Origin of the sequence: Pseudarthrobacter humi, assembly GCF_024294965.1 — a bacterium.
Lineage (GTDB): Bacteria > Actinomycetota > Actinomycetes > Actinomycetales > Micrococcaceae > Arthrobacter > Arthrobacter humi.
Genome location: NZ_JANCLV010000002.1, coordinates 169,505 through 400,190, shown reverse-complemented (window position 1 = coordinate 400,190; position 230,686 = coordinate 169,505). Strand labels below are relative to the sequence as shown.

Below are 230,686 nucleotides of genomic sequence, written 5' to 3'. Positions count from 1 at the left end.
CGTATGGGTTCGCCCGGACGGATCTGCACGAGCAGGATGTTCCCGGGCTTGATGTCGCGGTGGATGATGCCCAGGCTGTGCACGTAGGCCAGCGCGTCAGCTACGCCTGCCCCGATGACTGCAAGCTCGTCCAAGGGAACTGCACTGTGCCTGATCCGGCTGCGGAGGTCCTGGCCCTCCACGAGCTCCATTGTCAGGAACGGCCGGGGTTCGTCCAGGACACGGGTATCGATGCCTGCATCGAACAGGGTGACCAGGCTGGGATGGTTGAGCGTTGCCAGTAGTTGGATTTCGGCTTCCTGGCGCCTGAGCTCCTTGGCATCCGGTGCCTGTGGGGCAAAGAGCTTCAGTGCGACATCCCTGCCCAGGTTTTCGTCCCGGGCGCGGTATACGGATGACATGCCGCCGCGGCCGATTATGTCCGCCAGCCGATAGCGTCCGCCGAGCATTTCGTTCTTAGTTGAGCTAGGCGAATCCGCCACCATGACCAGTTCCTCCCGGTGCGCTGCGGCACTATTCCTGCTCAATAATACCGGCCGGTAGTGCATCCTTTGAGCCGTCTGCCGGCACGCCGGCGGCCCGGCTAAGAAGTGATTGGGACTTTCTTAGCCGGACCTCCGGTCACAAGGACAAGTGCAGGTAGCTGAACTCTCTGGTGGCCACCTCCTATCGGAACAGCTGGCTAGGCCGCGAACGGCGGAGCCGGTGCGTTGACGGTCTTAGCCGTCGCAGTCCGCTGAGTGCGGAGTCCGCTAGGCCTTCCGGCGCCGCTTGAGCAACAGCAGTCCGGCAAGCAGCAGGATGACGGCCAGAGGGATCAGTGAAGCATCCATGCCCGTCTTGGCCAGCGTGGCTGCGCCGCCCTGGCCTGAGGTGTTGCCCGTGGTGCTACCCATGGTGTTCGCGGCAGCAGATACTGAACCCGTGGTGGTGCCGGCGGGAAGAATGGTGATTCCGCTCGTGTCAGAGCCCGTGGTGCCGGTGGTGCCGGTTCCCGGGTCGGTGGTGTCCGTGCTACCTGTGGTTCCGGTTCCCGGGTCTGTTGTGTCAGTGTCACCCGTCGTGCCGGTTCCCGGGTCCGTGGTGTCCGTGCCGGGTGTTTCCGTACCGGGTGTTTCAGTACCCGGGGTTCCACAGCCATTGGTGCCGCCGATGATGACGCATGCATCAATGGCAACATTCGCGCCGTCAAGAACGCCCGACGTGCCCAGGCCGAGGTTGACGTCGGCTGCAACATCGGCGGTGGTTCCGGTGCCGGTGGTGTTGCCGAGGAGGTTGTCTCCGAGGTTGACGTCCACTAGGGCGGCGGCGTCGGCGGTGGTTCCGGTGCCGTTGCCCAGCCCGATTGCGACGTCGGCTGCAACGTCGGCAGTGGTTCCGTTGCCGGTGGTGCCGTCGGGGACGGTGTTTCCGAGGCCGAGGCTAATAGCAGCCGCTGCGGCGACTACGGTCGTGTCGTTGGTGGCGCTCCCGTTGGTGTTGCCAAGGAGGTTGTCTCCGAGGTTGACGTCTACTACGGCGGCGGCGTCGGCGGTGGTTCCGGTGCCGTTGGTGCCGTTGCCCAGCCCGATTGCGACGTCGGCTGCAACGTCGGCAGTGGTTCCGTTGCCGGTGGTGCCGTCGAGGACGTTGTTTCCGAGGCCGAGGCTAATAGCAGCCGCTGCGGCGACGGCGGTCGTGTCGTTGGTGCCGCTGCCGCTGGTGTTACCGAGGTTTACGTCCACCACGGCGGCTACGTCAGCGGTGCTGCTGCCAGTGCCGCCGCCGTTCGTGCTGCTGAGAAGGCCGTTGCCAAGGCCGAGGTTTACGTCCACCACAGCGGCGACGTCAGCAGTGTCCGACTGCGTTGAGCCACCCAGCAGGCCCAACGACGTCGTATCTGCGGACGTCGCCGCTGAGACCAGTGCGGAGGCCGTGAGGTCCGGTCCGCTGGTTGTGTCCGCGGCGCTGGCCGCGGTGGCGCCGAAGGCTAGTAGCCCGCCGGCAAAGAGGGTGCCAAGCAGTCCCCTACGAAGGTTGCAATTCATGGTGATGTCTCCTGAAAGTTGATGTGGGGCGCTGTTCAGCGCCTTGAGGCCGTGTTCTGCCCATGAATGAGGGCAGGGGGCTCAACTAGTCAGGAGAGGAACCGGGGTCGAATGACACCGGCGAAGGGGCATGCTGAGGTGATCCGCTGACCGCGAAGGATCCCGGGAGCGGCAGGTCAAAACCGAACTCATTCAGCCAGGCAGCGGAGCCTGAGGGGCCGGATGGCGAGGCGCCACCCCCTGCCCCCGATGCAGGTCCCGCCGGGGCCGGTGGCGCGGAAGGGTCGGTGGTCCAGGGGCTTTCAGCCGGGACCGCGAGCATTTCTGTGCCGGCCGGAACCGGCATCGACGACATTCCCGTGACGGCAAGCAAGTGGTCGGAAGTGCCGGGGGAGTTTGTGGTGGCATCAGCAGCGACGTGCCCTGAAGCGCGGGCGTCCGTGACCTGTGCGGATACAACAGTCGCATCTCCCAGGTCCACTACGGGCTTCATAACAGGCTCAAGAACCGGTGCAGCGTCGGTGAGGGCAGGGGCGACTGTCTCAATCAGGTCATCTGCGGCGGTATCCACCACTGCGGCAATCGGGACAGCCGCGGCCGTGACGGTGCGCGCCGGAACCACGCTCTTCGCCACGGGGACGGCGGCGATCAGCTGATCCGCTGTGCCCGCCACATTGCCCACTACGGGCTGCAGAAGTCCGGTGGGTGAAGGATCCGGCGAGGCGGTCTCAAGAAGGGGAGAGACGGCATCGGTCAACGGCGCGGTCAGGGAAGAAACCGATGAATTCAGGCCGCCCAGAAGGGATCCGGAATCCCGTGAAGAGTCTGCCGTCGCGGCGGAAGCGGAAAGTGTCAGCCAAGTAGCGGTCACGGCTCCTGCGAGGAGAAGCGGCCGGAGTGCACGCCAAGGCGAACGAACTTTAGCCATGCGTACCACCCCCAGTACCGTTGAGACCTAACGATTTCAACAGCGTAAGACTCCCGCGTGCAGGAAGTCTAGGGAAACGGAAAATAAATCCAGCAAGCTTACTAATTTGTCACTCAGCCATCGATAACCAAGCGAAGAGTGTCAATCCAATTTACAAAAAGTCATAGGCCTGAAGCCAGGGGCCATTCCCCTTTAGTGGGCATCGTTCGGGTAGCTGACGCCCAGTTGCCCGCGCACTCCGTCAAAGAGCCGCATGGTATTGATGGAGTCCTCCAGTGGCATGACCGGGCTCTCGGCCAGGCCCTGTTGGATGCAGCGTGTCACCTCGCGCAGTTCGTAGGTGTAGCCGATCCCGACGACGTCGAACGCCTCCGCTCGCAGGCCCTCCCGTCCAACGCCGATCACCAACTCCCGCGGGTTGTTGATGGAACCGACACTCTGGAGGTAGCCCAGGCTGCCGGCGACGGTGGCCGTCCGTGGACCGTACGCCAAGAGCGAGGACGTCAGCTGAGCCTGGGCACCATGGTTGTAGCCGAGCGTCAACGCATTCTGGGCGTCCACGCCGTCGTCATTAATGAAGCCCGTGGCACTGACGGTCTGCGGGAACCCCAGTGTTCCTAGTGCCCACAGCAGGGGGTAGACCGAGATGTCCAGGAGGGCGCCGCCACCGTCCTGCCTGGCCCACAGCCTGGACGTCGGGGAATACGGCGCGGGAAAACCGAGGTCAGCGGTCACCCAGTGCACGTCCCCGAGCTCCCCGGATGCGGCAATCTCGAACGCCCGCTGCATGCCCGGGAGGAAGCGGGACCACACTGCCTCCATGAGGAAGAGCTTCCGTTCCCGGGCAAGCGCGACGAGCTCGCTCGCTTCCCTGCCGTTGATGGTGAACGCCTTTTCGCAGAGGACGTGTTTGCCCGCATTGAGCGCAGCAAGCACGATCTCGTGGTGCTGGGCATGCGGCGTGGCGACATAGACGACGTCCACCGAGTCATCGGCGAGCAGCCGCTGGTAGCCCGGCACGCCGTCGTCGTCCCCGTACGCCATGACGAAACCGTAGTCTGCGGCGAAACTCTCCGCAGTGCCCTGTGAGCGGGAACTGACCGCATAGAGCTCGGCGTCGCCAAGCAGTGCGAGGTCCTGCGACACTGACCGCGCGATCCCGCCGGTGGCGATGACGCCCCACCGCAGGCGTTTTCCGGTGGCAGACCGGGGATCCGGATCGGACTGGCTGGACAGCCACGGTGTGGCAATGGGCGCGCTCATGGTGCCCATCCTCTCACTTAGACCAGTCCGGGCGTCAGACCAAGGCGCGCGCCGGTTCTTCCGTCAGCCGGCCCTGCTGGAGCCTGAAGCGGCGGTCCGTCTTGTTGGACAACGCCTTGTCGTGGGTGACCACGAGGATGGTGGTGTTGTGGTCGCGGCTGAGCGAGCTGAGTAGTTCGATGATGTGGTCACCGGTCTGCTCGTCCAGGTTTCCCGTGGGCTCGTCCGCGAGGATCAGCTTGGGTTCGTTGGCCAGCGCCCGTGCGATGGCCACCCGCTGCTGCTCGCCGCCGGACAGCCGGTTGATGCGCCGCACGTGTTTCTCCGGGTCCAGCTGCACCTGCTCCAGAAGGTCCGTTGCCCGCTGCCGACGCTCTGTCCTGCGCATCCCCGCGAACTCCATGGGCAGCATGACGTTGTCCATCGCAGAAAGATTCGGGATCAGGTTGAACTGCTGGAAAACGAACCCGATATCCCGGCGCCGGTACTCGGTCAGCTTGCCGTCCGGCATCCCGGCCAGGCTCACGCCGTTGACGACGACGTCTCCGCTGGTCGGTTTGTCCAGCGCACCCAGGAGGGACAACAGGGTGCTCTTGCCGCTGCCGCTCTTGCCGACAATGGACGCCAGCGTGCCCTGCTCCAGAACAAAGCTGACATCGTTGACCGGCTTGATGGTGCGGTCACCGGAGTTGAAAGTGCGGACCAGGTTCTTGACTTCAATCATGGCTATTCTCCTCGCAGGACTTCGATGGGACGGATGCGCGCCGTGAGCAGCGCCGGGACCAGCGCCCCGATGATGGCCACGCCGAACACCGCTGCGATGCCGGCGGCGATGACCCCGGGGGAGGCGCTGGCGGTGACCGACGTCAGCAGCTGGGAAGCGCCGCCAAGGGGGCCGCCCGTTCCGCCCGGGAACCCTGCCCCGCCGCCCGGCATGCCGACGCCGCCGGCCGCGCCGGCCATGGCAGCCCCGCGCCCGGTGGTGGCCGCCGTCGTGGTGGTGTTGGTGCTGATCAGCGCGGAAGCGATGCCGCCGCTGGCAAAGGAGGCGACGGCGGCGCCCACCGCGCTCCCCATGGCCACGAGGACCAGCGCCTCCAGCACGAACTGCAGGCCGATGGTTCGGTTGGGTGCTCCGATCGCCTTCAGGACGCCGATTTCCCGGCTGCGTTCGCGGACCAACATGACCATGATCAGCAGGATGATCAGTCCGGCGGTGCCCAGGGCTGCTAGGAAGGCGATGAACGAGATGTTCTTGACGCTGCCGAGCGAGCTGACGGCGGACTCCAGGTTCTGGCCCTGGGTGACGTCGGCCTTGTCGGTGCCGAGGGCGGACTCCAGCGCGGTCTTGGCGGCCTCGAGGTTTTCCATGCTGTCCACCGTGACAATCATCGAGGACAGCTCACCCGGCAGCTCCGCGACGGTCTGCGCCGTGGGCAGGGTCAGGTACAGGGCGTTGTTGCCGAACGTGGTGCCTGAATCAAAGAGGCCGGCCACAGTGAACGTCTGGTCGTTGATGGTGAACGTGGAACCGATGGCCAGGTTGTTCTTCTCGGCCAGGCTGGTTCCCAGGAGGGCGTTGGCGGATTCAGCCGTGTAGTCGCCGAGCCCGGTGCCTGCGGTGATGACCAGGGCCTTGCCGGTGGTGTCCACCTCGGCGCCGATTCCGGTTGCAGTGATCGGGAGGGAGCGTACAGGCTGCGCGGTGGTGGTTCCGGTGGTGCCGTTTGCGGCCTGGTTCCGTCCACCGAGGGTGCCAGCGTCGATGGCTGCGGTAAGGCTGGTGGTCAACGTGGTGGCGTTCTGTCCGGCGGGACCTCCCTGGCCGCCGCCGGGGCCAGCCTGGGTGCCGGCCGCCGTCTGCGCTGCCGCTTCGGCGCCGTTCCGCAGCCGGAGTGAGCTGGTGCCGACGACGGAGGTTACGTTGGGCACGGATGCTGCTGAGGCGGCCTGCTCGGCGGTCAGCGGTTCGCCGCCGCCCTCGAAGCCCTGGCCGCCGGCCGGGTTGACGGTCAGGACGGTCCCGACGGACGCGTTCAGCTCCTGGACTTTGGCTCCGACGGCCTGGTTGGCCACCAGCATGGCCAGCGCAAGTCCGATCGCGACGGCCAGGACTGCCACCACCGCGGCTGTTCGGACCTTGTTTCTGAAGGCATTGCCAACACTCCGGGCAAGGACGCTCACTGTACTCCTAGGATCTGGTGCCGGCGGAAGGCCGGCATCTGCTCCTACCCTCGCGGCCGGGCCTGTGCAGGAAGACGGCCGAAGCTGTGTTTGGGCTGTGAAAGGCGGCGGGCAGTGAGAGAGCGTTAGTGAAAAGCGCGCAGTAAGTGAGAGAGCGTCGGAATGCGGAATGCCCCGGCTCCCTATTGGGGGAGCCGGGGCATTCGAACCGGTGGTGACCGGCGGACCGCGTTACATGGACCGCGTTACTTGGTCAGCGGGCCCAGTACCGGATCGTCCGCGTAGGCCGTCTTCACGTTGGCGGCGGTCACGATGACCGGCGGCAGCAGGAAGGCGGGAACGGTCTTCACCGTGTTGTTGTAGGACTTGTCGTCGTTGATCTCAGGCGTCTTGCCTGCCTGGAGATCCTTGACCATCACGATCGCGTGCTCAACGAGCTTGCGGGTGTCCTTGTTGATGGTGGAGTACTGCTCGCCGGCAAGGATGGACTTGACGGATTCAACTTCCGAGTCCTGGCCGGTGATGATGGGCAACGGCTTGCCGGCGGCCTTGACCGAAGTCAGGACAGCGCGGGCCAAGGTGTCGTTCGGTGAAAGGACGCCGTCCAGGGAAGCGGTTCCATAGGAACCGGTCAGCAGGGTATCGGCGCGGCGCTGGGCGTTCTCAGCCTTCCAGCCCTGGGTGACGGCCTGTTCGAAGCTGGCCTGGCCGGAGAGTACCTTCAGCGTGCCGTCGTCGATCTTGGGCTTCAGGATGCTCATGGCACCGTCGAAGAAGACCTTCGCGTTGGCATCATCCGGTGAACCGGCGAAAAGCTCGATGTTGTAAGGGCCGGTCGGTTTCTTGGCCTTCATTCCGTCGAGCAGCGCCTGGCCCTGCAGCACGCCCACCTTGAAGTTGTCGTAGGCCACGTAGTAGTCCACGTTCTCGGTGTTGAGCAGCAGCCGGTCATAGGCAATGATCGTCGCGCCGGAGTCCTTCGCCTGCTTCAGCTGGGTGCCCAGCTGCGCGCCGTCGATGGCACCGACAATGATGACCTTGGCGCCCTTGGTGATCATGGCACTGATCTGGTTCTGCTGCTCGGAGACGCCGCCGTTGGCGAACTGCACGTCGGGCTTGAAGCCTGCGCCGGAGAGCCCGTCGTTGAACAGCTTCTCCGCCAGTACCCAGTTTTCGCTGGTCTTCTGGGGAAGCGCGACGCCGATGGAGGAGTTCTTCTCGAAGCCGCCGGCTCCGGTGGTGCTGGTGGTGCCGGGTTCGGCCCGTCCGCAGGCCGTCAGCGCCAGTGCTGCGATTGCAGCTATCGCTGCTGCCTTTCCTGCTTTACCAATCATTCGCATTTCTTGGTCCACTTTCTCTTTGGGGGTATTGGTTCCGGAACCTGAATCGCTCAGGCTTCCCTGGCGATCGTTTCCTTGGTGGAGGTGGTTTCGTCGGGCTGCAGGGGTGTGCCGGGCCCGCCGGTTGGGCGGTTGAAGCTCTGCATCATCAGTCCGATGATGGACCGCTTGCCCTGAGACTTGTTGTAGACGTCGAACGCCACGGCGATCAGCAGGACCAGGCCCTTAATGATCTGGGTGAGGTCGGCGCCGACGCCGAGGAGCTGCAGGCCGTTGTTCAGGACTGCCATGACCAGGCCACCGATGATGGAACCGATCACGGTGCCCACGCCGCCTGTCACGGCCGCGCCGCCGATGAAGACTGCGGCGATGGCGTCCAGCTCCCAGCCGACGCCGTCGAACGGGCCCGAAGCGGTGGAGCGGCCCACGAAGATCATGCCCGCGAGGCCGGCCAGGATGGACATGTTCATCATGACCAGGAAGTTGACCTTCTTGGACTGGACGCCGGAGAGTTCGGCTGCATGCCGGTTGCCGCCCACGGCATAAATGTGGCGACCCACCACGGTCTTGGAGGAGACGAAACCGTAAATCAGGACCAGGACGGCGAGGATCAGGCCGGGGATGGGGAATGAAGTGCCCGGTCGGCCTGTGGCGAAGAGGTACGTGGCGTACAGGATGGCCGCGCAGACCAGGACAAGCTTCAGGACGACCACCCAGGTCTCCGCCACTTCGGCACCCAGCACCTTCGCGGTCCGGCGGCGGCGGATTTCGCTGAAGACTACAAAGGCGACTGCAGCGAGGCCGATCAGCAGGGTGAGGTTGTTGTAGCCGGTGCTTGGCCCAACCTCAGGAAGGTAGCCGGAACCCAGGTACTGGAAGTCATTGGGTACCGGGATGGTGTTGGACTTGCCCACGAACTGGTTGAAGCCGCGGAACAGCAGCATGCCGGCCAGGGTGACGATGAACGCGGGAATGCCCACGTACGCCGTCCATAGACCTTGCCAGGCTCCGATCAGCGCACCGAGCAGCAGGCCGAGGAGCACTCCGGCATACCAGGGGATACCCCAGTCGCGGATGGCCAGGGCCACTGTCACGCCCACAAACGCGGCCACGGATCCTACGGAGAGGTCGATGTGACCGGCGATGATGACCAGCACCATGCCGATGGCGAGGATGAGGATGTACGAGTTGCCGTTGAAGAGGTTGATGACGTTGCCCGGCGTGAGCGTGCGGCCCTCTGTGGTGAATTGGAAGAAGATGATCAGCGCGACCAGGGCGAAAATCATCCCGAATTGGCGGGTGTTGCCGCCAAAAAGCTTCTTAAGCGCGTTCATTGTTTCAGTCCTTGTATCTGGAAGGATCTGGAGGATTCCAGAGGGTCAGGCGGCCTTGCGGGCGGAGGTCATCAGCTTCATGAGGCTTTCCTGGCTCGCTTCCTCTTTGTTCAGGACGCCGGTGATGGCGCCCTCGAAGATGGTGTAGATGCGGTCGGAAAGACCCAGCAGTTCGGGCAGTTCGGATGAGATGACCACCACGCCTTTGCCCTGGTTGGCCAACTGCTGGATGATGCCGTAGATCTCGTACTTGGCGCCCACATCGATGCCCCGGGTGGGTTCATCCAGGATGAGGAGGTCCGGGTCCGTGAACATCCACTTCGCCAGGACCACCTTCTGCTGGTTGCCGCCCGAGAGCTTGGCGACGCCTTCCTCCACGGAGGGCGTCTTGGTACGCAGTGCCTTGCGGTACTGCTCGGCTACTGCGAATTCCTTGGCAGTGTCCACCACGCTGTTTCGGCTGATCTTCTTGAGGTTCGCTGAAACTGTGGTGGCCTTGATGTCATCGAGCAGGTTCAGACCCAGGGTCTTTCGGTCCTCCGTCACATAACCCAGTCCGGCGTCAATCGCCTGCCGAACGTTTTTGAGGACGACTTCCTTGCCGCCTTTGTAGATGTGGCCATCGATGAACCGTCCGTACGAGCGGCCGAAGACAGAACGGGCCAGTTCGGTGCGGCCGGCACCCATCAGCCCGGCGAATCCCACAATTTCCCCGCGGCGTACGAAGAAGTTCGAGCCCTTGCAGACAAGCCTGTCCTGGATGGCGGGGTGGCCAACGGTCCAGTCCTTGACTTCGAAGAACACCTCGCCGATCTTCGGCGTGTGGTCGGGGAAGCGGGACTCCAGGGCCCGGCCCACCATGCCCTTGATGATGCGGTCCTCGTCGACGCCGTCGGCCTTGACGTCGAGCGTTTCAATCGACTTGCCGTCCCGGATGATGGTGATCGAATCGGCGATCTGCTCGATCTCGTTGAGCTTGTGGGAAATGATGATCGAAGTGATGCCTTTGGCCTTGAGGCCCAGCATCAGGTCGAGGAGGTGCTGGGAATCGGATTCGTTCAGTGCAGCGGTCGGCTCGTCCAGAATGAGGATCTTGACTGACTTGTTCAGGGCCTTGGCGATCTCCACGAGCTGCTGCTTGCCGACGCCGATCTCCTTGATGGGGGTGTCCGGGTCTTCCCTGAGGCCCACCCGGGCCAGCAGCTCCGTAGACCGCTGCCGGGCCTCCGCCCAGTTGATGACGCCGCGTTTGGTCGGTTCGTTGCCCAGGAAGATGTTCTCCATGATGGACAGTTCCGGGATCAGGGCCAGCTCCTGGTGGATGATCACAATGCCGGCGTGCTCGCTGGCGCGGATGTCCTTGAACTGCTGGACCTCGGTCTGGTACACGATGTCGCCGTCGTAGCTGCCGTACGGGTAGACGCCCGAAAGCACCTTCATCAGCGTGGACTTGCCAGCGCCGTTTTCGCCGCAGATTGCGTGGATCTCGCCGGCCTTGACCCGGAGGCTTACTTCCGCCAAAGCCTTGACGCCGGGAAATTCCTTGGTAATTGAGCGCATCTCCAGGATGACCGGGTCAGTGTGCGTGGTGTGGGACGACATTTGTCCTTACGCCTCCAATGCATGACTTCTTTGTCCGCCCAGCAAAGCGCAGGGTCGTCTGATGAAAAAGTAAACTGGATCACCCGGGTTGTCGTCAAGTCTTTAACGCAATTACCGAGGTAACGAAACGGCTACGCACGCCGGATCCCGGCATGCTGGAACACCAGGGCGGCCGCTCCCAACGCCTCTGCTCGGTCCCCAAGCGAGGACATCGTCAGCGTGGTGGTCTCGCCGATCACCGGCACTGCATGCCGGATAAGCCCCCGCCGAATGGGGTCGAGCAGGAGGTCGCCCAGGCCCGCAAGGGGACCGCCCACCACGATGACTTCAGGGTTGATCAGGTTCGCTACGTTGCCCAGGGCGCGTCCAACTGCCAGGCCTGCATCGTCCACCACCCTGAGCGTGGCCGAGTCGCGCGCAAGGGCCTTGCGCACGATGTCCGCGGGTGTGAGGGGTGGGTCTTCCCCGCGGCCCAGCAGCTCCATCATGGTGGTGGTGGAGGCAATGGTTTCCAGGCAGCCACGGTTGCCGCAGCGGCACACGAGTCCGTGCTCGTGGATCGTTGCATGGCCGATTTCGCCGGTAATGCCAACGGTGCCGTAGTAGGGAGCGCCGTTGAGGATCAGGCCGGCCCCGATGCCCGATCCGATCTTGAGGAACATCAGGTTGCTCACGCCGGAATGCGGCCCCCATGTAACCTCGGACCAGGCGCCAAGATTGGCGTCGTTGTCAACGAATACGGGAATTTTGAGGGTTTCCTCCAGATGGTGAAGGATGTTGATTCCCACCCATTCCGGGAGGATGGCGCCCTGCGCCACGGTGCCGGTCCGGCGGTCGATGGGGCCGGGAATTCCGACGCCGGCGCCCACCACCAGAGTCCGGTCCACGCCGCTTTCCTGCAGCAGTTTGTCCAGTAACCCGACGGCTGCCCGGATGCCTTCCTCGGCTTGGTGGCCCAGCGGCAGCAGGACGGATTCCTCGGCGATCACGTGGTAGCTCAGGGACGCCAGGACCACGCGTAGGTGCCGCCGCCCGAAGTCGATTCCCACAGCCACCGCGCCGTTGCTGTTGAGCCGCACATTGAGTGCCCGGCGGCCGGAACTGGTGATCGGTTCGGTTGACGCCAGGCCCGCATCCTGCATAATTTTGACGATGTTGGAGATGGTGGCGGTGGAGAGGCCGGTCTGGCGCGCAAGCTCGGCCTGCGTGGCGGGCCCACCCATCAGGGTCTCGATGATCCGCTGCTGGTTCAACTGCCTCAGCGCGGACTGCGATCCTGGATTTTTGGGCTTGCTCCTCGTCGAGCGCGGTGTTGCGGACATGCAAAGAAGATTGCCCTATCTTGACGCTTGTAGTCAAGAAGTTAACGCAACGAGTCTGCGGTGTGAGACAAATTCATGGGACGATCCGTCCGTCCTGGGGCCTTGGCCGGTGCAATTGGCCTCGGATGCCGTTCAGGTCCGGTGGCTAGGCTGGAAAAAGCGGACGCATTGGCCGTCCCGATCATGTGAGGTGGTAACGGTGCTGCTGGCCCTGATGCAGGCAAACGCCCGCGTACTCGACGTGGAGGCAAACTACGCCGCCCTGGATGCGGCGGCCGGCGCCGCTGCCGCGGAAGGCGCGGCAGTCCTGGTCACCCCGGAGCTGTTTCCCGTGGGCTACGCGCCGCTGCGGCTCCGCGCGGAGCTGGACCCTGCCGTGCTTCCCGCCATCCGGGAGGCGCTGGCAGGCATCGCGCGCCGCCACGGAATCGGACTGGTCTACAGCCTGCCGTCGGTCACGGAAAGCGGCAGCTGGCACATCACCTCCACGCTGGTGGACGGCGCAGGCGCCGAACTCCTCACCTACGCAAAGGTGCACCTCTTTGGCGACGACGAGCGCGCGGCATTCAGCCCCGCGGAGGCGGGTCCCGCCGTCGTCGACTTCCACGGGTTCCGGACATCCATGGTGATCTGCTACGACGTGGAATTTCCCGAAACGGTCAGGGCCGCCGCGCTGGGCGGGGCAGAGCTGCTGCTGGTGCCGACCGCTCTGGCGCACGGCTTCGAGACGGTTCCCCAAGTGCTGCTCCGTGCCCGCGCGCTGGAAAGCCAACTGACCATCGCCTATGCCAACCACTCGGGAACCGAGGACGGCTGCGAATTCCTCGGCGGCAGTGTCATTGCCGGACCGGATGGTTCGCTGCTGGCCACGGCGGGACCGGAAGCCGAACTCCTGTACGCCGAGGTTGAACCGGACGCTGCCCGGAAAGCCCGTGAGGTGGTGCCCTACTTGCGGGAACGCCGCCCGGAGGTCTACCGTTCCTGGGGCATCTGAACGATCCCGTCCTCCAGGCCGTCCACGTACTGAAGGGCAATCAACAGCTCTGCCCGCACCTGGGCGGAACCAAGGTCCATGGCCAGCAGCTCGCCCAATGCATTGATCTGGCGCCGCACGCTGTTCCTGTGCAGCCCCAGGACTTTGGCAGTCGCATCCCAGTTGCCGTTTTCGCCCAGCCATGACTTCAGGACACTGAGTTGGGAGCTGATTCGGTCAGGCTCCTGCGCCAGGACCGGTTCCAGCAGCCGGGTGGCAAGCATGGTGCCGGCGCTGCGGCCCAACAGTCCAGCGACTGACCACGTGACGTCATCCACGCGCACACTTTGTCCGCTTGCCTGGACGCGGGACCGCAGCGACGCCGCGCGCTGGTACGCTCCCGCCAGTCCCGCCAGTTCGGTGGCATCCCCGATGACCAGGCGCCAGCCGAGCTTCTCGACTTCGCTGACCAGGGCATCATCAACCTTCAGCCGGGTGACGGCAGCGAACCCGTAGTCCGTGATCTCCACGAGTTTGGTGTCGAACAGCCGTCGCCACTGCAGCAGCTCCCGGACGGGACTGTCGCCCGCGGGCCACGTGCCCTGCTCCGCCTTGATACCTTGCACCACTCGAAGCGGCGCCGAACGGGTGGAGGAGGTGCTTTGGGCCAGCAGGTCCCTGAGCCCGTTGATGTGCCGCGTTCCGCCGCTGGCCAGGCTGTCCGGATGCAGAAGCAGCGCTGTGGCCAGCTGGCTCGGCGCGAGGGATCCGCTGGTCCGCTGCCGGACCAGCAGTTCCAGCAGCCCGACGGCGGATGAGACCACGCTGTTCTGCGAGGGCGTCAGCGGCTGGTCCGTCCCGAGAATCAAAGCGCCGAGATTGGCGTCCCGCGTGCTGCGCAGTGGATGCCCGAACACCAGGAAAGATCCGGGAATGTCGAACGAATCCATTTCCACCCGGGGGCCGCTGCCGCCGAGCAGCCGGTCGAGGATCGGCTGCAGCGCGGGAAATTCGACGCCGGTGCCCGCCCTGGCGCGGACCCTTCCGTCCGCGCCGACCAGCACTGCCCACACGGGAACCCGCTGGGCCAGGGCGGCCAGGAGTTCATGCTCTGGACGGGCGGAGAGGACTGCGCGCATCAGCTGTCGGTTGATGTCCGCCAGCTGCCTGAAGACTTTGGCGTTATCCGATTCGAGCAGCTGCGAAAATTCCAGCCCGATGGCAGCGAACGGCACAGTGCCGGGCACCTCAACCAGCGTCAGGTTATGCCGGATGCAGGCCTTCACCAGTGCCTCCGGCACTGCGTCGAAGTAGGGTTCCAGCCCGAAGCCCAGGGCCCCCACCCCGGCTCCCACCAGACGCCGCACGTACGCGTCAACCCAGGCCGGGTTGCTCGCCTCGCCCACAAACGGCAGCCCCGCCGTGAGGAGGAACTCACCGTCGAGCAGGTACGGTGTGGGGTCCTCCAGCTCGCTTGGCTCTACCCAGCGCAGCACGCCGGAACCGTTGCCGCCGTCATGCAGGATCGTCAACTCCGGCGGCAACTTGTCCAGGAACTGCTCCAACGTGACAGCGCTGATCGGCTCGGCTCCGGTGCCTCTTCCCGTTGCGGCTCTGGTGCCCGCTCCCGCAGCTTCAGACGGCATGCGGCACGCTGACTTCGGGATCCTGGTAGTCGGGGCACTCGTAGGCCCTGGGCAGCCGCGGCGCTATCCGGTTGATGATTTCGTCGCCGTGGCTGCCGATGGCCGAGCCCCATTCGTCCGCGCTCGCCGCGCCGGTGTCCGGATCGCCGAACAGCACGGCCGTGTCGCCGACGGAAACTCCGCAGGCTTCCGGACCGAGGTCCACCATGAACTGGTCCATGCACACCTTGCCGATCACGGGCACCCGCCTGCCGCCCAGTTGGACAATGCTGCGCCCCGAGATGCCTTTCGGGATGCCGTCCGCATAGCCGAGGGGGATCAGCCCCAGATACCTTGCCTCGTGGGTGATGGCCTGGTGTTCGTAGCTCACGCCGGTGCCGGCCGGAACCTTCTTCACGAGCACAACGGGAGCCGTGACAGTCAGGGCCGGGCGCAGCCCGAAATCCGCGGGGTCAAGATGGTCGGCGGGCGCCAGGCCATAAATGGCCAGCCCTGCCCGCACCATGTCGAAGGCAAATTCAGGGCGGTCCAGGATGTTGGCAGAGCTGGACACATGCCTCAGCTCCGGTTCCAGGCCGCCTTCCCTGGCCTGGCGTACGGCTTCCCCGAAGGCGTCCACCGCTGCGGCGTTCCCGGGGTGGGCCGGTACGTCGGCCCAGGCCAGGTGGGTCCAGATACCCCGGACAGTGAGGGTCCCCTCGAGTTCGGCGTCGCGTGCAGCGGCCACAAGGTCAGGCCAGTCTTCCACGCGTGCGCCGCCTCGGCTCAACCCGCTGTCCAGCTCAAGGTGGACCGCGGCCGGCCTTCCGAGCGTGCGGGCGATGCCGGCCACTACGTCGAGTTGGGCGGGGCTGCCCAAGGACATGTCGACGTCGTTTTCCACAGCTTCGCGAATGATCTCGCTGGACGCTGTGGCGAGGTACAGCCAGGACAGCACCGGCGCCGTGATGCCTGCGCGGCGTAGTGCAAGAGCCTCGGTGAGCTGTGCCGTTCCGAGCCAGTCGGCGCCGGCAGCGAGGGCAGCCTCTGCCACTTCGACAAGCCCGTGGCCATAGGCGTTGCCTTTCACCACCGCCATGAAATGCGGCGCGGGGGTGAGTGCCCGGAGGGCGCGGACATTATTGGAAATCGTGGCCAGATCAACGCTGACCCGGCCGGAAAGCGCTACCGAAGGCGCGCTGTTCTGTTGTGCATTACGTCTCATGCCAGAACACTATAGGTCATTTTGCACAATCGTGAGAGGTGGCTCACACGCCTAAGCTGGGCGAGGGGAAAATGACAACTACTCACGAACGGACGTCAACGATGACTGTGCCCACCTACACAGAACGCCGGCCGGCACCTCCTGCCGGCCGGCCCGGCCTGGCCGCGCAGCTGCTGCGCCGCAAGCCGATCGGACAGATGGTCAATGAAGCCGAAACAGGCCACGGCGGAACCCGCCTGGTCCGCAGCTTCGGCGTTTTCCAGCTGACAATGATCAGTGTCGGCGCCACCCTGGGAACCGGCATCCTGGTCATCCTCGGCGAATCCGTTCCCTTGGCCGGGCCTGCGATCTGGATCTCCTTCGCCATCGCTGGACTCGCCGCCTTGCTGTCGGCAGTGTCCTACGCCGAAATGGCCGGTCTCGTTCCGGTGGCAGGCTCCAGCTATTCCTACAGCTACGCCACTTTGGGCGAGGGCATGGCCTGGATCTGTGGCTGGTGCCTCGTGCTCGAATACGCAGTCTCGGTCGCGGCAGTGGCAGTTGGGGCCGGCCAGTACGTGAACGAGTCCCTGGCGGTCTTCGGCCAGTTCCTGCCCGACGCAATCTCCCAGCCCCCAGGAGACGGCGGGGTCGTGAACATCCCGGCAATGGTCATCGTTCTGCTCGCCATGATCTTGCTGGTCCGCGGCGCCAAGGAAAGCGCCTGGATAAACACCGTCATCGTAGTGGTCAAGGTGGGAATCCTGATCTTCTTCTGCGCAGTGGCTTTCACCGCCTTCAGCGCCGGCAACTTCGAGCCTCTCCTGCCTATGGGCGCAGCCGGTGTCTCAGCCGCCGCTTCCAGCGTCTTCTTCTCCTACATCGGCTTCGACGCGGCATCCACGGCCGGTGAGGAAGCCCGCAACCCCAAGCGCGACCTGCCGCGGGCCATCATGCTCTCCATGCTGATCGTCACCACCATCTATGTCCTGGTTGCCGTGGCCGCCGTCGGCGCCCGTCCCTGGGGCTGGTTCGATGGTAACGAAGCAGCACTCGTGAAGATCCTCGAGGAAACCACCGGGCAGCCGTGGATCGCCCTGGTCTTCGCCGTCGGCGCAGTCCTGGCCATCGCCAGCATCGTGCTGACTGTCCTTTACGGACAGACCCGCATTCTTCTCTCCATGGCGCGCGACGGGCTCATTCCAAAAATCTTCGGCCGGGTCTCCGCGAGGACCGGCACTCCGGTTGCCGGCACCCTGATCGTGGGCATCCTCGTGGCAGTCACGGCCGGCCTGGTCCCGCTGGGTGCCCTCGCAGACGCCACCAGCATCGGCACCCTCTTCGCGTTCGCCCTGGTCAACGTGGCCGTGATCTACCTCCGCCGCACCAGGCCCGAACTCAAGCGGACCTTCCGGGTCCCGCTGTTTCCGCTCACGCCGATCCTCGGCGCCCTGATGTGCGCGTACCTCATGGCCAACCTGGGCGCCGACACCTGGGTGACCTTCGGAATCTGGATGCTGGTGGGCCTGGCGGCCTACTTCGGCTACGGTCGACGGAACTCCAGGGTAGCGGCGCTGAGCCACGAGGAATACCGTGAGCTGAACAGGCAGGAATCTTCAACGCTGTCCACGCCCGAACAAACTAAGGCAGAGCTTTCATGACCGTCGCCACCGAACTCCCGGCCTCTGACCCGTCCAGCACACAGGCTGGCCCCATCACCATGCTGAACCCCGATTTTCCGTTCAGCTACGACCACTACCTCGCCCGCCCGGCAGGGCTCGGCGCGGTTCCGCCGGAGCTGTACGGCACCGAGGTGGCAGTTGTAGGGGCGGGCCTTTCGGGCCTCGTCACGGCCTACGAACTGATGAAGCTGGGCCTGCGCCCTGTCATCTATGAAGCCGACCAGATCGGCGGCCGCTTGCGGACGGCCGGTTTTCCGTCCGCTCCCGGCGTGGTGGCCGATCTGGGCGGCATGCGGTTCCCCGTGTCGGGCAGGGCTTTCTACCACTACGTGGACCTGCTAGGGCTGGACACCCAGGATTTCCCCAACCCGCTGGCACCCGTCACGTCCAGCACCGTGATCGAACTGGCTGGCCAGAAGTACTACGCCGAGACCGCCCAGGACCTGCCGCCGTTCTTCCGCGAGGTGGCCGACGCCTGGAAGGCAGCCGTGAACGACGGCGCCAAGTTCGTCGAAATGCAGGAAGCCATCCGGGCCCGGGACACGGGCCGGATTAAGGACCTCTGGAACGAGCTGCTGCCGCTCATGGACGAGCAGACCTTCTATGGGTTCATAGCCGGGAGCGAGTCATTCAAGGAAGCCGGCTTTGCGCACCGTGAGGCCTTCGGCCAGGTGGGTTTCGGCACCGGTGGCTGGGACACCGACTTCCCCAACTCCATCCTGGAAATCCTCCGCGTGGTCTACACCGACGCCGATGACCAGCACCGGCTCATCAGCGGGGGAGCGCAACGGCTGCCTGAGGCACTGTGGCAGCACGCGCCGTCGGGCATGGCCCACTGGCCCGACGGAACGTCCTTGGCGTCGCTCCACTCCGGCTCACCCCGCGGGGCTGTGGACAGGATCAGCCGCGATGCCGACGGCGACCTCCGGATCCGGGAACGCTGGGGCCGCGAAGCCAGCTACCCCGCCGTGGTCACCACGTGCCAGTCCTGGCTGCTGTCCACACGCATCCACACCGAGGAGGCACTGTTCCCGGCCGAACTGTGGACCGCGATCGAGCGTTCGCACTACATGCAGTCATCCAAGACGTTTGTGATGGTGGACCGGCCGTTCTGGAAGGACATTGATCCGGACACCGGCCATGAGGTCCTGTCCATGACCCTCACGGACCGGCTGAACAGGGCCACCTACCTCCTGGACGACGGCCCGGACAAGCCTGCCGTGATCCTGCTGTCCTACACGTGGAACGATGACGCGCTCAAATGGCTGGCGCTGGACGCCGACGAACGCGTTGAGCTGATGCTGCACTCGCTCGAGCAGATTTACCCGGGCGTGGACATCGCCAGCCACATCGTGGGCCAGCCCATCACCGTTTCCTGGGAAGCGGACCCCAACTTCATGGGTGCCTTCAAAGCGAACCTGCCGGGGCATTACCGCTACCAGCAGCGACTCTTCACGCACTTCAAGCAGGACAAACTGCCCGAATCCCAGCGCGGGATCTTCCTCGCCGGTGACGATGTGTCCTTCACCGCGGGCTGGGCCGAAGGCGCCGTAACCACCGGCCTGAACGCGGTTTGGGGTGTGGTGAACCACCTGGGCGGTTCATCCGCGCCTGGCAACCCCGGGCCGGGTGAGCTCCTGGACTCGATCGGCCCGATCAGCCTGGACTGAGCAGGTGGGACTAGCCGTGCAGTTCCCGGTGCGCCCGGGCCAGTTCGACGTAGCGGGCGGCGTTGGCCTTCACGCCGTCGAACTCCTCGTCCGTGAGTTCCCGCCGTACCTTTGCGGGGACCCCGGCGACGAGTGACCGGGGCGGCACAATAGTCCCCTCCAGGACAACGGCGCCGGCTGCCACGAGCGAGCCGGTGCCGATCACCGCGCCGTTAAGCACGGTGGCACCCATGCCGATCAGGCAGTCGTCCTCCACGGTGCAGCCATGGACGACGGCGGCATGTCCCACACTGACCCCGGCCCCGACTGTGCAGGGGAAGCCCGGATCGGCGTGCAGCACCACGTTGTCCTGCAGGTTGCTGCCGGCGCCCACGCTGATGGCTGCAGTGTCAGCCCGGACCGAGACACCGTAGAACGCGCTGGACTCTTCTGCGAGGGTTGCGTTGCCGATGATCGACGCTGTCGGGGCGACGAAGGCGGATTCGTGGACGGCCGGAGTGTTCCCGGCGAAAGTGTGAAGAGGAGCCATGGGCCAAGCCTAGGACATCCCCCCGCCCAAGTAAGTAGCGGCAGATGTCCTTATGAGCCCTCAAAACGACATCTGCTGCTACTTAGTTGGGGCGGGGGTGCGGAGGATCAGGAACTGGTAGTGCTGCGTCCAGATCCCCCCACCCGGGCCGGATTCCTCGCCGTTGCCTTCCGGCCAGGTGACAAAGTCCTCGATGGCACCGTGCCGGCCAAAGACCTGCCGCACAGTCGCGTCGCTGCGGCGGCAGAAGAACCGGCGGGGTTCGACGTCGTCCTCGGGGTTCAGGACCTCTTCATCCTCACCGGACCAGAGGCCGACGGCGATGGGGGCCCCGGGTGCCGCGACGCGCACCAGTTCGCGCAGGACGCCGTCAATGTCAGTGGCAGGGACGTGCAGCAGCGTGCTCATGGTCCAGAGGGCAGGGAAGGTTCCGTCGGCGAAGGGCAGCTGCCGGGCGCTGGCCACGGAGACGTCCAGGCCCTTCGCCCGGGACCTGCGGACGTGCTCCTCGGAGAGGTCGACGCCGGTGTAATGGATGCCGGCCCGGACAAACTGCAGGCCATCAAGCCCCATGCCGGAGCCGATCTCCAAGACGTTGTGCCGGCCCTCGGCCTTGAGCAGGGCAATGAATCGTCGGCACTGTTCCACCCGCCGGGGCGCCAGCGGATGATCCCAGCCGGACGCCGCTCGGCGGTTATAGAACTCGGCGAGACGCTGCTCGCTGCCGGGTTCCTCCACTACATTCCCAGCTGCGTCCATAGCTCACGACCTTAGATAGGAGACCGCCTAGTTAAACACCACTGTCCGGTTGCCGTCCAAGAGGACCCGGTGTTCGGCATGCCACTGGACGGCCTGCGTCAGCGTGCGGCCCTCCACGTCCCGGCCCATCTGCACGAACTGCTCCGGAGTGCGGGCGTGGTCCACACGGATGACTTCCTGCTCGATGATGGGCCCCTCGTCCAGCGCGGCCGTGACGTAGTGGGCAGTGGCGCCGATCAGCTTCACGCCGCGGGCATGAGCCTGGTGGTAGGGCTTGGCGCCCTTGAAGGACGGCAGGAACGAGTGGTGGATATTGATGGCCTTGCCGGTGAGCTCCGCGCACAGGTCATCCGAAATGATCTGCATGTAGCGTGCCAGGACGGTGAGTTCGATGTTGTGCTCAGCCATGAGGGCACGCAGCTTGTCCTCGGCCTGGGCCTTGGTGTCCGGGGTGACCGGGATGTGGTGGAACGGGATGCCATAGAACTCGGCCAGCCCGGCAAGGTCACGGTGGTTGGAGACGATGGCCGGGATCTCGATGGGCAAGGTGCCGGAGCGCTGCTGGAACAGGATGTCGTTGAGGCAGTGCGCGGACGTGCTGGCCATCAGGAGCGTGCGCACCTTCTGGCCCACGGGGTTGAGGCTCCACTGCATGCCGAAGGAGTGGGCCACCGGCTCAAGGGCGGCCTGGACCTCGGCCCGGGAGGCCGTCGTCGTCGCTTCCACCCGCATAAAGAAGTTACCGGTTGCGGGGCTGCCATACTGCTGCGAGTCCAGAATATTACAGCCCGCCACCAGCAGCGCTCCGGCCACTGCGTGGACAATTCCGGGGCGGTCCGGGCAGGACAAGGTCAATACGTAAGCTCGGTTCAGCTGCTCTTCAGTCACGACTACAAGCCTACCCGCGCGGCCCGCCCGCGTTTGGTAGTCTGGTGGGGTCGCAACTGGCGTTGGGTGGCTAACCACCAGGGAGTGGCAATCACGAAGACCACGGATCGTACGCCTGGGCCGAGGGTCATGTCTTACCGGAACTGCACCCTCTGAGGGTGCGGTTCGCTTTCACGCCCTGTCATCAAGGGGCGGTGATGTGCGCCAGCCGGTAGCCTGACCTTAGCAGTGCCCGTATCCCTAGCCAGGAGTTTTTCGTGACTACTACCGCCACCACAACAGCCGCAGTCAGCAACCAGTCGCTGGCCGAGCTTGACCCCGAAATCGCAGCAGTCCTCAGCCAGGAACTTGGCCGCCAGCGCGGCACCCTGGAAATGATCGCCTCCGAAAACTTTGCCCCGCGCGCCGTGATGGAAGCCCAGGGCTCCGTCCTGACCAACAAGTACGCCGAGGGCTACCCGGGCCGCCGTTACTACGGCGGCTGCGAATACGTGGACATCGCGGAGCAACTGGCCATCGACCGCGTCAAGGCACTGTTCGGTGCCGAGTACGCCAACGTCCAGCCGCACTCCGGTGCCCAGGCCAACGCCGCAGCACTGTCCGCCATGATCACCCCCGGTGACAAGATCCTGGGCCTGTCCCTGGCCCACGGCGGCCACCTGACCCACGGCATGAAGCTCAACTTCTCCGGCAAGCTCTACAACGTGGCTGCCTACCAGGTGGAGCCGGACAACTTCCGCATTGACATGGACAAGCTGCGCGAACAGGCCATCGCCGAGAAGCCCCAGGTCATCATCGCCGGCTGGTCCGCCTACCCGCGCCACCTGGACTTCGCGGCCTTCCGCTCCATCGCCGATGAAGTGGGCGCGCTGCTCTGGACCGACATGGCACACTTCGCCGGACTGGTGGCTGCGGGGCTGCACCCGAGCCCGGTGCCGTACTCCGACGTCGTCACCTCCACCGTGCACAAGACCCTCGCCGGCCCGCGCTCCGGTGTGATCCTGGCCAAGCAGGAGTGGGCCAAGAAGATCAACTCCAACGTCTTCCCGGGCCAGCAGGGCGGGCCGCTCATGCACGTCATTGCAGCCAAGGCCGTCGCCTTCAAGATCGCCGGCACCGAGGAATTCAAGGAGCGCCAGGAGCGTGTCCTCGAAGGCGCCAAGATCATCGCTGACCGCCTCAACCAGTCCGACGTCGCCGACGCCGGCGTCTCCGTCCTCACCGGCGGCACCGACGTGCACCTGGTCCTGGTGGACCTGCGCAACTCCCAGCTCGACGGCCAGCAGGCCGAGGACCTCCTGCACTCCGTGGGCATCACCGTCAACCGCAATGCGGTTCCGTTCGACCCCCGCCCGCCGATGGTCACCTCCGGCCTGCGTATCGGCACCCCGGCCCTCGCCACCCGCGGCTTCGGCGCTGCCGAGTTCACCGAGGTGGCAGAGATCATCGCCACTGCACTGAAGGCCGGCACCGCCACGGATGTCGAGGCACTGCAGTCCCGCGTGGACAAGCTCGCCGCCGATTTCCCGCTGTACCCGCAGCACGAGCAGTGGTAGTCCATGACCACTGAGACTGGAACTGCACAGATTCTTGACGGCAAGGCCACCGCCGCTGCCATCAAGGCCGAGCTGACCGAACGCGTGGCCGCACTCAAGGCCATGGGCGTCACCCCCGGACTGGGCACCGTTCTGGTGGGCTCCGACCCCGGGAGCACCTGGTACGTGGGTGGCAAGCACAAGGACTGCGCCGAGGTGGGTATCACGTCGATCCGCCGCGACCTGCCGGAGGAGACCACGCAGGACGAACTCCTGGCCGTGGTCCGCGAGCTGAACGGGAACCCGGAATGCACCGGCTACATCGTGCAGCTTCCCTTGCCCAAGCACATCAATCAGGACGTCATCCTGGAGGCTATGGATCCGGATAAGGACGCCGACGGCCTGCACCCCATGAACCTGGGCCGCCTGGTGGCCAACGTCAGCGGACCCATGACCTCGCCGCTGCCGTGCACCCCCAAGGGCTGCGTGGAGCTCCTCACCCGGCACGGCATCAGCCTCAAGGGCAAGCGCGTCCTCGTGGTGGGCCGCGGCGTGACCATCGGGCGTCCCGTCGGGCTGCTGCTGACCCGCAAGGACGTCAATGCCACGGTCATCCTGGCGCACACCGGGACCGTGGACCTGGCCGGCGAACTCCGCCAGGCCGACGTCGTGATCGCCGCCGCGGGAGTCCCGCACATGATCAAGGCCGCGGACCTGAAACCGGGCGCAATAGTGCTCGACGTCGGCGTGAGCCGTGTTGACGACGGCAACGGTAAGGCAGTGGTCACCGGAGACGTGGACCCCGCTGCGGCCGACGTCGCCGCGTGGATCTCCCCGAACCCGGGCGGCGTGGGGCCGATGACCCGCGCCATGCTGCTCGCCAATGTGGTGGAGACCGCGGAGCGCCAGGCGGGAATCGCCTAGTTTCGTTCCTTTACAGCAACGCCCGACGGCGGCCCGCACCTTCACTGAAAGGTGCGGGCCGCCGTCGGACTTTTGGAGTGGAACCGGAACCTACTTCAGCTGGCCGCGGACCTCCCCGCCGGGGAAATCGGCGTTATGCACGTTGACGTAGTAGTCGCCTGGGATGGCTTCGATGGCGGCCAACACGGCCGAGTCCGCCGTAGTGCAGGTTTCAACCGTCCAGTCCGTGCCGCTGCCCACTTCCAGCCCAACAACGACAGGGCCGGCCACGTTGCGGGACGCGACGTGGATATGGGCTGCCGTGGCAGGAGCGGACAGATCACGGACGGTCAGCGTATAGCAGAGCTCGTCATCGTCGATGGTGTAGCTGAAGGATCCGCTGGCCCCGGTGCGGACAGGGTCGGCTTCCTGGCCGGTGTTGAGCGGAATGGCGGGAGCGGCGCCCGGTTTCGCCTCCGCAGGGGCGGTGATCCCCACGAGGGAGATGATGGCTGCGGCCACCGCGGCTGTCCTGAACGCGTGACTTTTCATGATGTGTCCTCAGATAGACAAATGAACTTCTACCCCTAGCCCGATTCACGCTACGCCGCGCCCTGATCAGGCACAATAGCGTCCCGGGCCCGGGTGTTCGCCGGGGGTGGAAGGTGCGTTGGGGCTCTGCTGCGTTTGAGACAATAGACGCATGCGATCTCTGGGTAACACTCAATCTCCGTCCGGCCGGTCCAAGGGCGGCTTCTCCATGCTGCGGATCAGCGGTCCGGGAATGATGGTCTTTGTCATCGCGTTCATCGTTGCCGTGATCTTTGCCGCGAACCAGAACGACGTCGTGGGCTGGGTTGTCGCCATCATCGCCGCCTTCTGGCTGGCCCTCGCAGCGTTCGTGGTGTTCAGTATCCAGAAGGCCGCCAAAAAAGCCGGCGCCAAGCTGACGGAAGCCCAGAACGCCTTCAACAGCGCAGCCGGCCGCGCGCCGTCGTCGTCGTCGGCCGACCATGGCGGCACCCGCGTGGTGTACGAGCGGAACGAAGCGGACGACGTCCGCGACCTCAAGCTGGACCACTCCTTCAAGATTGTCCAGGTCCAGATCCAGGTAGTGGAGAAGGAACGCGCCAAGGGTGAGGCAGCGGACCAGGACACGATCCGCCGGGCGCTGGAGACCATCGAGATCACCGCCACCAACGCCCGCGACATGATCCGCGCTGCCGGCGACACCGGCGACCCGGTCAGCGGAACCATCATCGACTAGAGTAGTGCGGGTGATCTCGGCATTGAAGAAGGACCACCTTCGCATCGCATCAGTCAACGTCAACGGCCTCCGGGCTGCCTACAAGAACGGCATGGCGGCATGGCTGGAGCCCCGCGAGGTGGACATTCTCTGCCTCCAGGAAGTCCGGGCCCCTGACGCGATCGTGCGCCAGCTGCTCGGTGACGGCTGGCACATCCTGCACGCCGAAGCCGAGGCCAAAGGCCGCGCCGGCGTCGCCATCGCGTCCCGTGAAGAGCCGCTGGACACCCGCAACGGCATCGGCGACGACTACTTCGCCACCGCCGGACGCTGGGTGGAGGCTGACTTCAGGGTGGCCGACGCCGAGGGGAACCCCGCCCAGCTGACCGTTGCCAGCGCCTACGTGCACTCCGGTGAAGTGGGCACGCAGAAGCAGGTGGACAAGTACCGCTTTTTGGATGTCATGAGCACGCGCCTGCCGGAACTGACCAAGCACAGCGACCACGCACTGGTGGTGGGGGACCTCAACGTGGGCCACACGGAACGGGACATCAGGAACTGGAAGGGCAACGTCAAGAAGGCCGGCTTCCTGCCCGACGAACGTGCCTATTTTGACCGCTTCTTCGGCGAGGACATCGGCTGGAAGGATGTCCACCGTGGCCTGGCGGGCGACGTCGACGGTCCCTACACCTGGTGGTCACAGCGCGGGCAGGCGTTCGACAACGACACCGGCTGGCGCATCGACTACCACCTGGCCACCCCGGACCTCGCCGCCGCCGCGTTCTCGGCAGTGGTTGACCGGGCGCCCTCGTGGGACACCCGCTTCTCTGACCATGCCCCGCTGGTAGTGGACTACCGGCTCTAAGCCCCGAAGGTTTTTCCCCATGACTAGCCCGACCTCCCCGGTGACCAAGAAACGCATCCTCTCCGGCGCCAAGCCCACGGCTGACTCCCTGCACCTGGGCAACTACATTGGCGCTGTCCGCAACTGGGTAGACATGCAGGCCGAATATGATGCCGTCTTCTTCATCCCGGACCTTCACGCCATCACCGTGGACTTCGATCCCGCCGAGCTCGCCAAGCGGACCCGGGTGGTTGCCGCTCAGTACATTGCCGCCGGCATCGACCCGGACAAAAGCATCTTCTTTGTGCAGTCCCACGTCCCCGAGCACGCCCAGCTGGCCTGGGCCCTGAACTGCATCACCGGCTTCGGCGAAGCGTCCCGGATGACACAGTTCAAGGACAAGACCCAGAAGTCGGGCGCGGACGCCGCAACACTGGGCCTGTTTGCCTACCCCACGCTCATGGCAGCCGACATCCTCCTGTACCAGACGGACCTCGTGCCGGTGGGCGAGGACCAGCGGCAGCACCTGGAGCTCACCCGGAACCTGGCCCAGCGCTTCAACACCCGCTACGGCCACACGTTCACCGTGCCGGAGGCCACCATCCTCAAGGCCAGCGCCAAGATCTACGACCTGCAGAACCCCAGCGCCAAGATGTCCAAGACAGGGGAGTCGCCCAACGGTTCCATCCAACTGCTGGAGGACCCCAAGATCGCTGCAAAGCGGATCAAGTCCGCGGTCACTGACACCGGATCCGAGGTCCGGTTCGATGCCGAAGCCAAGCCCGGGATCTCCAACCTCCTCACCATCTACTCCACGCTCACCGGAAAGTCCGTGGCTGAGCTGGAGACGGAGTATGAGGGCAAGATGTACGGCCACCTGAAAGTGGACCTTGCAGAAGTTATGGTGGACTTCATCACGCCGCTGCGGAACCGCACCAACGAACTGATGGCTGACCCGGCCGAGCTGGACCGGCTGCTGGCCCAGGGCGCCGAGCGGGCCAGGGAAATCGCCGCAGTGACCCTTGGCCAGGTCTATGAGCGCATGGGCTTCCTGCCGTCCCTCAGCCTCGCAGGGGTCCGCTAGCTCGATGTCGGCCGCCAGCAATGTCAGTGAAGGAATGAGCGTAGGCGTCATTCTGGGATTCCCCCCTGCCATCGCCGAGGAACTTCAACGGTGGCGCGCCTCCTTCGGGGACCCGATGGCGGGGGTGGTGCCCGCACACATCACGCTGGTCACCACCACGCCCACCCAGGACTGGGCAGCCACCCAGGCGCACGTCCGCGACGTGGCGCGGCGGCAGGTCCCGTTCATGGTCACCATCGCCGGGACCGGAACGTTCCGGCCGGTCTCCCCGGTGGTTTACATCAACGTCGAGGACGGGTTCGACTCCTGCGTGGAGCTCCACGAAAAACTCCAGACGGGCCCGCTGCAGCGCGAGTTGCCGTTCTCGTACCATCCGCATGTCACCATCGCCCACGATGTCGCGCCCGAAAGCCTGGACGAAGCCGAAACGGTGCTTGAAAGTTACCGGGCGACGTTCCCGGTGGTTAGCATGGGACTCTACGAGCACGATGCCGACGGCATTTGGCAGCTACGGGAAGAGTTGGACTTTGGGACCGAAACTGACGACGGCGGGTCCTTCGCCGCGGACGCCGACGCAAACGGAGCCACCGCTCCCCACTGAACAGGCCCGCCTAAAGCTCGCCGTCATCCAGAAACGGATGGAGTGGGGCAAAGCCAGAAGGTCCGACGGCGGCCCGGTGGCCAGCTCGCTGGCGATGCTCCAGTGGCTGCTGGCCAGGCTTAATGCCTTCCGCCCGATGCGCGCGTGGCAGCACTACAACCTCCAGCATGGCCCGTTGATGAGCGCCGGCATCGGCTTCAACATGTTCTTCTCCATCACCGGCTTGTTGGCCACGGGTTTCTCCGTTGCCGGCCTGGTGCTGCGGGGCCAGCCTGCCCTGCTGGACACCATCATCGCCAGCGTGGCCAGGAGTGCACCCGGACTGCTGAAGGTGGGCGGGGGAGAAGGACTGGTTGCTCCGAATGACCTCCTGAACCCCGACGGCCTCGGCTGGACCGCCGTGATTGCTGCCGTGGTTACGGTCATCACGTCCCTGGGCTGGATCGCCGGACTCCGCGACGGCCTGCGCGGTGTGGTGCAGTTGCCGCCCCTTAAAATCAACCCGATTGTCCTTAAACTGCGCGACGCCGGCACCCTCGTGCTCCTGGGAGTGGCACTGGTGATCAGTGCCGGAGCTTCCCTGGTGTTCGGCACGGCGGCTGGCTGGGTCACGGACTTCCTACAGCTGGATCCGGCGGTGGCAGGGCCGCTGACCACGGTGATCAAGATCGGTGTGCCGCTGACGCTCAACTGGGTCACGGCCGTCATCATGTTCCGACTGGCCGGTGGGCTCAAGCTCTCCCGGAGGGCACTCCTGGAGGGGACCATCCTTGCCGCGGTGGGCACCACCGTCCTGCAGGTCTTCAGCACCGAACTGCTGGCCGGTGCGGGACGGAACCCCATCCTGGCACCGTTTGCCATCATCATCGGCCTGCTGATCTGGTTCAACCTGGTCAGCCAGGTTTACCTGGTGTCCGCCGGCTGGTCCACCATCCGCGAAGAGGACCTCAGGAGCGCACCTGCCGGCCAGGACAGGGCCCTGTGGGGCTCCCGGCAGGTCCAGCCCGGCAAGGTCCCCGTGGAGGCCCACAGCGACGGAAAGGGCCCCGGCGCCGGGCAGCAGGGCAGCCCGGCGGTTACTTCCCGGCGTCGAGGTACTGGTCGGCCCAGGCAGAAATAATCCTGGCGGCCCGGGCTGCCTGGCCCTTGCCGGTGAGCAGGTGGTCGCTGCCCTCGAGCGAGACGAAGTTCCGCGGATGGCGTGCCGTCTGGAAGATGGTGCTGGCGTTCTCGATGCCCACGGTGTTGTCCGTGGGGGAGTGGAGGACCATCAGCGGCTTGTGCAGTTGCCGGATGCAGTCCGTGAGGTCCGCGTTCTCCAGGTCCTCCACAAAGTGCTTCCGGATCTCCACGCGTTTCCCGCCGAGGTCCACTTCCGCGCTGCCCTCGCTGAGGATCTTGTCCAGTGCGGCGTCAAAGACGTGGGCCACGTGCTTGGGTGAGAACGGGGCCGCCACTGTTGCGACGGCGTCGAGCTCCGGGATCTGGCGGGCGGCCGAAAGCACCGCCGCGCCGCCGAAGGAGTGTCCCACCAGCAGGGAGATGGCCTTGCCCTGGCTGCGCATGAACTCTGCTGCCACCACGGTGTCCGCCACCTTGTGGCTGAAGGAACCCTCCGACCAGTGGCCGGCTGACTCGCCCAGCCCCAGGTTGTCGAAGCGGAGCATCCCGATGCCGGTGTCGGCCAGTGCCTTGCACATCCGGGACGCCGCCGGGCTGTCCTTGCCCAGGGTGAAGCCGTGGGAGAAGACGCCCCAGCCCCGCACCGGCCCCTCAGGGACGTCGATGATGCCGGACAGGAGCTCGCCGGTGGAACCTTCGAAGCTGACTTTTTCGGAGCGGGACATCGCGTGCTGCTTTCATTGGTGCCGTCACGTGTTAAACAACGACGGCGCCCATCCCACCTAAGGTGGGTGACGCCGTCGTAAGCAAGAACCTGAATTAGATCTTACGGGAGAGAATTGCCTGCTTGACTTCGGCGATTGCCTGGGTCACCTGGATGCCGCGGGGGCATGCTTCGGAGCAGTTGAAGGTGGTGCGGCAACGCCACACGCCTTCCTTGTCGTTCAGGATTTCCAGGCGCATGTCGCCGGCATCATCACGGGAATCGAAGATGAAGCGGTGGGCGTTGACGATCGCGGCCGGGCCGAAGTACTGGCCATCGGTCCAGAAGACCGGGCAGGAGGACGTGCACGCCGCGCAGAGGATGCACTTGGTGGTGTCGTCGAAGCGCTCACGGTCCTCGGCGGACTGCAGGCGTTCCTTCGTAGGCTCGTGGCCCTTGTTGATCAGGAACGGCATGACTTCGCGGAAGGACTGGAAGAACGGCTCCATGTCCACGATCAGGTCCTTCTCCACCGGCAGGCCCTTGATGGGCTCAACGGTGATGGGCTTGGTGGTGTCCAAGTCCTTCAGGAGCGTCTTGCAGGCAAGGCGGTTGCGGCCGTTGATGCGCATGGCATCGGAACCGCAGACACCATGGGCGCAGGAACGACGGAACGAAACGCTGCCGTCAATTTCCCACTTGACCTTGTGCAGGGCGTCCAGCACGCGGTCGGTGCCGTACATGGTCACCTTGAAGTCTTCCCAGGTGGCGTCCTCAGACACCTCAGGATTGTAACGGCGGACGCGCAGGGTGACGTCGAACGTGGGGATCTCTCCGCCGCCTCCGATGTGTGCGGGCAGTTCGATCTTGGAGGCTGGCTCAGCAAGTTCAGCGGTCATCTTAGTACTTCCTCACCATCGGCTCGTAGCGGGTAAAGACAACCGGTTTGGTGCCCAGACGGATGCCGGCGATTGCCTCTGCCGAGCCGTCGGCCGGGGCGTGGTCATCCTTGTATGCCATGGAGTGCTTCATGAATTTTTCGTCGTCGCGCTCCGGGAAGTCCTCGCGGAAGTGTCCGCCTCGGGATTCCTCACGGTGCAGGGCAGCCACGGTCATGACCTTGGCCAGTTCCAGCAGGAAGCCCAGCTCAACGGCCTCGAGCAGGTCCAGGTTGAAGCGCTTGCCCTTGTCCTGGACGCTGATCTTCTTGTAGCGGGCCTCGAAGGACTCGATATCCGTCAGGACCTGGTTCAGTGTGTCAGCCGTACGGAACACCTGCATGTTGGCGTCCATGGTGTCCTGGAGTTCCTTGCGGATCACCGCCACCTTCTCGTCGCCGGTGCCGTTGCGGGCAATGTCCAGCAGTTCGATGGTGTAGGCCTCCGGGTCCTCCGGGAGGTCCACGAAGTCAGCAGTCTTGGCGTACTCCGCGGCGGCGATGCCGGCGCGCTTGCCGAACACGTTGATGTCCAGCAGTGAGTTGGTGCCCAGACGGTTGGAGCCGTGGACCGAAACGCAGGCAACCTCGCCGGCGGCGTACAGGCCCGGGACCACGGTCTCGTTGTCCTGCAGGACTTCGGTAGTGATGTTGGTGGGGATGCCGCCCATGGCGTAGTGCGCCGTGGGGAACACCGGAACCGGCTCCGTGTACGGTTCCACACCCAGGTAGGTGCGGGCGAACTCGGTGATGTCCGGGAGCTTGGCGTCGATGTGGGCCGGCTCCAGGTGGGTCAGGTCCAGGAGGACGTAGTCCTTGTTCGGGCCGCAGCCGCGGCCTTCACGGACTTCGTTGGCCATGGAGCGGGCCACGATGTCACGCGGTGCAAGGTCCTTGATGGTGGGGGCGTAGCGCTCCATAAAGCGCTCACCCTCGGAGTTACGCAGGATGGCGCCCTCGCCGCGGGCGGCTTCGGACAGCAGGATGCCCAGGCCGGCGAGGCCTGTCGGGTGGAACTGGAAGAACTCCATGTCCTCCAGCGGAATGCCCTTGCGGAACGCGATGCCCATGCCGTCGCCGGTCAGGGTGTGGGCGTTGGAGGTGGTCTTGAAGACCTTGCCGGCGCCGCCGGTAGCGAAGATCACGGACTTGGCCTGGAACACGTGCAGCTCACCGGAGGCGAGGTCGTAGGACACGACGCCGGCAACACGCTTCTGCTTGTATGGCGTGCCGTCCTCGCGGACAGCGTCTTCTTCGACCGTCAGGAGGTCAAGGACGTAGTACTCGTTGTAGAACTCCACGTTGTGCTTGACGCAGTTTTGGTACAGCGTCTGCAGGATCATGTGGCCGGTGCGGTCAGCTGCGTAGCAGGCGCGGCGGACCGGGGCCTTGCCGTGGTCGCGGGTGTGGCCGCCGAAGCGGCGCTGGTCGATGCGGCCTTCGGGCGTGCGGTTGAACGGCAGGCCCATCTTTTCCAGGTCCAGCACGGCGTCGATGGCTTCCTTCGCCATGACCTCGGCGGCATCCTGGTCAACCAGGTAGTCGCCGCCTTTAATGGTGTCAAAGGTGTGCCATTCCCAGTTGTCTTCTTCGACATTGGCAAGGGCCGCACACATGCCACCCTGCGCCGCACCGGTGTGCGAGCGGGTGGGGTAGAGCTTGGTCAGTACTGCTGTTCGCGCGCGCTGACCGGACTCGATCGCGGCGCGCATGCCAGCGCCACCGGCACCGACGATGACGACGTCGTACTTATGGACCTGCATACTTGGGCGCTCTTTCTCTCAAAATTCGCTATAAAACAACGGGCGGGCGTTGCCTGCACCGCAAAATACAGCCTGCGGCTCACCGCGGGCAGCGGATGATCTGGCTACGCGGGGCAGAAGCCGCCGGGCAGCGGAACGCCGTCAACCACGGGGCACGGGTTGAAGGTGAAGATCACCAGGGTGCCAAGGACGATGATCACGGTGGTGGCCGCGTAGAGGACGATCTTGAGCCAGAGTCGGGTGGAATCCTTCTCGGCGTAGTCGTTGATGATGGTGCGTACGCCGTTGGTGCCGTGCAGCATGGCCAGCCACAGCATGGCGAGGTCCCAGACCTGCCAGAACGGGTCAGCCCACTTGCCGGCGACGAACCCGAAGTCGATGGCGTGGATGCCTTCGCCCACCAAGAGGTTCACGAAGAGGTGCCCGAAGATGAGCACCACCAGCACTACGCCGGAAAGGCGCATGAACAGCCAGGCGAACATTTCGAAGTTGCCCCGGCTTGTGCCGGTGCGGCGGTACTGGGGGGAGATTTTCCCACTGCGTGGGCTGTCGATCGTTGCAGTCATGGCTCAGTGACCTCCGAGGGCGAGGGAAAGGTGGCGGATGGAGAAGCCGACCATAACAACTACCCACAGGGCCAGGACGGTCCAGAGCATCTGGCGCTGGTACTTGGCGCCCTTCTTCCAGAAGTCGACGGCGATGATCCGCAGCCCGTTAAAGGCGTGGAAGACAATCGCGGCAACCAGGCCCGTTTCACCCAGGGCCATCAGGGGGTTCTTGTAGGCACCGATAACAGCCGTGTAGGCCTCCGGGGACACACGCACCAATGAGGTGTCCAGCACATGGACCAACAAGAAGAAAAAGATCACTACACCGGTAATCCGGTGTCCTACCCAGGACCACATGCCTTCACGGCCGCGGTACAAGGTGCCAGCTGGTTTTGTCGGCACTGATAAACCTCCCTGCAACACAGCGGCGCTGGCATGAGATCCACGCGGGGGGAACGCCTGCTGCGAGAGCAACTCGTAGCTCAGGCCTAAATCTAGGCTTCGCTCACAGCTTATTCAATTTAGGAACTCCTTGGTGACCCCGCAATGCCTGCCTTTTGCCTGCAGATGAGACGAACACCACACCATGGCGCGCCTGCGGGAGTTGTGCGGAGGGTTCTGAAAGGGCAGTTCACGGCTCGTCAGCTAAAGTAGCCGTGATGAGTACAGACAAAGTGACAAGCCCGGATTCACCCCTGAACCGCTTTATTGCGGTCATTCCGGCAGGCGGAGTGGGGACTCGCCTCTGGCCCCTGTCACGGGCAGCAGCTCCCAAATTCCTCCATGACCTCACCGGGTCCGGAAGCACTTTGCTGCGCGCCACCTACGACCGCCTCGAGCCGCTGGCCGGCAGGCGCGTCCTTGTGGTGACCGGCACTGCACACCGGGCCGCTGTCTGCCGGCAGCTGCCCGAGGTCCAGGAGTCGGACCTCGTCCTGGAGAGCGAGCCCAAGGATTCCGGTGCGGCCATCGGCCTGGCTGCCGCCATCCTGTACCAGCGCGACCCGGACACCATCATGGGTTCCTTCGCCGCTGACCAGGTCATCAGTCCTGACCACCTGTTCCAGCAGGCCGTCCGCGAGGCCATCCACACGGCCGCCGCCGGCAAGATCGTGACCATCGGCATCAAGCCGACCCATCCGTCCACCGGGTTCGGTTACATCCGCGCCGGCGAGGAACTCAACATCGAAGGTGCGCCCAGCGCCCAGGCCGTGGTGGAGTTCGTGGAGAAGCCGGACGAGGAAGTCGCCCAGCAGTATGTGGACAGCGGTGAGTATGTCTGGAACGCAGGAATGTTCGTGGCTCCCGTTGCCCTGATGCTGAGGCACCTTGAGGCCAACCAGCCGGAGCTGTTCAAGGGCCTGCAGGAGATCGCCCAGGCCTGGGACACTCCCGAACGTGATGTCGTCACAGCCCGCGTCTGGCCCACGTTGCCCAAGATCGCCATTGACTATGCAGTGGCCGAGCCTGCCGCCGCTGCCGGCGATGTTGCCGTTGTGCCGGGCACCTTCGGATGGGACGACGTCGGGGACTTTGCTTCGGTGGGCCGGCTCAACAGTGCGCGGGAAGTCGATGACGTCACCGTTATCGGTGAAGGCGCCCGGGTTTTCACTGAGAACGCCAGCGGTGTGGTGGTTTCGGACACGAAGCGCGTGATTGCCCTGATCGGCATCAAGGATGTGGTCATCGTTGACACGGGCGATGCCCTCCTGGTGACCACCAAGCAGCACGCGCAGCGGGTCAAGGGAGCCGTTGACGCGCTCAAGGCCAGTGGCGACACCGACGTTCTGTAACCCGGTCGGAAGTGTCCAGGCGCGGCACAATCTGTAACGCGCCCGCCGTGATGCCGCTATTCCGTGGACGCTCGCTAGAGTAAATGAGTGCGTAATTACACTACTGAAGCCGAGCCCACCGCATTAGTGCGGCCATGGTTGGAACCCCTCCTGCCGGAGCTGATCGACTTCCGCCGGGATCTGCATGCGCACCCCGAGCTTTCGTTCAAGGAATTCCGCACCACAGACAAGCTGGTGGAGCGGCTCGAAGCCGCCGGACTGGCTCCGCGGCGGCTTGAAGGCACCGGCCTCACCGTCGACATCGGCGACGGTCCCATCGCCACGGCGCTCCGGGGCGACATTGACGCCCTGCCCATCATCGAGGAAACGGGGCTGCCGTTTGCCTCGAAGAACCATGGTGTCACGCATGCCTGTGGCCACGACGTCCACACCGCCGCCATGCTCGGCGTCGCGCTGGTCCTGCAGAGCATGCACCTGGAATCCCCCCTTGCCGGCACTGTCCGGATTATTTTCCAGCCGGCGGAGGAGACCATGCCCGGCGGTGCGCTGTCCTGCATCGAACAGGGCGTCCTGGACGGTGTGCCCCGCATCCTGGCGCTGCACTGCGACCCGAGGATCGACGTCGGACGCATCGGTACGCGCATCGGCGCCATCACTTCCGCCTCGGACACCATCAGGATCGAGCTGAGCGGCCGCGGCGGCCATACCTCCCGTCCGCACCTGACGGAGGACCTCGTGTTCGCCCTGGCACAGATCGCCGTGAATGTTCCGGCTGTGCTGTCCCGCCGGGTGGATGTCCGCAGCGGGGTGTCCGTGGTGTGGGGCCATATCTCCGCCGGATCGGCGCCAAACGCCATTCCCGGCACCGGCTTCATGGCCGGGACCATGCGATGCCTGGACCGCGATGCCTGGAAAGACGCCGGCGAGCTCCTGGACGAAGTGGTGCACCAGGTGGCCGCGCCCTACGGTGTGGAAGTACGTTTGGAGCACACCAGGGGAGTGCCGCCGGTGGTCAACTCGGAGCACGAGACCGCACTGATCGAGGCCGCGGCGCGCGCGGAAATCGGCGAGGGCGCAGTGGTGCTTACACCGCAGTCCATGGGCGGCGAAGACTTCGCCTGGTTCCTGGCTGAACGTCCCGGCGCCATGATGCGCCTGGGCACCAAGACCCCCGGCGGCGAAGAGTACGACCTGCACCGCGGTGACTACATCCTGGACGAACGGGCCCTGGGCCTGGGCATCCAGGTCCTCACGGCAGCGGCCCTCCGGACCATCCGCGACCTCTAGCCCCCGCGCCCCCGAGCTATCTAACCCCTGGCGCGAACGGATCCTTAAGCACCACCTCCCGCGCGAACCGGCAGATAACACCCTCAAATCCCGGTTTTGAGGGTGTTATCTGCTCATTCGCGCTTCCGGTTGGCGCGGTAAGTTGTGCACAATTGAATTGTGGGCTACCGTCTTACGTATGACTGAAGCCCCCCGCCTCGACCGCCAGGTGTGTTTTGCGCTGTACTCCGCGTCCCGCGCGGCAACAGCGGTCTACCGCCCCGTCTTGGAGGTCCTCGGCCTGACGTACCCGCAGTATCTGGTGATGCTGGTTCTCTGGGAATCGGAGCCGAAGGGCGTCAAAGAGCTCGGTGAGGAACTGGGCCTTGACTCCGGCACGCTGTCGCCGCTGCTCAAGCGGCTTGAGGCCATGGGGCTCGTGGAGCGCCGCCGGTCCGGGGAAGATGAGCGCCGTGTTGCAGTCCACCTGACGCCGGCCGGACGCACGCTCAGCAGCAAGGCCAGCGGGATTCCGCGGCACCTTGCGGACGCCGCCGGGTTGTCCGCCGATGAGCTGGAACAGCTTCGCACCACTCTGGAAAGGCTTACCGAGGCCCTTCACCGCGCGCACTGAGCGCCCCAGATTTCCGTTATCCACATCCAACAGAACGGACCACTATGAAGACTCTCTACACTGCCGAGGCCCTGGCTTCCGGCGAAGGCCGCGACGGCAACGCACGCACTAATGACGGCAAGCTGGATGTCAGCCTTGCCAGCCCCGTGGAGCTGGGCGGTGACGGCCAGGGAACCAACCCGGAGCAGCTCTTTGCCGCCGGTTACGCGGCATGCTTCCACTCGGCCCTCCGCCTCGTGGGGCGCAAGGAGCGCGCAGACCTGACCGATTCGGCCGTCGCGGCCAAGATCCACTTTGGCGCACTGAACGACGGCGTGGGCTACGGCCTCGCTGCTGAACTGGAGATCGCGGTTCCGGCCCTGGATCTCGCCACGGCCGAGTCCCTGGTGGCCAAAGCGCATCAGATCTGCCCCTATTCCAACGCCACCCGCGGAAACATAACCGTGGACATCAAGATCCTGGAGTTCGCAGCATGAGCGTGACAACGGCACTGCCATCATCCAGCCGCGAAATCCGCCTGGCCTCGCGTCCGGTAGGGCGTCCCGTTCCCGAAAACTTCCGGCTGGAAGAGTCACCGCTGCCGGAGCTTCAGGACGGCCAGATCCTGGTCCGCAACCTCTACATTTCCGTGGACCCCTACATGCGGGGCCGCATGAACGACGTCAAGTCGTATTCCGCCCCGTTCGCCCTGGATGCAGCGCTCGACGGCGGCGCCATCGGTGAGGTCATCGCGTCCAGGGCCGAGGGGCGGAAGGTGGGGGACGCCGTCGTCCATCAACTGGGCTGGCGGGAATTCGCGGTCTTGGACGCAGACGCAACCTCGGTTGCCCGCACGGACCTTGCGCCGGCGTCGGCGTTCCTTGGTGCGCTGGGCATGACCGGCCTGACGGCGTACGCCGGCCTGCTCAAGGTGGCGGAGTTCAAACCCGGCGATGCGGTGTTCGTGTCCGGTGCGGCGGGTGCCGTGGGCTCTCTTGTGGGCCAGATCGCCAAGGCGATGGGCGCTTCCAGGGTCATCGGCAGCGCGGGAACCGCGGAGAAGGTGGCCCGGCTCCTGGAACTGGGCTTCGACGCCGCGTTCAACTACAACGACGGGCCGGTGCGGGACCAGCTTGTCCAGGCCGCAGGACCCGCAGGCATTGACGTGTATTTTGACAATGTGGGCGGCGATCATCTGGAAGCTGCCCTGGCGGTCCTGAATGTGGGCGGCCGTGTGGCCATGTGTGGCGCGATAGCCCAGTACAACTCCACCGAACCCACGCCGGCGCCGCGGAACCTCGCCCTTGCCATCGGCAAGCAGCTCACCCTGCGGGGGTTCCTGGTCAGCGGACAGCGCCAGCACAGCGCTGAATTCTTCGGCACGATGTCAGCCTGGCTGGCGGAGGGTTCAGTCCGGTATGACGAGACCGTGGTGGACGGACTGGAGAACGCGCCCCAGGCCTTCATGGATCTGCTCGACGGTGCGAACACCGGCAAGATGCTGGTCCGCCTCTAAGCCCCCCACCAGCGCGAACGGACACTTGAGGCCCCGCCCGGCGGGCCCCAAGTGTCCGTTCGCGCTTAATGTGAGGGGTGCGGAACGCAGGTTTCTACTGGTTGGTAACAAAATCTCAACAATCTTCGGGATCCGGCTCCAATGTGGTAGCGGATGTGTTGCAGCCCACTAATGTTGCTTGTATCAGTGCGCTTCGGCGCAGTGCTGCGAAGCCCTCAGTGAAAACAGAATTTCAGTGTAGAAACGGACACTCATTGAATTCGAGTCGTAGCGCAACACTCTCCCTGGAGGAAAATTGAAGAACACACTGCGCGCTACGTTCAAGCGCGGTTCAATGGCAGGCATGGCCTCAGTGGGTGCCACAGCACTCCTGCTGACCGGCTGCGGCGCGGCACCTGACGCCGGTAGCACCGCCACCGAAACAGCGAGCGACTACACCGGCTGCATCGTCTCGGACTCCGGCGGATTCGATGACCAGTCGTTCAACCAGTCTTCCTATGATGGGCTGAAGAAGGCCGAGGCTGACCTGGGCATCAAGGTCAACCAGGCCGAGTCCAAGTCCAACAACGACTTTGAGCCAAACCTCCGTGCGATGGTTGCCGCCAACTGCGACCTCACCCTGACCATCGGCTTCCTCCTGGGTGACGCCACCAAGGCCCAGGCCGCGGCAAACCCGGAAAGCCACTTCGCCATCGTCGATTTCGGTTACGACCCGCCCCTCAGCAACGTCAAGCCGATCATCTACGACACCGCCCAGGCAGCCTTCCTGGCCGGTTACCTGGCAGCAGGCACCACCAAGACAGGAAGTGTGGCCACGTTCGGCGGCAGGGAGATTCCCACCGTGACCATTTTCATGGATGGGTTTGCCGACGGCGTCAAGTACTACAACGAGCAGAAGGGCAAGGACGTCAAGGTCCTTGGCTGGGACAAGGCGACCCAGGACGGAAGCTTCACGGGCGACTTTGAAAAGCAGGACAAAGGCAAGCAGCTCACCCAAAACTTCCTTGACCAGGGCGCGGACATTGTGATGCCCGTCGCCGGTCCGGTAGGCAAGGGAGCCGGTGCAGCCCTGATGGAGGCGAAAGCGGCCGGCAAGGACGTCAAGATGATCTGGGTTGACTCTGACGGATTCCTGACCGCACCCGAATACAAGGACATCATGCTTTCCTCGGTCATGAAGCTGATGGGCGAAGCCGTTGAAACCGTGGTCAAGGACGACAAGGAAGGCAAGTTCACCAACACCCCCTACGTGGGCACATTGGCGAACGACGGCGTCCAGCTGGCACCGTTCCACAGCTTCGACGGGCAGGTCCCGTCCGACCTGAAGTCCGAGCTGGACCAGCTCAAGAAAGACATCGTCGACGGCAAGCTGAAGGTCGAGTCAGCGGCAAGTCCCAAGGTATAGTCATCCTCGCCAAGCGCCACCCCCGGATGGTCATCGACTGCCCGGGAGGTGGCGCTTTGCGTTGGAATTCGCCGTCGGCGAGACCGTCCACGCAGGACTGCACGCACTAGGCTGGTGCTGCAGCCACTTATCCCGTCCGGTGGGGATTCACCGGACGCTTCGAGATTGGTCAGAGTTTTGAAACTTGAACTCAGAGGGATCACCAAACGCTTCGGCTCCCTGCTCGCCAACGATCACATCGACGTGGTGGTTGAACCCGGACAGATCCACTGTCTGCTGGGCGAGAACGGGGCTGGCAAGTCCACCCTGATGAATGTGCTGTACGGGCTCTACGAGCCCTCTGAGGGCGAAATCCTCATCGACGACAAACCGGTTTACTTCCGCGGCCCCGGAGACGCCATGGCCGCCGGCATCGGCATGGTGCACCAACACTTTATGCTCGTTCCCGTGTTTACCGTGGCCGAGAATGTTGCGCTCGGCGCCGAGTCCACCAAAGCCGGCGGTTTCCTCAACCTGGACGACACCCGGCGCAAGATCAAGGAGATCTCTGACCGCTACGGGTTCGACGTCGACCCTGACGCCCTGGTGGAGGACCTCCCGGTGGGTGTCCAGCAGCGGGTGGAAATCATCAAAGCCCTGGTCCGCGACGCCAAGGTCCTCATCCTGGATGAACCCACGGCAGTGCTGACGCCCCAGGAAACCGACGAACTGCTGGACATCATGCGCCAGCTCAAGTCCAACGGAACCTCGATAGTCTTCATCTCGCACAAGCTGCGCGAGGTGAAGGCTGTCTCGGACACCATCACCGTGATCCGGCGGGGCAAGGTTGTTGGTTCGGCGCATCCAGGTGCCTCCACCGCGGAGCTGGCCTCCATGATGGTGGGCCGCGCCGTCAGCCTCACACTCGAGAAGGCACCCGCCAGCCCCAAAGAGAAGACTTTCCAGGTCAAAGACCTCACAGTCATCGCTCCGAACGGGCAGCACACCGTGGACGGCCTCAGCTTCGACATTGCCCGGGGAGAGATCCTGGCCGTCGCAGGCGTCCAAGGCAACGGCCAGACCGAACTTACCGAGGCCATCCTCGGACTCCAGGACCGCGTCCACGGCTCCATCCTCCTGGACGATGTGGAACTTGTTGGCCGCAGTGTGAAGGAGGTTCTTAACGCCGGCGTCGGCTTCGTTCCGGAAGACCGTTCTGTTGACGGCCTCATCGGCACGTTCTCGATCGCCGAAAACCTGATTCTTGACCGGTACGATCAGCCGCCGTTTGCCAAGGGCATCAGCATGAGTCCGGCGAAGGTCCTGGAGAACGCCAAATCACGGATCGACGAGTTCGATGTCCGGACACCCTCGGGCCTGCTGGCGGCCGGCACGCTCTCGGGCGGCAATCAACAGAAAGTGGTCATGGCACGGGAGCTGTCCCGGCCGCTGCGGCTCTTCATTGCCTCGCAGCCCACCCGGGGTGTGGACGTCGGGTCCATCGAGTTCCTTCATAAACGGATCGTGGCGGAACGCGACCAGGGCACGCCTGTCATGATCATCTCCACCGAACTGGACGAGGTCATGGAACTAGCCGACCGCATCGCCGTGCTCTATAAGGGCAAGCTGGTGGGAATCGTTCCGGCAGGGACCGGACGCGGCGTCCTGGGCCTGATGATGGCAGGGATTTCCGCGGAAGACGCTGCCGGCGCAGACCACGCCGGCCTGGTGAAAGCTGACACGCCGGCCACTGAAACGCCCCCGGCCGACACGACGGATGCCGCTACCGCAAAACGCCGCGGAACCTCCAGCGCCGAAGGAGGCGATCATGCCTGAAGAGCGACACCCTAAGCATGCGGACCAGCATGCGAAAGCGGACGAGCCGACCCCGGCGGCGGACGAAACCGCCGCCGGGGTGGCCGTGGACACGGCCGGCGGCGCCATCAGCCCTTCAGCCGTACCAGCCAGCGCCCAAAGCGGAAAGCTGCCCGGCGGGCCGGACACGCTGCTCCGGAAGATTTTCACCGGCAGCGGCATGGTCTCAGTCCTGGCGGTGCTGCTGGCACTTGTGTTGGGCGGACTGTTGATCGCCGCTACGGACGAGCGCGTCAGCACCACCTCGGCGTATCTGTTCGCCCGGCCCACAGACTTCCTCTCCGCAGTCTGGCAGGCCGCCACACAGTCCTACATTGCCTTGTTCCAGGGCTCGGTCTTCAACCCCCGGGGTTCCAGCCTCGCGGTCCAGTTCGCGCCGCTGATGGAAACCCTCACCATCGCCACACCGCTCATCACGGCAGGCCTCGGCGTCGCGCTCGCGTTCCGGGCCGGCCTGTTCAACATTGGCGCCCAGGGCCAGATCATCATGGCCGGCATCCTGGCGGGCTGGGTCGGTTTCGCCCTGCACCTTCCGTTGGGCCTGCACCTGTTGCTCGTTCTTGTGGCAGGAATTGTGGGAGGCGCCCTCTGGGGTGGCCTGGTTGGTCTCCTGAAGGCCCGGACAGGTGCCCACGAAGTCATCCTGACCATCATGTTCAACTACATTGCCCTGTACTTCCTGGGATACCTGCTGAACACTCCGGCGTTCCAGCGTCCGGGGGAGTCCAACCCGATCTCGCCCATCCTGGACGCAACCGCCGTGTACCCCCAGATTTTCGGCTCCCAGTATCGCCTGCACCTGGGCTTCGTCCTGGCCATCGCGGCCACCGTCCTGGTGTGGTGGCTGCTGAACCGCTCCACCGTCGGCTTTGAATTCCGGGCCGTGGGAGCCAATCCGAAGGCTGCCCTGACCGCCGGAATCAACGTCTCCCGCTCAACCATCCTGGTCATGGCCATCGCCGGTGCGCTGGCGGGAATGTCCGGCGTGGCCCAGGTGGCGGGCACGGAAAAGGTCCTGACCGACGGTGTCGCGGCAACGTACGGGTTTGACGCCATCACGGTGGCGCTGCTGGGACGTTCGACGCCGTGGGGCACCTTTGCTGCCGGCCTGTTGTTCGGTGCCTTCCGCGCCGGTGCCGTGCAGATGCAGATCCAGACCGGAACGCCCATCGACATCGTCCTGGTGGTCCAGTCGCTGATTGTCCTCTTTATCGCGGCACCTCCGCTGGTCCGGGCAGTCTTCGGGCTGAACCCCCGCCGCAAGAAGCCGGCCAGGGCCGGAAAATCCCAGCAGGCAGCAACCACCGGAGGCGCAGCATGAGCGCAACAGCAACTTCGCCCCTGCCGGGACGCGGAACCCCAGGCACAGTGCCCCAGGCCGGGGAGGCCCAGGCAACATCCGGCAAACCGGTCCTCTGGAAAACCCCAGTCCTGCTCTCGGCGCTGGGACTCGTCGCCTTCATCTTCTTCGGCCTGATGGGACCAGCTCAGACCGCAAGGTTCGGAATTTCCACCGGCGGGGATTTTTTCCAACTGCCAGTGCTGGAAATTCCCGCAATGCCGGGCGGCATCATCCTCTCCGTCCTGATGCTTGGGTTGGCGGCCTACTCCGTCTTCCTGAAGACCAAGGCCCGGCCCACTCCGGCCTGGCTGACCGTCACTTTTACGGTGCTGTTTGTGGCAGCCTTCCTCATCTGGGTGGTGGGCGGTGCCCGGACGCCCAGCATTTCGCTGGCCGGACTCATCGCCGGTTCGGTCACCCTGGCCGTCCCGCTGGTGTTCGGCTCTTTGTCCGGCGTGCTGTGCGAGCGCGTCGGGGTAGTCAACATCGCCATCGAGGGCCAACTCCTGGGCGGCGCCTTCACCGCGGCAATCGTGGCCAGCATTACGCAGAACCCCTTCGTGGGCCTGCTTGCGGCCGCTGTGGCCGGCGCGGCGGTGTCCATGGTGCTTGCGGTGTTCAGCATCAGATACCTGGTCAACCAGATCATCGTCGGCGTGGTGCTCAACGTCCTGATTTCCGGCGTCACCGGCTTCCTGTTCAGCACCGTTATGCAGGCGGACAAGGCAAAGTTCAACTCACCGCCCGGCCTGGACATCATCCCGATTCCCATCCTCTCCGGAATCCCGATCCTCGGCCCCATCCTGTTCAAGCAGTCGCTGGTTGGCTACCTGATGTACGTCGCCGTGATCGCTGTCTGGGTTGGGCTGTTCAAAACCAAGTGGGGCCTGCGGGTCCGCGCTGTGGGTGAACACCCGCAGGCAGCCGACACGATGGGCATCAAGGTCAACGCCACGCGCTTCTGGAACGTGACCCTGGGTGGTGCCATTGCAGGAATCGGTGGCTCGTTCTTCACGCTCGTGGCGATCGACAGCTTCACGAAGGAGATCTCCGGCGGACGAGGCTTCATCGCACTCGCCGCGCTGATCTTCGGACGCTGGAACCCGATCGGCGCGTTCTTCGCAGCCCTGTTGTTCGGTTTTGCGGACAACCTGCAGAGCATTGTGACCATCATCGGAACCCCGGTGCCGAGCCAGTTCATGGCCATGCTGCCCTATCTGGTGACGGTGCTGGCCGTGGCCGGGCTGGTGGGCCGGTCCCGGCCACCGGCAGCCAGCGGCATACCGTACGTGAAGGGCTGAGCCTTGGCCGAGAGGTTCGTAGATTGGAAAGCCCTGGAATCGGCCGCGGTCGCCGCCATGGAACGGGCCTATGCGCCGTATTCGAAGTTCCCGGTGGGGGCGGCAGCCCTCACCGAGGACGGCCGGATCATCAGCGGCTGCAACGTCGAGAATGCCAGCTACGGCCTCACCCTGTGCGCCGAGTGCGCATTGGTGGGGCAGCTCCACATGAGCGGCGGCGGACGCCTGACCGCCTTCTATTGTGTGGATTCCACAGGCAAGGTACTCATGCCGTGCGGGCGCTGCCGACAACTGTTGTATGAGTTCCGGGCACCGGGTATGCAGCTCATGACGACGCAAGGCATCAAGGCCATGGACCAGGTGCTGCCCGATGCCTTTGGTCCGGAAATTTGGAGGAACACCGATGACACAAGCAAGCGAACCGTTTGATGCTGTCCAGATCATCAGCATCAAGCGGGACAAGGGCACCTTGAGCCCGGAGCAGATCGACTGGACCATTGACGCGTACACCCGCGGGGTCATCGCCGACGAACAGATGGCCGCGTTGAACATGGCCATCCTGCTCAACGGCATGGACCGCGCCGAAATTTCGCGCTGGACGGCGGCGATGATCGCCTCGGGCGAACGGATGGACTTCGGCGGCCTCCGGCGGCCCGACGGCGGTGTGAAGGCTACCAGCGACAAGCATTCCACCGGGGGAGTGGGGGACAAGATCACGCTGCCGCTGGCACCGCTGGTGGCAGTGTTCGGTGTGGCCGTGCCGCAGCTGTCCGGGCGCGGGCTGGGCCACACCGGCGGCACCCTGGACAAGCTGGAATCGATCCCCGGCTGGCGGGCGGCCCTGAGCAACGACGAAATGATGGCGCAGCTTCAGGACGTGGGAGCCGTGATCTGCGCTGCCGGGGCGGGGCTGGCGCCGGCGGACAAGAAGCTCTACGCACTGCGGGACGTCACCGGCACGGTCGAGTCGATCCCGCTGATCGCCTCCTCGATCATGAGCAAGAAAATCGCCGAAGGCACGGGGTCCCTCGTCCTGGACGTGAAGGTGGGCAGCGGAGCCTTTATGAAGGACGAGGCCCGGGCACGTGAACTGGCCGAAACCATGGTGGCCCTCGGCAAGGACGCGGGAGTGAACACCGTGGCCCTGCTGACTAACATGAGCACTCCGCTCGGCCTCACGGCAGGCAATGCGATCGAAGTGGAGGAATCCGTGGAGGTCCTGGCCGGCGGCGGGCCGGAGGACGTCGTCGAACTCACCGTCCGGCTGGCCGAAGAGATGCTGGCCTGCGCTGGCGTGCACGACGCCGATCCGCGCGCCGCATTGAAGGACGGCCGGGCCATGGACGTCTGGAACCGGATGATCGAAGCGCAGGGCGGCGATCCGCGCGCCAAGCTGCCGGTCGCGAAAGAATCCGAAGTCATCTACGCCCCGGCCGACGGTGTCCTGGTGGGGCTCGATGCCTTGGCAGTGGGCGTTGCGGCGTGGCGCCTCGGCGCGGGACGTGCCCGCAAGGAAGATGCCGTCCAGGCCGGTGCAGGGATCCGCATGCATGCAAAGCCCGGTGCCATGATCCGTGCCGGCGAGCCGCTGATGACGCTGCTCACGGACACGCCGGAAAAGTTCGCACGCGCCAAGGAATCCCTTGAACACGCCGTCACGGTTGCCCCGGAAGGGTCGCGCCCGGCCCAGCAGCTCATCATCGACCGAATAGCGTAGGGACAATGCAGGCCATCAATGAATTCATCCTTGCCGCCGCCGGGCAGCCGTGGGTGCTCCTCCTTGTGCTGGCCTGCTGCCTGATCGACGGGTTTTTCCCGCCTATCCCCAGCGAATCCGTGGTGGTGGGCCTGTCCGCAGTTGCCGCCACCGCGGACGTCCCCAATCCCTGGCTTCTGATGGCCGTCGCGGGCCTGGGCGCTTTCTCCGGCGACAACATCGCGTACCTCATTGGACGCCGGGTGGGTACCCGGCGCTGGCACTGGATGCGCGGACCGCGGATGCAAAGTGCCTTCCGCTGGGCAGGAGACGAGCTGAGGAAGCGGCCGGCGTCCCTCATCCTGGTGGCGCGGTTCATCCCTATCGGAAGGGTCGCCGTCAACCTCACGGCGGGCGTGACCCACTATTCGCACGTGCGCTTCGTTGGCCTGACGGTCCTGTCCGCTACGCTCTGGGCCTCCTACTCGGTGGGCATCGGGCTGTTCTTCGGCCAGTGGTTCGAAAACAACCATCTGCTCGGCGCGGCCATCGCAATCGTCTGCGCCGTGGGCCTTGGAATCGTGGTGGACCTGATCATTAACCGCATCCGGGGAAAGGCTCCTGTGGTGGAGCGGCTGAAGGATCCGGAAGCCTAGGGTTTGCGCGTCCGCGCGTAGCGGGCAGGGTCCCGGGCATGGGACACTGGAGAGCGACTTACGTCACTTCCGGCTGCATCATTTCGTCTAGGAGCAAGACCGCGTGGAGTTTATTAATGAGGCCGTGCTCCATGCAGCGGGCCAATGGTGGATCTACCCGGTCCTTCTGGTGTTCTTCTTCATCGACGGCTTTGCCATGGTGGTCCCCAGCGAGACGCTGATAGTGGCGTTGGCCGCGTTTTCCCGGCACAGCGGTGAACCGAATCTCTGGATCCTGGGCGCGACAGCCCTGGTCGGTGCCATCGCCGGTGACAACATGGCCTTTATGCTCGGCCGCAGGATCGGCCTTGACCGGTGGAAGTGGATGCGGCGGCCCAAAGTGCAGAAGGCCTTCGGCTGGGCACGGTATGAACTCGAAAAACGCGGCGCCGTCCTGATTTTCACTGCGCGCTACATTCCCTGGGGCCGGGTGGCGGTCAACTATGTGGCCGGCAGTACCGGCTTCGCGCACCGCCGGTTCTTTCTGTTGGACGCTTTCGCCTGCGTCACCTGGGTGGGGTACTCCATCGGCATCGGGATCCTGGCCAGTTCCTTCCCCTGGCTCCACAACAACCCGCTGCTCAGCGCCGGCATTGCCGTGGTGTTCGCCATCGTGCTGGGCATCCTGATCGACCACCTTCTGCGCTGGTGGCACAAGCACCTGGCCCGCAACGACGCAGAAACCGTGGATGAATGGCTCGACGGCGGCCCGGAAGGTTCCGTGCCCGCGCACACGGCGGCTTCGCCGCTGCTGGCGCCCTCGCCGGCCGAGGTGGAGCAGCACGGAAAGAACCGGCTGGCATAAGCCGTCTGCCGACCCTAAGGTTGGATGGTGACTGAGCCTATTGTTGACGCTGCCCCTGCCATCGATTTCGACCTGAAGAGCCTGCCTAAGGTTTCGCTTCACGACCACCTGGACGGTGGTCTACGTCCAGCCACCATCATCGAACTGGCCGCGGCCGTTGGCCACACGCTGCCGTCCACGGACCCGGTGGCCCTGGGCCAGTGGTTCCGCGAGTCCGCGGATTCCGGCTCGCTGGTCCGCTACCTGGAGACGTTCGACCACACAGTCGCCGTGATGCAGACCAAGGAAGGCCTTACCCGCGTAGCCAAGGAATTCGTCGAGGACCTCGCGGACGACGGCGTGGTGTACGGCGAAGTGCGCTGGGCACCGGAGCAGCACCTCCGGAATGGCCTGTCCCTGGACGAGGTTGTCGAAGCAGTCCAGGAAGGCCTCGAAGCCGGCGTCGACGCCGTGACCGAAAGCGGCCGCGAAATCCAGGTGGGCCAGCTGATCACCGCCATGCGCCACGCGGACCGTGGCCAGGAAATCGCCGAACTGGCTGTCCGTCACCGCAACAAGGGCGCTGTGGGCTTTGACATCGCCGGAGCAGAAGACGGGTTCCTCCCGTCCCGGTTTAGGGACGCCTTCACGTACCTCGCCCAGCACAACTTCCCCGCGACGGTGCACGCCGGCGAGGCCGCCGGACTCGAAAGCATTCAGTCCGCCCTCGTTGACGGCCGGGCACTGCGCTTGGGCCACGGTGTCCGGATCGCCGAGGACATCATGGTGGAGTTCGACGACGAAGACGACGACGCCGCGGGCGACGAGGACAGCATCGGCCTGGTCACCCTGGGCGATCTGTCCAGCTGGGTCCGCGACCGGGGCATCGCCCTGGAGATCTGCCCGTCATCGAATCTCCAGACCGGAGCGATCGCCGGTTTCGGTGAGGGCATCGAGAGCCACCCGCTGGACATGCTGTACCAGCTGGGCTTCAACGTCACCATCAACACCGACAACCGGCTGATGAGCGGCGTCACCTTGACGGACGAGTTCGAGCTCCTCGTGGAAACCTTCGACTACGACCTCGACGATCTGCTGGAGCTCACACTCAACGCTGCCGAGGCCTCCTTCCTGCCGCTTGAAGAGAAGGAAGCGTTGGTGGAGTACATCAACGACGCCTACGACAACCTTGGCTGAGCAGGCTCCCATCGATCGGCTGGTCTCTGTCGTGGCCCAGCTGCGGGAGCACTGTCCGTGGATGGGCGCCCTCACCCATGCCTCGCTGGTGGAGTACCTCCTGGAGGAGGCCTTTGAGGTCATCGAGACCATCGAAACCGGCGCGGACGACGTGGAGCTCCGGGGCGAACTGGGCGACGTGTTGCTTCAAGTGGTGCTGCACGCCCGGCTCGCCGAGGAGCGGGGCACGTTCACGTTCGACGACGTCGCGCGCGGGCTGAGTGCCAAAATGGTCCGCCGCAATCCCCATGTCTTCCGGCCTGACGGCACGCTGCAGGACAGGTTCCCTGCCTCGGTGGCGGAGATTGTCCGGAAGTGGGACGCCGTGAAGACCGCGGAACGTCCGGAGCGGACGGGGCCCTTTGAAGGGATCCCGGACGCCCTGCCGGCCCTGGCGAAGGCGCAGAAGTTCCTTGACCGGGCCGAGCGAGCCGGATCTGTGGTTGAGCTTGCCGAAACACCGGGAGTCGCAACCGCAACGACGGAGGAGGAGCTCGGTGACCTGCTGCTCGCCGTCGTCGGCTCTGCCCGTGCCAAGGGATTCGACGCCGAACGGGCCCTTCGGGGCGCCATCCGGCGCCAGTTCGCGTCGCCATCATGACGTCCGGGTGATGGATAGGGTTCCGTAACCTGCACCACTCTCGACTAGGCTTGGTCCCTGACGAGGACGTCCCAGATTTAACGCTTTTTCCAGCTGTTCGTTCCCCCAAAATCGCCCATAAGGAGCACATCCATGGCGCTTATCGATGCCATCCACGCCCGCGAAATCCTCGATTCCCGCGGAAACCCGACCGTAGAAGTTGAAGTACTGCTCTCCGATGGCCAGATCGGCCGCGCGGCAGTACCCTCCGGTGCCTCCACCGGCGAGCACGAGGCTGTTGAGCTCCGTGACGGAGACAAGGGACGTTACCTCGGCAAGGGTGTCCAGAAGGCCGTTGACGCTGTCATCGACCAGATCGCTCCGGCACTGACCGGCTTCGACGCCACCGACCAGCGCAGCATCGACCAGGCCATGATCGACCTGGACGGCACCCCCAACAAGGCCAAGCTCGGCGCCAACGCCATCCTGGGCGTTTCGCTGGCCGTTGCCAACGCCGCTGCCGCCTCCGCAGACCTGCCGCTGTACAAGTACCTGGGCGGCCCCAACGCGCACGTCCTGCCGGTTCCGCTGATGAACATCCTTAACGGTGGCTCGCACGCCGACTCCGACGTGGACATCCAGGAGTTCATGATCGTCCCGATCGGCGCCGAGACCTTCTCCGAGGGCCTCCGCTGGGGCGTCGAGGTCTACCACAACCTCAAGTCCGTCCTGCAGGCCAAGGGCCTGTCCACCGGCCTGGGTGACGAAGGTGGCTTCGCGCCTAACCTGCCGTCCAACCGTGCTGCGCTGGACCTGATCCAGGAAGCCATCACGAACGCCGGCTACACCCCGGGCAAGGACATCGCCCTGGCACTGGACGTCGCCTCCTCCGAGTTCTTCAAGGACGGCGCCTACCAGTTCGAGGGCAAGGCACTGTCCGCCACCGAGATGAGCGCCTACTACGCCGAGCTCGTGGCCGACTACCCGCTGGTTTCCATCGAGGATCCCCTGGATGAGAACGACTGGGAGGGCTGGAAGACCCTCACCGACAGCATCGGTGACAAGGTCCAGCTCGTCGGCGATGACCTCTTCGTCACCAACCCGGCCATCCTGCAGCGCGGCATCGACACGAAGACCGCCAACTCGCTGCTGGTCAAGGTCAACCAGATCGGTTCACTGACCGAAACGCTGGACGCCGTGAGCCTGGCCCAGCGCGCCGGTTACACCACCATCACCTCGCACCGCTCCGGCGAGACCGAGGACACCACCATCGCCGACATCTCGGTGGCCACCAACGCCGGCCAGATCAAGACCGGTGCCCCGGCACGCTCGGAGCGCGTTGCCAAGTACAACCAGCTCCTGCGCATCGAAGAAGAACTCGACGACGCCGCACGCTACGCCGGCCGCAGCGCTTTCCCGCGTTTCAAGGGCTAGTAGCCGCGTAAACCTCTGACCGGTGGCTATGGTTGAAAGACCATAGCCACCGGTTTTTGTTTAGCCGGCATTGATTGAGCCGGCATCAAGCGCAGAGTTGCGGCCAGAGGCTTGCCGCACGTTTCAGGAGTGTCATGGCCACCCGCCGTCCCAAAGTTCCCAAAGCCGCTTCGAGGCATCAGGCCACCACGGACCCAGCCACGGAAGACGCCGGCGTCATCCGCGCCGATTTTGGCGGTACAGCCAGCAGCGCAAACGGCGGGAACAAGCGCAAAACCGGCCCGTCGTCCAGCGACGGAACATCCGCATCGGACACCAGGCTCCCGGCAAGCAAAGGGCAGGGGAGCGGCGGCAGCGGTAGCGCCGCGGGCAAGACACGGAAGCCTGACACCACCCAGGATGACAGCCAGCCGGTGCCCGCCAAGGCGTTCTCCGGCCGGATGCTGGCATTGGCGGTGGTCATGATTGCCATCACGACCATGCTGGCACCCACCGTGAAGATTTTCTTCGACAAACGTGCCGAACTGGCGGCCCTCAGCGCCGACATTGCCGCCCGCCAGGCCGAGCAGGACGGCCTGCGGCAGCAGATCTCGCGGTGGCAGGATCCGAACTACGTGAAACAGCAGGCCCGCGACCGCATTAACATGGTTATGCCGGGCGAATCCGGCTACTGGGTCTTCGGCAGCGATCTGCCGGCCGGAACAAGCAGTAGCCTGACCGCCACAGCAGCACAAGACCCCGCCGATCTGCCGTGGGTGGATTCCCTGTGGGAGTCCATCAGGCGTGCGGCCACAGACTGAACAGCTAGAGGAAGGATGGCCCGCGCCAGTGGAAGAAAACACGGCGACTGCGCCGGAGAAGTCCCGCCAGCCATCAGCACATGATCTTGAAGTACTCAGCAGGCAGTTGGGACGGCCCGTGCGCGATGTGGTGGAAATCCCGGCGCGCTGCGTCTGCGGCAACCCCCTCGTCGCCGCCACGGCGCCGCGGCTGAGCAACGGGACCCCGTTTCCCACCACGTTTTATCTGACGCACCCCGTCATCACTTCGGCGGTTTCCCGGCTGGAAGCTGCCGGGCTGATGAACGACATGAACGATCGCCTGAGCGCAGATGAGCCGCTCGCGGCCGCCTACCGTGCGGCACACGAGAACTATCTCGGAGCCCGCGCCGCCATCGGCAAGCGTTCGGGCATCGGGGCCGTTCCGGAGATTGACGGCATCTCGGCCGGAGGCATGCCCACCCGGGTCAAATGCCTCCATGTCCTGGTGGGCCACTCCCTCGCGGCAGGTCCCGGAGTGAACCCGCTGGGCGATGAGGCCATTGCCGGCATCAGCGAATGGTGGACCGCGGACCGCTGCTATTGCGACGGCGCCTGGGACACCGCCGGGGAGGCCCCGTCGAAGGATCTCAGCCGCCACGGGCCCCAGGGCCTGCCGGAGATCGTGGGCCGGCCCGCTCCGGTCCGCAAGCCCGCAGGAACCGACGAGGCAGGGGTATGACCCGCGTCGCCGCCATCGACTGCGGCACGAACTCGCTCCGCCTGCTCATCGCCGACATCGACCGCAGCAACGGGACAGCGAAGCTCACCGACGTTGTCCGCGAAATGCGGGTTGTCCGGCTGGGCCAGGGCGTGGACGCCACCGGCGAACTCGCCCCAGAGGCACTGGAGCGCACCTTCGCCGCCACCGCGGATTACGCGGCGATGATCCGCGAGCACGGCGCCGAGTCCGTCCGTTTTGTGGCCACCTCGGCCAGCCGGGACGCGCGCAACCGCCAGGTTTTTGTGGACGGGATCCGGGACTTGCTGGGCGTTGAACCGGAGGTCATCTCGGGCGATGAAGAAGCTGCCCTGTCGTTCGCCGGCGCCAGCAGTGTGCTGCCCATCCTTGACGGCGAGCAGGTGCTGGTCGTGGACCTTGGCGGCGGCAGCACGGAGTTCGTCCTCGGAACCTCGGACGGCGTCACGGCCGCGAAGTCCGTGGATGTCGGCTGCGTCCGCCTGACCGAACGGCACCTCCAGGACGATCCGCCCACGGCGGAGCAGATCGCCGCCGCGGAAGCCGACATCGACGCCGCCATCGCCCGGGCGGGGCTGGACGTTCCGCTGGAACGCGCCACAGCCGTCGTCGGGGTGGCCGGCTCGATCACCACCATCACCGCCCATGCCCTGCGGCTTCCGGAGTATTCGCCGGCGGCGATCCACGGGACGGAATTGTCCATCGGCACCATCACCGAGGCCGCTGCTGACCTCCTTCACATGACCAGGCGAGAACGTGCGGAACTGGCATATATGCACCCCGGCCGCGTCGACGTTATGGGTGCCGGCGGGTTGGTGTGGCGGCGCATCCTGGAGCGGCTGAATCAACTCACCGCGGGCCGGATCGTCACGGCCACGGCCAGTGAACACGATATTCTTGACGGAATTGCCCTGAGCATCCACTAACCTGAGCATCCACTAACCGGGCCTTCAGCCAACCAAGCATGGGAACCCACATGACCAGAGCAACAGCACGGTTCAGCCGCGCCGCCTCAGCTCTCCTGGCGATGACCCTTGCAGGCGTCAGCCTGGCCGCCGGACTGACCCTGGCGCCCGCGGCCAGGGCCGACGCTGAACGGGACAAACAGTACTGGCTTGGCGAAGCCGGAATCACGAAGGCCTGGGAAGTTTCCAAGGGCGCCGGAGTCAAGATCGCGGTGATCGACAGCGGCGTGGATGCCCAGCACCCGGACCTGAAGGGTGCCGTCACCGGGGGCTTCGATGCGTCCGGGGCCGGCAGCCCCAACGGGCAGAAAATCCTGGGGGTCAAGCCGGAACACGGGACCCTGGTAGCCACCATCCTGGCCGGCCGCGGACACCAGCCGGCCGGCGCCACCGCCTCGCCCAAACCCGGCCCGGCTGCCCCCGCCGGGCCGGACGGCATGATCGGCGTGGCTCCTGAAGCTGAGATCCTGTCCGTCTCAACATGGCTGGGATCGGCCAACCCCGCGGGCAAGAGCGATCAGGACCAGATCCCGGAAGCGGTCCGTTGGGCCGTGGACAACGGGGCCAAAGTCATCAACATTTCGCTGGGCAGCGCCACGCCGCAGTGGCCCCAGAGCTGGGATGCTGCATTCCTCTATGCCGAACAAAAGGATGTGGTGATCGTGGCCGCCGCCGGAAACCGGATCGGCGGCAACCTCCAGGTGGGAGCTCCCGCCACCATCCCCGGCGTCCTCACCGTCGCCGGCCTGGACCGCAAGGGCACAGCGAGCGTCGACTCCTCCTCCCAGGGGATCAGCATCGGTGTGGCGGCTCCGGCTGAAAACCTGCTGGGCGGGCTGCCGGGCGGCGGCTATGCAGAATGGGCGGGAACGTCCGGAGCTGCCCCGATCGTCGCCGGTGTGGCCGCACTCATCCGTTCCAAGTGGCCGGAGATGAGCGCCAGGCAGGTCATCAACCGGATCGTCAGCACGGCCAAGGACGCCGGTCCTGCCGGAAAGGACCCGCTGTACGGCTTTGGCGTGCTGAACGCCGAGGCTGCACTCAAGGACTCCGTTCCGGAAGCTGCGGCCAACCCGCTCGGCTCCATCTCGGACTGGATCCGGGTACACAGGCGCGGCAACCTGGGTGCGCCGGCGCCGGTGCCCACCGACGAAGTGGCCAGTGCCGTTCCCACCCTGCCCGAACCCACGGTGCCCGCGGCGGAGGCACCCTCACAGCGTGACAGTGCCGTTGGCGCCGCCGTCGTGATCGGTTCAGTGCTCCTCTTCGTGGTGATTATCGGGGCAGCCGTCTTCCAGCTGCGGAGGGCCGCCCGTAGCCCCGGAACGGCGCGTGAGGAACCGGATACCGGTGCGTTCCAAACCATTGATTCAGGCGGCAAAACGTAGTTAGTGAAGATTTTCACAAACTGTTGTATCCTTAAATCATGGCAACCACCCCAGAGCTCCAGGACCGTCCCAGGGTACTCGTCGTCGGCGGCGGGTACGTCGGCCTGTACGTAGCACTCAAACTGCAGAAGAAGATCGCGAATGCCGGTGGCATCGTCACCCTCGTGGATCCACTGCCCTACATGACCTACCAGCCCTTCCTGCCCGAAGTGGCCGGCGGCAACATCGAGGCCCGCCACGCAGTGGTCTCGCACCGCCAGCACCTGAAGCAGACTGAACTCATCCAGGGCAGCGTCACCTCGATCGACCACGCCAACCGCACCGCCGTTGTGGCGCCCGCGGACGGCGGAGAGCACATCGAGATCCCCTACTTCGACATCGTGGTGGCCGCAGGCGCCATCACCCGCACGTTCCCCATCAAGGGCCTGGCGGACAAGGGCATCGGCCTGAAGACCATCGAAGAGGCTGTGGCCCTTCGCAACAAGGTGCTGGAGCGCCTCGAGGCCGCCTCCACCATCGCGGACCCCGCTGCCCGCGCCAAGGCACTGACATTCGTGGTTGTCGGTGGCGGCTTCGCCGGCATCGAGTGCATCACCGAAATGGAAGACCTGGCCCGCGCCGCGGTCAAGAACAACCCCCGCATCCGCCAGGAAGAAGTACGCTTCGTCCTGGTTGAAGCCATGGGCCGCATCATGCCCGAGGTCACGGCGCCGCAGGCCGAATGGGTTGTGGAGCACCTCCGCAGCCGCGGCATCGAGGTCCTGCTGAACACCTCCCTGGACAGCGCTGAGGGCTCCCTGAAGCTCATCAACCTCCCGGACAAGTCCCTCGCCCAGGAATTCGAAGCCGACACGCTCGTCTGGACTGCCGGCGTGCAGGCCAACCCGATGATCCGCTCCTCCGACTTCCCGCTGGAACCCCGCGGCCGCGTCCGCGTTCTGCCGGACCTCCGCATCGCCGGCGACGAAGGCATCATCGACAACGCCTGGGCCGCCGGCGACATCGCCGCCGTGCCGGACCTCACGGGCAGCGGCCTGCCGGACGGCACCTGCGTCCCGAACGCCCAGCACGCACTCCGCCAGGCCAAGCGCCTCGCCAAGAACCTGTGGGCTTCGCGTTGGGACAAGCCGCTGAAGGACTACAAGCACAAGAATCTGGGTGCTGTGGCCGGCTTCGGCGAGTGGAAGGGTGTTGCCAACATCAACATCCTGGGCCGCATCGGCCTCAAGGGCCCGCTCGCCTGGCTGGCACACCGCGGCTACCACGGTATGGCCATGCCCACCATGGAGCGCAAGGTCCGCGTCATCATGGGCTGGATCCTCGCGTTCTTTATGGGCCGCGACACCACCCAGCTGATCGACCTCGATAACCCTCGCGGTGCCTTCGTGGCCGCTGCCACACCGGCTCCCAAGCCGGTTGCGGCTGCACCTGCCCCGGCAGCCAGCGCGCCGGAGGCATCCGCCGGAGCGGCAAAGCCCGGCTCTGCGGAGGCCACCAGCGTGGACCCCAAGCAGTCGGTCACCGCGGACGCCAAGTAACACCGGCATCCCGACGCACCATTTGTAACGCCCGATGGCGGCTGTCCCCTTGAGGGATAGCCGCCGTTTTGGCGTTTCCCGCCTGGCGTCCTTCTAGACTGGCAGCATGACTGGCGAAAAGAACCTCCAGACCCTGCTGGCAACACTGAAACCGGTACAGCGGGAGGGGGAGTACGTCTACGTCCTGTGGCCGCATGGCAGGCCGCTCGAGCCCGGCATCGAAGCTGCCGTCCGTGAGGCCGAGGGCCTGACGGTCGTCCTGCCGCGGGAAAGGGCAGAAAGCCTGGGGCTGCACTACGACTTTGTGGCGGCCTGGATCACCCTGGAAGTGCACTCTGCGCTGGAGGCTGTCGGCCTGACCGCCGCTGTCGGGAAGGCCCTGACCGACGCCAGGATCAGTTGCAACGTGCTGGCAGGCTTCCACCACGACCATCTGCTGGTGCCGGTGGCGGACGCACCACGCGCCGTCGAAGCCCTGGCTGAGCTGTCAGCGGCCAGCCGGCACGTGCCGCGGCCCGAGCTGCTGCTCAGGAACGAGACGGCTGCGGACAGGGACAAGATCCTCGCGTTGACGGGCGAGGCGTTCGCGGTCTCCCCGGTCACGGGCCTGCCGGTGGACGGGGAGCCCGAGGAGGTGGACGTGCTCCGCCGGCTCTTCGAATGCGAGGACTACCTGCCCGAGTTCAGTGTGGTGGCGGTGCTCGACGACGAGATAGTCGGCCATGTGATCAGCACGCGGGGCTGGGTGGGCGACTACGGGTTGCTGGGGCTCGGGCCCATCGGTGTGACACCAAGGCTGCAGCGCCATGGGATCGGCACTGCCCTCATGAACGACACCATTGCCCGGGCCAACGCTGCGGGGGAGGGCGGGATTGCGTTGCTGGGCAGCACCGAATACTACCCGCGCTTCGGCTTCGTCCCGGCTGCGTCCTTCGGCGTCCTCCCTCCCGACGCGGCCTGGGGGGACCACTTCCAGCTGCTCCCGCTGGCGGTCTGGCCCGGCGGGGTCCACGGGACGTTCCGGTACGCCGCACCGCTTGCGGGCGAATGACGGGATACCATAGACCGGGCGCCCCAGTAGCCCAATTGGCAGAGGCAGCGGACTTAAAATCCGCGTGTTGTGGGTTCGAGTCCCACCTGGGGTACAACTTCTCCCTAGGGAGTTCCTTCTGACGCGCCCTTCCGCGCCTGCTGCGTGACCTCAACAGACTTCTACCGTTCATTGATTTCGCATATGCAACGACTGTTATAAGGATGTGACCTCAGTCACTTATATCCGCCGAAGATATGCATTAGCTTGAAGTTAAATCAGGAACACCTGATCATCCGCGTCAAAGGCCGTTCGCACCTTTCGATCCAGGAGATTTGCCAATGATTTCACTTTCCCCGGCGGCACCCCGTCTTGCTAAGCTCACAGCGCTTAGCGTCGGCGTCGCCTTTCTGGTCACAGCCTGCGGTGGTACCTCCACCCCGAGCTCGACAGAAACCAAAACGTCAGCAACTGGGATCTCCTGCCCCGCTCCCGGAGCGGCTCCCGGAAGCACAGCTCAGGCCAGCGCCGGAGGCGCTGTTCCGCCTGCAACCACCATCACGGAAACTCCGCTCAAACTGGGATCCCTGCTGCCCACCACCGGCTCCCTGGCCTTCCTCGGGCCGCCTGAAATTGCGGGTGTGAACCTTGGCGTCAAGGAAGTCAATGATGCCGGGGGTGTCCTGGGCAAGCCTGTGGAAGTGATCCATCGTGACTCCGGCGACACCAAGACAGATATCGCCACCCAGTCCACCAGTGCGCTCCTCGGCCAGGGCGTCAGTGCCATCATCGGTGCCGCATCGTCCGGTGTCTCCAAGACGGTCATCAACCAGATCACCGGTGCCGGTGTTATCCAGTTCTCGCCCGCCAACACCTCTCCGGATTTCACCGCCTGGGATGACAAGGGCCTCTACTGGCGCACTGCGCCTTCGGATGTGCTGCAGGGCAAGGTCCTGGGCAACTACATGGCCACCTGTGGTGCCCAGACGGTGGGCATGATCGTACTCAATGACGCCTACGGAACCGGCCTTGCCAGCAACGTCAAGTCCGCCTTCGAAGCGGCCGGCGGCAAGGTGGTTGCGGAAGAGCTGTTCAATGAGGGTGACTCCCAGTTCAGCAGCCAGGTGGACAAGGTCATCGCGGCCAAGCCGGACGCAATTGCCCTGATCACTTTCGACCAGGCCAAGAGCATCGTGCCGCTGATGACGGGCAAGGGTGTCAAGCCCACCCAGATGTTCCTCGTGGACGGCAATACTTCCGACTACAGCAAGGACTTCCAGGCAGGGACCCTGAAGGGCGCCCAGGGAACCATCCCTGGCACGTTCGCGAAGGACGCATTCAAGAAGAAGATGCTTGCCATTGATCCGGCCCTGAAGGACTACAGCTACGCCGGTGAATCCTACGATGCTGTGAACCTGCTCGCCCTTGCAGCTGAAGCCGCCAAGAGCACTAAGGGCGTTGAGATGGCCAAGCAGCTCAAGGCAGTCTCGGAGTCCGGTGAGAAGTGCACCGACTTCGCCTCCTGCGTCACGCTGCTCCGCAACGGCAAGGACATCGACTATGACGGCCAGTCAGGTCCGGTGACGTTCTCCGACGCCGGCGACCCGACGGAAGCCTATATCGGCATCTACGAGTACCAGGACGACAACAAGTACACACCGTCCAGGGAAGAATTCGGCAAGCTGTAAGCCGCTTCCTGCACAAAGAAACCCCCGCCCGGGTTGCACCGGGCGGGGGTTTCTTTGTGTGTGCGGGAGGGGGTGAGGGCACCGGGACGAATCCGGGGAACCACGCCAGGCACGCAGAAGGGCCGCCACCGGTCGGTGACGGCCCTTCTGCAGCTCTTGGACGTGCAGCTCCCGGACGGTGGCTGAACGGAGGCGGCTTAGACCTCGTCCGCCAAGGTGCCGAGGTACAGCTGGATCACCTTCGGGTCCTTCATCAGTTCCCGTCCGGTTCCGGTGTAAGCGTCCCTTCCTTGGTCCAGCACATAGGCGCGGTCGCAGATCTGGAGGCAACGGCGGGCATTCTGTTCCACCATGATCACAGAGACGCCTGCCCGGTTGATCTCGTGCACGCGCAGGAAGGTTTCATCCTGCTTGACAGGGGAGAGGCCTGCGGAGGGCTCATCAAGGAGCAGGACGGCGGGCTCCATCATCAGCGCGCGTCCCATGGCCACCATCTGACGTTCGCCGCCGGAGAGCGACCCGGCCCGCTGGGCCCGGCGCTTGCCGAGCTCGGGAAACAGGCTGGTCACAAAATCAAACCGCTCGGCGAAGTCTTTGGGGCGCTGGAACATGCCCATCTGCATGTTCTCTTCGATAGTCAGCGTGGCGAACACATTGTTGTTCTGCGGGACGAATCCCACGCCCTTGGTCACCAACTTGTTGGCTTTGAGCCCGGTGATGTCCTGGCCACGCACCACAACTGTGCCCGAATGGACTTTCACCAGACCGAACATCGCCTTGAGTAGCGTTGATTTGCCGGCACCGTTGGGACCAATGATGCCGATCAGTTCACCCTTGCGGGCTTCGATGCTGCAGCCGTTCAGGATGTTCACGCCGGGAAGGTATCCGGCAACGAGGTTTGTTACCTTGACGACCGAATCGTCGGTTGCCGCGCTACCGGCAGCGGGAGCCGCACTCGTGGCGCTCATTCTGTGTCCTTTTCTGTACGACGTGGTTCTTCCGCACGATTTTCCTCAAGCTCCTGCTCGAGCACATCGAGGGAGATGATGCCCGCGTTCTCAGTACCGACAATCGACTCCTCATCGGCTTCGAGCTCTGCTGCAAGTTCCTTGATGCCCTCGGCGTCGCCAAGGTCCACATCGTGGTGGGCGCCCAGATAGGCATCGATGACTGCCGGATTCTTCATGACTTCGCCAGGAGGGCCCTCGGCAACGATCTTTCCTTCTGCCATCACTACCACCCAGTCGGCAATATGACGCACCATGTTCATGTCGTGCTCCACGAAAAGCACGGTCATGCCTTCCGCCTTGAGGTTCTTGATGTGGTCCAGGAGGGACTGGGTCAGCGCCGGGTTGACGCCTGCCATGGGCTCGTCCAGCATGACCAGCTTGGGCCTGACCATCAGCGAACGTGCCATTTCCAGGAGTTTCCGCTGGCCTCCGGAAAGCGAGGCAGCATAGTCGTCCTTCTTGGCGTCCAGCTTGAACTTCTCAAGCAGGACGTTCGCCTGGGCCGTGATCTCCTTTTCCCGGCCGCCCCAGAGGCCCTTGAACAGGGCCTTGGAGAGGCGCTCACCGGGCTGTTCCGAGCCGCCGAGACGCATGTTCTCCATGACGGTGAGCTTTCCCATGACCTTGGTCAGCTGGAAGGTCCTCACCATCCCCATCCGTGCCACTTTGTAAGGTGAAACGCCGGCGAGGCTGTTGCCTTCGAACTGCCATTTTCCCGAGTTCGGCATATCGAATCCGGTCAGCAGATTGAAGAGCGTGGTCTTGCCTGCACCGTTCGGGCCGATCAGCGCTGTGATCTTGTGCCGCGGGATCTCCAGGTATTCGACGTCGACGGCGTTGATGCCGCCGAAGCTGCGGGTGACGTTTTCCGCCACCACGATCGGATCGCGCTTCTTGCAGCCGGGGGCGGTGTCCCCGGCGGCGATCGGACGCGTGTCCGTCATGTAGTCAATTTCCCCCGACGGACGGGGTTCTTCGCTATGCGTGCTCATGCGAACGCCAGCTCCTTCTTGTTGCCGAAGACGCCCTGGGGCCTGAAGATCATCAGCAGCATCAGTGCGACACCCACAAGGATGTAACGCAGCTGGCCGGCCTGGACTGTGTTCAGCCAGGTGACGGCGCCGGATTCGATCAGGCCGTACAGGATGCCCTGTGTGAGGGACAGCACCACCCAGAAGATCATCGCGCCGATGACGGGTCCCAGCACCGTGCCGAGGCCGCCGAGCAGCAGGCAGGTGTACAGGAAGAACGTCAGTTCGGTGCCGTAGTTGGCCGGCTGGACTGCGCCGCGGGGGAGCGTGAAGATCATGCCCGCCAGGGCGCCGAGCACGCCACCGATGATGAGGGCCTGCATTTTGTAGGCATATACGTTCTTGCCGAGGGACCGTACCGCGTTTTCGTCCTCGCGGATGCCCTTGAGTACGCGGCCCCATGGGCTCCTCATCAGCAGCCATACCAGGGTGCAGCAGATGACGACGAGGCCCCAGCCGACGATGCGGATGAAGAAGTCCCGGTTGTTCATGCCCAGGTACGAGCCCGCCGGGAACGGGTTCATGGCGTAGAACCCTCCTTCGAAGGCGGCCAGGCCGTTGGCCGAACCGGTCACGGCGGTCAGCTGGTTGGTGGTGACGATGTAGCGGACGATTTCCGCGGCCGCGATCGTGACGATTGCCAGGTAGTCCGCGCGCAGCCGCAGGGTCGGTATGCCCAGGAGCATCGCGAAGATGACCGAGCAGATGACGGCGATGACCAGTCCCACAAAGAAGGGGACGCCAAACGTGAGCGTCGAGATTGCGAAGCCGTAGGCGCCCACCGCCATAAAGCCGGCCTGGCCAAAGTTCAGCAGGCCGGAGTAGCCGAAGTGGACTGCCAGTCCGAGGGCCGCAAGGGCATAGGCCGCGGTGGTCGGGCTGAAGAGTTCGCTGGCAGCGCTGGAGAAAATGAATCCGAAATCCATGGCTGTCTCCTAACCCACGCGCTCGCGACGACCCAGGATGCCCTGGGGCCGGAACAAGAGGACAACAATCATGATGAACAGTGCTCCCACATACTTGAGGTCGGCGGCGAGGCCGAAAACGGTTGTCAGCTCTACGAAGATGCCGACGATGATGGACCCGATGAGGGCGCCGAAGACAGTGCCGAGGCCGCCCAGGGTCACGCCGGCGAAGATGAGCAGCAGGATCTGCGAACCCATGTCGAAGGTCACCCCTGGCCGGTAGTAGGCCCACAGGATTCCGCCGAGGGAGGCGAGCATGCCGCCGGTGACCCAGACGATCCGGATTACCGAGTCGACGTCGATGCCGGAGGCGGCCGCCAACGCCGGGTTGTCGGCCACCGCACGGGTGGCCTTGCCCAGACGGGTCTTGAGCAGGATGATGCCGATCAGCGCGATCACCACTGCACTGATGATGAGCGACCAGAGATTGTTGGGAGAGATGGATACCGGACCCAGTTGGATTTCGGCGCTCTGGGCAAAGGGCAGTTGCTGCGTGGCGCCGCCAAAGTAGAACTGGATGACGTACCGGACGGCAAGGGCAAGGCCGATGCTGACGATCATCATGGGCACCAGGCCCGTCCCGCGGCGCCGAAGCGGCTTCCACAGTCCGGCGTCCTGGACGTAGCCGAAGAGGCCTCCGCCGAGGAGCGAGAGGATCAACGCAAGCCAGAAGGGAAGGCCGATAGCGTTAAAGGCAAAGACCAGCACAGCGCCGAGGGTGACCATTTCCCCGTGGGCGAAGTTAGTCAGCCCCGTGGTTCCGAAGATCAGGGAAAGTCCCACGGAAGCCAGCGCCAGCAGGAGGCCAAAGCTCAACCCCGCTACGAGCCGGTTGAGGAGATTCTGGCCGAAGTCCTGCTGCTGGACCACGATCCCCTTACCGAAGGCAAAAATCACCGAGAGGTTGGAGGTCTGGCTGAACGTGACGTTGCGGGGGTTTTCCTGGCCTTCCGCGAGCCTGATGCCCTCTGGCAGGGTCGATTCGTCCAGCTCGATCTCATAGGTGCCCTGGACCGGGACCCCAATGCTCCAGGACCCGTTGGCCGCGGATGTGGCGGTCCCTTCGAAGTCCCCGCTCCTGGCGGTTATGGTCACGTCGGCGATGGGGGCGCGAGCGTCATCCCGTAGGAAGCCGCTGATGTTGTTCTGGAAAGTCGTAATCGACGGGGATGGTGTCGGAGACGGCGAAGTGGCCTGTGATGCCGGGGCGACGACGAGCAGTATTGCCACGACGGAGGCAAAGACGGCCCCTATCACTGTCAGCAATCCGCCCGACCGTCTGTGCGGCAAGCCTTTGGGTGTACTTCTCAAGTTCAAATCCTCCACTTGGGTGGGGTGGCCAGGGATGCGCCATTGCAACCGCTGCAAACGTCACGGGACGGATGGTGGGGCTTTCTCCAGGTTGGGGGCCTGTTTGTGATATCCGTCACCGTGTGTGGTTTATGTTACAGCTCGTCAGAGGCAAATTTTAGGCTGGGGGTAGGCCGTCGGGTAGCGATCGCATAACAACTGCGTTACAGCCATGGCGCTTTGGCAAAGTGTTCGCAAAGAAACTTCTGTTGATCAGCAGTATTCCTCAGTGGGCGGCCTGGCCTACGCGCCGCCCGGCGGCGCGTGCGACCGTCCACTCGGATGCATCACGGTTGGGTTTCGGCGCCATGGACGGGGAACTTATTGGGGCGTGAGCGCGTAGATATTGGTAACGTGAACCTTAAGTTCAGCAACCACCCCCTTACTTGGAGGACACCAGCAATGGCACTTGGCGGAAACCCGATCTTCAACGGAAAGAATTTCCGTGGAGCAACCCAGGCACCGCCTGTCCCGCAGGCGCCCTACGGGCAGACTCAGTACGGCCAGCAGCCTTACGGCCAGCGGGCTCCCGGCCAGGTCATGGATCCCCAGAACGGTTGGGGCCAGCAGCAGAACATGACCGATGAGCAGCTGCGCCAGATGTACAACCAGCCGGCCGCAGGTCCCGCGGATACCGGCCGGATGACGTACGACGACGTCATCGTCAAGACAGCGGCCTGCCTCGGAGTCCTGATGGCCGGTGCCGCGGTGACCCTGTTCGTCAGCATGGGGCTGGCCAGCATCCTGATGATCGTCGGTGCGCTGGGCGGCTTCGTCCTGGCACTGGTCAACACGTTCAAGAAGCAGCCTTCGCCGGCCCTGATCCTGGCTTATGCCGGGCTCGAAGGCCTGTTCCTCGGCGGCCTCACCCGCGTGCTTGACCTGATGTACCCGGGAGTCGGCCTGCAGGCCGTTATCGGCACGCTGTCCGTGTTCACCGTGACGCTGCTCCTGTTCAAGAGCGGCAAGGTGCGCGCCTCTCCCAAGGCCATGAAGTTCTTCATGATCGCCCTGGTGGGTTACGGCCTGTTCTCCGTGGTCAACCTGGTCATGATGATGACGGGTATGACGACGGAACCCTTCGGCCTGCGCAGCGGCATCATTGGTGTTGTCATCGGCATCCTGGCCATTGGCCTGGCCGCGTTCTCCCTGGTCATGGACTTCACCAGCATCGAAGCCGGCGTGCAGAGCGGTGCACCGCAGCGCTTCTCCTGGACCGCTGCCTTCGGCCTGACGGTCACCCTGGTCTGGCTGTACGTGGAGATCATCCGCGTCCTGGCCATCCTCCGCGGCGAGGACTGACAACAGAACCCGGCGTCCGCCGTCGTAATTCGCACTCACAAGAAGAGGGCCCCGCCGATGCATGTCGCATCAGGGGGCCCTCTTTTTGCGGTATCAGCGCTACGAAATGCGCATGGCTCCCGCTGCAGGGGTCACGGTGAAGATGTCAGGGGCCGTGTAGCCGGCTTCTTCGAAGGCACGCACGACGGCGGCGCGCACCTGCTGCTCCGACGTCACCGGGGTGAGCGCGATGGCGGCCCCGCCGAAGCCACCGCCGGTCATCCGGGCGCCGATTGCGCCGTTGGCGCGCGAGGTGGCCACCGCCAGATCCAGTTCCGCGCAGGAGATTTCAAAGTCGTCGCGCATGGAAACGTGGCTGGCGTCCAGCAGCGCGCCGATGGAACCGGGGCCCGCACTGGCCAGCAGCTCCACGGTCTGCAGCACGCGGTCGTTTTCGGTCACGATATGGCGCACGCGCCGGTAGGTGACCTCGTCCAGGAGGCCGGCGGCTTCTTCCAGGTCCTCCATCCGGACGTCACGCAGTGCCTTGACGCCCAGGACCTCGGCGCCCAGTTCGCAGGACGCGCGGCGGGAGGCGTACCCGCCGTCGGCATGGGAGTGGGAGACGTTGGTATCGATCACCAGCATCACCAGCCCTGCAGGTTCTGTTTCGAAGGGAACCAGCTGAGCGCTCTGGTCGCGGCAGTCCAGGAAGACTGCGTGCCCCTTGGATCCGCGCAGCGACGCTGACTGGTCCATGATGCCCGTGGGGGCGCCGACAAAGTCGTTCTCGGCGCGCTGGGTGGCGAGGACCATCTCCTCGGGTTCAAGCCCAGCTCCCGTCAGGTCATTCAGGGCTGAGATGACCGCGCATTCGATGGCGTGCGACGAGGACAGGCCGGCGCCCAGGGGGACGTTGGAATCGAGCAGCAGGTCCACCCCCGGAACGGTGATGCCCTGCTGCTGCAACGCCCACATCACACCGAGCGGATACTTCGTCCAGCCTTTGGCGGACGCCGCGTCCAAGGAGCCGAGGTCGGCGGTGACCATGCCGTGGTCACCATAAGTGGAGAGGAGCCTGACCGTGGAGTCCGGGCGGACTGCGACAGCCACCCGTGCGGTCTTGTCGATCGCGAACGGGAGCACAAAACCTTCGTTGTAGTCGGTGTGCTCGCCGATGAGGTTAACGCGCCCCGGTGCCTGCCAGACGCCGTCGGGCAGCCTGCCGAATTCCTGCCCAAAGCGGGCGGCCAGGTCCGCGGTGCCGGGCTGCGCTGTGTCCAGGTCCTCAGTGCCAGGTTCCGTCGGGCTGGTCAGTGCGGCCCGGGCAGTAAACGGGTCAGGGGAGGCGCTCACGCGTGTACTCCTTCAGGCAGGGCCCCCAGAGCAGCAGGGGCGGTTGCTGCAGGGGCGGGGCTGGACTCGGGCACCACCACGGCACGGAGCCGTTCCGCCACGCTTTCCGGGGTGGTGTCATTGATAAAGGCGCCCATGGCGGCTTCGGAGCCGGCCAGGAACTTGAGCTTGTCCGCTGCCCGTCGGGGCGACGTCAGCTGGAGGTGGAGGTAGCTGGCGGGGCGCAGGAGGTCGTCAAGAGGGGCCTGGTGCCAGGCGGAAATGTAGGGCGTCGGCGTCGGATACAGGGCATCGAGCCGTTTGAGCAGGTCAAGGTAGACATGGGCCAGTTCATCCTTTTCCTCACCGCTCAGGGCGGCCAGGTCGGGTACCTGCCGGTGCGGCACCAGATGAATTTCCAGCGGCCAGCGGGCAGCAAACGGCACGTAGGCGCTGAAATTCTCGCCCTCCATCACCATTCGGCTCCCGTCCTCGCGTTCCGCCCGCAGCAGCGAGCCCGTGAGCGTCTGCCGCCCGTCGGACCCATCATAGAACTTGCGTGCGGCCGCTCCGATGACGCCTGCCCGGGGCGTGACGTAGGGGTACGCATAGATCTGGCCGTGCGGGTGGTGGAGGGTGACGCCGATGTCGGCCCCGCGGTTTTCGAACGGGAACACCTGCCTGATCCCCGGCAGTTTGCTGAGGACTTCGGTGCGGTGCGCCCACGCCTCAACCACAGTCCGGGCGCGGGCCTCACCCAGGCCACTGAACGATCCCGTGTGCTCGGGCGTGAACGCCACTACTTCGCAGCGTCCGTAGGCGGGTCCGGTGGTGCCCCAGGCCGGAGTGGACGGCACTGGCCCCACGGCCGGGCCCAGCGACGGGAAGCGGTTTTCAAACACCACAACGTCATAGTCGGGTGCTGGGATCTCGGAGGGGTTGTTCGGTGTGGTGGGGCAGATGGGGCACTGGTCGGCAGGCGGGAGGTGGGTGCGGGACTGGCGGTGCGCCGCGACGGCCACCCACTCGTCGGTGAGGGCATCGAAGCGTACTTCGCCAGGCTCGCCGCGCTCGGGCAGGGGGCGGTGATCGGTAGTGGTGGCCGCGGTGCGGGGCTTGGCACTGGCGCCGTCGTCGAAGTAAATCAGCTCCCGGCCATCGGCGAGCGTGGTGGTGGTGATACCTGTCATGGCGGGGGTCCTTTGCGTGCTGGTGCCGGAGGTACCGGGCGTCCGTTGCCTCAATCATCCCATATTTCGATCAAAAAAGAATAGTTTCACACAAAAGATAACATTTCGCGGTGATGGCAGGCAGTCCTTGCCCCCTGTTACGGTGGTGCTCATGACTTCGAGCGCAACCCCGGACGCGAGCATTCCCGCCGGATTCCAGACCTACGCCACCGGCCGGCAGTACGAACTCCGCAGGGGTGACGCGTTCGCGGTTGTGACTGAGTTGGCGGCCGGCCTGCGGCTCTACAGCCGCGCCGGTGTCCAGCTCACCGAGACTTATGGGGACGCCGAGATTTCCCCCGGCGCCGCCGGGATCACCCTCGCCCCCTGGGCAAACAGGGTGGAGGACGGGGTCTGGTACCTGGACGGCAAGAAGCAGCAACTGGACATCACGGAGGTTTCCCGGAACAACGCCAGTCATGGACTGCTCCGCAACTCCGCCTACAGCCTGGTTGATGAATCGCAATATTCCGTGACCCTCGAGGCGACGGTCTTCCCGCAGCATGGCTACCCCTTCCTGGTGCGCCACCGCGTCCAGTACCTTCTCGCTGAGGATCTTGGCCTGGAAGTCCGCCAGACGCTGATCAACGATTCCAACGCGTCAGCGCCGTTCGTCCTGGGCGCCCACCCATACCTGCGGCTGGGCGACGCGGACGTGGACCAGCTCACCCTGACCGTCGCCGCCGGCACCCGCCTGGTGGCGGACCAGCGACTGATCCCGCGGAGTTCGGAGCCCGTCAGCGGGGACAGCGACTTCCGCAACGGCCGAAGAGTGGGGGACCTTGAGATAGATGTAGCCCTCACTGACCTGACGTTCGACGGCGGTGCGGCCCGCCATGTGCTCAGCGCACCTGACGGCCGCAGTGTCACGTTGTGGCAGGACGAATCCTGCCGGTACGTCCACATCTTTGTGACAACTGAGCTGCCCGGCAGGCCCAGGGCGGTAGCCATCGAACCCATGACCGGTCCAGCCAATGCCTTCAACTCGGGTGATGGGCTGCGGTGGCTTTCGGCCGGGGAAACGTTCACGATGGCCTGGGGGATCGATGCTGTCCTGGTCGGGGCCGGGTAGCCGTTTCGCATAAGGGGCGGTGCTGAGGAAGTATTAGGCTATGACGCCAGCCGAGGACGCCACCCCATCCGATCCAAAGACCACGGGCACGGCGCCGGAGACGGTCCGGCCGGTGGAAACTGTCCGCCCGGCCCGGGTGCGCGCGGACCGGGAGCTTGAGCAGGACATTCCCTACGGTATCCGGATCGCTGCGTCGTGGGCCTGGCGGCTCGGTCTCATCCTTCTGGTGGCCAGCGCCCTGATCTGGCTGCTCAGCCGGATCAGCTTCCTGATTATCCCCGTTATGGTGGCCGCATTGCTGGCCGGGCTGCTGAGCCCGGTGGTGCGCTGGCTGCGGGGCAGGCGCCTGCCAAACGGCGCCGCGGTGGCCATCACGGTGCTGGGGTTCATCGGTGTGATTGCTAGCGCCCTTGCCTTGGTGGGACGCCAGCTGGCTTCGGGTTTCGGCGAATTGTGGTCCCAGGCGCTGACCGGCGTGAAGCAGATCCAGGACTGGCTGGCCGAAGGACCCCTGCACCTCACCGCCGACCAGATCGACCAGTACCTCAAGGAAGCAACCGCCGCACTCCAGAACAACAGCAGCAGCATCCTCAGCGGTGCGTTGTCCTTCGGCAGCACCGCGGGCCACTTCGCCGCGGGAATGGTGCTGGCCCTGTTCATCCTGATCTTCTTCCTGCTCGAAGGCGACAGCATCTGGGCCTTCCTGGTCCGCCTCCTCCCGAAGAAAGCGCGTGCGGCAACGTTCGGTGCCGGACGCAAGGGCTGGGCTTCCATGGTCAGCTACGCGCGGATCCAGATGTTTGTTGCGTTTGTTGACGCGGTAGGCATCGGCGCCGGCGCGGCCATCATCGGGGTGCCGCTGGCCCTGCCCCTGAGCGTGCTTGTGTTCATCGGTTCCTTTATCCCTGTAGTCGGTGCCCTGGTGACCGGGGCCATCGCCGTACTCCTGGCCCTGGTGGCCAACGGGCCGGTCAACGCCCTGATCATGCTGGCTATCGTCCTGCTGGTACAGCAGCTGGAGAGCCACATCCTGCAACCCCTCGTGATGGGCAAGGCCGTGGCCTTGCACCCGGTGGCGGTCATCCTCTCTGTGGCGGCGGGTTCGTACCTTGCGGGCATCCCCGGCGCGCTGTTCTCAGTCCCCATCCTCGCCGTAGCAAACTCCGCAATTCGCTACATCGCGGCCAGAACGTGGGAACATGAACAGGTGCTGGCAACCCCCGGAGGGCCGGTGACGCCAGGCCCGGACCATGACTCCATCAGGGACGTCCGGTTGCCGGGCTTCAAGCCCAAGCGCGGCAAGGATGCCGCAGCCAGCACAGAAGCAGCCAATCCGGACGCCCAGGCCTGAAACATGAGCCAAGGCGCCGGAGCCGTATCCACCCAAGGAGAACAAGTCCGTGAACACCCTTGATACCCTTCCCGTCACGCTGGACGATGTCCTGGAGGCGCAGAAGCTGCTCGAGGGGATCATTATGCGGACCCCGGTGGAATCGTCACGGGCCCTGGGCGGGATGGTTGGCGGCGACGTCTTCTTCAAATGCGAAAACCTGCAGCGGGCGGGATCGTTCAAGGTCCGCGGTGCCTATGTCCGCATGGCCAAGCTCTCGGCTGAGGATAAAAAACGCGGTGTGGTGGCCGCGTCAGCCGGAAACCACGCACAGGGCGTGGCCGTAGCCGCCAAAAGCCTGGGCATCAAGGCCCGCATCTACATGCCGCTGGGCGTAGCCCTCCCGAAACTGGCGGCCACGCGCAGCCACGGTGCGGAGGTGATCCTCCACGGCCACAACGTGGATGAGGCCCTCGCCGAGGCGCAGCGCTACGCCAATGAGTCCGGCATGGTCTTTGTGCACCCTTTCGACAATGTTGATGTGGTGTCCGGCCAAGGAACCGTCGGCCTGGAAATTCTCGAGCAGATCCCCAACGTGGACACCGTCCTGATGGGTGTGGGCGGCGGCGGGCTGCTGGCCGGCGTCGCTGTAGCCATCAAGGCCCGGGCCAGGGAACTTGGGCGGGAAATCCGCATCATCGGTGTCCAGGCCGAAAACGCAGCGGCCTATCCGCCGTCCCTCGCCGCAGACGCCCTGGTTCCGCTGAAGAAAGTGTCCACCATGGCTGACGGCATCGCCGTGGGCCGGCCCGGACAGCTGCCCTTCAGCATCATCCGTGAGCTCGTGGACGATGTTGTCACCGTCAGCGAGGATTCCCTGGCGCGGGCCCTGATCTTCCTGCTGGAACGGGCCAAGATGGTGGTGGAACCCGCCGGAGCCGTGGGGGTTGCCGCCTTGATGGACGGCAAGATCGAAAACCCCGGCACCACGGCCGTGATCCTGTCCGGCGGCAACATCGATCCGATGCTGATGCTCAAAGTCATCCAGCGGGGCCTGTCCGCCGCCGGGCGCTACATGACCGTCCGAATGATGCTGGATGACCGGCCCGGTTCGCTGGCCACCATCGCCCGCATCATCGCCGAAAACGATGCGAACGTCACGGGCCTGGACCACACCCGTGTTGGCGGCTCCATCAGCATGGGCGACGTTTCCATCACCGTGAACCTCGAAACCAAGGGCCACGAACATTGCGAGCAGGTCCTCGGCGCCCTTCGTGCCGAGGGTTTCCAGCCCATTGTGGTGCATTAGGAGCAGCCATGCTTGACGCGACGGGGGACGGAAAGCCGCAGAGCCGGGAGACCACAGCCTCGCGGGCGAAAGGCGGACTGTTGGTGGCCGGCGGATTTGTGGCCGTGCTCTTTGTGATCGAACTGATCAACATGCTGACCCTGCATGCCCTGAACCGGACTTTCGGGCTCCGGCCCCGGTCCGCGGACGGGCTTCTGGACATCCTGACGTTCCCGCTGCTGCACGCCAATCTGAACCACCTGCTGTCTAATGCCCTACCCCTGATCGTCTTCGGCTTCCTCGTGTTCCTCTCCGGCATGAGGGTATTTCTGACGGCCCTGGGGTTCAGCTGGCTGGGCTCCGGAATGACAGTGTGGCTGATTGGCGACGGCGGCATCACCGTTGGCGCCTCCGGCCTGGTTTTCGGATTGTTCGCCTTCCTCCTGGTGCGGGGTTTCTTCAACCACAGCTGGCGCCAGATCCTGCTCGCCGTGGTGCTGTTTATGGTCTACGGCGGCATCCTGCTGGGGGTGCTGCCCATCATGGGCAGCTACATCTCCTGGCAGGCGCACCTCGGCGGCGCGGCAGGCGGAGTTGTCGCTGCCTTGTTGCTGCGCCCCAAGCACGCAAGAACGCCGGCCCCCTGACGGGGACCGGCGTTGGCCGGGCTTGGTTGGCCTGAAACGATCAGTGTTGAAGCGTCAGCCTGCGTAAGGCTTGGCGGAGAGGATCTCCACCGTGATGTCCTTGCCGTTCGGAGCCGTGTAGCTGAGCTTCGCGCCCTCTTTGTGGCCGACGATTGCGGCGCCGAGGGGTGACTTCTCACTGAACACGTCCAGGTCTGAATCGCCGGCGATTTCGCGGGACCCCAGCAGGAATGTCTCTTCGTCGCCTGCGATCCGGGCAACAACGAGCATGCCGGGCTCCACAATGCCGTCGTCAGCGGGGGACTCGCCCACGTGGGCATCGCGCAGAAGGGCCGTCAGCTGGCGGATCCGGGCTTCGATCTTGCCCTGCTCTTCTTTGGCTGCGTGGTAGCCGCCGTTTTCCTTCAGGTCGCCCTCTTGCCGGGCAGCTTCAATCTTCTGGACGATCTCCGCACGGCCAGGGCCGGAAAGGTGGTCCAGCTCTGCCTTCAGGCGGTCAAAAGCTTCCTGGGTGAGCCAGGCTGCAGGCGCGCTGTTGGTGGTAGACACGGACTTCTCCTAATGGTCGTACATGCAAAAGACCCCGCAACGGTGGCCACTTTTGGAACTCAGCAACCAGCTCAGCGGGGTAAAGGTATTGACCCATTGTAGTCAAAACTCTGGACATACCCAACCCGGGATGGGGCATAGATCACACGGCGCTACGTCCCGGCACCCGGAATCCAGCAGTCGTCCACCACGCCGGAAACGGACAGGGACTCCGTCCGCAGTGTCACGCGCTGCGAAACTGTCCTGCCGCCGTCGGCCGTTCCGTCAGCTTTCCCCGGCGGGATGTCCACTACTTTCCAGCCCACCACGGCGAACTTGGAGTCGAGGGCCTTGACGGCGCACTTGACGGCCGTCCCCGGTTCCCTGGTGACCTGGAAATCAACCTCGGCCGCCGTGGCATCGAGGGTGCTGAAACCGATGTCCTTGAACGTCACGTCAGAGCCGGCTGAGGACGTGGAGACCCAGGCCATAAACCCCACTCCGGCCGCCAGCGCCGCTACGGCAATGCCACGTTTGACCGCACGCGGGAGGGGCTGCTTTTTACTGCCATAACGATTGGCTAGGCTAGTGTCTGCAGGCGGGGACACGGCGGGCTGATCCTGGGTAGTCACCAGTCCAGTTTAGTTCGGTTCCAGGCGGTGGCCGTCCGGTCCGGATCGGCACCCCGGCTCAGCTGTTCCGTCCGTCCAGTCATGCAGTCCCTTCAGTCCAGTGGCCGTCACAGCAGCCGCAGAAGAATAAGGAGCCGTCCTCGATGACAGCGTCCACCAATACACCGGCAACGCTGAGGCTGCTAGCCGTGCATGCGCACCCGGACGACGAGTCCAGCAAGGGCGCGGCGACCATGGCCATGTACGCCGCAGCGGGAGTGGAAGTCATGGTGGCCACGTGCACCGACGGATCACGCGGAGACATCCAGAACCCAGCCGTGGAAGGCGAGCCGCATCCCAAGCGGGACATGGCCGGGGCGCGTCGGCTGGAAATGGACCAGGCGGCCAAGGTGCTGGGCATCCAGCAGCGGTGGTTGGGATTCACGGACTCCGGGCTGCCCGAGGGAGATCCGCTGCCGCCGCTGCCGGCCGGATCCTTCGCTGTCCAGCCGCTGGAGCGCGCCGCGGCGCCGCTGGTGCGGCTGGTCCGGGACTTCAAGCCGCAGGTGATTGTCAGCTATGACGAAAACGGGGGATACCCGCACCCTGACCACATCATGGCGCACCGTGTGGCAGTGGAGGCATTTGCGGCTGCGGGTGACCCGAGCAGGTATCCCGACGCCGGAGCGGCCTGGGAACCCAGCAAGCTCTATTACGACAGGGCATTCAGCCCGGACCGGTTCCGCGCACTGCATTTTGCCCTGGAAGAAGCAGGCCTGCAGTCCCCGTACGCCCAGCGGCTGGCCGCGTGGCTCGAAACGGACGCGGAAGGCCACACACCGCCGCAGGGTACGCACACCACCACCACGCAGATCGACTGCGGGGACTTTTTTGAGGCCCGCGACGACGCACTCCGCGCGCACCGGACGCAGGTTGATCCGATGGGGTTCTTCTTTGCCGTGTCGGCCGAGATGCAGCGCCGCGTGTGGCCGTGGGAAGATTACTCCCTGATCGAGTCCAGGGTCCCCACGGAGTTGCCCGAAAAGGACCTTTTCGCCGGGCTAAGATAGAGCGGCAGCATATTCTATGCCGTGTAGAAATGCTGTGGGCTGGTCCGGGTCCCGCGGACCCGCGTCCGCAATCCCCGGCCGGCCGCCCATCATTTTCCACAGAAGGTTTGAACCGTGCACCACTTGATCCTCGCCCTGACCACCACCCCCTCGCCGCTGCCGACGCCCGGCCTGCGTGAGGGCATCTCCGAGGACCAGATCACCCCGGGCCTGTGGGGCTTCATCATGACGGCTTTCTTTGTCCTGGCCACTACGCTGCTGATTGTGGACATGGTCCGCCGCATCCGCCGCGTCCGCTACCGGGCGCAGGTGGAAGAGGAACGCCAGGCAGCGGCGGAGGCCGCGGATATTGAAGCTGCGGACGGCCACGACGGCCTCGGTGTTGCCGGCGACACGGATGCGTCCGGCGACCAGGCAGGCCTCGAAGACAACGGTCACGGCCAGGCCGCCGACCGGCCCCGGCCCCGCGACTGAAGCGGCGCCCGCGTTCCTACCAGCCTCAGCAGTTCAACTGAGGACTGCGATGGCGATCGCCGTGAAATGTGCTGCGAAGGCCAGAACCGTCAGGGCATGGAAGAGTTCATGGAAGCCAAAATGCTCGTAGCTGAAGTTGGGTTTCTTCAGCGCGTAGAACACGGCGCCGGTGATGTACAGAACGCCGCCCACGCAGATCAGGACGGCGGCGGGGACGCTGGCCGCGAAGAACTCCGGCAGGTAGAACAGCGACCCGCAGCCGAGGGCGATGTATATGGGCACGTATAGCCAGCGCGGCGCGTCCGTCCACAGCAGCCGGAACAGCACGCCGAGAATGGCCCCGGACCAGATGACCCAGAGCAGCAGGACCGCCTTGGGCCGTTCCAGCAGCGACCAGGCCAGGGGCGTATAGCTGCCGGCAATCACCAGCATGATGTTGGTGTGGTCCAGGCGCTTGAGGACAATCTTCACGCCTGGAGACCAGTTGCCGCGGTGGTAGATGGCACTGATGCCGAAAAGCAGGACGCCGGTGGCAGCGTAGATGGCTGAGGTGATCTTGCGGTCCGTAGTGGGGGCGAGGACCACGAGGGCGAGGCCCGCCGCCAGGGCCAACGGAGCCGTGACGGTGTGGATCCAGCCGCGCCATTTGGGCTTGATCATCAGGAGTTCGGCCAGCCGGACGGCGGCGTCGTCCACGGGGCTGTGGCCGTGGTCCGCCGAGGGCGCACGGGGGCCGTCAGGAGTCTGGCTGTTCATGGCTTCAGAATATCCTCTCAATGGATAAGTTACTCATGGGTAACAATAGTGGCAGGTCATCCGGGAACGTCCCGTCACGCCGGTCCCGGTCCCGGACGGTAGCCTAGGATGTGCAATGCCGTCGAACAGCAACGGAAGTCAGGTGAGTCACCTCGTGGAATTGCGCGGGTTCCTTTATGGCTTCTACGAGAAGCGGCTGCTCAGCGAGTTGGCCGGCGGCCGCATTCCCAATCACATCGGCGTGATGGTGGATGGCAACCGCCGCTGGGCCAAACAGTTCAACGCACCCACCAGCCAGGGCCACCAGGCCGGCGCGGACAAGATCCATGAATTCCTCGGCTGGTGCCAGGAGCTTGGGGTTAAGGTGGTCACGCTCTACATGCTGTCCACGGACAACATGAGCCGGTCCAGCGAGGAGCTGGACCTTCTGATGGGGATCATTGCCAACACCCTGGACCGCCTGGACGATGACGCCAACATCTCGGTCAACGCCATGGGCGCCCCCGAGCTCTTGCCCGACTACCTGGCGGAACGGCTCAACAAGCTCACTGCCCGCACTCCGGTACGCGAAAAGATCCATGTCAACGTTGCGGTGGGCTACGGCGGACGCCGCGAAATCGTTGACGCCGTGCGGGAGCTGCTTCACGACGCTGTCGCCAAGGGCTCTGACATTTCGGCGCTCGCTGACACCCTGTCCGTGGACGATATTTCCCGTTTCCTCTACACACGCGGCCAGCCGGATCCGGACCTGGTGATCAGAACCTCCGGGGAGCAGCGGCTGTCCGGGTTCCTGATGTGGCAGAGCGCGTACAGCGAGTTCTACTTCTGCGAGGCCTTGTGGCCCGCCTTCCGAAAAGTGGACTTCCTCCGCGCCCTTCGGGACTACGCCGGCAGGCAGCGGCGCTTCGGGACCTGAGCCTCATCACGGTCCGCCCCCGTTCATCAGGAATTCACAAGCCGGCAACAGGAATCGCCGACGGATGGCACCGGAAATTACTGGGCAGGGAATTACGTTATATCCATCAGCAGGCAAAATCGCCGGCTGATCGGGGAGGCCAGTACATGGAGCGAATTTCGCGCCGGTTGTATGGGAGGCCGGACCCGGCCTCCAGGCCGAGCCGCCTCACCAATAACAATTCCGGGCGTGCCCGGGGCTGGAGTCGATGTGGCTAATTCTGAACAACTGCCCGAAGCCGTTTTTGACCAGGGACAGAAAGCTACCTCTCGCGCCACGCGAGCCACCTCACAAACCGGTGCAGCAGACGAAACATCTGCGGCCGGTTTTGCTGTCTCCGGAAGGGACGCCACCATTAGCACGTTCGTCATTGACACCTCCGTCCTGCTCTCCGATCCACGGGCGCTGCTGCGCTTCGCCGAGCACGAAGTCATTGTTCCGATTGTTGTCATCACGGAACTCGAGGGGAAACGGCACGACCCCGAGCTGGGCTACTTTGCCCGCAAGGCGCTCCGGCTGCTCGATGATCTCCGGGTGAAACACGGTGGTTTGAGCAAACCCATCCCCATCGGAAACGAGGGCGGCACCCTTCTGGTGGAGCTGAACCACATTTCTGCCGAGGTGCTCCCCTTGGGTTTCCGCAGTGGCGACAACGACAGCCGCATCCTGGCTGTGGCCAAGAACCTGGCCAATGAAGGCCGGAACGTCACCGTGGTGTCGAAGGATCTCCCGATGCGGGTCAAGGCCTCCGCCATGGGACTCACTGCCGACGAATACCGCAACGAACTGGTCAAGGATTCGGGTTGGACCGGCGTCGCGGAGGTCGAGGCCAGTGAGGACGAAATTTCCACCCTGTACGGCCACGAGCCCGTCTTCATTCCCGCAGCCGCGGAAATGCCGGTCAACACCGGGCTGGTGATCCTCTCCAACCGAGGCTCAGCCCTGGGCCGGGTGGGCGCTGACAAACAGGTGCGGCTGGTCAAGGGGGACCGGGACGTATTCGGGCTCCACGGACGATCGGCGGAACAGCGGCTCGCCATCGACATGCTGATGGACCCAGCCGTCGGAATCGTTTCGGTTGGCGGACGGGCCGGCACCGGCAAATCCGCGCTGGCCCTGTGTGCCGGCCTGGAAGCCGTGCTGGAACGCCGCGAGCACCGCAAGGTGATCGTCTTCCGTCCGCTCTATGCCGTGGGTGGACAGGAACTTGGCTACCTGCCCGGCTCCGAGTCGGAAAAGATGAACCCATGGGCCCAGGCGGTCTTTGATACGCTCGGCGCCCTGGTCAGCCAGGAAGTCGTGGAAGAAGTCATGGACCGCGGCATGCTCGAGGTCATGCCGCTGACCCACATCCGCGGCCGTTCCCTGCACGACGCCTTCGTGATCGTCGACGAGGCCCAGTCACTCGAAAAGAACGTCCTCCTCACCGTGATGAGCCGCATTGGCCAGAACTCCAAGATCGTCCTCACCCACGACGTCGCCCAGCGTGACAACCTGCGCGTCGGCCGGCACGACGGAATCGCCGCCGTCGTCGAAACCCTGAAGGGACATCCACTCTTCGGCCACATCACCCTCACCCGCTCGGAGCGCTCACCCATCGCAGCCCTGGTGACAGAGCTCCTCGAAGGGGCTGAAATCTAGCCCTACGTTCGGGTTCGCGAAGGGCCGTGGTTCCGTTTGTCGGGCCACGGCCCTTCTCTTTCGCTTAGCGACCGGCGGAGCCCTATGCATCGTGTCTAAGCGACGGCGAAGGACCCCACATGGCGGACCCAACGACTCCTCAGCCGACGCCGAGGAAGCGGGCCGCTGCTTCGTGGCCTTCGACTTTGAGGGTCCAGTCGGGGCGTTTGAAGGTTGCGGGGGTGAGGCGCACTTTTTGGACTTCCACGGCCTTGCCGCCCCAGGATTGCCTGTTGGTGCCGTTGAGTTCGTAGCCGAGAGAGCGGGACACGCCCAGGGAGGCGGCGTTCCAATCGGCGGCTTCGGATTCGGCAACCTCCGCGTTGAGCCAGTCAAAGGCATAAAGAACGACGGCGGCGCGCATCTCGTTGCCGAGGCCCCGGCCCTGGACGGACTGCTTGAGCCAGGAGCCTGTCGAAACAGTTTTCAGCGTGGCGAAATCCTTGGCTCCGACATCCTGGCAGCCCACTAACTCGCCGTCGTGCCAAATGCCCAGGATCAAACTCCATGATTCCGGTGTCGACTCTGCGCGGCAGCGCCAGTGCCATCTGGCCATGTTCGGGCCGAGATCCTCTGGGAGTAACTCCGCCCAGGGCGTGCTGAACGGACTTTTCCCAGGCTCATGGATTCCACTCTTTGCCGCTTCCACCGCCGCAGGGAGGTGTGAATCGGTCACGGGCCTGAGTGTCAGCCGGGGTGTGGTCAGCGTGAGGCCGAAGATGGGCCAAGTGGAGGTCAGCGCGGTCATCAGGGAAGCCTAGCCCAGGGCGGGCCACGGTAGTCTGTCAAACGCCGGTAATGGCCGGAGGAGGACCTGTGATCAGGCGCGGATGTCCCAGCTGATGTGTCGGCGGACGTCCGTTAGGTTCATGGACTCGGCCACGAACAGGTCGTCCAGCATGTACTCGTCCACCGCGAGGATCCGGATCCAGTGCCCGTAATCCGGGGTTGCCGCTTCGAGTGACTGGCTGGCCACGCAGACGCCGGTTTCCAGGTCGATCCGCACCCGGTTGCTGCCGGGCAGGCAGAGCGGAGCGGCAGGATCCGCTGGATGGTAGGACGCGGTAGGCGTCACGGTTGCCTCCAGCGCCGGCCGGCCATCGTGATCCACGCGTTGCACGGTATCGATCTCCACGGCGTTGGTGCCCGGGAACTCGATCGGGACAGGAGCATTCCCGGCGAGTTCCACGGGATCGAGGGCAGCCGAGAAACGGCCGTTCCCGAAGCCTGGCTCGCCGTATGCTGCCTCCGGCCGGCGCCTGACCAGGCCGCCGTCGTCGTAAACGGGCGCTACGAGGTGGGGCGGCAGCAGCCAGGACCTCCGGGTGGCGCTGACATACAAGCCGTCCTTGGAATCGTTGATGCCGGTGGTGCTGTGGAGGACAAGCCGGTCGGCAGTTTCCAGGCGCAGCGCCCCGGGCCGGCGCAGCCAGGCGCGGACCAGGGGAGCGGACGGGTCGGGGACGTCGGAAAACGGTTCATCCCAGTATTCGAAGCGCAGCGACTGCCACTTCCAGGGGGAAGACCGGCAAAGGTTCCGGAACATGGTGCTCAGGTCTGCGGCGGCGGCGTTGCCCTCCGGATCCGGCCGGCGCCTGGTGTCCCATGTCGACATATCCACAGTTTACGCGTGGGCTCAGCACGGCGGCGCACGAATCCAGTAGCATCCGAGGGGTGATCCGACGACTCGATGGACTGTGGGACGCCACCCCGCTGGCGTTCTGGCTGGTGCTGGCCGCCTGTGCCTACTTCCTGGTTATGGCGGCCCGGCTGACGGTGATTGACGTTCGCCACCATCTGCTGCCCAACCGGATTGTCTTCCCGTTCTACGGTGTGGCGGGGGTTCTGTTGCTCGCGGCGGCTTTGGTGCACGTGATCGCCGGTCCTGCCGCACTCGCGGGGTCACCCGACGCTGCTGCCGAGCTACTGGGGATCCCGGCGCTTCGCATCCTGGCTGGGGGAGCGGTTCTGTGGGTCTTCTATTTTGGCCTGCGGATGGTCTACCCGCCCGGCATGGGCTTTGGCGACGTGAAGCTGGCCGGCGTCCTGGGGATGTACCTTGGCTATCTCGGCTGGGGGCACGTTTTTGCCGGGACCTTCGCGGCTTTCCTGCTGGGGGGCCTCTGGTCCATGGCCCTGCTGGCGGCCCGCCGCGGCACGTTGAAGTCTTCCATCCCGTTCGGCCCGTTTATGCTCGCCGGCGCCGCAGCCGCCATGCTGCTGCCCGCGTAGCGCGAGAGGACACTTGGGGCCCCGGGAGCGCAGGCGCGACGAAACAACAGGGGCGCCGCAACCCCCAAGATCGCGGCGCCCCTGCAGGCTCTTACTGCGGCCTCCGCCGCTGCGGCTTACAGCCGCACGACGCCGGTCAGCGGCGCTGGGAGACCAGCTCGCCGTCGTCGTCCTTCAGGCTGTCCGCGGGGTCCGGGACGGAAACGGGCTCCTTCTCCGATGGGTCCTTCAACAGGGTCAGCTGCTCTGCTTCCAGGCTTTCTGCTTCCTCGCCGCCGATGGCCTCGCCCCGGGCCACCATGCCGGCGGTATCCGAGAGCGGGATCTGCTTCAGGGTGATGGCCAGGATCAGCGCGAGGGCGATGAACGGCACCAGATACCAGAAGACCGGGGCGAGTGAGTCTGCGTAGGCGTTCACGATTGCATCGCGCAGCTGGTCCGGCAACTGGCTCAGGGCCTGCGGATCCAGGGTGCTCGTGGACTGCGAGGCTTGCTCCGGGGACGCTCCGGCGCCGGTGAATGCGCTGGTCAGTGACTCCGAGAGCCGGTTGGTGAAAATCGCGCCGAACACTGCCACGCCCAGGGACGCGCCGACTTCGCGGAAGTAGTTGTTGGTGCTGGTGGCTGTGCCGATCTGATCGGCGGGGACAGAATTCTGCACCACCAGGACGATGACCTGCATGATCGATCCCAGGCCTGCGCCGAACACAGACAGCTGGACGCAGATGACCCAGATGGGCGTTTCGGCGGTCAGGGTGGTGAGCCACAGCATCGCCGCGATCGTCAGGGCGGCGCCGAGGATCGGGAACATCTTGTACTTGCCGGTCTTGGAGATCCGGATGCCCGAATAGATGGCCATGCCCATCAGGCCCACCATCATGGGCAGCATCAGAAGCCCGGATTCAGCCGCAGAGGTCCCGGAGGACATCTGCAGGAACGTGGGAACGAAGGCGATGGCGGCGAACATGCCCAGGCCCAGGGTAAAGCCGATGGCCGTGGCGTTGACGAAGATCCGGTTCTTGAACAGGCTGAGCGGGATGACGGGATCCTCTGCGCGGCGCTCCACCATAACAAAAGCCGCGGCGGAGATGAGCATTCCGGCGCCGAACGCCCATGTCAGCGGCGAATCCCAGCCCTCGTCCTTCTTGCCGCCAAAGTCGGTGAAGAAGATCAGGCAGGTGGTGGCCGCGGACAGCAGGATCACGCCGAGGATATCGATCCGCTTTTCGGCCTTCTTGTTGGGCAGTGTCAGCGTGAACCAGGCGGTGACGATGGCGGCGATGCCGATGGGGATGTTGATGTAGAAGGCCCATTCCCACGTCATGTGGTCCACGAAGAATCCGCCGAGCAGCGGACCGGCGACGGCGGAGAGGCCGAAGATGGCGCCCAGGGGACCCATGTACTTGCCGCGGTCCTTCGCCGGGACGATGTCAGCGATGATCGCCTGCGAGAGGATCATCAGGCCGCCGCCGCCCAGGCCTTGGATGGCCCGGAAGATGACAAAGCCCCAGAAGTCGGTGGCCAGGGCGCAGCCGACCGACGCCAGCGTAAACAGGGCGATGGCCACAAGGAACAGGTTCCGGCGGCCCAGGACATCACCGAACTTGCCGTAGATGGGCATCACGATGGTGGTGGCCAGCAGGTAGGCGGTGGTAATCCAGGCCTGGTGCTCCACGCCGCCGAGTTTTCCCACGATAGTGGGCATGGCGGTGGAAACGATGGTCTGGTCGAGGCTGGAGAGCAACATGCCGGCAATGAGCGCCGAGAAGATGATCCAGATGCGTTTCTGGGTCAGCAGCAGCGGGCCGGCTGCTGCCTTGGGGCTGGCAGTGGTGCTCATGGGTGTCCTTTTGCGGGTACTGGTTCTTGGAACGGCTGGGAGAAGAGTTGGCTGGCAGCGGAGATGTTCTCCAGCAGCAACTCGGCGTAGGGGCGGGTGTTGCCTTCGGAGAAATAGGCCATGCTGCTTTTCCGGGCGATGGTGCCCAGTAGCACGACGGCCATCTGGACCACGGGGTGGTCAGCTACGACGCCCTCGCGCAGCGCAACGTCGCGGGCGAACTGTGCTTCACGCTGTTCGGTCAGGCCGATGATCCGAAGGATCAGCTGGGGTTCCTTCTTGACGACGCCGATCAGCTGGCGGGTTTCCTCTTCGGAGGCTGCCATGTGCTCGGAAAGTCTGAGGGACAGCCTGACGAGGTCCTGGAACAGGGTGGGGGAGATTTCCCCGGGCGGTGATGACATGCCGCCGGCGACGAATTCCTCGAGGACGTCTGCAGGGATGTCGTCGTCGATGTGGCCAAGGATTGCGTCTTCCTTCGTCGGGAAGTAGTTGAAGAATGTCCGGCGGGAGATGTCGGCACGCTCGCAGACTTCCTCCACGGTGTAGCCGTTCAGCCCCCGCTCGGCGGTCAGGGTCCTCGCGGCGGCGGTGATGGCCGCCCGCGTGGCGGCGCGCTTGCGCTCGCGGAGACCGCCTTCAATTTCTGCACTATCATTCACAAAGTAAAGTTTTGCACTCATTTACTAATAGTGCAAACTTAGCCTTCTGTGCGCTTAAAGCACGACGGCGGCCGCCCGCCTTCGTGATGAAGGTGGGCGGCCGCCGTCGTGCTTGGGGAGGCGGTGGGGGCTAGGCCTTGTGCGGCGGGCGCGTCATGGACATAACGTCCAGCGCGGTGTCCAGCTGCTCTTCAGTGACCTCGCCGCGTTCCAGGAAGCCCATGGCGACGACGGTCTCACGGATGGTGAGGCCCTCGGCCACGGCCTTCTTGGCGATTTTGGCCGCGTTCTCGTAGCCGATGTACTTGTTCAGCGGCGTCACGATCGAGGGGGAGGCCTCGGCCAGGAAGCGGGCGCGCTCCACGTTGGCGGTGATGCCGTCGATCATCTTGTCCGCCATGACCCGGCTGGTGTTGGCCAGCAGGCGGATGGACTCGAGCAGGTTGGCGGCCATCACGGGGATGCCGACGTTGAGCTCGAAGGCACCGTTGGTGCCGGACCAGGCGATGGCGGTGTCGTTGCCGATGACCTGGGCGCAGACCATGATGGACGCCTCGCAGATGACCGGGTTAACCTTGCCCGGCATGATCGAAGAGCCCGGCTGCAGGTCCGGGATGGCGATTTCGCCGAGGCCGGTGTTGGGGCCGGAACCCATCCAGCGGAGGTCGTTGTTGATCTTCATGAAGGAGATCGCGATGTTGCGCAGCTGGCTGGAGCCTTCGATGAGGCCGTCGCGGTTGGCCTGGGCCTCGAAGTGGTCGCGGGCCTCGGTCAGCGGCAGGCCGGTGTCCGTGGCGAGCAGTTCGATGACGCGTTCCGGGAAGCCGGCCGGGGTGTTGATGCCGGTGCCCACCGCGGTGCCGCCGAGCGGAACTTCGGCAACACGGGGGAGGGCTGCGTTGATGCGCTCGATGCCGTAGCGGACCTGGGCCGCGTAGCCGCCGAACTCCTGGCCGAGCGTCACCGGGGTGGCGTCCATGAGGTGGGTGCGGCCGGACTTGACCACGTCCTTGAACTCAACAGCCTTGCGCTCCAGCGACTCGGCCAGGTAGCCGAGCGCCGGGATGAGGTCGTTGATCAGGGCCGAGGTGGCGGCGACGTGGACCGAGGTGGGGAAGACGTCGTTGGAGGACTGCGAGGCGTTGACGTGGTCGTTCGGGTGGACAACTTTGTCACTCCCGGCGGCTTTGAGCGCACGCGTGGCCAGCTCGGCGATGACCTCGTTCGTGTTCATGTTCGAGGACGTGCCGGAACCGGTCTGGAAGACGTCGATGGGGAAGTCGCCGTCGTACTTGCCAGCAGCTACCTCATCGGCGGCCGCAGCTATGGCCTTGGCCAGCTCGCCGTCGAGCACCCCAAGTTCCGCGTTGGCCTGCGCGGCAGCCTTCTTGACCCGGGCCAGCGCCTCGATGTGCGCGCGTTCCAGGGTCTTGCCGGAGATGGGGAAGTTTTCAACTGCACGCTGCGTCTGTGCACGGTACAGGGCGTTCACGGGGACGCGGACTTCGCCCATCGTGTCGTGTTCAATGCGGAATTCTTCAGTGGAAGTCATGGGGCTAGCTTAGGGCGATCGGGGGCCCGGACTAAAACCATGAACCGCATGCTACGGGCACTCATTCGGGCTGGGCCTAGACCTCGCCGATCCCGGAAACCACGTTGGCATGGCCCTCGGCGAGGCTGTAGGAGAGGCCGATCACCGCCGCGCGGCCGTCCTCGATTGCGGCCGAAATCACACGGGAGCTGTCCACCAGGCGCTTGGACGTCTGCTTGACGTGCTCCACCACCATGTCGTTGATCTCGTGCTCGCCGTTGCGCATGGACGTCAAGACAGAAGGCGTGATGCGCTCCACCAGGTCCCGCATAAAGCCCACCGGCATGTTGCCGGTGTCCACTGCGGACTTGGTGGCACTGACGGCGCCGCAGCTGTCATGCCCCAGCACTACGATCAGCGGCACCCCCAGCACACTGATGCTGTACTCGAGGGAGCCCAGGACGGCGTCGTCAATCACCTGGCCGGCAGTGCGGACAACAAAGGCGTCCCCCAGGCCGAGGTCGAAGATAATCTCCGCGGCGAGCCGGGAATCCGAGCAGCCGAAGATCACGGCAAACGGGTGCTGGTTTTCCACCAGCGACGACCGCCGGGACGCGTCCTGGTTCGGGTGCGACGATTCGCCGGCAACAAAGCGTTCGTTGCCTTCGCGCATCCGGCGCCAGGCAAGGGCAGGGGTCAAGTAGGTAGCCACGGGCTTACTTTACGGGGCGGTGCTGGCTGACGGTGAAACTGTGACGGCCGGGTTGGCTTCCATGGACTGCACGACGGCGGTGGCGAGTTCGGCAAATTCGTCCAGCTGGGCGCTTCCCGTCAGGACAACGGTGGTTCCGCGGTAATTCAGCACCATGCTCTTCTCGCCTTTGCCGGTGTCACGCAGCTCCCAGTCCTGTCCGCCCGCCGCCCGCGTTCCCGTCACGGGGGCGCTCTTGGTCTGCTGGACGAGCCAGGTGGGGTTGGGCTGGCGGGTCTGGACCAGGCCGATGAAGGACTCGTTCGGTGTCAGGTAGCCAACTTCCCAGGTGGGAACGCCGCTGCCGCTGCCCGACTCCCACCGGGCGTAGTTGGACGTGAACGACTTGCCGGTGTCCGGTGTTACGGGTGTGAATCCCGCCACATCCGTGGCGTTCCGGGCCACTGCGCCGACGTCGATGTTCGGGCGGAATCCGTCGCTCTTGGGGAGGGGGTTCATCAGGATGATGGGCAGGAAGGCGGCGATGCTGACCACCAGGGCAACGATCATGCCGATCACGGAGGCATTGGCGCGCTTCGCCGCGGCGGCCGGGATTACTGGGCGGACAGGGGCTGCGTCGGCCGTGCCGGCGCCGTCGCCTTTAGCTCCGGAATCGGAGGGGTTGGGCCCGGGGCTGGTTTTTTCCTGCATTTCACTCACCCCTCTATAGTCGCCCATGTTTACGCGCAACTCACAGTCGGGGGAATGGGGGGAGGCTCAAGGCCATGTTGCAGGACTGCGTCATGCCACGCCCCGGAGGCGCTGCCACGACTATGATCAGTACCAGAGGAATCACCGCACCGGCTGAATCCGGCCGAGCGGGTCCAATGATCGCCACTCGAAGAAGAGGTTCACGTGTCACCAGCGCCTATGACCCAGCAGTACTCCACGATTTCCCCCTCCCTGGCTGTGGGCATCGACGAGCCAGACCGCAACCTCGCCCTTGAGCTTGTCCGCGTCACCGAGGCCGCGGCCATCGCCGGCGGCCACTGGGTTGGTTTCGGCGACAAGAACAAAGCCGACGGCGCGGCCGTTGACGCCATGCGCTCCTTCCTTCACACGGTCCACTTCAACGGCGTTGTGGTCATCGGCGAAGGCGAAAAAGACGAAGCCCCCATGCTGTTCAACGGCGAACATGTTGGCGACGGCACCGGTCCTGAGTGCGACGTTGCCGTGGACCCCATTGACGGCACCCGCCTGACCGCGCTCGGCATCAACAACGCCCTGGCAGTCCTCGCCGTGGCGGAGCGCGGCTCCATGTTCGATCCGTCCGCTGTTTTCTACATGGAGAAGCTCGTCACCGGCCCGGAAGCCGCCGACATGGTGGACCTCCGCTTGCCGGTCAAGCAGAACCTGCACCTCATCGCCAAGGCGAAGGGCGTGAAGGTCAACCAGCTCAACGTCATGATCCTTGACCGTGACCGCCACCGCCCGCTGGTCGAAGAGATCCGCGAAGCCGGTGCGCGCACCAAGTTCATCATGGACGGCGACGTTGCCGGCGCCATCGCAGCGGCCCGCTCCGGAACCGGCGTTGACGCCCTCATGGGTATCGGCGGCACCCCCGAAGGCATCGTGGCCGCCTGTGCCATCAAGTCCCTGGGCGGCGTTATCCAGGGCCGCCTGTGGCCCACCTCGGATGACGAGAAGCAGAAGGCCATCGACGCCGGCCACGACCTGGACCGCGTGCTGTCCACCAATGACCTCGTGTCCAGCGACAACTGCTACTTCGCGGCTACCGGCATAACCGACGGAGACCTCCTCAAGGGCGTCCGCTACTCCAAGGACAAGGTCCTCACGCAGTCCATCGTGATGCGCTCCAAGTCCGGCACCATCCGCTTCGTTGACGGCGAGCACCAGGCCAGCAAGTGGGAAGGCTACGCCCGCAAGAACTAGCAGGTTCTTTACCCCGCGTACTCCTGCGCGAACTGGCAGCTAATGACCCCAAATGCCTGATTTGGCGTCATCAGCTGCCAGTTCGCGTTTCAGCAGGCAACCCAGCCTGTGGATAACGCGGACCGCAGGCCGGAATCGGTCCACAATGGAGCATGTCCCGGACGCCCATGCCTCCCCAGCTCCCGCACGGATCATTTCTTGTTGCCGATGCAGAGGCCCTGGGCCTCACTCGGAGACAGCTGAGGGAGGGTATTGTCACGCCCTCGCGCGGCATCAGACTGCCGCTGGACAGCACGGGAAGTGTCGCAGATAACATCCGCGCCTACAGCCGCCTTGACCCCAGCTGCGTCCTGACTCACTCCACCAGCGCGCGGATTTGCGGAGTATGCCTCCCGGCTTGGCTGGAGCAGGACTGGAGGATCCACATTGCCCGGCCTGCAGACGGCTGCAAGCCGCGCCGCAGGAACGTTGTGGGTCACCAACTGTCGTTCAAGCCCGGCGAGGTCGTATCGATCGACGGCGTTCGGCTCACGTCACCGGCCCGCACCTGGCTCGACCTCGCCCCCATGCTGGACCTCAACGACCTTGTCGCGGCCGGTGATTCCATTGTCGTCAGCCATGGAGATGACTTCCCGGTGCCACGGAAGCCGCTGGCAACTGTTGCCGACCTGAGGCACATGGTGGGTCATCATCCGGGCATGCGCGGGGTGAAAACGGCGCGGCTGGCTTTGGATCTGCTCAGGGTGGGGGCGGACTCTGCACCCGAAAGCCTGATGCGGCTTGCCCTGGTACAGGCCGGACTTCCCGAACCGACATTGAATATTGTGCTCCGCAACGGGCTGGGTCACCCTGTGGTCTGGCCGGATGCTGCCTACCCGGAGTATCGGATCGCACTGCAATATGACGGCGTCCACCACAGCGATCCTGACCAGTACCGCCGCGATATCAAGCGGCAGGGCCTGACTGAAGGTCTGGGCTGGCGAGAAATCCGTGTCCAGAAGAGTGACCTGGAAGGGGATAGGCCCTTCGTCGTCGAAAAAGTGCGGGCGGTCCTGAGCGGTTCGTCGGCCCGCACCGCGTGGGAACGAACTGGCAGCTGATGACCTCAAACCTCGGATTTGAGGGTATTAGCTGCCAGTTCGCGCGGGGGTGCGGGGGCTTAAGCGTCCGTTCGCGCCGGGCGCGCGGAGGCGGAGCGGAGGGCGCGAAGCTTGTCGCGCAGCTTGCGGGCCAGCTGGTACGCGTTGTACCGGAGCTTTTGAACGGGGAGGTCCCAAGTGCCGGGGTACGCCACTTCATGGCCGCCGAAGGACTTCTTGAACGCGGTGAAACCTGACCATTTGTGGTCGGGCTGGTCCGCGGGCGCGACACCCCACAGGTCCACGTGTTTCAGGCCGCGGTCCTTGGCATCTGCCATCAGGGTCACCAGGAGCGGTATCCCCGCGCTGAGCTTGCGGTGTGTGTCATCCAGGGCTGCGTGGGCGTAGGTCCGGGTATCCGCGGAATCGTAGGCTAAGGCCGCTGCGATGGGACCGCCGTGCAGTTCGGCGATGAACAGCGTCGCAGCGCCCGCCGGCATGAGGGAGGCCGCCACCTGCGTCAGGTATGCGTCGCTCTGCGGCTTGAATCCGTTCCGCCGGGATGTCATGTGCAGGAAGTTCAGGAGGATCCTGATGTCATCCGGGTCCTGTGACGCCCGGAAGGTGACGCCCTTCTTGTGGATGTTCCGGTAGAGGTTCCGGTTCACGGGCTTCATCGCGGCGAGGACATCCTTGAAGTCACCTTCGAGGTCCACGATCCAGCTGAGTTCGGGCTGCTGGTTCACGGGTGCCGGCTGCAAGCCGCGCCGACTGAGCTCCGTAGCGGCTGGCATCTCAAGCCCGGCGGACACCGGCTCGATCCGGACAAACACAGCGCCGCACGATCTGGCCGTTGCCACCAGGGCGGCCAGGGCGGCGTCGAACGCCTCCGCGGAGGATGCTACCGGCCCGTAGGGGGCGTAGAGGACCTTTCCGGCCGGGTTTTTCTCCTCGACGGCCAGGAAGCTCCAGCCCGGGCCGGATTGCTGATGGACTGTGCGGCCCAGCGACGACTGGACATCTGCCCAAGCGGGCGTCTGCAGGAAGAATTCCACGGCTTAGGCCTTCATGGATGTGGTCACGGCGAAGGCAACGGCAGGGGTCTCGGCACCGGCCACCGGGTGGACATTGACCGGTGCTTCCGCGGCGGGAAGGAAAGCGCTGCCCCCGCGGGCCAGCTGCAGGTCGCCCTTGGGCGAATCGAGATACACCGATCCGGAAACGACAATAACGACGACGGCACCCGCCTGGGCCAGCGGCACCGGCTCCGCGCCGGGTGCCAGTTCGATCCGCTGAAGCTGGAACTCCCGGAAGGGCGGCTGGTACAGCTCCTGGCCGAGGCCGGAGAATTCCGGCGTGAGCATCGGCACCGCCACCGGCTGGAATTCGATGGTCCGCAGCAGCTCCGGCACATCGATGTACTTCGGCGTCAGCCCGCCGCGGAGCACGTTGTCCGAGGACGCCATGACTTCAACACCCAAGCCGTGCAGGTACGCGTGCACGTTGCCCGCGGGGAGGTAGACGGCCTCGCCGGGGGCCAGCGAAATCCTGTTCAGCAGCAGCGAAATCAGCACGCCGGGATCACCCGGGTATTTCTCGTTGAGGCTGATGACCGTGGACAGTTCCGCCTGGTACGGTGCCAGCGGAGCGCTGGAGGTCAGGGCCGCGGCCACCATCGCTGTGGTGTGGGAGACGTCTTCGCCGCCCGTGATCAGGCGCTCGAAGGCGCTCCTGAGTCCGGCACCCTCGTCCGGGTTCTCCAGGACCTCAAGCAGCTCCACGAGCAGGGGCGGGACCCCGGATTCCACCAGGTCGAAGCAGGCGGCAAGGTGGAGCAGAATCTTCCGGGTTGCAGCCGGTGCCCGGAACCCGCACAACGCGTCGAACGGCGTCAGCGCGAAGATCATTTCGGGCTTGTGGTTGTCATCGCGGTAGTTGCGGTGCGCGGCGTCGGGTGCAATGCCTTCAGCATTCTCCCGGGCGAATCCCGCTTTGGCCTGTTCGATGCTGGGATGGACCTGGAGGGACAACGGCAGCGCGGCAGCAAGGATCTTGGTCAGGAACGGGAGCCGTGGGCCAAACTCGGCCACAGATTCGCTGCCCAGGAAGTGTTCCGGATCTTCGGCAATCAAGGCATCCAGCGGTGCCACGGAGCCGTCCACCCGGCGGGCCATCGAGGGGGCACCGGGGTGGGCGCCGATCCAGAGTTCGGCTTCCGGCCGGCCGGACTCGGGGCGTCCCAGCAGCCCGGCGATGGCCGTGGTGGATCCCCAGGCGTAGTCGCGGAGGACGTTCTCAATTTCGTACACAGCCAGTGTCCGTTCTTGGTTTTCGGTTCGGTGGTTCTACGCAGTCAGGGTTCTATGCAGTCAGGACGGCAGCGGGAGCCTACTGCGGCGCACATTGTCCGTTGGTGGCCACGAGTTGGCGGATAGCTTCCTCATTACCCTCGCGCTTGAGCTGGTTCAGCAGTTCCTCGGTGATCGGTTCGCCGTCGGGCGTGGTAGTCACGGGGGTGAAGTCCGACGACGGCGGGGCAGTCTGCGCGCGGGCGCCACCGGCTGCCAGGAACGCAGCCGGGCTCAACTGTGCGGCCGCCTGCAGCCGTCCGCCGGCCGAGGCGGGCTCAACGAGACCGTCAACGGGTGCGGCAGCCTCTGGGCCCGAGGCTGATGCCAGCAGCTGGTCCACCTTGGCGTGGATGATGTCAAAGTCAGGCACCGTGGAGAAGGACGCGTCGAAGTCGGGCGGGCCGATGGTGAGCCGTTTGGCCTCCAGCCCCTTGGCCTTCATGGCGAGGTCCACAAAGCTGCCCAGCTGGGACGAGGAGATGTTGGACTCCACAACCTTGGTGCCTGCGCTGGCGATGTCCTCGAATTTGGACAGCAGCTTGGCAGGGTCCAGCTGCTTCAGCATGGCCTGCTGGACACACTGCTGACGCTGGATCCGGGAATAGTCGTCGACGTATTCGCGGGACCTGCCGTACCAGAGGGCGTGCTCGCCATCGAGAGTTTGTTCACCGGCAGGAATCCAGCCCAATGGCATGCCATGGGTGCGGGTGGCCTCGTCGAAGTATCCGCTCATCGGAACCCAGCCGCCGGCCTTGATTTTGATGCCGCCCATCGCGTCAATGAGTTTGGCGAAGCCCGCCATGTCCACCAGGACGTAGGCCTGGACAGTAATGCCCAGCGTTCCTGAGACTGCTTCGAGAGTCGCCTGCGCACCGGGGTCGTCCACACCGGGGTAGAGGTCGGCGTAGTCATTCGTCACTTCGGTGTTGATGGCGTTGATGAGGCATGCGTCGCCGCAGTCGTAGCCGTCCGGGTAGATCTCGCGCATCGGCGAGCCTTCGCTGAACTGGGCGTTCTGCAGGTTGCGCGGCACGGAGATGATGGCTGTCTGGCCGGTCTTTGCGTCCACGCTGAGTACGGACAGGCTGTCCGGGCGCCTGCCTGTACGGTCGTCGCCGGCGTCACCGCCCATCATCAGGAAGTTGTAGCGGCCGTCCACGGGATCGAGCGCTGGTCCCCCCGCGAAGATGCTGCCGATGGCGTTGCGGCTCACGTTCAGCAGGTACGCGGCATACCCAAGGGTGCCGCTGCTCAGGACCAGGGCGAGGACCAGGGCAATGCCGACGGCGGGACGTGCCGCCGGTGCCAGCAGAACGGGGCGGATCAGCCGGAGGGTGTTGATGAACAGGAACGCCCATCCGAGCGCCAGGGCCACCAGGACGAGGATGATCACCAGCGAGGCAAACTGATTGGTGAGGATGTTGATCAGGAGCGACCGGTTCACAGCCAGGAGCAGCAGGGTGACCGCCAGTAAGGCCCAGGCGGTCAGGGTGACGCGCAGGGCAATACGGCCGAGCTTGCGGTCGCCGGCCACAATCTGGGCGCTGCCGGGCACCAGAAGGGTCATCAGGACCAGGGCAAAGCCCCGTTTGGTCCGGACAGGGCCTGAGGCGCTGGTCGGATACCGGACGGGATCAGTCATGACCTTGCCGGTGGCTGGCTGCTGCGGTTCGCTTCGGGACATGACCGGTTCCTTAACGGCTGCCCCGGAGAACACCATTGCCGTCGGCGAAGACTTCGCTGACTTTCTGCCTGAGGTTGGCTCCCTTGCGGGTGGCGACGTCGTTGAGTTCCTGGGCGAAGTCCAGGAGGTCGGCGCGGAGCGTAGCTGCCAGTTCGTCCGTGCCCGAGGCGAGGATCCGGACTGCCAGCAGGCCTGCGTTTCGGGCACCGGCAATGGACACGGTGGCTACGGGAACGCCGGCCGGCATTTGCACGATGGAGAGGAGGGAATCCATGCCGTCCAGGGTCTTCAGCGGGACCGGGACGCCAATAACGGGCAAGGGAGTCACGCTTGCCAGCATGCCGGGAAGGTGGGCAGCTCCGCCGGCGCCCGCGATGATGACCCGCAGCCCGCGTTCGTGGGCGGTCTGGCCGTACCGGATCATTTCGGTGGGCATCCGGTGTGCGGAGACCACATCGGCTTCAAAGGGGATGCCGAACTCAGCCAATGCATCCGCGGCGGCCTCCATGACCGGCCAATCCGAGTCTGAGCCCATGACCAGCCCAACGATGGGACGGGGGGTGGTGCCGGTGGTGGTTTCGGTGGTCATGCGTTCTCCTCGGAAATCCGTGCTGATTCTTCGGTGGGAACCCGGCCGTCGCGGATGATGGCCGCCACCCGGGTTGCGCGTTGCCGGACCGAGTCCACATCATCCGTGGAGGTCCCTACGAGGTTGACATGGCCAATCTTGCGTCCCGGACGCACTGATTTTCCGTAGCAGTGGACCTTGGCGGCCGGCTCGCTGGCGAGGGCTGTCGGGTAGGCGGAAAACAGATCCTGGTTGTCGCCGCCCAGAAAGTTTTTCATGACCACTACCGGGCCCAGGATGTCGGTGGCACCCAGCGGCAGGTCCAGGACCGCCCGCAGGTGCTGCTCAAACTGGCTCGTAACCGAACCGTCCTGGGTCCAGTGGCCGGTGTTGTGGGGGCGCATCGCGAGTTCGTTGATCAGGAAGCCGACGCCGGAGCCCGGTGTTTCAAAGAGTTCCGCCGCCATGACTCCGGTGACGCCCAGTTCCGTGGCGACACGCAGTGCCGCGTCTTCCGCAGCTGCGGCGACCTCGAGGGGGATGTCAAGGGCAGGGGCGATGACTTCGTCGCAGACGCCGTCGACCTGGATCGTGTGCACCACCGGCCAGGCTCTTGCTTCGCCGCCCGGGGTCCGCGCCACCAGCGCGGACAGTTCGCGGCTGAACTCAACTTTGGCTTCGGCGAGGAGCGGGCTCATGGCCTCGAACCACGGAGCGGCCTCTTCGGCGGCCTCGGCGGAGTCGATGATCCGCACGCCCTTTCCGTCGTAGCCGCCGCGGGGCATCTTGAGGACAACCGGCCAACCCGTTTCTTCGCCGAAGTCCACGAGCGCGGCGACGTCAGCGACAGCAGCCCAGATGGGGTTTGGGAGCCCAAGGCTGTCGATGGCAGCCCTCATCACCAGTTTGTCCTGGGCATTAACCAGCGCGTCCGGACCGGGCTGGACATTCACGCCAGCGGCCAAAAGCGCGCGGAGGTGGTCCGTGGGGACGTGTTCGTGGTCGAACGTCATAACATCCAGGCCGTCCGCGAAGTCGAGGAGAGTCTGGAGGTCCTTGTAGTCACCCACCGGTGAAGTGGACACAGCCGACACGGCTGAACCGTCCTCAGCCTCAGCCAGGACGCGGAGTTCAAAGCCGAGGGCGGTAGCGGCCGGGGCCATCATGCGCGCGAGTTGGCCGCCGCCAACTACGCCGATTACTGGAAAAGTCACATATGCCAGCCTACAGAAAAGCTCACCGGATCCGGGCTTTGGGACGTCGAAGGGCCCGCTTTTCGGGTATTTTCGCGGTAACCCTTCGCTCCGTGTGGGGCGGGTTCACCGATTTCGGGTCTAAAATAGACCTCTGGCCGTGTGGCCCAATGAACTGACGGCCATGGAGGGTCATGTTTAGCGCACTTGCAGATCGTATCCGGGGGCTCGCCTCGCTATTTTGGCGTGAAGTGGCCAAGTTCGGAGCCGTGGGCGGTGTGGCCTTCGTCATTGACTCGGCCATCTTCATCTGGCTGTTCACCGGACCGATGCACAGCAGCGAGGTCTGGGCCAAAGCGGTGGCAACCATCGTGGCAAGCATCTTCTCGTGGGTGGCCAATCGTTACTGGACGTTCAGACACCGCAAGCAGGCCAATGTGGCCCGTGAGGCCGCGCTGTTCGCCGTCATGAACCTGGTGGGACTGCTGATCGCCTCAGGCTGCGTCTGGTTCGCGAAGTACATCCTGGACCTGAACGACAAGCCCTCGCTCTTTATTGCCGGCAGCGTCGTGGGCCTGGTCCTGGGCACCATCTTCCGCTTCTTCGCATACCGGTTCTGGGTCTTCAACGAAGAACTGGATCAGGAGCCGGAGTTCTCCCACGACCACGAGCTTATCGAACGGCACCATCGTGAGAAGGCAGCTGCCGCTGCTGCCGTCGCCCAGCACGGGGAACAGCCGGAGGCAGACTCACCGGAAAGCCGCCGGCAGCAGTCCTAACCCGGCCGTGCCGGGAAAGCTACTTGCCGTGGATGCGTTCCGCGGCCAGCAGCTTGTCCGTCAGCTCCACATCGGCGTGGGCCAGCACCACTGAACCACCGTTGTGCCACGCGCCGAGTGAGTTCGCCAGCGCCGGCTCCAGCCCTTCAGAGGCCGGAACCAGAAGCCTGACACCTTCCTCATGCGGCGCCGCAAAACCAGTGATCAGGCTTTCGTGGATGTGCCGTTGGCCTCCGCCAGCCCGAATGGCACAACCGGCCGCCGAAGGGTCCGTGTGCGCCATAAAGACGTCGCCGTGGGAGCGCACCTCGGCGGCGTAGTCGATGACCCCGGCAGGCAGGTCACCAGGCCACCGCATCGCCAGGGCTGGCAGCGCGACGGCGATAACGGCGTCGTGCTTCCGCTCAACTGTTCCGGGCCTGTCGGTGACCAGGAGCTCCGCCTCCCCGCCGTCCAGGACTGTTTCCATGCCCAGCTGCCAAGCGGCCAGTGCCCAGATCATGGACTTCCAGTGGGCCGGCAGGTCAAGAGTCAGTCGCATGCCGGGCTCGGCGTCGAGTTCGTCCTGCAGCAGATTGCTGGTTTTTGCCACCCAGTTGTCCAGCACGCGACCGGAGAGTTCCACGCGCTCCGAGTCCGGGCCGTACCAGGTCAGGCGGGGCGAAGTGGCGTGGCCGGAACGCAGGGTGGTCATCAGATCTATCGCCGGGATGCTCATGGCTTTATCTTGTCACGGACCCAGTGGGGTGTCCTTGGCGGGGATGGCGGCACCGAGTCCGCAAGGGTCCAGGTCGGGTCCGGCCCGGCTGTGATGTTACTCACAGAAGTTTGTCATCCTATTTGTCTAATTCGGGCTTCGCCTGTATTTTTGGCAGCTATTCAGCGGAAACGGGAGCTTTTGGCCGCCGATGCGGACCGCCGGGCCTCCGACGCGCCGGACCTTCGGAAAACTCCCGGGCGTGGCGTGACCGGGATTGGGCCGGAAAGTTGATTATTATCCGTCCACGGCTTGACTCCCCAGTAGTTACACGCGTGTAATTAGATATCGAAAGTCACTGCATAAATACGGACACGCAACCGAGTGTCCACGGTATTCAGGCAAGGGCTGCAACATTTTGGGGAGGGTCGCCGTGGGGCAAGCAGAGCGTATCCATGAAGATGCCGTCGTCGCCGGACTGGCAACGGCAAAATACCGCGCACGGGGGGTTCCGAGCGACTGGTACGTCGATCCCGCGGATCCCGAGGCCGCGGACCGTTACAACCGAAATACCAAAGACCCCCTCCAGGACCAGGCCACAGCCTTCCTGGCGGCGCACGAAGCACTCCTTGACGGCGGACACGACCAGGACGATGACGACCTGGATCCGCCTATGGAACTGCGCACGCCGGCACAGGGAACAAGTTCCCAGCCGGTGTGGATCGGACTGCCGTTCAGGCAGGACTTCGACGACGAAGGTGAACTCGGCTGGCAGACTGATGCATTGTGCGCGCAAACGGATCCGGAAGCCTTCTTCCCGGAGAAGGGCGGATCCACGCGCGACGCCAAGAAGGTCTGCGGTGCATGCAATGTTCGGTCGCAGTGCCTGGAATACGCGCTGGCAAACGACGAACGGTTTGGCATTTGGGGTGGCCTTTCCGAGCGTGAGCGCCGGCGGCTAAGGAAGCGAGCAATCTAATTCTTCAGGAAGTACATGTCACTGCCGTTGTGGTGTCCCACAACGGCAGTGCCTATCTCCCCAGAACCCTGGCTGCCCTCGCGGACCAGACCCGGCCCGCGGACTCCCTCATCGGAGTGGACACCGGATCCCGCGACGACTCCGCTGTCCTCCTGGAACGGGCCTTCGGCGCAACCAATGTGAGCACCTTTCCGCCCGGCAAGAGCGGCATGGGCGGCGCCGTGCGCGCCGGGCTCAACAAGCACGCGCCCTGGGAAGGCCAGTCCCAGCGCGCCGCCACAGAGTGGGTCTGGCTGCTGCACGACGACGCGGCCCCGGCCCCCGAGGCGCTGGCCGAACTCCTCAGTGCCGTGGAGCGCGCACCATCCGTGACAGTGGCCGGCTGCAAGCAACTGGACTGGCACTCGGAACGCCGGCTGATCGACGTCGGACTCTCCACCAGCCGCTGGGCCGAGCGGCTTACCCTGATCGATGCCGACGAACTGGACCAGGGCCAGTACAACGGCCGCACGGACGCGTTTGCGGTGAACTCGGCCGGCATGCTGGTCCGCCGTGATATCTGGGAACTCCTGAAGGGCTTCGACCCCGCACTGCCGGGCACCGGCGACGACGTCGACTTCTGCTGGCGCAACCGCCTCGCCGGGCACCGTGTGGTGGTAGTTCCCACTGCGCGGATGTTCCACGTCGCCCACCGGCCGCATGCCCAGGGAAACGCTTCCGCGGCGCGAAAAGCCCAGGTCCATCTGCGCCTCAAGCACGCCCCGCTGTGGAAGGTGCCTGTCCATGCGGTGGGCGCGCTGCTTGGCAGCATCTTCAAACTCGTACTCAGCATTGCGGTCAAGGATCCCGGGCACGGTTTCTCCCAGCTTGTGGCCACGTTCGCTGCCCTGGCCCGGCCCGGTGCTGTGGCAAAGGCCCGCCGGACCGCGGCAAACAGCCGGCGGATCCGGCGGTCCGTCATCAAGAAGCTGCAGACGCCCCGGCGTGAAGTCTGGAACCACCGCCGGTCCCTGATGGAAGCCCTGGGCGCCGACAACTCCACGGCCGATGGCCTGGTTCAGGACCCCCTGGCGGACCAGCCCACGGGGGACTCATCAGATGACTTCGCTGCCCTGACCACCACCGAACGGGGTTGGGTGGGGACCGGCGCCATCGCCGCCATCATCATCGCGTCCGCGTCTTCCCTCACGGCGCTCACCGGGATGTTCCGGGCCGACGCTGTTTCCGGTGGAGGCCTCATTCCGGTGTCCTCCACCCTTGGCGAAATCTGGCACCACGCCTCCAGCTGGTGGATCAGCCTGGGTGCAGGGCTTCCGGGCAAGGGCGACCCCTTCGGCTATGTGCTGTGGATCCTTGGCCTGCTCGGCGGCGGAGACGCCAACGCGGCGATGGCCTGGCTCCTGCTGCTCGCCGCCCCGCTTTCCGGCCTGACCGCATGGTTGGCGGCCGGGGCCCTGACCATCCGGCGCCGCTTCCGCCTCGTTGCCGCACTCTTCTGGGCGGCCGCTCCCGCCTTGCAGATAGCACTGAACCAGGGCCGGGCCGGTGCCCTGGTGGCCCACATCATGATCCCGCTGCTCGTCCTGGCACTCCTGCGCGCCACCGGGTCCGCCGTGGGCCACGGACGGTTCACTGTGCCGTCCCCGGATGACCGGCGTTTCACCGAAAAACCACCCGCACGGCCCGGGATCAACGGCATGCCGTCCTGGACTGCCGCCGCCGCCGCAGGGTTGACGCTGGGTGTTGTGACCGCGTCAGCACCTTCCCTGCTCGTCCCGGCCGTTGTGGTTATTGTCCTCTGCGGGCTGATGCTTGGCCGTCGGGGCCGCACCGTGTGGTGGGCTCTATTGCCCAGCGCCGCGCTCTTTCTTCCCTTCGGGCTGTCCGTTATCGACCGGCCGCGGGCATTGCTGGCGGACCCGGGTGTTCCGCTGGGATTCGAAGCGGCCCCGCTGTGGCAGCAGTTCCTGGGCCAGCCGCTGCTGTTCTCCGCCGAAGGTGGCCTGTCCGGTCTTCCGTTCTTCAGCGGCCAGGCGATCCCCTGGGCACTCGTGCTGGCACTGCTGCTGGCCGTTCCCGTCCTGCTGCTTGCCGTTGCCGCCCTGTTCCTCCCGGGTCAGCGCAGCAGGACAGCACGTGTTCTCTGGGTGGCGGCTCTGGTGATCTTCGCCGGTGGCTGGCTCGCAGGACACGTTGCCACCGGCGCAACTGCCGACACCCTCGTGACACCTTTCACCGGTCCCGCCGTTTCCGCCGCAGGGTTCGCCCTGCTGGGAGCCGCCCTGATCGGTGCCGAGCGTTTGCTTGATGCCGCGGACAGGGCAGCCTCGCCGAGCATTCGGCGCAATGTGGCCCTTCGCTCCGCGACGGCCCTTGCCATGGTGGTGCTGCTGGCCGGTCCGCTGGCCGGCATGGCGGTGTGGTCGGCCCAGAACCTGCTACGTTCCCCAGCCGTTGCCCTCCCGGCCGACGTGCCGGCAGGGCCCGCGCTGGGAACGCCACGGCTGGTGCAGCCCGGCAGCGCCCGGACGCTTCCCGCTACCGCCATAGACCGTGGCACCGGGCCGGAACAGACACGCACGCTGCTGATCAGCACCCAGGAGAACGGCGCCTTTGACGCGGCCCTGATGCGCGGTGCCGGGACCACTCTGGACAGCCTGTCAACGATTGCCGCCGCCCGGAACATCCTGGGCGAGCCAGGCCAGGAGACGGTCAGGGAGGACGACGACGTCACGGCGTCCATCCGCAGCGTGGTGGCCACGCTGGTGGCCGGCCAAGGCGTGGACCCCCGTCCCGAGCTCGAGCGCCTTGGTGCCGGTTTTGTGGTGCTGCGCTCGGCAGACACCGCTGCCCAGCTCACGGCCAGCAGGATGGACGCAGTTCCGGGACTCGTTGCCGTCGGCCAGACGGATGTCGGCTGGCTCTGGCGGATTACACCGCTGAACCAGCCGGTACTGCAGCCCGCCGACGTCGCGCATCGCGTCAGGATCGTGGATGGCACCGGCGCCACCGTGGCCCTGGTGCCCTCCACGTACGACGACGTCGACACCCCCGTCGCCGAGGGGCCGGAAGGGCGGCTGGTGGTGCTCGCCGAACGGGCGGACCCGGGCTGGAGCGCCTGGTTCGACGGGCGGAAGCTCACTGCCACGACGTCCGGCCCGGCCCAGGCCTTTACCTTGCCTGCCGCCGCCGGGCAGCTCACCATCCGCTACGACACCCCGTGGGCCCTTTGGTCAGGAATCGCACAGATCACGGTGATAGGACTCACCGTGATGCTCGCCATTCCCATGCCCGCGCGGCGGCCCAACACAGGGCTCTCGAGGGACGAGGGATCTTTGCGTAAGGAACACCAGAATGCATAAGGACGCCGCCCGCAGGACCCCTCGCAAGCAGATGCTGGCAGGCATGGTCTCGGCCGTGGCGATTGTGGCCGCAGCCGGCGCAGGACTCGCAGCCTCCTCGGTCGTTCCGCAGCCGGTAGGGAGCCGCAGCATCCCGGCCGTGCTGGCTGCAGTTCCCGCAGGCGCCAGCACGGGGGTATGTCCTGGCCCGGCCCGCCTCCTCGAAGGAACGGAGGCGGGCACCGACCCCCAGTTCAGCCCCGAATCCGCGACCGCCAAGAGCGCTGTCACCGGCGCCGTCCTGAGCGTCCCCGGCGGTGTCCTCCCCGGCAGCAGGCTCGCCGCCCTTGACGGGACGCCCGCCGTCGAGATCGCCAAGGACGGCAGCCAGCCCGGCCAGGGGACAGGTCCCCAGGACCTGACCGCCGGCGTCATCGCCGGGCACAGCGTGGATGATGCCACCTTCCTGAGCGCCGACGCGCAGGCAGGCCAGAAGCCCTCAGCCGCCGGGCTTATGAGATTCACTGCCACCGACGGTGACCTGCAGGGCTCGGCGGCTGCCAATTGCCAGCCGCCCGCCAACGACCTCTGGCTGTCCGGTGCCAGCACCACCGTGGGCCGCACATCCCTTCTTGTCCTCAGTAACGCCTCAAGCACACCCGCTACCGTCAGCCTGGAGCTCTTCGGCAGCAAGGGTCAGATCCAGGCCCCGGGCAGCAGGGGGCTACTGGTCGCGCCGGGAGGTACGCGCTCAATCGTCCTGGCTGGCCTGGCCCCTGGTGAAGCCCAGCTCACGGTCCATGTCCGGAGCGCCGGCGGTCCGGTGGCCGCGGCCATCCAGCAGAGTGTCCTGAGGGGACTGACGCCCGGCGGCGTCGACTTCATTGCTCCGGGCGCCGCACCTGCTGCACGCCAGGTCATGACCGGAGTGGACATCCAAGACGCAGGCGCGATCTCCGCATTCACGGGAAACAGTGGCTTCAAAGACGCGGGCCCGGCGCTGGACATCACGGTTCCGGGACCGTCGGACGCGGTAGTGGAGGTCAAGCTCTTCGGCCGGGACGGCCAGAAAGCCCTCCCCGGCGGCGGCGTTGTCACGGCAAAAGCCGGGGCCGTCACCGAGATTTCCCTGGCTGGCGTCCCCGCCGGCCACTACACGGTGTCCACCAGTTCGGACGTGTCATTTGTGGCCGCAACCCGCATCACCCGGGGCGTCACGAACGGGAAGGCCTCGGACGTCGCCTGGGCTGCCTCCGGTGTCCGGCTGGGAAGCCAGCATGTGGTGCCCGTGCCCCAGGGCGGTGACCGAACCCTCGTGTTCGGCGTCCTCGAGAACCGGGCCACGGTCTCCTACGCCGCCATCACCGCGGATGGCAAGATCCGCGCGGCCGCCACTGCCGACGTCGCCGGCGGCACCACAACGTCCATCAAGGTCCCCGAGAAGGTGGACGAGTCAGTAGTGGTGGCGTATGTTGTCTCCGCGTCAGGTGACGCCGCCTACGGCGCGCTGCTCCTGCAGCAGGACGGCCGGGACGACATCTCCACGGTGGCCTTCACGCCCGCGGCTTCAGGTCAGGAAAAGGTGCCGGTCTCCCTGGGATACTGACAGGACAGTACCGGCGGCGTCAGTACCGGCGGCGGTAGACCGGATCCAGGGTTTCCGGCGCTACGCCGAGCATCTCGGCGGTGTGTTCCACGACGACGTCGTGCACCAGGTCCTGGAGTTCCTCCCGGCTGGCGCAACCCTGCTCAACCACCCGGCGGTACAGGGTGATCACCGGGCCTTCCTCTGCCGTGGCGGGGGTGTAGGCGCCCATGGGAGGCGGGGCGGCGTCGGCCACCAGTTGCTCCAGCTGCGGGGGTATTTCGTCGACGGCAAACCGGACGCCGTCGAGCGTTTTACCCCAGATGTCGTGGAGCCGCTGCGCGGAATCCAGCACCATGTCGTCAAAGCGGTCCGACCGTGTCCTGTAACCGGGGTGCGTTGGCAACACCAGCTCCCCGCGCAGGCCGCGACCGTGGCGGTTCCGGCGGCGCATCGCAAAGCTTCGGCCGGGCGAACCCGAACCCGTTTCTGCCGCGCGGTCATCCGGGTCAGCCAAACGGACCGAAAAAGCTGAATCATGGTTCGATGACTGCATACCTTGACTGTAAACCCGGGCGCAGAATTACGCGACATAACCCCGGTTTTTGTGCCAGGGCGCGGCGCCGATCGGCAAATACTCCGAACAGGTTGGGATCCGGAGTAGTCTGTGATGTCGTGGGAGCTATCCGTCAATGTTCAAGGTCAGCCTGCCGTCAGTCGGCGGTGGCAACTTTGACGTACGTCTATGCCGACTCCACCGCCGTCCTGGGTCCGCTGGCCACCTACGCCGAGCCGCATTGTTACGATTTGTGCGAGCAGCATGCCGGGTCACTGACGGTGCCCCGCGGCTGGGAAGTGCTTCGCCTGGCGATGCCCACAAGCCCGCAGCAGCCCGGACCGGACGACCTTCTGGCCCTCGCCAACGCGGTCCGCGAAGCAGCGGCCCAGCCGCCCAAGTCGCAGACCACGCCGGGTCAGCGTGGCTTGCATTCAGCGCTGGAGGCCCCGGCCGGCACCGAAGGCGTCCGCCGGGGGCATCTGCGCGTCTTGCGCGAACCTTCCTGAGGCGGATCTGGCGGTAGGCTGGAACCTGCTAATCAGTCAGCCAACGGCGCGAACGCGCCCCTGTCGGGAGCACCAATCATGCCAAAGATCAGTCCTGAACTGTTGTCCGTCCTCCGCTGTCCCGTGACCGGATCGCCCCTGGTCCAGGAAGGCGAAGAGCTTGTGTCGACGGCGGCGGGAGATTCGGGCGTGAAGCTGCGCTACCCGATCGAGGACGGTATCCCGCTGCTGCTGCCGCCGGAACTTCTCCAGGCCGCCACGGCTGCTGGCTCGGACCAGCACGATCACGCCGTCCGGCCGGCCACGGACCCAAGCCCCGCCACGGACAAAACCGCAACTACTGCCTAGGCGACGCCTGGACAACCCGCACCACCACCAGCGGCCGACTCTCGCGCAGAGGCTTCAAGGCCGTCGCCGCCATCGGACAAAAGCAAAGGAACCCCATGACATTTGACTACAAAGTAGCCGACATCTCGCTGGCCGAAGCCGGCCGCCACCAGATCCGACTGGCCGAGCACGAGATGCCAGGCCTGATGTCACTCCGCAAGGAATTCGGACCCACCCAGCCGCTGAAGGGCGCCCGGATCGCCGGATCCCTTCACATGACGGTCCAGACCGCCGTCCTGATCGAAACCCTCACTGCCCTCGGTGCCGAGGTCCGCTGGGCCTCCTGCAACATCTTTTCCACCCAGGACGATGCCGCCGCAGCCGTCGTGGTAGGCGCGGGAACGGTCCAGGACCCGCAGGGTGTCCCGGTGTTCGCCTGGAAGGGCGAGACGCTGGAGGAATACTGGTGGACTGCACAGCAGATCCTGGCCTGGCCCGGCGCGGACACCGATCCGGAGCTCGGCCCGAACATGATCCTGGACGACGGCGGCGACGCCACCATGCTGGTCCACAAGGGCGTTGAGTTCGAAGCTGCCGGCGCTGTACCGGCGGCGGGCGAAGACGAGTCCGAGGAAGGCCGGATCTTCCTGGACGTGCTTCGCGCCTCGCTGCAGGAAGACCCGCAGCGGTGGACCCGGATCGGGGCCAGCCTGCGCGGCGTCACCGAGGAAACCACCACCGGCGTGCACCGCCTCTACCAGTTGGCTGAACAGGGCAAGCTGCTGTTCCCGGCCATCAACGTCAACGACTCGGTCACCAAGAGCAAGTTCGACAACAAGTACGGCATCCGCCACTCGCTGCCTGACGGCATCAACCGCGCCACCGACGTCCTGATGGGCGGCAAGGTGGCCGTCGTCTGCGGTTATGGCGACGTCGGCAAGGGAGCCGCAGAGGCATTCCGCGGCCAGGGTTCCCGCGTCATCGTCACCGAGATCGACCCCATCTGCGCCCTCCAGGCTGCGATGGACGGCTACCAGGTGGCCAAGCTGGAGTCGGTGCTGAGCCAAGGCCACATCTTCATCACCACCACCGGGAACAAGGACGTCATCCTGGCCGAACACATGGCCGGCATGCGTGACAAGGCCATCGTGGGCAACATCGGCCACTTCGACAACGAGATCGACATGGCCGGCCTGGCGCGGATCCCCGGCATCAAGAAGGTGGAAATCAAGCCGCAGGTGCATGAGTGGGTGCTCGACGCCGGAACCGCCGAAGAGCGCTCCATCATCGTCCTGTCCGAGGGACGCCTGTTGAACCTGGGCAACGCCACCGGCCACCCGTCCTTTGTGATGAGCAACTCATTCGCCAACCAGACCATCGCCCAGATCGAGCTGTGGACCAAGCGGGACCAGCCCGAAGGCGAACGCGAATACAGCAACCAGGTCTATGTCCTGCCTAAGATCCTTGACGAAAAGGTAGCCCGCCTGCACCTCGACGCCCTCGACGTTGAGCTTACGGAACTCTCCAAGGAACAGGCCGACTATCTGGACCTGGACATCGCCGGACCGTACAAGCCCGAGCACTATCGTTACTGACGTGTGATGCCCCGGGTGCAGACCGCGCCCGGGGCTGTTATGTCCAAGCATTAAGATCGGACTATGGAACCTGTTGTTAAGCCACGCCGGCGGGGGACCGCCAGGAAAATTCTCCTGGTGGCAGCCGTGTGTGTCCTTGCCGCAACGGGCGGCGTCTTCGCCGCCGTCGCGCCGGGTTTTGCACGCGGTGGCCTGGAGTCCGAAGCCAGCTCGGCAGTCCGGTCCGCGCCGGGCGTCGCATCGCCTGTGGTGGCCCCGGTCAAGGTGGACGTCACGCCGGCCAACGCCGCAAAGCAGGTGAACCCGGCAACACCGGTGTCACTCAAGGTGGGCAACGGCAGGATCGAGAGCGTCACGCTGACCAGCACCGCCGGCGAAGTCGTCCACGGCACCTTTGCAGGGGACGGCAGCAGCTGGACAGCGACAGACCCGCTGAAATTCAACACCGAGTACAGCTTCACGTATGTGGTCACTGACGGAGCAGGACGGGATACCAACACCACAAGCTCGTTCAGTACGGTTTCGAGCACGCACGAGGCGGATGCCGCCATCTACCCGCTGGATGGGATGAAGGTTGGCGTGGGCCAGCCGCTGCAGGTCATCTTCAGCGAACCGGTGGTCAACCGGGATGCCGTGGAAAAGGCCATCAAAATCACCTCCAGCGCAGGGCAGGCCGGGGCCTTCCACTGGTTCAGCGACACCATGGTCCGGTACCGCCCGGAAGCCTTCTGGGTGGCCAACTCCACAGTCACCATGGACATGCAGCTTTTCGGCGTGGACCTCGGCAATGGCCAGATTGCCAACTTCAACAAAAAGGTCACCGTGAATTTCGGTGACAAGCGGGTGGCTATCGCCGATGCCGCCGCACACACTTTCACGCTCAGCGTTAATGACCAGGTAGTGAAAACCCTCCCGGTCAGCATGGGTGACAAACGCTTCCCGTCAGCGCGAGGCTACGCGGTCCTGATGGAAAAGAACCGCTTTGACCACTTCCGGGCGGCCAGCATCGGGCTCAAGCCCGGCGATCCCGCCTACTACGGCGAAGTGGACGTGGAGTATGCCATCCGCCTCACCCTGAGCGGCGCGTACATCCACCAGGCGCTGGAGTCCGCCTACCCCTTCATCGGCAACACGAACGTCTCGCACGGCTGCATCGGGTTCGCTCCCGACGGCGCCGCCTGGGTTTTTGACAACATGACCACCGGCGATGTGGTTCAGATCATCAACACCGAAGGCGACTACGCCGCCGTCGACGACGGCTATGGCGACTGGAACATTCCCTGGGCGGAGTACAACAACTAGGAACGGTTTTGGACCAGGACCAGGACGAGGTTGAGGCCTATGGCCCGAAAGGCAGGCGGTCCAACCGCTCCGCCGTGGCCGAGTTCCGGCGCCGGGCCTGCTGCAGCCGCACGAGTTCACGGTGACGGCGTTCGGCGGTGACGGCCGCCAGGTACTGGTCCGGGCTGGTTCCGGGGGGCGGCGGAGGGGCCACGTGCCCGGCCAGTTCCGTGGCGATCGATGCTGCCATTCCGGCGGCGGACAGCGGTGACATGCGTCCGGCCTGCCGGATGAACTGGGCGGCCTGCCGTGCGGTCGCATCCGGGATCCGGCCGATGTCCGCAGCTGTGGCCCAGCCCTGAAGCTGTGGGGGAACAAAGACGCGGACCGGTATCTCCGCCGGCACGCGCCGGCGCAGCGCATACGTGCCGGCAAGGATGTCACCCAGCCGCTTGGAGCGGCTGTTGAAGAGGGCGACGCCGATGGCGAGGCCACCCAGGGTGAGGTAGATTTCCAGGAATCCAGTCAGCCCCCGGATCACGGCGTGGCGGAACCGGATGGCGCCGCCATCGTCCCTGACCACACGCAGGCCGGCCGCCAGTTTCCCGAGCGAGAGCCCCCGGGTGAGGGTCTCCACGGCTACAGGGACAATCACGAAGCAAAAGAGCACGCTCACCAGCGTCAGCGCCCGCATTGCTGCCTCGTCAAGGTCCTGGCCGGCGGCTGCGACGCCCAGCAGGATAACCACCAGCAGGATGATGTTGAACATGACATCCAGCAGCAGGCCAAGGGCGCGGGCGGCGAAGGATGCGGGGCGCAGTTCCAGGACAACGGCCTCGCCGGTGATTATCGAACTCAAGCGGGTACCCCAATCCCTTGTCAACCATCCTGCGGACCTTCACAGTCTATGGCGGCTAGGCTGTTGCCGTGGATATGGATGCCTTCTCCGCCGCCAACGGGGACAAGTGGTCAAGGCTGCACCAGCTTGCCCATAAGCGGCGACTCAGCGGCGATGAGGCAGATGAACTGCTGCGCCTATACCAGTCGACGTCGGCCCACCTTTCCTTCATCCGGTCGATTGCCCCGGAGAGCGGCCTGTCGGCGTCCTTGTCCGCCACCTTAGCCCAGGCCCGGACCCGTTTCACAGGCGCACGGTCCAACGTGATGGCGGACCTTGCCCGGTTCTTCGTGGCTGCCCTGCCGGCGGCTTTGTACCGCCTGCGGTGGCTGACGGTGGTGTGTGGCGCCGCGTTTGTCCTGGTCGCGGGCGCCTACGCGCTCTGGATCGGGACGTCCCCCGAGGCCCTGCGGTCCGTTGCCTCCGAGGCTGCGGTCCGGCAGTACGTCGAGGAAGACTTCATTGGCTACTATTCGAAGAATCCTGCTGCCTCGTTTGCTGGGGCCGTCTGGACCAACAACGCCTGGATCAGCGCGCAGGCGGTGGCCCTGGGCATCACCGGCTTCTGGGTACCCATGATCCTGTTCACGAACGCCCAGGGCGTCGGGATCGCCGCCGGAGTCTTCGCCGCCGTGGGCCGGCAGGATGTCTTTTACAGCTACATCCTGCCGCATGGCCTGATGGAACTGACGGCTGTCTTTATTGCCTGCGCGGCGGGCTTGAGGATCTTCTGGGCCATGGTGTCTCCGGGGCCACGGACTCGAGGACGGGCCGTGGCTGTCGAAGGCAGGTCGCTGATCACCGCGGCCCTGGGGTTGGTGCTGGTGCTGTTCGTTTCCGGATTAGTGGAGGGTTTTGTCACGCCGAGCCCGCTTCCGGTATGGGCCAAGATCGGCATCGGCCTGGCGGTGCTGGCTGCCTACTGGGGCTACGTCCTGGTATGGGGACGGCGGGCCTATGACGCCGGCGAACGCGGCGACTTGGTGGCCGGCGACGCTGGATACAGCGAAATCGCCGCATGAATCCGCGAGCGACGGGGTGGCTCCTCGCCCTCGTGGAGGAGCGGGCGGTAGGCTCGATATCAGATACACGGCGCTGCCCGGATCAGAGCCGGCGGCGTGGAACCCAACGGAAGTGACGCTGCTGTGAACGACAATTCGCCGACCCCTGCCAAACGCACGGAGCCGCAGCCGGATCCGGACCTGGATACTTCGTCGGACTCGGACGAACCGGCTTTTGCCTGGCTGCACGATTCCGGCTCCAGCACTCCCGACGCGTCCCCAGCACCTAGCACCGCTGCCGGGCAGGGCGGTGCCACCCAGCCCGAAAGCCGCGCCGGCCGGAAAGCCGCGGAGGCCGCCGCCGAACCTCCCGCCGCAATACCTTCCGTAGAAGAGTCGCTCCGCAAAGAACCGTCCGCCCAGGGCGCCACCCGAAACGGGGCCCACTTCAGCGAGCCGCTGCCCACGTCAGCGCTGCAGGTCCGTCCGCCGCAGGAGGAAGTGGAGCGCCGCAACGCGGAGCGCGAAAGCGCAGCCAACGCCAAGCCCGTGGCCCCGCGCATCTGGCAAGTCCTGCTGGCCCTTTTCTACCCGGTGATCCTGCTGGTGCTGGCCGTCCGCGCGGTCACCAGCCCGCTGTTCCTGTGGGCCGAGTACAACAGGCCCGGATTCCCGGGCGACGGATACGGATTCAGCACCGACGACCGGATGACTTACGGTTCCTACGCGGTTGACTACCTCAGCAACTGGGCGGGGCCGCGGTACCTGGGTGATCTGGTCAATCGCAGCGGCGGGGACCTTTTCAAGGACGGCGAAGTCGGCCACATGGCCGACGTAAAAGTTGTCATCCTTTCCGCGTTCGGCGGGGGAGCACTCCTGATCGTCCTCAGCCTTGTGGCCATCGCCTACCTGCGCCGCCGCAGCACCGGCGGTGTGCGCCGCGGACTCTTCGCGGGATCCATTGTTGCGCTGGCGATCATCCTGGGCCTTGGCGCATTGGCCGTACTCGGCTGGCAGCAGTTCTTCACCGAATTCCATCGGATCTTCTTCGCCAGCGGTTCCTGGACGTTTGCCCTTGAAGACACCCTGATCAGGCTGTTCCCGGGCCAGTTCTGGATCGATGCCGGTATTGTCATCGCCGCGCTGGTCCTCCTGGCGTCCCTGGTGACGCTCATCCTCACCTGGCCCACCCGCCGCCGCCGCGGCCTGGCCAAGGAAGAGCCGATCGGCGCTGAGGCGTAGCCCCAAGCACCTGCACCTGCTCAGCCCGTAAGTTTGGCGGGCTGCTTCTTGCGGCCGGTGATGGACAGGAAGCCCTCCCGGTCCAGCTCGCCGAGGTCCCCGGTACGGAAGAACCCGTCCACAAAGGCCTCAGCTGTGGCCGCTTCGTTGGCGTGGTAACCCTTGAACACGCCGATCCCCTTGACCAGCACTTCGCCGTCCTCGGCCACGCGGATAGTGGTGCCCGGCAGGGGGACGCCCACGCTGCCCACCCTGGTCCGCGAGGGCGTGCTGGCCGTACAGGGGGCGGTTGTCTCGCTCAGCCCGTAGCCCTCAAGGACCGGGATCCCGGCGCCGCGGAAGAAGTGCGCGTCCTCAGGTGCCAGGGGGCCGGCCGCCGATACCGCGTAACGGACCCGGCCGCCAAGGATTTGGCGGAGCTTCGGGTACACCAGCCGGTCAAAGACGGCGTGCCGCGCCCGCAACGCCAGCCCGGGTCCGCTGCCCCCGCCGCGGGCCACGGTGTCCTGTGCCGTGGAGAAACGGATGGCGGCGGCTGACGCAGCCCTGAAGATCCCCGCTTTCCCGGACCCGTCAGCCTGGTGCGCGGCGTCCGCCCGGACCTTCTCGAAGATCCGGGGCACCGCCAGGAGGAACGTTGGTCTGAACGTGACCAGATCCGCCCGCAGATCAGCCTGACGGCTGACGTGTCCCAGGGTGGCGCCCGCATGGAGGCACGCCACCTGGGCGGCGCGGGCGAGCACATTGGCCAGCGGCAGGAACATCAGGGTGCGCGCATTCTGCCCCTTGAGGATCTCCGGGAGAAAGGCGACGACGTTTACGGCCACGAGCGAAAAGTTGCCGTGGGTGATCACGCAGCCTTTGGGCCGTCCGGTGGTGCCGGACGTGTAGGCCAGGGACGCGACGTCGTCCAGGCCCGCGGCGGAACGGTGGCGTTCCAGCTCGGCGTCCGTGACGCCCATTCCGGCAGCCGAGAGGCTGGCGAGGTTCGGGGCGTCGCCGTCGTCATCCATCCTCACCACGGTGACCAGCCGGTCCTTGAGCAGGGTGGAGGTCTCCAGGATGCCGGTAATAAGCGACACCTTGCCGCGGTCCTGGGCGAACACGCGGCGCGCGCCGGAGTCGTGCAGGATCCACTCCACCTGGCCGGGTGTCGAGGTCTCGCCGATGGGGACGCTCACGCCGCCGGCAAACCAGATGGCGAAGTCCACCAGGGCCCACTCATAGCGCGCGGCGGACATAACGGCCACGGTGTCGCCCGGCTCCAGGCCGCCGGCGATCAGTCCTTTGGCGAGGGCGCAGACATCGTGCAGGAATTTTTGCGCCGGAACGTCTGTCCAGCCGTTGGGGCCTTTGCGCGCGTAGAGCGCGTGGGCCGGGTTGGCGGCCTCCCGCTGCCGCAGGAGATCCGTGACATTGCTGCCGGGCTCCAGCTCCACCAGGAGTTTTGTGCTTGCTTCTCGCACGGGGGCGTCTCCGTTCCGCTGCCTCAACGCAGTTCGCGGCTGGTCAGGGTTCCATGCAATCCTGCCTTAGATCCAGGACGGCATCCACATCCGGTAGCGCCATTCCTGGTAGGGGATGGTCTCCGCCGTCCACACCGGGTAGAAAAATGCGGACAACAGGACTGCCCCGGCGACGAAGAGTGCCACCAGGTAGACACCGGACCGCCGGCGCCAGAGCGGGTCGGTGTCCCGGCCCAGGACGAGGCCCAGGCAATACACGAGCGCGAGCACCAGGAAGGGCTCAAAGGAGACAGCGTAAAAGAAAAACATGGTCCGCTCCGGGTACAGGAACCACGGCAGATAGCCGGCGCCCACGCCCGCAAGGATCGCCCCCGCGCGCCAGTCCCGGCGCCCGGCCCACCAGAACAGCAGGACCACCAGCGAGATGGCCGCTCCCCACCAGATCATCGGGTTCCCCACCGAGAGAATGGCTGAGGCGCAGTTGGGCACGTCGCATCCCGGGACGCCCTGCTCCGGCTTCTGGTAGAAGAACGACGTCGGCCGGCCCATCACCAGCCAGCTCCAGGCGCTTGCCTCGTAAGGGTGTTCAGAGCCCAGTCCCTGGTGGAACTTGTAGGCCTCCAGATGGTAGTGCGCCAGCGAACGCAGGGAGTCCGGCAGCCAGCCCCACTCCGCTGACGGGTTGCTTTGGGCCCACCGCCGGAAGTAGGCGCCCTCGGAACGGAACCAGCCCGTCCAGCTGGCGGTGTAGACCACTGCCGCAACCGGAACCATGCTGACAAAGGCTGGCAGTCCATCCTTGATGATTCCGCCGCTGACCCAGCCGCGGATTCCCGCGACGCGCCGTGCGTTGAGGTCCCACAGGACCGTCAGCACGCCGAAGCCGGCGAGGAAAAACAGGCCCGACCATTTGGTGCCGATGGCCAGTCCCATGCAGACGCCCGCGGCGAGACGCCACCAGCGGATCCCCAGCCACGGTCCCGCCAGCAGCTGGCTGGCAGCGGGCCGAGCGCTCCGGGACGCAGCCGCGAGCCTTCCGAGCCGTACGGCCAGCCGCCGTCGACCGTCATCGCGGTCCAGCAGCAAAGCTTCGAAGGCCGCCAGGAGCCAGAACATCAGGAAGATATCCAGGAGTGATGTCCGCGACATCACCAGGTGGTGGCCGTCGACGGCGAGCAGCAGGCCCGCGGCGGCAGCCAGCGGCACGGAGCGGAACAATTTCAGCGCAATCAGCGTGAGCAGCAGGATGGACAGGGTTCCGGTCAGTGCGGCCGCGAACCGCCAGCCGAACGGATTATCGGCCCCGAACAGCCACATGCCCCCGGCGATCATCCACTTGCCCACGGGCGGATGGACCACGTACTCGGGAGTGTCCAGGAGGATGGCCGGGTTGCCGGCGTTGAAGGAGTCGTTGGCCTTGTCCGGCCAGCCCCGTTCGTAGCCGCTGACCAGGTAGGAGTAGGCGTCCTTCACGTAATACGTTTCGTCGAAGACCAGGCTGTGCGGCGTATCAAGCCGGACAAAGCGGAGGACGCCCCCGATCACGGAGGTCAGGGCAGGCACCAGCCAGAACCAGAGACGCAGCGACGGCGGGTAATCGCGCCAGCTGCGGGTGCCGCCGATCAGGCGCTCGCGGAGGGCTGCGGCAGAGAATGCCTCCGCCGGACGGGCGATCCACGGGCCTCGTGCCGGCGGGATGGTCTGGCCGGCCTCGGCAGGCCGCATGGAGGTCTGCGTCACGAGCCCCATGCTACCTTTTGCAGCTTGGGCCGCCGGCCAGCAGTACGCTGGGGGAGTGGACCCTAACCCCAGCACCTTCGCCGATTCCCGCCCTGCAGAACCTTCCGTTGCCGCCGGAGAGGAGCCAGAGACCGAGGTTCACGTGACAGCGGACCCGGCTGCAGCGGCACCGGTCGCCACGGGGCCAGGCCGGATTGTGCTGGCGGCGACGCCCATCGGCAATGCCGGCGACGCGTCGGCCCGCCTGATCGAACTCCTGGGCACGGCGGACATCGTGGCCGCCGAAGACACCAGGCGCCTGCACCGCCTTGTCCAGAACCTCGGAGTCACCGTCGCCGGGCGGGTCATCAGTTACCACGAGCACAACGAGGCCACCAAGACCGCGGAGCTGCTGGAGCACGTCCGGTCCGGCAAAACCCTGGTGATGGTCACCGACGCCGGCATGCCTTCGGTCTCGGACCCGGGGTTCCGGCTGGTGGAAGGCGCCGTGGCCGCCGGACTGACCGTAACCGCCGTCCCGGGCCCCTCAGCCGTGCTGACTGCGCTGGCTCTCTCCGGACTGCCCACCGACCGCTTCTGTTTTGAGGGGTTCCTCCCCCGGAAAGCCGGCGAACGGGCGTCGCGGTTGGCGGACCTTTCGGCCGAACGCCGGACCATGGTGTTTTTTGAGGCCCCGCACCGGCTGGAATCGATGCTGCGGGCCCTGCGCGAGCGTTTCGGTGCCGAGCGGCGGATCGCTGTCTGCCGGGAACTGACCAAGACCTACGAGGAAGTCATCCGCGGGACGGTCGGGGAACTGTTGCTGTGGGCCGAAGGCAACGAGGTCCGCGGCGAGATTGCCGTGGTGCTGGGCGGCGCCCCTGCGCAGGCGCCGGGCACCCCCGAGGACCACGTGGCGGCCGTCAACGAGCTGGTGGCCCAGGGAATCCGACTCAAGGAAGCCGTGGCCGCCGTGGCCGAGGACGTCCGCGTCAGCAAACGGGAGCTGTACTCGGCGGTCCTGGCGGCACGCTGAGCGTATGAAAAGGCCAGCTGTGCAGCTGCACAACGAAATCCCGCTTCAGCAGTGCGTCCAGGCGTAGACCCTTCGGCGGCCGCGGCAGTAGTCTGACAGTAAATCAGCCAATACGGCAGGCCGCCCAGGCCCTGCGTCAAGGCTGGACCAAACCTTACTGACGAGGGAGTCACCGTGACTGTCACCGCACAGCCAGCTGTTACCGCGGAGCGCGAAATCGCATTGCTGGCCTCTGTTCCCACCGGATTGCTGATCAACGGCGAATGGCGCCCGGCGGCGTCAGGCAAGACGTTCGACGTCGAGGACCCCGCTACGGGCAAGGTGCTCCTCAGCATCGCTGACGCCGGCGCCGAAGACGGCAAGGCTGCTTTGGACGCGGCCGCCGCAGCGCAGGAATCGTGGGCGAAGGTTCCCGCCCGTGAACGTGGCGAAATCCTCCGCCGTGCCTTTGAGATGGTTACGGCACGTGCCGAGGACTTCGCGCTGCTGATGACCATGGAAATGGGCAAGCCGTTGGCCGAGGCCCGCGGCGAAGTCACCTATGGCGCCGAGTTCCTGCGCTGGTTCTCCGAGGAAGCCGTCCGTGCGTTTGGCCGCTACTCGGTCTCGCCCGATGGCAAGTCCCGCCTGCTGGTCACCAAGAAGCCGGTGGGCCCGTGCCTGCTGATCACGCCGTGGAACTTCCCGCTGGCCATGGCCACCCGCAAGATCGCCCCTGCCGTCGCGGCCGGCTGCACCATGGTGCTGAAGTCGGCCAACCTCACGCCGCTGACCTCGCAGCTGTTCGCGGCCGTCATGCAGGAGGCCGGCCTGCCGGCCGGAGTCCTGAACGTCATCCCCACGTCCACGGCAGGGGCCACCACCGGCCCGCTGATCAAGGACCAGCGCCTGCGCAAACTCTCGTTTACGGGCTCGACGGAGGTGGGCCGGCGCCTGCTCGCCGACGCGTCCGAGACCGTCCTGCGGACCTCCATGGAACTCGGTGGCAACGCCCCGTTTGTGGTGTTCGAGGACGCGGACCTGGACGCCGCCGTCGCCGGTGCCATGCTGGCGAAGCTGCGGAACATGGGCGAGGCCTGCACCGCGGCGAACCGGTTCATCGTCCACGAGACCGTCGCCGACGAATTCGCGCAGAAGTTCGCCGCGAAAATGGGCGGGATGACCACCGCCCGGGGCACCGACCCGGAGTCCAAAGTGGGTCCGCTGATCGATGCCAAGAGCCGGGACAAGGTTCATGAGCTGGTGTCCGATGCCGTGGCCTCCGGCGCCAAGGCTGTCTTGGGCGGCGCCCCGGCCGAGGGCCCTGGCTACTTCTACCCGCCCACCATCCTCACCGGCGTCACCGAGGGTACCCGGATCCTGTCCGAGGAAATCTTCGGCCCCGTCGCCCCGATCATCACTTTCGGCACCGAGGATGAAGCCGTCCGCCTGGCCAACAACACCGAGTACGGCCTGGTGGCGTACGTCTTCACGCGCGACCTGAACCGCGGCATCCGGATGGGCGAACGGCTGGAAACCGGCATGCTCGGCCTGAACGCCGGTGTCATCTCCAATGCGGCCGCACCGTTCGGCGGCGTCAAGCAGTCCGGGCTGGGACGTGAAGGCGGCCTTGAAGGCATCGAGGAATACCTCTACACGCAGTACATCGGCATCGCGGACCCCTACGCCGGCTGAACACATCGTCCTCCGGCTGACAGGATTATCCTCCGGTCAGCCGCTGCCTCCACCGCCAGTAGGTAGCCGCTGCGGCGAGCCGCTATTGGCTACCACGCGGCCGGAACAAGCCGTCGCGCGCCCTCGACCAGGAGCGTGCGGCGGCTTTTGCCGTTCGGTGTGCCAGCCGGCTGAGCCCCCTGAACGGGGCAGCCAGGAGCCAGGCCCACCGGCCCAGAACCGACGGCGGGAGCCAGTCGGCACGGAGGCGTCGAGGGAGGGAGGCATTGGCACGCAGGGAATGCTGCACCGCCGCGATGCGTGGGGCAATTGCCGCTGTCCTGCCGCGGCCGGCTGTGTCCTGGACGGGCGGGCCGTAGTGTCGGCGCTCGAAGTCGGAGGTGAGGCTGCGGATGGCTTGGTGCGCGGCGTCGTCCATGCCGCCATGTTCGCCGAGCAGCGATGAATGGCGGAGCCGTGCGGAATACGTCCGGGCTGTTTCGCTGGAGTCCGGGGACAGTCCGTAGTCGGTTCCGAGATCACGGATTTCGGCCCACGCCAGCGGAACCACGTCCTCCCGCGTCCGTCCCTCGGTGCGGAGCCGCCGGGCACGCCGCCCCATCCTCACCAGCCGCGGCGAGGCTGCCAGCAGGACGAGGCCCAGAGCGGCGGCTGTCCCCAGCAGCCATGGCAGGAGCAGCTGCCCGAGGTCCCCTGCGCCGCCACCTGCACCGGGGAGGGGCACGGCCGTGGCGCTTGGCGTGGGCGTCGGGGCAGTTGCGCCGGGAAGCAGGTCCTCGTTACTGCCCAACGAACCGGGGACGCCGGGTGTGCTGGTTTCGGTGGCGTACGCGGGTATAACACCACGCGACGGCGTGGGTTCGAAGGGCACCCACCCCAATCCCTGGAAGTAGAGCTCGGGCCAGGCGTGGGCGTCCCGGGCGTCCACCTCATACTCCGGCAGCGCACCTTGCCCGGCCACTGAAACCGTGGAACCAGTGCTGCGGCCCGGCGCGTAGCCAACCGCGATCCGGCTGGGGATGCCTTCCAGCCGGGCCATCACGGCCATCGCGGACGAGTAATGGATGCAGTATCCGCTCTTCTGGGTCAGGAAATCGGCCAGCACCGAGAGCCCGTTACCGTCGTAGCCGCCCTGGACAGGTGACTGGAGCGAGTAGGTGAACTCCCCTGAGCGAAGGTATTTCTGGATGGCCATGGCCTTGGCGAAGGGTGTGTCACTCGAAGCTGTCACCGAGTCGGCCGTGCGGCGGACGATGTCCGGGACGTTGCCGGGAACCCTGGTGAAGTCGGCGGGGATTCCCTGCACGGCCTGCGATGACTGTTGAAGGAGGGCGGCCGTGAGCTTAGGCGCCGTGGACACCACAATGTATTGCTGTGTCCGCGTGTTGGTGTTGGAACCCTTGACGGCCAGGGTGGCCGGGTCCCATGTCCAGGCTCCATTGAGCCCGCGGATTGTTTCCGGCGCGTACGGCAAGGGCAGATACGGGCTGGTGAACGCGCCCGTATCCACGGCAGTCACCTGGCGGAGCTGCTCCTCGGCGATGATCTCGTGGCCCGTCTCAAGCTGTCCGGCCACGGGGCGGCGTTCTGCGTCGCGGTCATCAGGTCCCCACGACTCGCCGTCGAAATTGTCAACAGTGACGGACCGCAGATACAGTGGCCCGGCCGCGGTGGTGGCATAGGTGATCCGCCCGCTTCCGGCCGGTGCCCGCAGGCTGTTTCCCAAGGTAATCATGGGGTTCAAGCCGGTCCCGGCGCCCCACGGGTTCAGCCGGGAACCCTGCGGAAACGTGCCGTGGTCGAATCCGGGTATGGCCGCCGGCACTGCCAGTGTTGCCACCAGTGCCACGGTTCCGGTCAGCAGGGCCCGCCGGAACTGGCCGGGATTCCGGCCGCTGTCGGCAGCAGTGCGCGAATCCGGTGCAAACCATTGGCTGCACGCGAGGATCAGGAGGTACCCGGCCGCCGTGGCAGTGAAGCCCCATACCCCCACGCTCTGGGGCTTCACGGTGGCGGGGACTACCAGGATGGCCAGCAGGCCCAGCCCGGTTGTTGCCGGCATGCCAAGCGGCACGGCCAGCGCATCGATGAGGATGACTGTCAGGCCCAGGGCTGCGCAGCTGACCATAACGATTCCGGCGTTCGGAGCCACCGGGGCACTTTCCGCAAGTACCGTCTCGCTCGCCCGGCGGACGAACCTGTCCACTTCAGCCAGGGTTGCCCCGGACGGGATGAAACCGGCAATGCCCGTGCGCCGGAAGAACGTCAGGGTGAGGATCGCGATCAGGGAGGCAAAGCCGCCGGCAGCCACCACGAGAGGATGGGCCCGCAGGGCGCGGAGCGTGGCGATGGTCAGGCAGACCACCGCAACCGTGGTCAAGATGGGCAAGTACCAGGCCCAACCCCGCAGCACACCATTGAGGGAAATCGCGGCGCCGGCCACGGACAGGGCGACGGCGCCGGCCATGGCCCAGGGGTACGCCCCGACCCGCGTCCGCGCCGGAACCTTGCCCGGGGCACCCGTGGCTGACTGCCCGCGTGACGCGTTGCGTTCCGGTGCCAGCGTCACCGTCCCACCCCCGCTCCGCGGCGTACGTCTGCCGCTGCCGTGGCCGGCGCAGCACCACCCTGGTCGAAGTGCGTCCAGGCGTCCGGGACCGGAACCGAGGTTGGCACCGCCACTGCCCGCCAGCCGCCCCGGCGGAGGGCCTCCAAGGAGTCCTCGGAATCCGCGGGCCTCTCGGAAACGATGATGGCGAAGGCATTCGCGCCATAACCCGCCGCCGGGGCGAGGGCTCTGGCCTCGCTCGGAGAGATCCTGCCGAGCACGGCAATAAGGGGCCCCCGCATCCGGTGGGCGGAGAGCTTGTCCATCAGGTGATCGTCGAAAACGGCCGGTCCCGCATCCTGGCCACCGTGGTCCCGGGCAGCGTGGTGCGGACCGGACAGCTGGATGGCGGCGAGGCTTTCGGCGATCGACTGGAGCCCGGACGCTCCGCTGAACTCTTCCGCTTCCGGTTCCGGTGCGGACGGGGAGCGGAGGAACGCGGGCTCGCCGCGGTGGTCCAAGAGGCGGAGGGCATAGTTCCGCTCAGACAGGTGCGTGCAGATGGAGATCGCAGCCACCACGGCCCACTCGAACGTGCCACTGGTGATCATCTCGTGGCCGTCCACGGCCGCAGTGCCCCCGAAACCGGAGCCGTGCCCGCCGGAAAATGCCGCGAACCGTTGGTCCAGGATGATGGTGGCCTCCGGCGTCGTGACGGATTCTTCCTGGCGCACCATCAGGGCGCCGTGGTGCGCGGTGGCCGCCCAGTGCACCCGGCGCATCGGATCGCCCGGGCGGTATTCTCGGGTCATGACGTCATCGTCGCTGGGGTTGGCACGGGTACGGGTTGCTGTGATGCCGTCGTTGCCGCGGGCTCCCGCGAGGCCCGTCACGGGAAGCTCGACGGCGGCGGGCGTCACGGTGAGTGTGTCGCCGTCGTCAATTGACCGCCGGTGCAGGGACAACCCGAACGGATCCGTGAACTCGGCTGTTACCGGGCCGATCAGGTACTGTCCGCGTTTGGTGGAGCGCAAGTGGTATTCGTACCTGCTGGTCCCGCCCTTGGCTGAGCGGGCGGGGAAATGGAAGGCCGGGGACTCTCCGAACCGTGGCGGCAGCCGTTCCTCCATGATCGCCCGGCCGCCCGCGTAACCGGTCCGCGCTACGGCGAGCCGCACTGTGGTGGCGGCGGAGGTCTCCACCGGGGACGGGTTGAACTCGCGGTAAACCTGGAACCGGGGCTTGAGGAGCCTGATCCCGGCCAGCGAAACCAGGGGAAGGACGATGAGCAGGACACTCAGGCTCAGCAGGTCGCGCCGCCCCATGACCTGCGCAGACAAAAGGCAGACGGCGCCGGCGGCCAGGAGCCCCCAGCCACGCTGGCTGAACAGGTGCCGGGGCAGTCGGTCACGCAGCGCCATGTGACGGCCCTGCCTAGTGGTTCCCGCGCAGTCCGGCCGGCGGGGCCGATGACCGGGCCGGGCTGTTCACCGGGTCCTGGTTCACCGGGAGGCGGGAGAGGATGCCCCGGATGACGCTGTGCGGGGTCTCGCCGGCACCTGCCGCCTTGCGGTCCAGGATGATCCGGTGGGCCAGCACGGATTCCGCCACGCTGACAACGTCGTCCGGCAGTACAAAATCACGGCCGTCCAGCGCCGCCGTTGCCTTCGCGGCCCGGAGCAGCTGGAGCATGGAGCGTGGGCTGGCGCCCAGCCGGAGCAGGGGGCTTTCGCGCGTTGCCCGGCCTACTGAGACGGTGTATTCCTTCACGGCCTGGGAGACGTAAACCTGTTGCACCGTGGCGATCATTGCTGCGACGTCCGCCGCGGTGACCACAGCGGAGACCTTGGCCAACGGGGAGGTTGCCTGATGGGTCTCCAGCATTTCGATTTCGGAGTCCTTGTCCGGATAGCCCATGGAAATCCGCGCCATGAAGCGGTCGCGCTGGGCCTCGGGGAGTGGATAGGTGCCTTCCATCTCGATCGGGTTCTGGGTGGCCACCACCATGAACGGTTCGTCGAGTTTGTACGAGTCTCCGTCCACAGTCACCTGGTGTTCCTCCATACACTCCAGGAGGGCGGATTGGGTCTTGGCGGACGCGCGGTTGATTTCATCGCCAATAACAATGTTGGCGAAGACGGCACCCGGGCGGAACTCGAACAGCCGCGACGCCTGGTTATAGATGGACACGCCCGTCACGTCCGAAGGCAGCAGATCAGGAGTGAACTGAATGCGGCTGACCGTGCAGTCAATGCTCCGGGCTAGGGTTTTGGCCAGGAGGGTCTTGCCCACACCTGGCACGTCCTCCAGGAGCAGATGGCCCTGGGCCAGCAACACCGTCAGGGCAAGCCTGGCCGCATCCGACTTTCCGTCAATGACGGTGTTGATCGAGGCCAGGATCCGCTGGCTGGCCGCGTGGAATGAGTCCGCGTCCATGGCTGCTGTCTTGTAACCGTTGAGATGGCCCACCTGCTCCGTCACGGGGGTGAAGTTCCGGCTGGCAGGGGTTACCTCGTTGACGGCGGTGCGGCGGTGGGAGTCCATCTGCAACCTTTCAGTCCGGGATCACCCGGAACGGGACAGCAGGCCTGCCTTCGCCCGGCGGTGGGCGTTCGCATCTGTTCGTACCAGCCTACTAACACAACTGCCCTGGCTGACAGAGAGTTCCGGGAATTCTGCCGCGATCCGCCGCCGCTAGGCTTGAGGGATGTGCAATTCGCTGATTCCCGCCGCTTACCGTGCCGCCGGGGCGGATCCTGCAGACGCCGGCCGGAAGGCGCGGCAGGACTATCCGCCGGCGCCGGAGCCGCTGCCGGTCCCCGTGATGGACAACCATACGCACCTGGATTTCCCCGATGGCGAGAGCCCGGTGGGCATCACCGCGGCGTTGGATGCGGCCCAGGCCGTCGGAGTGCAGGGGGCCGTCCAGGTGGGCTGCGACCTGGAGTCCTCCCGGTTCACGGTCCGCGCCGTTGACCGGGACAGCAGGTTGCTGGGGGCAGTGGCATTGCACCCCAACGACGCCCCGGGCTATGCCAAGCGCGGCGAGCTGGAGGATGCGCTGGCGGAGATTGAGCAACTGGCCGCCCACCCCCGTATCCGGGCCATCGGCGAGACCGGCCTTGATTTCTTCCGGACCGAAGGGGAGGGCCTCGCCCACCAGCGCTATTCGTTCCGGCGGCATATCGATATTGCCAAGCGCCTGGACCTGACGCTGCAGATCCATGACCGCGACGCGCACGACGACGTCGTGCAGGTCCTGCGCGAGGAGGGCGCTCCGGAGCGGGTGGTGTTTCATTGCTTCTCGGGTGATGAGGCGCTCGCCAGGATCTGCAATGCCGCGGGCTGGAACATGTCGTTTGCCGGCACTCTGACCTTCAAGAATGCGGCTAACCTCCGCGCCGCGCTGTCGGTGGCAGACCCGGACCTGGTGCTGGTGGAAACGGACGCCCCGTTCCTGACTCCGCATCCGCACCGCGGCCGTCCCAACGCCAGTTATATGGTGCCGTACACCGTCCGCGCCATGGCCGAATTGACAGGAACTGACCTCGCGGAGCTCTGCACCCGGATCAGTGAAAATACCGTGCGGGCGTACGGATCGTGGGACTGATCCGGGTCTCGTCACATCGCCTGGTTCGCATACCTCGTATGTAAATTTCTTGGCCGCTTTATAACGCTACGGTTACAGTGGAGAACTATTAGCCGGGGTCGGGGAAGGCCTTCGGATAATTTCACTTCATTCGCAGCAGGACCGGGCAGTGCTTTGATGCTCTCTGCCTGCCGCGCGGAGTGTGGCGGCGCAACGGTGCCCGGAGCTTGTCCCCAGGGTCATGCGCCGGCTATTTCACTGCGTTTTTCCCCGTGCCCGGATGGATCTAAAGTTACGGGCAATCGTGGTCAAGCTCTTCACAACGGACGGCAAGTTCAGTTCTATCAAGGTGGGCACCCAACTGGTGGTGCTGTGTGCGCTGGTGTTGGGCCTCGTGGCCTTCGTCGGAAATAACAAAACCGTTACCCTCAACGTCGACGGAAAAGTGACTTCGGTCCAGTCCTTCGGCGGCACCGTGGGCCAGGTCGTAAAAAGCGCCAACGTAGAACTGAAGCCGGCTGACCGCGTCTCGCCCTCGGCCGACGCCAAAGTGGAGAACGGCACCGTGATCAACGTCAACATGGCCAAGGCCGTGAAGGTCAGCCTGGACGGCTCTGAAAAGACCATCAACACCACGGCGCCGGATGTTGCGGGCCTCGTCACCGAACTGGGAGTGGCCAGCTCCTCCTCCGTTTCCGTCCCGAAGGACGCCCAGCTCGCCGTGGCCGGATCATTTGTCTCCATCTCCACCCCCAAGACCGTCAGCATCGTTGCCGACGGCAAGGCCTCCACGGCCACCACCACCGCGGGGACCGTCGCCCAGGTCCTGGAGGACGCCGGCATCACCCTCGGCGTCGACGACCGTACTTCCCAGCCGGGCAACGCGCACGTGGTAAACAACATGGTGGTTAAGGTCTCCCGCGTGGATACCAGCCAGACCGCGGCCACTACTGAAGATGTTGCTTTCGACAGCATGACCACTGAGAGCGCTGAGCTTCTCAAGGGCGAGAAAGAGGTCACCCAGGCCGGCGTGGCCGGCAAGGTGGATAAGAGCTTCAAACTGGTAATGGTTGACGGCCGTGAAGCCTCGCGGACGCTCGTCTCCGAAACTGTTTCCGTCCAGCCCGTGACGGAAAAGGTCACGGTAGGCACCAAGGCAAAGCCCGCAGCCGCCGGAACGAACACCGGCGCCGCGGCCCCGGCCATGATGAACGAGGCCATGTGGGACAAGATCGCCCAGTGTGAGTCCACCGGAAACTGGTCCATCAACTCGGGCAACGGCTACTACGGCGGCCTCCAGTTCGACATCCGGACCTGGATCGGCTCCGGCGGCGGCGCGTACGCCCCCAACGCCAGCCTCGCCACCAAGGCACAGCAGATCGACATCGCCAACCGCGTGTACGCACAGCGTGGCCTGCAGCCGTGGGGCTGTGGCTGGGCCGCTACGAGCTAGGCACGAATGAGCACCTGCGCTGGCGGCAGCTGACCACAGCCGCCAGGAAAGCAGAAGACAGCGGCCGGCCCCGGATTGTCCCGGGGCCGGCCGCTGCCGTTAAGCGGAAACACACACCGCGTAACACGCATGATCCGCGCGGAAAGCGGATGGCCGGTCACTGCGGCCGGGATAGGATGCCTAGGTGACTGAACCGACTGCCGCCGCGCCCGCACCCCTCTTCGGTGCTTCCGACATACGCCGGCTGGCGGAAGAAATCGGTATCCGGCCCACGAAGACACTGGGACAGAACTTCGTCATCGATGGCAACACCATCCGCCGGATCGTCTCCGTTGCCAACATCGGGCCAACCGAGACGGTGCTGGAAGTCGGGCCCGGCCTCGGCTCCCTCACGCTGGGCCTGCTGGATGCCGCGCAGACGGTCGTCGCCGTCGAAATTGATCCGGTCCTGGCGGCAAAGCTGCCGGAAACCGTGAAAGCATGGCGGCCGGACGCGGCGGGCGCTTTCCACCTGGTCCAGGCGGACGCCATGAAGGTCACATCGCTTCCCGTTGAGCCCACCGCCATTGTGGCGAACCTGCCGTACAACGTGGCGGTGCCGGTGGTCCTGCACCTGCTCCAGCATTTCCCCAGCCTGCAGCACGGTCTGGTGATGGTCCAGGACGAGGTGGCTGACCGCCTGGCCGCGGGGCCAGGATCAAAGACCTACGGGGTGCCCTCGGTTAAGGCGGCCTGGTACAGCAGCATGCGCAAGGCCGGTGTCATCGGCATGAACGTCTTCTGGCCCGCGCCGAAGATCCAATCCGGGCTCGTGGCCTTCACCCGGCGGGAACCGCCTGAAACAACCGCCACCCGTGAGCAGGTGTTCGCCGTGATCGACGCCGCCTTCGCCCAGCGCCGTAAGACGCTGAGGGCCGCCCTGGCTGGCTGGGCCGGCGGCGCAGCCGAGGCCGAGCGCTGCCTCATCGCCGCAGGAGTGGCCCCATCGGCCCGGGGCGAAGTCATCGACATCCACGCCTTCGCCCGGATTGCCGAAGCCCGCGAGGCCGGGTCGTGAAGGCAGCCGCCGGGAAGTTTCCCGCACGGACGGTCCGCGTGAAGGCGCCCGGCAAGGTCAATGTTTCCCTTGACGTGGGACCCTTGCGCCCTGACGGCTACCATTCAGTTGCCAGCGTGTACTTGGCCGTTTCCCTCTATGAGGAGGTGGCCGCCACCAGCACGGAGGCGCCGGGGATCACCGTCAGCATCAGTCCTGACAGCACCTTGGACCTGGACGGCGTGGATATTCCGCTGGACGAGAAGAACCTGGCCTACAAGGCCGCAGCCATCATGGCCGATGTCTCCGAGCATTCCACCGGCGTGCACCTTGAAATCACCAAGCGGGTCCCCGTGGCCGGGGGCATGGGCGGCGGCTCGGCCGATGCCGCAGCCACCCTGCTGGCCTGCGACGCGCTCTGGAACAGCGGGCTGTCGCGGGATGAGTTGGCACATCTGGCCGCCGAGTTGGGTGCTGACGTCCCGTTCTCCCTCCTCGGTGGAACCGCCGTCGGGCTTGGCGTTGGCGACGACCTTTCGCCGGCACTGGCCAAGGCCAAAACGGACTGGGTCCTCGTGGCGGCAGACTATGGGCTACCCACGCCTGAGGTCTTCCGCACCCTGGACCGGCTCCGGGAGGCAGAAGGACTGGACGTTGCCGAGCCCACGGCCGTGGATCCCAAGATCCTGCAGGCGCTGCGGAGCGGGGACGCCAATGCCCTGAGCCGGGTCCTGGTGAACGATCTGCAGCGGGCCTCCATTGAACTTTCCCCCGCGCTCCGCGATACGCTGGGGCGAGGTGAAGCGCTCGGCGCCCTGGCCGGAATCGTCTCCGGTTCCGGACCCACCGTGGCGCTGTTGACCCACAATCCCGCCGCCGCCGAAAACCTGGCGGAGGACCTGCGGCACTACGGGCTGACGGCATTCCCTGTCCACGGGCCCGTGCATGGCGCGCGCATCATCTCCGATACTCTCCTTTAAGAGCCCCCTTCCTTACCGAGCAGCAGAAAGCAGTCCCTCTTGGCACACCTTCTTGGCGGCGAAAACCTTACGGTTTCGTACGCAACGCGCACCGTCCTGGACGGCATCACCCTCGGACTCGAGGAAGGTGACAGGATCGGCATGGTGGGCCGGAACGGCGACGGCAAGTCCACGCTGATGCGCCTCCTGGCCATGCGCTCCACCCCGGACTCGGGCCGGGTGACAAAGCGCAGCGAAGTCAACATCGGCTACCTGGACCAGAGCGACGTGCTCGACGGCGACCTCACAGTGGGCGCTGCGATCGTTGGCGACCAGGCCGACTATGAGTGGGCCCGCAACCCGCAGATCCGCGAAGTCATGGGCGGCCTGGTGTCCGACGTCGACTGGCATGCGAACGTCCACGCCCTCTCCGGCGGGCAGAAGCGGCGGGTGGCGCTGGCCAAGCTGCTGATAGAGGACCATGACGTCATCATGCTCGACGAACCGACCAACCACCTCGACGTCGAAGGAGTCGCCTGGCTGTCCCGGCACCTGAAGACCCGGTGGCGGGTCAACCAGGGCGCCTTCCTGGTGGTCACGCACGACCGCTGGTTCCTGGACGAAGTCTGCACCAAGACCTGGGAAATCCACGACGGCATCATGGACCCGTTCGACGGCGGCTACGCGGCCTACGTGCTGGCCCGTGCCGAGCGTGACCGCGCGGCGAACGTTATGGAAGGCAAGCGCCAGATGCTCGTGAAAAAGGAGCTCGCCTGGCTGCGCCGCGGCGCTCCGGCCCGCACGGCCAAGCCGAAATTCCGCATCGAGGCCGCCAACGCCCTCATCGCCGACGTCCCCGAGCCGCGTGACTCCACAGCCCTGAGCAAGATGGCCACCGCCCGGCTCGGCAAGGACGTCCTGGACCTTGAGAACGTCTCGCTGGACTTCCTCGGCGGCGACCCCGGACAGAAACTCTTCGACAACATCACGCTGCGGCTTGCCCCCGGTGAGCGGCTTGGCCTCGTGGGCGTCAACGGCGCCGGCAAGACCACCCTGCTGAAACTCCTCAACGGCGAGATTGAGCCGTCATCCGGCAAGGTCAAGCGCGGCAAGACCGTGGTCACCGCCGTGCTGACCCAGGAGGTCAAAGAGCTCGACGACGTCTCGGACCTGCGCGTGATCGAAGTCATCGAGCGCGAAAAGCGGTCCTTTAACGTTGGCGGCAAGGAATTCACGGCGGGCCAGCTCGTGGAGCAGCTCGGCTTCACCAACGAAAAGCAGTGGACCCCGGTCAGGGACCTCTCCGGTGGTGAGCGCCGGCGCCTCCAGCTCCTGCGCCTTCTGGTGGGGGAGCCGAACGTGCTGATGCTCGATGAGCCCACCAACGACCTCGACACCGACACCCTCGCCGCCGTCGAAGACGTCCTTGACGGCTGGCCTGGCACGCTCGTTGTGGTCAGCCACGACCGCTACCTTCTGGAACGCGTGACGGACCACCAGATGGCGCTGCTTGGTGACGGCAAGATCCGCGCCCTGCCGCGCGGCGTGGATCAGTATCTGGAACTGCGAGAATCCGCGCTGGCCGGCTCCACGATCACGGGCGGCGGCAACCCCGTCACCGGTCCGAGCGGCACCTCCGCCCCCGCAGCCTCCGGCTCCTCTGAAGCCGAAAAGCGCGACGCCCGGAAGGCCAAAAACCGGATCGAGCGCCAGCTGGGCAAACTGGAGCAGCAGGAAAAGAAGATTCACGACCAGATGGTCAAAAGCACCGCAGAAGCCGACTTCGACGCCCTCGCCGACCAGAACAAAAAACTCAAGGACCTCGCCACCGACCGCGAAGCCCTCGAACTCGAATGGATGGAAGCCCTGGAAGTCCTCGGCGAATAACCCTCCGTTGGTGCGGCGGCGGCTTGGGTGCCGCAGCTGGCCCTTCCGCGTCGCTTAGACACGACGCAAAGGGGGCATTCCGGTCGCTGGACGACCTCCATGCCCCGATGCGCCGCGATGCGCTCCTTTCGGAAGGACCAGCTCCGGCGAGGTAGGTCACCTTCCCGAAGGATCGCCTCACGACAACGCACGTCACCTCCCGCTGTGGAACAGTACCCGCGCGGAACGTTCGGCAGGGGGTTTAGGTGGAGGGCGCCCGAACGGAACTGTCGGCAATAGCGGGGCGGGGGACCTTCGCGTAGTCGCGCATCGCGGCGCATCGGGCTCCGGAGGTCGCTCAGCGACCGGAGGGGCCCCTTTGCGCTGTGTCTAAGCGACGGCGAAGGGCCTCTGCGCTGCGCAGGTGGCCACAGCAGCCTGCGAAGGCGACCGCAAGGCCTAACCGTCGGACTTCAGCTCGGGGTCTTTTTGGAGGCCGGTGAGGCCGTTCCAGGCGAGGTTGACCAGGTGCGCGGCTACGGTGTGTTTGTCGGGCTGGCGGCTGTCCTGCCACCATTGGCCGGTCATGGCCACCATGCCGACGAGCATCTGGGCGTACATCGCGCCGTCCTGGGCGCTGAAGCCGCGGCGGTGGAATTCGTCGGACAGGATGTGTTCCACGCGGGCTGTGACCTGGGACAGCAACGTGGAGAAGGCGCCTTCGGGCTGCGAAGGCGGTGCGTCGCGCATGAGGATCCGGAAGCCCTCCGCCCGGTCCTCGATGTAGGTGAGGAGGGCCAGGGCGGCGCGTTCCACCAGGACGCGCGGTTTGCCTTCTTCGGTCAGGGCAGCGGTGATCGAGTCCAGCAGGATGCGGAACTCGAAGTCCACCACCTGCGTGTACAGGCCCTCCTTGGAGCCGAAATGTTCGTAGATCACGGGCTTGGAAACGCCGGCGCAGGCCGCGATTTCCTCGATGGTGGTCCCGTCGAGCCCGCGAGCGGCAAAAAGGCCACGGCCGACGTCGACCAACTGGCCGCGCCGCTGTGCGCCTGTCATTCGTGTCCGGGGTGGGTTGTTGCTCACATTTCCATCATGCCTTAGCGCTGCTGAAACAGTTGGAACCGCTGGCGGTGCACCGGCCTGGCTGCCGTGATTCCTGCCAATGTCGCGGGCGGCCCTGAAGCCATGGCAAAATAAATACTTGTGCCTTGGCCTTTGCGCCTGTGGCATGGTCCGCCCTGGTGTAATGGCAGCACCCCGGCCTTTGGAGCCGTGGAGTATAGGTTCGAATCCTATGGGCGGAACTGCTGTGCGAAGACCGTCCAGTAGGATGAACTCGGTGCCCCGCCGTGAATTTTGGCCGGACAGGCACCGCGCCCAGCGCAACGCGCAACCAAGCAAGGAGAACCCGTACGTGATCCCCGAGAATACCGGCCCAGCCGCCGTCATTGTTCTGGCAGCAGGCGCCGGTACCCGGATGAAATCCCGTACCCCGAAGATCCTGCACGAAATCGGTGGCCGGTCCATGGTGGGCCACGCCCTGCTGGCAGCCCGCAGCATTAACCCCGCACGGCTTGCCCTGGTGGTCCGCCACGAGCGGGACCTGGTTGCCCGCCACCTGAACCAGCTGGACCCCGAAGCCCTGATCGTGGACCAGGACGACGTCCCCGGCACCGGCCGCGCCGTTGAGGTGGCCGTGCAGGCACTGGACGCCCAGGAAAAACTCGCAGGCACAGTCGTGGTCACTTACGGTGATGTTCCGCTCCTGACCGGCAGCCTGTTGGCCGACCTGGTGGCCACACATGAGCGGGAGGCCAATGCCGTCACCGTGCTCACCGCGCTGCTGGATGATGCAACAGGCTACGGACGCATTCTTCGCGGTGATGACAGCTCCGTGACCGGCATCCGCGAGCACAAGGATGCAACGGAAACCGAACGCCTCATCCGTGAGGTCAATTCCGGGATCTACGCCTTCGACGCCGATGTCCTGCGTGACGCGCTGGTCCACATCACCACCGACAATTCGCAGGGCGAAAAGTACCTCACCGACGTGCTGGGCCTCGCGCGGCAGTCGGGCGGTCGGGTTGCCGCCGTGGTCACCGAAGACCGCTGGCAGGTGGAGGGCGCCAATGACCGCGTGCAGCTTGCAGCCCTCGGCGCGGAACTGAACCGCCGCACCGTTGAAGCCTGGATGCGCGCCGGCGTCACAGTGGTTGACCCCGCCACCACCTGGATCGATTCCACCGTCGCCCTGGATGAGGACGTCCGCATCCTGCCGAACACGCAGCTGCACGGCGCCACCACCGTGGCGAGGGACGCCGTCGTCGGCCCCGACTCCACCCTGACCGATGTCCGCATCGGCGAGGGCGCCAAGGTGACGCGCACCCACGGTTCCGGTGCCGTGATCGGCGCGGACGCCGCCGTCGGCCCTTTCACCTACCTGCGTCCCGGCACAGTGCTCGGCGACACCGGCAAGATCGGTGCGTTCTACGAAACCAAGAACGTCACGATTGGCCGCGGCTCCAAACTTTCCCACCTCGGCTACGCCGGTGACGCCGAAATCGGCGAGGACACCAACATTGGCTGCGGCAACATCACGGCCAATTACGACGGCGAGAAGAAGCACCGCACGGTGATCGGCTCGGGCGTCCGCACAGGATCCAACACGGTCTTTGTTGCACCGGTCACCGTGGGGGACGGTGCCTACAGCGGCGCCGGCGCGGTGATCCGCAAGGATGTCCCGGCAGGGGCGCTCGTCGTGTCCGTTGCAGCGCAGCGGAACAACGAGGGCTGGGTTGTGGCCAACCGCCCCGGCTCACGCTCGGCGGAACTGGCGCAGGCCGCCGCCCCAGATTCCTCACATACCCCAGCATCCACAGAAGAGGACCAGCGATAATGAGCGAAATCACGGCACGCGGCGAGAAGAAGCTGGTACTTGCCGCTGGGCGGGCGCACCCCGAACTGGCGCGGGAAATCGCCAAGGAGTTGGGTACCGAGCTGCTGCCCGTGGATGCCTACGACTTCGCCAACGGGGAGATTTACGTCCGCGCCGGCGAAAGCGTCCGGGGAACCGACGCGTTCGTCATCCAGGCCCACCCCGCTCCGCTGAACAACCACCTCATGGAACAGCTGATCATGATCGATTCGCTGAAGCGGGCCTCCGCCAAGCGCATCACCGTGGTGTCCCCGTTCTATCCGTATGCGCGGCAGGACAAGAAGGGCCGCGGACGCGAGCCAATTTCCGCCCGCCTGGTGGCGGACCTGTACAAGACCGCCGGCGCTGACCGCATCATGAGCGTTGACCTGCACACCTCGCAGATCCAGGGTTTCTTCGACGGGCCTGTGGACCACCTCATGGCCATCCCGCTCCTGGCCGACTACATCCGTACCCGTGTCGCCGCCGACAACGTCACCGTGGTGTCCCCGGACACGGGCCGCGTGCGCGTCGCGGAGCAGTGGGCCGAACGCCTGGGCGGAGCGCCGCTGGCGTTTGTGCACAAGAGCCGTGACCTCACCGTTCCCAACCAGGCCGTCTCCAAGACTGTTGTGGGCCAGATCGAGGGCCGGACCTGCGTCCTGATCGATGACATGATCGACACCGGCGGCACGATTTCCGGAGCGGTCCAGGTCCTGAAGAACGCCGGGGCGAAGGACGTCATCATCGCCGCGACGCACGCTGTCTTCTCCGAGCCCGCGGCCCAGCGGCTCTCGGAGTCCGGTGCCCGCGAAGTGGTGGTCACCAACACGTTGCCCCTCACTGCGAACCAGCAGTTCCCGCAGCTGACGGTGCTGTCCATCGCACCGCTGATCGCCCGCGCCATCCGCGAAGTGTTCGACGACGGTTCGGTCACCAGCCTGTTCGACGGCAACGCCTGATTCCTACCCTTCGCAGCCGGCGCCGGGCCCGTTTCAGTAATTTGGCCCGGCGCTGGTAAGCTTTTTGACGATACCTTGGCGAGGGAGAGCATCCGGGAAACCGGACTGCAGGTCTCCGTTATCGACTGGGTCTGAATCTCCCTTCTGGAAGGGCCGCCTCACGGCCGCCCGGCGTTGAAGGTCGTAACAGACCTCCGCCCTTGCTGAACACCTTTTAGTCTTCCGAGGAGATACACATGTCTGAGCAGAAGCTCGCAGCAGAAGTACGCACCGAATTCGGCAAGGGCTTCGCCCGCCGCGCGCGCATGGCCAACCTGATCCCTGCCGTCATCTACGGCCACGGCGCCGAGCCGATCCACATCACGCTTCCGGCCAAGGCCACCACGCTGGCAGTCCGCAAAGCCAACGCCCTGCTGTCCCTGGACGTCAACGGCGAAGAGCACCTGGCCCTGGTCAAGGACGTCCAGCGCGACCCGATCAAGCAGATCATTGAGCACATCGACCTGCTGACCGTCATCAAGGGCGAAAAAGTCACCGTGGACATCCCGGTTCACATCGTTGGCGAACTGGCTCCGGGCAGCGTCTTCAACCAGGAACTCACCGTCATCTCCCTTGAGGCTGAGGCAACCCACCTGCCCACCGCCATCGAGGTCGACATCGAAGGCCGCTCCGCCGGACAGCACATCCACGCTTCCGACCTGGTCCTGCCGAAGGGTTCGGTCCTGCTGGCCGACGCCGACGCCCTGGTTGTCCACATCTCCGAGGCCACTGAAGTCTCTGAGGAAGAGGCACAGGCTGACTCCGCAGCCGCAGTCGCCGGCGAGTAATAACGGCACAGTTTGATATGTGGCCGGGCCCTGTCGGGGTCCGGCCACAGCCATGTCCGGACCACCTTAGGATTGAATAATGACTGACACCTGGCTGATCGTTGGCCTCGGAAACCCCGGGGCCGAATACAAGGGCAACCGGCACAATGTCGGCCAGATGGTCCTGGACGAACTCGCGGGCCGGATGGGTGGAAAGTTCAAGACCCACAAGGCACGCGCCCAAGTGCTCGAAGGACGGCTGGGGATCGGCGGCCCCCGGGTGGTGCTGTCGAAGCCGATGAGCTACATGAATGTTTCCGGCGGCCCGGTATCGGGCCTGGCAAATTTCTACGGCATTGACCCTGACCACGTTGTCGCGGTGCACGATGAGATTGATATTCCGTTCAACACCATAAAGCTGAAATGTGGCGGCGGTGAGGGCGGCCACAATGGCCTCAGGGACATGTCCAAGGCGCTGGCCACCAAGGATTACCTCCGCGTACGGGTGGGCGTGGGCCGCCCTCCAGGTCGGATGGACACTGCAGACTATGTCCTGCGCGATTTTGGCACTACAGAGCGCAAGGACCTTCCGTTCCTGCTCGATGAGGCGGCTGATGCCGTGGAGATGCTGGTCAGGGAAGGGCTGACTGCGGCCCAGCAGAAGTTCCATCCGGCCAAGTCAGACGTTCAGGAATAAAACTTAAAACCGCCTGTCCCTGTTTACCTGCGTGTGCCAAGGGGTAGTCTTCTTCCTAAGCGGGGGAGCGATGGGGCTTATCCCGCTAAAGTGGGATGTAGGGGACAAGTTCATGTCAATCGAGCCACTCAGCTGGGGACGTGGGTCACCGCTCAACGACCTTGAGCTGCGAACCGACACCGCAGGCGTGTCAGAGCCGCAGCGTTGGTCCGTGCCCGCACGGAGCGCCAACCTCGAAGCGGTCCACGCCGCCCTGACCAGCCTCGACTCCCTGGGAGTCGTCATCACCGGCGGGCGAGGTGTAGGTAAGTCATCCTTGGCCAGGACAGCCGTCGCCGACCTTGGCCCGGATATCTGGACGTTGCAGCTGCGCAGCGGACCGTCGTCCGGCACAACACCCTACGGCTGCCTGGCTTTCCTGCTGGCGCGTCTTCCCCAGGCGTACATGGGGTCGCCCACAGCCATCCTCCGCGGCATTACGTCCCTCATCAAAAGCGATGCCGCGGGGCGCCAGTGTGTCATCACCCTGGACACCGCCGGCAGCATTGATGATATGAGCGCCGGCGTCCTGCTCAACATCCTCCTGACCGGGACCGCCCGCATGGTGGCCGTGGCACCCATGGTCAGTGATCTACCGGCCGATTTCCACTGGCTCCTCAACGACCGCCGGCTCACCGAAGTCAGGCTGGACAACCTCAATGAGCTGCAGACCCGCCAGGTGCTGCTATCCCTGCTGGGCCACCGCGTTTCGGCCTCTCTGGTCAGCACCTTCCACACCATGGTTGGGGGCAACCCCCTGCTCCTGAAAGCGCTTGTAACCGAGCAGCAGCATTCGGGGAACCTGGTTCTGTCGGACTCCGTCTGGACTCTTCGGGACAAGGTGGTGCTCGACGGCGCGGCCAGCCTCGACGACATCGTCCGGTCCCAGTGGACCCGGAAGTCTCCGGAGGAACGGGATGTCATCGAGATGCTCTCGTGCGCCCGCAGCGTGGAACTGTCCAGGCTGACCAAAGTGTACGGTGCCGGCGTGGTGGCGGACATGGAAGATTCGGGCCTGCTGGAGATCGATTCCTCGGACAACCGCTGGGTTTCGCTGCGTGAAAAGTACCTCGGCGACGTTGTCCGCTCCTGGCTCAGCATCACTCGGCGAAGGGAACTGCGGAGCCTGCTCCTGGGCGGCAAGGAACCTGACCCTGCCACGATGACGATGGAAGAACTGATGGCGTTCGGCGCCTGGACCCAGGAATGCGAAGCCGAGCTGAGTCCGGCCATGGCGCTTGCCGCTGCCGAAGCCGCAGTGCAGCTCTTTGACCCCCATTTTGCCCTCAAGTATGCCGACACGCTAAAGCGGAATGACCCTCAATGGGTGCCTGCCCAGCGGCAGAAAGCCGCAGCGTACCTGCTCATGGACCTCCCAGTGCAGGCCATGGCGGCACTGGACGATATTTCCCAGCCGCAGCTGGACAACCTGGACGTTGAGGAGTTCGCCCGGGTGGTCGAGGCCAAAGCCCGGGTCATGGTCTGGCTCCCCGAACACACCGCCCGGGTGCCGGCGCTGCTGCAGACGGCACGGGAGCGGCTGGGCGTGGAGCCAGGAATCGCGAAGGGCTGGCCGGACCCGCTGGCTGCTGCCGCCAACCGGATCAGCCTCAGCGAATTCGAGTACCAGGCTTTTGTGGGGGACTACGCCTCCGCCTTGCCGGCACTGGAAGCCGCTGCGGACCCCGGGCAGAATCCGGACACCTGGTTCAGGATGAACTCAGCGGTGATCCTCATGAGCGCCCTGTCCATGGCCGGGCGGGAAATGGACGCCCTGAGCCTGATGAGGCAGCTGGGCGGGCAGATCTCGGACGCCGCCGAGATCGTGGGGCTGCGCGAGAGGTTCGCCAGCCGGGCGTACAACGTGCTCCTGATGGCAGGGCAATGGCGCCGGTGCATCGACCTCCTGGATCCGCCCTCCGCGCGCGAGTTCCACCGGCTCCCTTACCGGAGCGCCGCCGCGGAGCTAGCGGCCGGCATCGCCTACGTGTACTCGGGCCGCGGCGCCGTTGCCCTTGATTCGCTGCTGTCGGCCGCTGCACAGCTGGAACTGCGGCCCGTCCAGAGCCTGCTCCGCGCCGCCTACGCCGCCATCGCCTTCGCGTATGCGCAGATCGGCAATGCCGGGCAGTCCCGGCAGTATCTTGACCGGCTGCAGCGGACGGCAGGTGCCGCTGACCATGCCACCCGGAGCCGCACTGAATTCTGCGCTGATATGGCCGCAAGATGGCTGGGGGACAATGACGCAGCCACCCGCCTCAAGCAGTCAGCCCGCCGTGACATCGCAGCAGGCAGGTTCACCCTGGCCGGGATCAGCCTGCTCGGAGCCACGGTCAACGGCACGGAAGCGGACTTCCGGCTGATGGAACAAGTGGCCGGCCAACGCCAGGGCCCCTTAGCTGAAATTTCGCGGCTTGTCGCCGTGGGCAGCCGCACCCACGACGCCAAAACGTTGCTTGCCGGCGGGGAACTGGCGGCCACCCTGGAACTGGATGCCGTTGAAGCCCGGTGCATGGCGCTGGCCGTTGACTACGCCCGGCAGGCCGGTGACTCGGTTTCCGCCAGGACTGCACAGGCCCGCCTGGACATCCTCGCAGCCACCGTGGCAAGCCTGCCGATCGTGCCAAGCAGCGGCAGCCCGCTGCTGACCGCAAGGGAGAGGCAGATCGCGCGGCTGGCAGGCCGGGGCGCGTCCAACCGCGATATCGCCGTGGAGATGGGCGTGTCCGTGCGCACTGTGGAAGGCCACCTTTACCAGGTGTTTACCAAGCTCGGAGTTACATCCAGGGGTGATCTGACTGGACTCGTCTAACGGCCACGCTGCCAAACAGGGAACGCATTATCGACTGCTCACGGGCCGGCGTGAGCCGCTGGACCGGATCTGCAACATCATTCGCAGCCGCACGAGCCAGGCCGTGTTCCTCATGGCGGGCCCCGGCATCGGAAAGTCAACGCTGACCGAGGCCATCACCGAGCGGCTTTCCCAGGAGATGATCATTGTTCAGATCCATGGAAGTTCGTCGCTGTCCGGCGTTCCCTTTGGAGTTCTGGCCCCCTACACGGCGGAGCTGACGGCCGAAGACTCCGTGTCTTCGGTGGCTGTGCTGCGGTCCGTGTGGAGGTACTTCGAGAAGCTGAAAGCCGGCAGGGATACTCCGTTGCTTCTGATGATGGATGACGCCCATCACCTGGACGAGGCAACGGCCAGCATCGTGGCCGACATGATCTCCGCAGGCTGGGCCACAGTGCTTGCTGCCGGCAGGCCGCGGCCCGGGCTGCCCCAGCCGCTCGCTCAGCTCTGGTATGACGGCCTGGCTGACCGTGTGGATCTGCGACCCATGAATCGGGAGCAGGTCGAGGAAGTCCTCTCCCACGCACTGGATGGAACAATCCCCTCCGGAACCATTGACACAATCTGGAGCGCGTCTGGTGGAAATCCGCGGATTCTTGATGCCTTGCTGCATGATGCCGCAGAGCGGGGCGAACTCGCAAAGCGGAACGGGATCTGGATGCTGCTGGGCCCGTTGCCTGCCGACGGACCCAGGCTCGCCGAGGTGGTGGTGAAGGACATGCTCCGCCGCAGCCCGGAAGAGCAGGAAGTCCTGAAACTTGTCGCCCTCGCCGGGCCCGTGAGCCGGAAGGTGATCGAGGATATTTTTGGCGCTGAAGTAGTGCGGACGCTGCTGGACCAGCAGATGATGGTGGAAAGTACCGGGATTCCAGCCGATCTCCGGATCTGGAACTCCGTGTTCGGCGAGTCGCTCCGCACAAGTATCTCGGTGTCCCGGAGCCTGCAGCTGCTTGAAAAGATCCGGGATCAGCTGGGAGCCGCCCCCGAAGGGTCCGAAGGCAGGATGAGGGCCGTGGAATGGGCCCTTGAATGTGGACTGAAAATATCCGATCCCGAGCTGCTTGAGGCGGCCGGCATCGCCTTGGTCCACTCCCGGAACCGGAGCAGCAGGATGATGGCGGCGAAGGTCGCGGACCCGGACCTCCTGCCGCAGGCACAGGCCGTCCAGGGACGCGCCTTATTCAATGAAGGCGACTTTGCGGGTGCGGCCAAGCTGCTGGACGGATGCTGGCTGCATCTGGGCAATGGTGCCTGGGCTGTTCCGGTCCTGATGCTCAGGGCCATGGCACACCAGGCTCTGGGAACGCCGCTGTCAGTATTCGCGGCCGACTCCCGTGAAGCGCTTCAGGGCGCAGGCGCCATGACGGCTGGCCCGGATGCTGTGCCGCTGGATTCCCAGGAGACCGCCGGTGCGCCGGCCGGGCCCTGGCAGGAGCGCTTGCTTCGCCTGCTGGAACTTTGCGAGGCAGGCAACCACCAGGCCTTGGAGGCCGAGGTCCAGGAACTTCGGAGCAGCCGCGCCGGCGATGCCACGGACGACGCCCTGCGTGCGGTGGGCCTCGCGCTGCTGGCCCATTCGCTCGCCCCGGCCGGACGGGCCGTCCAGGGGCTGGATGCCGCATTGCTGGCCGTCTCGGAACTTCCCTCACTGCAGGGTGGCGTGTTCTTCTTCAACGAATTTGTCCTTGGCCGCCTGGTGGCAGATTACCTGGCCATGGGGGAGTGGGACTCGGCGGAACGGGAGTTGGCGAACTATGCTGCCGGGCAGCCGCGGGGTGTCGCCTATTTCGGCGGCAGCCTCGAGGTGCTCCGTGGCTACTCGCTCCTGCGGCAGGGGCGGATGGAACGCGCCTACCAAACGCTGTTGCCGGCGGTGGAGACCCTGAGGCTCAACGATCCGCTGCAGATGTTCCGGTTTGGTTCCGGGCTGGCGTTTTATGTAGCGGCGAGGCTCGGCGACGCCGCCCAGGCAGGCCGGCTTGAGCTGGATTACAAGGACTCACCGCAGGGTTCCCCCGGCTACGGACTCCTTGCGAGGGCGTACGCGGCAGCGGCATCGGAGTATGTGGCGCATGACGGGAAAGGCCTGGCGCGCCTCCACACACTGGCCACCACGCCCGAGGTGACCACTCGGGCCGGGACACTCCTGGAACTCTTGGCTCTCTGCTGGGACCTGGGCGACCATTCCGTGATCCCGTTGGTCCACTCACTGGCGGGGAGCGTTGAGGGCCGCTGGGCCGCGGCGATGCTCACCCTGGCGGGGCATTGGGAGTCCGAGGACGCCGATTCCATCATGGAAACGGCGGCCATGCTTGAAAGCGCGGGATTCGTTAATCTTGCGCGGGAAGCCTACGCGCGGTCGAGCACCGTCCTTGAGAGCTCCGGGGAGCGCCGGCGGGCCCGCCAGGCGGTGGCCCTGCGGGAGAAGTGCGACCACGAACTGGGCGAGCGGTTCCGGGAAGGCCACTTCATCGCCGCAGCACCCAGCGTGCACCTCACCCGCCGGGAACAGGACATCGTAGAGCTCGCTGTGAAAGGTCTCACTGACCGGGAGATCGCACAAAGGCTCATGGTGTCCGTGCGCACCGTGGAGGGCCACCTCTACCGCACGTACGTCAAACTCGGCGTGCGGAGCCGCGACGAACTGGAGTCGGCCCTTCCGCACTAGGCCTGCGTACCGACGCCATGCGTCCGTGACCCCTGTGTACGGACGTCCGGAAACGCGTAGCCCAGGCCCCAGAAAGTAGAGTACTGCCTACTCGTGTGCTGAGCTTCAGCATGCGATTGACTTAGTGCGGCAGGAAAACACGGAGCCACCAAAACCGCGGACCGGCCAACAGACTTTCAGGCCTCATTTTGACGTAAACTTCCGGCCCCTGGGGCTGGATCGAAGCGGGGCCGGCGACGTCAGAGTCTTCTGAGACCGAGACTCTCCCCCCAGCCGTCGCCGGCCCTCACTTCCGCGGGCTGAAGCCCGGAGCTGCTGTGGCGGTTGCCCATCGGGCCGCCGCCACAGTGGTGTTGTGGGACAATTGAGTGTCAATCCATTGGCATCTCAAGGAGTTTAGCTTTGGCCCTAGTATCAACGCCTGCCACGCTGGAGCGCGCAGTGCCGGCCATGGATAACGCAGAAGTCCTCAGGATTCGAAACGACTTCCCCGTCCTTGGCCAGCTGGTGAACGGCCAGCGCCTGGTGTACCTCGATTCGGGCGCCACCTCGCAAAACCCGCTCAGTGTCATCGAAGCTGAGCAGGAGTTTTACGAACAGCGCAACGCTGCCGTGCACCGCGGGGCCCACTACCTTGCCGTGGAAGCAACAGAGGTGTTCGAAGGTGCCCGCGAGACCATAGCGGACTTCATCGGTGCCGGCTATGAGGAAACGGTGTGGACCTCCAACGCCACCGAAGGCCTGAACCTGCTCAGCTACGCGCTGTCCAACGCCGCGCTGTGGGCGGCGCAGGGGCGCGGCGACGCCCGGCTGAAGGACCTCGCAGTGGGCCCGGGTGACCAGATCGTGGTGACCGAAATGGAGCACCACGCCAACCTGATCCCCTGGCAGGAACTGGCGTTCCGCACCGGCGCCACGCTGCGTTACATCCCCATCGACGACGCCGGTGCCCTGCGGCTGGATATTGCGGCCGAGATCCTGGGAAGCAAAACCAAGGTCCTCGCGTTCACCCACGCCTCCAACGTGCTGGGCACCATTAATCCCGTGCAGGAACTGGTGGCGCTGGGGCGGCAGGCCGGAGCCCTCGTGGTCCTGGACGCCTGCCAGTCGGCACCACACCTGCCGTTGAACGTCAAGGGGCTTGATGTCGACTTCGCCGTGTTCTCCGGCCACAAGATGCTGGCGCCTACCGGAATCGGGGTCCTCTACGGCAAGCAGGACCTCCTGGACGTGCTGCCACCGTTCCTCACAGGCGGTTCCATGATCACCACGGTGACCATGGAACGGGCCGAGTACCTGCCCGCGCCGCAGCGCTTCGAGGCCGGCACCCAGCGCATCTCGCAGGCCGTTGCCCTCGCCGCCGCAGCCAACTACCTCACGGAAACCGGCCTGGACCGCGTGCACCGCTGGGAAGCGGAGCTCGGCCAGCGGATGGTGGCGGGGCTGGAGTCCATTCCCGGCATCCGCGTGCTGGGGCCCGCCGCCGGACAGGAACGGATCGGCCTTGCCGCGTTCGACGTCGACGGTGTGCACGCGCACGACGTCGGGCAGTTCCTGGATTCCCGGGGCATCGCCGTCCGCGTGGGTCACCATTGCGCCCAGCCGCTGCACCGCCGCTTGGGCCTGACCGCAACCACCAGGGCAAGCGCCTACTTGTACAACACCACCGACGACGTCGATGCCTTCCTGGAAGCCGTCGCCGGAGTCCGCTCCTACTTCCGCGTCTAGCGCGATCACCGAAGGTACACCACCATGAGCCTTGACCAGCTGTATCAGCAGATCATTCTTGACCATTCCAAAGCCCGCCACGGCAGCGGACTGGCGGGCGTCGCCGCGCCGGCGGGGGCGTCCACGGGCCAGTCCCACCAGCTCAACCCGGTCTGCGGCGACGAAGTCACACTGCGGGTGGCCGTGGAAGACGGCAAGGTGGCGCAGATTTCCTGGGACGGCGAAGGGTGTTCCATCTCGATGGCATCGGCGTCGGTCCTCAGCGAACTGGCGGAGGGGATGACCGTGGACGAGCTCCACGCCGTCATTGGCAACTTCCGCGAAGTGCTCCGCTCGCGTGGGAAGATCCCCGCCGATCCCGAGATCCTGGGCGACGCCGCGGCTTTCGAAGGAGTGGCCCGCTACGCCGCGCGCGTTAAGTGCGCCATGATTTCCTGGGTTGCCGCCGAGGACGCCCTGAACCAGGCCGCCTAGCCCTTACGGTCCGGGCAGGTCCGAGGCCGCACCGAGGCTCTCAGCCCCGGTGTTCGAAAACGTCCGGGATGCCGTCGCCGTCAGCATCACGCCGTTCCGCAAGTTCCACTGTCCGGTAATGCCGGTTCCGCAGCCGGAGCACCACAGTGGCGAGCAGGGCGGCAACCAGTGATCCGGTGAGGATGGCCACCTTCGCATGGTCATCGTAGGCCGAGCCAGCACCGAAGCTCAGCTCGGCGATCAGCAGCGACACCGTGAAGCCCACTCCGGCCAACACCGCAAGGCCAGCGACATCGATCCAGGCCAGGCCGTCGTCGAGCTTTGCCCTGGTGGTCTTAGTAATCAGGTAGGTGGTACCGAACACACCAATCGTTTTGCCGGCCACCAAAGCAGCCACAATTCCCACCGCCACGGGATCCGCCAGGGCCGACCGGAAGCCGTCGAGGCCGCCCACGGCAACTCCGGCGGAAAAGAAGGCGAAGACCGGGACGGCGAAACCTGCCGAAAGCGGGCGGAGCCGGTGTTCCAAGGACTCAGCCATACCGGGACCCGCCTCACCGCGTTTCCGCGACGCCAGCACCGGGACGGCAAAAGCGAGCAGCACACCGGCCACCGTGGAGTGGATACCGGAAGCGTGCACGAGTCCCCAGGTGGCGGCGGCCAGCGGCAGCAACAGGTACCAGCTGCGAACCCTCCTCTGGGCCAGCAGGGTAAACAGCCCCAGCGGAAGCAGTGCCGCCAACAGGAAAAGGGGCTGCAGACCGGACGAGTAGAAGAAGGCGATGATGCCGATGGCCAGCAGGTCATCCACTACGGCCAAGGTCAGCAGGAAGGTCCGGAGGGCCGCAGGCAGGTGGGTGTTGATGACGGCCAGCACGGCCAGGGCAAAGGCGATATCGGTGGCTGTGGGAATGGCCCAGCCCCGCAGGCTCTCGGCGCCCTGGCCCAGGTTCACCAGCGTGTAGATCAGGGCTGGAACTGCCACGCCGCCCACGGCCGCGGCCACCGGAACCACCGCCTTGGACACTTTGCGGAGTTCACCGGAGACAAACTCCCGCTTGAGTTCCAGGCCGGCCAGGAAGAAGAAGATAGCCAAGAGACCGTCTGACGCCCAATGCCCCAGGGAGAGCCGGAGGTGCCAGGGTTCATACCCGATTTTCAGGTCACGCAGCGCGAAGTAGCCCTCAGCCGCCGGCGAGTTGGCCCAGATGAGGGCCACGGCAGTGGCCAGCAAAAGGAGGGCACCGCCGGCTGTTTCCAGCCTGAGGATCTCTGAGATCCGCAGGAATTCGGCGTAGCTTGAGCGGCTGAGGACTCTGGCAGCGAAGGCGGGGCGGGATGGGCGCTTGGCCATGGGTGGCTCCTGGAATTAAGGGTCGGCAAAACTGTTGCCGACCAGACTTCCCGGCGCACCTGTGTCCAGCCTACCCGAGCAGGCCCACAACCCCGATCACGGCAGTGCCGGCTCCCAGCACCATCGAGATGCTGACCAGCACCACGTGGACAGTAAGGAACTTTGTGGCCTTGCCGTCGGTGTCCCGCGCCCTGGGATCCTTCATCACGCGGCGCAGGAACGGCGGCCAGACCACCAGGGACCAGAGGCCGGCGATGACCAGGACCACGCCCGCCAACAGGGGGAGCTGCACGGCCTTAGTGGCTTTCGAGCCAGGCCTGGGCCTGCTGTGACTGGATGTTCAGGGCCTTGGCCACCATGGGCTCAGCTGCCTCGGCGATCTTGCCGCCCAGGAACGGGACGGAGGAGGTCACGTTGCCTTCCAGTTCAATGCGCGTGCTGCCGCCCTCCGAGACGAGCCGCTGGACCGCCGTCACATCAAGGGGGGCGCCGGCGATCTTCAGCGTGATGTTGCTCTGGCGGGAACCGTCGGCCGCCGGGGCGTCCCAGTTCTCCACCTGCGTCACCGTGAGCTTTTCGCCCACGAACTTACGGGCGATCTCCGGCAGCCGGGTGGTGGGCAGCGTGCGGACCGAGGTGGTGCTGAATACTCCGTCAACGTCTCCGGCCACCTCGAAGGATTCAAGTGTGCCGCCAACGAATTGGCTCGTGTGCCGCTGAAAGTCCTCGTTGATAAAGACGGCAGCGACGCTGTCGACGGCGTGCGGAAGGGTAGTGGTTGCACTCAGTGCCATGGGTCCTCCATTGGTGATGTGTAGGTCAGAACGCTTTTTGCTCCCCACATCCTACGGGGAGCCTTGCGTGTTGTTGGAACCGGCCTCCGCGTTGTCGGCGTCGGCGATTTTCTGCGCCGCCGTGGTGATGTTCCGTGCCATCGCCGGAAATATGAGGCTGTGGAAGGGCAACACGGCAAGCCAGTAGAGCTTTCCACTGAGGCCCTTGGGAAAGAAAATGGCCCGCTGCCGGTAGCGGCTGCCCGTCCCGTCAGGTTCCACGGACAGTTCAAGCCAAGCGCGGCCGGGGGCGCGCATCTCCGCGCGGAGGCGCAACAGTTTTCCGCGCTCGATCCGTTCCACACGCCACCAGTCCACCACTTCGCCCGAGGCCAGTGTGCCGGGGTGCCGGCGTCCCCGCAGCAGGCCCGCACCGCCGGTGAGCTTGTCCAGCCAGCCACGTACGCGCCATGCCAGCGGCAGGGAGTACCAGCCGTTCCGGCCGCCGATTCCTTCGATGATGGTCCACACATGGGCCGGATCAACATTGCCGCGGAAGGTCCGCTCATCGACATAGACCGTGTGGCCTGCCCAGTCCGGGTCGCTGGGCAGCGGATCGGCGTCGGCCCCGGCATTTGACCAGGTGGTTTCCACCTGGCCGTCACGCTCCTTGTCCAGGGCGAGGGCAACGGCCCGCCGATACGGGGTCAGGCCGCCTGCTGGCACCGGGATATGGGCGTCGATGTCGTGCTCGCGGGACACGGCATCGTGCTGCAGCGACTCGACGAGCGGGAGTGACATGGACAGCGGGATGGGCGTGGTCAGGGCCACCCACATGCCGGCGAGCTTCGGGGCGGGAATGGGCAGAGCCAGCACCACCCGGTAGGGCAGCCCGGCCTCGGCGGCGTATTCCTTCATCATGCCTGCGTAGCTCAGGACCTGCCGGCAGCCGATGTCGAAGGTGCGGTTGACGGGCCCGTCCAAGGATGCGGCGCCCACAAGGTAGTGCAGCACGTCCCGGACGGCGATCGCCTCGATCTTGTTGCGCACCCAGCTCGGGGCCGGCATCAGCGGAAGCGTTTCGGACAGGTGGCGGATCATTTCGAAGGACGCGGACCCGGAGCCGATGACCACCCCGGCCTGGAAGACCACCGAATCCACCGCGCTGTCCAGGAACACCTTTCCCACGGCTTCCCGGGACCGCATGTGGGTGGACAGTTCCACGTTGGCCGGGTGCAGGCCGCCCAGGTAGACGATCCGGCCTACACCGGCCGCGGCGGCAGCTGTGGCGGCCGTTTCCACCATGGCCTTTTCCTTGTACTCGAAGCCGGCGCCGGAGGCCATGGAGTGGACCAGGTAGTAGAGCACGTCGACGCCGGCCAGCGCCTGCTCCAGGGCTCCGCCGTCGTCGAGACTGCTCTCGATGACCTCAACCTTGCCCAGCCACGGCACGCCAGCGATCTTTGCCGGGGTCCTGACCAGGACCTTGACGGTGTGCCCGGCCTCCAGCAGCCGGGGGACCAGACGGCCGCCGATGTAGCCGGTGGCGCCGGTCACCAGAACGGTCCGCACCGTCCCCGGTGCGAGGGTGGGGCGAGCGTCGCTCGGGCTGTTGCTATCGGTCACTGAGACCTCCTCGGGCCGGCAAAAGGGGGCGCTCAACAGGCGCGCTTCCTCAGCAAGCTTAGCAACGGGGTGCCCGGCGGGCCCCGGGGCAGGGGTAGGCTGGGATGACCCGGGATTCGAAGTGAATTTCGGGCTTTCGTGTTGCCTGCGATCCCATGAACCCACAGGAGTTTCCGCCATGAGCCCCACTGGCCCGTCCCATCCTGGCCCGTCCAACGGTGGTCCGTCACTGACCGGACTGCGCCGTGTCCTGGCAGAAGACCAGACGTTCGCGCGGGTCCAGGCGGAGGCGGCCAGGGGTTTTGACGTCCGGGGCCAGGACTACCAGATCAGCGCGCCGGCCGGACTCCGAGCCATCCTGTTGGCCGAAATGGCAGATGGCCTGGACGCCGGCGCCGACGAAGGAACTTCTGACGTCGGGCTCCCTCCTGTGGTGCTGGCGGTCACCGCTACGGGACGCGAAGCGGAGGATCTGACAGCGGCCCTGCGCGCTTACCTGCCGGCCGATTCAGTGGCCGAGTTCCCCAGCTGGGAAACCCTGCCGCACGAACGGCTCTCGCCCCGCTCCGACACGGTGGGCCGCCGGCTGTCCGTCCTGCGCCGCCTGGCGCACCCGGAAAGTTCGACGGCGGGCCGGCTGCGTGTGGTGGTGGCGCCGGTGCGCGCGGTGGTCCAGCCGATCGTCGCCGGGCTGGGTGACCTGCTTCCGGTCACCCTGAAGGTGGGACAGGACATGCCGTTTTCCAGCGTGGTGCGGAGCCTTGCCGATGCCGCCTACGCACGCGTGGACATGGTCACCCGCCGGGGCGAGTTTGCCGTCCGCGGCGGCATCATCGACGTCTTCCCGCCCACCGAGGACCATCCCATCCGTGTGGAGTTCTTCGGCGACGAGGTGGACCAGATGCGCTGGTTTGCGGTGGCCGACCAGCGCTCGCTGTCGGCGCCCGGGGTGCACCACCCCGCCGAGCTGCATGCCCCGCCCTGCCGCGAAATCCTCATCACGCCGTCGGTGATGTCCCGCGCGGCCACCCTGAAGGCGCAGCTTCCCGCGGCCGCGGACATGCTGGAGAAGATCGCCGGCGGCATCGCGGTGGAAGGGATGGAATCCCTGGCCCCGGTACTGGTGGACGCCATGGTCCCGTTCGTGGAGCAGCTGCCCGCCGGGTCCATCTCGGTGATCATTGAACCGGAAAAGGTCCGCCGGCGCGCACATGATCTTGCGGCCACCAACGAGGAGTTCCTGGAAGCAGCCTGGTCCACGGCCTCGGATGGCGGCACGGCTCCGCTGGACCTCAGTTCTCAGGCGTCGGCAGCGTTGCACTCAGCCAGCTTCCGTTCCCTGGCCGAAACGCGGAGCTTCTCGCTGGAGCACGAGGTGTCCTGGTGGTCCATCACGTCGCTGGCCACTGACGAGGAGCTGCTGCCCGAGATTGACGTCCTGAACCTCCGCGCCCGCGAACCGCGCGGGTACCAGGGTGATGTGGCGGAGATGATGGCCTTCATCGGCTCCCACGTCCGGGACCAGTGGCGGATCGTGGTGGCCACGGAGGGTCCCGGCCCGGCGCAGCGCCTGGCGGAACTGTTCCACGACGCCGACATCCCCTGCGCCCGGGTGGACACCCTTGAGAAGGAGCCGCAGGCGGGCATCATCGAGGTGACCACTGCCGCCGTCGGACGCGGTTTTGTCCTGGACAGCCTCAAGCTGGGGCTGCTGACCGAAGCGGACCTTCTGGGACGGACCTCCGCGGGCTCCACCAAGGACATGCGGCGCATGCCGTCCAAGCGGCGGAACGCCGTGGACCCGTTGCAGCTGGTCAACGGCGATTCCGTGGTCCACGAACAGCACGGCATTGGCCGCTTCATCGAACTCATCCAGCGCAAGGTGGCCGGCGGCGGAGACGGCGTCCGCGAATACCTGGTCCTGGAATACGCCCCGTCCAAGCGCGGCGCCCCCGGGGACCGGCTGTTTGTCCCCACCGACCAGCTGGACCAGGTGACCCGCTACGTCGGCGGCGATACCCCGGTGCTCAGCAAGATGGGCGGCTCCGACTGGGCCAGCACCAAGTCCAAGGCACGCAAGGCCGTCAAGGAGATCGCCGGCGAGCTCATCCGGCTGTACTCCGCGCGGATGGCCTCAAAGGGCCATGCCTTCGGGCCGGACACTCCGTGGCAGCGTGAGCTGGAGGAGGCCTTCCCGTATGTGGAGACGCCGGACCAGCTGACCACCATTAACGAGGTCAAGGCGGACATGGAGCGGGAGATCCCCATGGACCGCCTGGTGTCCGGCGACGTGGGCTACGGCAAGACCGAGATCGCCGTCCGGGCCGCCTTCAAAGCGGTCCAGGACGGGAAGCAGGTGGCGATCCTGGTGCCCACCACCCTGCTCGCCCAGCAGCACTTCGAAACGTTCACCGAGCGCTTCTCCGGGTTCCCCTTGCGGGTCAAAGCCCTGTCGCGGTTCCAGGGGACCAAGGAAACCAAAGAGACCGTTGAGGGCGTCAAGAGCGGCTCCGTTGACGTCGTCATCGGCACGCACCGCCTGCTCTCCAAGGACTTCGCGTTCAAGGACCTCGGCCTGGTGATCGTGGACGAGGAGCAGCGCTTCGGTGTGGAGCACAAGGAAGCACTGAAGAAAATGCGGACCAACGTGGACGTGCTGGCCATGAGCGCCACCCCGATTCCGCGCACCCTGGAGATGTCGTTGACCGGCATCCGGGAAACGTCCACGCTGGCCACCCCGCCGGAGGAACGCCACCCCGTCCTCACCTACGTGGGCCCGTACACGGACAAGCAGACCTCGGCGGCCATCCGGCGTGAGCTCATGCGCGAAGGCCAGATGTTCTTTGTGCACAACCGGGTTTCCACCATCGACCGGACGGCCGCGAAGATCCGTGAACTGGTTCCGGAAGCACGTGTTGAGGTGGCGCACGGGCAGATGTCCGAGAGCCGGCTGGAGCAGATTATCGTGGACTTCTGGGAAAAGCGCTTTGACGTACTGGTATGCACCACCATCATCGAGACCGGCCTGGACATCTCCAACGCCAACACCCTGATCGTGGACGGCGCGGACAAGTACGGCCTCTCCCAGCTGCACCAGCTACGCGGGCGGGTGGGCCGCGGCCGTGAACGCGCCTATGCCTACTTCCTGTACCCGTCCGAGAAGCCCCTGGGCGAGGTGGCCCTGGAACGGCTCAAGGCCGTGGCCACCCACAACGAGCTCGGCGCCGGAATGCAGCTGGCCATGAAGGACCTCGAAATCCGTGGCGCCGGCAACCTGCTGGGCGGCGAGCAGTCAGGCCACATCCAGGGCGTCGGCTTCGACCTTTACATCCGCCTCGTGGGTGAGGCGGTTGCCGACTTCCGCGGCGACGCCGAGGAAAAGGCCGCTGAAATGAAGATCGAGCTGCCGGTCAACGCCCACCTCCCGCACGATTATGTGCCGGGGGAGCGGCTCCGCCTGGAGGCCTACCGCAAGCTGGCCTCCGCGTTGACGTATGAGGCCATCGAGGAGGTCCTGGCCGAGCTTGTGGACCGCTACGGCGAGCCGCCGCTGCCGGTCCAGAACCTCATCGCCGTGGCCCGCTTCCGGGTGGGTGCCCGAGAAGCCGGCCTGTCCGACGTCGCGCTGCAGGGGAACTTCATCAAGTTCTCGCCGGCGCAGCTGCCGGAGTCGAAACTGATGCGTCTGACCCGGATGTACCCGGGGTCCCAGTCCAAGCCCGCCCTGGACGCGGTGCTGATTCCGAAGCCCAAGACGGCGAGGATCGGCGGCCGCGACCTGCAGGACGCCGAAATCCTGGAATGGGCCAACGGCGTCATCCGCAACATCTTCTCCGACGCACAACTCGCCGCTCCGGCAGCAAGGGGTTAGAGCTTGATGGGAGGACATCACGCCGCGTCGGGGGCCGCGGCGTGGGTAGCTATTGCCTCAACGGGGCCGTACACACTGGGCTGGTATCCGCTGGACGCCACGGGAATCCTCATCGGCGGGATGGCGACGGCGGGGACGGCGCTCGTGTGCGACTGGGACCACCGCCACAGCACCGTAGCCAACTCGCTGCCGCCGCTGTCCAATGTGATCGCCGTGGGTATTGAGAACGCCAGCGGTGGGCACCGGCAAGGCACCCACTCGGTGCTCGGTGCGGCGTTCTTTGTGCTGCTGGCCATGATGGCCGGGCGGTTCCAGCTGCAGACGGACTGGGGCCTGCTGTCCGTGGGTGCCGGCCTGCTGTGCATGTTCATGATCAACATTGCGGCCAAGGCGCTGAAGCTGTTTCCCAAGTCCGGATTTATCAGCAACTGGATCTTTGCCCTGGCCATGGCCGGACTGGTGACCTGGTTCGCGCCGGAGCAGTGGACCTGGCTGCCCGTTTCGATGCTGACCGGGGTGGTGGTCCACATCGTGGGGGACATGATCACCACCGGGGGCGTTCCGTTGCTCTGGCCGATCGTCATCAAGCCACCGAAGTTCCTCCGGAAGCTGCCGGTGCTCAACGACGTCTGGAAAGCCAACGGCGCCTTTTCCCTGCCGCTGCTGGGCCGCGCAGGTTCCCGGCGCGAGTGGCTGGTGCTGATCCCGGTGAGCGCCTACGCGATGGTGGGCATGTGCGTAGCGGCCTGGTCTTTGGCGAAGGCACAATGGCCGGCCGTCCTCACGGCACTCGGCAACGTCATCCACCCTTAAACAAACCAACGCGGGGTCACTTACTGCCCAAACCATCCCGAGGGACGGGCATTAAGTGACCCCGCGTTGCTCTTAGTAGCGGGTGTTACTTGCCGCCGGCTGAATCGGAGCGGCCCGTGATGGTCTGCGGGATCCAGAACGCTAGGAAGAACAGGCCCAGGCAGACGGCCATCGGCCACGGGTTGCCGAGCGTGAGGAAGGACAGGGAGTAGATGGAGCCCAGGAACAGCGCCATCATGGGGACAAACAGAAGGATGCTGCCCAGGAGGCTGTTCTCGTTCTGGGGGGTCTGTACCGTGGCGTTGCCGGACTCGGTGGTCTTGCTGGACATTTTTTCCTCCTCGGCCCCGCGGGGCTCAAACTGTGGCGGCTCCGGGCCGGCGTCAGTAGCCGGATGAACCCTGTTCACCCTTGACGATGGCAATGCCGGAGCTGGCACCAATACGTGTTGCACCTGCAGCAATCATAGCCTGCGCGTCGGCCAGGGAACGTACGCCACCGGACGCCTTGACGCCGAGATCGGGGCCGACGGTGCGCCGCATCAGGGCGATGTCCTCGGCCGTGGCACCCCCGCCGTTGAACCCCGTGGACGTCTTGACGAAGTCCGCGCCCGCTTCAACGGATGCCTGGCAGGCAAGGACCTTCTGGTCATCGCTGAGCAATGAGGTTTCGATGATGACCTTCAGGATGGCGCCGCTGGCGTGCACCGCTTCCGCGACTGAGGCGATGTCCTCGACCAGGGCGCCTTTGTCGCCGGCACGGGCAGCGGCGATGTTGATGACCATGTCGACCTCGTCGGCGCCGTCCAGGACGGCTCCGCGGGCTTCAAAGGTCTTGACATCGGTGGGAATCGCCCCCAGCGGGAACCCGACCACCGAGCAGGTCAGAACCCCGGACCCCTTGAGGGCGGTCTTGACGGTCTTGACCCAGACGGGATTAACGCAGACTGACTTGAAATGGTACTCGGCGGCCTCGGCACACACTTTGAGGATCTCAGCTTCGCTGGCCTCAGGCTTGAGCAGTGTGTGGTCGATGTAGGAAGCGATGTTGCCGGTCGCGGGAATGGCTTCGTTGCTCATCAGGATGGTCCTTTCCAAGGGGCCTTGTGGGCCGCAAACGCCTAGGCGTCCATGGCTGTTCTGGTGACCATCTTGCCACAGCAACGCGGGGTCACATCCGACCCAAAGAACGCTCCGCATTGGGCGGGATGTGACCCCGCGTTGCCTTCAGCAGCAGGTCAGGCAGCCACGGCAACGCGCTGTTCCGCCGCACCCGCCGCCACACCTTCGGCCGCTGATGTAGCCGTCACCAGCTGCGCGGCGCAGGCTCCGGCGGCAGAGGCCGCGGCGACCAGCAGTCCCAGCCGGACGCCGTCGAACGCTGCGGCGTCACCAATCGCCCAGATGCCGGAGGCCGATGTCCTGAAGTCCTTGCTGATGGCGATTCCGCCGTGGGGGGCGGTGGCGAGTCCGGCGCTGGCGGCGAGTCCATCGCGGGCAACCCGCTCTTCGGCCAGGACAACCAGGTCGCCGTTCATGCTGCTGCCGTCCTCGAAGACAACCCCGGAAGCGGTCAGGCCCGAGCCGGCGATGGAGTGCACCACGGCGGCCGGCCGGACCGTTGTGCGGATGGGCCTGACGCCGCGGGCCCGCAGCACCGCTTCGGCCTGGCCCGCTGCCGCGCCGGTTCCCACGAGGATCCCCAGCGGCCGCCGGCCCAGTTCACGCGTCACTTCCCTGACGGCGTCGCCGATCCGGGCGGCGTCGTCGATTGTGGAGTAGGTCAGGCAACGGCCGGCGCCCGCCACGGGGGACGCGACGGGCGCTGATCCGGTGGCGATGACAAGCTCGTCATAGCTGAGTTCCATGCCGTCGGCGGTGGTGACGGAGCGGTTCTCCGCGTCGATGAAGCTGGCTGGCTGGCCAAAGCGGACTGATACCTGAGGCAGTTCCGCGAGCTCCAGGAGTTCGGCGGGAGCGTCGTCCCGGTTGCTGAGGACCGTGACCGTGCCGCGGAAGCGTGCACCGGCCAACTGGCGGACCAGCGCCTGCGCGGCGGGCCCTGCCCCGGCAATGACGATGCGCGGGGCCGGGGAAACTGAGGTGGACGGTGCCGGAGCGGACATGTGCTGGCCCTTTCGCTGGCGGCCGCTGGAGCGGCCGGGACTTCGTGATGAATCCCAGCGTAGGCGGCGGGCTTTTCAGGCGTGTTTCCCCGCTGTTGCTGGGAAAACACCCTTTGTTCGCCAGCGTTTACCGGCCGGTAACAAAGCCTGTGACGCACCTCTCCCTGCGCTCCGGACTGACACAAAGGCGGCCGGAGCCCGCGTCCCTAGACGCGGATCCGGTAACCCCGCTTGACCACCGTCTCCACCAGACGGCCGTCCGGCAGTGATGACCGCAAGCGGCTGACGGTCATGTCCAGGGCGTGGACCGAGCCCTTCAGCTCGAGCAGCTCCGACAGCGATTCGCGGGAAAGCACGGCCCCACCGGCCCCCAGGAGGGCACGCAGCAGCAGCAGCGGCGCAGGCGCCAGCTCAACCTGCGCCCCGTCGACCCGCAGGCTGCGGCCGCGCAGCTCAAGGTTGCCGGACGCGGTGTCCAGCCGCCGCACATGGTTCAGGGCGAGGTGCTCGCACACCAGCCGGATGAGGGCGCCCATCCGGAACCGTTCCGGAACGAGCGGCGAGATACCGGCGTCGAGCAGGGGCTGGGCCGTGACGGGCCCCACCACTGCCGTGGTGACGTTGGTCTTGAGGCTTTCGATGAGTTGCTTGTAGACGCCCATTTCGTGGGCTGTACTCCACACGGCGTCAACGGCGGGGGCGCTGGTGAAGGTGAGCACGTCAAGGTTGCCGCTGCACACAGCCTCGATGAGGCGCGGAAGCCGGTCTTCGCCGTCGGGCTTTACCCAGCGGTAGGGGGTGACCGTCAGGACCGTGGCGCCGGACATCCGCAGGCGTTCCAGCTGCCGGACGTCCGTGTAGCCGTGCAGCTGCACGGCCACGGTCTTGCCGCGCACGCCTTCGGCGAGCAGCATATCCACCAGCGTCGCGGTGGTTTCGTCGCTGCTGATTCCGACGTCGGCGAGTCCGGCCGCGCGGACGGCGCCGCGGGCTTTGGGGCCCCGGACAAACATCCGGCACGCCCCGAGGGTTTCCAGCAGCTGCTCACCGATCCCAAAGGAATCGGCGGCTTCGCACCAGCGGCGCATGCCGTACGCCGTGGTGGCGATGCACAGGTCCGGGCGTGCGTCGATGATGGCCTTGGTGTCCTCGATGAGGCGGATGTCCTCCTGCACCGGGGCGATCTTGAGCGCCGGCGCGTGCAGTACTTCCGCGCCGCGGCGTTCCAGTGCCTCGATGAGGTCCCGGGAGCGCCGGTGCGAGGTGACTCCGATGCGGAAGCCCTCCAGCGGGGAGTCCGCAGCCTCCGGCCCGGACGTCGCTTCAAGCTGGGGGGGTTCAGCTGGTGCCAGTGCGTTCATGGGGGTCAATCCTTTCATGAACCGAGCAGCGAGGCCGCCAGCCGGTCGAGGTCGGCGGCGGCCTCAGCATGCCCGCGGTTGGCTTCCGCCACGCGAACCACCTCGCCGATGACCAGCACAGCGGGATTGCTGCACCCGGCAGCGGCGGAGGTGATGGTGCCCAGGTCCGCGATGGTGGTGCGCTGGCCGGGGCGGTAACCGCGTTCGACGACGGCCATGGGCATGTCGGGGCGCATGCCGGCTTTGCGGAGTCCGGCCGCGAGCTGGTGCAGGGTGCCGATGCCCATCAGGACCACAATGGTGCCGCCCAGCCCGACCAGGTGCGTGTGTTCCTTTTCGGTCAGCGGCGCGTGGCCGGAGACCACGGTGAACATGTGGCTGACCTCGCGGTGCGTGACGGGGATGCCGGCGGCCGCCGGCACGGAGATCGCGCTGGTGACACCCGAGATGACACGGACGGGTACGCCCGCCGCCACACAGGCGGCGACTTCCTCGCCGCCGCGGCCGAAGACGTACGGGTCGCCGCCCTTGAGCCGGACCACGTTGTTGCCGTCCAGGGCAGCGGCGACCATCAGCTTCTCGATGTCGGCCTGGCCCACCTTGTGGTGGCCGGGCTTCTTGCCCACATCCACCAGTTCGGCCGAGGTCAGGTCCGGCAGGTCCTGGCAGGGAGCCAGCCGGTCGAAGAACACCACGTCCGCATCGCGGAGGGCCTTTACGGCGGCCACAGTCAGCAGTTCGGTGGTGCCGGGTCCACCGCCCACCAGGGTGACGTGGCCGACGGGACCGGCGGCCGGCTCGGCCGCCACCGGAATGCCGGTGGCGGTGCAGCGCTCGAGGAGGGACTCCCAGCCGGGCTGGCCGTCGTCGACCGCTGCGACCAGGAACGGACGCTCGGGGAGGGGGCCGTCCTGCGGTGCACCCGCTGGGGTGCTGAGGCGGTAGACGACGGCGCCCGCGGCTTCGTAGCGGCGAACCGCCTGGCGGGCGGCGTGGTCGGAACCGGTGACCAGGACTTCGCGGCCGGTGAGATCAATGCTGAGCTGCATGGCTATACCTCGTTCTCGTCGCGGGGCCGCATGGGGATGGAGGCGCCGATCAGGACCTTGCCTTTTTCTTCCGGAGTGGCAGGGCGCATCTGGCCACGCTCGTCGGAGACGAAGGTGATGGAGTCATCCTTCTGGTCGGGGGCGTTCACGAAGGAACGGAACCGGCGCAGGCGCTCGGGGTCCTTCAGCGTGTCTGCCCACTCGTCCACGTAGGTGTCAACGTGCTTGGCCATGGCGGCTTCAAGTTCCTCGGCGATGCCCAGGGTGTCCTTGACCACCACGTCCTCGACGTGCTTGATGCCGCCGTCGAGCTCTTCCTGCCAGCGTGCGGTGCGCTGCAGGCGGTCCGCCGTGCGGATGTAGTACATAAAGTAGCGGTCGATGTACTTGAGCAGGGTTTCGTCGTCGAGGTCCTTGGCCAGCAGCTGGGCGTGGGCCGGGGTGGCACCGCCGTTGCCGCCGACGTAGAGGTTCCAGCCGTCGGCCGTGGCGATCACGCCGACGTCCTTGCCGCGGGCCTCGGCGCATTCGCGGGCGCAGCCGGAGACGCCCATCTTGAGCTTGTGCGGGCTGCGGAGGCCGCGGTAGCGGAGCTCCAGCTGGATGGCCATGGCCACCGAATCCTGGACACCGAAGCGGCACCAGGTGGAACCAACACAGGACTTCACGGTGCGCAGGCTCTTGCCGTACGCCTGGCCGGATTCGAAGCCGGCGTCCACCAGTTCCTTCCAGATTTCCGGGAGCTCTTCGAGCCGGGCGCCGAACATGTCGATCCGCTGCCCGCCGGTGATCTTGGTGTACAGGTTGTACTTTTCGGCCACGGCGGCGATGACGCCGAGCTTCTTCGGAGTGATCTCGCCGCCGGCGATGCGGGGGACCACCGAGTAGGTGCCGTCCTTCTGCATGTTGGCGAGGGCACGGTCGTTGGTGTCCTGCAGGGTGCCGCGGCCGGCGTCCAGCACGTAGGCGCTGTTCTGGCTGGCCAGGATGTTGGCGATGGTGGGCTTGCAGATGTCGCAGCCGGCGCCGGTGCCGTACTTGGCCATGATCTCTTCGAAGGAGGTCAGTTCCAGGACGCGGATGGCGTCGAAGAGTTCCTGGCGGGAGAGCTCGATGTGCTCGCAGAGGGCCTTGGAGACCTCGACGCCGGACTTGGTGAGCTCGGTTTCCAGCAGCTTCTTGAGCATTGGCACGCAGGATCCGCAGCTGGTGCCGGCGCGGGTGCAGCCCTTGAGCTCGCCCAGTTCCTGGACGGGGGCGTTGCCGTCGCAGGCGCCGCAGCCGTTGACGGTGTCGCGGATGGTGCCCGCGGACACGTTGTTGCAGGAGCACAGGATGGCGTCGTCCGGGAGTTCGGTGTCCGGCGCTTCACCGCCGCCCGCTGCCGAGAGGTACGCGCCGGGCTCGGCGCTGAGTTCGCGGCCCAGGAGCGGGCGGAGGCTGGTGTAGGGGCTGGCGTCGCCCACAAAGATGCCGCCCAGGAGGGTCTTGGCATCGTCGGTCGTGACGATTTTTTGGTAGACACCGCGGGCGGGGTCGGCGTAAACGATTTCGAGCGAGTGCTCTGTCTTGGCGAAGCCGTCGCCGAAGCTGGCTACGTCCACACCGGAGAGCTTCAGCTTGGTGGCAGTGTCGAAACCGGGGAAGGTGGCCTCGCCGCCGTGCAGGCGGTCGGCCACGATCTCTGCCATGGTGTTGGCAGGGGCAACGAGGCCAAGGCACATGCCTTCGAAGTTGGCCACCTCGCCGATGGCCCAGATTCCGTCGACCTCGGTGGCGCAGGAGTCGTCGATGACCACACCGCCACGCTGGCCCAGGCTGAACACCTGTTCGTCGCCCTCGGCGGCGCGGAAGAGTTCGTCGCGGGGCCGGACGCCGATGGCTACGATCACCATGTCTGCATCGATGATGCGGCCGTCGGCCATAAGGACACCCGTCACCTGGCCCTCGTCGTCGGACAGGACTTCCGAGGGGAAGACGCCGCCGTGGACTGCAAAGCCCTTGGCCTTGATGAGCCGGCCCATTGCCTGGCCCGCGCCTTCATCCAGCTGGGTGGCCATCAGCCACTGCGAACCGTCGATAACGATCGGGTTGGCGCCGAGCTGCTCCGTGCCGGCGGCCGATTCGAGCCCGAGGAGGCCGCCACCGATGGTGACGGCATTGACCTTGCGTCCGAGCTTTTCCGTGAGCTCGGTGATGGACTTGTTGATGGCCCAGACGTCTTCGAGCGTGCGGTAGACGTGGGTGAGCTCGTTGCCGGGGATGGGCAGGCGGGCGGCATTCGAGCCGGTTGCGACCACCAGGTCGTCGTATTCGAAGGTGTTGCCGGCGGCGGTCTCAACCGTTTTTGCCCCGGCATTGATCTTGACCACACGCTCGCCGGTCTTCAGTTCAAGGGAAGCGTGGTCCCACATCGACGCGGACCCCAGCGTCAGGTCGACATCGGTGTCCGTGAGGGCCTTGGAGAGCGCTACCCGGTCATAGGGCAGGTGGGCTTCCTCCGTGAGGACCGTGACGTGCCAGCCTTCGAGGCCACGGGAATGCATGGCATCGGCGAAGCGGTGGGCGGCGGGGCCGCCACCGGCGACGACGATGCGGCGCGTGTTCTCTGTGCTTGAAGTCTGTTCGGTCACTGTGGGCCTTTCGCATGGGCCGCAGACGGAATTCTGCGACCTTCTCTGACGAGGTATGCATTCAGACTAGGTAGTCGCAGTTTCGCTTCAGTTTCCCTTATGTTTCGTAGGCTTAACTTCTGCATCACGAACGCGTTTCCGATCGGGTGAGGTCTCTTTTACGCGCCGGACACATTCACTGCACGCCTTTGAAACACCCGTTGCCTAAGTTGTTTGGTACGGCCATAAAGGTGGCCAATCAAGCACGGGGAGAGGAGCCGGACATGACGGCAACACTGGAACTTGGGGCGCTCGCCGCCGACACCGCGACTTGGCACCGGGTCTGCGCCGTGGACGAGCTTGAGCTTGCCTGGGGCGAAGCAGCACTCATTGAAGGCCGCCAGGTGGCACTTTTCCGGACCGGCCCCAGTGAGGTTTTTGCCGTGGCCCACGAAGATCCGGCCACCGGCGCCCACGTGATGGCCCGCGGCATTCTGGGTTCACGCGGCACACGACCCACCATCGCTTCGCCGCTGCACAAAGAGGTCTACGACCTGGAGACCGGCGAATGCTTCGGAACCGCCGCGGTGCGCCTGGAAACGTTCAGCACCCGCATTTCCGACGGTTTCATCGAGGTCGCGGTCTAACGACCAGTCAGAGCCCGAGGGCCTCGCGGACATCGTCGAGCACCGTGTCCAGGGCTGTCCGGGCTGCCTGCCGGGCTTCCGGCAGCTCGGCCGCTGACTCAACCGGGAGGATGACTTCCAGGTAGCACTTGAGCTTGGGCTCGGTGCCGCTGGGCCGGATGATGACCCGGGTCTCGTCCCGGGTCAGATACAGCAGGCCATCGGTGGGCGGCAGGTGCTCGCTCCCTTCGGCCAGGTCTACAAAAGTCTCAACGGCGGACGAACCGAACGAATCGGGCGGGCTCACCCGGAGCCGGTTCATCATGGCGTCCAGCAGGCCCAGATCCGCCACCCGGATGCTCAGCTGGTCGCCGGCGTGCAGCCCGTGCTGAAGGTAGAGCTCGTCCAGGGTATCGAAGACGGTTTTCCCGTCCGCCTTGGCGGCGGCAGCCATTTCCGCGATGAGGACAGCGGCAGAGATCCCGTCCTTGTCCCGGACCAGGTCCGGTGCAACGCAGTAGCCCAGTGCTTCCTCGTAGCCGTAGACCAGCCCGGGCACCCGGGAAATCCACTTAAATCCGGTCAGCGTTTCCTCATGCGCGTAGCCGGCCGCGGCGGCGATGCGGGAGAGCAGGCGCGAGGACACAATCGAATTGGCGAAGACGCCGGCCCCTTCACCGCTGGCTGCTTCATCCGCAATGCCTGGCGCTTGGTCAGTGCCGGGTTCCAGCCGGGCCACGATGTGTGCCCCCAGCAGCGCGCCCACCTCGTCGCCGCGCAGCATCCGCCACGCGCCGGTGTAAGGATCCTTCGCCGCCACTGCAACGCGGTCCGCATCCGGATCGTTGGCCAGGACAATATCGGCGTCCACACGGGCCGCAGTCTCGAGGGCCAGGTCCAGAGCCCCTGGCTCCTCCGGATTCGGAAAGTTCACCGTGGGAAAGTCGGGATCCGGCTCAGCCTGTTCGGCCACCAGCGTGACATCGGCAAAGCCGGCAGCATTCAGCACCGCCACCGCAGTCTCGCCGCCGACGCCGTGCATGGGCGTCAGGACAATCCGCAGGTCGCGGGACGGGAAGCGGGCCGCATCGGCGAGTGCCGCCGTCGCGCGTTCATACTCCGCCGCAACTGACGGCTCCAGGACCGTCCAGCCGTCCGCGGCAAGGGTGATGGATTCCAGTGCGCCCACTGCATCGATCCGCGCGGCGATCCGGGCGTCGTGGGGCGCCACGATCTGCGCTCCGCGGCCGCTGCCCTCCACTGCATGGCGGCCCAGGTACACCTTGTATCCGTTGTCCTGCGGGGGATTGTGGCTTGCCGTCACCATCACACCGCCGTCGCAATCGAGGGCCCGGACGGCGAAAGCGAGCAGCGGGGTGGGCAGTGCGGACGGCATCAGGAAGGTTTCAATCCCGGCGGCGGTGAAGATGGCCGCCGTTTCCTCGGCGAAGATGTCCGAGTTATGGCGGGCGTCATAGCCGACGACGGCGCGTGGCCGGGTCCCGGGGGCAGCCTTGCCCACCGCATCTACGAGGAAGTCGGCGAGGCCGGCGGCGGCGCGGCGCACCACCACGCGGTTCATCCGGTTCGGCCCGGCGCCCAGGGCGGCGCGGAGGCCTGCGGTGCCGAACTGCAGCGTGCCGCTGAAGCTGTCGGCCAGTTCCTGCGACGCTGCAGGTGAGCCCTCTTCCGCGAGTTGCAGCAGTTCGGTGAGCTCTGCGGCTGTGGCGGGATCCGGATCTTTGGCCGCCCATTCGCGGGCGCGGCTGAACAAGGAGGCGGCATCGGAGGACGTCATGCGGTCAACGCTATCGTCATTGCTTCAGGAACGGTGCCGGAACACTCGCCTGTGACAGCGGAAAGCAGCGAAATCCTTGCAGGAAATTTTCTGGACAAGTAATGTCGCGAATATGAAACTGGGGCAGGGCGTTGAGTGGGGGCTGCATAGCTGCGTCAACATGTCCTGGACCCCGCCGGGGGAGGCCGTCAGCAGCGCACGGCTGGCCGAGTTCTACAAGCTTCCCGCCGCGTACCTGAACAAACAGCTCCAGGCCCTGGTGCGGGCCGGGATCCTGACCTCCGTATCAGGCCCGCGGGGCGGCTTCTCGCTGGCCAGGCGACCGGACCGGATTTCCGTCCTTGATGTGGTCCTGGCCATCGAAGGAAATGACCATGCCTTCCGGTGCGAAGGCATCGCCAAGGACGCCCCGGGCGGGAGCATGGACGCCGACTACGCCCGCACGTGCCTTATTTCGCAGACCATGCGCCATGCCGAAGTCACCTGGCGGACTGAGCTGTCCCGGCAGAGCATCGCCGGGATTGCCCAGTCCATCGAGCGCCGCTTTCCCGATGCCCGGGAGTCCACCGTCCTGCGCCTCGTCGGTCCGCGAACCTGACCCGCCCTACAGCAACGCGGGGTCACTAGACGCCCATGGGAAAGCCTCTGACGGGCGATACGTGACCCCGCGTTGTCCTAAAGCTTGGCGATGATCCCAGCCAGCAGTTTGGAAATCCGAGGTCCGGCGGCCTGGCCGGATTCGATGACTTCCTGGTGACTGAGGGGCATAGCACTGATGCCGGCTGCGAGGTTGGTGACCAGCGAAATTCCGAACACTTCCATGCCTGCGTGCCGGCCGGCGATCGCTTCCAATGCGGTGGACATGCCCACCAGGTCCGCGCCGATCCGCTTGGCGTACTGGACTTCGGCCGGCGTTTCGTAATGGGGTCCGCTGAACTGGGCATAGACGCCTTCCTCCAGCGAGGAGTCAACTTCACGGGCGAGGGCACGGATGCGGGAGCTGTACAGATCCGTCAGATCAACGAACGTTGCGCCTTCCAGCGGGGACGTGGCGGTGAGGTTGATGTGATCTTTGATGAGGACCGGGGTGCCCGGCGTCCAGCTTTCGTTCAGCCCGCCGCAGCCGTTGGTGAGGACCAGGGTTTTGCAGCCGGCAGCGGCAGCGGTGCGGATGCCGTGGACCACGGCGCGGACGCCTTTGCCCTCGTAGTAGTGCGTCCGTGCGCCCAGGACCAGTGCGCGTTTGCCCTCTTTGGTCAGGACGGAGCGGATGGTGCCCACGTGCCCTTCGACCGCGGGGGCATGGAAGCCCGGGACAGCGTCGGCGGTCAGGGTGGCTGTGGTCTCGCCGATGAGGTCGGCGGCTTCGGCCCAACCTGAGCCCAGGACGAGCGCGACGTCGTGATTGTCAACCCCGGTCTCCTGCGCGATGTACTCAGCGGCGGAGCGCGCGGCGGCGAAAGGGTCCGAGTTCTGGAAGTCTGTATTACTCACTGGTACAAGTTATCGTGCCGGTGCCGCTGTGCACAGTGGCAGCAGCGTCGCGCCGGGCCGCGGACGGCACCGTGACGGAGCACTCTTTGTTGGTGGTCCCTGCGCAGATACGCGAGAATGGTTGTTTGTGACTACGCACCCTGATTTCAGCTCACCCCGGATCGCAATCCTCGGAGGTGGCCCCGGCGGATACGAAGCCGCCATGGTCGCTGCCTCACTGGGGGCGCAGGTCACCATCATCGAACGCGCAGGCATGGGCGGCTCCGCCGTGCTGACCGACGTCGTGCCTTCCAAAACCCTGATCGCCACCGCGGACCTGATGACCCGCGTCGGTGAGGCCGGGGAACTGGGAGTGAAGTTCGACGTCGACGGCGGCGACTTTGTGCCCGTGATGCGGGCAGATCTCAAGCACATCAACGACCGTCTCCTGGGCCTTGCCCGCCAGCAGTCCCGAGACATCACCACCGGTCTGGAACACCAGAACGTCCGCATCCTGCTGGGTTCGGGCAAGCTCCTGGACAGCCACACCATCGAAGTCGTGACCGCTGACGGCACCGAAATCGTGGAAGCTGACACCATCCTGCTGGCCGTCGGCGCACACCCCCGTGAGCTGCCCACCGCGCGGCCGGACGGCGAACGCATCCTGAACTGGGCGCAGATCTACAACCTCGACGAGCTTCCCGAGGAACTCATTGTGGTGGGGTCCGGCGTGACCGGTGCCGAGTTCGCCTCCGCCTACAACGGCCTGGGCTCCAAGGTCACGCTCATTTCCAGCCGCGACAGGGTGCTCCCCGGTTCGGACACCGACGCCGCGGAGGTGCTGGAGGAAGTCTTCGAGCGCCGCGGCGTCCGCGTCCTGTCCCGTGCCCGTGCTGAGACCGTTGAACGTACCGACGACGGCGTGGTGGTCACCTTGGGTGACGGATCGAAAGTCACGGGCAGCCACTGCCTGGTCTGCGTGGGCTCCATCCCGAACACCGCGGGCATAGGCCTCGAAGCTGCCGGCGTGGCCCTCACCGAGAGCGGCCATGTCAAGGTCGACGGCGTCTCCCGCACCACCGCGCCCAACATCTACGCCGCCGGCGACTGCACCGGGGTGCTGGCCCTGGCCTCAGTGGCCGCCATGCAGGGCAGGATCGCGATTGCCCACTTCCTGGGCGACAGCGTTATGCCGCTCAAGCTTCACCAGGTGGCGTCCAACATCTTCACCTCACCCGAGATCGCGAATGTGGGGGTCTCCGAGGCCGAGATCCAGTCCGGCAAATACCAGGGCGACATCGTCAAGCTCTCGCTCAAAAGCAATGCCCGCGCCAAAATGCGCAACCACAAGGACGGCTTCGTCAAAATCTTCGCGCGTAAGGGCTCGGGCACCGTGATTGGCGGTGTTGTGGTGGGGCCGAACGCTTCCGAGCTGATCTTCGCCATCTCCCTTGCGGTCACGCAGAAGCTCCACGTCGACGACGTCGCCAGCACCTTTACCGTCTATCCGTCACTGAGCGGGTCCATCTCGGAAGCCGCCCGGCGCCTGCACGTCCGCATGTAATTGAGTTGCGGTAGCGTGGCCGCATGACTACAGCACTTGAGCGGCCACGCCGCGGAAAAATCATCGGCGGCGTCTGCGCCGCACTGTCAGCCCGATTCGGGATCCCGAAGTTCCTGGTCAGGCTCGGCTTTGTGATCTTTGGCCTGGTGGGGATCGGCGAGCTGGTCTACATTGCCCTGTGGATCATGATCCCGAAGGCCCCCGCGTAGCCGGGACTTCCTTCGCCCTAACCCATGTAGGTCGCAGTTAACGTCGTTATGAGCGCTCATGACGACGTTAAACGCGAGTTGCTTGGGCGGGAGGGCGGGCTCAACCACCGGTATTTTCAGGCGGCGGGAGCCGCCTGGAAGTGTTTTTCGATGAGCCCCTTGATGTCCTCGTGGCAGCCGCCGCAGCCGGTGCCGGCGCGGGTTGCCTTGGACACCTCGGCCACCGTGGAGCAGCCTTCCGCCACGGCACCCTGGATCTTGGCGCCGCTGACTCCGGCGCAGCGGCATACGGTGCCGGCCGGATCGGCGGGACCGGATGCGGCCAGCTGGTCCGGGCCGTCGAGCCGGAGCAGCAGGGACCTGTCGGCCGGCAGTTCCGCGCCGCGTTCAAACAGTCCCACCAGCTCGGCGGCGGTCCGCGGCATGCCCACGGCCACCAGGCCTTCCAGCACTCCGCCGCGGGTGGTCATCTTCACGTAGCGGCCGTGTTCGGGATCGGCCCACTGGGCGATCTGAAGGCGCGCCCGGCCGTTCACGGCGCCGGCGGTGAGCACGTCTTCATCCCACGGCTCGGCACCGTTGTCGCCGGCCACAGCCATGTTCATGCCACGGGCCTTCAGCACAATCACGCCGGCCTGTTCCTGGGGCAGCTCCTGCAGCGTGTCGGCCTCTTCCTGCGTGCTGGTGGCCAGCATGGTCAGGTATTCGGCCAGCCATTCGGCCTGCCGCCACCCGGGACCCACCAGGCCGGACGGGCCCTTCGCCGTGCGGCATTCGCCGCAGGCCGGATCCGGGCAACGGACCTCGGCGCAGTCGCCGATCGCGAAGATGTGCGGCTCATGGTGGGCCCGTAGCCGGTGGTCCACCAGGATCCCAGCGCCAACCGACAGGCCGCAGCCTTCGGCCAGCTCGGTCCGGGGACGGACGCCGCAGGAAAGGACCAGGAGATCGCCGTCGATCGCCGAACCGTCATTGAGCAGCAGTGCCGAGAATCCGCCGTCGGGCGCATTGTGCTCCACCCCGGTGGACCGGGCGTTGCCGGCCATCCGGACGCCGCACCGGCGCAGGCTGGCCGCGAGGACCGCGCCGCCGCCCCGGTCGATGTTGCGCCCCAGCGGGTGCGGCCCGTTGTGCACCACCGTGACGGTGGCGCCTTCCTCGGCAGCCGCAAGGGCTGTCTCGAGGCCCAGGACGCCGCCGCCCAGCACCACAACACGCTTGCCGCCGTCGACCGCTGCGCGCAATACCGAAGCGTCGCGGAGATCCCGGAGCGCCGTAACGCCCGAAGGGAGGACGGGGGAGGCGGGATCCGGGTTGATGCCGGTCAGGTTGGGGATGACGGGCCGGGAACCGGTGGCGAAGACCAGCCGCTCGTAGTGGGCTGTGGTGCCGTCGGTGAGGATCACCTGCTGGCGGGCCCGGTCCACGCGGCGGACCCGCACGCCGAGCCGGACGTCCACGCCATCCGCGGCCAGGGCTGCGGCGTCGGAGAGGGCCAGGGCATCGGCAGTGGTGCGTCCAACGCCGAGGTCGGCCACCAGCACACGGTTGTACGCGGCCTCGGCTTCCTCGCCCACGACGGTGAGGCTGACGTGCCCGTCGCGGACCGCGGGCAGCAGTTCATCGATCAGGCGGGCAGCCACGGGGCCGAAACCAACAATGACAATCTGCTCACTCATGAGGCCTCCGATGTCTGAAGAACACTGTTCTGAAGTCCGGTTGCGACCGCACGGACCCACACCTTGTTGAACTTGAATTCGGGCATCCCGGAAATGGGATCCGTTGCCGCCTCGGTGAGGCGGTTGGCGCTTTCGAGTTCCGGAAAATGGAACGGCAGGAAGACGGTCTCGGGCCGGATCGCCGTGCTGAGCTCCGCCCGGCAGAACACCTCGCCGCGTTCATTGGCCACCGAGACAAACGCACCTTCGGTGATGCCCATGACAGCCGCGGCGGCGGGGTGGATCTGCAATCTCGCCTCGGGCTGGCTGGCCAACAGCTCGGACACCCGCCGGGTCTGCGCTCCGGACTGGTAGTGCTCCAGGAGGCGGCCGGTAATGAGGGTCATGGTTTTTGCGGCCGGGGCTGTGGCGTCCCCAACGGGGGGTCCGGCCGGCGTACGACGACGGCGGGGTGTCACCGGGGTCATGACCGCCTTGCCGCCGGCGTGGGCGAACGCGTCCAGGAACAGCCGGGGCGTGCCGGTGCTCCCCACGGGGTAGGGCCAGTAGGCGGCTTCGCCGCGGTCAAGCATGGCGTAGTCAATGCCGGAGTAGTCGGCGTGCCCGCCGGCCGAGGCCAGGCGCAGTTCTTCAAAGACTGTTTCCGGATCTTCGCTGTACGTGGACGGGGCCCCGAGCGCTTCTGCGAGCCGGGCCATGATCCACAGTTCGCTGCGTGCGCCCGCGGGCGGCTGCAGGGCCCGGCGGCGGCGGAGGACGCGTCCCTCCAGGTTGGTGAGCGTGCCTTCCTCTTCGGCCCACTGCAGGACCGGGAGGATGAGGTCGGCTTCGGCGGCCGTCTCGGACATAAAGAAGTCGCAGACCACCAGGAAGTCCAGGCTGCGGAGCCCGGCGATGACGGCATTTGCATCGGGGGAGGCCACCGCGATGTTGGAGGCGTGCACAAAAAGGCACCGGACGCCGCCGGGCTGTCCCAGCGACTTCAGCAACTGGACCGCGGGCAGTCCCGGCCCGGGAATGGTTTCCTCCGGGACGCCCCAGACGCCGGCCATGTGGGCGCGGGCGGCGGGGTCAGTGATCTTACGGTAGCCGGGGAGCTGGTCGGCCTTCTGGCCGTGCTCGCGCCCGCCCTGGCCGTTGCCCTGGCCGGTGAGGGTGCCGTAGCCGCTGCGGCGCGAGCCGGGCAGGCCCAGCAGGAGGCTGAGGTTGATCGCGGCGGTAGCGGTGTCCGTGCCGTCCACGTGCTGTTCCACACCGCGTCCGGTGAGGATGTAGCTGCCGCCCTTGCCCGCGCCGTCGGCGAGCCTGCGGGCGGTTTCGCGGATGAGCTCCGCGGGGACGCCGGTGAGGGACTGGACCCGTTCGGGCCAGAACGCGTTGACGCTGCGTACCACTGCCGCGTAGCCGGTGGTGCGTGCCGCAATGAATTCTTCGTCTGCCAGGCCCTCGTGGATGATCACGTGCGAGAGCCCCAGCAGGAGGGTGAGGTCCGTGCCCGGAAGGGGCTGGAGGTGGAGGCCGCCGCCGTCGGCCGTGAACTTTGCCGTGGCAGAACGGCGGGGATCCACCACGATCAGTCCGCCGGCGTCGCGGGCGCCCTGGAGGTGTTGCACAAACGGCGGCATGGTTTCTGCCACGTTGGAGCCGAGCATCATGATGGTGCTGGCGGCGTCCAGGTCTGCCAGCGGAAACGGGAGGCCGCGGTCCAGGCCGAAGGCGCGCATCCCGGCGGCCGCTGCGGAGGACATGCAGAAGCGGCCGTTGTAGTCGATGCGTGAGGTGCCCAGGGCCAGGCGGGCGAACTTGCCCAGCATGTAGGCCTTCTCGTTGGTGAGGCCACCGCCGCCGAAAACACCGACGGCGTCCTTGCCGTAGCGTGCCTGCGTGTCCTTCACGGCGGTGGTGACCAGCGCCAGGGCCTGGTCCCAGCCGATGGGGCGGTGGACGCCGTCGGCCCCCTTGAGCAGGGGTTCGGTGACCCGTCCAGGGTGGTTGAGGAGGGTGGCTGAGGTCCAGCCTTTGCGGCAGAGTCCGCCGCGGTTGGTGGGGAAGTCCCGTCCTTGGACGTCGAGGGGCGCTTCGAGGAGGGGGGCCTTCAGGGTGGCGTCCGCAGCGGCCAGCGCAGCGGATTCAGCCGGCACGGGGACTGACCCCGGCTCGGAAGCCGGGGTCAGTACCGCAGGGGTTGTGAGCGTCATGGCGCACTGCAGGGCGCAGTAAGGGCAGTGCGTGTCGGCGCTTTTGGTCATGTTAGACGTGTCCCATCGCGTTTCGGTTGGCGTTGCGGATGTAGAAGAACCAGCAGACCGCCAGCATTACTACGTAGGCTCCGACGAAACCGTAGAAGGCCGGGGTATAGGACCCGCTGGCCGTGTTGGAGGCGTTCAGCACCTGCGGGATAACGAAGCCGCCGTAGGCGCCGATGGCCGAGATCAGGCCGAGGGCCGATGACGCTAGCCGCTGGGTTTCCACCGTGCTGGCACCGGACTTAGCCGCCCGGCTGGACGTGGCGAAGATGATGGGGATCATCCGGTAGGTTGCGCCGTTGCCGAAGCCGCTGGCCGTGAAGAGCATCAGGAACAGGACCAGGAACAGCCAGAAGTTCTTCAGCGGCAGGGTCCAGATCATGGTCAGGGTGATGACGGCCATGGCGGTGAATGCTGCCACGGTCATCCGGGCGCCGCCCATGCGGTCAGCCATGCGTCCGCCGTAGGGGCGGGCCAGTGAACCGACCAGGGGGCCGAGGAAGGCCAGCGAGAGTGCCACGGTGCCGACTCCGATGGAGGAGAACGCCGGGAAGTAGTCCTTGATGAGCTTGGGGAACACGCCGGCGAAGCCGATGAACGAACCGAAGGTGCCGATGTACAGCAGCGCCATGATCCACAGGTGCGGTTCCTTCAGTGCCGCGACCGAGCCGGCCACGTCACCCTTGGCACTGGTGAGGTTGTCCATGTACTTCCAGGCACCGAAGGCGGCGATCAGAATGAACGGGATCCACATCCAGCCGGCCATCGGCAGGTTGACGCTGCCGACGGCGAGAAGGGTGATCGCAATCGGGACGGCGAGCTGTGCGACGGCGGCACCCATGTTGCCGCCGGCGGCGTTCAGGCCGAGGGCCCAGCCCTTCTCCCGTGCGGGGTAGAAGAAGGTGATGTTCGCCATGGAGCTGGCGAAGTTGCCGCCGCCGAAGCCAGCAAGTGCTGCCACGAGCAGCATGACACCGAACGGGGTTTCCGGATTGGAGACGCAGAGTCCCAGTCCGACGGCGGGAATCAGGAGCAGGAGCGCGGATACGATGGTCCAGTTCCGGCCGCCGAAGCGGGGAACCATAAACGTGTAGGGGATCCGGAGGGTGGCGCCTACCAGGCTGGGCATGGAGATCAGCCAGAAGATTTCCGAGGTGGTGAACGTGAAGCCGGCCGCCGGGAGCTGGACCACCACGATGGACCAGAGCTGCCAGACCACAAAGCCGAGGAACTCGGCGAAGATGGACCAGTTCAGGTTGCGGCGGGCGATGGCCCGGCCGGCGGACTCCCACTGCTCCTTGTTCTCGGCGTTCCAGTTGGCGATCCAGCGGCCAGGGCGGAATTCAAGGGCGGGGGCGTCGGTTGTACGCGTGGAGGGCTGCGCGCTGGCGGATGAGGACACGCCTCCGTGCAGCGGGTCGGTGTCTATGTCTACGGAATTGCCGGTGCCGGCATCTGCATTGCGGTCAACAGTCACGGTGGACCTCCTCATGGGGGATGTTGTTCTTCCACGGTAGAGAACGCGCGTTTCACGGACAGTCGCCGTTTGTTAACGGGCTGTGACATTTGCCTATCGGCAACCGACGGGGCGACGTGAGGAGAGTTAACGGACCGAAGGATGAGACATGTGCCACTAGTCCAGATGATGGACCTTTCGTCCATTGACTGGACGGCTGGAACTAGTATCGAACTCTAACTACTGTGCGCCGGGTCTTACCAGGCCCGGCCGGTTCTCAGGAAAGAGTTCCTATGTCATCCATACAAACCACCGTGGAGCCAGGATCCCCCAAGGCGGTGAACTCACGCGGCCGCGTGATTGTGGCCAGCCTGATCGGCACCACCGTTGAGTTCTACGATTTCTACGTCTACGCCACCGCCGCCGTACTGGTCTTCCCGTCACTGTTCTTCCCCAACCAGAACGAGACCACCCAGCTGCTCAGCTCCTTCGCTGTCTTCGGGGTGGCCTTCGTGGCCCGCCCGCTGGGATCCATCGTCTTTGGCCACTTCGGCGACAAGTTCGGCCGCAAGGGCACCCTGGTGGCCTCGCTGCTGACCATGGGCATCGCCACGTTCCTGATCGGCTGCCTGCCCACGGCGCTTGTCCCGGGCTGGCAATTCTGGGCCCCGGCACTGCTCGTTGTCATGCGCTTCGCACAGGGCCTCGCCCTCGGCGGCGAATGGAGCGGCGCGGCCCTGCTGGCCACCGAGAACGCTCCGGCCAACAAGCGCGCCATCTACGGCACGTTCCCGCAGCTGGGCGCGCCCATCGGCTTCATCATCGCCAATGTGATCTTCCTGGTGGCCAGTTACGCGCTGACCCCGGCCGACTTCCTGGCCTGGGGCTGGCGCGTGCCGTTCCTGCTCAGCGCCGTCATGGTGATCATCGGCCTGTACGTCCGCCTCAAGCTGATCGAAACGCCTGCCTTCACCAAGGTCCTCGAATCCAATGAGGTGGCGAAGCTGCCCCTGGCCCGGGTCTTCAAGACCAGCTGGCGTCCGCTCATCCTGGGCACGTTCATCATGCTCGCCACCTACGTGCTCTTCTACCTGATGACCACGTTCACGCTGACCTACGGCACCCGTCCGTCCACCCTGGATGCCGCCCGGGCTGCCGCCGAGAAGGCCGGCAAGCCGATGTCCGAGGCCGCCGCGGCAGCGTTTGTTCCCGGTCTGGGCTTCACCCGCAACGACTTCCTCTGGATGCTGATTGCCGGCGTTGTCTTCTTCGGCATCTTCACCCTGGTTTCCGGACCGCTGGCGGAGAAGTACGGCCGCCGCAAGATGCTGCTGGCCGTCACCGGCGGCATCTTCGTCTTCGGCCTCCTGTTCGTCCCGCTGTTCAGCGGCGGCTTCGTGGGCACCATGGCCCTGCTGGTCATCGGCTTCTCCCTGATGGGCCTCACATTCGGCCCCATGGGTGCGCTGCTGCCGGAACTGTTCCCCACCAATGTGCGGTACACGGGGTCCGCCGTCAGCTACAACGTGTCCAGCATCCTGGGTGCTGCCGTGGCTCCGTTCATCGCCGTCGCGCTCTGGGAGCTGGCCGACGGCAGCCCGGTCCTGGTGGGTGTCTACCTGACCGCGATGTCGGTACTGACGCTGATTGCGCTGTTCGTGAGCAAGGAAACCCGCGACCTGGACTACGAGAACAACGTAGCCTGACGCCCCGCCGTCGGGCGTTCCAGCCCGGTTGCTGACAGAAATGCCCGGCGTGTTCCCCGTTATTGCGGGGAGCGCGGCGGGCATTGCTGTGTCCTGGCGGGACTAACAGGAACGAACGACGGCGGCGCTCGCCACCCGTCCGCAGGCTCAGTTGGCGTAGCGGTCCACGAAGTTGCGGAGGATCTTCATGGGCTCTGTGGCGGTGTACGTCCGCGCGTCCGCCATGAGTTCCTCGGCGGACTCCGGCGGGAAGTATCCGGCATGCCGGTAGATATCGATCCGTGTGACCAGCCCCTCCGCGTCCAGTTCCGGGTGAAACTGTGTGGCGTACAGGTTCTGCTTGATGCGGAACATGTGGACGGGGCAGGCCCGGGAGGATGCCAGCAGCACCGCGTGGGAGGGCAGTCTGGTGCAAGCTTCCTTGTGCCCGGTGAAGGCAATGAAACGCCGTGGCATCCCGTGCAGGAGCGGATCCGCGAGCCCCGCCTCCGTCAGCTCGATTTCCACCCCGCCCAGCTGTTCTCCGAAGGTCCTGTCGATCACGGCGCCCTGATGCCGGCCCAGCGTCCCCACCCCGTAGCACGCGCCCAGGAACGGAAAATCCTGGGCCACGATCCGGTCCAGCAGCCCGGCCAGTTCCCGCTCCACCCGGTGCTGGGTTTCGCTCTTGTGGTCTGCCGGGTCGCTGGACGTGAAGGGACTGCCGCCCACAATCACCGCCGAGTAATCGGCCAGGTCCAGTTGCGGCAGGGGAGCGGCCTCAAGCCGGACACGCCTCAACTGCGAAGGGGCCAGCCCGCCATATCTCAGGTACGCCTCATACTCTTCCTCTGCGGCGGCGTCTTCAGCCCGGGAGGCGAGGAGGAGGAAAGGCTTCACACGCTAAGTGTGCCTTCCGCCCCAGCTCAACGCCAGAGGACGCAGCGAAACTGCGGGTTGGCGCGGGAACACAGCCCCGGCGCCGGAGCGACGTCAGTGGCTGGCAGGCTGCGCGAAGGATCGCCGGGACTGCGGCTGCGCGGCCGGGTCTGCGTGGCGGTGGACCAGCTTCCAGTAGCCTTCTTCGCGCCGGAAGATGCTGGTCACACGGAGCGCGAATTCCTCTGGCGCTGCGGCGCTCTCCAGCCGGGCACGGAAGTGTTCCGTTTCCACCAGGTAGGCCGTGTCGCGTGCGGTGTAGGACGTGATGGTGTCGAACCCCAGCATCTCGCCGTCCTGGAACTGCCGGGACGCCTGGTCCAGCCGGGCCTCCACCTGGGCCCAGCCACGTGCGATGCCGCCGAACGGGTTGGCCAGCGTGACGTCGTCGAGCCTCGAATACAGGTCCTTGACGGCACCGGGATTCCCGCGGGTGATTTCCGGAACCGCCAGGTGGTAGCGGTCTACTTCTTCTTCAAAACTGGGTGCGAGCATGGGGTGCCTCCGGCAGGGTCTAGTCTTCGATCGTGGCGATGACGGCGCCGGCCGAAACCGTCTCACCGGCCACTGCGCTGAGTCCGATGATGATGCCGGAACGGTGCGCGGTCAGGGGCTGTTCCATCTTCATCGCTTCGAGAACCACCACCAGGTCACCCTCGGACACAACGTCGCCGTTGGCCACGGCAACCTTGACGATGGTGCCCTGCATTGGGGAGGTCAGCGCGTCGCCGCCGGCGGCCGCAGCCGCTCCGCCCGAACGGAGGCGTTTCTTGGACTTGGACTTCGCGCCGGCGGCCGAACCCGCCCCGATCGCACCAAGTGAGGCCGGCAGGACAACCTCGAGGCGCTTGCCCCCCACTTCAACCACCACGCGCTGGCGTTCACCGGCGTCGCCACCGGCTTCAGCGGTTCCGTCCGGCGTCCAGGCGGGAATGTTGTTGACGAATTCGGTTTCAATCCAGCGGGTGTGGATGCTGAAAGGCCCTTCCGCGGGCGCAAAAGCGGGGTCCGAAACAACGGCGAGGTCGAACGGGATAACAGTGGGGATGCCCCCGACTACCATTTCCTCCAGGGCGCGCCGCGAACGCTGCAGGGCCTGGGCACGGGTGGCGCCGGTGACGATCAGCTTGGAGAGCATCGAGTCGAAGTTGCCGCTGATGACATCGCCCTCCTCCACGCCGGAATCAATCCGGATGCCGGGGCCTGTGGGGTTCTTCAGGGTGGTGATGGTGCCGGGGGCGGGCATGAAGTTGCGGCCCGGGTCCTCGCCGGTGATGCGGAATTCGAACGAGTGGCCACGGACCTCGGGGTCGCCGTAGCCGAGCTCCTCGCCGCGCGCCAGCCGGAACTGTTCGCGGACCAGGTCGATACCAGTGACCTCTTCGGAGACGCAGTGCTCCACCTGGAGGCGGGTGTTGACCTCGAGGAAGGAGATGGTGCCGTCCTGGCCCACCAGGAACTCGCAGGTCCCGGCGCCGAGGTAACCGGCTTCCTTCAGGATCGCCTTGGAGGATTCGTAGAGGCGGCGGTTCTGCTCTTCGGTGAGGAACGGGGCAGGTGCTTCTTCAACGAGCTTCTGGTTGCGGCGCTGCAGCGAGCAGTCACGCGTGGAGATGACCACGACGTTGCCGTGGGCGTCCGCGAGGCACTGCGTTTCGACGTGGCGTGGGGCGTCCAGGAAGCGTTCGATGAAGCACTCGCCGCGGCCGAAGGCTGCAGTGGCCTCACGGACGGCAGACTCGAAGAGCTCCGGGATTTCTTCGCGGGTGCGGGCCACCTTGATGCCGCGGCCGCCGCCGCCGAAGGCTGCCTTAATGGCCACGGGCAGGCCGAACTTGTCCACGAACTCGAGGATTTCCTCGGCGGACTGCACAGGATCGGCGGTGCCGGGGACCTGGGGTGCGCCCACTTTCTCCGCGATGTGGCGGGCCTGCACCTTGTCGCCGAGGGCCGAGATGGCCTCGGGGGACGGGCCGATCCAGGTGATGCCGGCCGCGATGACCTTGGCGGCGAACTCGGCGTTTTCAGCGAGGAAGCCGTACCCGGGGTGGATGCCGTCGGCACCGGACTGGCGGGCCACGTCAATGATCTTGTCCATCACCAGGTAGGACTCCGCGGCGGTGTTGCCGCCGAGGGAGTAGGCTTCGTCGGCCAGCCTGGCATGGAGCGCGTCGCGGTCCGGATCGGCATAGACAGCCACGGAGGCAATGCCCTCGTCGCGTGCCGCGCGGATGATGCGCACTGCGATTTCGCCTCGGTTTGCGATCAGCACCTTGGTGAGGTTCGACTGCACGGGACTAGCGGACTGCTCCAAATTTGCTGACAAGGCGTCTCCTTCTTTCCTTCAGGGAGCCTAGCGCGATTTTGTGGGTTCCGCCGATATTACTTGCGGTTTCCGCGTGTAAACCGGCGCGGCTTTGTAGGGAACCTACAATTGTTCGGAAAATCGCCGCAATTATTCGGCGGACCACAGGTCGGTGATGCGTACATTGGCGTGCCCGAGGAGACCGCGCAGCGTGGAGACTGACAGCCCGACGACGGCGTGCGGGTCCCCATCCACCTTCCGGATGAATGCCCCGCCCAGGCCGTCGATCGTAAACGAGCCGGCGCAGTGCAGCGGTTCGCCCGTGGCGATGTACGCGTCGATCTCTTCCGGATCCATCTCCGTGAAGTGGACCTCGGCGGAGGCGACAGCCCCGAGCGTGGCGCCGGATCCCGGTGCCGTCATGCCGCCGTCGGACGCTGCGTCGGTGCCTATTTCGGCGGGTTCGTCATCGGCTGCCGTCGCGCGGCAATCCACCAGCCAGTGCCCGGTGTGCAGGACACCGCTGTTGCCGCTCATCCGCAGCATCCGTTCGCGGGCGACGGCGGCCGTGTACGGTTTGCCGTGCGCCTCGCCGTCGAACTCGAAAACGGAGTCGCAGCCGATGACCAGCGCGCCCTCCGCTTCCGGCAATGCGGCCACTGCCTCGGCCTTGGCGCGGGCCAGCAGCAGCGCGGTATCGTGAGGATCCGTGACGCCGTAGCGGGCCTGGACCGCGTCCTCGTCCACGTCGGAGACCAGCACCGAGTGCCGGATACCGGCGTCGGCCAGGAGCTTGGTACGGGCGGGGGACTGGGAGGCGAGGATGAGGCGGGTCACCGTTCCAGCCTAGTGGACGGGCTCGGTCAGCTTCTGCGGCTCGTTTTCGCGGCGTTCCAGCCGGGCGCCCTCCACGTCCACGTCCGGCAGGATCCGGTCCAGCCACTTGGGCAGCCACCAGGTCTTTTCGCCCAGCAGGTACATGACGGCCGGCACGATGGTCATGCGGACCACAAACGCATCCAGCAGCACACCGAACGCCATGGCGAAGCCCAGCGGGCGGACCATGGTCAGGTGGCTGAAGATGAAGCCGGCGAACACACTGACCATGATGATCGCGGCGGCGGTCACCACGGCACCTGCATGGCTGAAGCCGATGCGTACGGCCTTTTTGGCCGGGGCGCCATGCATATAGGACTCACGCATGCCGAACGCGATGAATACCTGGTAGTCCATCGCCAGGCCGAACAGCACACCGATCAGGATGATCGGCAGGAAGCTCAGCACCGCGCCGGGGTTGGCCACGTCGAACACGCCGCCCAGCCAGCCCCACTGGTAGACGGCCACCACCAGGCCGAATGCGGCGGCCAGGGACAGCAGGAAACCGCCGGTTGCCAGGAGGGGAACCACAATGGAGCGGAACACCAGCAGCAGCAGGATGAGGGAGAGTCCGACGACGATCGCCAGGTACGGCGGCAGGGCGTCACCGAGTTTTGTGGAGACGTCGATGTTGCCGGCGGTCTGCCCGGTCAGGCCGATAGTGACGCCCGTCTCGGCCTGGATCTGGGTGCCGCGTTCGCGGAGTTCGCTCACCACCTGCACCGTGCCGGCCTTGGCGGGCCCCTCTTCCGGGATGACCTGGAACACGGCGGTGCGGCGGTCTTCACTCAGTGCCACCGGCACTGTTGCCACCACGTTGTCCACGCCCCGGATCAGGTCCGCGACGTCATACTGCAGTTCCTGGGCCCGGGCTTCGTCCAGGCCGGCCGGGAACTCGCCCACCACCACGATGGGGCCGGTGACGCCTTGGCCGAAGCTGCGGGCGGTGACGTCATAGGCCTGGTAGGCCTCGGAGTCCACCGGTTCGGAGCCTCCGTCGGGCAGCGCGAGCTGGAGCTGCGCAGCAGGCAGGGCGAGCGTCCCGAGCAGGAGTACGCCGGCGACGAGTGCCACGACGGGGTGCCTGGTGACGAGGCCGCCCCAGCCCCGGGTGCTCTTTTCCTCATCCCTGGCCTGGTCGGCAACCTCGTGGCCGGCCGCGGCATTGTGGGCCTTGGCCTTCGCCCAGGACCGCCGGGAGATGATGCGCCGGCCGATCAGGGACAGCAGGGCGGGGGTCAGGGTGAGCGCCACCAGGACGGCCACTGCGACGGTGCCGGCAGCTGCGAGGCCCATCACGCTCAGGAACGGCAGCCCGGGCACCACCAGGGCGGCCAGGGCAATGATGACCGTCAGGCCGGCAAAAAGCACGGCATTGCCCGAAGTTCCGGTGGCGCGTGCCACGGATTCCTCGGGGTCCATGCCTGCCAGCAGCTGGGTCCGGTGCCGGTTGACGATGAACAGGGAGTAGTCAATCCCCACGGCGAGGCCAAGCATCAGCGCGAGCATCGGGGAGATGGAGCTCATCTCGAAGGCGCCGGACAGGGCGAACGTGATGCCCACCCCGACACCGACCCCGATGACGGCCATCAGCAGCGGCAGGCCCGCGGCAATGAGCGTCCCCAGCATCAGGATCAGGACCAGGGCCGCCACACCGATGCCGATGATTTCGGCCGTGCCGAAGAGTTCCGAAATGTCTTCCGTGATTTCCTTGCTCGCCAGTGCCGTCACGCCCACGGACGAAGTCTCATGCGCGATGTCCTGGACCTGCTGGCGCACCGCCGGGGTGAGGGCGTTGATGGAGGTGTTGAACTGCACCTGTGCCACGGCAGCCTGGCCGTCCGCCGAGACAAACCGGATCCCGCCCGAAGCTTCCGCCTGCCGCTTGCCCAGGTCGAGCTTGGCCTTTGCGGCCTCCCATTCCTGGGTTCCGGCCTCGAGCTGCGCCTGGCCCTTGGCCAGGGCGGCCTTCTGTGCTCCGAGCCGGGCCTCGATCATGGCTGCGGTGGCGCCGCCGGCGGCCATCTGCTGCTCCGCTGCGTTCAGCTGCGCGGTGCCGGCGTCGAGCTCGGCGCGTGAGGCATCCAGGCGGGCCTGGCCCGCGGCAAGCTGCTGCTCGCCGGCGGCGATGGCCTGCCCGGCCTGGTCCAGCCGGGCCTGCGTGGCGAAGGGATCCACCGTGGCCTTGACGTCAGGCAGGTCACCAAGCTTGGTCAGGGCAGACGTGACGGCGGCGCGGCTCCCGTCTGTAAAGCCGCCTTCCGGGGCTTCAAAGACGATGGTCGCAGAGCCGCCCGATGCTGCCGGCAGTTCCTGCTTCAGCTTGTCCGCGATCCGCTGCGTCTCGGTGCCCGGAATCTGGAAGTTGTTGGACAGCGTGCCGTGGAAGGCGGCTGCAGAGCCGCCGACGGCCACCAGCGCAGCTAGCCAGAGCGATATGACCAGCCAGCGGTGGCGGTAGGAGAACTTGCCGAGGCGGTAGAGCAGCAGGGCCATGTCAGAGCCGTTCTTTGTTGAGGTGGGTAGTGGCGGTTGTGGACGTCGAGGAGGGGCCGGCTGCCGGAACCGGGCTGCCGAAACCGGAGCCGAGGTGGCCCATGGCGTCAATGAGCAGTTGCCGCAGGACAGCAAGTGATGCGGGGGAGAGATCGGCGCCGCATCGGGCGAACCATACGTCCATGGCCGCCTTCCCGCAGGAGATGACGGAGCCTGCGAGGGCGCGAAGGTACAGTTCGTCGACGACGGCGCCCGGGGTTCCGGCGAAGCGCTCCCGGGCCGCGGTGATGATCTCTTCGGTGCAGTGGTCCCACGCCTCAAGTTCGGACCGGGAGAGGACCGCGTTGTCCTGGGTGAGGGTGAAGAGCTCAGCCAGCGGCGCCACCGTCATGGGGTCGGCCAGCTGCATCAGGGCCGCACGCGCCGATTCGAGGATGGGCTCGTCGGCGGGCCTCTGCCGGAACTGCTGAAGGGCGTTGTCCAGGAACCCGTGCGTCATGGAGGCCAGCGCGGCCTCGGTGCTGCTGAAGTAGTTGAAGAAGGTGCGGCGCGAGATCCCGGCAGATTCGGCGATGTCCTCCACCGTGAAATTCCCGGGTCCGTGGGCGCGCAGCAGGGTCAATGCGGCATCGGTGATGGCCTGGCGCGTGGCGGCTTTGTTCAGCTCACGGCGCGAGAGAAATTCCGGCATGAAGTTACACTACGTGCAAGTTTGCACACCGCGCAAGTTGATTCACAGGAAGATGAAAGGTTCCCGACAGCTGAGCCTGAACCTGCCGCCGAAGACTGGAAGAGTCCCGTCTGGGACATCTTCACCAGCCGTCACCGGACGGCAGATCCAGGAGACAAGAATGGTAAGCACAAAGAGAATTGCCCTTGGCCTCACGGCCACCGCGCTGGCCCTTGGCGCCGGGATCGGCGTCGCCGGCATGGCGTCCGCAACCACGACGCCGACGCCCACCCCCAGCGCCAGCTCAAGCGCGTCAGCCGACGGGAGCACCGGCACTGCCCCAGCTGAAGGGAAGGGCATGCGGGGCGGCCATGGCCACGGCGGCTTCCGCGGCGTGGACGCAGCCGCACTCGCTACCAAGCTCGGGGTGGACGAGGCCAAGGTGACGGATGCGCTGAAGGCATTCCGTGACGCCAATAAGCCCACCACCCCGCCGGCTGAAGGAACCAGGCCGGACCCCGCAGCGAAGCAGGCCGAGCTCGCGAAGTCCCTCGCGGCCACGCTCGGCATCGACGAGGCCAAGGTCACCGCGGCGCTTGAAGAGCTGCGCGCCGCCGAACAGGCAGATCGCGCCGCGGCTCTGAAGACGCGCCTGGACCAGGCCGTCACAGACGGCAAGCTGACCCAGGCCGAGGCCGACGCCGTGACAAAGGCCGTTCAGAACGGAGTCATCGGAGGTGGCGGCCGCTAGCGAAAGGCTGGGCTGAGCGACACGCAGCACAGAACAGGAGAAGCCCCCGGGAGCATTTCCCGGGGACTTCTCCTGTTTGCTGTTCGAGCTGTGCGTCAGGCCTTCGCGTCGGCCAGTTCGCGTCCGACTTCCGGAGAGTCAGTACCTCCGGCGACGGCGGAAGGATCCGCAGCGGAGGAGTCGGCGTCGTCGTCCACAAACGGTGTGCCGTTGCGGGGCGCGTTGTAGAGCGCCTCGTCGAGAATGCCTTGCCGCTTGGCCACGATGGTGGGGACCAGCGACTGGCCCGCGACGTTAACCGCGGTGCGGCCCATGTCCAGGATGGGATCGATCGCCAGCAGGAGTCCGACGCCGGCCAGGGGCAGCCCCAGCGTGGAGAGCGTCAGGGTGAGCATTACGACTGCGCCGGTGGTGCCGGCCGTTGCGGCGGAACCGAGGACCGAGACGAGGGCGATGAGCAGGTACTGGCTGGCGTCCAGCTGGACGCCGAAGAACTGGGCCACAAAGATGGCGGAGATCGCGGGGTAGATCGCCGCGCAGCCGTCCATTTTCGTGGTGGCGCCCAGGGGCACGGCGAAGGAAGCGTAGGCGCGGGGAACACCCAGGCTGCGCTCGGTGACGCGCTGGGTCAGCGGCAGGGTTCCGATCGAGGACCGGGACACAAACGCGAGCTGCACGGCGGGCCATACCCCGGAGAAGTACTGCTTCACGGACAGGCCGTGCGAGCGGATCAGCGTCGGGTAAACAACAAACAGCACCAGGGCCAGGCCCACATAGATGGCGAACGTGAACTTGCCGAGCGCACCGATGGTGTCCCAGCCGTACACGGCCGCGGCGTTGCCGATCAGGCCCACAGTGCCGAGCGGGGCGATGCGGATGATCCACCACAGGACCTTCTGGATGACGGCCAGCGCCGAAGCGTTGAGGTTCAGGAACGGCTCGGCAGCCTTGCCGACCTTGAGGGCGGCGACGCCGACGGCGATGGCAATCACCAGGATCTGGAGCACGTTGAAGCTGACGGAGGTGCTGACCGTGGTGGCGGCGTTGGCGCTTTCAGTCACGGTGGAGCTGGCGCCGATGCCGAGGAAGTTCTTGGGGAACAGCCCGATCAGGAAGGACCACCAGTCACCGGACTTGCCGGCGTACTTGGCCTCCTGGGTGATGCCGGTGTTGGCGCCGGGCTGCAGGAGCACGCCGAGGCCGATGCCGATCACCACGGCGATCAGGGACGTGATGGCGAACCACAGCAGGGTGTTCCAGGCCAGCTTGGCGGCGTTGGAGACCTGGCGCAGGTTCGAGATGGAGCTCACCACGGCCGTGAAGATCAGCGGAACCACCGCGGTCTGCAGCAGTGAAACGTAGCTGGAGCCGATGGTCTGCAACGTGGCGCCGAGGCCGTTGGGGGCCGCCTTGGTGCTGCCCGTGTACTTGGCCAGCAGGCCGAGGCCCAGGCCCACAATGAGGGCGGCAATGATCTGGAAACCGAACGAGCCGGCCCACTTGGGCAGCTGGAAGCCGGTCTTTCCTGCGGATTCGGGGGTGCGGGTTTGAGTGCTCACCAGAACACGCTAGGCCCGGGTTTCATATCACGGCGAACAGATGTTGAGAAATATTACGCCGCCACCCGGGCCCTGGCGGCGCACAATCCCCGCAAATCCGGCGCCAATCAAGGCAATTGTGAAGTTATTCCCAGCGGCCATGTGCCAAAAGTCACCCCCTAAGAGGCGCCGAGGATGTGGCCCCTCAGGGCCGCACCCGGGGGACCTAGGAGAGTAGCGCCCGCCGGAGGGCGTCGAGGCCTACGGAGCCGATGTTCAGCGCTCGTGTGTGGAAGGCCTTGAGGTCGAAGCCGGGCCGGGTTTCGAGGTCGGCCCGGATCTGTTCCCAGAGGCGCTGTCCCACTTTGTAGGACGGGGCCTGGCCGGGCCAGCCGAGGTAGCGGGTGAATTCGAAGTTGAGCTGGCCTTCGCTGATGGGCAGGTTTGCCTTGAGGAAGTCGTAGCCCGCCTCCGGGGTCCATGTTCCGCTGCCCCAGCGTTCGGGAATCTCGAGTTCCAGGTGGACGCCGATGTCGAACACCACGCGGGCCGCCCGCATCCGCTGCATGTCCAGCATGCCCATGTGGTCGCCGGGATCGGCCAGGTAGCCGAGTTCCTGCATCAGCTTTTCGGCGTATAGGGCCCAGCCCTCGCCGTGGCCGGAGGTCCAGCAGATGTTCCGCCGCCACTTGTTCAGGAGTTCCCGCCGGTAGGTGGCGGTGGCCACCTGCAGGTGGTGGCCGGGGACGCCTTCGTGGAAGACCGTGGTAGTTTCGGCCCACGTGGTGAAGGTGTCTTCGCCGGCCGGAACCGACCACCACATCCGGCCCGGGCGTGAGAAGTCATCAGACGGGCCGGTGTAGTAGATGCCGCCCTCGTCGGTCGGGGCGATCAGGCATTCCAGCCTCTTCATCACGTCAGGGATGTCGAAGTGCACGCCGGCAAGCTCGGCAACGGCCTTGTCCGAGAGTTCCTGCATCCACGCCTTTAGCGCGTCGGTGCCCTTGAGTTGGCGTGCGGGATCGTTGTTGAGGACGTCCTTGGCCTCCTCGATGCTCGCCCCGGGCTTGATGGCGGACGCGACTTTTTCCTGCTCGGCGATGAGCCGGTCCAGTTCCTGGACTCCCCATGCGTAGGTCTCTTCGAGGTCGACGGCGGCGCCCAGGAAGGAGCGCGAGGCCAGTGCGTAGCGTTCCCGGCCGACGGCGTCCTGCTGCGGGGCGGCAGGCAGCAGTTCGGTGCGGAGGAACTCCCCGAGCTCCCGGTAGGCACCCCGGGCGGCGGCAGCGCCGGCGTCGAGCTTTCCCTGCGTTTCGCCCGGCAGGGAACCGTCGGCAGTCCGGGCGCCGGCGGCGAGCCTGGCGAAGAAGCCGTCTTCGGCGGCGTATTTGGTGGTCTGCTCGATGACGATGGAGACTTGGCGTTCTGCCGCGACCTTGCCCGCGTCCCGGGCGTGGCGCAGGGATTCGGTGTAGCCGTGGAGAGCGCCGGGGACGTTCAGGGCGCGGCCGGCGATGTGTTCCCAGTGCTCAGCGGTTTCGGTGGGCATCAGATCAAAAATGGCCCGGATGTCCTGCGCGGGCGAGGCGATGTTGTTCAGCTCCGCCTCGTCCCAGCCTGATTCATGGATTTCCAGCTGGAGGCCCAGTCGTTCCCGCATGGCGTCGAGGGTGACGGCGTCAACGTCGTCCTGCGGCATCAGGCCGTCCAGCGCAGCAAGGGTCTTTCGGGCTTCCGCTGCAAAGCCGGCGATGCCGGCCGGGGAGTAATCCGGGTACTCGGTCTCGTGCCCCGGCAGCCCCAGCGTGGTGGCAAGCGCCGGGTTCAGGCGGATAAGTGTGTCGGTGTAGTCGTCCGCCACGGCATCGATGGCGGAGTGCGGACGGGCGGCGGGGGCGGCTTCGGTAGTCACCCCACGAGCCTAACCCCGGCTCCGCCTCCACGCGCCGGGACCCGGCGTCGGGGCGAGCCGCAGCTGCTGGCGGCGCACCCATTCGCGGGTGGTGGGCTTCCCGTCGGCCGCGGCGTCTGCGCTGCCCAGGGAAAGCACGACGGCCGTCAGCGCCGCGAGCTCCTCGGCTGACGGTTGCCCTTTGACCACAGAAAGCACGGGGGCGTCGGCGGGCGCATTGGTTTCGCTCCCCAGCCGCTCCCTAACCTCGCGAGCTCGGTCAGGGAACCCGGCGGCCGTGGCCCCAGGCTCAACCAACGGGGCTCCGACCGGCGAATCTTTCGCGATCACAGCGGGATGTTCCCGTGCTTCTTGGTGGGCAGGCTCGCCCGCTTGTCGCGGAGGGCGCGGAGGCCCCTGATGATCTGGCCCCGGGTATCGGACGGTACGATGACCGCGTCCACATAGCCCAGCTGGGCGGCCTGGTAGGGGTTCAGCAACTCTTCTTCGTACTGGCGGATGACCTCGGCGCGCCGGGCCTCAACGTCCCCGCCGGCCTCGGCAACGGCGGCCAGGTCGCGGCGGTACAGGATGTTGACGGCGCCCTGGGCACCCATCACGCCGATCTGCGCCGTGGGCCACGCCAGGTTCAGATCCGCGCCGAGCTTCTTGGAGCCCATCACGATGTACGCGCCGCCGTAAGCCTTGCGGGTGATGACCGTCAGCTTGGGGACGGTGGCCTCGGCGTAAGCGTACAGCAGCTTGGCGCCGCGGCGGATGATGCCCTGGAACTCCTGGTCCTTGCCGGGCAGGAACCCGGGCACATCCACCAGGGTGATGATGGGGACGTTGAAGGCGTCACAGTTCCGGACGAAGCGGGCAGCCTTCTCAGAGGCTGCAATGTCCAGCGTGCCGGCGAACTGCAGCGGCTGGTTGGCCACGATCCCCACGGTGTGTCCCTCCACCCGGCCGTAGCCGATGATGACGTTGGGGGCATACAGGGACTGCATCTCCAGGAAGTGTGCGTCGTCAACTATCTGCTCGATGACTGTGCGCATGTCGTACGGCTGGTTGGCTGAATCGGGGACGAGTGTGTCCAGGGCGAGGTCGTCGTCGTTGATCTCCAGCTCCTGCTGGTGCTCCAGCACCGGGGCCTCGGAGAGGTTGTTGGACGGCAGGAAGTCCAGCAGTTCGCGGACGAACTCGATGGCGTCGGCTTCGTCGGAGGCGAGGTACGTGGCGGTGCCCGTGTTGGCATTGTGCTGGCGGGCGCCGCCGAGGGTTTCCATGTCCACGTCTTCGCCCGTGACCGTTTTGATGACGTCCGGTCCCGTGATGAACATGTGCGAGGTCTTGTCCACCATCACCACGTAGTCCGTGAGGGCGGGGGAGTAGGCCGCGCCGCCGGCGGACGGTCCCATGATGAGCGAGATCTGCGGGACGACGCCGGAAGCGTGGACGTTATTCCGGAAGATGTCGGCAAACATGGCCAGGGAGGCCACACCTTCCTGGATGCGGGCACCGCCGCCGTCGAGGATGCCCACCACGGGGCAGCCGTTGCGCAGGGCGAATTCCTGGACCTTGACGATCTTCTCGCCGTTGACCTGGCTCAACGATCCGCCGTAGACCGAGAAGTCCTGGCTGTAGACGGCAACGGGGCGCCCGTCCACGGTGCCGTAGCCCGAGACCAGCCCGTCGCCGAGCGGCTTCTTCTTTTCCATGCCGAAGGCGGTGGAGCGGTGCACGGCCAGCGCGTCAAGCTCCACAAACGAGCCTTCGTCCAGCAGCAGGTCCACGCGCTCGCGGGCGGTGTTCTTGCCCCGGGCGTGCTGCTTCTCGATGGCTTCGGGGCCGGAGGGTTGTTCTGCACGGGCCTGGCGGTCGCGGAAGTCGGCGATCTTTCCCGCTGTCGTTGTCAGATCGTGGCTCATCAAGTGTCTCCGGCTCTGTAGCAGATTGGTGCTGTAACAATGTGGTGCTGCGTGCGGTGGTATCTGGCAGGTCAGGTGCGGGATTTAAGTAGATTCCACACAAAAGACGAACCCTGCTGGCTAGTCTAATGACGCATCTGCGTGGGACGACTGTAGAAAACCTACAATTTTCCGCACTTTCCAGCGGCCAGTCCTATGTTACTCGCCAGTAACATACCTCCGCTACAGTGGAGCCATGACTTCCAGCAACGACGCACGGCCCATTGCCGCAGGGCCCTACCAGGCCACCGGGTCCCTTCGGGGCCGCACCATTCTGATGTCCGGCGGCAGCCGCGGCATCGGGCTGGCCATTGCCACCCGGGCGGCACAGGACGGCGCCAATATTGTCCTGATGGCCAAGACCGGCCAGCCCCACGCCAAGCTGGCAGGTACCGTCTTCAGCGCCGCCGAGCAGGTGGAGGCCGCAGGGGGCCACGCACTGGCAATCGTCGGTGACGTGCGCAGCGACGAAGACGTCGCAGGAGCCGTGGCGGCCGCCGTCGGACGCTTCGGCGGGATCGACATCGTGCTCAACAATGCATCCGCGATCGATCTCTCCACCACCGACGACGTGGACATGAAACGCTACGACCTGATGCAGGACATCAATGTCCGCGGCACGTTCCTGCTGTCCAAGCTGTCTCTGCCCGCCCTCCGCAAATCGGCCCACGCCCACATCCTGACGCTGTCGCCGCCCCTGAACCTGGACCCCCACTGGGCAGGCAGGCACCTGGCCTACACCATGGCCAAATACGGGATGAGCCTCACCACGCTCGGCCTTGCCGAAGAACTCAAGCCCGACGGAATCAACGTCAACTCGCTCTGGCCCTGCACTCTCATCGATACAGCGGCCATCCGGAACATGCCCGGCGGCCAGGAGATCGTCCAGGCCGCGCGCGGACCACAGATCATGGCGGACGCAGCCCACGCCGTCCTGACCGGCAGCAACCTGGCCGGCGCCGGGGCACCCAGCGGCAACTTCTATACGGACGAACAGGTGCTCCGCGCGGCGGGTGTCACCGACTTCCGTCCGTACAGCCTCGGGGCCGCGGAGGATCGCCTGGTTCCGGACATATTCCTCTGACCCGCGGGTTCCAGTCATGTGGCTGGGGGAACAGCCAGCGGCGGCGCCTGAGTCGATAGGATTCAACCATGGATGACTCACACACCCCAGGAAATCCGTTGGATCGTGGAGCCTTGGCGGACCAGGATTTCCTGGCGGCCACCGGCATCGCCAAGCTGGTGGTGGTGGACTCCACCGGTTCCACCAACGCGGACCTCCTGCGCTCGGTAACGGTTGAGCCAAGGGAGTGGCCGGACCTGTCGGTGCTGACGGCCGAGTACCAGACCGCTGCCCGCGGACGCCTGGACCGGCGGTGGGAAGCGCCGCCGCTGAGCTCCGTGTCGGTGTCCCTGGTCCTGCGGCCCGCCAATGCCGAGGGCAGGCCCCTGCCCACGCACACGTATTCGTGGCTGTCACTGCTGGGCGCGCTGGCGCTGCGGCAGACGCTTCTTGAGACCGCGGGCCTTCCGGCCGAGCTCAAGTGGCCCAATGACGTCCTGGTCCGTGGCCGCAAGATCGCCGGGATCCTGGCCCAGCTGGGGCCCATGGGGGACGGTTCTGTTCCTCCCGTTATTTTGGGGACCGGCCTGAACGTGACTTTGACCGCGTCCGAACTCCCGGTACCCACAGCGACGTCGGTTGCCCTGGAGGAACCGCTGACCGTTGATCGGACCGTGCTGCTCAAGAGCTACCTCGCCCATTTCGCCGTGCTCTACCGCAGCTTCTGCAATGCCGACGGCGACCCCGCCGCCGGGATTGCCGGCGGCCCTTCGCTCCACAAACGGGTGGAGTCCGCCATGGTGACGCTGGGCAAGCAAGTACGCGCGCAGCTGCCCGGTGACCACGAGATCATCGGGCATGCTTCGAGGCTGGATGAGTACGGCTCACTGCTGGTGGTGGACAAGGACCGCCGCGAGCATGTGGTCACCGCCGGCGATGTTGTCCACCTGCGCCCGTGGACCCCGCCGGGCCAGGGCGCTGAAAGCGGATATGCGTAAAGGCCTCGTGCCGGGCGAACAGGTCATTACGGTCACCCGCCCGCAGCCGAGGACGCTGGCCGGCCCGGCCGCAGCCTTCATTGCGGCACCGGCCGCTGCAGCATTTGCCAGTGCCTGGACCGTGCGGGGCGAGGCTACCCGGCTGATGCCGGTGGCTTCTGCTGGCTGGACACCATGGATCGTCCTTGCATGCGTCCTGGCCGCTGCGTGGATATGGTTGGCATATTGCCTGCCTCGGCTGCTGCGGTGGCAGGCAACCCGGTACATCCTCACGAGCCGGCGGATTGTTGCCCGCTACGGCATGGTGCGGCGCCGGGACGAGCAGGTCAACCTCGCGTCCATCCGCAACGTGACAGTCCACCAGTCGGTGCTGCAGCGCATATTGCGCTCCGGGAATATATCCTTGGAAACCGGGTACCAGGGTGTGGTGAACATCCAGGACGTTCCGGAAGCAGTGCGGTTCCGGGACTTCGTGCTGGATGCGATTGACGAACTGCCTGCGGGCGGGGACCCGGGGACTGATGAGATATCGGATGACACCGACGAAGCGTTGCCGTGGGAGTTGAGAGAAGGTGGAGACGATGAACGATGAGGACCAGCGGGACGAAGCGGACCTGCCGGCTCCCGCCGTGCCCGAAACCGCCCATCCGGCGACAGGCACACTCTCCCCGGAACGAGTGGCCGCCAAGGCTCTCGAGACTCGGCTGTTGGGCGGCGAACGGAAGCTGCGGCGCCGTGAGGTGGCCGCCGGGGCAGGGCTGTCCCTCCTTTCGGCCCGGAAGCTGTGGCGTGCCCTCGGCTTCCCGAACTTCGGCGACGACGACGTCGCCTTCACCGAACGGGACCAGGCTGCGCTGTCCACCGTGGTTGACCTGGTCCGCACCGGGGTGCTGACCGAAGAGGCCGCCATCTCCGTGACCCGGTCCATCGGACAGATGACCGACCGCATGGTGGTCTGGCAGATCGAGGCCCTGGTGGAGGACATGGTCCACGAGCAGGGCGTCACGGACGCTGTGGCCCGCAAGCGCCTGGTGAAGGAACTGCCCTCCCTGCTGGATGCGCTGGAGGAGATGCTGGTCTATTCGTGGCGGCGGCAGCTCAATGCCGGCGTGCAACGCCTGGCCGTGCGCGCCGAAGCCGGCCTGCAGGCCAGCGAAGAAGGCCGCGACGGCGACGAAGACGATGCCCCGCTGCCGCTGGCCCGCGCCGTCGGCTTTGCTGACCTCGTTTCGTATACGAGTCTCTCCCGCCGGATGAATGAAAAGACCCTCGCCCGGCTGGTCCAGCGCTTTGAGAACAAATGCGCAGAGATCATTTCCGTTGGCGGCGGACGGCTGGTCAAGACGGTAGGCGACGAAGTCCTGTATATCGCGGAAACTCCGGCTGCCGGAGCCGAGATCTCGCTGGCCCTTGCACAGGCGTTCACCGAAGACGAGATCCTGCCGGAAGCGCGGGTGGCGATGGTCTGGGGCAGGATCCTGTCCCGGCTGGGGGACATCTACGGCCCCACGGTCAACCTCGCCGCCCGGCTCACCACGTTGGCGGATCCGGGAACGGTCCTGATCGACTCCATGACCGCTTCCGCGCTGGACCAGGACAAGCGCTTCATTCTCGTCCCGCAGCCTGCTGAAAATGTCCGCGGGTTCGGCGAAATCCATCCCGTGCTCCTGGCGCGCGGTCAAGGCGAAGGCCTGGTCCTCGACTGACCGCTTACCGTCGCCGGCCATGACCTCCGGGTTTATCCAGTTGTTGGCGTATCACGCTATAGTCGACCGTGGGGGCGGCCTGATCCCCAACGCTAGGGGAGCGCTCCCCATCGCGGCAACCGCCATGCTTCGGTAGGCTGACGCGGGGAACAGAGAGCCCGGTATCGGGTCTTTGGAGGGGCCGCACTGGGGGCCGCGACACAATTGAGGGATTAGTAACGCTGTGACATCACTGCTGGGGAAGTCCGGTCTCAAGAAGCGCCACAACAAGATCGTCACGGGTTCGGCCTTTGCCGCGGCCGGCGCCGTGTTGGTCGCCGGTGCGATCATCTATCCGGGGTTCAAGACCACCGAGGTGGAGTTGAACGACGGCGGCGTGTGGGTGGTCTCCAAGTCCAAGAATGCCGTGGGTCGGCTGAATTATCCCTCGCGTGTGCTGGATGGTGCGGTGACGCCGGCGAGTACCACTTTCGATATTCTCCAGAACGCCGGGGATGTGTTTGTCGATGATGCGACGGGTTCGACGTTGAACCAGGTCTCTCCTGCGAACATGCGACTCGGCGGGGACAAACAGCTGCCGGGCTCGGCCGACGTGAGCTTCGGTGCCAGCGTGATCTCAGTGACGGACGCCGCATCGGGGAAGGTCTGGGCGGTGTCGCCGTCCACGGTAAATGGTTTTGACCAGGAAGCCTCCGAACCGGTGATGGTTGGCTCCGAAGGCCTGGTCTCCGCGGTCGGTACCGATGACCGGATCTACAGCGCCGATCCCAAGTCGGGCGCGGTGACTGTCACGCAGGTGGACGCGAACGGCGAAGTGGTGTCCACCGCTTCCAGTACCTGGGGTGAGCTTAAGGGAGCAGGGGACCTGCAGATCACGGTGGTGGGGGACAAGCCGGTGGTGCTGGATGCTGCTGCAGGGAAGCTGTTCCTGCCGGGCGGTAAGCGTCTGCAGTTGGAGAATGCGCGGGACGCGAAGCTGCAGCAGGGCGGTCCGGCGAGTGATTTTGTGGCGGTTTCGACGCAGAAGGCGTTGTTGAAGCAGCCGCTGGACGGGTCCACGGCGAAGACTGTCACCTTTGATGGCGAGGGTGTGCCGGCGGCTCCGGTGCAGTTGGCCGGTTGTGTGCATGCTGCCTGGTCCGGGGCGAACAAGTATGTCCGGGACTGTGTCAATGATGCTGATGATAAGAACGTTGACGTGCCCAAGGCGAGTGCGTCGCCGTCGTACGTTTTCCGGGTGAACCGGGACCTGGTGGTCCTGAACGATGTGAATTCGGGGAATGTGTGGCTGGTGAACCAGAACATGCAGCTCGTGAACAACTGGGACGACGTTGTTCCTCCGAAGAACGAATCCGATGAGCAGGACCAGGAATCGGCGGACAACAACACCATCAACGTCCTGCCGGACCGCACCAAACCGAACCGGCCGCCGGAAACCAAACCGGACACCCTGGGTGTTCGTCCCGGGCGGACCACCATCCTCAGCGTCCTGGACAACGATTCCGATCCTGACGGCGACGTCCTGACCGCCGCCGTCGGCGATTCCGGGCCCAAAGCCGGAACGCTGGAAAGCATCTACGGCGGCACCGCGTTCCAGATTTCCGTTCCCGCGGACGCCAGGCCCGGTGCCGAGACGTTCAGCTACAACGCCGCGGACGGCCGGGGACTCTCAGCCGGCGGACAGGTCACGCTCAACGTGGTGGGAGCCGATGAAAACAAGCCGCCCGCATTCAAGCGCGGCGGAGACTCCACCACCATGCTGGTGGAACAAGGCAAAACCGTCAGCCAGAACATCCTCACCGACTGGGTGGATCCCGACGGCGACGACCTCGTCCTCATGGACGCCAAGGCAGACAACGACCAGGACCAGGTCAAGGTCCGGCGTGACGGACTGCTCACCTTCCAGGACTCCGGAGCCACCGCCGGCAAGAAAAACGTGGAAGTCACCATCTGGGACGGCCGGGCAACGGTCACCGGAAAAGTCGTGGTGAACGTCCAGCCCCCGGGCGCCCTGGCGCCGGTGGTCAACGCCGATCACGTCACTGCCGTGGTGGGCCAGGACCTGGTTATCGCGCCCCTGAAAAACGACGTCGATCCCAACGGCGGCGCCCTCCGCCTCGCGCAGGTGGAGGCCAACGGTCCTGCCGAACTGGGCCCCGTCACCGACGGCGGTACCTTCACGTTCCGCAGCACCACTCCCGGTCCCGTCTACCTGACCTATATCGCCAGCAACGGCCCGCAGAGCAGCCAGGGCCTGATCCGGGTTGATGTGGAATCCGGCAAGGACGCCGGTGACCCCGTGGCCGTGCATGATGTTGCGCTGATGCCCACCGGAGGCAGCGTGCTGCTGGACCCGCTGGCCAATGACTCGGATCCTTCCGGCGGCGTGCTGGTGCTGCAGTCCGTGAAACTCCCGGACAACACCACGGCCTCGGTCAGCGTGATCGACCACAGCGTCCTGCGCATCACCGATGTGCTGGGCACCAAAGACCCGTTCCTTTTTGAGTACACCATGTCCAACGGCAGGAAATCAGCCACCGGCAGCGTCTCCGTGGTCCCCGTCCCGGCACCCGCCGTCGTCGAGGCCCCCCAGCCCAAACCCGACGAAGTGAACGTCAGGGTCAACGACGTCGTCACCATCCCGGTGCTGGACAACGACACGCACCCGCAGGGCCTGGAGCTGAGCGTGGACCCCGTCCTCCCGCAGCCCGTGGATGAACTGGACGGCAAGAGCTTCGTCTCGGAAAACACCCTCCGCTTCATCGCCGGCCCGCAGCCCAAGACGGTGCGCGCCATCTACAACGCGGTGGACCCGCAGGGGCAGAAGAGCGCTGCCGCCGTCACCATCCACATCCTTCCGCTGGAGGGGGCCGAGAATTCGAGGCCCCAGCCTCAGAATCTCACCGCGCGTGTGGTTGCCGCCGGAACAGTGCGCATTCCCGTCCCGCTGGACGGCATCGATCCCGACGGCGACTCCGTTCAGCTGACGGGTATCGACAGCACCCCGGCCATGGGAACCGCCACCGTGGGCAGCAACTTCATCGACTTCACCGCTGCCGGCGACGGCGCCGGGACTGATACGTTCCGCTACAAGGTGGTGGACCGCCAGGGCGCCGTCAACACCGGAACCGTGACGGTGGGCATCGCCCCCCGTGGCGAAACGAACCAGAACCCCACCCCCGTGGATGACGAAGTGAAGGTCCGGCCGGGACGGCAGATCGCCGTCGACGCCACCGGCAACGACACCGATCCCGACGGCGACATCATCCGTATCCTCACGGACGGTATCGAGGCTGACGACGCCCTCCAGGCTACCGTCAGCAAGACCAGCGGCCGCATCATCCTGACCGCTCCCGGCGCTGCCGGGACGGTCAACGTCCGGTACACCATCGCCGACGACCGCGATGCCACCGCCCAGGCCACTATCCGCGTGGTGGTGGACAACGAGGTTCCGCTGAAGGCACCCATTGCCCGCGACGACCGGGTCACCTCGGCCCAGGCGATGGGCAAGACTGCCGTGGACGTGCCGGTCCTCAAGAACGATGAAGACCCCGACGGCGTCGGCGAGAACCTCAAGCTCAGCACCGAGTCCCTCACCGCACGCCCGGGGCCTGACGGCACCATGCTCGTGGACCTGACCGAACAGCCGCAGCTGATCCCGTACACCGTCGAAGACGTCGACGGCCAGAAGTCCACGGCCATCATCTGGGCGCCAGGGCTGGGCCAGCAGGTTCCCACGCTGGCCAAGGACGAGGTTATCGAGGTCATCGCCGGACAATCCGTGAACGTTGACCTGAAGGAATGGGTCAAGGTCCGGGAAGGCCGCTCACCGCGGTTGACGCAGACTGACCGGATCAAGCTCATCGGTTCGGACGGCGGCAACCCCGTTTCCGGTGACGGAACGGCGCTGAAGTACACCGCCGGCGTCGATTACGTTGGTCCGGGCTCATTGAGCTTTGAGGTCACCGACGGGACCGGGCCGGATGATCCTGCGGGGCTGAAATCCACCCTGAGCATCCGGACCAAGGTGCTGCCTGACCCCAACCGCAACAACCCGCCGGAACTCCTGGGTGCGAACGTTGACGTGCCGAAGGGGGAGTCTGCGGACCTGGACCTGAGCCGGTTGACCTCTGACCCGGACAGGGATGACCTGGACAACATGAAGTACGAACTGGTGGGTGGCAGCCCGGCCAGCTTTAATGCCCGGATGGACGGCAAGATCCTCAAGACATCCGTGGACGGAGCCACTGCCACCGGCACCGCCGGTGCGGTCCAGGTGAAGGCCAAGGACTCGCGCGGGCTGGAGGCAACAGCCACCTACCAGTTGGTTGTCATTGCCTCCAACCGGCCCAAACCGGTGGCAAACGACGACCTGGAGCCGAACGCGGCCGCCGGGAAGCCGGTCATCGTGAAGGTCCTGGCCAATGACGCGAACCCTTTCCCCGAAACCGCCTTGAAGATTATTTCCGCATCAACCGAAACGGGCCAGGGCGGCGCAACCGTGTCCGGCGACGCGGTGACTGTGACGCCGTCCTCCGGTTTCACCGGGACCATGGTGGTTGCCTACACCGTGGCAGACAAGACGGGAGACGATTCCCGCAACGCGACGGCGCGAATCCGGCTTACCGTCAAGGACAAGCCCCTGGCACCGACAACCCCGCAGGCTCAGAGCGTTGGCGACAAGACTGCCCTGCTGAACTGGTCTGCCCCGGCAGACCGCGGTGCGCCTATTACCAAGTACACGGTCTACGGCGAATCGGGCTTCAGGCAGGACTGTCCGGCGAACACCTGCACGTTGACCGGGCTGGTCAACAACACGAAGTACCACTTCGAGGTCACAGCCACGAACGAGTTCGGCGAATCTGAACGCTCCCCGGCCTCCGCCGAGGTCCGCCCGGACGTCAAGCCGGACACGCCGCTGGCGCCCACCCTGAAGTTCGGTGACAAGCAGCTTTCCGTGAACTGGGTGGCACCGGCCAGCAAGGGATCACCCGTCAAGACCTACGATCTGGAAATCTCGCCGGCCCCGCCAGGACAGAACGCCCAGATCCAGAACCTGGCAGCGGTGAGCTATGTCTGGAAGGGACTCCAGAACGGCGTCTCCTACAAGGTCCGCGTCCTGGCCCGCAATGATGCCAAGGATCCATCCGAGTGGAGCCCGTATTCTGCAGCCGAAGTCCCCGCGGGCGTCCCTGCCACCCCGGCCGCCCCGACGGCGACCCAGGCGGGCCAGGTGGGATCCACAAGCCAGCTGAAGGTCAGCTGGACGGCGCCGAACAACAACGGCGACGCCGTCTCCTCCTACACCCTGACCACCCTGCAGGGCGGGGCGGTGGTTGCCACCCAACCGGTAGCGTCAGGCACCACGCAGAACGTCACCGTGGACAACTCCGAGAGTAACTACACCTTCACCGTTTCGGCCACCAACAAGGCCGGCACCAGCGCCACCAGCAACCCGTCGGCCCAGATCCGGGCGGCCGGCAAGCCAGGCCAGGTAAGCAGCGGAACCGTGGCTGACACCGGTACCAGCGGCCAGCTTCGCGTGACGTTTACGCCGCTGACCCAGGCCCAGCGGAACGGTTCGACGGACACCGAAATCCAGTACACGTACAACGCCGACGGCAAGTCAGGAAGCATCCAGGCCGGCGGCGGAACCATCGGTGGCCTCACTGACGGCCGGGACATTACGGTCACCATTATCGCGACGTCCACCAAGAACAACGTGTCCGGGGACGCCAAAGCGATCGGTACCGGCAACCCCTACGGTCCGCCGAATGCACCCAGTGTGGACGGCAGGACCTCGGCCAAGGGCGATGGCCAGGTGCACTGGACCTGGAACAACCCCAACACGAACGGCCGCCCCCTCAACCGCTATGAAGTAAGCATGGACGGTGGCGGCTGGCAGAACGTGGGCCAGGCCAACAGCTTCGCGGCCGGCGCTGGAGGCTGGAGCAAGAGCCATAACCTGCGTGTCCGTGCCGTGACTGTGGTGGACGGTGCTATTGGCGGACCTGCCACCTCCACGTCCGGGGCCGATCCCACCCCGCCGCCCGCACCCACGAAGGTCCGCGTCAAGCCTGCAACCAACAACAGCTGCCCGGGCAAGCCGGGGGTTCCGGACCGATACAGCAACGTGGGCGGGGACGCGCGCTGCGGTTCCAGCGATGCGAACTGGGTGTCCACGTCGGACGGCTGGATCGACAGCCCCTGCTGGATGAACATCTACGGTTCACCGGAATCGGACCCGGGGTACTACAAGTGGTACCGCATGGACGGCGGCCCCCACGCGGGCTGGTACGTCAAGCTCGCCACCATCGATATCAGCGGCCCTGACGTCGGCCGGTGCTGACGGTCCACACATCCCGTCCGCTCCAGCCTCAACAGACCAGCACCACAAGAAAAGGATTCACTTCATGACCATGACCACCGAGCAGGCCGAATGGTTTGCAGGCACTTTCGACAAGCTCGTTGCCAACGTGGGACAGGCGGTGCTCGGCAAGGACCACGTCATCCGGCTCACCTTCACCGCGATGCTGGCCGAGGGCCATGTGCTGTTCGAGGACGCCCCCGGCACCGGCAAAACCATGCTGGCCCGGGCGATGGCCGCCACTGTCCAGGGGTCCAACAACCGCATCCAGTTCACCCCCGACCTCCTGCCCTCGGATGTCACAGGGGTGACCATCTATGACCAGAAGACGCAGAAGTTCGAGTTCCACAAAGGACCGATCTTCAACAACATCGTCCTGGCGGATGAGATCAACCGTGCTTCGCCCAAGACCCAGTCGGCACTGCTGGAGGTCATGGAGGAATCCCGGGTCACCGTGGACGGCGTCACCTACGAGGCAGGCCGGCCGTTTATGGTGATGGCCACCCAAAACCCGATCGAACAGGCCGGCACGTACCGCCTGCCGGAGGCGCAGCTGGACCGCTTCCTGATCAAGACCTCCATCGGCTATCCGGACCACGCCTCCACGGTCCAGCTGCTCGGCGGCTCGAACCTGAAGGACCGCTCCAAGGAGATCTCCGCCGTTATCACCACGCAGGCCGTGGCGGACATGGCTGACCTCGCCGCCACAGTGCACGTGGACACGGCGGTCCTCGAATACATTTCCCGGCTCTGCGAAGAGACCCGCAACGCGCCCGAGACCCGGCTGGGCGTTTCCGTCCGTGGCGCCATCGCCATGGTCCGCGCCGCGAAGGTCTGGGCCGCGGGCCAGGGACGGAACTTCGTCCTGCCTGACGACATCAAGGAACTGGCCGCCGTGGTGTGGACGCACCGGTTTGTGATGGACCCGGAAGCTGAGTTCTCCGGCGCCACCCCCGACGCCGTCCTGGCCCGGGTCTTGTCCGACATCGCGGCGCCGCAGCAGCGCGCCGCCGTCTGACGCTCCGGCGGAGCTCCAGACCACCACTGACCAGCGCGAACAAAGGCACCTTTATGTCCAGCAGCACTCCGTTGACCCGGCTTGCTGAACGCCTCCGGCAACCCTTCCGCCGGGACGGCAGGCCCACCAGGCTGCATCCCTCGTCCGTCTGGGCCGAGGCCACCAGCACCGCCGCCCTCGCACTCACGCCGGCGCGGGAGAGGGTCCGTGGCCTGTGGCTGGGCTACGTGTGGCCTGTCCTCTCGGTGGTCAGTGTCCTGGGCTGGTCCGTCCTGGCGGCCTCCATCCTGCTGTGGACTGCCGGCCAGGCCTTCGGCTGGCAGGAGGCCAAGGCGGCGGCCATCGCGGCGTTTATCCTTTTCCTGATCGCCATCGGGTTCATCCTGGGCCGGTCATCCTACGGCGTGATCCTGGACCTCGCCCGGACCCGTGTGGCCGTCGGGGACAGCGCGGTAGGAAGCATCGCCGTCTCCAACACCTCGGCAAGGCCCCTGTTGCCCGCCGCCCTGGAACTGCCGGTGGGCAACGCCACCGCTGTCTTCCACCTGCCCCGGATGAAGCCCGCGCAGGTGCACGAGGACCTTTTCACCATCCCAACCGCCCGCCGCGCCGTCATCGTGGTAGGACCTGTCCGCTCGGTCCGGGCCGACCCCCTGCACCTCCTCCGCCGGCAGGTGCTGTGGACGGAACCGGAGGACCTGTTTGTCCACCCGAAGACGGTTGCCCTGGCCGGTTCCGCCGCCGGGTTCATCCGCGACCTTGAGGGCATGCCCACCACTGACCTGTCCAGTGCGGACGTGTCCTTCCATGCCCTGCGTGACTACGTCCCGGGTGATGACCGGCGGCACATCCACTGGAAGACCACCGCACGGACCAACAAGCTGATGGTGCGCCAGTTCGAGGAGACCCGGCGCGCCCACCTGGCCATCTCGCTGTCGATCAACACGGACGAGTACGCCTCGGAGCAGGAATTCGAAATGGCCATCTCAGCGGCCGCCTCGATCGGCCGGCAGGCCATCCGCGAGCAGCGCGAGCTGGACGTCCTGACGCAAAAGGGGCCGCTGCGCTGTGAAACCGGGCGGAACATGCTGGATGACATGACACGGATCGCCGGGGCACCCATGCGCCGGACCGCCGTCGACCTCGCCCGGACACTGGCCGACACCGTCCCCAACGCGTCAGTGGTCTTTTTTGTGGTGGGCAGCAACGTGACACCCTCCCAGCTCCGATCGGCCGCGGCCTCCGTGCCGCTCGGCGTCAGGAGCCTGGCCGTGCGCCTCCACATCGGGGCTGCACCGGGCCGCGCCAACATCGCAGACCTGACAGTGCTGACCCTCGGCGACCTCGCTGACCTCGCCATCGTCCTGAGAAAGGCGGCCGCATGAGCTCCGCCCCGGGCCTCCGGCCACGCCTGCAGCAGCAGCAGTACGAATCATCGTTCGCCGACGGCCAGCCACTCTGGCATTTTGTGCTCGACGCCGGCGCACTCACCGTCCTGCTGGGGTTGGGCCTGCTGGGCTTCAGCCTCAGCTTCGGCGGAGACCCCTACTACTTGGTCTCGGGCTGCGGCGGCATCCTCCTGGGCCTCGGCATCGCCGCCGCCACCGCGCACCTGCGCCTGGGCCTGCTGATAACCACCGCTCTCGCACTGGGCGCGTACCTGGTGTTCGGCACGCTCCTCGCGGTCCCGGACGCAGCGATTGCCGGTTTTGTTCCCAGCATTGACTCCTTGCGGACGCTGCTCCTGGGAGTTGTTTTCGCCTGGAAGGACATGCTCACGGTGGGAGTTCCGGTAGGGTCTGCCGGCGGCGTCCTGATCGTCCCGTTCCTGAGTTCGCTGCTCGCCGCCCTGGTTGCCGGCGTCCTCACCTGGCGGCTGAAAACCCCGTACTGGCCACTGCTTCCCGTGCTGGTGCTCTTCGTCACGGGCATTGCCTTCAGCACCAACGCTGCCTTCCTCACCGTGGAGCGCGGCATCGGGCTCACCGTCATGGCGATTGCCTGGGCCACCTTCCGCCGTGACGCGCTGCGGCGCAGCGACACGCGAAAAGTCTCAGTCAACCGTCCGCAGACCGATGCGGCCACAGCCCAGCGGGCCAAGCTCCGCCGGCTGGGCACGGCCGCTGCCGTGATCGCCGCTAGCGTCGCCATTACCGCGGTGGCGGCGCCCCTGGTCACCGCCAGCGGTGACCGCAAGGTCCTGCGCAACGTGGTGGTCCCGCCGTTTGATCCCAAGGACTACGTCACGCCCCTGGCAAGCTTCCGGACGTTCGTCAAGGACAAGAAGGACGACACCCTGTTTGTGGTCAAAGGACTGCCCCGGGACGGCCGTGTCCGGCTGGGGGCCCTGGATGCCTTTAACGGCACCAACTACAACATGGATCCCAACGGCTCCGGCAGCTTCAGCAAGGTGGGCGACACCGAGTCCATCAACACGCTGGCCGACACATCGGGCATCGTCCCCTCGAATGACTACTCCATCGACATCACCATCGAGGATTACCAGGGCTACTTTGTCCCGGGAGGCCGGAAGACCACCGGTCTGAGCTTTGACCAGAGTGCCTCCGCCGCAGCGTCGGGCCTGTATTTCAACGCGGGCACAGACACTGCCGTGACCACGCAGGGCCTGTCCAATGGCGATTCCTACAGCGTCCAGGTGTCCGATCCCGTGAAGCTCGAACACGGTCAGTTGACGCAGTACGACTTCGCGAAGATTACGCTGCCGGACGCCGTCGAGGTCCCGCCGGTGGTGGGGTCACAGGCCAACGACCTCTCGGCCGATGCGCCCACCGCGATTGACCGGGTCCGCCAGATCGAGGCGCATTTCCAAAAGACGGGCGCCTTCAGCAACGGCCTCGTCGCTGACGGCCAGCTGCCCAGCGTTTCCGGCCACAGCTCGTCGCGGATCAGGAACCTGCTGACCGCCAAGCAGATGCTCGGCGACGACGAGCAGTACGCCGTGTCCATGTCGCTGATGCTCCGCCACCTGGGCATCCCGTCACGCGTGGTCATGGGTTTCTATCCCGAGCCGACCAGCCCCGAGAACGGCGCCGGCGAGGTAAAGGTCACGGGCAAGGACGTCCACGCCTGGGTTGAGGTGGCCTTCGACCGGGTGGGCTGGGTCAGTTTCGACCCCACGCCGCCCAAGGACAACGTCCCCATCCCGCCGGACCCCGAAAACAAGTCCAAACCCAAGCCCCAGGTGCTGCAGCCGCCGCCCCCGCCGCAGGAACCGGCCGACCTGCCGCCGGATTCCTCGCCGGACGCCCTTGACGCCGACGAGAAGAAAAACAATCCGTGGCTCTTCTGGGGTGCCCTGCTCGGGGCCCTGGGCATTGCCCTGATCCCGCTGTCGATCCTTGCCCTGCCGCTGCTGCTGATTGCGCTCCTTAAATCACGACGCCGGAAGGCCCGCCTCACGGAGGGGCACCCGGCCCAGCGTGTGGGCGGCGGCTGGAACGAGGTGGTGAGCCTCGCCACTGATTTGGGCGCCGGCATCGACAGCCGTGCAACCCGGCGCGAAAGCGCAGTGGTGCTTGCCGACTCGTTCCCGGCCACCGGGCAGACCACCACCATGCTGGCGCACCGTGCGGACGCCTCCATCTTCGGCGTTGGCCAGCCCAGCGAGGAGGAGGTCCGGGAATACTGGACCATCGTGGACGGCTCGCTGAGGGAGATGACCGGGACGTTGGGGTTCTGGCGCCGCCAGCAGGCCCGCTTCTCGCCCCGGTCGCTGCTGGCTGATGGACGCAACGCCCTCAAGCTTCGTGGCGCTAGGCTCGGGCTGGGCCCGCTGGTGCGGCCGTCCGGCCAGGGTTCCCCCGGATGGCGGCCCGCCACCGGTAGGGTGGGGACCGGCCCGGACGCTGCCGGAACCCCGAATCCGGCAGCTCAGGACAGCGGATCCGGGACGGCGGCGGCTTCCGAGCCTGATGAGTCCACCGTTCTGCGGAACCCTGGCAGGAAGAACCCCACTGAATCATGATGGACGAGGCCGAGCGCTGCGAGCAGTGCCAGCAACTGATCCGGCGCGGCGCCACGTTCTGTCCGGCGTGCGGTGCTCCGCTGCCCAACAGGGCGGCACGCAGCGGACGCAACGTGGACCATGCACAGCGGGCCATGATGGAGCGTGCGGCGGCGCACGCCAGCCAGAATCCCGGTACTATCCCGGTAGTACAAACGGCTCCAGGGGGAGGAACGGGAATGGCAGCCAATCTTGAGCTTGTTCCGGCCACGGCGGGGAAACGGCTCGGCGCAGCAGTGCTCGACTGGCTGGCTCCCGTTGCGGTCCTGGTGGTGACTTTCGCCATCGGGTTCGCGGGAATCACCCGCACCCAAAGCGGCGGCTTCATCATCTATGACACCGGTTCGCTGGTCCTGTTCGGCAGCATCGGCCTGGGACTGACACTGGTCTACCTGGCGGTCCTGGTGGGCATGGAAGCCCGCTCCGGGAAGACCCTCGGCAACCACGTCATGGGCATCCGCAGCGCTGACAAGGATGGCTACGCCCCCGGCGCCGGGGGAGTGTTCCTGCGCGGCCTCATCACCGGCGCGGGGATCATCCTGACGCTCCTGGCCGCCGTTGCCATCGTCATTTTCAAATGGTTCGATGTGGCCGTCTTCGTCCTCGGCCCGTTGCTTTTTGTCAGTGCGGTGTGGGCCGTGCTGGTGGTGGTTTCCAACACCTGGGACCGCAACGGCAGGCTCCGCGGATGGCACGATACTGCGGCCAAAACACTGGTGTTCGACGTCAACGACGGCCGGAACCCCGTCACCTCCGGCGGCATCCAGGGCCCGTACAGTTTCGCGCCCCTGGACCTCCCGCCTGTCCAGCCGGTTGCGTCGCCCGTGGCCGGGGCCGCAAAGCCGCCCCTGGTTGTGAACCCGTACACTCCGCCGCCGGAAGCAGCCCCACCGTCAGTCGCGCCGCCGTCGTCCGCTCCTTTTCAGCCGCATGTCCCGTACGCGGCCCCTGCCGTTCCCGCGCCGGGCGCCCAGTTCCATCCGGATGACGACCTCGACCGCACGCAGATGCGCGGCGGGGCAGCGTATGCGGCGCCCGTCGCCGTGCTGCGGATAAAGCTCGACGACGGCCGGGACTTCCAGCTCGACCGCAACGTCCTGTTGGGCAGGAACCCGCTTGGCCAGGCGGGGGAGCAGCAGGCCCAGCTCCTGGCGGTCAGTGATCCCGGCCGCTCGATCTCCAAGACGCACCTCCACCTGCTGACCGACGGTGCCGGCATTTGGGTGACGGACCGGAACTCCACCAACGGCAGCGCCGTCTCTACACCGGACGGACGGCGCACCCCACTGCAGCCGGGCGTGCCCGCTTTTGTCAGCCCGGGATCCACTGTCCACTTTGGTGACCGCTCCTTCCACCTAGGACAGGCATGAACTCACAGCCCGCCAGTGACCCAGCTGACGCAGACCACGGAACCGGCCTCAGCCTGAGTTACGGCTACGGAACGGACCGCGGGCTGCGCCGGGAATTGAACGAGGATTCCTTCATCGCCTCCGACCCCGTCTTCGCCGTGGCAGACGGCATGGGCGGACACGAAGCCGGCGAGATTGCCAGCGGTATGTGCGTCCGCGCCCTGGCTGCCATGCCACAGCTGGCCACCGGGGAGCGCAGCGTCACGGCTGCAGTGCTCCAGCAATACCTCCTCCGCGCCGACAGTTCCATCCGGGAGGTGACCGGTGCCCGCGCCGGGACCACACTCACCGGAGCCGTTGTGGTGGAACAGATGGGAATGCCGTACTGGCTGGTCATGAACATCGGGGATTCCCGCACGTACCGGCTGAGCCAAGGGCACTTCGAGCAGGTCAGCGTGGACCATTCGGAGGTCCAGGAACTCGTGGATGCCGGTGAAATCACGCCTGAGCAGGCCACCGTCCATCCCCGCCGCCACGTGGTCACGAGGGCACTGGGTACCGGGGACGAGACCGAGGCTGACTACTGGCTCCTGCCCGTTGAAGAAGGGGACCGGATCATGGTCTGCTCAGACGGGCTCAACGCCGAGCTGACGGATGAGCACATGTTCCGGATCCTGAGCACCGTGGGCCACCCGCAGGACGCCGTGGATGCCCTGATCCAGGCGGCGCTCCGCAACGGCGGAAGGGACAACGTCACCGTCATTGTGGTGGACGCCAGGAACGTGATGAACGACGGCGGCATCGCCACCACTGCGCCCCGCCCCGCCGCTGATGCGGCAGAGGAGGTCACGCTTCCCCGGGGACAGATCGTTGACGCCAGCCGGCCGGCCGGCCAGGACGACGGAAGAGGGGAACACTGACATGGGCACCGCAACATACGCCGCGGGCACGTGGCTCGGTGTTGTCCGGGCCAACACTGTGGTCCTCCTGGGGCCCGGGACCCCGCCCGCCCTGGTCCAGTCCCTGTGGGAACTGCTGGAGCACGCCCCCAAAGTCCACGAAGTGCTCCACGCAGTCACCAGCAGTTTCGGCGTTTCCCTGGCGGAGATACCGTCGTTCGGGATAGTCGATTCCGGCGACGCGCTCCGCATCTTCCTCCGCGGCGACCTGGACCTGACCGTGCAGCTGCCCGGCGGCCCCGTGGACCTGAACGGTCGGGACGTCACCACCTGGACGGAGCGCCGCCTGGACATTCCCGAGTGGTACCGCCTCACGGTGGCGGGAGATGGCCAGCCCGGAGACGGCCAGCCTCGACCCGTGTTGCCGCTCAGCGAAGGCGTGGTCCTGCTGGAGTCGCTGACAGTGTCGCTCACCGCAATTCCCGTGGACGAGGTAGCGGCTCCGGCTGCCACGCCTGCTGAGGTCGCGGCACCCACCGCCGTCGGCGGCGTCGCCCTCGTAGCGGACGCTGAACCGGTCACTGCAACGGTAGCGGAGCCCGCAACGGAAGCGGAGCCGGAACCCGAACTTGCACCTGAACCTGCGTCTGAACCAGCGCCGGAACATGACCGGGAGGTCTCGGCGGAAACGGTGATGGGGCTCCTGGACGACGACTCCAATTTTGCTGCCGAAGCCGCGGAAGCCGAGCCGGACCTGGAGCCCGCCCTGGAGCCCGCCGCCCATCCTGACCAGGTCCCGGCCCACGAAATGACCGGCAGCTACGACCACCTCTGGGAACGGACTGTAGTCCGCCGCATCGAGGACGCCGCGGTCCGGGACGAACCAGGGGAAGACCACGGCGCCCCCGCGGCACCTGTTGGCGCGGCTCCGGCACCGGTCGATGCGGCACAGGCGAACGCTCCAGGACAGCCGGAGGCAGCGGCCAGCCCGGCTCCTGCACACCCCGCCCACGAACCCGCAGGTCCACCTGCCGCACCGCCTGCAGCCGCAGCGGCCGCCCGGACGATCGGCGGGCTCATCGACTCGGTCCCGTGGCGGACCGGTGGGAGCACACCTGCTGCCCAGGCAACGCTGTCGTCCAATCCGTCGGCGTTGATCCTGCCGCCGTCGAACCTGTCCCCGGTGAATCAGCCCCTTCTGACTCAGCCTCCGGCGGACGTCCCGGCAGAAGTGAAGCCGGGGCAGCCGGCAGCAGACCCGGACGCCTTCGACGGTGACCACGACGGCCACACGATCATGAAGGGCGATCTCGCCGGAATGGCCGCGCATCCCGCCCCCGTTCCGGAGCCGGATTCGGCCGCAGGCCCGCTGGTGCTGGCCCGGGTCTGCGGTCGGGGACACGCCAATCCGCCCACCCAGGCGCAGTGCGCTGCCTGCGGCTCGCCGCTGCCCGCCGATGCCGTTCAGGTGGCCCGGCCACGGCTGGGCCGGATGCGGGTCTCGACGGGTGCGCTGGTTGACCTTGACCAGTCGCTGGTTATTGGGCGTCAGCCGTCCGTTTCCCGGGTCCAGGGCGGTGTGATGCCGCGGCTGGTCCAGGTGGCCAGCCCCAGCGGCGACATCTCGCGCTCCCACGTGGAAGTGCGGCTCGAAGGCTGGCACGTGATGCTCTGCGACCTGAAGGCCACCAACGGCACGGTCCTGGTCCGCGAGGGCCAGCCACCCCGCCGCCTGGCCCAGAACGAGATGGCCATCCTGCTCGACGGGGACATCGCCGAATTGGGTGACGACGTCTCACTGCGTTTTGAGGAGATTCTTTGAGTTCCAAACGGCCGGTTGCGCCGCCGCCCCACATTCCGGGGTTTACTTACATCAGCCTGCTCGGCTCCGGCGGGTTCTCGGACGTCTATCTCTACGAACAGGACCGGCCGCGTCGGAAGGTGGCGGTCAAGGTTCTTTTGTCGGACCTGAAGACCGAGGGTGCCCGGCGCAGGTTCGAGTCCGAGGCCAACCTGATGGCCCAACTCTCCTCGCACCCGTATATTGTGACAATTTTCGAGGCCGAGGTGACCGAGGCAGGCCACTCCTACCTGGCCATGGAGTACTGCTCGCGGCCCAGCCTGGACGTCCGGTACCGCCGTCAGCGCTTCAGCGTGGATGAAGTGCTGGCGGTCGGCATCCAGGTGGCCTCCGCCGTCGAGACCGCCCACCGGGCCGGCATCGCCCACCGGGATATCAAGCCCGCCAACATCCTCGTGACGGACTACAACCGGCCGGCCCTGACGGACTTCGGAATCTCGGGCACCCTGGGCGGCGACGCCGACGAGGACGCCGGGATGTCCATTCCGTGGTCGCCGCCGGAACAGTTCGCCGACGGCCCTGTGGACGGCGTGACGGTGGATGTCTGGGCGCTGGGCGCCACGCTGTACACACTGCTGGCCGGCAGGTCGCCGTTCGTGATGCCCGGGACCGATAACTCCCAGCGCGAACTGATCTCGCGGATCACCAGCGCGGCGCTGCCGCGCCTGGGGCGGGCCGACGTTCCGGAGTCACTGGAGCGGGCACTGTCCACGGCCATGGCCAAGTCCGCGGCGTCCCGGTACTCCTCAGCCCACGCGTTTGCCCTCGCCCTGCAGCGGATCCAGGCCGAACTGAACCTTTCGGTCACGCCGTTTGAGGTACTCGAAGAGCAGCAGCTGGAAGAGCACCACCCGGATGACGGCTTCGAGGAAACCCGCGTCCGGAATATCGCGTCCATCGACCCGGAGCGGACCGGCAGCGCCCCCACGTTCCCGGCACGCACCCGGCCGCAACGCCCCGGAACCGGTGGGACGCCGTCGGGCTTTCCGGCTGGCGGCTTCCCCGTTGCCGCGACAGCCCCGGCAGGACCCCGGCCCCAGGTTCCGGGCAACCTGTTTGCCGGCCAGGACGGCCAGCGGGACGGCGGCAACCAGGACGGCGCCAACCCCGCAGGCGAGTGGGCCCACGCCACCATGCTCCGCGGCAGCGCACCCGCCGCCGAGTACGGTTCCGCGCCGGACGCAACCGTCCAGCGTCCCGGGCCCCTTCCCGCCCTGGCCGGTCAGCACGCAGACCCACAGGCCGGCCAGCTGGCAGACCTACAGGGCGGCCAGGCCGGCGCGCCCGGCCACCGTGCCGGGCGTGCCGATCCGGAGATCGACGCGACGATCAGCCGACCGGCCCCGGTCACGGAAACCGCCCCCGAAGCGGCTCCCGACCACGGCAAGCGCAACGTGTGGCTCGCCGCCGCGGGCGGAACGCTGCTGGTCCTCGCCATCATCGTCGGGATCGTGCTGGCGTCCTCGGCCCCGGCGCCGAAGGTCGAGGAGACCGGCCAGGTCAGCAAACCCCCGGCGGATGCCCTGGACAACGGGACAGTCCCCGACGTCGCGGATCTGGCAGGGACTGTAGACGCCGCCGGCAAGGCAACCTTCACCTGGACCAATCCGCAGCCGAAGTCGGGCGACGCCTACAAGTGGCGGGTCTACGCGTTGGGCAACCACGGCGAATACCAGTCCACGGCCGAGCCAGCCGCCCAGGTTGCGTTGAATCCGACGGAACCCACCTGTGTCCAGGTGATGATCGTCCGGAGTGACGGCGCGTTCTCACCCTTGGAAGAAGACTCGATCGCCTGCATCCGCAAGTGACGGCAGAGCAGACCGGAACCGATAGTGAACGCGGGCAGAACCCGACGAGGAGGCACGGAAAATGGGGGATCTAGCAATAGATTTCTGTGGTGAATGGTACGAACCGTCCGATGAGGAAATCTTCAACATCGGCCGCGAAGGCGACCTTGAAGTGGACGACAACCCGTACCTTCACCGCCAGTTCCTGCAGGTGGCCCGCTACGACGGGATCTGGTGGCTGAGCAACGTGGGCGGGATGCTGTCCGCCACCGTCGCCGACGGCTCGGGCGGGATGCAGGCCTGGCTGTCGCCGGGTGCGCGCATCCCGCTGGTCTTCAGCCACACAAACGTCATTTTTACCGCCGGGCCCACCACATACGAGTTCGCCGTCCACCTCAAGACCCCGTCGTTCCGGCAGGAATCACGCGAGGACGACAGCAACGGCGACACCACCATCGGCCCCGTGGTCTTCACCGACTCGCAGCGGGCCCTCATCGTGGCCCTGGCCGAACCCATGCTGCGGCGCGAAGGCACCGGATTCAGCGCCATCCCGTCCTCGGCTGCGGCGGCCAAGACCCTGGGCTGGGCACTCACCCGGTTCAACCGGAAACTCGACAACGTCTGCGACAAACTGGACCGCGTGGGCGTGGTGGGCCTCCGCGGCGGCGGCGGGAAGCTGGCCACCAACCGGCGCGCGAGGCTCGTCGAACACGCCGTCACCTCCCACCTGGTCACCCCCGACGATTTGTACTTACTGGAAAAGATGAGGGGCGTGGACGAAGGATGAGGATCCGGCTGACACTCCGCCGGGACCCGGCGGAAACCAAGGACCTGGCCGTCACCGTCGACGGCCTGGCTACGGTGGCGGATATCGCCACCCAGCTCTGGGTCGCGGACCCCGACCGCAAGGGATCACCGGCACCGGAAAACCTTTCGCTCCGCATCGACGAGGCCTTTGTGGGCGGCGGCATGCGCGGCAGCGTCCTGAGCCGCGCTGACAACCTCCTGGAATCGGGTCTCCGCCCGGGCTCCGTGGTGTCCCTGACCGAGGTCAGCGAACTCTTCAACGCGCCCGGCGCCAACCGCGGGCCCGCCGCAGCCACCCTGCGGATCCTTTCCGGGCCCGACGTCGGCCAGGAATTTTCGCTGCCCTCCGGCACCAGCTACATCGGCCGGGACCGGGACGTGGACATCCGGCTCACGGACCCGCTGACCTCCAAACGCCACGCCCGCATCACCGTGGGCGAGAGCGTGGAGATCGTGGACACGAACTCCGCCAACGGCCTCCTGATGGACGGCCTGCCGGTCACCAGGGCCACCCTGAACTCCTCCGACACGGTGACGCTGGGGGAGACCACTGTCACCGTGGTGCCGCTGGGCCGCAACCGGGCGGCAGCACCGACGTCGCCCCTTGTCGATTTCAACCGCTCCCCCCGGGTGGTTCCCCGCTTTGAGGCGCCCAAGCGTGTGCCTCCCGCCGGGCCCAAGCGACCGGACCACCAGCCGTTCCCGTACATCATGCTGATGGCTCCGCTGCTGATGGGCGGCATCATGTTCGCGGTCACGCGGAACATCCTGTCCGTGGTGTTCATGATGATGATGCCGCTGTTCATCGTGGGTCATTATGTGGACCACAAGATGCAGACAAGGCGCCAGCAGAAGGAGCAGCTCAAACAGTTCAGGGAGTCCATGGCGGCGTTCCGGCAGGACATCACCGAACTGCAGCGCGTGGAACGCGCGGTCCGCCTGCAGGAAGCACCGTCGGTCAGCGACACCGTGGATTCCATCTACAAACTCGGTCCGCTGCTGTGGACCCACCGCCCCGAGCACACCGGTTTCCTGGGCCTGCGGTTCGGGCTCGGCACCGGTACATCACGCATCCTGTTCGAGGAACCCCACAGCAACGACACCGAAGCTGAATTCATGCGCGAGATCCAGGACTGCCTGAAGCAGTTCAGGGACATCGAGGGTGTCCCCGTGGTCTCCCAGCTGCGCACGGCCGGGTCCTTCGGCGTGGCCGGAGCCCGGGGCCTGGTGGACGACGTTGCCCGCGGCATGGTCCTGCAGTTCGTGGGCCTGCACTCGCCGGCCGAGGCCGTGGTGACAGCCATAACGTCGGCGCAGTCCCGGCAGCGCTGGGACTGGCTGCAGTGGCTGCCCCACGTGGGCTCCGGCCACAGCCCCCTCAACGGCGACCACCTGGCCGCCGGTTCAGCCAGCGGCTCCTCACTGGTTGCCCGGCTCGAGGACCTGCTCGACGCACGCGAAGCCATGGCCAAGCGCTCCGCCCCCGAACACCGGGGATCCGTGGACCCGGCCAAGGACGAGGTCCCGGCGCCTGTGCTGCCGGCGGTCCTGGTCATCGTCGAGGACGACGCGCCTGTGGACCGGGGCAGGCTGACCCGGCTCGCCGAGCGCGGACCGGACTCCGGCGTCCACGTGATGTGGGTGGCCACCGACATCCAGGCACTCCCGGCAGCCTGCCGGGACTTTATGGTGGTGGACGGCGAAAACGGCACCACCACCGGGCAGGTGCGGCTGGGACGGCACACGTACCCCGTGAGCTGCGAAAGCCTCGACGCCGACCTGGCCGCCCAGCTGGCCCGGATGCTGGCGCCCGTGGTGGACGTTGGCAAGCCCGTCAGCGACGACTCCGACCTGCCGCGTGCGGTGTCCTACGCCACCCTGATCGGCAAGGACTTCCTGGACAACCCGCAGGCCGTGGCGGAGCGCTGGGTGGAGAACAATTCAGTCCATGCCTCCGCGGTTCCGAACCGGAAGGACAACGGGACCCTCCGGGCGCTGGTGGGTTCCAAGGGCATCGAGCCGCTTTACCTGGACCTGAAGAACGAGGGCCCGCACGCGCTGGTGGGCGGCACCACCGGCGCCGGCAAATCGGAGTTCCTGCAGTCCTGGGTCATGGGCATGGCTGCCGCCTACAGCCCGGACCGGGTGAGCTTCCTGTTTGTGGACTACAAGGGCGGCGCGGCCTTTGCCGAGTGCCTCAGCCTGCCCCACACCGTGGGCCTGGTCACCGACCTCTCCCAGCACCTTGTCCGCCGTGCCCTGACCTCCCTCCGTGCGGAGCTGCACTACCGCGAGCACCTGCTGAACCGCAAGAAGGCCAAGGACCTGCTCGGGCTGCAGCGCGAAGCCGACCCGGAGGCACCGCCATACCTGATTATTGTGGTGGACGAATTCGCGGCGCTGGCTACCGAGGTTCCCGAGTTTGTGGACGGCGTGGTGGATGTTGCCGCCCGTGGCCGGTCCCTGGGCCTGCACCTGATCCTGGCCACGCAGCGTCCCGCCGGTGTCATCAAGGACAGCCTGCGCGCCAACACCAACCTCCGGGTCGCCCTGCGTATGGCGGATGAGGATGACGCCACCGACATCCTGGGCGTGCCTGATGCGGCCTACTTCGACCCGTCCATCCCGGGCCGCGGCGCCGCCAAGACCGGGCCCGGCCGTATCCAGGGGTTCCAGACCGGCTATGCCGGCGGCTGGACCACGGAGAAGCCCCAGCGTCCGCAGATCGACATCGTGGAAATGGCCTTCGGGTCAGGGCCCAGCTGGGAGGCGCCGGCCCCGGAGAAGCCCGTCAAGGAAGCTCCGCCCGGCCCTAACGACATCGCCAGGATGACCGCCAACATCGTCCGGGCCGCGGAATCGCTGGCCATCCGGCCGCCGCGCAAACCGTGGCTGGACGAGCTGGCCAAGACGTACGACTTTTCCAAGCTCCCGAACCCCCGGACGGACGAACGGCTGCTGCTGGGTGTGGCGGATGATCCTGCCCGCCAGGAACAGCCCACGGTGTTTTACGAGCCGGACCAGGACGGCAACATGGCCATCTACGGCACAGGCGGCTCCGGAAAATCCGCTGCCCTGCGCGGCATTGCGATTGCCGCCGCCGTCACACCCCGCGGCGGGCCCGTGCACATTTACGGGATCGATTGCGGCTCCTCCGGGCTGAAGATGCTTGAAGAGCTGCCGCACGTCGGCGAGATCATCAACGGTGACGACGTCGAACGCGTCGGCCGGCTGCTCCGCCTGCTCCGGGACATCGCCGACGAAAGGTCAGCCCGTTTCGCCGAGGTCAGGGCCTCCACCATCGTCGAATACCGGACCCTGGCCAACCGCCCGGACGAGAAGCGGATCTTCGTGCTGCTGGACGGCATATCGGCGTTCCGCGAAACGTATGAATTCAGCCGCCTGTCCGCACTCTGGGACGTCTTCCTGCAGCTGGCCACCGACGGCCGTCCCCTGGGGATCCACTTGGTGGTCACCGGTGACCGGCCGAACGCCATACCGGCGTCGTTGCTGGCTTCCATCCAGCGCCGGCTGGTACTGCGGCTGACGTCTGAGGACGACTACATGTCCATGGACGTGGCGAAGGACGTCCTCACCGGCTCCTCACCGCCGGGGCGCGGCATGCTGGGCGGCTACGAGGTCCAGCTGGCCGTCCTGGGCGGCAACTCGAACCTGGCGCTGCAGGCCCGCGAAGTCCACAAGCTCAGCCAGGCGATGTTGCGCCAGGGGCTGGAATCGGCACCGAAAATCCAGCGGCTTCCCGAACTGGTGGATCTGGATGTGCTGCCTCCCGGCAGCCCGGACCTGCCTGTCATCGGCGTCGACGACGAAACCCTGCAGCCGGCCGAGATCATGGCCCAGGGACCGCTGCTGCTGGCCGGTCCGCCAGGGGCCGGCAGGACGGTGGCGCTGGTGACCCTGGCGTACGCGCTGCGCCGCTCCAACCCGGACACGGAGCTTGTGTACATCGGCTCCCGCCGGTCCGCGGTGGCGTCGCTGCCGCTCTGGAACCGTTCGGTGGTGGGTGCCGATGACCTGGCCGTGATCATCGAGGACCTCACGGAGCACTCTTCCGGGAACCCCGGGAAGCTGGCGATCTTCATCGAGGGCCTGACCGAGTTCACGGATACCGTGGCGGAAGCGGGCGTTTCGCAGCTCGTGACGGCGTCAATCAAGGCCGATCAGTGGGTCATCGGGGAATCGGAATCATCAACCTGGTCCTCCGCCTGGTCGCTGTCCCAGCCCTTCAAATCCGGACGCCGGGGCCTGCTCATCAACCCGGGCGACATCGAAGGGGACAGCCTGCTCAACACGTCGCTGGGTCGGGTCAGCCCGGAGTTCATACCGGGCCGCGGCTACATCGTGGGACGCGGCAAGGCACGGAAACTGCAGATCGCGCTGCCGCCGGAAAACAGGGGCTGAGCCGTCGCCTCCCGCGGGCCCGTAAATCTAATGGATTTGCGGGCCCGTGGCGCGTGTAGGAGACTACCGGAAACACTGTTCGCTGCGGCAAGGGGGTGCCGCGCTGTCGAAAAGGTAAACCATGATCCGATCCTCATCCTTGCTTCGCGACGTGTCCGCTGCTGCGGCCGCGGCGGTGCTGGCGCTCCTGGTTGGCCTTTCGGCGGCGGTCCCGGCGCAGGCCGAAGACGGTGAACCCACGCCGCAGTTGTGCCTGCTGAACTGTGAAACGGCCAGCACTGAGCCTAAGGATCCGGGCAAGGGCAAACCTGAAGTGCCGCCGGTAGTCCCGTCCCCAGTCGTCCCAACCCAGCCCGCGGCGCCAGCACCGGTAATGGTTCCCACCCTCGCCCCGGAACCGAGCGCTTCGCCGACTGAGGAATCGCCGTCGGCCGCGCCCAGCACCACCATCCCCAGCCCGCCGTCGTCCGCAACCGCATCCACGGAACCGAACTGGAACAAGCCAGTCACCAAGTCGGCCAAGCCCACACAGGCCGCCGCCGTTTCCCGGAACGACGGCTCCGGGCTCTTCGGCGGCCCCGGCCTGCTGGCCATCATGGCGGGCGTGCTGCTGGTGGGAGTCGCCGGCCTCGCCTTCGCCTGGTGGAGCCGGAACCGCCTCTCCTCACACTGACCTTGGTTGTCCGGTGATCGAGCCTGTCGCCGGCCCCGACCTTCCCAACTAGGTAGCAGCAACTGTCGTTATGAGCGCTCATAACGACAGTTGCTGCTACCTACATGGGGGCGTTCCGTGCCCACCGGGCGCCGCGGCATTTAGCGTCAAGGGCACGGCGGTGCCGTGGGCGTTGGGGCGCAAGGTCGGGGCGGTAAGGCAAGATAGATCTGTGAGCACAGCACCGGTCCCCGCAGAGGAAACAGCAAACAGCACTGAGGAACTAACCGAGCCGGACGCCGTCCCCGCCGGGTCCGTGCGCGACGAATATGAGAACCTGACGGACCTGGTCAGGAAGTACCGGTTTGCGTATTACCAGGAGGACGAACCCCTGGTTTCCGACGCCGAATTCGACGAACTGTTCCGGCGCCTGGAGGAGATCGAAGCCCTGCATCCGGAGCTGGTAGCCAATGATTCGCCTACGCAGGAGGTTGGCGGGGAAGTCTCAGCCGCGTTCGCCGCCGTCGAACATCTGCAGCGGATGTACAGCCTCGAGGACGTCTTTTCCCTGGAGGAGCTGGAGGCCTGGATCACCAAGGCCGAGGCCGGCGTCAGCAAGCTGGGGGACACCGCTCAGCTCGCGTGGCTCACGGAACTGAAGATCGATGGCCTCGCGGTCAACCTGTTGTACCGCGACGGGAAACTGGTCCGGGCTGCCACCCGGGGTGACGGGACCACGGGTGAGGACATCACCCACAACGTCCTGACCATCAAGGAAATACCGACGGAACTGACGGGCACCGGCTTTCCGGCCGAGATGGAAATCCGCGGCGAGGTCTTCATCCCGTCGAAGGCTTTTGCGGAATTCAACGAGGCCTTGATCGAAGCCGGCAAGGCGCCGCTGGCCAACCCCCGGAACGCCGCCGCCGGTTCGATCCGGCAAAAGGACCCAGCGGAAACCGCCAAACGCCCGTTGAAGATGTTCGTCCACGGCATTGGTGCGCGCGAAGGGCTGGAAACCCTGAGCCAGTCACAGACCTACGCCTTATTGGAACAATGGGGCCTTCCCGTCAGCCCGTACTTCGAGGTTCTCGGGGGATTGCCGGAGATCCTTGACTTCATCAAGCGCTATGGCGACCAACGGCATAGCCTCATGCACGAAATCGACGGCATCGTGGTCAAGGTTGACGATCTCGCCACCCAGCGTGCCTTGGGCTACACCACCCGGGTGCCGCGATGGGCCGTCGCGTACAAGTACCCGCCGGAAGAAGTCCATACCAAACTGCTGGACATCCAGGTCCAGGTGGGCCGTACCGGTCGCGTGACCCCGTTCGGAGTGCTGGAACCGGTGAAGGTGGCCGGTTCCACTGTGGCCCGCGCCACGCTCCACAACCAGAACGTGGTCAAGGCCAAGGGCGTGCTGATCGGCGACATTGTTGTCCTGCGGAAGGCCGGAGACGTCATTCCGGAGATCGTCGGCCCCGTGCTGGCATTGCGTAAAGGCCGTGAGGACCAACTGCGTGTCTTCGTGATGCCCACAGAATGCCCGTCCTGCGGCACGGAGCTCGCCCCCTCCAAGGAGGGCGACATCGACATCCGCTGTCCCAATTCCAGATCCTGCCCCATCCAGCTGACGGAGCGTGTCGCGCACCTGGCCGGCCGCGGCGCTTTCGACATTGAGGCGCTCGGCGGCGAAGCTGCCGTCGCCCTTACCGATCCGGCCGAGCCCAGGCCCGGCCCTCTGGTGAGCGAAGCGGAGCTTTTCTCCCTTACCGCGGAGGACCTGAAAAATGTGCGGATCCTGCGCGAGAAGCGTTCCAAGGGCGTTGGCACCGGCGTCTTCGAACTGGTCCCGTACTTCTGGACAAAGGCAACCGCCAAGACACCGTCCAAGCCCACGGCGACCACCACGAAGCTCTTCGTGGAGCTGGAGAAGGCGAAAATGCAGCCGCTGTGGAGGGTGCTCGTTGCCCTGTCCATCCGGCATGTTGGTCCACGCGCCTCACGGGCCCTTGCCACCGCGTTCGGCACCATGGACGGCATCCGGAACGCCTCCGAGGAAGACCTGGCCCATGTGGACGGCGTCGGCCCAACCATCGCGGCCGCACTTAAGGAGTGGTTCGCCGAGGACTGGCACGTGGAAATCATTGACCGCTGGGCTGCGGCCGGGGTCCGTATGGAGGACGAGCGCGACGAATCCATGCCGCGGACTCTGGAAGGGTTGACCATTGTGGTTACCGGCTCCCTGCCGAACTTCAGCCGGGACGAGGCCAAGGAAGCCATCCTTCTGCGCGGTGGCAAAGCTGCCGGCTCGGTCTCCAAAAACACCAGCTATGTCGTCGCCGGCGAAAGCGCAGGCACCAAACTGGACAAAGCCGAACAGCTCGGAATTCCCGTCCTGGACGAAGACGGCTTCCGGGAGCTCCTTGCGAACGGCCCGGCCTCCGCTGCCGAAGCCACGCCCACACCAACGCCCACAGAATCAGAAGAGGCAGCAGAATGAGCCACGCGGACGTCAATACCGAACTGCTTTCGGTGGCCCGGCAAGCAGCCGCCGCCGGCGCCGCCGTGCTGGCTTCCCGCAATGGCGAGACGCTTGACGTCAGCAACAAGGGCGACGCCGGCGACTGGGTGACGGCCTTTGATGTCGCGGCGGAGAATGCGGTCCGGGATGCCATCGTGGCCGCCCGTCCACAGGACGCCATCACGGGGGAGGAGCACGGCACCACCCGGCCCGCTGCCCCCACCGGTTATCGCTGGTCCATCGACCCGCTGGACGGTACCACCAACTTCATCCGGAACATCGTCTACTACGCCACCTCCGTGGCAGTGGCGGATGCCGACGGCGTCTGGCTGGCTGGCGTCGTCAACGCCCCTGCGCTGGGCCGCGTCTACTACGCTGCCCGCGGCCAGGGTGCGTGGCTGGAAGAAGGCGGCCGGGTGACCCAGCTCCAAGGTCCGGCGCCGGACCGCGCCGGGCAGATCCTCGCTACCGGCTTCAGTTACGACCCCGCCATCCGCGCCGAGCAGGCTGCGCTGCTGGGCAGTCTCATGGATGGATTCGTCGATGTCCGGCGGCTGGGCTCCGCTGCGCTGGACCTCTGCATGGTGGCTGACGGGACCCACGACGCCTACGGCGAACGCGGGCTCAACGAACATGACTTCTCCGCTGGCGCGTTGATTGCCGAGGAAGCCGGTTGCTGGGTCCGGCGTCCCCGGCTGGCCAGTCCGCTGGACGGCGGACCCGCCGACGCGGACAGGCTGGCCGCCTGGACCTGTGCCGGGACCTTGGCGCTGTCCGGCAAGTTTCCGCTGTGACGGTGCTGCGCCACTAACATTGTCAGGTGCAATCGCAAATAACCATCCGACCGGCCGTTGAGGCAGACTTCCAGGCCGTCGCCAGGATCACCGTGGACTCGTACCTGGCAGCAGGGTATTTCGACAGCGCGGACCATCCCTATATGCAGCAGATCCAGGATGTTGCCGCCCGCGCGGCGAAGGCCACGATCTGGGTTGCCGAGCGTGACCGGCAGGTGGTGGGTTCCGTGACGCTGGCACTGGCAGGTGAACCGTTCGCCGACATCGCCCTCCCTGATGAGCTGGAGTTCCGGATGCTGGTGGTGGATCCCGCGGTGCAGCGCAGCGGCGCAGGCAAGGCCATGGTGGAAGCCATTATTGCGCATGCGAAATCGCTGGAGGGCATCACGGGCGTAGCCCTCACCACCGGCGGGACCTGGGAGAGCGCCCATGGGCTCTACCGGAAGACCGGCTTCAAACGCGTCCCGGAGCGTGACTGGCTCATTCCGGGCACCGACATAAAGCTGCTGGTTTACCGGCTTGACGTCCAGCCAACCTAAAGTGGTGCCGACTCATTTTCGGCACTGAAAGGCCCACCATGCGCAAAACATTCGGCTCCGGCTCCGTCTGGGAGCAGACCCTCGGCTACTCCCGCGCCGTCCAGGTGGACAACACGCTCTACATTTCCGCCACGGCCGCCAGCGGCGAGGACGGCATTGTGGGCGAGGACTTCTACACGCAGACCCAGTACATCCTGCAGAAGCTCGGCGTGGTCCTGGCGGATGCCGGCTTCAGCTTCGAAGACGTGGTCCAGTCCAAGCTGTACCTGACGGACATCAGCAAATGGGAAGAGGCCGGCCGCGCCCACGGTGAAGTCTTCGGCGAGATCCGCCCCACGCTGGCCCTCGTGCACGTCCTGCCGTTCCTGGACCCGAAGATGCTCGTCGAGATCGAGCTCGTGGCCCAGAAGAGCGCCGGCTAGGACGCTCCCGCCCGCCTGGCGCGAACTGGCAGCAGATACCCTCACATCCGCATTTTGAGGGTATTACCTGCCAGTTCGCGCATGACTGTGGGTTAACTGGCAGGGAGGCTGTAGCGGTGTTCCGGGCGTCCGGTGGTTCCGTAGCGCAGTTGGATGTCGACGGCGCCGTCGTCGGCCAGCGATGACAGGTACCGTTGCGCCGTGGCCCGGGAAACGCCGACGCGGGTGGCCACTTCCACCGCCGAATACTGTTCGCCGGCAACCAGCGATTCCAGCACCGCGGCCTCGGTGGCGGAGCGGGGTTTGGCCGCCGGCGCCACGTCCCCGGGGATAAGCGCCCGTTTGGCCCGCTCCACGGAGCCCTGGTCCAGGGCCCCGGGCTGGCCCAGCAGCCTGCGGTACCGGGCATACGAACGTAGCTGCTGCGAGAGCGACTCGGCCGTAAAGGGCTTCAACAGATACGCCAGGGCGCCGCGGCGGAACGCCTTCCGCAGCGACTCGGCATCCGATGCCGCACTGAGGATCATGGTGTCCACGTCCAGCTGCTGCAGCAGGTCGAGGCCTGAGGCGTCCGGCAGGTAGACATCCAGCAGCACCAGGTCCGGGCGGAGGCTGTGGATCGCCTGCAGCGCCAGGGACGCCGACCCCACCGGCGCCAGCGCCAGGAATCCCGCCACCGAATCCACATACGTTGCGTGCAGCTTGGCCACGTGGAAATCGTCGTCCACGATCAGCACCCTGAAATCCTCAGGCATCATTGTCCTTTCCAGCTAAATCCCGGGTCCCCGCAGGTGTCCCGGCGGTGGTCCCGGCCGTGGTGCGTGGCAGGGACGCCATAAACACGGCGCCCGGTCCTCCCGGTGTCCCCGGCTCCAGCAAGCGGACGTCCCCGCCGCGGCGCCGGGCCAGCTTCCGGGCCAGGGCCAGGCCCAACCCCTGTCCGCCACTCTGCCCGCCACCCAGTCCACCGGCAGCCGCCGGAGCCGGCACTACTGGGCCAGCCGCCGTCGTGAATCCCTCGGCGAAGACCGCTTCCGCAGCCGTCCCGGCGGCCAGCCCGTCGCCGGAATCGGCGACGACGATGTGCAGCGTCCCGCCGTCGTCGTGCGGTTCATCCAGCACCTCCAGCTCCACCCAGCGATCCGGGGAGGAGCCGGCGACGGCGGCGTTCACCGCGTTGTCGATCAGGTTGCCCAGTACGGTGGTCACGTCCTGCGGCTCCGTGACCTGGCCGCGGACCAGGGTTTCCGGGCCGATGCGCAGCGTCACCCCTCGCTCGTCCGCCTCGACGCCTTTGGCACCCACAAAGGCCTGCAGATACGGGTCCTGGAGCAGTTCGGCCTGGTCCACCGGGAACTTCAGCGGACCGGTGGCGGCCAGGCGCGCCAGGTAATCCCGGGCCTGCTGGTGCTGCCCGATGCTCATGAACCCGGCAATGGTGTGCAGCTGGTTGGCGAATTCGTGGCGCTGCGCCCGCAGGGCAGTGGACATGGTGCCCACGGCGTCGAGCTGCCGGGTGAGCTGCTGGAGTTCGGTGCGGTCCCGGAGCATCACCACCCAGCCAAGGTCCTCGCTTCGATGCAGGGCCTTGCGCGCACTGGCCACCAGGACGCTGCCGCCGGCCACCAGCTCGATGGCGTCCGCCTCCGCAGCGTCCGGCCGGGTCAACGCCCTGAGCTGCCCGGGCACCGGAGCGTCGGCCCACGGCGTCCCGGAAAGGTCCGGCTGCTCCAAAAGGCGCTGCGCGGCTGCGTTGAACACGCTGATCCTGCCGTCGGCCGACACGCCGATGACGCCGTCGTCCACGCCCTGCAGCACAGCCACCTGGTCGTGGACCAGCGTGCTGATTTCCTCGGGCTCCAGCCCCAGGGTCAGCCGCTGGAGGCGCCGCCGCAGCAGGAACGAGGCCAGCACGCCCGCCAACAGCGCACCTGCGGCGGTCAGTCCCACCGGGCCGATGTCGCGCGCAACGCTTTGGCCCACGCTCTCCATGGAGTACCCAACGCTGACCTCGCCCACAACAGTCCCACCGCCGGTGCCGGTTCCAGGCGCGTAAACGGGGACCTTCGCGCCGGCAGACGGGCCCAGTGTCCCGGTGTTCCTTGTGGTGACCTCCTGGCCGGCGAGGGCCACCGACGGATCGGTGCTGACCTTCTCGCCCAGCCGGTCCGGATCCGGGTGCGCCAGGCGCAGGCCGGTCTCGTCGGTGATCACCACAAACAATGCCCCCGTCCGGCTCCGGATCGCCTCGGCGGCTGCCATCAGCGGCCCGGCGCGGAGCACAGCAGGCGGGGGAGTGCCCGCGCCCGCGCTGATGGCCAGCACGTCAGCCTGCACGGAAGGTTCCGCGGCCACGGCGCGGGCCAGCGTCAGGGCCTGGGTTTCCGCCTCGCGGCCCACCCGGTCGTAGGTCAGCCAGGCGTGGACGGCGGCGCTGAGCAGCACCACCAGCAGGACCACGCCCAGCTGAAGGAGGAGGGTCTGCGTGGAGAACCGCAAAGGCGGCGTGCGTGCAGGACGCGGCATGGTTCTCCCTTCCTCGGGCATGGGGGTGAGCACAATGCGCAAAATGCTCCGAATAAGCAGTATGCCAATCAATTGAGCCAAAGGCACTGCCGTGACGTCCGCCACCCTAATGTCTGTAGCACGCGTCACACTGCGGTGGCGTTGTTCACAAGAAGGAGCCGGCCGTGCTGGTATTACTTGGATTCGCAATGATCGCGGTATTCATGGTGCTGATCATGACGAAGAAGTTGACGCCGGTACTGGCGCTGATCATCGTCCCCACCGTTTTTGGCCTGTTCGCAGGTGCCGGGCTGGGTATCGGGGACATGGTCCTCGAGTCCATGAAGTCCATGACGTCCACGGCGGCCCTCCTGATGTTCGCCATCATCTACTTCGGCCTGATGATCGACGTCGGCCTGTTCGACCCCCTGGTGAAGTTCATCCTCCGCAGGCTCGGCAATGACCCCGCCAAGGTGGTGCTCGGCACCGCGATCCTGGCCGCCGCAGTGTCCCTCGACGGCGACGGGTCCACCACCTTCATCCTCACCACCGCGGCCATGCTGCCCGTGTACCTGCGGCTGAAGATGAGCCCCGTTGTTCTCACCTGCGTGGCAGGCCTGGCCAACGGCACCATGAACATCCTGCCGTGGGGCGGCCCCACGGCCCGCGCCGCCACCGCCCTCAAGCTGGACGTCAACGACGTTTTCGTCCCCATGATCCCCTCCCTCATCGCCGGCCTCGTTGTGGTCTTCGCCTTCTCCTGGCTGCTGGGCCTGCAGGAACGGAACCGTCTCCGCGCCACCGCACCGGAAATCTGGGGAACGCCGGAGACGGCAGAGCCGTTCACTGCTGAAAAGTTCGACGGCGGCGCTTCCGACGGCGGCACCGCCGCTGCCTCTGCCGGTACCGGCCGCAATGGGTCACGTTCCCCCGGAACCGGAAGTCCCGCCGTCGGCGGCTACTCTCAGGAAGGTTCGTCAGTGGCTGTCCTGGACCGCACCGAAATGCTGGTGGCCGAACAGGACGGCGGGCTGGCTGACACGGCCTTGGACCCCAACCGCTCCACGCTCCGGCCCAAGCTGTTCGGGTTCAACCTGGGCCTGACCGTCGCCGTTATGGTGATGCTGGTGGCTGACCTCGTGCCGCTGCCGTTCGTCTTTATGGTCGGGTCGGCCATCGCCCTCGTGGTGAACTTCCCCAGGGTCAAGGAGCAGGGCGCGCAGCTGATCGCCCACGCACCGTCCATCGTGGCAGTTGTCAGCATGGTCATGGCAGCGGCAGTCCTGACCGGTGTCCTCAAGGGCACCGGCATGGTGGAGGCAATGTCCGCCTGGCTGGTCCAGATCATCCCGTCCGACATGGGCCCCTTCATGGCAGTGATCACCGGCGTGCTCAGCATCCCGATGACGTTCTTTATGAGCAACGACGCCTTCTACTTCGGCGTGCTGCCCGTCCTCAGCGAGACCGCCGCACATTACGGGATCAGCGCCGCGGAAATGGCGCGTGCATCCATCACCGGCCAGCCCTTCCACCTGCAGAGCCCGCTGGTTCCGGCCATCCTGCTGCTGGTTTCGCTGGCCAAGGTGGACCTCGGCGACCATCACAAAAAGGTCCTGTGGCGCACCGCGGTGGTTTCCCTCGTCATGCTGGGTGTGGGAATGCTGACGGGAGCCATCGGGATCGGTTAGTCTGTAGCTGCCTGTGGCCGGTCCCCGTGATCGGGACCACGGCACCGAGGTGCCCGTCTGACGCCCGCTGGGGGTCGTCAGACGGGCACTGACGTTTCCCCACTAGACTGGTTCGGAAAACAATCCGAACCTGCAGGGGAGATCCATGGCTGCGATCAACCGTGACGATGTTGCGCACCTCGCGCAGCTCGCTCACATCGAGATGAGTGCTGAAGAGCTGGACAGGATGGCCGGCGAACTCGCCGTCATCGTTGATTCAGTGAAGTCCGTGAGTGAAGCCGCCGGTGATGACGTCCCGGCAACCTCCCACCCGATCCCGCTGACCAACGTGTTCCGCGAGGACGTTGTGGGCCACACCTTCACCGCGGAGCAGGCACTCTCGGGGGCTCCGGATTCCGATGAAAACCGTTTCAAGGTCCCGGCAATCCTGGATGAGGCATAACCATGACTGACACCAACGAACTCATCCGCCTGTCCGCCGCGCAGCTGGCGGGCATGCTGGCCGCGGGCGAGGTCACGTCCGTCGAAGTCACGCAGGCTTACCTGGACCGGATCGCAGCTGTGGACGGCGGCGAACGCGGCGTGAACGCGTTCCTGCACGTCAACACGGAGGAAGCGCTCGCCGTCGCCGCCGAGGTGGACGCGATCCGTGCCGCCGGCGGTGCCGCGGCCGAGCAACTCCACGTACTCGCCGGCGTGCCGATCGCGGTCAAGGACCTCATCGTCACCATCGGCCAGCCCACTACGGCAGGCTCCAAGATCCTTGAGGGCTGGCACAGCCCCTACGACGCCACAGTGGTCAAGCGGCTCCGTGCCGCCAAAATGCCCATCCTGGGCAAGACCAACCTGGACGAATTCGCCATGGGGTCCTCCACCGAGCACTCCGCCTTCGGCCCCACCCGCAACCCGTGGGACCTGGACCGGATCCCCGGCGGTTCCGGCGGCGGTTCGGCTGCGGCCGTTGCTGCTTTTGAGGCCCCGCTGGCCCTCGGCACGGACACCGGCGGGTCCATCCGCCAGCCCGGCGCCGTCACCGGCACCGTGGGAGTCAAGCCCACCTACGGCGGCGTTTCCCGCTACGGTGCCATCGCCATGGCCTCCTCGCTGGACCAGATCGGCCCGGTTTCCCGCACCGTCCTGGACTCGGCGCTGCTGCACCAGGTCATCGGCGGGCATGATCCCTTTGACTCCACGTCCCTGCCCGACCCCCTGGCGGACCTCGTCGCCGCTGCCCGCGTGGGCAACATCGAAGGCATGCGGATCGGCATCATCAAGGAACTCCACGGCGAGGGCTACCAGGCCGGCGTCGAGAACCGCTTCAACGAATCCCTGGAACTGCTGAAGCAGGCCGGTGCGGAAATAGTGGAGGTGTCCTGCCCCAACTTCCAGTACGCCCTCGGGGCCTACTACCTGATCATGCCGTCGGAGGCCTCCTCCAACCTGGCAAAGTTCGACGGCGTCCGGTACGGCCTGCGTGTCCTCCCCGAGGACGGACCCATGACCATCGAACGCGTGATGGGTGCCACCCGCGCCGCCGGCTTCGGCGCCGAGGTCAAGCGCCGCATCATCCTGGGCACTTATGCCCTGAGCGCCGGCTACTACGACGCGTACTACGGGTCGGCCCAGAAGGTCCGCACCCTGGTCCAGCGCGACTTCGAGGCCGCGTTCGCGCAGGCCGACGTCCTGATCTCTCCCACGGCGCCCACCACGGCGTTCAAGCTCGGGGAGAAACTGAATGACCCTCTGGCGATGTACCTCAACGACGTCGCCACCATCCCCGCCAACCTGGCCGGCGTGCCCGGACTGACCCTGCCCGGCGGCCTGGCAGACGAGGACGGCCTTCCTGTCGGCATCCAGCTGCTGGCCCCGGCCCGCGAGGATGCCCGGCTCTACCGCGTGGGTGCTGTCCTGGAATCCCTCCTGGAGGCACAGTGGGGCGGCCCGCTCCTGGACCAGGCACCGCCGTTGGTCGAGACCCTTGTTGACGCCAAGGAGGCAAAATAATGAGCACGGACGCAACCCTGAGCTTCGAAGAGGCCATGGAGAAATACGATCCGGTCCTGGGTTTTGAGGTCCACGTGGAGCTCAACACCAAGTCCAAGATGTTCTCCTCCGCGCCCAACGTCTTTGGCGACGAGCCGAACACCAACGTCAACGAGGTGGACCTGGGCATGCCCGGTGTCCTGCCGGTCGTGAACCGGGTCGCGGTCGAGTCCTCGATCAAGATCGGCCTTGCCCTGAACTGCAAGATCGCCGAATCCTGCACGTTCGCCCGGAAGCAGTACTTCTATCCGGACACTCCCAAAAACTTCCAGACGTCACAGTACGAGGACCCCATCGCGTACGACGGCTACCTGGACATCGAACTGTCGGACGGGACCATCTTCCGCGTGGAGATCGAGCGCGCCCACATGGAAGAGGATGCCGGAAAGCTAACGCACATGGGCGGGGCCGCCGGCCGCATCCAGGGTGCCGACTTCTCGCTGGTGGACTACAACCGTTCCGGCGTTCCGCTGGTGGAGATTGTCACCAAACCCATCGAGGGTGCGGGTTCCCGTGCCCCGGAGCTGGCCAAGGCGTACGTGGCCGCCGTCCGGGAGATCGTCAAGAACCTTGGTGTGTCGGACGCGAAGATGGAACGCGGCAACGTGCGCTGCGACGCGAACGTTTCGCTGCGCCCGCACGGCCGCGAACGCTTCGGCATCCGCTCCGAAACGAAGAACGTCAACTCGCTGCGCGCCGTCGAACACGCCGTCCGCTACGAGATCCAGCGGCACGCAGCCGTCCTGGACGCCGGCAATCCGATCATCCAGGAAACCCGCCACTGGCACGAGGACACGCGCACCACCACCTCGGGCCGTCCCAAGTCGGACGCCGATGACTACCGCTACTTCCCGGAACCCGACCTGGTTCCGATCGTTGCGTCCCGCGAATGGGTGGAGGAACTCCGCGCCACGCTGCCTGAGCCGCCGGCGGCCCGCCGCAAGCGGCTGCAGTCGGACTGGGGCTACTCGGACCTGGAATTCCGCGACGTCGTCAACGCCGGCGTGATGGATGAGATCGAGGAAACCATCGCTGCCGGCGCCACAGCCACCGTCGCCCGTAAATGGTGGATGGGCGAGATCGTTGGCCGCGCCAAGAACGCCGACGTCGATCCCGGCCAGCTTGGCGTCCAGCCCGCCACTATCGTGGAGCTGAACCGGATGGTCGAGGACGGCAAGATCAACAACAAGATGGCCACCGAGGTCCTGGACGGCGTGCTCGCCGGTGAAGGCACCCCGGCGGAGATCGTGGCGAAGCGCGGCCTCGCCGTCGTTTCCGACGACGGCCCCCTGCTGGAAGCCATCGACGCCGCCCTCGCCGCGCAGCCCGACGTCGCGGACAAGATCCGTGCCGGCAAACTCCAGGCGATCGGCGCGATCGTCGGCGGCGTGATGAAGGCCACCCGCGGGCAGGCCGACGCCGGCCGCGTCAAGGAGCTGATCCTCGAAAAGCTCGGAGTGGAAGGCTAGATCCTCCGGATTTAACCCAACTGGGTCGCAGTTAATGCTGTTATGAGTGCTCATAACGACGTCTACTGCGACCCAGTTGGGTTTTGTACTCACTTCCCGCCCGCAAACTACGCGTGTTCAGCAAGGTGCCGCGGTTCTACACTGAAGGTCCAGGGCGCCGGAGCCCTGCCCGTGCTGTGGGAGGAATGGCCATGTCGGTCCAAGAACCGTTGAGATTCCGCAAGGCCTTGCTGGCGGGCGTTATTGCTCTGGCGCTGACCGGCACGGGAGTCGCCATCGCCTGGTCCGCCACAGATACGCCGTCGCCGTCGCCGTCGGCCTCCGCTCCGGGGAAATCGGACAAGGCTAAGGGCCAGGAGAAGCCGGCCAAGGACCAGCGCCCGCAGCACCTGCACAGTGAAGGTGTGGTGAAGAAGGCGGACGGGACGTTCGAAACTGTGCTGACCCAGCAGGGCACCGTGGAGGCCGTCAGCGAAACCTCGCTCACCGTCAAGAGCGAGGACGGTTTCACCCAGACCTACGCCGTCAACGCAGAGACCAGGATCATCAAGTTCCCCGCCCCGGCCGCGGACGGTTCGCCGGCAAGGGGCGACGACGGCAAACGGCTGAAGCGGTCAGAGGTCACCATCGCGGAAATCGCCACGGGTGAGGCCGTCAGGGTCTCCGGCGTGAAGAACGGTGACAACGCCACCGCCCGGCAGATCGTGGAGGGCGCCGGCACCGGTCCGGGACTGGGTCTCGGGAAAGGCATGGGCAAGGGCCACGGCCACGGGCTGGGCAAGGGCCTCGGCCACGCCAAGCGGCTGGCTCCCAAGTAGCTGGCATTTAACGTCGTCAGAACGCGGAATGGCGACGTTTACTGCGACCCAGTTGGGGTTAGCCGCCCTGTTCCACCAGCCCGGTCATGATCGCCTGCAGCGCGTCGCAGACAATCATCACCGAGCGGCGCTTCAGGTTCTCCGGCCGGGCCAGGATGTCGATCCGCCGCCGGGTGCTGATGCCCTCCAGCGGCCGCAACACAATGCCCGGGTTGAGCACGGGCCGCGCCGTATACCGCGGCAGCAGGCCCACCACACCCCCCGCCGCCACCAGCGCGGCCACTGTGGAGTAGTCGTTGATCCGGTGGACGATGTTCAGTTCCTTGCTGGAGACGGCCGCGACGGCGGACAGGACGTCGGCGGGGGAGTAGCCGGTGTGGCTGGTCACCCAAGGTTCGCCCACGACGTCGGCCGCGGTGAGAGTGTCCTGGTCCGCCAAATGATGGTCAGCCGGCAAGGCAACGTCCAAGGGTTCGTGCGCCAGCGGAATCACCGCTACCCGCTCCTCCGGCCAGCGCGGGCTGTGGTCCATCCGGTGGGCCAACACCAGGTCGTACCGCGCCGTCAGCGCCGGGAAGTCCTGCTGCGCCACGTCCTCGTCGGAAAGCTGGATCCGCGGCTGGCCGGGCGCGTCCAGCATGCGCGCGAGCGGCGCGAACAGAGCCTGCCCCGCGCTGTGGAAGCCGCTGATGGTCACGGTGCCAACCGGCGATCCGTGATAGGCGCCGATGGCTGTCCGGGCGTCCGCCATGGCACTGACGACGGCGGCACCGGCGTCGGCGAGCACCTGGCCGGCCTCGGTCAGCACCAGGTTGCGGCCCTCCTTCCGGGTCAGCGGAACGTCTACGTCGCGCTGCAGCAGTGCCAGTTGCTGGGACACGGCGGAAGGGCTGACCATCAGCGTCTCCGCCACCGCCTTTACGCTGCCCAGGGCTCCGAGTTCGCGGAGGATTTCCAGCTGATGAATTTCCATCCGCCCAGTCTATGCATTAGCTATCACTTCATCGTCGATTGAGAGAATACTGCTTGTGCTAATGCTTCGAAGTGGCTCTAATAAGGGGAGACCACACCCGCAGGCCGCGGGTCGCTGCCAACAGTCAGGAAGCCAATGAAGGCACTCTACAAGTCCGGTGCACACGCCGGGTTCGAGCTGGTTGACCGGCCCGAGCCCGAGGCCGGCCCCAACGACGTCAAGATCCGGGTCATGACCACCGGGATCTGCGGCACCGACCTGCACATCCAGTCCTGGGATGCTTGGGCCCAGGGCATCATCGAGGCACCCCTCATCGCCGGCCATGAGTTCTACGGTGAAGTAGTGGAAATCGGCGACGGCGTCCGTGACGTCAGGGTGGGGGACCGGGTATCAGGCGAAGGCCACGTGGTCTGCGGGATATGCCGGAACTGCCGCGCAGGCCGGCGCCAGATGTGCATCCACACCGTCAGCGTCGGCGTCCAGCGGGACGGCGCCTTCGCCGAGTACGTGGTCATCCCCGAGACCAACGTCTGGGTCCACCACGACCCCTCCATCACACCGGAACTCGGCGCGATCTTCGATCCGTTCGGCAACGCCGTGCACACAGCCCTCAGCTTCCCGCTGGTGGGCGAGGACGTGCTCATCACCGGGGCAGGTCCCATCGGGTTGATGGCCATCGCCGTGGCCCGCCACGCCGGGGCGCGCAAGATCGCCATCACCGATGTCTCCCAGCCGCGGCTCGAACTGGCACGCCAGCTCGGCGTGGACCTGGCCATCGACGTCTCCACCACGCGCGTCAAGGATGCCCAGCGTGAACTCGGGATGCGCGAGGGCTTTGACATCGGCATGGAAATGTCCGGCCACCCCACCGCCCTGCCTGAGATGATCAACAACATGAACCACGGCGGCCGCATTGCCATGCTCGGCCTGCCCAGCCAGGACATCACCATCGACTGGGGCAAGGTAGTCACGCACATGCTGACGCTGAAGGGCATCTACGGCCGGGAAATGTATGAGACGTGGTACGCCATGAGCGCCATGCTCTCCTCCAACCCCGTGCTGCATGCCGGCATCTCCGCGGTGGTGACGGACAAGCTGCCCGCCGCAGAATGGGAAAAAGGCTTCGCCACCGCCCGCGCCGGCGTCGGCGGAAAAGTTGTCCTCGACTGGACCGAACTCTAAGGAGCACCATGTACACCGCCATCAAGGACCAGCTGCAGGCTGAGCTGGACGACATCCGTGCCGCCGGGCTCTTCAAAACCGAACGCAGCATCAACTCCCCGCAGTCCAGCCACATCACGGCGGGGCAGATCGGGGAACCGGGCGCCACCGTCCTGAACTTCTGCGCTAACAACTACCTGGGCCTGGCGGACCACCCGGACATCATCGCCGCGGCCAAAGAGGCCATGGACAGCCGCGGCTTCGGCATGGCCAGCGTCCGCTTTATCTGCGGCACCCAGGACCTGCACCTGAAACTGGAAGCCAGGGTCTCCAGATTCCTCGGCACGGAGGACACCATCCTGTTCTCCAGCTGCTTTGACGCCAACGGCGGCGTCTTCGAATCCCTCTTCGGGCCCGAGGACGCCATCATCTCCGATGCCCTCAACCACGCCTCCATCATCGACGGCATCCGGCTCTGCAAGGCCCAGCGCTTCCGCTACGCCAACCAGGACATGGCGGACCTGGAAGCGAAACTGATCGAGGCCACCACTCAGGACAAGCCCGCCCGGCGCAAGATCATCGTCACCGACGGCGTGTTCTCCATGGACGGCTACCTCGCGCCGCTGGAGGCCATCTGCAACCTGGCCGAAAAGTACGACGCCCTGGTTATGGTGGACGACTCCCACGCCGTCGGCTTTATGGGCGCAACGGGTGCCGGCACCCCCGAGCACGCCGGAGTGTCGCACCGGGTGGACATCTACACCGGGACGTTTGGGAAGGCGCTGGGCGGAGCGTCCGGTGGATACGTGTCCGGCCGGGCCGAGGTGGTGGCCATGCTCCGCCAGAAGGCCCGCCCCTACCTGTTCTCCAACTCGGTTGCTCCGGCCATTGTCGCTGCCACCATCAAGGCCCTTGACCTGGTGGAGAATTCCGGTGACCTGCGGACCCGGCTGTTCGAGAACGCCGGGCTGTTCCGCCGCCGGATGACCGAAGAAGGTTTTGAACTCCTCGACGGCGAACACGCGATTGTCCCCGTGATGTTCGGGGACGCCGTGATGGCCGCCAAGGTGGCGGACCAGATGCTCCAGCACGGCGTCTTCGTCACCGCCTTCAGCTTTCCGGTGGTCCCGCGCGGCGCCGCCCGGATCCGCGTGCAGCTGTCAGCGTCGCACTCAGCGGACGACGTCGAAGCGTGCGTGGGTGCGTTCGTCGCCAGCCGTGCGGCGGTGGCAGGCTAACCCGGCAGGGTTAAACCATCAGGGTTAAACCAGCCTGGTTTGACCCGGCCGGAGTAAACCCCCGGCGGGTGCCGGGCGCGGCCGCAGGGCAACTCTGCAAGGATGGAGCCATGGCAGCACACTACGACGTCCTGATTGTCGGCGGCGGCATCGCCGGCCTGTCCCTGGCATCCGCGCTCGCGGGCAGCTGCAGCGTGGCGTTGGTGGAGGCGGAGCAGGAGCTGGCGTACCACACGTCCTCCCGCTCTGCCCGCCAGCTCATTCCGAGCTACGGCCCGGACGCGGTCAGGGAGCTCACGGTCCGGACGCTGGAACTGATCGCGGCCCGGGACACCCAACTGCCCGAACCTGTCCTGACACCGCGGAGCTTTATGCTCATTGGCACCGAGGAATCCGTCCGCGCCGAAGCCAGCGGCCACATGCGCCTCATCCCCATGGCAGAAGCGCTGGAGCTGTGCCCTGCGTTGGTTCCCGGGGCTTTCTCCGCAGCAGGCCTGGACACCGGATCCTTTGGCTGCAACGCCCCGTTGCTGCTGGCCGACCATCGGCAGCGGGCGGTGGCCGCCGGGGCCGACATCATCACCGGGGCCCGTGTGCATTCCGCCCAGCGGCTGGGCTCGGGCTGGGAGATCGGCGCCGGGCAGGAAGCTTTCGAAGCCGGTGTGCTGGTCAATGCGGCCGGCGCCTGGGCCGATGAAATCGCCGTGATCAGCGGTGTGGAGAAGCTCGGGCTGCAGCCGTACCGGCGCACTGCGGCGATTGTCGACGTCGAACATCCCCTTCCCGAACAGAGCCCCATGGTGGCCGCAGCAGACCACACCTTCTATTTCCGCCGGGAGGGCACCGAGGTGCTGATCTCGCCGTCGGAAACCGTACCCAGCGGACCCGAGGACGCCCGGCCGCGGCCCGGCGATGTGGAGCGGCTGATCGTGAAGCTGAACGAGCTGACCACGTTGGGAATCCGTGGAGTCCGGACCGCGTGGACGGGGCTCCGGACCGAGGCAGCCGACGGCGTCCCGGTAGCCGGTTTCGATGCCGAGGCACCCGGGTTCTACTGGCTGGCCGGTCAGGGCGGCTACGGTTTCCAGACGTCATCGGCCATGGCTGAGCTTGCCGCCGCGCAGATCCTGGCCGGACAGGGCACCGGGCACCGGGCGGCCGCTCCGGCCCACGATCCGGCATCCCGGACAGCGGAGGCGCTGGCCGCCACCCGCTGGTCCGTCCGGCGCTGAACAATGGAACCCATGAGCACCCTGATCACCAACATCGCCGAGCTGATGACCCAGGACCTGGAACACCGCGTCCTTAAGAATGCCGCCGTGGTGGTCGAGGGCGAACGGATCGCCTGGCTCGGTTCCGCCGCGGATGCGCCGGCGGCCGACGACGCCGTGGACGCCGGCGGCCGGGCCGTGTTGCCGGGCTGGGTGGATTCGCACACACACCTGGTCTTCGCCGGCGACCGCACAGCGGAGTTCGAGGCGCGGATGGCCGGGGAGTCGTATTCGGCCGGCGGCATCGCCGTCACCATGAACGCCACCCGGCGGGCTTCCGATTTCGACCTCACCCGGCTGGCGATGGCGCGGGTTTCCGAGGCCGTGTCGCAGGGCACTACCTACCTCGAAACCAAGACGGGGTACGGGCTGGACGTTGAACACGAGGCCCGAAGCGCCCGGATCGCCTCCACGGTCGCTGACGAAGTCACCTACCTGGGCGCCCACCTGGTCCCCGCTGGCGCCGACGCGGAGGCCTATACCGATCTCGTCTGCGGGCCCATGCTTGACGCCGTCCGGCCGTACGTCCGGTGGGCGGACGTGTTCTGCGAGGAAGGCGCCTTCACTGCGGAGCAGTCCCGCCGTGTGCTGGAGGCGTGCCGCGCCGCAGGGCTGGGCATCCGGGTCCACGGCAACCAGCTCGGCGAAGGTCCCGGCGTGCAGCTGGCGGTGGAACTCGGGGCAGCCAGCGTGGACCACGTGAACTACCTATCGGCCCGTGACGTGGCGGCGCTCGCGGAAAGCTGGTCCGGCTGGAACGCTGACAGCGGCACGGGGGTCCGGGGCACTGTGGCAACCTGCCTCCCCGCGTGCGATCTTTCCACCCGGCAGCCGCTGGCCCCCGGGCGTGAACTCCTGGATGCCGGAGTGCAGGTGGCGCTGGCCTCCAACTGCAATCCGGGTACCTCCTACACCAGTTCCATGGCGTTCAACGTGGCTACCGCCGTGCTGCAGATGCGCCTGAGCGTCCACGAAGCGGTGCGGGCCGCAACCTATGGCGGAGCGCTGGCGCTGCACCGGGAGGTAGGGCACGACGCCGACGGCGTACGGGCGGTGGGTTCGCTCGCCGTCGGTCACCGGGCCGACCTACACATGCTCAACGCCCCCTCGGCAACGCATCTCGCGTACCGCCCGGGCATGCCGCTCACGTACGCCGTGTGGCGGGCCGGTGTGCGGGCACGCTAAGTAGGGCCACACTTTGTGATTGCGATGTGATCATTTGTGCCTGTTATGATCAGATAACGTCATATTTGGTGACTGATTGCTCGCTGAGAGGCCCCCATGACCCGCACTGACCGCCTGACGGCCATCCTGGACATCCTCGCCAAGACCGGCCAGGTGGAGGTGGAGGAGATTGTCTCGCAGCTGGCGGTCTCCCCGGCCACGGCACGGCGGGACCTGGACAGCCTGGCCAAAAGGCGGCTGCTGACCCGCACCCGGGGCGGGGCCACCACCGGCGCCCTGGCCTACGACCTCCCCGGGCGGTACAACCGTGATGACCACGCCGACGCCAAGGAGCAGATCGCCCAGGCCGCCTCGGCTCTGATTTTTCCCGGCGCTGTGATCGGTCTCTGCGGCGGCACCACCAGCACGGCCCTGGCTCAGATCCTTGCCACCCGCGAGGACCTCAACGCTCCCGGCCACCAGTCCACCCTGACCGTGGTCACCAACGCCATCAACATCGCTGCGCAGTTGGCGGTCCGCCCCAACATCAAAGTCATGGTGACCGGCGGCATCCTGAACCCCCGCTCGTACGAACTCGTGGGCCCATACACGGACATCATCATGCAGAAGGTGGTCATGGACATCGCCTTCATCGGCGTGAACGGCATCGACCCCGAGGTCGGCCCCACCAACACGGGGGAGGGCGAAGCCTCCGTGAATGCCCTGCTGGCCAGCCGGGCCCGGATCTCTTACGTGCTGGCCGACTCCTCCAAGGTGGGCGTCAGAGCCTTCGCCACCATGGACGGGTACGCGTTCACCCGCCTGATCACTGACTCCGGGATCTCCGCCGAGGACAAGGCCGCATTCGAAGCCAATGGCACCGAAGTGATCGTGGCCCCACACTAGGCGAGCAGCAACACCCCCTAGAAGATCACCGGCGGCGCATTCAGGACGGTCTCGTCGACCCGGCGGTCCACCCATTGGCTGAACGGAATGTCGAGTTCGTACTTGCCGAGGTCGGTGCGCAGGAGGGTCCGCACCGCGGCATTGTCCGGGTTGTTGAGCGATTCGAAATACTCCACCGACCAGTGAAACCAGCGCATGCAGAACAGACGCATGGTGAGCCCATGGGTCACCAGCAGGGTGTTGGGGGCGTAGTCCGGTTTGGACCAGTGCCGGTACAGTGTCTCCATAAAGGAGGAGATCCGGTCGTAGACGTCGGAGCCGGATTCGCCTTCCCTGAACCGGTAGAAGAAATGGCCGTAGGCATTGCGGAGTTCCTTCTGGTCCTCGATGTCGCCGGTGATCTGGAAGTTGGCCCAGTCCTGCTCACGGAGGCGCGGCTCTTCGATCACCCGCTCCGTGAGATTGCCGAGGTTGAGTGCCTCCAGGGTCTGGTAAGCCCGCAGGTACGGGGAGACGTAGACGCAAACCTGCCGGCCGTCCAGCTCGCGGCGGATCCGTTCGCCGGCCGCCGTGGCCTGCGCCAGGCCCAGGGGAGTCAACGGAATCCGGTAGTCCGGGACCCTGTTGTAGATGGACGTATCGACATTGGCCGCGGACTGGCCGTGCCGGATCATGAAGATTTTCCCTGGCGCGCTCATAGGCCCCAAGCATAGGTGCTGCTGCCGCAAGGACGCTCTCCCACTTTTGGTGCGTTTTTGGCGGACGCTCTCTCACTTTGGTCAGCCCCGGCGAGCTGGCCACCCCTCCAATCAGCGAAGAACCAGAAACTACAGGCAAGATGGAACCATGTTGGTTCCCTCCCGCCGTCGGCTGCGGATTGAAGTCTGGATTGTCCTGGGTCTGTCCCTGGGGCAGTCCGCCGTCTACTCGGTGGTGCAGCTGCTGGACAAGATGACCCGGGCCCCGCTGGCCGAAGGCACGTCCACGCTGAACCGGTCACAGAGCCCCCGCGAATACTTCGACCTCACCTACCAACTGCTGGACATCATTTTCGCCCTCGTACCAGTGCTGCTGGTTATCTACTTCCTCACGGACCAGCGGCAATCCGGTTCCGGCTTGAGCGCCCAGGGAGGGTCCGCCTTCCGGAAGCTGGGGTTCAACTTCGCCCGGCCGGGCCGTGACCTGCTGCAGGGCTTTGGCCTCGCGGCGGTGATTGGAATCCCTTCGCTGGGCCTCTACGCCGCGGGACGTGCCCTGGGGATCACCACCGCCATCATCCCCAGCGCACTCGACTCGTACTGGTGGACGGTTCCCGTCCTGGTCCTGTCCGCACTGCGGCACGCCGTCGTGGAGGAAGTCATCGTGGTGGGCTACCTCCTGGACCGTTTCGGCAAGTTCGGCTGGAGCATGCCCCTGGCCATCTTCACCAGCTCGATGCTCCGCGGCAGCTACCACCTTTACCAAGGCTTCGGGCCGTTCATCGGCAATGCAGTGATGGGTGTGGTCTTTGCCTGGCTCTACACAAAAACCAAGCGGATTATGCCGCTGGTCATCGCGCATGCGCTGCTGGACATTGTTGCCTTCGTTGGCTTCAGCCTCTTTGGCCGGGCTGTGGGCCTGGGGTAAGACGGCCGTGGTTCCCGTGCCATACAGGTGAACTGAAACGGGTCCTGCTTAAAAGGATTCGGCCGCCATCGGTGGGTGGCATCATTGGCACCCGCTGATGGCGGCCGAAGCTATTGAACGTGCAATCAGATGGTGACTGCTCCCGTAGCGGTTTCGAAGGTTACGGACAGGATGCCCGGAGTTCCGTGCGGAGCCACCCAGTCAACGGCCACATCCTCCAGCGGCTTCTCGACGGGTTCGCCCAGCCACTCCGTCACACGTTCGGCGGAACCGGCTATGGTCAGGCAGCTCATCTTGACGTTGCTCTCATAGGCGTTGGACGGGTGCAGGGCGGGATCGCCCTCCCACTTGAGCATGTACGGGACCTGGGGGTCCGCGATCAGGCCCAGGATGCCGATCTGCTTCCAGACCAGCTCGCGGCCATCCGGGAACTTGCGGTTGCCGTTGACGGCGGCACGGCCCAGGCGCTCTTCGAACGGAGCGAGGTCGTCCACTTCGACGCACCAGCCCATCCAGCCGCCGCCGGCTTCGGATCGCGCTCGGACAGCCTGCCCGAAGGGCGCCTTGTCCGATGCCGGGTGGTTCAGGACCTCCACGACTTCCAGGTATTTATGGCCGGCGAGGGGAATAATCATGTTCCGGGTTCCAAACCGGGGGTGCACGCCACCCTTCACGGCTTCAACGCCGAGGGCGGACGAAATTCGTTCGGTGGTGGCAACGAGGCCATCTTGTTCACAGGCGTAAGAGACGTGATCCATGCGCATGCCATCATCTTGGCACTTTGTGATCCGGCTCTCAGCTAAGGGTAGCCTTACCGGATTTCCGTTGCGTCACGAGTGGACATTTCCGGGCGGCCAAGGGCGCGGCGGACCTTGGCATGGACGCGGCCAGCCGGCCGCAGAAGGGCTCCAGCGAAGTCATAACCAGTCACACGCTTAGCAATAGACCGGTGCTGTTCGTACACTCGAAGCAGGTCATGAGTGCCAGCGACAGCCCCGGCTTGCTGGCCGGCAACCCTCTTTTGTGGTGGGGTGCCCCGGGTGAGGACCTGGCCTGCCGGTCAATTGACGGTGGGCAAGCGCATAGAAAAGGTCCGTCCATGACGATTACGATTTCCCGTACTGCAGCACCCGGAAACGGGGTGGTCCGGTACGCCAGCATCGGCGGACTCGAGCTCGAAGCTGGTGGTTACCTCCCGGAAGTCACCCTCGGCTATGAAACGTGGGGAACCCTCAACGCGGACGGCTCCAACGCCGTCCTGATTGAGCATGCCCTGACCGGAAGCACGCACGTGACCCGCGGCGACAGTGACGAGCCCGGCTGGTGGGAACAGCTGGCCGGACCCGGTGCGCCGGTGGACACGGACAGGTTCTTTGTGGTCTCCATCAACATCGTGGGCGGCTGCTACGGCTCCACCGGGCCGTCCTCGGTTGCCCCGGACGGCAAACCGTGGGGGTCCCGATTCCCTTTGGTCACGCTGCGGGACACCACGGCGGCGGAGGCCAGGCTGGCTGACCAGTTGGGCATCCCGAGCTGGTACGCCGTGCTGGGCGGTTCCATGGGCGGCGCGCGGGCTCTGGAATGGGCGGTCACCTACCCGGAACGGGTTCAGCGGTGCGCCGTTATCTCCATCGGTGCCGCCAGCACCGCCGAACAGATCGCGTTCGCCCAGGCGCAGACGCTCGCCATCCGCCAGGACAGCAATTTCAACGACGGCGACTACTACGGCGGTCCGCTGCCGGAGGACGGCCTGGCCCTGGCACGGCGCATCGCCCACATCACCTACCGCTCCGCCGAGGAGTTCCATGGCCGCTTCGGACGTTCAGCCCAGCACCCGGAATCGCCGTTCCAGGCGGCAGCGCTGGGGGAGCGGGGCCGCTACCAGGTGGAAAGCTACCTGGACCACCAGGGCAGGAAGCTGGTGCGGCGCTTTGATGCCAACAGCTACATCGCCATCACCGACGCCCTGATGAGCCACGACGTCTGCCGCGGGCGGGGCTCGCTGAACGAGGCCTTGGGCCGGGCCACCGCCAGGTTCTTCGTGGCTGCGGTGGACAGCGACCGGCTGTACTTCCCGTCCCAGTCCCGTGAACTGGCTAACGCGCTCCCGGGCGACGTGGACGTGCACGTTATTGAGGCCCCGATCGGCCACGACGGCTTCCTGACCGAGATCGGCCAGCTTGGCGTCCAGCTCCGAGACACGTTCCTCATCTAAGCGCCAGGGGCAACTCGAGCCCCTGGACATCAGCGCGAGAGGACACTTGAGCCCCCGGAATCGGGGCCTCAAGTGTCCTCTCGCGCTGACTAAGCGATCAGCCGTTCATGATGTCGGAGCGGCGCTTCATGTAGTCCTCCATGGCCAGCTCGCCGTTGCTGTACTGCTGGTCGAGTTCGGCCAGCTTCCGGGCACGGTATCCCTGCGGGCCCGACGGCGGCAGGGGAATAGCGGGGGCGGCAGGCTGCTGCGGCGCCTCCGCGCGCTGCTCCGGCACCGGCTGGCCGTTGGGTTGCGGCTGACCGTAGGGCGGGAACTGCTGATCCGCAGAAGGAATCGGCTGCATGGGCGGCAACGGCTGGCTCGGCGGCAGGGGCTGCGGGCTCATGATCTGCCGGAAGCCGCCGCTCATGTAATCCTGCTGTGTGTAGCCGTCACGGGGCTGTTTGTTCTGCGGCCCCGGATACTGATCGCTGCCCGGGTACTGCCCGCCGCCTGGAAACTGCTCGGGGTAGCGCCCGGAAAAGCTCTGCTCCTGGTTCCGTTTGTTCACGGATTTCCGGTACATCCGCATGGCCATCGGTACCACGAACGACAGAATGATGATCCAGAAAAACAAGCTGTTCACGGTGTAGCGCCTCTCATATGTGTCCCTCCAGCTTATCCCCGGAGCCCACACGTACTGCGGG

At 65.9% G+C, this 230,686-nt stretch carries 191 protein-coding genes, 2 tRNA genes, 1 pseudogene and 1 riboswitch (2 of these 195 cut by a window edge); of the genes and pseudogenes, 111 read left to right on the top strand and 83 right to left on the bottom strand.

Annotation, left to right across the window (positions count from 1 at the left end; genetic code table 11):
* From NFC73_RS04810 to NFC73_RS04765, 10 genes are all read right to left on the bottom strand, one after another.
* A protein-coding gene (locus tag NFC73_RS04810) for a serine/threonine-protein kinase (RefSeq protein WP_254748039.1) crosses the window boundary here: on the bottom strand, window positions 1-485 show its beginning. Its footprint begins 730 nt before the window's first position; only the first 485 of its 1,215 coding nucleotides appear in the window; its start codon is at window positions 483-485; its stop codon lies off the left edge, out of view.
* A gap of 267 nt (window positions 486-752) precedes the next feature.
* The gene (locus NFC73_RS04805) at window positions 753-2,027 is read right to left on the bottom strand and encodes an LPXTG cell wall anchor domain-containing protein (RefSeq protein WP_254748037.1); all 1,275 of its coding nucleotides are present in this window, start codon (window positions 2,025-2,027) and stop codon (window positions 753-755) included.
* Between the two features lie 85 nt (window positions 2,028-2,112).
* The gene (locus NFC73_RS04800; RefSeq protein ID WP_254748035.1) at window positions 2,113-2,898 is read right to left on the bottom strand and encodes a hypothetical protein; all 786 of its coding nucleotides are present in this window, start codon (window positions 2,896-2,898) and stop codon (window positions 2,113-2,115) included.
* A 249-nt stretch (window positions 2,899-3,147) separates the two neighbouring features.
* A complete protein-coding gene (locus NFC73_RS04795; protein ID WP_254748033.1) occupies window positions 3,148-4,218 on the bottom strand; it encodes a Gfo/Idh/MocA family protein in 1,071 nt (356 codons plus the stop codon).
* Between the two features lie 34 nt (window positions 4,219-4,252).
* Window positions 4,253-4,942 (bottom strand): ABC transporter ATP-binding protein, encoded by a 690-nt coding sequence (locus tag NFC73_RS04790; RefSeq protein WP_254748031.1) that lies wholly within the window; start codon window positions 4,940-4,942, stop codon window positions 4,253-4,255.
* A 2-nt stretch (window positions 4,943-4,944) separates the two neighbouring features.
* On the bottom strand, window positions 4,945-6,402 hold the full coding sequence (locus NFC73_RS04785; RefSeq protein WP_254748028.1) for an ABC transporter permease: 1,458 nt from the start codon (window positions 6,400-6,402) through the stop codon (window positions 4,945-4,947).
* A gap of 245 nt (window positions 6,403-6,647) precedes the next feature.
* The gene (locus NFC73_RS04780; RefSeq protein WP_254748026.1) at window positions 6,648-7,742 is read right to left on the bottom strand and encodes a substrate-binding domain-containing protein; all 1,095 of its coding nucleotides are present in this window, start codon (window positions 7,740-7,742) and stop codon (window positions 6,648-6,650) included.
* Between the two features lie 50 nt (window positions 7,743-7,792).
* Entirely contained in the window at window positions 7,793-9,076 is a 1,284-nt protein-coding gene (gene mmsB, locus NFC73_RS04775) for a multiple monosaccharide ABC transporter permease (protein WP_254748023.1), read from the bottom strand.
* A gap of 45 nt (window positions 9,077-9,121) precedes the next feature.
* A complete protein-coding gene (gene mmsA / locus NFC73_RS04770; protein WP_254748021.1) occupies window positions 9,122-10,678 on the bottom strand; it encodes a multiple monosaccharide ABC transporter ATP-binding protein in 1,557 nt (518 codons plus the stop codon).
* A gap of 131 nt (window positions 10,679-10,809) precedes the next feature.
* Complete coding sequence (locus NFC73_RS04765; protein WP_254748019.1) at window positions 10,810-12,000, bottom strand: ROK family transcriptional regulator; 1,191 nt, start codon at window positions 11,998-12,000, stop codon at window positions 10,810-10,812.
* A 199-nt stretch (window positions 12,001-12,199) separates the two neighbouring features.
* Here NFC73_RS04765 and NFC73_RS04760 point away from each other — a divergent pair, with 199 nt between their 5' ends.
* Window positions 12,200-12,994 (top strand): carbon-nitrogen hydrolase family protein, encoded by a 795-nt coding sequence (locus tag NFC73_RS04760; RefSeq protein ID WP_254748017.1) that lies wholly within the window; start codon window positions 12,200-12,202, stop codon window positions 12,992-12,994.
* Here NFC73_RS04760 and NFC73_RS04755 read toward each other — a convergent pair.
* A complete protein-coding gene (locus NFC73_RS04755) occupies window positions 12,973-14,619 on the bottom strand; it encodes a PucR family transcriptional regulator (protein WP_254748015.1) in 1,647 nt (548 codons plus the stop codon). The genes NFC73_RS04760 and NFC73_RS04755 overlap by 22 nt on opposite strands.
* The gene (gene alr, locus NFC73_RS04750; RefSeq protein ID WP_254748013.1) at window positions 14,609-15,823 is read right to left on the bottom strand and encodes an alanine racemase; all 1,215 of its coding nucleotides are present in this window, start codon (window positions 15,821-15,823) and stop codon (window positions 14,609-14,611) included. Before alr ends, NFC73_RS04755 begins: the two co-directional genes overlap by 11 nt.
* A gap of 101 nt (window positions 15,824-15,924) precedes the next feature.
* Between alr and NFC73_RS04745 the strand changes: the two genes are divergently transcribed.
* The gene (locus tag NFC73_RS04745; RefSeq protein ID WP_254748263.1) at window positions 15,925-17,463 is read left to right on the top strand and encodes an amino acid permease; all 1,539 of its coding nucleotides are present in this window, start codon (window positions 15,925-15,927) and stop codon (window positions 17,461-17,463) included.
* Complete coding sequence (locus NFC73_RS04740) at window positions 17,460-19,154, top strand: flavin monoamine oxidase family protein (RefSeq protein ID WP_254748011.1); 1,695 nt, start codon at window positions 17,460-17,462, stop codon at window positions 19,152-19,154. Before NFC73_RS04745 ends, NFC73_RS04740 begins: the two co-directional genes overlap by 4 nt.
* Window positions 19,155-19,164: 10 nt before the next feature.
* On the opposite strand, the gene NFC73_RS04735 is transcribed toward NFC73_RS04740, so the two are convergent.
* The 3 genes from NFC73_RS04735 to purU form a co-directional block, all read right to left on the bottom strand.
* The gene (locus tag NFC73_RS04735; protein ID WP_254748009.1) at window positions 19,165-19,683 is read right to left on the bottom strand and encodes a gamma carbonic anhydrase family protein; all 519 of its coding nucleotides are present in this window, start codon (window positions 19,681-19,683) and stop codon (window positions 19,165-19,167) included.
* A gap of 78 nt (window positions 19,684-19,761) precedes the next feature.
* Window positions 19,762-20,442, bottom strand: coding sequence for a class I SAM-dependent methyltransferase (locus NFC73_RS04730; protein WP_254748007.1), 681 nt, complete (start codon window positions 20,440-20,442; stop codon window positions 19,762-19,764).
* Between the two features lie 27 nt (window positions 20,443-20,469).
* Complete coding sequence (gene purU / locus NFC73_RS04725; RefSeq protein ID WP_254748005.1) at window positions 20,470-21,330, bottom strand: formyltetrahydrofolate deformylase; 861 nt, start codon at window positions 21,328-21,330, stop codon at window positions 20,470-20,472.
* Between the two features lie 257 nt (window positions 21,331-21,587).
* Here purU and glyA point away from each other — a divergent pair, with 257 nt between their 5' ends.
* The gene (gene glyA / locus NFC73_RS04720) at window positions 21,588-22,886 is read left to right on the top strand and encodes a serine hydroxymethyltransferase (protein WP_308292647.1); all 1,299 of its coding nucleotides are present in this window, start codon (window positions 21,588-21,590) and stop codon (window positions 22,884-22,886) included.
* Window positions 22,887-22,889: 3 nt separating this feature from the next.
* Window positions 22,890-23,789: a bifunctional methylenetetrahydrofolate dehydrogenase/methenyltetrahydrofolate cyclohydrolase gene (locus tag NFC73_RS04715; RefSeq protein ID WP_254748003.1), complete on the top strand. Its 900-nt coding sequence runs from the start codon at window positions 22,890-22,892 to the stop codon at window positions 23,787-23,789.
* Between the two features lie 90 nt (window positions 23,790-23,879).
* Here the strand turns inward: NFC73_RS04715 and NFC73_RS04710 are convergent, their stop codons facing one another.
* A complete protein-coding gene (locus NFC73_RS04710; protein ID WP_254748001.1) occupies window positions 23,880-24,320 on the bottom strand; it encodes a CHRD domain-containing protein in 441 nt (146 codons plus the stop codon).
* Window positions 24,321-24,471: 151 nt separating this feature from the next.
* Between NFC73_RS04710 and NFC73_RS04705 the strand changes: the two genes are divergently transcribed.
* From NFC73_RS04705 to NFC73_RS04685, 5 genes are read left to right on the top strand one after another with little or no spacing between them, the layout of a single operon-like run.
* Window positions 24,472-25,035 carry a hypothetical protein gene (locus NFC73_RS04705; RefSeq protein ID WP_254747999.1) on the top strand — a complete coding sequence of 188 codons (564 nt, stop codon included), beginning with the start codon at window positions 24,472-24,474 and terminating at the stop codon, window positions 25,033-25,035.
* Window positions 25,036-25,045: 10 nt separating this feature from the next.
* Window positions 25,046-25,879, top strand: a complete 834-nt coding sequence (locus NFC73_RS04700) for an exodeoxyribonuclease III (RefSeq protein ID WP_254747997.1) — start codon at window positions 25,046-25,048, stop codon at window positions 25,877-25,879.
* 19 nt (window positions 25,880-25,898) lie between these two features.
* Window positions 25,899-26,942 carry a tryptophan--tRNA ligase gene (gene trpS / locus NFC73_RS04695; protein WP_254747995.1) on the top strand — a complete coding sequence of 348 codons (1,044 nt, stop codon included), beginning with the start codon at window positions 25,899-25,901 and terminating at the stop codon, window positions 26,940-26,942.
* Window positions 26,943-26,946: 4 nt separating this feature from the next.
* Window positions 26,947-27,543, top strand: a complete 597-nt coding sequence (locus tag NFC73_RS04690) for a 2'-5' RNA ligase family protein (protein ID WP_246848738.1) — start codon at window positions 26,947-26,949, stop codon at window positions 27,541-27,543.
* Window positions 27,544-27,580: 37 nt separating this feature from the next.
* On the top strand, window positions 27,581-28,663 hold the full coding sequence (locus NFC73_RS04685) for a YihY/virulence factor BrkB family protein (protein WP_254747993.1): 1,083 nt from the start codon (window positions 27,581-27,583) through the stop codon (window positions 28,661-28,663).
* Here NFC73_RS04685 and NFC73_RS04680 read toward each other — a convergent pair.
* The 5 genes from NFC73_RS04680 to sdhC all read right to left on the bottom strand — a co-directional run bounded on the left by NFC73_RS04680 (window position 28,620) and on the right by sdhC (window position 33,018).
* Window positions 28,620-29,390 carry an alpha/beta hydrolase family protein gene (locus tag NFC73_RS04680; RefSeq protein ID WP_058929686.1) on the bottom strand — a complete coding sequence of 257 codons (771 nt, stop codon included), beginning with the start codon at window positions 29,388-29,390 and terminating at the stop codon, window positions 28,620-28,622. The genes NFC73_RS04685 and NFC73_RS04680 overlap by 44 nt on opposite strands.
* A 94-nt stretch (window positions 29,391-29,484) precedes the next feature.
* A complete protein-coding gene (locus tag NFC73_RS04675) occupies window positions 29,485-30,267 on the bottom strand; it encodes a succinate dehydrogenase iron-sulfur subunit (protein WP_056347269.1) in 783 nt (260 codons plus the stop codon).
* A gap of 1 nt (window position 30,268) precedes the next feature.
* Window positions 30,269-32,068: a succinate dehydrogenase flavoprotein subunit gene (gene sdhA, locus NFC73_RS04670; protein WP_254747990.1), complete on the bottom strand. Its 1,800-nt coding sequence runs from the start codon at window positions 32,066-32,068 to the stop codon at window positions 30,269-30,271.
* A gap of 104 nt (window positions 32,069-32,172) precedes the next feature.
* Window positions 32,173-32,634 carry a succinate dehydrogenase hydrophobic membrane anchor subunit gene (locus NFC73_RS04665; protein WP_254747988.1) on the bottom strand — a complete coding sequence of 154 codons (462 nt, stop codon included), beginning with the start codon at window positions 32,632-32,634 and terminating at the stop codon, window positions 32,173-32,175.
* 3 nt (window positions 32,635-32,637) lie between these two features.
* Window positions 32,638-33,018, bottom strand: a complete 381-nt coding sequence (gene sdhC, locus NFC73_RS04660; RefSeq protein WP_082576094.1) for a succinate dehydrogenase, cytochrome b556 subunit — start codon at window positions 33,016-33,018, stop codon at window positions 32,638-32,640.
* A 257-nt stretch (window positions 33,019-33,275) separates the two neighbouring features.
* Between sdhC and NFC73_RS04655 the strand changes: the two genes are divergently transcribed.
* From NFC73_RS04655 to NFC73_RS04540, 24 genes are all read left to right on the top strand, one after another.
* Window positions 33,276-34,409: a mannose-1-phosphate guanylyltransferase gene (locus NFC73_RS04655; RefSeq protein WP_254747986.1), complete on the top strand. Its 1,134-nt coding sequence runs from the start codon at window positions 33,276-33,278 to the stop codon at window positions 34,407-34,409.
* A gap of 87 nt (window positions 34,410-34,496) precedes the next feature.
* Window positions 34,497-35,696, top strand: a complete 1,200-nt coding sequence (locus tag NFC73_RS04650) for an amidohydrolase (protein WP_254747984.1) — start codon at window positions 34,497-34,499, stop codon at window positions 35,694-35,696.
* Between the two features lie 178 nt (window positions 35,697-35,874).
* On the top strand, window positions 35,875-36,309 hold the full coding sequence (locus tag NFC73_RS04645; protein WP_254747982.1) for a MarR family winged helix-turn-helix transcriptional regulator: 435 nt from the start codon (window positions 35,875-35,877) through the stop codon (window positions 36,307-36,309).
* 44 nt (window positions 36,310-36,353) lie between these two features.
* A complete protein-coding gene (locus tag NFC73_RS04640) occupies window positions 36,354-36,785 on the top strand; it encodes an organic hydroperoxide resistance protein (protein ID WP_254747980.1) in 432 nt (143 codons plus the stop codon).
* Entirely contained in the window at window positions 36,782-37,804 is a 1,023-nt protein-coding gene (locus tag NFC73_RS04635) for an NADP-dependent oxidoreductase (protein WP_254747976.1), read from the top strand. Before NFC73_RS04640 ends, NFC73_RS04635 begins: the two co-directional genes overlap by 4 nt.
* Before the next feature lie 295 nt (window positions 37,805-38,099).
* Window positions 38,100-39,209 (top strand): BMP family lipoprotein, encoded by a 1,110-nt coding sequence (locus tag NFC73_RS04630; protein ID WP_443703139.1) that lies wholly within the window; start codon window positions 38,100-38,102, stop codon window positions 39,207-39,209.
* A 177-nt stretch (window positions 39,210-39,386) separates the two neighbouring features.
* On the top strand, window positions 39,387-41,024 hold the full coding sequence (locus NFC73_RS04625; RefSeq protein ID WP_254747973.1) for an ABC transporter ATP-binding protein: 1,638 nt from the start codon (window positions 39,387-39,389) through the stop codon (window positions 41,022-41,024).
* The gene (locus NFC73_RS04620) at window positions 41,017-42,384 is read left to right on the top strand and encodes an ABC transporter permease (RefSeq protein WP_254747971.1); all 1,368 of its coding nucleotides are present in this window, start codon (window positions 41,017-41,019) and stop codon (window positions 42,382-42,384) included. The genes NFC73_RS04625 and NFC73_RS04620 overlap by 8 nt, the downstream gene beginning before the upstream one ends.
* Entirely contained in the window at window positions 42,381-43,706 is a 1,326-nt protein-coding gene (locus NFC73_RS04615) for an ABC transporter permease (RefSeq protein WP_254747969.1), read from the top strand. Before NFC73_RS04620 ends, NFC73_RS04615 begins: the two co-directional genes overlap by 4 nt.
* A gap of 57 nt (window positions 43,707-43,763) precedes the next feature.
* Entirely contained in the window at window positions 43,764-44,135 is a 372-nt protein-coding gene (locus NFC73_RS04610) for a cytidine deaminase (RefSeq protein ID WP_246848783.1), read from the top strand.
* The gene (locus NFC73_RS04605; protein WP_254747967.1) at window positions 44,110-45,423 is read left to right on the top strand and encodes a thymidine phosphorylase; all 1,314 of its coding nucleotides are present in this window, start codon (window positions 44,110-44,112) and stop codon (window positions 45,421-45,423) included. The genes NFC73_RS04610 and NFC73_RS04605 overlap by 26 nt, the downstream gene beginning before the upstream one ends.
* Before the next feature lie 5 nt (window positions 45,424-45,428).
* Entirely contained in the window at window positions 45,429-46,058 is a 630-nt protein-coding gene (locus NFC73_RS04600; protein ID WP_141139840.1) for a DedA family protein, read from the top strand.
* Window positions 46,059-46,161: 103 nt separating this feature from the next.
* A complete protein-coding gene (locus NFC73_RS04595; RefSeq protein WP_254747965.1) occupies window positions 46,162-46,902 on the top strand; it encodes a DedA family protein in 741 nt (246 codons plus the stop codon).
* A 27-nt stretch (window positions 46,903-46,929) separates the two neighbouring features.
* Window positions 46,930-48,078, top strand: a complete 1,149-nt coding sequence (locus tag NFC73_RS04590; protein ID WP_254747963.1) for an adenosine deaminase — start codon at window positions 46,930-46,932, stop codon at window positions 48,076-48,078.
* A gap of 61 nt (window positions 48,079-48,139) precedes the next feature.
* Window positions 48,140-48,718, top strand: coding sequence for a MazG nucleotide pyrophosphohydrolase domain-containing protein (locus NFC73_RS04585; RefSeq protein WP_254748257.1), 579 nt, complete (start codon window positions 48,140-48,142; stop codon window positions 48,716-48,718).
* A gap of 132 nt (window positions 48,719-48,850) precedes the next feature.
* Window positions 48,851-50,131 carry a phosphopyruvate hydratase gene (gene eno / locus NFC73_RS04580; RefSeq protein ID WP_254747961.1) on the top strand — a complete coding sequence of 427 codons (1,281 nt, stop codon included), beginning with the start codon at window positions 48,851-48,853 and terminating at the stop codon, window positions 50,129-50,131.
* 134 nt (window positions 50,132-50,265) lie between these two features.
* On the top strand, window positions 50,266-50,931 hold the full coding sequence (locus tag NFC73_RS04575) for an FtsB family cell division protein (protein ID WP_254747959.1): 666 nt from the start codon (window positions 50,266-50,268) through the stop codon (window positions 50,929-50,931).
* A 28-nt stretch (window positions 50,932-50,959) separates the two neighbouring features.
* The gene (locus tag NFC73_RS04570) at window positions 50,960-51,631 is read left to right on the top strand and encodes a DUF501 domain-containing protein (protein WP_254747957.1); all 672 of its coding nucleotides are present in this window, start codon (window positions 50,960-50,962) and stop codon (window positions 51,629-51,631) included.
* Window positions 51,628-52,575 (top strand): Ppx/GppA phosphatase family protein, encoded by a 948-nt coding sequence (locus NFC73_RS04565; RefSeq protein WP_254747955.1) that lies wholly within the window; start codon window positions 51,628-51,630, stop codon window positions 52,573-52,575. Before NFC73_RS04570 ends, NFC73_RS04565 begins: the two co-directional genes overlap by 4 nt.
* 50 nt (window positions 52,576-52,625) lie before the next feature.
* Window positions 52,626-54,002 carry a S8 family serine peptidase gene (locus NFC73_RS04560; RefSeq protein ID WP_254747953.1) on the top strand — a complete coding sequence of 459 codons (1,377 nt, stop codon included), beginning with the start codon at window positions 52,626-52,628 and terminating at the stop codon, window positions 54,000-54,002.
* Window positions 54,003-54,040: 38 nt separating this feature from the next.
* Entirely contained in the window at window positions 54,041-55,540 is a 1,500-nt protein-coding gene (locus NFC73_RS04555; RefSeq protein ID WP_254747951.1) for an NAD(P)/FAD-dependent oxidoreductase, read from the top strand.
* 106 nt (window positions 55,541-55,646) lie between these two features.
* Window positions 55,647-56,591 (top strand): N-acetyltransferase, encoded by a 945-nt coding sequence (locus tag NFC73_RS04550; protein ID WP_254747949.1) that lies wholly within the window; start codon window positions 55,647-55,649, stop codon window positions 56,589-56,591.
* A 20-nt stretch (window positions 56,592-56,611) separates the two neighbouring features.
* Window positions 56,612-56,685: transfer RNA gene (locus tag NFC73_RS04545), tRNA-Leu, on the top strand.
* Window positions 56,686-56,911: 226 nt separating this feature from the next.
* Window positions 56,912-58,258 (top strand): ABC transporter substrate-binding protein, encoded by a 1,347-nt coding sequence (locus tag NFC73_RS04540; RefSeq protein WP_254747947.1) that lies wholly within the window; start codon window positions 56,912-56,914, stop codon window positions 58,256-58,258.
* Window positions 58,259-58,455: 197 nt separating this feature from the next.
* Here NFC73_RS04540 and NFC73_RS04535 read toward each other — a convergent pair whose 3' ends face one another.
* Genes NFC73_RS04535 through NFC73_RS04520 form a run of 4 tightly spaced genes read right to left on the bottom strand, consistent with a single transcriptional unit; the run spans window position 58,456 to window position 62,518 of the window.
* Window positions 58,456-59,226 (bottom strand): ABC transporter ATP-binding protein, encoded by a 771-nt coding sequence (locus NFC73_RS04535; protein ID WP_141139849.1) that lies wholly within the window; start codon window positions 59,224-59,226, stop codon window positions 58,456-58,458.
* Window positions 59,223-60,260, bottom strand: a complete 1,038-nt coding sequence (locus NFC73_RS04530) for an ABC transporter ATP-binding protein (protein ID WP_254747946.1) — start codon at window positions 60,258-60,260, stop codon at window positions 59,223-59,225. Before NFC73_RS04530 ends, NFC73_RS04535 begins: the two co-directional genes overlap by 4 nt.
* Entirely contained in the window at window positions 60,257-61,225 is a 969-nt protein-coding gene (locus NFC73_RS04525) for a branched-chain amino acid ABC transporter permease (protein WP_254747944.1), read from the bottom strand. Before NFC73_RS04525 ends, NFC73_RS04530 begins: the two co-directional genes overlap by 4 nt.
* 9 nt (window positions 61,226-61,234) lie before the next feature.
* On the bottom strand, window positions 61,235-62,518 hold the full coding sequence (locus NFC73_RS04520) for a branched-chain amino acid ABC transporter permease (protein WP_254748255.1): 1,284 nt from the start codon (window positions 62,516-62,518) through the stop codon (window positions 61,235-61,237).
* A 498-nt stretch (window positions 62,519-63,016) separates the two neighbouring features.
* Between NFC73_RS04520 and NFC73_RS04515 the strand changes: the two genes are divergently transcribed.
* On the top strand, window positions 63,017-63,916 hold the full coding sequence (locus NFC73_RS04515) for a Bax inhibitor-1/YccA family protein (RefSeq protein WP_254747942.1): 900 nt from the start codon (window positions 63,017-63,019) through the stop codon (window positions 63,914-63,916).
* Between the two features lie 99 nt (window positions 63,917-64,015).
* On the opposite strand, the gene galK is transcribed toward NFC73_RS04515, so the two are convergent.
* Window positions 64,016-65,179: a galactokinase gene (gene galK, locus NFC73_RS04510; protein ID WP_372494578.1), complete on the bottom strand. Its 1,164-nt coding sequence runs from the start codon at window positions 65,177-65,179 to the stop codon at window positions 64,016-64,018.
* 68 nt (window positions 65,180-65,247) lie between these two features.
* Window positions 65,248-66,420 (bottom strand): galactose-1-phosphate uridylyltransferase, encoded by a 1,173-nt coding sequence (gene galT / locus NFC73_RS04505; protein ID WP_254747940.1) that lies wholly within the window; start codon window positions 66,418-66,420, stop codon window positions 65,248-65,250.
* 151 nt (window positions 66,421-66,571) lie between these two features.
* Between galT and NFC73_RS04500 the strand changes: the two genes are divergently transcribed.
* The 4 genes from NFC73_RS04500 to NFC73_RS04485 are packed head-to-tail and all read left to right on the top strand — an operon-like array spanning window position 66,572 to window position 70,796.
* On the top strand, window positions 66,572-67,531 hold the full coding sequence (locus NFC73_RS04500; RefSeq protein WP_254747938.1) for an aldose 1-epimerase family protein: 960 nt from the start codon (window positions 66,572-66,574) through the stop codon (window positions 67,529-67,531).
* 40 nt (window positions 67,532-67,571) lie between these two features.
* Window positions 67,572-68,882 (top strand): AI-2E family transporter, encoded by a 1,311-nt coding sequence (locus NFC73_RS04495; protein ID WP_254747936.1) that lies wholly within the window; start codon window positions 67,572-67,574, stop codon window positions 68,880-68,882.
* Window positions 68,883-68,931: 49 nt separating this feature from the next.
* Window positions 68,932-70,170 carry a threonine ammonia-lyase gene (ilvA, locus tag NFC73_RS04490; RefSeq protein WP_254747934.1) on the top strand — a complete coding sequence of 413 codons (1,239 nt, stop codon included), beginning with the start codon at window positions 68,932-68,934 and terminating at the stop codon, window positions 70,168-70,170.
* Window positions 70,171-70,178: 8 nt separating this feature from the next.
* Window positions 70,179-70,796 (top strand): rhomboid family intramembrane serine protease, encoded by a 618-nt coding sequence (locus tag NFC73_RS04485; RefSeq protein ID WP_254747932.1) that lies wholly within the window; start codon window positions 70,179-70,181, stop codon window positions 70,794-70,796.
* A 54-nt stretch (window positions 70,797-70,850) separates the two neighbouring features.
* Here NFC73_RS04485 and greA read toward each other — a convergent pair whose 3' ends face one another.
* Together greA and NFC73_RS04475 are read right to left on the bottom strand one after the other, a co-directional pair.
* Window positions 70,851-71,345, bottom strand: coding sequence for a transcription elongation factor GreA (gene greA, locus NFC73_RS04480; RefSeq protein ID WP_056343498.1), 495 nt, complete (start codon window positions 71,343-71,345; stop codon window positions 70,851-70,853).
* A gap of 152 nt (window positions 71,346-71,497) precedes the next feature.
* Window positions 71,498-71,956 carry a DUF4307 domain-containing protein gene (locus NFC73_RS04475; protein ID WP_254747930.1) on the bottom strand — a complete coding sequence of 153 codons (459 nt, stop codon included), beginning with the start codon at window positions 71,954-71,956 and terminating at the stop codon, window positions 71,498-71,500.
* Between the two features lie 143 nt (window positions 71,957-72,099).
* Here NFC73_RS04475 and mca point away from each other — a divergent pair, with 143 nt between their 5' ends.
* The gene (gene mca / locus NFC73_RS04470; RefSeq protein WP_254747928.1) at window positions 72,100-73,005 is read left to right on the top strand and encodes a mycothiol conjugate amidase Mca; all 906 of its coding nucleotides are present in this window, start codon (window positions 72,100-72,102) and stop codon (window positions 73,003-73,005) included.
* A gap of 114 nt (window positions 73,006-73,119) precedes the next feature.
* Window positions 73,120-73,479, top strand: coding sequence for a hypothetical protein (locus NFC73_RS04465; RefSeq protein ID WP_254747927.1), 360 nt, complete (start codon window positions 73,120-73,122; stop codon window positions 73,477-73,479).
* Between the two features lie 33 nt (window positions 73,480-73,512).
* On the opposite strand, the gene trhA is transcribed toward NFC73_RS04465, so the two are convergent.
* A complete protein-coding gene (gene trhA, locus NFC73_RS04460; RefSeq protein WP_254747925.1) occupies window positions 73,513-74,235 on the bottom strand; it encodes a PAQR family membrane homeostasis protein TrhA in 723 nt (240 codons plus the stop codon).
* A 154-nt stretch (window positions 74,236-74,389) separates the two neighbouring features.
* Between trhA and NFC73_RS04455 the strand changes: the two genes are divergently transcribed.
* Both NFC73_RS04455 and phoH2 read left to right on the top strand, forming a co-directional pair.
* Complete coding sequence (locus tag NFC73_RS04455; RefSeq protein WP_254748251.1) at window positions 74,390-75,151, top strand: isoprenyl transferase; 762 nt, start codon at window positions 74,390-74,392, stop codon at window positions 75,149-75,151.
* A gap of 249 nt (window positions 75,152-75,400) precedes the next feature.
* Window positions 75,401-76,831 carry an RNA 5'-3' helicase PhoH2 gene (gene phoH2, locus NFC73_RS04450; protein ID WP_058929654.1) on the top strand — a complete coding sequence of 477 codons (1,431 nt, stop codon included), beginning with the start codon at window positions 75,401-75,403 and terminating at the stop codon, window positions 76,829-76,831.
* Window positions 76,832-76,970: 139 nt separating this feature from the next.
* On the opposite strand, the gene NFC73_RS04445 is transcribed toward phoH2, so the two are convergent.
* Complete coding sequence (locus NFC73_RS04445) at window positions 76,971-77,618, bottom strand: GNAT family N-acetyltransferase (RefSeq protein WP_254747923.1); 648 nt, start codon at window positions 77,616-77,618, stop codon at window positions 76,971-76,973.
* A 72-nt stretch (window positions 77,619-77,690) separates the two neighbouring features.
* Window positions 77,691-78,485 (bottom strand): hypothetical protein, encoded by a 795-nt coding sequence (locus NFC73_RS04440; RefSeq protein ID WP_254747921.1) that lies wholly within the window; start codon window positions 78,483-78,485, stop codon window positions 77,691-77,693.
* Between the two features lie 59 nt (window positions 78,486-78,544).
* Between NFC73_RS04440 and NFC73_RS04435 the strand changes: the two genes are divergently transcribed.
* A complete protein-coding gene (locus NFC73_RS04435; RefSeq protein ID WP_254747918.1) occupies window positions 78,545-79,102 on the top strand; it encodes a prepilin peptidase in 558 nt (185 codons plus the stop codon).
* 136 nt (window positions 79,103-79,238) lie between these two features.
* Here NFC73_RS04435 and NFC73_RS04430 read toward each other — a convergent pair whose 3' ends face one another.
* The 5 genes from NFC73_RS04430 to NFC73_RS04410 form a co-directional block, all read right to left on the bottom strand.
* Window positions 79,239-80,942, bottom strand: a complete 1,704-nt coding sequence (locus NFC73_RS04430) for an MDR family MFS transporter (protein WP_254747916.1) — start codon at window positions 80,940-80,942, stop codon at window positions 79,239-79,241.
* Complete coding sequence (locus NFC73_RS04425) at window positions 80,939-81,604, bottom strand: TetR/AcrR family transcriptional regulator (protein ID WP_254747914.1); 666 nt, start codon at window positions 81,602-81,604, stop codon at window positions 80,939-80,941. Before NFC73_RS04425 ends, NFC73_RS04430 begins: the two co-directional genes overlap by 4 nt.
* A 130-nt stretch (window positions 81,605-81,734) precedes the next feature.
* Window positions 81,735-83,156 carry a class II fumarate hydratase gene (locus NFC73_RS04420; protein ID WP_111906278.1) on the bottom strand — a complete coding sequence of 474 codons (1,422 nt, stop codon included), beginning with the start codon at window positions 83,154-83,156 and terminating at the stop codon, window positions 81,735-81,737.
* 76 nt (window positions 83,157-83,232) lie between these two features.
* Window positions 83,233-83,847: a carbonic anhydrase gene (locus NFC73_RS04415; protein WP_104060993.1), complete on the bottom strand. Its 615-nt coding sequence runs from the start codon at window positions 83,845-83,847 to the stop codon at window positions 83,233-83,235.
* Between the two features lie 9 nt (window positions 83,848-83,856).
* Complete coding sequence (locus tag NFC73_RS04410; protein ID WP_254748249.1) at window positions 83,857-84,537, bottom strand: DUF4245 domain-containing protein; 681 nt, start codon at window positions 84,535-84,537, stop codon at window positions 83,857-83,859.
* A gap of 219 nt (window positions 84,538-84,756) precedes the next feature.
* Between NFC73_RS04410 and glpX the strand changes: the two genes are divergently transcribed.
* On the top strand, window positions 84,757-85,779 hold the full coding sequence (glpX, locus tag NFC73_RS04405; RefSeq protein WP_181037131.1) for a class II fructose-bisphosphatase: 1,023 nt from the start codon (window positions 84,757-84,759) through the stop codon (window positions 85,777-85,779).
* 470 nt (window positions 85,780-86,249) lie between these two features.
* Window positions 86,250-86,879: an endonuclease domain-containing protein gene (locus NFC73_RS04400; protein ID WP_254747912.1), complete on the top strand. Its 630-nt coding sequence runs from the start codon at window positions 86,250-86,252 to the stop codon at window positions 86,877-86,879.
* A 59-nt stretch (window positions 86,880-86,938) separates the two neighbouring features.
* Here the strand turns inward: NFC73_RS04400 and NFC73_RS04395 are convergent, their stop codons facing one another.
* The 5 genes from NFC73_RS04395 to NFC73_RS04375 form a co-directional block, all read right to left on the bottom strand.
* Window positions 86,939-87,913 (bottom strand): lipid II:glycine glycyltransferase FemX, encoded by a 975-nt coding sequence (locus NFC73_RS04395; protein WP_254747910.1) that lies wholly within the window; start codon window positions 87,911-87,913, stop codon window positions 86,939-86,941.
* Window positions 87,914-87,916: 3 nt separating this feature from the next.
* A complete protein-coding gene (gene manA / locus NFC73_RS04390) occupies window positions 87,917-89,167 on the bottom strand; it encodes a mannose-6-phosphate isomerase, class I (protein ID WP_254747908.1) in 1,251 nt (416 codons plus the stop codon).
* A 79-nt stretch (window positions 89,168-89,246) separates the two neighbouring features.
* Complete coding sequence (locus NFC73_RS04385) at window positions 89,247-90,893, bottom strand: LCP family protein (protein WP_254747906.1); 1,647 nt, start codon at window positions 90,891-90,893, stop codon at window positions 89,247-89,249.
* Window positions 90,894-90,903: 10 nt separating this feature from the next.
* On the bottom strand, window positions 90,904-91,482 hold the full coding sequence (purE, locus tag NFC73_RS04380; RefSeq protein ID WP_254747905.1) for a 5-(carboxyamino)imidazole ribonucleotide mutase: 579 nt from the start codon (window positions 91,480-91,482) through the stop codon (window positions 90,904-90,906).
* Window positions 91,479-92,675 carry a 5-(carboxyamino)imidazole ribonucleotide synthase gene (locus NFC73_RS04375; RefSeq protein ID WP_308292646.1) on the bottom strand — a complete coding sequence of 399 codons (1,197 nt, stop codon included), beginning with the start codon at window positions 92,673-92,675 and terminating at the stop codon, window positions 91,479-91,481. The genes purE and NFC73_RS04375 overlap by 4 nt, the downstream gene beginning before the upstream one ends.
* Window positions 92,676-92,848: 173 nt before the next feature.
* Between NFC73_RS04375 and NFC73_RS04370 the strand changes: the two genes are divergently transcribed.
* Complete coding sequence (locus NFC73_RS04370; RefSeq protein ID WP_254747904.1) at window positions 92,849-93,433, top strand: GtrA family protein; 585 nt, start codon at window positions 92,849-92,851, stop codon at window positions 93,431-93,433.
* Window positions 93,434-93,452: 19 nt separating this feature from the next.
* On the opposite strand, the gene NFC73_RS04365 is transcribed toward NFC73_RS04370, so the two are convergent.
* Window positions 93,453-94,151: a TIGR03089 family protein gene (locus NFC73_RS04365; RefSeq protein WP_104061000.1), complete on the bottom strand. Its 699-nt coding sequence runs from the start codon at window positions 94,149-94,151 to the stop codon at window positions 93,453-93,455.
* Between the two features lie 412 nt (window positions 94,152-94,563).
* Here NFC73_RS04365 and NFC73_RS04360 point away from each other — a divergent pair, with 412 nt between their 5' ends.
* From NFC73_RS04360 to NFC73_RS04350, 3 genes are read left to right on the top strand one after another with little or no spacing between them, the layout of a single operon-like run.
* Window positions 94,564-95,109, top strand: a complete 546-nt coding sequence (locus NFC73_RS04360) for a WhiB family transcriptional regulator (RefSeq protein WP_254747903.1) — start codon at window positions 94,564-94,566, stop codon at window positions 95,107-95,109.
* 29 nt (window positions 95,110-95,138) lie between these two features.
* Window positions 95,139-98,471, top strand: a complete 3,333-nt coding sequence (locus NFC73_RS04355; protein WP_254747902.1) for a glycosyltransferase family 2 protein — start codon at window positions 95,139-95,141, stop codon at window positions 98,469-98,471.
* Entirely contained in the window at window positions 98,464-100,056 is a 1,593-nt protein-coding gene (locus tag NFC73_RS04350) for a DUF5719 family protein (RefSeq protein ID WP_254747901.1), read from the top strand. Before NFC73_RS04355 ends, NFC73_RS04350 begins: the two co-directional genes overlap by 8 nt.
* A gap of 19 nt (window positions 100,057-100,075) precedes the next feature.
* Here the strand turns inward: NFC73_RS04350 and NFC73_RS04345 are convergent, their stop codons facing one another.
* Complete coding sequence (locus tag NFC73_RS04345; protein WP_248761947.1) at window positions 100,076-100,591, bottom strand: metallopeptidase family protein; 516 nt, start codon at window positions 100,589-100,591, stop codon at window positions 100,076-100,078.
* Window positions 100,592-100,710: 119 nt separating this feature from the next.
* Between NFC73_RS04345 and NFC73_RS04340 the strand changes: the two genes are divergently transcribed.
* The 4 genes from NFC73_RS04340 to NFC73_RS04325 all read left to right on the top strand — a co-directional run bounded on the left by NFC73_RS04340 (window position 100,711) and on the right by NFC73_RS04325 (window position 104,324).
* A complete protein-coding gene (locus NFC73_RS04340; protein ID WP_254747900.1) occupies window positions 100,711-101,100 on the top strand; it encodes a DUF3499 domain-containing protein in 390 nt (129 codons plus the stop codon).
* Window positions 101,101-101,178: 78 nt separating this feature from the next.
* Complete coding sequence (locus NFC73_RS04335; RefSeq protein WP_254747899.1) at window positions 101,179-101,448, top strand: Trm112 family protein; 270 nt, start codon at window positions 101,179-101,181, stop codon at window positions 101,446-101,448.
* A gap of 95 nt (window positions 101,449-101,543) precedes the next feature.
* The gene (ahcY, locus tag NFC73_RS04330) at window positions 101,544-103,022 is read left to right on the top strand and encodes an adenosylhomocysteinase (protein WP_254747898.1); all 1,479 of its coding nucleotides are present in this window, start codon (window positions 101,544-101,546) and stop codon (window positions 103,020-103,022) included.
* 63 nt (window positions 103,023-103,085) lie between these two features.
* Window positions 103,086-104,324, top strand: a complete 1,239-nt coding sequence (locus tag NFC73_RS04325; protein WP_254747896.1) for a L,D-transpeptidase — start codon at window positions 103,086-103,088, stop codon at window positions 104,322-104,324.
* Between the two features lie 37 nt (window positions 104,325-104,361).
* Here the strand turns inward: NFC73_RS04325 and NFC73_RS04320 are convergent, their stop codons facing one another.
* The gene (locus NFC73_RS04320; protein ID WP_254747894.1) at window positions 104,362-105,162 is read right to left on the bottom strand and encodes an RDD family protein; all 801 of its coding nucleotides are present in this window, start codon (window positions 105,160-105,162) and stop codon (window positions 104,362-104,364) included.
* A gap of 68 nt (window positions 105,163-105,230) precedes the next feature.
* On the opposite strand from NFC73_RS04320, the gene NFC73_RS04315 reads away from it, so the two are divergent.
* Both NFC73_RS04315 and NFC73_RS04310 read left to right on the top strand, forming a co-directional pair.
* Window positions 105,231-106,223: a stage II sporulation protein M gene (locus NFC73_RS04315; RefSeq protein WP_254747892.1), complete on the top strand. Its 993-nt coding sequence runs from the start codon at window positions 105,231-105,233 to the stop codon at window positions 106,221-106,223.
* 123 nt (window positions 106,224-106,346) lie between these two features.
* Window positions 106,347-107,444 (top strand): TIGR01906 family membrane protein, encoded by a 1,098-nt coding sequence (locus NFC73_RS04310; protein WP_254747889.1) that lies wholly within the window; start codon window positions 106,347-106,349, stop codon window positions 107,442-107,444.
* A 44-nt stretch (window positions 107,445-107,488) separates the two neighbouring features.
* Here NFC73_RS04310 and NFC73_RS04305 read toward each other — a convergent pair.
* Together NFC73_RS04305 and NFC73_RS04300 are read right to left on the bottom strand one after the other, a co-directional pair.
* Window positions 107,489-108,910 (bottom strand): annotated as a pseudogene (locus NFC73_RS04305) (AMP-dependent synthetase/ligase); the annotation flags it as partial.
* 66 nt (window positions 108,911-108,976) lie between these two features.
* Window positions 108,977-110,659 (bottom strand): dolichyl-phosphate-mannose--protein mannosyltransferase, encoded by a 1,683-nt coding sequence (locus tag NFC73_RS04300; RefSeq protein ID WP_372494572.1) that lies wholly within the window; start codon window positions 110,657-110,659, stop codon window positions 108,977-108,979.
* Window positions 110,660-110,705: 46 nt separating this feature from the next.
* Between NFC73_RS04300 and rsmI the strand changes: the two genes are divergently transcribed.
* Window positions 110,706-111,665: a 16S rRNA (cytidine(1402)-2'-O)-methyltransferase gene (gene rsmI / locus NFC73_RS04295; RefSeq protein WP_372494571.1), complete on the top strand. Its 960-nt coding sequence runs from the start codon at window positions 110,706-110,708 to the stop codon at window positions 111,663-111,665.
* 174 nt (window positions 111,666-111,839) lie between these two features.
* Window positions 111,840-113,339 (top strand): NAD-dependent succinate-semialdehyde dehydrogenase, encoded by a 1,500-nt coding sequence (locus NFC73_RS04290; protein ID WP_254747887.1) that lies wholly within the window; start codon window positions 111,840-111,842, stop codon window positions 113,337-113,339.
* Between the two features lie 82 nt (window positions 113,340-113,421).
* On the opposite strand, the gene NFC73_RS04285 is transcribed toward NFC73_RS04290, so the two are convergent.
* The 3 genes from NFC73_RS04285 to NFC73_RS04275 are packed head-to-tail and all read right to left on the bottom strand — an operon-like array spanning window position 113,422 to window position 118,431.
* On the bottom strand, window positions 113,422-115,908 hold the full coding sequence (locus NFC73_RS04285) for a transglutaminase TgpA family protein (RefSeq protein ID WP_254747885.1): 2,487 nt from the start codon (window positions 115,906-115,908) through the stop codon (window positions 113,422-113,424).
* A complete protein-coding gene (locus tag NFC73_RS04280) occupies window positions 115,905-117,308 on the bottom strand; it encodes a DUF58 domain-containing protein (RefSeq protein ID WP_254747883.1) in 1,404 nt (467 codons plus the stop codon). The genes NFC73_RS04285 and NFC73_RS04280 overlap by 4 nt, the downstream gene beginning before the upstream one ends.
* A 13-nt stretch (window positions 117,309-117,321) precedes the next feature.
* Window positions 117,322-118,431 carry an AAA family ATPase gene (locus NFC73_RS04275; RefSeq protein ID WP_254747882.1) on the bottom strand — a complete coding sequence of 370 codons (1,110 nt, stop codon included), beginning with the start codon at window positions 118,429-118,431 and terminating at the stop codon, window positions 117,322-117,324.
* A gap of 163 nt (window positions 118,432-118,594) precedes the next feature.
* Between NFC73_RS04275 and NFC73_RS04270 the strand changes: the two genes are divergently transcribed.
* The 5 genes from NFC73_RS04270 to NFC73_RS04250 all read left to right on the top strand — a co-directional run bounded on the left by NFC73_RS04270 (window position 118,595) and on the right by NFC73_RS04250 (window position 124,811).
* Window positions 118,595-119,497: a TatD family hydrolase gene (locus tag NFC73_RS04270; protein ID WP_254747881.1), complete on the top strand. Its 903-nt coding sequence runs from the start codon at window positions 118,595-118,597 to the stop codon at window positions 119,495-119,497.
* A gap of 259 nt (window positions 119,498-119,756) precedes the next feature.
* Window positions 119,757-120,929, top strand: coding sequence for a resuscitation-promoting factor (locus NFC73_RS04265; protein WP_254747880.1), 1,173 nt, complete (start codon window positions 119,757-119,759; stop codon window positions 120,927-120,929).
* Between the two features lie 184 nt (window positions 120,930-121,113).
* The gene (gene rsmA, locus NFC73_RS04260; protein WP_058929623.1) at window positions 121,114-121,986 is read left to right on the top strand and encodes a 16S rRNA (adenine(1518)-N(6)/adenine(1519)-N(6))-dimethyltransferase RsmA; all 873 of its coding nucleotides are present in this window, start codon (window positions 121,114-121,116) and stop codon (window positions 121,984-121,986) included.
* Entirely contained in the window at window positions 121,983-122,945 is a 963-nt protein-coding gene (locus tag NFC73_RS04255) for a 4-(cytidine 5'-diphospho)-2-C-methyl-D-erythritol kinase (protein WP_254747879.1), read from the top strand. The genes rsmA and NFC73_RS04255 overlap by 4 nt, the downstream gene beginning before the upstream one ends.
* A gap of 39 nt (window positions 122,946-122,984) precedes the next feature.
* Complete coding sequence (locus NFC73_RS04250) at window positions 122,985-124,811, top strand: ABC-F family ATP-binding cassette domain-containing protein (protein ID WP_254747878.1); 1,827 nt, start codon at window positions 122,985-122,987, stop codon at window positions 124,809-124,811.
* A gap of 438 nt (window positions 124,812-125,249) precedes the next feature.
* On the opposite strand, the gene NFC73_RS04245 is transcribed toward NFC73_RS04250, so the two are convergent.
* Complete coding sequence (locus NFC73_RS04245) at window positions 125,250-125,876, bottom strand: TetR/AcrR family transcriptional regulator (protein ID WP_254747877.1); 627 nt, start codon at window positions 125,874-125,876, stop codon at window positions 125,250-125,252.
* Window positions 125,877-126,025: 149 nt separating this feature from the next.
* On the opposite strand from NFC73_RS04245, the gene NFC73_RS04240 reads away from it, so the two are divergent.
* The 9 genes from NFC73_RS04240 (at window position 126,026) to sufU (ending at window position 137,932) form a co-directional block, all read left to right on the top strand.
* Window positions 126,026-126,097: transfer RNA gene (locus NFC73_RS04240), tRNA-Gln, on the top strand.
* Window positions 126,098-126,207: 110 nt separating this feature from the next.
* Window positions 126,208-127,689 carry a bifunctional UDP-N-acetylglucosamine diphosphorylase/glucosamine-1-phosphate N-acetyltransferase GlmU gene (gene glmU / locus NFC73_RS04235; protein WP_254747876.1) on the top strand — a complete coding sequence of 494 codons (1,482 nt, stop codon included), beginning with the start codon at window positions 126,208-126,210 and terminating at the stop codon, window positions 127,687-127,689.
* The gene (locus tag NFC73_RS04230; protein WP_056348072.1) at window positions 127,689-128,669 is read left to right on the top strand and encodes a ribose-phosphate diphosphokinase; all 981 of its coding nucleotides are present in this window, start codon (window positions 127,689-127,691) and stop codon (window positions 128,667-128,669) included. The genes glmU and NFC73_RS04230 overlap by 1 nt, the downstream gene beginning before the upstream one ends.
* Before the next feature lie 236 nt (window positions 128,670-128,905).
* A complete protein-coding gene (locus NFC73_RS04225; RefSeq protein WP_058929619.1) occupies window positions 128,906-129,496 on the top strand; it encodes a 50S ribosomal protein L25/general stress protein Ctc in 591 nt (196 codons plus the stop codon).
* 79 nt (window positions 129,497-129,575) lie between these two features.
* Entirely contained in the window at window positions 129,576-130,172 is a 597-nt protein-coding gene (gene pth, locus NFC73_RS04220; protein WP_254747875.1) for an aminoacyl-tRNA hydrolase, read from the top strand.
* Between the two features lie 112 nt (window positions 130,173-130,284).
* Window positions 130,285-133,023 (top strand): LuxR C-terminal-related transcriptional regulator, encoded by a 2,739-nt coding sequence (locus tag NFC73_RS04215; RefSeq protein ID WP_254747873.1) that lies wholly within the window; start codon window positions 130,285-130,287, stop codon window positions 133,021-133,023.
* Complete coding sequence (locus tag NFC73_RS04210; RefSeq protein ID WP_372494577.1) at window positions 133,010-135,730, top strand: LuxR C-terminal-related transcriptional regulator; 2,721 nt, start codon at window positions 133,010-133,012, stop codon at window positions 135,728-135,730. Before NFC73_RS04215 ends, NFC73_RS04210 begins: the two co-directional genes overlap by 14 nt.
* A 402-nt stretch (window positions 135,731-136,132) precedes the next feature.
* Window positions 136,133-137,458, top strand: coding sequence for a SufS family cysteine desulfurase (locus NFC73_RS04205; RefSeq protein WP_254747871.1), 1,326 nt, complete (start codon window positions 136,133-136,135; stop codon window positions 137,456-137,458).
* A 24-nt stretch (window positions 137,459-137,482) separates the two neighbouring features.
* Window positions 137,483-137,932: a Fe-S cluster assembly sulfur transfer protein SufU gene (sufU, locus tag NFC73_RS04200; RefSeq protein ID WP_254747869.1), complete on the top strand. Its 450-nt coding sequence runs from the start codon at window positions 137,483-137,485 to the stop codon at window positions 137,930-137,932.
* A 40-nt stretch (window positions 137,933-137,972) separates the two neighbouring features.
* Here the strand turns inward: sufU and nhaA are convergent, their stop codons facing one another.
* The 4 genes from nhaA to NFC73_RS04180 all read right to left on the bottom strand — a co-directional run bounded on the left by nhaA (window position 137,973) and on the right by NFC73_RS04180 (window position 141,685).
* Window positions 137,973-139,286: a Na+/H+ antiporter NhaA gene (gene nhaA / locus NFC73_RS04195; RefSeq protein ID WP_254747867.1), complete on the bottom strand. Its 1,314-nt coding sequence runs from the start codon at window positions 139,284-139,286 to the stop codon at window positions 137,973-137,975.
* Window positions 139,287-139,356: 70 nt separating this feature from the next.
* Window positions 139,357-139,578: an SCO4848 family membrane protein gene (locus NFC73_RS04190; RefSeq protein ID WP_254747865.1), complete on the bottom strand. Its 222-nt coding sequence runs from the start codon at window positions 139,576-139,578 to the stop codon at window positions 139,357-139,359.
* Between the two features lie 4 nt (window positions 139,579-139,582).
* Entirely contained in the window at window positions 139,583-140,080 is a 498-nt protein-coding gene (locus NFC73_RS04185) for a DUF2505 domain-containing protein (RefSeq protein WP_254747863.1), read from the bottom strand.
* Between the two features lie 51 nt (window positions 140,081-140,131).
* Window positions 140,132-141,685, bottom strand: coding sequence for an SDR family oxidoreductase (locus NFC73_RS04180; protein ID WP_254747861.1), 1,554 nt, complete (start codon window positions 141,683-141,685; stop codon window positions 140,132-140,134).
* A 178-nt stretch (window positions 141,686-141,863) separates the two neighbouring features.
* On the opposite strand from NFC73_RS04180, the gene mfd reads away from it, so the two are divergent.
* Together mfd and NFC73_RS04170 are read left to right on the top strand one after the other, a co-directional pair.
* Entirely contained in the window at window positions 141,864-145,556 is a 3,693-nt protein-coding gene (gene mfd, locus NFC73_RS04175) for a transcription-repair coupling factor (protein ID WP_254747859.1), read from the top strand.
* 6 nt (window positions 145,557-145,562) lie between these two features.
* Complete coding sequence (locus NFC73_RS04170) at window positions 145,563-146,369, top strand: metal-dependent hydrolase (RefSeq protein ID WP_254747857.1); 807 nt, start codon at window positions 145,563-145,565, stop codon at window positions 146,367-146,369.
* A gap of 85 nt (window positions 146,370-146,454) precedes the next feature.
* On the opposite strand, the gene NFC73_RS04165 is transcribed toward NFC73_RS04170, so the two are convergent.
* The 6 genes from NFC73_RS04165 to nirB all read right to left on the bottom strand — a co-directional run bounded on the left by NFC73_RS04165 (window position 146,455) and on the right by nirB (window position 153,537).
* On the bottom strand, window positions 146,455-146,700 hold the full coding sequence (locus tag NFC73_RS04165; RefSeq protein WP_254747855.1) for a hypothetical protein: 246 nt from the start codon (window positions 146,698-146,700) through the stop codon (window positions 146,455-146,457).
* A gap of 52 nt (window positions 146,701-146,752) precedes the next feature.
* Window positions 146,753-147,448, bottom strand: coding sequence for a deoxyribose-phosphate aldolase (gene deoC, locus NFC73_RS04160; protein ID WP_254747853.1), 696 nt, complete (start codon window positions 147,446-147,448; stop codon window positions 146,753-146,755).
* A gap of 158 nt (window positions 147,449-147,606) precedes the next feature.
* Window positions 147,607-148,494: an FAD-dependent oxidoreductase gene (locus NFC73_RS04155; RefSeq protein ID WP_254747851.1), complete on the bottom strand. Its 888-nt coding sequence runs from the start codon at window positions 148,492-148,494 to the stop codon at window positions 147,607-147,609.
* Window positions 148,495-148,700: 206 nt separating this feature from the next.
* Window positions 148,701-149,855: a uroporphyrinogen-III synthase gene (locus NFC73_RS04150; RefSeq protein ID WP_254747849.1), complete on the bottom strand. Its 1,155-nt coding sequence runs from the start codon at window positions 149,853-149,855 to the stop codon at window positions 148,701-148,703.
* A gap of 14 nt (window positions 149,856-149,869) precedes the next feature.
* Complete coding sequence (gene cobA, locus NFC73_RS04145; RefSeq protein WP_254747847.1) at window positions 149,870-150,904, bottom strand: uroporphyrinogen-III C-methyltransferase; 1,035 nt, start codon at window positions 150,902-150,904, stop codon at window positions 149,870-149,872.
* A 2-nt stretch (window positions 150,905-150,906) separates the two neighbouring features.
* Window positions 150,907-153,537, bottom strand: a complete 2,631-nt coding sequence (nirB, locus tag NFC73_RS04140) for a nitrite reductase large subunit NirB (protein WP_254747845.1) — start codon at window positions 153,535-153,537, stop codon at window positions 150,907-150,909.
* A 263-nt stretch (window positions 153,538-153,800) separates the two neighbouring features.
* Here nirB and nirD point away from each other — a divergent pair, with 263 nt between their 5' ends.
* Window positions 153,801-154,163, top strand: coding sequence for a nitrite reductase small subunit NirD (gene nirD / locus NFC73_RS04135; RefSeq protein ID WP_104061033.1), 363 nt, complete (start codon window positions 153,801-153,803; stop codon window positions 154,161-154,163).
* 7 nt (window positions 154,164-154,170) lie between these two features.
* Here nirD and NFC73_RS04130 read toward each other — a convergent pair whose 3' ends face one another.
* Window positions 154,171-155,940: a phospho-sugar mutase gene (locus NFC73_RS04130; protein ID WP_254747843.1), complete on the bottom strand. Its 1,770-nt coding sequence runs from the start codon at window positions 155,938-155,940 to the stop codon at window positions 154,171-154,173.
* A 112-nt stretch (window positions 155,941-156,052) separates the two neighbouring features.
* Between NFC73_RS04130 and NFC73_RS04125 the strand changes: the two genes are divergently transcribed.
* Entirely contained in the window at window positions 156,053-156,538 is a 486-nt protein-coding gene (locus tag NFC73_RS04125; RefSeq protein ID WP_254747841.1) for an RrF2 family transcriptional regulator, read from the top strand.
* 77 nt (window positions 156,539-156,615) lie between these two features.
* Here the strand turns inward: NFC73_RS04125 and NFC73_RS04120 are convergent, their stop codons facing one another.
* Window positions 156,616-157,434, bottom strand: coding sequence for a purine-nucleoside phosphorylase (locus tag NFC73_RS04120; RefSeq protein WP_254747839.1), 819 nt, complete (start codon window positions 157,432-157,434; stop codon window positions 156,616-156,618).
* Between the two features lie 127 nt (window positions 157,435-157,561).
* On the opposite strand from NFC73_RS04120, the gene NFC73_RS04115 reads away from it, so the two are divergent.
* Both NFC73_RS04115 and NFC73_RS04110 read left to right on the top strand, forming a co-directional pair.
* Window positions 157,562-158,977, top strand: coding sequence for an NAD(P)H-quinone dehydrogenase (locus NFC73_RS04115; RefSeq protein WP_254747837.1), 1,416 nt, complete (start codon window positions 157,562-157,564; stop codon window positions 158,975-158,977).
* 23 nt (window positions 158,978-159,000) lie between these two features.
* The gene (locus NFC73_RS04110) at window positions 159,001-159,186 is read left to right on the top strand and encodes a PspC domain-containing protein (protein ID WP_056348113.1); all 186 of its coding nucleotides are present in this window, start codon (window positions 159,001-159,003) and stop codon (window positions 159,184-159,186) included.
* Between the two features lie 116 nt (window positions 159,187-159,302).
* Here NFC73_RS04110 and NFC73_RS04105 read toward each other — a convergent pair whose 3' ends face one another.
* From NFC73_RS04105 to NFC73_RS04095, 3 genes are read right to left on the bottom strand one after another with little or no spacing between them, the layout of a single operon-like run.
* On the bottom strand, window positions 159,303-160,865 hold the full coding sequence (locus NFC73_RS04105; RefSeq protein WP_254747835.1) for an FAD-dependent oxidoreductase: 1,563 nt from the start codon (window positions 160,863-160,865) through the stop codon (window positions 159,303-159,305).
* Complete coding sequence (locus NFC73_RS04100) at window positions 160,862-163,114, bottom strand: molybdopterin oxidoreductase family protein (protein ID WP_254747833.1); 2,253 nt, start codon at window positions 163,112-163,114, stop codon at window positions 160,862-160,864. Before NFC73_RS04100 ends, NFC73_RS04105 begins: the two co-directional genes overlap by 4 nt.
* 1 nt (window position 163,115) lies before the next feature.
* Entirely contained in the window at window positions 163,116-164,588 is a 1,473-nt protein-coding gene (locus NFC73_RS04095) for an MFS transporter (RefSeq protein ID WP_254747831.1), read from the bottom strand.
* 272 nt (window positions 164,589-164,860) lie between these two features.
* Here NFC73_RS04095 and NFC73_RS04090 point away from each other — a divergent pair, with 272 nt between their 5' ends.
* Entirely contained in the window at window positions 164,861-166,273 is a 1,413-nt protein-coding gene (locus NFC73_RS04090) for an MFS transporter (protein WP_254747829.1), read from the top strand.
* Window positions 166,274-166,420: 147 nt separating this feature from the next.
* Here the strand turns inward: NFC73_RS04090 and NFC73_RS04085 are convergent, their stop codons facing one another.
* The 6 genes from NFC73_RS04085 to NFC73_RS04060 all read right to left on the bottom strand — a co-directional run bounded on the left by NFC73_RS04085 (window position 166,421) and on the right by NFC73_RS04060 (window position 173,559).
* Window positions 166,421-167,152, bottom strand: coding sequence for a glutamine amidotransferase (locus tag NFC73_RS04085; protein WP_254747827.1), 732 nt, complete (start codon window positions 167,150-167,152; stop codon window positions 166,421-166,423).
* 93 nt (window positions 167,153-167,245) lie between these two features.
* Window positions 167,246-167,686, bottom strand: a complete 441-nt coding sequence (locus NFC73_RS04080) for a YybH family protein (protein WP_058929593.1) — start codon at window positions 167,684-167,686, stop codon at window positions 167,246-167,248.
* Window positions 167,687-167,705: 19 nt separating this feature from the next.
* A complete protein-coding gene (locus NFC73_RS04075) occupies window positions 167,706-169,517 on the bottom strand; it encodes an acetyl/propionyl/methylcrotonyl-CoA carboxylase subunit alpha (RefSeq protein ID WP_254747825.1) in 1,812 nt (603 codons plus the stop codon).
* Between the two features lie 129 nt (window positions 169,518-169,646).
* Window positions 169,647-170,333, bottom strand: a complete 687-nt coding sequence (locus NFC73_RS04070) for a Maf family protein (protein WP_254747823.1) — start codon at window positions 170,331-170,333, stop codon at window positions 169,647-169,649.
* Between the two features lie 9 nt (window positions 170,334-170,342).
* The gene (locus NFC73_RS04065; RefSeq protein WP_254747821.1) at window positions 170,343-172,868 is read right to left on the bottom strand and encodes an MMPL family transporter; all 2,526 of its coding nucleotides are present in this window, start codon (window positions 172,866-172,868) and stop codon (window positions 170,343-170,345) included.
* A gap of 1 nt (window position 172,869) precedes the next feature.
* A complete protein-coding gene (locus NFC73_RS04060) occupies window positions 172,870-173,559 on the bottom strand; it encodes a TetR/AcrR family transcriptional regulator (RefSeq protein WP_254747819.1) in 690 nt (229 codons plus the stop codon).
* A 160-nt stretch (window positions 173,560-173,719) separates the two neighbouring features.
* Here NFC73_RS04060 and NFC73_RS04055 point away from each other — a divergent pair, with 160 nt between their 5' ends.
* Window positions 173,720-174,289: a hypothetical protein gene (locus tag NFC73_RS04055; RefSeq protein ID WP_254747817.1), complete on the top strand. Its 570-nt coding sequence runs from the start codon at window positions 173,720-173,722 to the stop codon at window positions 174,287-174,289.
* A gap of 95 nt (window positions 174,290-174,384) precedes the next feature.
* On the opposite strand, the gene NFC73_RS04050 is transcribed toward NFC73_RS04055, so the two are convergent.
* The 4 genes from NFC73_RS04050 to NFC73_RS04035 all read right to left on the bottom strand — a co-directional run bounded on the left by NFC73_RS04050 (window position 174,385) and on the right by NFC73_RS04035 (window position 179,649).
* Window positions 174,385-175,848, bottom strand: coding sequence for a dicarboxylate/amino acid:cation symporter (locus tag NFC73_RS04050; protein WP_254747815.1), 1,464 nt, complete (start codon window positions 175,846-175,848; stop codon window positions 174,385-174,387).
* 205 nt (window positions 175,849-176,053) lie between these two features.
* On the bottom strand, window positions 176,054-177,739 hold the full coding sequence (locus NFC73_RS04045) for a DUF885 domain-containing protein (RefSeq protein WP_254747813.1): 1,686 nt from the start codon (window positions 177,737-177,739) through the stop codon (window positions 176,054-176,056).
* A 9-nt stretch (window positions 177,740-177,748) separates the two neighbouring features.
* A complete protein-coding gene (locus NFC73_RS04040) occupies window positions 177,749-177,973 on the bottom strand; it encodes an acyl-CoA carboxylase subunit epsilon (protein ID WP_254748239.1) in 225 nt (74 codons plus the stop codon).
* 92 nt (window positions 177,974-178,065) lie between these two features.
* Window positions 178,066-179,649 carry an acyl-CoA carboxylase subunit beta gene (locus tag NFC73_RS04035; protein ID WP_254747811.1) on the bottom strand — a complete coding sequence of 528 codons (1,584 nt, stop codon included), beginning with the start codon at window positions 179,647-179,649 and terminating at the stop codon, window positions 178,066-178,068.
* Between the two features lie 235 nt (window positions 179,650-179,884).
* Between NFC73_RS04035 and NFC73_RS04030 the strand changes: the two genes are divergently transcribed.
* The 19 genes from NFC73_RS04030 to NFC73_RS03940 all read left to right on the top strand — a co-directional run bounded on the left by NFC73_RS04030 (window position 179,885) and on the right by NFC73_RS03940 (window position 210,920).
* Window positions 179,885-180,772 carry an SDR family oxidoreductase gene (locus tag NFC73_RS04030; protein WP_254747809.1) on the top strand — a complete coding sequence of 296 codons (888 nt, stop codon included), beginning with the start codon at window positions 179,885-179,887 and terminating at the stop codon, window positions 180,770-180,772.
* 68 nt (window positions 180,773-180,840) lie between these two features.
* Window positions 180,841-181,749 (top strand): biotin--[acetyl-CoA-carboxylase] ligase, encoded by a 909-nt coding sequence (locus NFC73_RS04025; protein ID WP_254747807.1) that lies wholly within the window; start codon window positions 180,841-180,843, stop codon window positions 181,747-181,749.
* Window positions 181,742-182,341, top strand: coding sequence for a PH domain-containing protein (locus NFC73_RS04020; RefSeq protein ID WP_254747805.1), 600 nt, complete (start codon window positions 181,742-181,744; stop codon window positions 182,339-182,341). The genes NFC73_RS04025 and NFC73_RS04020 overlap by 8 nt, the downstream gene beginning before the upstream one ends.
* The gene (locus tag NFC73_RS04015) at window positions 182,331-183,455 is read left to right on the top strand and encodes an adenylate/guanylate cyclase domain-containing protein (RefSeq protein WP_254747803.1); all 1,125 of its coding nucleotides are present in this window, start codon (window positions 182,331-182,333) and stop codon (window positions 183,453-183,455) included. The genes NFC73_RS04020 and NFC73_RS04015 overlap by 11 nt, the downstream gene beginning before the upstream one ends.
* A gap of 223 nt (window positions 183,456-183,678) precedes the next feature.
* Window positions 183,679-189,804 (top strand): Ig-like domain-containing protein, encoded by a 6,126-nt coding sequence (locus NFC73_RS04010; RefSeq protein ID WP_254747801.1) that lies wholly within the window; start codon window positions 183,679-183,681, stop codon window positions 189,802-189,804.
* Between the two features lie 64 nt (window positions 189,805-189,868).
* A complete protein-coding gene (locus NFC73_RS04005) occupies window positions 189,869-190,840 on the top strand; it encodes an AAA family ATPase (protein ID WP_254747799.1) in 972 nt (323 codons plus the stop codon).
* A 53-nt stretch (window positions 190,841-190,893) separates the two neighbouring features.
* Window positions 190,894-192,225: a DUF58 domain-containing protein gene (locus NFC73_RS04000; protein WP_254747797.1), complete on the top strand. Its 1,332-nt coding sequence runs from the start codon at window positions 190,894-190,896 to the stop codon at window positions 192,223-192,225.
* On the top strand, window positions 192,222-194,825 hold the full coding sequence (locus NFC73_RS03995; RefSeq protein ID WP_254747795.1) for a transglutaminaseTgpA domain-containing protein: 2,604 nt from the start codon (window positions 192,222-192,224) through the stop codon (window positions 194,823-194,825). Before NFC73_RS04000 ends, NFC73_RS03995 begins: the two co-directional genes overlap by 4 nt.
* The gene (locus NFC73_RS03990) at window positions 194,822-196,234 is read left to right on the top strand and encodes an RDD family protein (protein ID WP_254747792.1); all 1,413 of its coding nucleotides are present in this window, start codon (window positions 194,822-194,824) and stop codon (window positions 196,232-196,234) included. The genes NFC73_RS03995 and NFC73_RS03990 overlap by 4 nt, the downstream gene beginning before the upstream one ends.
* On the top strand, window positions 196,231-197,133 hold the full coding sequence (locus NFC73_RS03985) for a PP2C family protein-serine/threonine phosphatase (RefSeq protein ID WP_254747790.1): 903 nt from the start codon (window positions 196,231-196,233) through the stop codon (window positions 197,131-197,133). Before NFC73_RS03990 ends, NFC73_RS03985 begins: the two co-directional genes overlap by 4 nt.
* 1 nt (window position 197,134) lies before the next feature.
* Entirely contained in the window at window positions 197,135-198,934 is a 1,800-nt protein-coding gene (locus tag NFC73_RS03980) for an FHA domain-containing protein (protein WP_254747788.1), read from the top strand.
* On the top strand, window positions 198,931-200,781 hold the full coding sequence (locus NFC73_RS03975) for a serine/threonine-protein kinase (protein ID WP_254747786.1): 1,851 nt from the start codon (window positions 198,931-198,933) through the stop codon (window positions 200,779-200,781). Before NFC73_RS03980 ends, NFC73_RS03975 begins: the two co-directional genes overlap by 4 nt.
* A 61-nt stretch (window positions 200,782-200,842) precedes the next feature.
* Entirely contained in the window at window positions 200,843-201,547 is a 705-nt protein-coding gene (locus NFC73_RS03970) for a hypothetical protein (RefSeq protein WP_104061062.1), read from the top strand.
* Window positions 201,544-205,989, top strand: a complete 4,446-nt coding sequence (locus NFC73_RS03965) for a type VII secretion EssC family protein (protein WP_254747785.1) — start codon at window positions 201,544-201,546, stop codon at window positions 205,987-205,989. The genes NFC73_RS03970 and NFC73_RS03965 overlap by 4 nt, the downstream gene beginning before the upstream one ends.
* Before the next feature lie 121 nt (window positions 205,990-206,110).
* Window positions 206,111-206,662 carry a hypothetical protein gene (locus NFC73_RS03960; protein ID WP_254747784.1) on the top strand — a complete coding sequence of 184 codons (552 nt, stop codon included), beginning with the start codon at window positions 206,111-206,113 and terminating at the stop codon, window positions 206,660-206,662.
* A gap of 211 nt (window positions 206,663-206,873) precedes the next feature.
* Window positions 206,874-209,144 (top strand): NAD-dependent DNA ligase LigA, encoded by a 2,271-nt coding sequence (ligA, locus tag NFC73_RS03955; RefSeq protein ID WP_254747783.1) that lies wholly within the window; start codon window positions 206,874-206,876, stop codon window positions 209,142-209,144.
* A complete protein-coding gene (locus tag NFC73_RS03950) occupies window positions 209,141-209,959 on the top strand; it encodes an inositol monophosphatase family protein (protein WP_254747782.1) in 819 nt (272 codons plus the stop codon). The genes ligA and NFC73_RS03950 overlap by 4 nt, the downstream gene beginning before the upstream one ends.
* 26 nt (window positions 209,960-209,985) lie before the next feature.
* Window positions 209,986-210,498, top strand: coding sequence for a GNAT family N-acetyltransferase (locus NFC73_RS03945; RefSeq protein ID WP_254747781.1), 513 nt, complete (start codon window positions 209,986-209,988; stop codon window positions 210,496-210,498).
* Window positions 210,499-210,536: 38 nt separating this feature from the next.
* Window positions 210,537-210,920 (top strand): RidA family protein, encoded by a 384-nt coding sequence (locus tag NFC73_RS03940; protein ID WP_254747780.1) that lies wholly within the window; start codon window positions 210,537-210,539, stop codon window positions 210,918-210,920.
* 92 nt (window positions 210,921-211,012) lie between these two features.
* Here NFC73_RS03940 and NFC73_RS03935 read toward each other — a convergent pair whose 3' ends face one another.
* A complete protein-coding gene (locus NFC73_RS03935) occupies window positions 211,013-211,675 on the bottom strand; it encodes a response regulator (protein WP_254747779.1) in 663 nt (220 codons plus the stop codon).
* Window positions 211,668-213,446: a sensor histidine kinase gene (locus NFC73_RS03930; RefSeq protein ID WP_254747778.1), complete on the bottom strand. Its 1,779-nt coding sequence runs from the start codon at window positions 213,444-213,446 to the stop codon at window positions 211,668-211,670. Before NFC73_RS03930 ends, NFC73_RS03935 begins: the two co-directional genes overlap by 8 nt.
* Window positions 213,447-213,610: 164 nt before the next feature.
* On the opposite strand from NFC73_RS03930, the gene NFC73_RS03925 reads away from it, so the two are divergent.
* The 5 genes from NFC73_RS03925 to NFC73_RS03905 all read left to right on the top strand — a co-directional run bounded on the left by NFC73_RS03925 (window position 213,611) and on the right by NFC73_RS03905 (window position 219,443).
* Window positions 213,611-215,113, top strand: coding sequence for a CitMHS family transporter (locus tag NFC73_RS03925; RefSeq protein WP_254747777.1), 1,503 nt, complete (start codon window positions 213,611-213,613; stop codon window positions 215,111-215,113).
* Between the two features lie 145 nt (window positions 215,114-215,258).
* Entirely contained in the window at window positions 215,259-215,555 is a 297-nt protein-coding gene (gene gatC / locus NFC73_RS03920; RefSeq protein WP_056348187.1) for an Asp-tRNA(Asn)/Glu-tRNA(Gln) amidotransferase subunit GatC, read from the top strand.
* Between the two features lie 2 nt (window positions 215,556-215,557).
* Window positions 215,558-217,117, top strand: a complete 1,560-nt coding sequence (gene gatA / locus NFC73_RS03915) for an Asp-tRNA(Asn)/Glu-tRNA(Gln) amidotransferase subunit GatA (RefSeq protein ID WP_254747775.1) — start codon at window positions 215,558-215,560, stop codon at window positions 217,115-217,117.
* Entirely contained in the window at window positions 217,117-218,625 is a 1,509-nt protein-coding gene (gatB, locus tag NFC73_RS03910; protein ID WP_254747774.1) for an Asp-tRNA(Asn)/Glu-tRNA(Gln) amidotransferase subunit GatB, read from the top strand. Before gatA ends, gatB begins: the two co-directional genes overlap by 1 nt.
* A gap of 191 nt (window positions 218,626-218,816) precedes the next feature.
* The gene (locus NFC73_RS03905) at window positions 218,817-219,443 is read left to right on the top strand and encodes a hypothetical protein (protein ID WP_254747773.1); all 627 of its coding nucleotides are present in this window, start codon (window positions 218,817-218,819) and stop codon (window positions 219,441-219,443) included.
* Window positions 219,444-219,501: 58 nt separating this feature from the next.
* Here NFC73_RS03905 and NFC73_RS03900 read toward each other — a convergent pair whose 3' ends face one another.
* Window positions 219,502-220,416 (bottom strand): LysR family transcriptional regulator, encoded by a 915-nt coding sequence (locus NFC73_RS03900; RefSeq protein ID WP_254747772.1) that lies wholly within the window; start codon window positions 220,414-220,416, stop codon window positions 219,502-219,504.
* Between the two features lie 135 nt (window positions 220,417-220,551).
* On the opposite strand from NFC73_RS03900, the gene tdh reads away from it, so the two are divergent.
* The 5 genes from tdh to NFC73_RS03875 all read left to right on the top strand — a co-directional run bounded on the left by tdh (window position 220,552) and on the right by NFC73_RS03875 (window position 226,156).
* The gene (gene tdh / locus NFC73_RS03895; RefSeq protein ID WP_254747771.1) at window positions 220,552-221,598 is read left to right on the top strand and encodes an L-threonine 3-dehydrogenase; all 1,047 of its coding nucleotides are present in this window, start codon (window positions 220,552-220,554) and stop codon (window positions 221,596-221,598) included.
* A gap of 8 nt (window positions 221,599-221,606) precedes the next feature.
* On the top strand, window positions 221,607-222,815 hold the full coding sequence (locus tag NFC73_RS03890; RefSeq protein WP_254747770.1) for a glycine C-acetyltransferase: 1,209 nt from the start codon (window positions 221,607-221,609) through the stop codon (window positions 222,813-222,815).
* A gap of 110 nt (window positions 222,816-222,925) precedes the next feature.
* The gene (locus tag NFC73_RS03885) at window positions 222,926-224,047 is read left to right on the top strand and encodes an NAD(P)/FAD-dependent oxidoreductase (protein WP_254747769.1); all 1,122 of its coding nucleotides are present in this window, start codon (window positions 222,926-222,928) and stop codon (window positions 224,045-224,047) included.
* A gap of 12 nt (window positions 224,048-224,059) precedes the next feature.
* On the top strand, window positions 224,060-225,271 hold the full coding sequence (gene hutI / locus NFC73_RS03880; RefSeq protein WP_254747768.1) for an imidazolonepropionase: 1,212 nt from the start codon (window positions 224,060-224,062) through the stop codon (window positions 225,269-225,271).
* Between the two features lie 96 nt (window positions 225,272-225,367).
* Window positions 225,368-226,156 (top strand): DeoR/GlpR family DNA-binding transcription regulator, encoded by a 789-nt coding sequence (locus tag NFC73_RS03875; RefSeq protein ID WP_254747767.1) that lies wholly within the window; start codon window positions 225,368-225,370, stop codon window positions 226,154-226,156.
* A 17-nt stretch (window positions 226,157-226,173) separates the two neighbouring features.
* Here the strand turns inward: NFC73_RS03875 and NFC73_RS03870 are convergent, their stop codons facing one another.
* On the bottom strand, window positions 226,174-226,854 hold the full coding sequence (locus tag NFC73_RS03870; RefSeq protein ID WP_254747766.1) for a histidine phosphatase family protein: 681 nt from the start codon (window positions 226,852-226,854) through the stop codon (window positions 226,174-226,176).
* A 148-nt stretch (window positions 226,855-227,002) separates the two neighbouring features.
* Between NFC73_RS03870 and NFC73_RS03865 the strand changes: the two genes are divergently transcribed.
* The gene (locus tag NFC73_RS03865; protein WP_254747764.1) at window positions 227,003-227,782 is read left to right on the top strand and encodes a CPBP family intramembrane glutamic endopeptidase; all 780 of its coding nucleotides are present in this window, start codon (window positions 227,003-227,005) and stop codon (window positions 227,780-227,782) included.
* A 125-nt stretch (window positions 227,783-227,907) separates the two neighbouring features.
* Here NFC73_RS03865 and NFC73_RS03860 read toward each other — a convergent pair whose 3' ends face one another.
* Entirely contained in the window at window positions 227,908-228,546 is a 639-nt protein-coding gene (locus NFC73_RS03860) for a VOC family protein (protein WP_254747762.1), read from the bottom strand.
* A 208-nt stretch (window positions 228,547-228,754) separates the two neighbouring features.
* Window positions 228,755-228,869, top strand: a riboswitch (SAM riboswitch).
* Between the two features lie 12 nt (window positions 228,870-228,881).
* Between NFC73_RS03860 and metX the strand changes: the two genes are divergently transcribed.
* On the top strand, window positions 228,882-229,997 hold the full coding sequence (metX, locus tag NFC73_RS03855; protein WP_254747760.1) for a homoserine O-acetyltransferase MetX: 1,116 nt from the start codon (window positions 228,882-228,884) through the stop codon (window positions 229,995-229,997).
* Between the two features lie 97 nt (window positions 229,998-230,094).
* Here metX and NFC73_RS03850 read toward each other — a convergent pair whose 3' ends face one another.
* Both NFC73_RS03850 and NFC73_RS03845 read right to left on the bottom strand, forming a co-directional pair.
* Window positions 230,095-230,625, bottom strand: coding sequence for a hypothetical protein (locus NFC73_RS03850; protein WP_254747758.1), 531 nt, complete (start codon window positions 230,623-230,625; stop codon window positions 230,095-230,097).
* Window positions 230,626-230,638: 13 nt separating this feature from the next.
* A protein-coding gene (locus tag NFC73_RS03845) for a winged helix DNA-binding domain-containing protein (protein ID WP_254747756.1) crosses the window boundary here: on the bottom strand, window positions 230,639-230,686 show its end. It continues 1,182 nt past the right edge of the window; 48 of the gene's 1,230 nt are visible here — the last part of the coding sequence; the start codon falls outside the window, past its right edge; its stop codon occupies window positions 230,639-230,641.

Excerpts from the sequence above, each read along its gene's own strand:
- NFC73_RS04805 (WP_254748037.1), bottom strand. The coding sequence starts at position 2,027 with ATGAATTGCAACCTTCGTAGGGGACTGCTTGGCACCCTCTTTGCCGGC.
- NFC73_RS04795 (WP_254748033.1), bottom strand. The coding sequence starts at position 4,218 with ATGAGCGCGCCCATTGCCACACCGTGGCTGTCCAGCCAGTCCGATCCG.
- NFC73_RS04790 (WP_254748031.1), bottom strand. The coding sequence starts at position 4,942 with ATGATTGAAGTCAAGAACCTGGTCCGCACTTTCAACTCCGGTGACCGC.
- NFC73_RS04780 (WP_254748026.1), bottom strand. The coding sequence starts at position 7,742 with ATGCGAATGATTGGTAAAGCAGGAAAGGCAGCAGCGATAGCTGCAATC.
- mmsB (WP_254748023.1), bottom strand. The coding sequence starts at position 9,076 with ATGAACGCGCTTAAGAAGCTTTTTGGCGGCAACACCCGCCAATTCGGG.
- mmsA (WP_254748021.1), bottom strand. The coding sequence starts at position 10,678 with ATGTCGTCCCACACCACGCACACTGACCCGGTCATCCTGGAGATGCGC.
- NFC73_RS04765 (WP_254748019.1), bottom strand. The coding sequence starts at position 12,000 with ATGTCCGCAACACCGCGCTCGACGAGGAGCAAGCCCAAAAATCCAGGA.
- NFC73_RS04755 (WP_254748015.1), bottom strand. The coding sequence starts at position 14,619 with ATGCCGTCTGAAGCTGCGGGAGCGGGCACCAGAGCCGCAACGGGAAGA.
- alr (WP_254748013.1), bottom strand. The coding sequence starts at position 15,823 with ATGAGACGTAATGCACAACAGAACAGCGCGCCTTCGGTAGCGCTTTCC.
- NFC73_RS04745 (WP_254748263.1), top strand. The coding sequence starts at position 15,925 with ATGACTGTGCCCACCTACACAGAACGCCGGCCGGCACCTCCTGCCGGC.
- NFC73_RS04740 (WP_254748011.1), top strand. The coding sequence starts at position 17,460 with ATGACCGTCGCCACCGAACTCCCGGCCTCTGACCCGTCCAGCACACAG.
- NFC73_RS04735 (WP_254748009.1), bottom strand. The coding sequence starts at position 19,683 with ATGGCTCCTCTTCACACTTTCGCCGGGAACACTCCGGCCGTCCACGAA.
- NFC73_RS04730 (WP_254748007.1), bottom strand. The coding sequence starts at position 20,442 with ATGGACGCAGCTGGGAATGTAGTGGAGGAACCCGGCAGCGAGCAGCGT.
- NFC73_RS04715 (WP_254748003.1), top strand. The coding sequence starts at position 22,890 with ATGACCACTGAGACTGGAACTGCACAGATTCTTGACGGCAAGGCCACC.
- NFC73_RS04710 (WP_254748001.1), bottom strand. The coding sequence starts at position 24,320 with ATGAAAAGTCACGCGTTCAGGACAGCCGCGGTGGCCGCAGCCATCATC.
- NFC73_RS04705 (WP_254747999.1), top strand. The coding sequence starts at position 24,472 with ATGCGATCTCTGGGTAACACTCAATCTCCGTCCGGCCGGTCCAAGGGC.
- trpS (WP_254747995.1), top strand. The coding sequence starts at position 25,899 with ATGACTAGCCCGACCTCCCCGGTGACCAAGAAACGCATCCTCTCCGGC.
- NFC73_RS04690 (WP_246848738.1), top strand. The coding sequence starts at position 26,947 with ATGTCGGCCGCCAGCAATGTCAGTGAAGGAATGAGCGTAGGCGTCATT.
- NFC73_RS04685 (WP_254747993.1), top strand. The coding sequence starts at position 27,581 with ATGGAGTGGGGCAAAGCCAGAAGGTCCGACGGCGGCCCGGTGGCCAGC.
- NFC73_RS04680 (WP_058929686.1), bottom strand. The coding sequence starts at position 29,390 with ATGTCCCGCTCCGAAAAAGTCAGCTTCGAAGGTTCCACCGGCGAGCTC.
- NFC73_RS04675 (WP_056347269.1), bottom strand. The coding sequence starts at position 30,267 with ATGACCGCTGAACTTGCTGAGCCAGCCTCCAAGATCGAACTGCCCGCA.
- sdhA (WP_254747990.1), bottom strand. The coding sequence starts at position 32,068 with ATGCAGGTCCATAAGTACGACGTCGTCATCGTCGGTGCCGGTGGCGCT.
- NFC73_RS04665 (WP_254747988.1), bottom strand. The coding sequence starts at position 32,634 with ATGACTGCAACGATCGACAGCCCACGCAGTGGGAAAATCTCCCCCCAG.
- NFC73_RS04655 (WP_254747986.1), top strand. The coding sequence starts at position 33,276 with ATGAGTACAGACAAAGTGACAAGCCCGGATTCACCCCTGAACCGCTTT.
- NFC73_RS04645 (WP_254747982.1), top strand. The coding sequence starts at position 35,875 with ATGACTGAAGCCCCCCGCCTCGACCGCCAGGTGTGTTTTGCGCTGTAC.
- NFC73_RS04640 (WP_254747980.1), top strand. The coding sequence starts at position 36,354 with ATGAAGACTCTCTACACTGCCGAGGCCCTGGCTTCCGGCGAAGGCCGC.
- NFC73_RS04635 (WP_254747976.1), top strand. The coding sequence starts at position 36,782 with ATGAGCGTGACAACGGCACTGCCATCATCCAGCCGCGAAATCCGCCTG.
- NFC73_RS04620 (WP_254747971.1), top strand. The coding sequence starts at position 41,017 with ATGCCTGAAGAGCGACACCCTAAGCATGCGGACCAGCATGCGAAAGCG.
- NFC73_RS04615 (WP_254747969.1), top strand. The coding sequence starts at position 42,381 with ATGAGCGCAACAGCAACTTCGCCCCTGCCGGGACGCGGAACCCCAGGC.
- NFC73_RS04610 (WP_246848783.1), top strand. The coding sequence starts at position 43,764 with ATGGAACGGGCCTATGCGCCGTATTCGAAGTTCCCGGTGGGGGCGGCA.
- NFC73_RS04605 (WP_254747967.1), top strand. The coding sequence starts at position 44,110 with ATGACACAAGCAAGCGAACCGTTTGATGCTGTCCAGATCATCAGCATC.
- NFC73_RS04600 (WP_141139840.1), top strand. The coding sequence starts at position 45,429 with ATGCAGGCCATCAATGAATTCATCCTTGCCGCCGCCGGGCAGCCGTGG.
- NFC73_RS04585 (WP_254748257.1), top strand. The coding sequence starts at position 48,140 with ATGGGCGCCCTCACCCATGCCTCGCTGGTGGAGTACCTCCTGGAGGAG.
- eno (WP_254747961.1), top strand. The coding sequence starts at position 48,851 with ATGGCGCTTATCGATGCCATCCACGCCCGCGAAATCCTCGATTCCCGC.
- NFC73_RS04575 (WP_254747959.1), top strand. The coding sequence starts at position 50,266 with ATGGCCACCCGCCGTCCCAAAGTTCCCAAAGCCGCTTCGAGGCATCAG.
- NFC73_RS04565 (WP_254747955.1), top strand. The coding sequence starts at position 51,628 with ATGACCCGCGTCGCCGCCATCGACTGCGGCACGAACTCGCTCCGCCTG.
- NFC73_RS04560 (WP_254747953.1), top strand. The coding sequence starts at position 52,626 with ATGACCAGAGCAACAGCACGGTTCAGCCGCGCCGCCTCAGCTCTCCTG.
- NFC73_RS04555 (WP_254747951.1), top strand. The coding sequence starts at position 54,041 with ATGGCAACCACCCCAGAGCTCCAGGACCGTCCCAGGGTACTCGTCGTC.
- NFC73_RS04550 (WP_254747949.1), top strand. The coding sequence starts at position 55,647 with ATGACTGGCGAAAAGAACCTCCAGACCCTGCTGGCAACACTGAAACCG.
- NFC73_RS04540 (WP_254747947.1), top strand. The coding sequence starts at position 56,912 with ATGATTTCACTTTCCCCGGCGGCACCCCGTCTTGCTAAGCTCACAGCG.
- NFC73_RS04535 (WP_141139849.1), bottom strand. The coding sequence starts at position 59,226 with ATGAGCGCCACGAGTGCGGCTCCCGCTGCCGGTAGCGCGGCAACCGAC.
- NFC73_RS04530 (WP_254747946.1), bottom strand. The coding sequence starts at position 60,260 with ATGAGCACGCATAGCGAAGAACCCCGTCCGTCGGGGGAAATTGACTAC.
- NFC73_RS04525 (WP_254747944.1), bottom strand. The coding sequence starts at position 61,225 with ATGGATTTCGGATTCATTTTCTCCAGCGCTGCCAGCGAACTCTTCAGC.
- NFC73_RS04515 (WP_254747942.1), top strand. The coding sequence starts at position 63,017 with ATGGCACTTGGCGGAAACCCGATCTTCAACGGAAAGAATTTCCGTGGA.
- galT (WP_254747940.1), bottom strand. The coding sequence starts at position 66,420 with ATGACAGGTATCACCACCACCACGCTCGCCGATGGCCGGGAGCTGATT.
- NFC73_RS04500 (WP_254747938.1), top strand. The coding sequence starts at position 66,572 with ATGACTTCGAGCGCAACCCCGGACGCGAGCATTCCCGCCGGATTCCAG.
- NFC73_RS04495 (WP_254747936.1), top strand. The coding sequence starts at position 67,572 with ATGACGCCAGCCGAGGACGCCACCCCATCCGATCCAAAGACCACGGGC.
- NFC73_RS04485 (WP_254747932.1), top strand. The coding sequence starts at position 70,179 with ATGCTTGACGCGACGGGGGACGGAAAGCCGCAGAGCCGGGAGACCACA.
- mca (WP_254747928.1), top strand. The coding sequence starts at position 72,100 with ATGACAGCGTCCACCAATACACCGGCAACGCTGAGGCTGCTAGCCGTG.
- trhA (WP_254747925.1), bottom strand. The coding sequence starts at position 74,235 with ATGAACAGCCAGACTCCTGACGGCCCCCGTGCGCCCTCGGCGGACCAC.
- NFC73_RS04445 (WP_254747923.1), bottom strand. The coding sequence starts at position 77,618 with ATGACCGCGCTGACCTCCACTTGGCCCATCTTCGGCCTCACGCTGACC.
- NFC73_RS04440 (WP_254747921.1), bottom strand. The coding sequence starts at position 78,485 with ATGTCGACATGGGACACCAGGCGCCGGCCGGATCCGGAGGGCAACGCC.
- NFC73_RS04430 (WP_254747916.1), bottom strand. The coding sequence starts at position 80,942 with ATGAGCACCACTGCCAGCCCCAAGGCAGCAGCCGGCCCGCTGCTGCTG.
- NFC73_RS04420 (WP_111906278.1), bottom strand. The coding sequence starts at position 83,156 with ATGACTTCCACTGAAGAATTCCGCATTGAACACGACACGATGGGCGAA.
- NFC73_RS04410 (WP_254748249.1), bottom strand. The coding sequence starts at position 84,537 with ATGCAGGAAAAAACCAGCCCCGGGCCCAACCCCTCCGATTCCGGAGCT.
- glpX (WP_181037131.1), top strand. The coding sequence starts at position 84,757 with ATGACCCAGCAGTACTCCACGATTTCCCCCTCCCTGGCTGTGGGCATC.
- NFC73_RS04385 (WP_254747906.1), bottom strand. The coding sequence starts at position 90,893 with ATGTCCCGAAGCGAACCGCAGCAGCCAGCCACCGGCAAGGTCATGACT.
- purE (WP_254747905.1), bottom strand. The coding sequence starts at position 91,482 with ATGACCACCGAAACCACCACCGGCACCACCCCCCGTCCCATCGTTGGG.
- NFC73_RS04370 (WP_254747904.1), top strand. The coding sequence starts at position 92,849 with ATGTTTAGCGCACTTGCAGATCGTATCCGGGGGCTCGCCTCGCTATTT.
- NFC73_RS04365 (WP_104061000.1), bottom strand. The coding sequence starts at position 94,151 with ATGAGCATCCCGGCGATAGATCTGATGACCACCCTGCGTTCCGGCCAC.
- NFC73_RS04350 (WP_254747901.1), top strand. The coding sequence starts at position 98,464 with ATGCATAAGGACGCCGCCCGCAGGACCCCTCGCAAGCAGATGCTGGCA.
- NFC73_RS04345 (WP_248761947.1), bottom strand. The coding sequence starts at position 100,591 with ATGCAGTCATCGAACCATGATTCAGCTTTTTCGGTCCGTTTGGCTGAC.
- NFC73_RS04335 (WP_254747899.1), top strand. The coding sequence starts at position 101,179 with ATGCCAAAGATCAGTCCTGAACTGTTGTCCGTCCTCCGCTGTCCCGTG.
- ahcY (WP_254747898.1), top strand. The coding sequence starts at position 101,544 with ATGACATTTGACTACAAAGTAGCCGACATCTCGCTGGCCGAAGCCGGC.
- NFC73_RS04325 (WP_254747896.1), top strand. The coding sequence starts at position 103,086 with ATGGAACCTGTTGTTAAGCCACGCCGGCGGGGGACCGCCAGGAAAATT.
- NFC73_RS04300 (WP_372494572.1), bottom strand. The coding sequence starts at position 110,659 with ATGGGGCTCGTGACGCAGACCTCCATGCGGCCTGCCGAGGCCGGCCAG.
- NFC73_RS04280 (WP_254747883.1), bottom strand. The coding sequence starts at position 117,308 with ATGGCGCTGCGTGACCGACTGCCCCGGCACCTGTTCAGCCAGCGTGGC.
- NFC73_RS04275 (WP_254747882.1), bottom strand. The coding sequence starts at position 118,431 with ATGGACTCCCACCGCCGCACCGCCGTCAACGAGGTAACCCCTGCCAGC.
- NFC73_RS04270 (WP_254747881.1), top strand. The coding sequence starts at position 118,595 with ATGTGCAATTCGCTGATTCCCGCCGCTTACCGTGCCGCCGGGGCGGAT.
- NFC73_RS04265 (WP_254747880.1), top strand. The coding sequence starts at position 119,757 with ATGGATCTAAAGTTACGGGCAATCGTGGTCAAGCTCTTCACAACGGAC.
- NFC73_RS04230 (WP_056348072.1), top strand. The coding sequence starts at position 127,689 with ATGAGCGAAATCACGGCACGCGGCGAGAAGAAGCTGGTACTTGCCGCT.
- NFC73_RS04225 (WP_058929619.1), top strand. The coding sequence starts at position 128,906 with ATGTCTGAGCAGAAGCTCGCAGCAGAAGTACGCACCGAATTCGGCAAG.
- pth (WP_254747875.1), top strand. The coding sequence starts at position 129,576 with ATGACTGACACCTGGCTGATCGTTGGCCTCGGAAACCCCGGGGCCGAA.
- NFC73_RS04215 (WP_254747873.1), top strand. The coding sequence starts at position 130,285 with ATGTCAATCGAGCCACTCAGCTGGGGACGTGGGTCACCGCTCAACGAC.
- sufU (WP_254747869.1), top strand. The coding sequence starts at position 137,483 with ATGAGCCTTGACCAGCTGTATCAGCAGATCATTCTTGACCATTCCAAA.
- nhaA (WP_254747867.1), bottom strand. The coding sequence starts at position 139,286 with ATGGCCAAGCGCCCATCCCGCCCCGCCTTCGCTGCCAGAGTCCTCAGC.
- NFC73_RS04185 (WP_254747863.1), bottom strand. The coding sequence starts at position 140,080 with ATGGCACTGAGTGCAACCACTACCCTTCCGCACGCCGTCGACAGCGTC.
- mfd (WP_254747859.1), top strand. The coding sequence starts at position 141,864 with ATGAGCCCCACTGGCCCGTCCCATCCTGGCCCGTCCAACGGTGGTCCG.
- NFC73_RS04170 (WP_254747857.1), top strand. The coding sequence starts at position 145,563 with ATGGGAGGACATCACGCCGCGTCGGGGGCCGCGGCGTGGGTAGCTATT.
- NFC73_RS04165 (WP_254747855.1), bottom strand. The coding sequence starts at position 146,700 with ATGTCCAGCAAGACCACCGAGTCCGGCAACGCCACGGTACAGACCCCC.
- deoC (WP_254747853.1), bottom strand. The coding sequence starts at position 147,448 with ATGAGCAACGAAGCCATTCCCGCGACCGGCAACATCGCTTCCTACATC.
- NFC73_RS04155 (WP_254747851.1), bottom strand. The coding sequence starts at position 148,494 with ATGTCCGCTCCGGCACCGTCCACCTCAGTTTCCCCGGCCCCGCGCATC.
- NFC73_RS04150 (WP_254747849.1), bottom strand. The coding sequence starts at position 149,855 with ATGAACGCACTGGCACCAGCTGAACCCCCCCAGCTTGAAGCGACGTCC.
- cobA (WP_254747847.1), bottom strand. The coding sequence starts at position 150,904 with ATGCAGCTCAGCATTGATCTCACCGGCCGCGAAGTCCTGGTCACCGGT.
- nirD (WP_104061033.1), top strand. The coding sequence starts at position 153,801 with ATGACGGCAACACTGGAACTTGGGGCGCTCGCCGCCGACACCGCGACT.
- NFC73_RS04130 (WP_254747843.1), bottom strand. The coding sequence starts at position 155,940 with ATGACGTCCTCCGATGCCGCCTCCTTGTTCAGCCGCGCCCGCGAATGG.
- NFC73_RS04125 (WP_254747841.1), top strand. The coding sequence starts at position 156,053 with ATGAAACTGGGGCAGGGCGTTGAGTGGGGGCTGCATAGCTGCGTCAAC.
- NFC73_RS04110 (WP_056348113.1), top strand. The coding sequence starts at position 159,001 with ATGACTACAGCACTTGAGCGGCCACGCCGCGGAAAAATCATCGGCGGC.
- NFC73_RS04105 (WP_254747835.1), bottom strand. The coding sequence starts at position 160,865 with ATGAGTGAGCAGATTGTCATTGTTGGTTTCGGCCCCGTGGCTGCCCGC.
- NFC73_RS04100 (WP_254747833.1), bottom strand. The coding sequence starts at position 163,114 with ATGACCAAAAGCGCCGACACGCACTGCCCTTACTGCGCCCTGCAGTGC.
- NFC73_RS04090 (WP_254747829.1), top strand. The coding sequence starts at position 164,861 with ATGTCATCCATACAAACCACCGTGGAGCCAGGATCCCCCAAGGCGGTG.
- NFC73_RS04080 (WP_058929593.1), bottom strand. The coding sequence starts at position 167,686 with ATGCTCGCACCCAGTTTTGAAGAAGAAGTAGACCGCTACCACCTGGCG.
- NFC73_RS04065 (WP_254747821.1), bottom strand. The coding sequence starts at position 172,868 with ATGGCCCTGCTGCTCTACCGCCTCGGCAAGTTCTCCTACCGCCACCGC.
- NFC73_RS04060 (WP_254747819.1), bottom strand. The coding sequence starts at position 173,559 with ATGCCGGAATTTCTCTCGCGCCGTGAGCTGAACAAAGCCGCCACGCGC.
- NFC73_RS04055 (WP_254747817.1), top strand. The coding sequence starts at position 173,720 with ATGGTAAGCACAAAGAGAATTGCCCTTGGCCTCACGGCCACCGCGCTG.
- NFC73_RS04035 (WP_254747811.1), bottom strand. The coding sequence starts at position 179,649 with ATGAGCCACGATCTGACAACGACAGCGGGAAAGATCGCCGACTTCCGC.
- NFC73_RS04030 (WP_254747809.1), top strand. The coding sequence starts at position 179,885 with ATGACTTCCAGCAACGACGCACGGCCCATTGCCGCAGGGCCCTACCAG.
- NFC73_RS04025 (WP_254747807.1), top strand. The coding sequence starts at position 180,841 with ATGGATGACTCACACACCCCAGGAAATCCGTTGGATCGTGGAGCCTTG.
- NFC73_RS04020 (WP_254747805.1), top strand. The coding sequence starts at position 181,742 with ATGCGTAAAGGCCTCGTGCCGGGCGAACAGGTCATTACGGTCACCCGC.
- NFC73_RS04015 (WP_254747803.1), top strand. The coding sequence starts at position 182,331 with ATGAACGATGAGGACCAGCGGGACGAAGCGGACCTGCCGGCTCCCGCC.
- NFC73_RS04005 (WP_254747799.1), top strand. The coding sequence starts at position 189,869 with ATGACCATGACCACCGAGCAGGCCGAATGGTTTGCAGGCACTTTCGAC.
- NFC73_RS04000 (WP_254747797.1), top strand. The coding sequence starts at position 190,894 with ATGTCCAGCAGCACTCCGTTGACCCGGCTTGCTGAACGCCTCCGGCAA.
- NFC73_RS03995 (WP_254747795.1), top strand. The coding sequence starts at position 192,222 with ATGAGCTCCGCCCCGGGCCTCCGGCCACGCCTGCAGCAGCAGCAGTAC.
- NFC73_RS03990 (WP_254747792.1), top strand. The coding sequence starts at position 194,822 with ATGATGGACGAGGCCGAGCGCTGCGAGCAGTGCCAGCAACTGATCCGG.
- NFC73_RS03985 (WP_254747790.1), top strand. The coding sequence starts at position 196,231 with ATGAACTCACAGCCCGCCAGTGACCCAGCTGACGCAGACCACGGAACC.
- NFC73_RS03980 (WP_254747788.1), top strand. The coding sequence starts at position 197,135 with ATGGGCACCGCAACATACGCCGCGGGCACGTGGCTCGGTGTTGTCCGG.
- NFC73_RS03970 (WP_104061062.1), top strand. The coding sequence starts at position 200,843 with ATGGGGGATCTAGCAATAGATTTCTGTGGTGAATGGTACGAACCGTCC.
- NFC73_RS03965 (WP_254747785.1), top strand. The coding sequence starts at position 201,544 with ATGAGGATCCGGCTGACACTCCGCCGGGACCCGGCGGAAACCAAGGAC.
- NFC73_RS03960 (WP_254747784.1), top strand. The coding sequence starts at position 206,111 with ATGATCCGATCCTCATCCTTGCTTCGCGACGTGTCCGCTGCTGCGGCC.
- NFC73_RS03950 (WP_254747782.1), top strand. The coding sequence starts at position 209,141 with ATGAGCCACGCGGACGTCAATACCGAACTGCTTTCGGTGGCCCGGCAA.
- NFC73_RS03940 (WP_254747780.1), top strand. The coding sequence starts at position 210,537 with ATGCGCAAAACATTCGGCTCCGGCTCCGTCTGGGAGCAGACCCTCGGC.
- NFC73_RS03935 (WP_254747779.1), bottom strand. The coding sequence starts at position 211,675 with ATGCCTGAGGATTTCAGGGTGCTGATCGTGGACGACGATTTCCACGTG.
- NFC73_RS03930 (WP_254747778.1), bottom strand. The coding sequence starts at position 213,446 with ATGCCGCGTCCTGCACGCACGCCGCCTTTGCGGTTCTCCACGCAGACC.
- gatC (WP_056348187.1), top strand. The coding sequence starts at position 215,259 with ATGGCTGCGATCAACCGTGACGATGTTGCGCACCTCGCGCAGCTCGCT.
- gatA (WP_254747775.1), top strand. The coding sequence starts at position 215,558 with ATGACTGACACCAACGAACTCATCCGCCTGTCCGCCGCGCAGCTGGCG.
- gatB (WP_254747774.1), top strand. The coding sequence starts at position 217,117 with ATGAGCACGGACGCAACCCTGAGCTTCGAAGAGGCCATGGAGAAATAC.
- NFC73_RS03905 (WP_254747773.1), top strand. The coding sequence starts at position 218,817 with ATGTCGGTCCAAGAACCGTTGAGATTCCGCAAGGCCTTGCTGGCGGGC.
- NFC73_RS03900 (WP_254747772.1), bottom strand. The coding sequence starts at position 220,416 with ATGGAAATTCATCAGCTGGAAATCCTCCGCGAACTCGGAGCCCTGGGC.
- tdh (WP_254747771.1), top strand. The coding sequence starts at position 220,552 with ATGAAGGCACTCTACAAGTCCGGTGCACACGCCGGGTTCGAGCTGGTT.
- NFC73_RS03890 (WP_254747770.1), top strand. The coding sequence starts at position 221,607 with ATGTACACCGCCATCAAGGACCAGCTGCAGGCTGAGCTGGACGACATC.
- NFC73_RS03885 (WP_254747769.1), top strand. The coding sequence starts at position 222,926 with ATGGCAGCACACTACGACGTCCTGATTGTCGGCGGCGGCATCGCCGGC.
- hutI (WP_254747768.1), top strand. The coding sequence starts at position 224,060 with ATGAGCACCCTGATCACCAACATCGCCGAGCTGATGACCCAGGACCTG.
- NFC73_RS03875 (WP_254747767.1), top strand. The coding sequence starts at position 225,368 with ATGACCCGCACTGACCGCCTGACGGCCATCCTGGACATCCTCGCCAAG.
- NFC73_RS03870 (WP_254747766.1), bottom strand. The coding sequence starts at position 226,854 with ATGAGCGCGCCAGGGAAAATCTTCATGATCCGGCACGGCCAGTCCGCG.
- NFC73_RS03865 (WP_254747764.1), top strand. The coding sequence starts at position 227,003 with ATGTTGGTTCCCTCCCGCCGTCGGCTGCGGATTGAAGTCTGGATTGTC.
- NFC73_RS03860 (WP_254747762.1), bottom strand. The coding sequence starts at position 228,546 with ATGCGCATGGATCACGTCTCTTACGCCTGTGAACAAGATGGCCTCGTT.
- metX (WP_254747760.1), top strand. The coding sequence starts at position 228,882 with ATGACGATTACGATTTCCCGTACTGCAGCACCCGGAAACGGGGTGGTC.